Source organism: Afifella pfennigii DSM 17143, from assembly GCF_000688515.1.
GTDB lineage: Bacteria > Pseudomonadota > Alphaproteobacteria > Rhizobiales > Afifellaceae > Afifella > Afifella pfennigii.
Genome location: NZ_JHZK01000004.1, coordinates 55,533 through 224,487 on the forward strand (window position 1 = coordinate 55,533; position 168,955 = coordinate 224,487).

The window sequence follows — 168,955 nt, forward strand, 5'->3', positions numbered from 1 at the left end:
ACGGCTGATCGACCCCAAGCCCCCGGTCTTCCTGCCGGACGTCTACGACGAAAACGGCAAGTGGATGGATGGCTGGGAAACGCGCCGGCGCCGCGCGCCCGGCCACGATTTTGCCGTCCTGCGCCTCGGCACGCGCGGGCGCATCCGCGCCTTGGACATCGATACCAGCTTCTTCACCGGCAATTTCCCGCCCGAGGCGACGATCGAGGCGGCGACGGTGGAGGAAGAGCCGGGCGAGGCGGACTGGCAGGCGCTGGTGCCGCCGATGCGGCTCGCCGGCGACAGCCACCATATCGTCGCCGTGGATGACCCGCGCGCCTTCCGCTGGCTGCGCCTTTGCATCTCGCCCGATGGCGGTATCGCGCGCCTGCGCGTCTTCGGCGAAGTGGCGATGGACTGGGCCGCGGTCTCGCCCGATGAAGAGATCGACCTTGCCGCGCTCGTCCATGGCGGCCGGGCGCTTTGCTGGTCGGATGCGCATTACGGCCATCCCTCCAACATGCTGGCGCCGGGGCGCGGGGCGAATATGGGCGATGGCTGGGAGACGGCGCGGCGGCGAGGTCCCGGCAACGATTTCGCTGTCATCGCCCTCGGCGCGCCGGGCAGCGTTGCGCGGGTGGAGATCGACACCGCCCATTTCAAGGGCAACTACCCCGACCGCGCGGCGCTCCGTGCCGCCCTCCTCACCGAGGCGCCCGATCCGGAGCTTCTTGCCGCGCAGAGCGCGAGATGGCCGGTGCTGATGGCGGAGGAAAAGCTCGGCCCCGATGCGGTGCATCGTCTGGAACGCCTCGCCGAACTCGGCCCGGTCAGCCATGTGCGCTTCGATATCTTCCCGGACGGGGGCGTCAGCCGGCTGCGCCTCATCGGCCGCAAAGCGCCATGAGCCGGGAAATCGTCGCCGAGCCGCTCGCCCGGGCGGCCTTTTCCCCCTATGGCGAGGTGATCTCGGCGGAGGGCGCACCAGCGAAGATCATCAATCAAGGCATGGCGGCGCGCTTTGACGCGCTCGCGAGGATAGACGTCGGACAGGCCGGCGGGCATCCGATCGTCAGCCTCTTCCGCGGCGAGCCCTTCGTCTTCCCCATCCCGATCAAGCTGATGGAGCGGCATCCGCTCGGCAGTCAGGCCTTCTTTCCGCTCTCCGGCCGGCGCTGGCTCATCGTGGTGGCGCCGGACGAGGACGGCCGGCCCGGCGCGCCGCGCGCCTTTCTGGCAAGGGGCAATGAGGGCGTGCAATACCGGCGCGGCACCTGGCACCATCCGCTGATGGCGCTGACGCAACGCTCCGACTTCCTCGTCGTCGACCGCGCGCCGCCGGCCGGCGAAAAAGAGGGCGCCAATCTGGAAGAGTTCGTCTACCCGGAACCCTATCTCGTCCGGGCCGTGGCGTGAGGCGCGTTCGAACGCCAAGATGGCGCGCTTTGCGCCGCAGGCGCTCTCAGAACCGCCTATCGCAACGGGAACGGGCGCAAAGGCAGCCGGTTGGCGGGAGACGGTCGCAAGCAGGGATGCAGGAATGGAACGGGCATGAACGCTGTTGAAGAAGTGCTCCTGGCGGCACGCGGCAGACGGGAGACGGAGGGCGACGTCGTCTTCCTGACCGATTACGTGCTTGCCGTGCGTATCGGCGCCTATCGCCACGAAAGGCATGGGCCGCAGCAGGTGCGCTTCGACATGGCGGTGGCGACGCCGGCGCGCCCGCCGCTCGCTCCCGGCGAGGTCGTGCCGCTCTGCGGCGTTCTCTCCTACGACAGGCTCGTGGAGGCCATCGAGGCCACCGTGGCGGAGGGGCATTTCGATCTGGTGGAGACGCTGGCGGAGCGCATCGCGGAGAAAATCCTGCAAGAGCCTTTGGCCGAATGCGTCAGCCTCCGGATCGAGAAGCTGGAGCTGAAGAAAGCGCGCGCCGGCACCATCATCACCCGCCGGCGCGACTGAGAGGCGGCGCGGATCACCCTCTTTCCTTCCCGGCCAGCGGTTGCCAGGCGGCGCCTGCGCCCGATATCGCCCGCCAGGCCATTTCCAACAACCAGGGAGGCAGGCATGGCTGAAGAGCGCCGCTATTCAAAGGACGAGGCGGAGCGCGAAGCGCAAAGCCGCCTGCCGGACTGGCGCGTGGAAGAGGGCATGCTTTGCCGCAAGTTCAAGACGAAGAACTTCACGGCGAGCCTTCTGGCCGCCAACGCCATCGGCCACATCGCCGAGAAGGCCGACCATCATCCCGACCTCACCGTCCGATACGGCGCGCTCGACATCGCCTTGAAGAGCCACGACGTCGACGCGCTGACCGACCGCGACTTCTCGCTGGCGGAGAAGATCGACACCCTCCTCGCCTGAGCGCCGTCGGCACGGCCTTCCTCCAAGGCACCGGCCCCGACGCCGGCCCGACCTGCGACACCGCGTCCCCATCGCGGGCCGCGCACCCGCCGGCAAGCTTCATGCAATGCAGATTAGCCATGGCGGAAGCGTCGGAATTGCGACGGGGGAACATGATGAACGCCGATGCCGATATGGCAGAACGACTTCGATTTGCCGGACTGAACGAAGAAGAGCGCCAGGCGCTGCGCGATATGTGGCCGAAGGTCGAGCCGGCACTGCCGGAAATCCTCGCCGCCTTCTACGTCCATCTTGCGCGCTTCCCGGATATCGCCGCGCTCCTGGGCGCACAACACGACCGCCTGGTGAAGCTGCAGACCGGCCATTGGACGCGTTTGTTCACGGGAAGGTTCGACAAAGAATATTGCGATAGCGCCCGTCGCGTCGGGCTCGTTCACTTCAAGATCGGCCTGGAGCCGCGCTGGTATATCGGCGGCTATGCTTTCCTGCTCGATCACCTTTGCCGCCATGTGCACGGTCTGCGCCTGCGCGAGCGGACGCGCCTTTCCTGGCAGCGGGCGCTCAGCAAGGCCGCGATGCTGGAGATGGACCTGGCGCTCTCGGCCTATTTCGAGGAAGCGCGGGAGAGCCAGCGCCGCGGCGAGGAACTCGGCGAGGCGATCGCGCGCTTCTCCGAGGCCATCGATGCACGCCTCGCCGTTTCGCGCCAGGCGAGCGCGAGCCTTTCCGACAGCGCCACCTCGATGAACGAGGCGGTGGCGAGCGCCAGCAAGCTCGCAGGCGAGATGGCCGCGACCGCCGAGCAGGGCTATTCCGACATGCAGGCCGGCGCCGCCGCCGCCGAAGAGCTCTCCACCTCCGTGCGCGAGATCTCCGTGCAGGCGAGCCGCTCCGCCACCGTCGCCAGCGAGGCCGTGGCCAGCGCCGAGCGCGCCAAGACGGCCATGCAGGGGCTCGCCGAGCACGCCCAGGAGATCGGCGCGGTCGTCGATCTCATCAACCAAATCGCCGCCAAGACCAACCTTCTCGCCCTCAACGCCACCATCGAGACGGCACGCGCCGGCGAGGCCGGCAAGGGTTTTGCCGTCGTCGCCCAAGAGGTGAAGGCGCTGGCGACGCAGACGGCCAAAGCCACGACGGAAATCGTCTCGCGCGTTGAGACCATTCGTCAGTCGACCGGCGAGGCCGACAGCATCATCGCCGAGATCGGCGGCATCGTTTCGGAAGTCGACATCGCCGCCACGACCATCTCCGCGGCTGTGGAGGAGCAGACCGCCGCCACCTCAGAGATCGCCCAGAATGTGCAGCAGACGGCAAGTGGCGCGCGCTCCGTGGCGGACAATCTACGAACGCTCGGCGGCTCCACGGCAAGCGCCGGCGATGCCGCCCGCCAGGTAGGCGAGGCCCGCCTGACGCTCGATGCGGAGATGGATCGCCTGCATGCCGACATCGACGCCTTTCTGGAGAAGGTGCGCGCCGCCTGAGAGCGCGGGGCCGGCAAGGATATCCGATACGGCGAGGGCAGCGCCCCTCGCCAATCGAGCCGGCTTTGGCATGAAGATTGGTGCCGCAGGGGAGGATTGAACTCCCGACCTCACCCTTACCAAGGGTGCGCTCTACCACTGAGCTACTGCGGCCCTGCCCCGCCCGGCCGGCGATGCGTCCATGGCGGCAGGCTATAGCCGGCCTGAGCGGCCAAGACCGCGCGCCGGCGCACGGTCCATGCCACAAGCGCTGCGGCCTTGCAACTCTGTGCAAGGCGTGCCGCGTCCTGCGCGCAAGCCCGGCGCGGGCCAGCCCCGATCCGTCACCGGGCGCGGGAGCGCGGCTTCAGCCTTCCGTGCAGCGGCGCTTGCCGCTAAGAAGGCACGATGGACGGCGCGAAGAGCGAAAAGAAAGCGGCACGCGAGGCCCGCCTCGCCGAGGCGCTGCGGGCCAATCTGAAGCGGCGCAAGCAAAAGGCCAAGGCCGCGTCGCCGGCGAAGCGCGAAACCAGCGGGCTTAAGGCCGCCACATTGGAGCCCGCTTCACCCGCCATAGCCGAAGAGGAATAGAAACGAAGGGGCGCGCCGCCCATCCGCGCGGCGCCGCAAGGGGACAGCAAAGACATGGATTCCATCCGCATCCAGGGCGGCCGACGCCTTGTCGGGAAAATCCCGATCTCCGGGGCGAAGAACGCCACGCTTCCCCTGATGATCGCCAGCCTCTTGACGCCGGAAACGCTCACCTTGAAGAACGTGCCGCAACTTGCCGACGTGCAGCTTCTCAAGCGCATCCTCGGCAATCACGGCGTCGACTACGCCGTGCGCGGCAAGCGCTTCGCCAAGGAGATGCCGGCCGGCGAGACACTGGAGCTCTCCGCGCACCAGATCGTCGACACCACCGCGCCCTACGAGCTCGTTTCGCGCATGCGGGCCTCCTTCTGGGTCATCGGGCCGCTGATCGCGCGCATGGGCGAGGCGCGCGTCTCCCTGCCCGGCGGCTGCGCCATCGGCACGCGGCCGGTCGATTTCTATCTGCAAGGCCTGGAAGCGCTCGGCGCGGAGATCGCCGTGGAAGGCGGCTATGTCATCGCCAAGGCCCCGCGCGGCCTTATCGGCGCGCGCGTTGTCTTTCCGCGCGTCTCCGTCGGCGCCACGCACACCATCTTGATGGCCGCCGCGCTTGCCAAGGGCGAGAGCGTCATCGAAAACGCGGCGCGCGAGCCGGAAGTCGCCGACCTCGCCGAATGCCTCGTCAAGATGGGCGCCCGGATCGAGGGCGCCGGCACCGGGAAGATCCACGTGCAAGGCGTCGGGGCGCTGCACGCGGCCGAGCATTCGGTGCTGCCCGACCGGATCGAGACCGGAACCTACGCCATGGCGGTCGCGGCGACCGGCGGCGAGGTGACGCTTTGTGGCGGCAGGCCGGATCTGTTGCGCGCCGCCCTCGACACGCTCGGCGAGGCCGGCATCGACGTGACGGAGACCAATGAAGGCATCCGCGTCGCCAGGAACGGCGGGCCCTTGCGGCCGGTCACGGTGGCGACGGAGCCCTTCCCCGGCTTTCCTACCGACCTGCAGGCGCAGTTGATGGCGCTGATGAGCCGCGCCGATGGCACCTCGGAGATCACCGAGACGATTTTCGAGAACCGCTTCATGCATGTGCAGGAGCTTTCGCGCCTGGGCGCCGATATCCGTCTCGACGGCCAGACGGCGACGATCCGCGGCGTCGAGAAGCTGACCGGCGCGCAGGTGATGGCGACGGATCTGCGCGCCTCCGTCTCACTCGTCATCGGCGGGCTCGCCGCGGAGGGCGAGACGGTGGTGAACCGCGTCTACCATCTCGACCGGGGCTTTGAGCGCCTGGAAGAAAAGCTCTCCGCCTGCGGCGCCGAGATCGAGCGCCTGCGCGCCTGAGCCGCGTGGCAACCGGCCCCGATCCCGCCTTGCCCTTGCAACGGCAACGCCCTAGAGCCTAAGGCACAAATCTCGGGGCAAGGGCCTGGCAACAGGTCCTCGCCAAGCGTCGGCGCGCGCCGGCGAGGCTTGACAGGACGGGAAACTTCATGGCGTCGGGCGATCGTCTTAAGCTGATGGCACTTGACGAAGAGGACCTTGAGATCCTCTCAGCGCATGTCCAGGATGCCGTGCTGAAGGTGGGCGACATCACCTACCTGCCGGCGGAGAAGAAGCTCGTGCTGGCGCTCAACCGCTTCGTCTGGGAGAGCGCGCCCGCCGGCAAGGGCCTGGCGCGAAGCTACGAGCGGCGACGCGCGGCGCTGCATTTTGAGCGCGTGGAGACGGTGCGCAGCACCGGCATCGACAAGAGCCGGGGCGAAGAGGTCCTGTCGCTGCTGGCCATCGAGTTCGCGCCCAACGAGGCGCCTTCAGGCACGATCGCGCTCATTTTCGCGGGCGGCGCGACGATGAAGCTCGGCGTGGAATGCATCGAGGCGCAGCTTGCCGATCTCGGGCCGGCCTGGTCGACGCCGCACATTCCCCGCCACATGGCCTCCTGAGCAAGACAGCATCCGCCATGGCACAGTTTCTTTCCACGCAGGACGCCGATTTCGAGCCCCGTTTCGCCGGCTTTCTCGCCGCCAAGCGCGAGGCGGCGGCCGATGTCGACGACACGGTGCGCGCCATCATCGCCGATGTTCGCCAAAGGGGCGACAAGGCGCTCGCTGAGCTGACCTTGCGCTTCGACAAGATCGATCTGGCCAGCCGCGGCATGCGCATTACCCGCGCCGAGATCGACAAGGCCGTCGCCGAATGCCCGCCCGACGTGCTGGCGGCGCTGGAGCTGGCGCGCGACCGGCTGAAGGCTGGCCAGGAGCGACTGATGCCGGCCGATTCCAGTCAAACGGACGCGCTCGGCGTCACGCTCGGCACCCGTTGGCGGGCGGTCGATTCGGCCGGCCTTTACGTTCCCGGCGGCACCGCCGCCTATCCGAGCAGCGTCATCATGAACGCCGTGCCGGCCAAGGTCGCCGGGGTGGAGCGGCTGGTGATGACGGTGCCGACGCCAGACGGGGTGTTCAACCCGCTCGTCCTCGTCGCGGCGGAGATTTCCGGCGTCGACGAGATTTATCGGGTCGGCGGGGCGCAGGCCATCGCCGCGCTCGCCTACGGCACGGAGACGATCTCACCGGTGGCGATGATCTGCGGGCCGGGCAACGCCTATGTGGCGGCCGCCAAGCGCCGCGTCTTCGGCACGGTCGGCATCGACATGATCGCCGGACCCTCGGAGATCCTCATCATCGCCGATAGGGAAAACGATCCTTCCTGGCTCGCCGCCGATCTCCTGTCGCAGGCCGAGCACGACGCCGTGGCGCAGTCGATCCTCATCACCGACGATGCGGCCTTCGGCGAGGACGTGGCGCGGGAGGTGGAGCGCCAGCTACGGCTCCTGCCTCGCCGGGAAATCGCCGCGGCGAGCTGGCGCGACTACGGCGCCGTCATCACCGTCGGCGACTTTGCCGAGGCGGCGCGCCTTGCCGACCGCATCGCCGCGGAGCATCTGCAAATCTGCGTTGCGGAGGCGGAGGCGCTGGCGGGGAAAATCCGCCATGCCGGGGCCATCTTCATCGGCCGCCACACGCCGGAGGTCATCGGCGATTATGTCGGCGGCTCCAACCACGTCCTGCCGACGGCGCGTTCGGCGCGGTTCTCCTCAGGCCTGTCGGTGCTGGACTTCATGAAGCGCAGCTCCATCCTCGCCTGCTCGCCGGAGGCGCTCGCCGAGCTCGGGCCGGCGGCCGTGGCGCTGGCGCGCGCCGAGGGCCTGGAAGCGCATGCGCGCGCCATCGCCATCCGCATGAACCGGTGAGCCTGGCCCATGGCGAAGGGCACGGGCACGGACCGGCTGATCGCTGTCGAGCTCGACGATTCCATCGGCCGCGGCCCGCCCGATATCGAGCATGAGCGGGCGGTCGCCATCTTCGACCTCATCGACGAGAATCGCTTTGCGCCCATCGGCGACACGGAAGGCCCCTACCGGCTCAACCTGGCCATCGCCGAGCGCCGCCTCGTCTTCGACGTGCGCCAGGAGGACGGAACGCCGGTGATGACGCATATCCTGTCGCTGACGCCCTTCCGCAAGATCGTCAAGGACTACTTCGTCATCTGCGAGAGCTACTACGAGGCCATCAAGATGGGCTCGCCCTCGCGCATCGAAGCCATCGACATGGGAAGGCGCGGCGTGCACGACGAGGGCTCGCGTCTCCTGCAGGAGCGGCTGGCCGGCAAGATCGAGGTCGATTTCGACACGGCGCGGCGGCTCTTCACTCTCGTTTGCGTGCTACACTGGCGCGGATGAGCCTCGGCGTGGCCGGCCGGCCGGCCTCGATCCTGTTTCTGTGCGGGCGCAATTCCGTGCGCTCGCCGATGGCGGAGGCGCTGGCGCGCCAGGCGCTGGGGCCGAACGTCTATGTCGCCTCGGCCGGCATCGCTCCCGGGCGGCGCGATCCTTTCGTCGACGCAGTGCTGGCGGAGGCGGGCCTCTCGCCCGCGGAGCGCGAGCCGCAAAGCCTTGAGGACCTTGAGGATCTCAATTTCGATCTCGCCATCACGCTGTCGCCGGAGGCGCATCACCGGGCGCTGGAGCTGACGCGCACCACGGCGATTGAGGTGGAATACTGGCCAACGCCCGACCCGACGCTCGCGACCGGCAGCCGCGAGCAAATCCTCGGCGCATACCGCGCCCTGCGCGAGCGGCTGGCCCGGCAAATTCGCGCCCGCCTGGTGGAGGGGAGCAAGGCGCGCTAGATCGTCGATCGATGGAGCCGCCGGCGGGTGCCAACCGCCACGATCTCGCGCAAGAGCAGCCGCGCAGCGGAAACGGTTCACACATCCTGAGGTTTGGGGTAGGTAAGCGCGCCGACCCGGCTGAACACAAGGTGATCAATGGCCAAAGAAGAGGTATTGGAGTTTCCCGGCGTGGTGACCGAGCTTCTGCCGAACGCGACATTTCGCGTCAGGCTGGAGAACGATCACGAGATTATCGCGCATACGGCGGGACGTATGCGCAAGAATCGCATTCGCGTGCTCGCCGGCGACAAGGTTCTCGTGGAGATGACGCCTTACGACCTGACCAAGGGGCGCATCACCTACCGCTACAAATAGTGATCGGCCTTTCGGCCTGACGAGGGGCCCTTCAAGGCCATGAACCGCCACAAGCATCCGCCAGCCCCGCTGGTCCTCGCTTCCAGCTCGCCGCGCCGCCTGCAGCTTCTGGAGCAGATCGGCATCTATCCGGACAGGCTCCTGCCCGCCGGCATCGAGGAAACGCCGGAGCGCAAGGAATTGCCGCGCTCCATGGCGCGGCGTCTGGCACGCACCAAGGCGGAAGTGGCCATGCGCGCCGCCCAGCGCGACCCGGCGCTGGAAGGGGCCTATGTGCTCGCCGCCGACACGGCGGTGGCGGTCGGCCGGCGCATCCTGCCCAAGCCGGAGGTGACGGAGGAGGCGGCGGCCTGCCTGAGGCTTCTCTCCGGGCGCGCCCACCGTGTCTATACCGCCATCTGCCTGATGACGCCGAAAGGCGCGGCGCGGCAGAAGCTGGTGGAGACGCGCGTGCGCTTCAAGCGGCTGTCGCGCGAGGAAATCGACACCTATCTGGCTTCCGGCGAATGGCAGGGAAAGGCCGGGGGCTACGCCATCCAGGGAAGGGCCGGCGCCTTCGTGGTCAAGCTCGTCGGCTCCTATTCCAACGTTGTCGGCCTACCGCTGTTTGAAACCATGTCGCTGCTTTCGGGTGAGCATTTCGCCGTCTACGAGAAATGGCTGGAGCCGGCATGAGCGCCAAGCCGCGCCGCCATGGCGCCAGCGGCGAGCGCTGCCCCATCTGCGGCAAGCCGGCGAGCGCTGAGGAGCGGCCCTTCTGCTCGCGCCGCTGCCGCGAGGTCGACCTCAACCGCTGGCTCGGCGGCGCCTACGCCATCCCCGGCGAGAAGGTGCGCGAGATCGGCGGCGAAGAAGACGAGGCCTAGCCGGCTTGCGCCCGCCCTTGGCGCGGCACCGTCGCGGCAAGGTTACCACCAGTGCAAGAGCGGCTGGACAGGGCCGGCCGGCTCTCCTATAACCCGCTCGCTCCGGAGCCGAACGGCCCTTCCGGCGCAATGCCCAGGTAGCTCAGTTGGTAGAGCAGCGGACTGAAAATCCGCGTGTCGGTGGTTCGATTCCGCCCCTGGGCACCATCCCTCCCGCATATAGCCGAACATAGAGCCTCCAAAAGCCCGGATTTCTGCTGGTTTTGGGCACGTGTCGTGCACACCGCGGAACATGCCAGACCCGTGCAACGCAGCTATCTGCGGGTAGCGATTCGGCGTTACCCACATGAAGCGGGAGGCCGCTACCCACGTGGCTCCTTCCGGTTTTGCGCGATATGAAGTTGACGAAGCCATAACCTCTGGATGGCTTCAGTCTCGTAGATTTCGATTTTTCTCAGAACTTTAAAAATTACGCCTCAATCAATCTAAGATGATTGTGCCGAAATATCATTTTTATATAAACTTGCATTTTCCATCTATATTGCCTTTGACGCGCAGGCCAACCGCAACCTTTGCGAGGTTTTCTCGACGGCCACAAGCAGACCAGCTGCGGAATCTGAGGAGATCGTTCATCCAAGACGATGGCCAGTGCGTGGCCGTTACAAGACGAAGCATTTGGGGCCCCAAGGATGGACAGCCCACAGGAATGAGCGAACGAGGCCGCTCTCAGAGCCGATGATGCGCCACTTTGCCAGACGCCCCGCAGCAAGGCCGGCGCGGCCTCCGCCGAGACACGCCCGCGCCCCGGGCCGAGCTTCCGTTTGAGAGCGCCCGTCGCATGGCAGGCACTTCAGGGGAAAGTTTCGCGCGGCGCTTGGAGCGAGGCGAACACCCCGCCACGACGGCGGCGACAGGCCGGGCGGCTTGGCGCAAAATGAATAGCCGGCCGCGGCCCGACATGCTTCTTGGCTTCTTCCCGTCACCTGGCCGACGTCAAGCCGATGAAGCTGTTTGCCCATGCCCCGGCCGCCGCCGCGACGGTGCGGCTTCTCCAGGAGGCCCTTCCTCCCTGGTGGCACGGCGGCAATCATCGCGGCGCGGCGATGCCGACCTATCCGGCTGCGCATTGGGCGCACGCAGCCCTTGGGGCCGCCGCTTCTGCCCGAGATCCGGCCATGGCGAACCCGACGCTCTCCGGCATGCCGCGATCTGCGGCGAATGCGGCAATCCAGGCATTGCCGCCGAAAATGGTGGCGCATCGCCAAGGCGGCCGGAGGGCGCCCCTGGGCATTCCAGCGGTTGGCCTTGCCATCGGAAACCTTGCCAGGAATGCCCTTGCCGAAGACGGCGCAAGAAGCTTCCCCAAGCCGCATAACGGCTGGATCAGGACGGCTTTCGAGCCGGAGATGCACGACGATCTGCCAGGCAAGGCGGCAAGCGCCTGGCCCTGGCGCGAGGCGTTGCGCGAGGCGGTCAGCATCTGCCACATCGGCGCTGTCGACGCCGCCGACCGGCCGCTGCAAGGCGCGCATGTTTATCGAATACGCTTCCAGCCAGTGCCGCCTGCCGCCGCCTTCTGGTCGATGACGCTCTACGAGCACGACACACAGCTTCACCCCGAGACGCCGCGCGGCCGCCACGCCATCGACAAGCATAGCAAGGCCCTCATCTACGAGGACGAGGAGCAGAGACGCCTCGTCGTCATCATCTCGCATCAACAGCCGAGAGGCGAGATGGCGCGCGCCAATTGGATGCCAGCGCCACAAGGCCCGTTCTACCTGATCTTGCGCCAATACAACTCAAAATCATCAGTTCTCACGCGGCAATGGCATCCTCCCGCCATTGAGAAACTGACGTAAGGCCCGTCATGGACAAGAAACATCCTATGCCAGCCGAAGCGACAACTCTATGCTAGCGTAACACCCATGAGTGCAGGAAAGAGTGGCTGAGCACGATGGCAGCAGACAAGCTTTCGATCACTCGCCTATGCGCGAGCGCGTGCGCCGGCATTCTCATCGGCATCGCCGTGTTGCTGGTCCAGCCCGCCGCGGCGCAGGGCACGGCGGAGAGCTCGAAGGTCGCAGAGACGACGGCCGACGAGCTTGCGCCCCTCAACGTCGGTGAGCGGGAAGCCCTCGTTGGCAAGCTCACCGACGAGCAGGCCCGTGGCCTGCTGCTTTACTATCTGCAACAGAGCGCTCCGGCCGCTGAGAGCGCCGCCGGCAACACCACGGCACTCAGCTCCATCGCGGCGCTTCGCGCCAACGGCACGGCTCTGCGCGAGAACCTCGTCACCGTACTGGCACGGGCGGACGACCTCTTCGGTGAATACGGCCGGGTGATGCAGGAAAAGCTCGGCATCACCATTGGCGGCGGCGGCATCGCGATGGTGATCGCCTATATCCTCGGCCTGTCGCTCGCCGGCGCCGCCGCGGAGTATCTCTACCGCATGCTCACCCGCGGCATGATCGCGCGCTACGAAGCGGCGCCCGCGGAAACCGTGAAGGAAAAGCTGAAGCGTGCGCTCGGCCAGCTCGGCCACTCACTTGGGGCCATCGCGGTTTTCGCGGGCGGCTTTGCCGCCGCCTTCCTGTCGATCTGGAGCGGCCATGTGGAGCGCCGCGATCTCGTCATCGTGGTGCTTCTGGCGATCCTCATGACCCGCGTCGCGGTGGCGCTCACCCGTTTCATCTTCCTGCCGGACCATCCCCGCTGGCGCATCATGCCGGTCGACGACGAGGCGGCGGCGCATTTCGTGCGCGGCACGCGACGGGTGGCGGTGATCGGCTCCCTGCTTCTGCTCTTCGGCGCGCTCGGGCGCCTCTGGGGGGTGGACCACGACACCTGGCGCTTCGGCGCCTTAGTGTCGGCCCTCATCTTCACCTCCGCCAGCTTCGTCTTCCTGTGGCGCTACCGCCGCCATCTGTTGCGCGCCGTCGACGTGGCGATGGGCTCCGTCACGATGCCGCGCTGGGCCGGCGGCGCGGCGAGCTGGAGCTGGTACGCGCTCGCCCTCGCCTATGTCGCCACCGCCTTTCTCATCGGCGTCTACAACCTGCTTCTCGGCTTCGACTACGATCCGCTGGACGCGGTGTTCGGCTTCATCATCCTGTTCGTGCTCAATCCCTATGTGACGGCGGTGGCAAGCGGTATTCTCGCCCCCGACATGCCCGTGGAGGTGAGAAAAAGACAGGCCGTCTACGTCACCGATCCCGATGACGGCGAGCGGATCAGGACGAAGCTGAAGCCCGTGCCAGCGGATGCCGGGGGACCAGCCGGTGCCGTGGGGACAGGAGATTCCTGGGGGCCGGCAGTCCCCGAGGCGCCCGTCGCGGCGCAGCTGGTCGCCGCGTCCGAAACACCGCCGACACCAAGCCAGGTGCAGGACGAAGCCGCCGTGACGGCGGTGTCAGACCAAGCTCCATCGGACCTGATGCACGAGCGGCACGTGCGCAAGCGGGTCATCTCCATGGCCGTGCTGGTCGTTTCCCTCTTCGCCTTCGCGCTGGTGATCGGCATCGACATCTACTCCAAGGCCCAGGACTATCCGCTCGCCCAGTTCGCCTTGCGCGTCCTCCTCAATGTCGGCCTCGTCGCGCTGCTCGGCTATGTCGCCTGGACACTCGTCGCCTCCTGGATCGACCGCAAGCTGGCCGAAGAGAAAGGCAAGCGGCCGCAGCAAGGCGAAGCCGAGGAGGGACCCGGAGGGGCCGCGGGCTCGCGGCTGCAGACCATCCTTCCAATCGTCCGCCGCTTCGTGCAGATCTCCATCGCCGTCATGGCGGTGATGATCGTGCTTTCCTCCATGGGCGTGAATATCGGCCCGCTGATCGCCGGCGCCGGCGTTATCGGCCTGGCCGTCGGCTTCGGCGCGCAGACCCTGGTGAAGGATCTTATCTCAGGCCTTTTCTTCCTGATGGACGACGCCTTCCGGATGGGAGAGTACGTCGAGGTCGGCGGGATCGGCGGCACCGTGGAGAGGTTCAACGCCCGCTCGCTGGTGCTGCGCCACTATCTCGGCCCGGTCTACACCATCCCCTATGGCGCTATCGGCCAGGTCACCAACTACAGCCGCGACTGGGTGATCATGAAGCTGCGCTTCCGCGTGCCCTTCGACACCGACATCGACCTCGTGCGCAAGATCTTCAAGAGGATCGGCGCGGAGATGCTGGAAGACCCGGAGATCGGTCCCTGTTTCCTGCAGCCGTTCAAGTCGCAAGGCGTCACCAAGATGGACGATTCCGGCTTCATCGTCTCCGGCAAGTTCATGGCCAAGCCGAACCAGCAATGGGGCGTGCGCAAGGTCCTCTACCAGAAGATCCAGCAGGCTTTCGCGGAGAACGGCATCAAATTCGCGCCCAAGCGCGTCATCGTCGACACGCCAACCGCGGGCGCGGCGGAGGAGGACCACGAACGCGGCGAGGCCGGCAGCGCCGCACCGAGCATGCGCGCACGAGCGGCCGCGGCCACGGCCGTTCTCGCTACCGAGGAAGCCCAAGGCGCAAAATCGTGAGCGGAGCGGGCGGAGGGCGGAACGCCCTCGCCTTCCCGCGTGCGCGGCAAGCGGCGCCGGCCGCCAGGGCGGCGGCCCGCGCCAATGCTTGCTGCGGCGAAAGCTCTAAATGCTCCAGCCGCCGTCGACCATTGAGACGGTGCCGGTGGTGAAACCGGATTCGTCGGAGGCCAGATGCAGCGCCAGGCTGGCGATCTCCTCCGGCCGACCGAGCCGCCCCATGGGCTGGCGCGCCTTGAAGGCCTCCATGGCGGCATCGAAGTCGCCGCTCGCCCGCAGCCGTTCATGCAGCGAGGGCGTGTCGACCGTGCCCGGGCAGATGGCATTGCAGCGTACGCCCTTGCCGACGAAATCGGCGGCGATCGATTTGGTCAGGCCGATCACCGCCGCCTTGCTGGTGCCGTAGGCGAAGCGGTTCGGCGCGCCCTTCACCGAGGAGACGACGGAGGCGACGTTGACGATGCTGCCGGCCTGGCGATCCAGCATGCCGGGCAGGAAGGCCCGGCAGGTCTCGTACATGGAGGTGGCGTTGACGAGAAGCGAGGTATCCCAGTCCTGACGCGAGCAATCGAGGATGGTGCCGTTCGCCACCCAGCCCGCGACATTGAGAAGAATGTCGACCTCGCCGGCCTCCTTGGCGGCGCGGCGGATATCCGCCGCGTCGGTCACGTCGAGGCGCCGGGCACGGACGGCGCCGTGCGTGTCGGCGAGATCGGCGATGGCCGCCTCGTCGATATCGCTCGCCACGACGGAGGCGCCTTCGCGCAGAAAGGCCTCCACGCAGGCGCGGCCGATGCCCGCGCCTGCCGCCGTGACGAAGGCCGTCTTGCCTGCAAGCCTTGCCATCGCCGGTCTCACAAGATGCCGTGACGGGTGAAGATGTCGCGCAGGGTGTGCCCCGCGGCCAGCTCCTCGCGTACCGTCGTCTCCCGGCGAACCTTGGTGAGGGCAGCGCCGACGACCTCCAGGATCTTGTCCTTCGGCACGAAGACGATGCCGTCCTCGTCGGCGTAGACGAGGTCGCCGCTATTGATCGGAACGCCGGCGATCTCGCCCGGCACGTCGTAGAGGACCAGCTTGCCGCGGTATTTGGTGTCGACCGGGTTGCTGCCGGCGCTGACCACCGGGAAGCCCATCTTGCGGATCATGTTGACGTCGCGGATGGAGCCGTCGGTGAGGCAGCCGCCCGCCTTGAGCACCTGCGCCCGGGTCGACAGAAGCTCGCCCCAGGGCGCGACGCGGGTGATGCCGTGGCAGGCGAGGACGGGCACCTCGTCGGGCTTCAGGCTGTCGACGAGATCGATCTCCTCGCCATAGACGTCGAGCTCCTTGTTGTCGTGGTAGACCGGCATGTAAATGCCGACCCTGGCGATACCACAAAGGGGCTTCGTCGGATCGATGAGGCGCAGGCCGCAGCGCGGCGACTGATTGTGCAGCCCGTGGGTGTCGAGCGTGTCGCACAGCACCGCCGCATAGAGTTCGTTGCGGCACAGCGCGATGGCTTCCTCGATCGTCGTCGGCAGTTCGCTCATGGTTTCACGTCCTTCAAAAAGAATTGCGGGCTCGGCCCGCGTCACGCAGCTTTGGGGGCGTAGGCGACGACCTCGATCTCGATCTTGCCGTCGACGACGAGGGGCGAAACCACGGTGGAGCGCGCCGGCGGCGCCTTGCCGAAATGCTTGGCATAGACCTTGTTGAAGGCGCCGAAATCGCGCGCGTCGTCCAGCCAGACGGTGGTCTTGACGACGTCGTCGAGCGTCAGGCCGCACTGTTCCAGAACGGCGATGATCCGCTGGATGGTCAGCTCCGTCTGCGCGGCGATGTTGCCGGAGATGATCGTGCCGGTCTCGTCGAGCGCCGCCTGGCCGGAAAGAAAGACGAAGTCGCCGGCGCGTACGGCCGGGGCGAGCGGTAGGGGCGTGTTCGGATCGACGCCGATGCGTTCTATCATCATGTCCTCTTCTTGAAGAAAGCGGCCCCGCTCCGCCGCAAGCCTGCGGCGAGGCGGGACCAGTCGGGGGGAGCTATTGGCTGAACATCTCCGACCATTGGGCCTTGAGGCCCTGCTGCTCGGCGGCCTCCTGCCAGACGTTCACCAGATGCAGGAAATGGTACTCGCCCTTGCGGATACCGTAGGAATAGCCCTGCGGATCGAGCGGGGAATCAGGCTCCAGAATGGAGACGTTCATGGACGGGTTCTCCGACACCAGCTTCTTGGCCGAAGCCGTGTCGGTGACCATGGCGTCGGCGCGGCCGCTGGCGACGTCGACGAGGAGCGTGGAAAGCTTGTCGGTAACCAGGGCCTTCACCTCAGCGTTCTGGAAGTAGCGCTTGGCGAAGTTCTCGTCGGCGGCGCCGGAGGTGACGACGACGACCTTGCCCTCCTGGTCGAGCTCCTCGTAGCTCGCCACGCCGGCATTCGGGCCGATGGTGATGCTCTTGGTCTCAAAGCCGGTCGGCTCGGAGAACAGAATGCGCATGGCACGCTCGGGCGTGCGGAACATCGGCGCCATGACGATGTCGCACTTGCCGGCCTCCAGGCTCGGGATCAGCGTGCCCCAAGTGGCGTCGACATGCTCCACCTCAACGCCCATGGCTTCGGCGAGATTGTTGGCAGCTTCCACGTCGGAGCCCTTCCATTCATTGGTGGCCGGGTCCTTCACCGCCCATGGAAAAGCTTCGGCGTGACAGGCCTGCAGCACGCCGCGGTCGCGGATCTCTTGAACCTGGTTGTCCGCGGCCGCGGCCATGCCGGGTGCGGCGATCGCTGCCGAGAGAGCGGCAGCCAGCAACAATTTCCGTTTCATGTTCCCTCCTCGGGTTACAGGCGCCGACGCGTTGGCGCCGGCCGTTTGCGCGGGGGCGCGCGGTCAGAGGACTTTCGACAGAAAGGTCTTCTGTCGTTCGTCGCTCGGAGCGGTGAAAAAGGTCTCGGGCGGGGCGTCGACCAGGAGCTGGCCGTCGGCCATGAAGAGGATGCGGTCGCCCACCTCGCGGGCGAAGCCCATCTCGTGGGTGACGACGACCATGGTCATGCCGGCGCGGGCGAGATCGCGCATGACGTCCAACACCTCGTTGACCATCTCCGGGTCGAGGGCGGAGGTCGGTTCGTCAAAGAGCATGATCTCCGGCTGCATGGCGAGCGCCCTGGCGATGGCGACGCGCTGCTGCTGGCCGCCGGAGAGCTGGGCGGGGTATTTGTCGATCTGCTCGGCGATGCCGACGCGCGCCAGGAGCTTCTCCGCCGAGGCGTCGGCTTCCGCGCGCGGCGTCTTGCGGGCCGACATCGGCGCCAGGACGAGGTTGTCGCGCACCGACATATGATTGAAGAGATTGAAATTCTGAAAGACCATGCCGACGCGGCGCCGGATCGTCTCCAATTCGCGCCGCGGGCCCGGCAGGCGATGATTGAGGATGTCGATCTCGCCGCTATCGATGGTCTCCAGGCCGTTCATGGTGCGCAGCAAGGTGGATTTGCCGCTACCGGACGGGCCGATGACGCAGACGACCTCGCCGGCATGGACGGATGTGGAGACGTGATCGAGGGCGAGGAAATCGCCGAACCGCTTGACCACGTCGGTGCAGCGGATGACTTCGCTTCCGGCGTTGAGCGTCATCGTCTTTCCACCCTTGTTTGGAGCCTCACCGCGATATCCTCTTGGTGTGCCGGCCCTCGGCGTAGCGCACGTAAAGGCTCAGCGGGAAAATCAGCAGGAAGTAGAGCACCGCGACGGCCGTCAGGAATTCCAGATAGGCGAAGGTTTCGTTGCCCAGCACGGTCGCCTGGTAGACCATCTCCGCAACGCCGATGGTCGACAGGAGGCTCGAGGCCTTCAGGAGCTCGGTGAGGAAATTGACGAAATTCGGCAGCATCCGGCGCAGCGCCGGCGGCAGCACGATGCGCCGCCAGATCGTCGTTACCGGGGTGCCGAGCGAAAAGGCCGCCTCCAGCTGGCCGCGATCGGTCGAAAGAATGCCGGCGCGCAGGATCTCCGCGACATTGGCGGCGACGAACAGGGACAGGGCGACGACGCCGCTGACCTCCGCCGACATGCGCAGGCCGAAAAGCAGCGGCAGGCAGGAATAGACCCAGAAAATCAGCACCACTTCCGGGATGGTACGGAAGAAATCGATGATGAAGACGGCGACGCGGTAGCCGGGCCCCTTGCCGGACAGCTTGCCCATGCACAGGACGACGCTGCCGATGGCACCGAAGACAATGGAGTAGCCGACGATGCGCAGGGTGACGAGCAGGCCCTCAAAGAGAAGCGGGTAGTCGGCCTGAAGGGCGTTGAGATCGAAGGTCACGGCTAGCGGCCCTCCCGCTTAGCGAGGGAGCGCTCCAGCCAGTGCGTCGACTGGCTGATGGCGTAGCCGAAGACGAAGTAGATGAGCGCCGCCACCGTCAGGATCTCGATCGGCTTGAAGACGGCGTTGGCGATGCGCGTCGATACGGTCATCAGCTCACCCACCTGCAGCACGGTGAGAATGGCGGAAGCCTTGAAGAAGCTGATCGTCATGTTGACGAAGGGCGGGATCATGATGCGGAAGGCGGGGGGCAAAACGACCCGGCGCCAGCGCGTGGTGCGCGGGATGCCGAGCGCGTCGGAAGCTTCCCAATAGCCGGGCGGCACGGCCCTGATGCCACTGCGCACAATCTCGCCGAAATAGGCGCTGGCCTGCAGGACGATGGCGATGACGCCGCTGACGACGGCGCTGGTGTTGACGCCGGAGACGAGCGGCAGGGCGAAATGAATCCACAGCACCTGCACCAGGATGGGGGTGTTGCGGAACAATTCGACATAGCCGATCGCGAACCACCGCGCGGGAGCGAAGGGAACCTGGGTCAGGATGGCCAGAAGGGTGCCGAAGAAGATGCCGCAGGCGGCGGCGGCGGCCGTCAGAAGCAGGGTCATCACAAGACCCTGCAACAATGCCCAACGGAACTGCCACAAGACGGCAAAGTCCAAGCCTTTGACGATCGGCCAGTTCACGCTGAGCAGCCCCAGCACAACGGCGCCGACCAAGAGCATGGTCAGGCCGGCGCGGATGTAACGGCCACCCGAAGCTTCAATCAGCTCGTCAAAGAGACCCATGCCAATGCCCAGTCGCGCTTCTCCCCAGGGTCATATGAACACTGACCCTGATTTCGTGTAACACTGTTCCAACTTTTTGTTGACATGTCGAGTCCCTTTTGTGAATTTTGTCGTTAAGGTCTGCCTCGACGCCACGGCGATTCAGGGCTCAAGCCCCGAAAAGCCAGCGGTCTTAGACAGGCAACCCCTTTCGGAAGGTGACAATGTCTCGGGACTTACAGGCTGAAGACGCGCCCATACGCGCCATCTTGAACGCCATGGACGCGCTGGAATTCATCGCACAGTCGCGCCAGGGGGTGGGCGTGCGAGAGCTGGCGCGGGCGCTGCGGCTGACGCCGGCAACGGCGAGCCGGGTGCTGGCCTCGCTGCAGGCCAGCGACATGCTCGATCAGGACCCGGAATCCTCGCGCTACCATCTCGGTCCGCGGGCCCTCAAGATCGCCGCCGATCACAGCCGCAACATCAATCTGCACAGCATTGCCGACAGCTATCTGCACGAGTTGGCGGAGGCGACCGGAGAGACAGTGTTCCTCGGCGTCCTGGACGGCGACGAGGTGGTCGTCGTCAACCGCATCGATTCCCCACAGCCCTTGCGCATGGCCGGCGAGCTGGGCACGCGCGAGCCGGTGCATTGCACGGCACTCGGCAAGGTCATGTTGGCTTCCAGGCCGGAGGCGGAGCGCCAGGCGCTCATCTCCGGCATCTCCTTCGAGCCCGGCTACGGCAACCGGATCATGAACCGCGAGGCGCTGGAAATGGCCCTTGAGGAGACGGCGAGCCGCGGCTGGGCGGTCGACAACGAGGAGCATTTCGAGGGCGTGCGCTGCGTCGCGAGCGGCATCGTCAATTGCGACGGACGCACCATCGCCGCCATCAGCGTCTCCGGGCCGGCCGTGCGCATGACGGAAGAGAAGATCGCCGCCACGGTGCCGACCCTGCGCGCCATGGCGGCGGCGATCTCGCGCCGGCTCGGCTATCATCCCGCCGACGCCGCCAACACCGCCTGAGCGAACGCATCCCATGCGCGTTGCAGTCGGCGGCTTCTACCACGAGACCAATACGCGGGCGCAACGGCGCACCCGCATCGAGGATTTTCGCGCCTATCAATACGCCGAAAGCGCGGATCTGGCGCCGACCTTCGCCGGCACCAACAGCGAGATCGGCGGCATGCTCGACTGGCTGGCGGAGAACGGCCACGAGGCCGTGCCGCTGCTGTTCGCGGCGGCCGTGCCCTCCGGCACGATCGAGCATGCCTGTTATGTGGAGCTGCTCAGCCGGCTGCTTGCGATGCTGGCCAATTCCGGCCCCGTCGATGCGGTGGTCCTGTCGCTGCATGGCGCGGCGATCGTGGATACCCTCGACGACCCGGACGGCGCCTTCGTGGCGGCAGTGCGCAGGGCCGTGGGCCCGGATGTGCCGGTCGGCGTCACCCTCGACTATCACGCCAATATCAGCCCGGCGCTGTTCGATGCGGCGAACTTCGTCAGCGTCTACCGCACCTATCCGCATACCGACATGGCCGAGCGCGGCCGCGAGGTGGCGCGGGTAAGCGTCAAGGAAGGCGCCCCGCCGGCAAGGGCGATGCGCAAGCTGCCACTCATCACGGTGCCACTCGTCCAGGCGACCGGCGATGCGGCGATGGCACCCATCATGGACGATTTGGAGACGGTTCTCGCCGCGCCGGGCATCCTCAGCGCCTCGCTGGCGATGGGCTTTGCCTATGCCGACAGCCCGCATCTCGGCGCCACGCTTCTGGCCTACGGCGCCTCGCAGGAGGCGGCGGACGCGGCCGCCGACCGGCTGGCGGAGAGCGTATGGCAGGCCCGCGAGCGCTTCACCCCCGATCTCGTCGCGCTGAAGGATCTTTCGGCAGCCCTTGCCGCTGCCGATGCGCGACCGACGATCGTCGTCGACCCCTCCGACAATGTCGGCGGCGGCAGCGCCGGCGACGGCACCGCCGTGCTTGCCGCACTCATCGAGGCCGGGCTCGGCGGCGTTGTCGTCATCACCGATCCTGAGGCGGTCGGGCAGGCGAAAGCGGCCGGCCTCGGCGCCACCTTCGAGGCTCTCGTCGGCGCCAAGGCCGACAGGGAGCACGGCGAGCCGGTGCGGCTTGCCGGCGAGATCGTCTGGCTCGGCGAGGCCTCCTTCACCAATAGCAGCAGCTATATGACCGGCTTTCTCACCTTGATGGGCGAGACGGCCGTCATCCGCCACGGCGATTTGAAGGTTGTGCTGACGAGCCTGAGGACCATGCCCTTCGACCAGGGCATCCTGACCTCCGTCGGCATCGACCCGGCCGCCGAACCGGTCATCGTCGTCAAATCGGCAATCGCCTGGCGCGCCGCCTTCGAGCCGATCGCCCGGCGCATCCTCATCGCCGACACGCCCGGCATCTGCCCGGCGAGCCTCAGAGCGGAGCATTACCGCAAAGCGCCGCGGCCGATCTGGCCGCTCGATTCCGATACCGACCTCAAGCAGGAAAGAGCCGCTTCATGACCATGGCCCGGGAGGACGTTTTCGCCGCCGAGGAATTCTCCGAGCGGCGCGAGAAAGTTCGCGCGAAGATGCAGGCACGGGGCGTCGATGCAATCGTCCTGCACGATGCGGCCAACATCTACTATCTGTGCGGCCATCACACGCTGAACATCTGGGACTACCAGTGCCTTATCGTGCCGCTCGAAGGCCCCCCCTTCATGGTGCTGTGGCAGTTCGAGCAGGGCCGCTTCAACGCCTCCGCCACCGATTGCGATCCGGTTTATTTCGGCAATGGCGCGGAGCCCGTGGAGGCCACCGTCCGGGCGCTGAAGGACCGGCGCCTCGCCGGCGGGCGGATCGGCCTTGAAGCCGGCGGCGGCTTCCTCAGCCCGGCGCGGCACGCCGCCCTTTCCGCCGCCATGGGGAGCGCGGAGATCGCCGACATCACCGGCCTGGTGGAGGATGTGCGGGCGGTCAAGTCGCAAGCCGAGATCGCCGTGATGCGCCAGGCGCAGGCCGTCACCGACGCGGCCATGCAGGCGGCTATCGCCGCCATCGGCGCCGGCGTCACGGACCGCACCATCACCGACGCCATGGCGAGCGCCCTCATTGCCGGCGGAACGCAGGGCTTTTCCATCTTCCCGATGGTGGCGGTGGGCGAGCGCTCGGGCGTGCCCCATCACGCGCAGATCGGCAAGGTGATCGCACAGGGCGACACGGTGTTCCTGGAATGCTCGCCGGCGATCCACTGGTACCACGCGCCGCTGATGCGCACCGCCGTCCTCGGCACGCCGCGCGATCCCTTCGTGGAAGAGGTCGCCTCGGCCGGCACCGACGCGCTGAATGCCATGATGGAGGCGATGAAGCCCGGCGCCACGGCCGCGGAGGTGGCCATGGCCGGCTCCAATATCGTCGACCGCATCCGCGATCGCATCCTGTTTCACGATTTCTACGGCTATTCGGTCGGCATCGGCTTTCCCCCTACCTGGATCGTCGGCGGCGACATGCAGATCACCCGCAGCAACCACCGGCCGCTGGAAGCGGGCATGACCTTCCATTTCCCCATGACCCTGCGCAAGCTCGGCGTCTTCGGCGTCGGCCAGAGCCGCACCGTCGTCGTCACCGAGACGGGCTGCGAGGCGCTGAGCGCCCTCCCCCTCGGGCTCGACCGGGTGTAAGGACCATGCAAAGCGATCGGGCAAGCCAGAAGCTGCGCATCGGCCTCGTCTTTCCGGGCGGCGGCTGCGAGGGCGATTATTACCGCTTCGAGGCCGCCAGCGGCGAGGCGGCGCGGGTCTATTTCAGCCGGGCCCGGCACGGCGTCGTCGACGGCGCCGACCATCATCCCGACGCGCTGCGCCAGACGGCGCGCGTTGAGTGGATCGGCGAGGCGGCGAGGCGGCTTTCCGCCGTGCCGCTCGACGTTCTGGTCTGGGCCTGCACCAGCGGCAGCTTCATCAACGGAAGGCGCTTCGCCGAGGAGCAGGCGGCAGCCCTCGCCAGGACCACAGGCGTTGCCGCCACCAGCACCTCGCTCGCCTTTCCCGCAGCGGCGGCGGCGCTCGGGGTGCGGCGGGTCAGCGTGCTCGCCACCTATCCTGAGGAGACGGCGGCGATCTTCCTCGCCTTCCTCAGCGAATTCGGCATCGAAGCGCTCAACATGAAGAGCCTCGGTTTCGACAGCGGCTGGAATTCCTCCGAATTCGCCACCGAAGCACTGGTGGAGGCTGCGGCGGGGGCGATGGCGCCAGATGCCGAGGCGCTCCTCATCCCCGATACGGCGCTGCCGACCTTCGCCGCGATCGAGGCCCTGGAGGCGCGGCTACAGCGCCCGGTGCTCAGCGCCAACGCGGTTTCGCTCTGGCACGCCATGCAGATCGCCGACCGCCCCATCCCCGTCTCAGGGCTCGGGCGCCTTCTCGCCGGCCAGGCCCGCGGCTGAACGCGGCGGGCATCGTCCGGCCGCCGTTCAGCGGATGAAGCCGGGAATATCCTCCAGCCGCACCACGTGGCAGTAGATCATGTTGATGATCTTCAGCTCGCATTCGTGCAGCTCCATGGTCGCGGCAGCGCAGCAATCCTCCACGAGGACGACGTTGAAGCTCTCGTCAGCGAGGCTGCGCACCGTGGAGCTGACGCACTGGTCGGTGAAGAGGCCGGCGGCGATGACGTTGCGGATGCCCATGTTGGCGAGGATGAGCCTCAGATTGGTGCCGGTCAGGGCGCTGTCCGTCGTCTTCATGACGGTGATCTCGTCGCCCTCAGGCGCCAGCTCGGCGACAATCTCGCTATCCTTGCGGCTCGCCGGCAGGAGAAGCTCGTTGAAGCCCGGCTTCTTGTGGCTCAGGGAACGCTCGCGCCCGTCCTTCGTCTGGCAGGCGATGCGGGCGTAGACGACCTCCACGCCGCGGGCCCTGGCAAGCTCGATCAGCTTCTTGGTGTTGGGAATCACCATGCCGGTGAGGCGCTCCGAAAAAGGCGCCCAGCGGGCTTCTTCTTCCTCCGTCTCCTTGGGCTCCAGGTACGTGTTCTGGATGTCGATGACGAGAACGGCGGTCTCTTCTGCCACCAGGACGATATCTTCCGGCTCCGGCGCGTCCTCGTAATAGAAGCTGCGCCAAGCCGTCTTCCAGTCGCTCATGCCTTTCGCCCCTTCACCGCCTCCAGCGTCGTGGTGATCGCCTCGCGCGCCCGCACCATCTCCTCCTTGGTGCCGGAAAGGAAGAGGCGGCCGGAGGCGCCCATCATCTGCACGTCGTTGATCACCGCGCCCGGCGCGGCGCGCTCCGCCTCGTTGGCGGCCACGCAGGCAAACAGCGCCGGCGCCATCTCGTAGATGAGCAGGCAGACGCCCGGCACCAGGATGGAAGCGTCGCGCGAGCGGTTGAGGATGATGGCGTGCTGGTCGGAAAGGTCCTCGATGATGTCGTGGAAAAGGATGGTCGGGGCGAGCTGGTCCGTCGCCTTGGCGCCGATGCCGGCGAGGATCGCCTTGCCGGCCGCCTCCACCTCTGCCTTGTCGCTGGAATGCAGCTCCAAGAGCCCGAACTGGCGCTCCGTGAAGAGAATGCCCGGCTCCATCTCCGGCGCCTCTTTCAGCGCCAGATCGGCGATGCGGTGGATGGCCAGCGCCGGCGCCACCTCGATGATGAGGCTGTGCTGGCCGGCGAAGGGCGGATAGCCGCGCGCCCGCGTCGGGCTCGACAGATAGGCGGCGAATTGCGGCCTAAGATCGTCAATAGGCAGATAGACCCTCAGCTCGGTCATGGCGCGGCCCCTTCGCCGGTCTTACCTTTCACTTCGCCGCGGCGGCGTCGAAATGCTTGCCGAGGTCCTGGTGCGGGCGCGGGATGACGTGGACGGCGGTCACCTCGCCGACCTGGTTGGCGGCTTCCGCACCTGCCTCCGTCGCCGCCTTCACCGCGCCGACATCGCCGCGCACCACCACGGAGACGAGACCGCCGCCGACCTCGTTGCGCGAGACGATCTCCACATTCGCCGCCTTCACCATGGCGTCGGCCCCGGCGAGCGCCGGCACGTAGCCGCGGGTTTCGATCATTCCAAGTGCCTGGTTGGCCATTGCCTTTCTCCTTCTCTTGAGGGCCCGGGGGACGATGCCCCGGCGCCCGTCATGCCTATTCGTCGATCGATCCGATGATGAGCGCGTCCACCGGCGCGCGTGCCTTGGTGAAATAGCCGGCGGCGACGGAACCCTGGGTAACGAGCACCGCCTCGCCTTCGGCGCAGCCGAGCGGATCGAAGGCGATCAGCCGGCCGCCGTCCTCCGTCTCCACCTCCAGAAGGGCGCCGTTCGGCAGCGTCTCCACATGCTTGGTCGACCAGACCCGGCCGGTCACGCGTCCTCGGATCATGTGCTGGCCCTTTCGATCTTGATGCCGCGCCGACGCAGCTCGTCGCCGGCAAGCGGGGTGAAGCGCACGCCCTTGGCGGCCGAGACGCTGCGCAGCCCCTCCGGCAGCCGGGCGACGTCGCGCTCCGTGACGAGGCCGCGCTCAAAGCGCACGGCGGACGGCGCGGCGCTCGGCGAAGGCGCCGCCGGCCGATGCGCCTCAAGCGGCGGGGCGCCGCCGGGGCCGAGCCGGAAGACGTAGCGCCCGGCGGCGATGTCGGCACGAAGCTTGTCATCCTCGGCGAGCCGCAACAGACGGCTGACGAAGGCGGCGAGATTCTGGTTGGTGCGAAGCGTCACCACCTCCTGGCGCGGCTCCGGCCGGGCGGCGCCCGCGCCGCCTCCCAGCCGCTCCAGCTCCTCGGCGAGGACCTCGCGGATCATGGCGCGCAGATCGCTCATCGGCGCGCTCCGAGCTCTCTGAGGGCGTCCTCTGCGGCGCTCCTGGCATTGCGCATCTCCGCCTCGTCGCCGGCGAGATAGACGCGCCCGTTGGCGCCGATCATGCGGTAGTCGATGAGCTTGACGTTGGCCGCCTTCTCCGCCTCGTTGCAGGCAAGAATGGCGTAGGAAGCCGGCTGGCACTCCAAAAGGAAAAGGCTGTCGCCGCCTAAGATCATCGAGCCGATGGTGTTGCGGTTGATGAGAAAAGCGTGCTGGTGGTCGATGCGGGTGACGATCTTGGAGGTGAGGATCTTCGGCGGGGCCGCATCCTCCTTGCGCGCGCCGAGCGCATCGAGCACCGCCTGCGCTCCGGCCTGCACCTCGGCGGTCGATTTGGAGTGAAACTCCAAGGTGCCGAACTGGCGCTCCACGACGAGAAGCCCCGCCTTCACCTCCGCGCCCTTCAGCGCCACATCGGTCAGTGCCTCGATATGCAGGCCCGGGGCGACCTCGATGACCTGCGCCGCCATGTTGCGGCGCGGCAGGCTGCCCCGCATCCAGGTGGCGAGATAGGCGAGCGTCTGCGGCTGCAGCTGGTCGATGAAAATGAAGGAGCGGAGCTCGGCCATGGTCACTTCTTCAAAAGGTCACGCAGTTCTTCGGCGATGAGACGGCGCAGTTCCTCGCGCGTGGCGCCGTCGACGGCCGGCGCGGCACGCTCCACCGGACGCGGCCGGTAAGCGCCGGAGCCCGGCACGCCATCGGAGGGAGCTTCGGGCAGCGGGCCGCCGAGCTCCGGCCCGAGGCCGCGATAATTCCCGAAGGTCTCCGAAGCCTCATAGGCGAGCCGCGTCCAATGGACGAGGTGCTGCGGGCCGATATTCTCGCCGATGGAGGAGCGGCCGAAATAGCCGGTGCCGATGGTGAAGCTCGGGGCAAGATGGGTGCCGAAGCCGGCGGCGCCCTGCGAGCAGGGGGCGTTGACCACCACCCGATAGGCCTCCACCGCGGCGGCAAAGGCCATCGTCACCCGCTCGTCGCCGGCATGCACCGCAGCCGAATGGCCGGCGCCGGTGAGACGCAGGACGGCGCGCGCCTGCGCCAGGGCCTGCGGACGGCTCTTGGCCACATGCATGGCCAGCACAGGGCAGAGCTTTTCGCGGCTTAGCGGCTCCTCCACGCCGATTTGGGCGATCGGCGCCACCAGGATTTTGGTGGAGGACGGCACCTTGATGCAACATTCCTCGGCGATCCAAGCGGCGTCGCGGCCAAGTGCCTCCACGTTGAAGCCGCGCGCATGGAAGAGGAAACGGCGCAGCCGCTCAACCTCCTCCGCGCCGCACAGATAGGCGCCGGCCGCCTTCAGCGCCTGGGAAAGCCGCCGCTCCACCGCCGGCAAGGTGATGAGGACGCTCTCATTGGTGCACAGGATGGAATTGTCGAAGGCCTTCGATTGAACGATGCGACGCGCCGCCTTGTCGATATCGGCGGAGCTGTCGACATAGACCGGCGCATTGCCCGGCCCCACCCCGATCGCCGGATTGGAGGAGGAATAGGCCGCCCGCACCATGGCCGTGCCGCCGGTCGCCAGGATGACGTTGGTCTTGGGCGAGGACATGAAGGCCTCCACCAGCGGGATGGAGGGCTCGGCGACGATCTGGATGATGGCCGGGGGTGCGCCGGCCGCCTCGGCCGCCTCAACGAGCCGACCTGCGGCGTCGAGACTACATTCGCGCGCCGCAGGATGCGGGCTGACGACGATGGCGTTGCGGGTCATCAGCGCCAGAAGCACCTTGTAGTTCAGCGTCGCGATCGGATTGGTGGAGGGCGTCAGCGCGAAAACGACACCCGCCGGACGAGGCAGCTCGACGATCTTGCGGGTCTCGTCGATGCGCGGGCTGACGAAATCCTCCTCGCGGTAATGCTCCACCAGGGGCCTGGCCGTCAGCTCGTTCTTTATCTTCTTGTCGGCGGCGACGCCGAAACCCGTCTCGCGCACGGCCCATTCGGCGAGCCTTGCCGCATTGGCATGGGCCGCCTCGGCGACCGCGTCGACGATGGCCATAGTGGCGGCCCGATCGTAGCGCTGGAAGACGGTGGAGGCCCATCGCGCCCGCTCCAGCATCATGTCGGCGCGGCCGTGCATGGCCGCCGGCGTGCCGGAAATGTCGACGAGGGTGCGGATTTCCGGCTGCATCAGAACGCCCTCCGCCGCCCGCCCATCACCTCCTCGCGAGCAAGGCCGACGGCGATCTCCACCCGGCGCAAGAGATCCTCCGCGTCGGCCTGGGTGAGAAGCAGGCCCGGCTTGAACTGCAGGACGCGCGGATCGAGCGTGGAAAAGATCGCCCAGACGCCGTTCTCGTAGAGATGCTTCATCACCGGCTTGGCGCCCTGGGGGTGGTTGAATTCCAGCCCCATGACGACGCCGTGCTGGCGGATGCCGATGAAGAAGTCGGCATATTCGGCCATGATCTCGTCGAGGCCGGCGCGGATGAAGTCGGAGATGAAGCGCACCATGGTGCGCACTTCCGGCCGCTGCACGATCTCCAGCGTCTTCATGGCGACGACGCAGCCGAGCTCGGCGCCGCCCATGGTGGAGATGTGGCCGAAGCCGTCCTCCTTCAGCCAGCCGCCGCATCGCTCGGAGATGAGCACGCAGGCGATCGGGTACATGCCGCCGGAGATGCCCTTGCCCGTCACCATGATGTCGGGCTCCACGCCGTATTTCATGCAGCCCCACATCTCGCCGCAGCGCATCAAGCCGGTCTGCACCTCATCGGCGATGTAGAGGGCGTCGTAGCGCTCGCAGAGCTTCTTGACCGCCGGCAGATAGCCCTCATGCGGCATCGGAAAGCCGTAGGTCGCCGGGATCGTCTCCATGATGACGGCGGCCACGTCGCGGCCCTTCAGCGCGTCCTCCATGGCGCCAAGGTCGTTGAAGGGCACCTGGACGAACTCGCCCTCGGTATCCTCCGACAAGAACAGCTTGGAGAAGCGCTCGTCGCCGGTCTTCACCGCGAGGCCGGTATGGCCGTGATAGGCCTTGATGATGGAGACGATCTTGCGCTTCTTGGCGGTGTGGCGAGCCGTCTTGATGGCGATATCGATCGCCTCGCCGCCACCGGAGCCATAGGCGGTGTATTTCATGTCCGGCGCAGGGGCGCAGGCGGCGAGCGCCTCCGCCAGCGCCGTGCGGGCAAGCGCGGGGAAATGATGGTTGCCCATGTCGAAGCGCGCCGTGCCGGCCTTCAGCACTTCCACGAGCTCGGGATGGCGATGGCCGAGATTGTAGGTGCCGCCGTTCAGATGGACGTCGATCAGCCGCCTTCCGTCCATGTCGTAAAGGTAGTAGCCCTCGCGCCGGTCGATGACGAGATCGACGCCCATGTCGATCCAGTCCTGGGTCTTGCCGGGGTTCCAGAACGCCTTGGAGCGCTCAAGAAATTCGAGCTTTTCCTGGCTCATAGGGCTTCCCGTTGCGAGCATTGCGACATCATGGCCAATCGCCGGCGGCCCTGCTTGACAGGCGCCAGGTGCCGGTTGACAGGCCTCAGGCGAAGTCCTGCAGATAGGCTTCGCCCAGCTCGGCGGAGACCGGCGCGAAATCGGCGGCCAGCGCCTGCGGCTCCGGCGCTTCGATATGGCTGCCAATCCAGGCGAGCAGGGCGAGCCGGCGCAGCATGACGAAGGTGTCGAGCTCGGCCGCCTCCTCTTGCGGAAGCTCGCGCACCTTGCGGTAGCCGCGCACCCAGGAACGCTCCAGCTCCGGCACCATCGGATTGTCCTCCATGAAGCTGATGCCGGTGGCGAAGTCGTAGAGGAACCAGCCGAAGCCGCAATCGTCGAAGTCGATGAGCTCGGTGCGCCTGCCGTTGACGAGGAGATTGGCAAGGCGCATGTCGGCATGGACGAGGCCGTAGCGATCCGGGCCCTTGCCGAAGGCCGTCAGCCGCTTCGTCACCGTCGCCTCCACCCGCTCAAGGATGCCGCCGATTTCTGGCGTGACGTTCGGCGCGTCACGCCAGTTCCCCCAGGTGGCGTTCGGGCCGAACACGGCATCAAGATCCCAGGTCAGCCGCTCGAAGGGCTGCGGCCGCTGCCAGGAGATGGAATGCAGATGCGTGCGGGCGGCGATTTCGCCGAGATCCTCGAACGAGTTGACGAGATCGTGCGTCTCGTCCGGCTGCTCGCCGTCGAAATACTCAAACAGCACCATGAAGCGCGGATTGGGCAGCGGCTCCACGCGGCCGGACTGGATGAGCTTGCCGTTGCGGCCGGCAATGGCGGGCGGCGTGGTGATCGCCCCGTCCTCGCGCAGCGCCCGCGACCAGGCGAGCTCGCATTCGATGGCGCGCTCGGTGTGGTAGTTCTCGCGGTGGATGCGCAGGACCGACTTATAGCCCGGCGCCTCCACCAGATAGGTCGCGTTCTCCGACACGTTGATGAGGCGCGCGCGCGCCCCTTCCGGGATGTCCCAGAGATGCAACGAGGCATTCGCCAGCACCTCCAGATGCTTCAGCAGCTCCTCGAGCGGCATGTCGCTGGTCGCCATCGCCCTACTCCTCCGGCTCGATCCTCGGCCCTGCCTCAGATCTCGGCCATCGCCTCGAGCGATTCCGGCAGAATCTGGCCGCCGTCGACGACGATCTGCTGACCGGTGATGTAGGCCGCCTCGTCGGAGGCGAAGAAGAGCGCCGCGTGGCCGATATCCTCCACCTCGCCGAGGCGCTTCAGCGGAATGGAGGCGGCCATGGTGTCGAGATATTCCTGGCCGAGGTCCTGAAGCCCCTCGGTGAAGATGTTGCCGGGCATCACCGCGTTGATGGTGGTGTTGTAGCGCGACAGCTCCATCGCCGCGGTCTTCAAGAAGCCGAGCTGCCCGGCCTTGGAAGCGCCGTAATGGGCCCAGCCGGGGAAGCCGGTGACCGGGCCGGTGATGGAGGAGGTGAGGACGACCCTGCCCTTCCCCGCTCTGTCGAAATGCGGGATCGAAGCCTTCACGCACAAAAAGGCGGAGCGGAGATTGGTGGCCATCACCCGGTCCCATTCGGCGATGTCCATCTCCACCATCTTGGTCTGCGGGAAGATGCCGGCATTGGCGCACATCACGTCGAGCCCGCCCTGGGCGGCGGCGGCGCTGTCGACCATCCGCTTCACCTCGTCCCAGTCGCAGACATCGCAGATCTCGTAGCGAAGCGCGCCGCCCTCCCCGGCAAGCTCGTCGCAGGTCGCCTTCAGCTCCTGCTCGTGGCGCGCCACGATGGTGACCTTGGCCCCGTGGCGGGCGAAGACCTTGGCGATGCCGCGACCGATGCCCTTAGAGCCGCCGGTGACGATGACGCTCCTGTCCTTGATCGACGTCAGCATGCGTTAACCTCCCGTGTCGTTGTCAGCCCCTTTGGGGCGGTTGTTTCGCGCCTTGCGCAGCAGCCAGGTCATGGCGAAAGCCAGGATGAGAATGCAGAAGGAGCCGACGACCGACATGATGCCGACGGTCGGCACCAGCGGCGAATAGCCGGAGACCATCTTGGCGTAGAGCCATTCCGGCAGCGTGGAATCGGCGCCGGTGGTGAAGAGCGAGAGCGGGAAATTCCCCCAACTCAGAAGGAAGGCGAAGAGCCCGGCGGCAACGATGCCGGGCATCAGCAGCGGCAGGGTGATTTCGCGCAGGATGAGGAAGGTGGAGGCGCCCATATCGCGCGCCGCCTCTTCCAGCGCGGGATCGAAGGAATAGGCGCGAATGGCGATGATCAGGGTGGCGATCGGCGCGATCCAGACAAGATGCGCCACGACGGCGGTCTTCCAGGTCGGGATGATGCCGACGGAGTTGAACCACATCAAAAGCGCCAGGCCGAGCACGGTCTGGGGAAAGAAGATCGGCAACAGGATCAGCTTCTGGAAGGTGCCGCGATAGCGCCAGTGGTAGCGGGCGAAGGCGAGCGCGCCGAAGAAGCCGATCACCATGGAGACGATGGTGACGATGATGGCGACCTTCAGCGAGGTGGTGACCAGATCGGCGACCGTCGGGCTTTCCAGCGCGCGAGCATACCATTCCGTGGAATAGCGTTTGATCGGAAAGCTCAGATAGCGCGCCCTGGAGACGGAGGCGAAGCCGACGGAGACGAGCGGCAGATAGAGGATGACGATCGCCAGAACGCCGTAGAGGTAGAGGGCGATCTTGGTGGAGCGGCTCGCCGGCATCAGCGTCTGCGCCCCATGATTGTATCGAGGTCGATACGGGTAACGGCGACAATCGCCAGCGCGCCGATGATGAGGATGAGGACCATCGACAGCGCCGAGCCGAGCGGCCAGTTCTGCCCATAGGTGAAGGCGGTCTCGATCTCGTCGGCGATGACGATGACCGACTGGCCGCCGAGGAGCTTCGATTCCGCCAGGGCGCCGGTCGCCAGCACGAAGGAGAGCAGGCAGCCGACGACGATGCCGGGGGCGGCCAGCGGCAGCTCGATCTCCCACAGAACCCGCCAGCGCGAGGCGCCGAGATCGGCGGCGGCCTGGCGCGCATCGTCCGGCACCATGGCGATACCCTGCGCCAGGGGAAAGAGCATGAAGGGAAAGTAGACGTAGACGAGGCCGAACACGATGATCGGCACGTTGTAGAGCGGGCTTTCGAAGCCGACGCCGGTCAAGGCGCGGAAGTGACCTTCCACGAGGCCGCCCTTCATCAGCGTCAGCACCCAGCCGAACAGGCGGATATTCTCCGACACGAAAAGGCTCATCACCACCGCGACGGTGAGGACGAGGGTGAAGCGGCCGAAGACCTTGGCCATGCCGTAGGCGAGCGGCCAGGAGATGAGGAAAAGGACGATGGTGGAGACGAGCGCCATGCCCAGCGACCAGGCGAGCGGGCCGTAATAGCCCTGCTGGAAGAACACCCGGTAGGCGGAAAAGTCCGGCGCGTTGAAGAGGCTGAAGACGCGCTGCGGCATCACCGAGAAAACGGCGATGACGAGGAGCGGCGCCAGGAAGGCGACGGCCAGAAGCATCGCCAGGGGCAGGGCGCTGAAGAAGCCGAGCCTGCGGTCGAGACGCTCCATCACGCCTCGCGGATGAGATGCGTGTTCTCGACGTCCCAGCCGAGAACCACCTCGCTGCCGATGGCGCCGGCAAAACGGTCCTCGCGCAGCTTCTCAATGGTGAGCCTGGAGCCGGAAGCGGCCTCCACCTCGTACTGGATGCGCGAGCCGAGGGCGTATTCCTCGCGCAGGATGCCGCGCACGATGAAATCGGCGGTCTCCCCGGAGACCAGAAAACGGACGAATTCCGGCCGCACCATGAGGATGCCTCGCTCGCCCTGCGGCAGGGCGATATCGGCGGCGCCCGCCTCGCCGTTGGCGTGGATCTCGACGCCATGGCCATAGAGCCCGCCGCTCGCGGTGCCCTCCACGTCGAAAAGATTCACCTCGCCCATGAACTCAGCGACGAAACGGCTGATCGGACGGGCATAGATCTCGTCGGCGACGGCGATCTGCTCGAAGCGCCCCTTGCGCATGATGGCGATGCGATCCGACATCACCATCGCCTCCTCCAGGCTGTGGGTGATGTAGACGAAGGTCTTGCCGGTGCGGTGGTGAAGGTCCTTCAGCTCCTTCTCCAAGGCCTTGCGCAGCCGGTAGTCGAGCGCCGAAAGCGGCTCGTCGAAGAAGAGAATCTCAGGATCGAAGGCGAGCGCCCTTGCCAGCGCCACACGCTGCTGCTCGCCGCCGGAGCATTGGCGGATGCGCTTGTGGTAGTAGTCGGCCGGCAGATGCAGCAGCTCCAGAAGCTCCAGCGCCCGCGCCCGGCGGCTGCTTTCGCTCTCGCCGCGGATCTTCAGCGGAAACTCGATGTTCTGCCCGACCGTCATATGCGGAAACAGCGCCAGCGACTGGAAGACCATGCAGGTCGGGCGCTTGTTGGCGGGCGTTTCGTCGATGCGCTCGCTGCGCAGCCAGATGGAGCCCTCGCTCACCTCCTCCATGCCGACGAGGAGGCGAATGAGGGTCGACTTGCCGCTGCCGGACGGCCCGACGATGGTCAGGAACTCGCCCTCGTTGATATCCAGACTGATACCTTGCAGCGCCGTGAAATCGCCGAAGCGCTTCACGATATTGTCGAGGCGCAGAAACGGCTCGGAAGACATTTCGACCTGTCAGACGGATGCCGGAGACAAGATCCCCGGCGCGGGCGCCGGGGAGAAGGGCATGCCTCAGCCGCGCTTGGCGGCGTTGTAGATCTCGTTGAGATCGGCGTAGGAGGCGACGACCTGGTAGTCGAGCGAGCGGGCCATCTCCTCTTCCAGGCTGTCCCACTGGATGGCGTCGAGCTCTTCCTCGTCGAACTGGGACATCACCGCGTCGCTGCCCATCTGGCTGACCGGATTGTAGGTCCCCTCGGCGAAGGCGACGGCCTTGCAGATTTCCGGCTTCTGCACGAACTCCAGGAAATCCTCGGCGAGCTTGGAGGGATCGGGATTGTTGACCGCCGAGGTCAGCTCGATCCACACGACGCCGCCCTTGCCGTCGACGGGGCCCGATTTGGGCGTGATGGCACGCACATTCATGGCACCGTCATAGCGGGCCGGAGAGGCCGTGTAGGTGCCGCCGGTGAAGTAGGCGTCGATCTCGCCGTTGATGAGCGCGGTGTTCATGGCGACGAGGTCGTCGGTCAAGAGCTTGGCGCCGCCGAAGATCTTGTCGGCCGCCTCCCTGAACTGCGCCTTGCCCGCATCGTCCATCTCTCTGAACGGGTCGAGCCCGGCCGTCAGGCAGAGATGCATGATGTTCCAGTTGTCGTAAGTCAGCACGCCGTAGCGGTCGTTCATGCCGGCATCCAGGAAAAGGTTCCAGCCTTCGTCCTCGGCCATTTCCCGGCTGATCTTGTCGGTGTTGACGACGAAGCTGAACGGGCCGTAGCGCTGCGGCATGCCGATCAAATTTCCGTCATCGGCAAAGGCGAGCGGATAGGGCTCGGCGAAGGTCGGCAGCATCGTGTCGAAATAGGGCATGAACCGCTCCTTGCTGAGCGGCTTGATCAGGTTTTCCGGATAGAGCTGATCGCGCGCCCAGGGCTGGTTCACGTTGATGAGATCCCAGACATTGACCTCTCCCGCGCGCAACTTGTTGATCATGTCGGGGTCGGATGTGCCGCTTTCGGCGCGCACGCTGGCACCTGGATTGGCCTCGCGGAAGGGGCCGAGCACATCGTCGGAATTGTAGCCCTCCCAGCACAGGATGTTGAGCTGGTCGTCACGTGCGGCGAAGGCTTTGCCGGCCGGCCCGAGGGCCGCCAAGCCCGCAGCCCCGGCCATGCCAGCTGAGAACTGGCGACGGGTCAGTTTCATGAGCGCTCCTCCTTGAGCAAAGGGGGGACCTCTGGCGGATCCTTGACGCTAGAGTGCCGGCTTTGGCCCCCGCCTGCTTGACAGCGGCCGGCGCAGATTTAACAGCCGCCCGCCAGGCACTTGCTCGCTCGCGGCAAGCAAGAAAGCAGCGAGACTTGACTCTACGGCACTTGGCCACGCTATCCTTCCGGGCTTCAGCCATGTGAGGGAAGTCTTGGCGATCGCTTCTGACATCCCCGAGACCGAAACGATCGCTCCGCCGAAAGTGTTGGCGTCGGCCGCCACCGGAGCGACTGACCTCTTCTGCCGACGCGGCGGAGACGTGGAAACGATCTTCGGGCGCGCCGGTCTTCGCCTCACCGATCTCGGAAGCCCGGTCAACGAGCTTGATCTCAAAGGATATTGCGCGCTCTTCGAGGAAGCCGCCACGGCGACGCAATACGACAATATCGGCCTGGAGTTCGGCCAAAGATTTCTGCCCAAACATCTCGGCGTCATCGGCTACGCGGCGATCAGCTCGCCTACCCTCGCCGCGGCGCTGCGCAACATGGAACGCTACTTTCCCGCCCATCAGGGGCAGACGAGCTTCGGCCTGCTGCAGGATAGCGGCGTGTTATGGCTGAGCTATCGCATCTACGATCCGCGTATCGCCCGCCGCCGGCAGGACGCGGAACTGTCGCTCGGCATGTTCTGCAACATCTTCAAATCGGCGCTCGGGCCGGACTGGGCGCCCTTGGAAATCCGCTTCGAGCACGAACGGCCGGGCGAGTATCATGCCCACGAAAAGGCTTTCGGGGCACCCGTCCGGTTCGGCCGGCGCACCAACGCCATCGCCTTCCGCCGGCGCGATCTCGACGCCAGCATGCCGCAACAGGATCCCTTTCTCTTCTCCGTCATCACCCCCTTCCTGGAGCGACGCTGCGCCCTGCAGGAGGATCCGGAGGATTTCGCCACCGTGGTGCGCAACCAGATCAAGCTGCATCTGGGCGATACGATTCCGACGCTTTCGGAGATCGCCCGCATCCTCGGCCTGCCGGACCAGGCCTTCCAGCGGCGCCTCAAAGCGAGCGGCGTCGCCTTCGCCGACCTTTTGAAAGCCGCGCGCCACGAGCTGGCGCTGCATTATCTGAGCGATCCCGATATGCCGCTGACGGAGATCGCCTACTGCCTCGGCTATTCGGAGCTATCGGCCTTTTCGCGCGCCTTCCGCAACTGGACGGGCATGAGCCCCCAGCGCTACCGGCGCACGCGCCAGCGCCGCCCCTTCCTTACGGCCTGAATGACGCGGCGCCCCCGGCAAGGGGCGCCGCGCGCATTGCTTGTTTTAGAGCGTCTCAGATCTCTGCGAGGGTCTTGCGGAAAATGTCGACGATCTCATCGACATGGCTCCGCTCGGCAATCAGCGAGGGGGCGATGATGCCGGTATCGCCGGTGAACTTCACGTGGCAACCGTTCCAGAAGAGCTTCTTCTGCAATTCGGTGCCGCGCGCGCCGGGCGCGCCGTCCTGCGGCCAGACCTCCACGCCGGCCATCAGCCCGTAGCCGCGGATGTCGTGCACCACCTCCATGTCCCTCAGCGTATAGACGGCGTCGAGGAAATAATCGCTGAGCTCGGCGGCGCGCTGAAACAGACCCTCGCTCTCGTAGATCTCCAGCGTCGCCAACCCCGCCGCGCAGGCGGCCGGATGCGCCGAATAGGTATAGCCGTGGAAGAACTCGATGGCGTCCTTGGGCGCGGCGTCGGTGATGGTGTCGTAGACTTCGTCGCGGCTCGCCACCGCGCCCATCGGGATGGCGCCGTTGGTGATCGCCTTGGCCATGGTCATGAGGTCTGGCGTGACGCCGAAAGCGTCGGCGGCGAAGGGCGCGCCGAGGCGCCCGAAGCCGGTGATCACCTCGTCGAAAACGAGGAGGATGCCGTGCTGGTCGCAGATTTCCCTGAGACGCTCCAGATAGCCCTTGGGCGGCACCAGCGTGCCGGTCGAGCCGGCCACCGGCTCCACGAAGACGGCGGCGATGGTGGAGCCGCCATAGGTGTCGCAAAAGCGCTGCAGATCCTCCGCCAGCTCCGCCCCCTTCTCCGGCTGGCCGCGCTGGAAGGTGTTGTCGGGGTCCCAGGTATGGCGCAAGGCGACGACGTTGGGGATGACGCCGGCAAAGCTCTCGCGGTTCTTCACCATACCCGACAAGGACACGCCGCCGATATTGACGCCGTGATAGGCGCGCTCGCGCGAGACGAAGCGCAGGCGATGACCCTCGCCGCGGGCGCGGTGATAGGCCATGACCATCTTCAGCGCCGTGTCGATGGCCTCCGAGCCGGAATTGACGAAGAAGACATGGTTGAAGCCTTCCGGCAGGATGCGCGTCAGCTTGTTGGCGAGCGCGAAGGAGCCGGGATGGCCGAGCTGGAAATGCGGCGAGTAATCGTTCTGCAGCATCTGGGCGTAGACCGCATCGGCGATCTCGCGCCGCCCATGGCCGGCCGCGACGTTGAAGAGGCTGGAGGAACCGTCGACGATTTTGCCGCCCTTATGGTCCCAGAGATACATGCCCTCGCTCTTGACCACCAGGCGCGGGGCGGCCCGAAAGTCGCGGTTGGCGGTGAACGGCATCCAATGCTCGGCCAGCGAGTTGGTGGCGAATTTCTGCAAGGGCTCGGCGAGCATCTGCATCGGTGTTTCCTCCAAGGGAGACTCTAAAGCGACAGAATAGCGCGGCAGCTGGACCGACTTCTTGCACCAGAGGCCGGCTGCCCAGCATGCCAGGCCTCGCCTCGCCTAGGCGGCAAGGGCTTCTTGAAGCGGCATATAGGGCATTTCCGTCAGCGCCTCATGCACCGCCGCATGGGTGAGACGCCCCTGGTGGACGTTGAGGCCGGCGGCCAGATGCGGGTCTTCCGCGCTTGCCACGCGCCAGCCCTTGTCGGCGAGGGCGAGAACGAAGGGCAAGGTGGCGTTGTTCAGCGCCTCGGCGGAGGTGCGCGGCACCGCGCCCGGCATGTTGGCGACGCAGTAATGGGTCACCTCGTCGACCTTGTAGACCGGGTCGTCATGCGTCGTGGGGCGCGAGGTCTCAAAGCAGCCGCCCTGGTCGATGGCGACGTCGACGACGACCGAGCCCGGCTTCATGGTGGCGATCATCTGCCGGCTGACGAGCTTGGGCGCGGCAGCTCCGGGAATGAGCACGCCGCCGATGACCAGATCGGCCTCGGCCACATGGCGCTCGATGGAATCCTTCGTCGAGAAGACGGTGTCGAGCGTGCGGCCGAACTGGGTCCAAAGGCGCCGCAGCGCGTCGTTGGAAGCGTCGAGCACGCAGACATCGGCCCCCATGCCGATGGCGATATGGGCGGCATGGGTGCCGACCGTGCCGCCGCCGAGAATGACGACCTTGGCCGGATCGACGCCCGGCACGCCGCCGAGCAGCACGCCGAGGCCGCCATGGGCGTATTCCAGATAATAGGCGCCGGCCTGGATCGACATGCGGCCGGCAACCTCCGACATCGGCCTTAGAAGCGGCAGGCCGCCGGAAGGGCTGGTGACGGTCTCGTAGGCGATGGCGGTGGCGCCGGAGGCGATGAGCTCGCGCGCCTGGTCCGGATCGGGGGCGAGATGCAGATAGGTGAAGAGCAGTTGCCCCTCGCGAAGGGCGGCGCGCTCGCTCGCCTGCGGCTCCTTCACCTTGACGATCATGTCGGCGCGGGCGAAGACCTCGCCTGCATCGGGCAGAATGGTGGCCCCCGCCGCCTCGTAATCGGCGTCCAGGCGCCCGATGCCGGCCCCCGCGCCGGTCTCCACGAAAACCTCGTGACCATGTGCCACCACCTCCCGCACCGAGGCGGGAACGAGCCCCACCCGATGCTCCGAGGCCTTGATTTCCTTGGGCACTCCAACGCGCATCCACTATCTCCGAGCTTGTGAAGGCGCGGTAGATTACGAGGCGCCGCGCCCGCCGATAGGACCAGAGCCCGCCCCGCCCGTGGTTCAGACGGGCGCCTCAGGCCGCCAACAAGGGCAGGCCTGAAGCGGCCCGCGCCAGGGCGCGCACCCCATCCTCGATGCGCCGCATCTCTATCGCGGTCACGCCCATGCGGAAAGTGTTGCCGGCACCGCGCGGATCGGCGTGGAAAACCCGGCCCGGCTCCACGATGACGCTCTCGGCGCGGGCCGCCTCCACCAGTCGGTCGGCATCGAACCCCTTCGGACCTTGCAGCCAGAGCGAGGTGCCGGCGCGGCCCGGACCGTGATCGAAATCGGGAAGGTGGCGGCTGAGCGCGGCGCGCAGCGTCTGCCGCTTCTCGCGGATGGAGGCGGAGAGGCGGCGGATGAGCGCGTCGTGATGGCCGAGGGAGAGGAAGATGGCGACGGCGCGCTGGTTGTTGGCGGGCGGGTGGCGCAGCATCAGCCGGCGCAGGCGGCGCAGATCGGCGATGAGATCGGCGTCGCCGACGAGATAACCAAGACGAAGGCCGGGAGCGAGGGTCTTCGACAGCGAGCCCACGAAGACCACCCGCCCCTCCTTGTCGAGGCTCTTCAGCGCCGGCAGGGCGGCCTCGCCGCTTTCCATGTCGTCGAGGAGCTGGCTGTCATAATCGTCCTCGATGATGAGGCCGTCCGATGCCCCGGCCCAGGAAAGCAAAGCCTGGCGGCGGGCGATCGGCAGGCGCGCGGCCGTCGGGCATTGATGGCTCGGCGTGCAGAAGACGATGCGGCAATCCTCCGGTATCTGGCTCGGGTCCAGTCCCTTGGCATCGACAGGCACGGGCACGACCCGGTCGGTGTGCAGGCCGAAAATGAGGCGCGCATCGGGATAGCCCGGATCCTCCATGGCGACGGCGCTATCCTTGCGCAGCAGCAGCGAGGCCAAGAGAAACAGGCCGTTCTGGGCGCCGAGCGTGACAACCACCTCGTCGGAGCGGGCGAAGATGCCCCGCCGCGGCAGGATGCGGGTGCGGATCTGCTCGATGAGGAGGGGGTCATCCTTGTCGACCATGTCGGCCGCCCAATCGTAGATCTCGCGCACGCCGAGCGCCATGCGCACGCATTCGCGCCATTCGTTGGTGGGAAAGAGCGAGGGGTCGAACTGGCCGTAGACGAAGGGGTAGCGGTAGGAGAGCCAATCGCGCGGCTTGTCCAGCGCCTGCAGCTTCTTCAGGCGCGGCGGCACCAGGGACGACCAGTCCGGGCCGGGCCCTTCCCGGGCCGGCTCGACCGAGGCCTCGCCATCCAGAGACGGCAGGATGTCCGGATTGACGAAATGGCCGTGACGCTCCCGGGCGATCAGGAAGCCCTGGTCGACGAGATGCTGATAGGCCAGCACGACCGTGCCGCGCGCCACGTTGATATGGCGGGCGAGCGTGCGACAGGAGGGTAGCGGCTGGGCGGCGGGAATCTGGCCGTTGAGAATCGCCGCTACGACGGTCTGTCGAATCTGGGCCTGAAGGGTCTGGCCGCTGTCCATGGACATCTGGAACAGACCGGCCCACATGGCGCTGTCGCTGCGCATGCCGTTGCGTCAACTCTTGTGAGGTCGATATGCGCCGTCAAGCTTGCATGGCGGGGCGGAGAGGGCAAGGTCTGTACCAACCTCTTAAGCCAAGATTGCGCCGCCCGATGGAAGGGTCGGCGCCAGCCGGCCCGAGCGATGGCGCTTGCCCTGGCCCAACGAGGTGTTAGCATCTGGTCCTAACGAGCGACCTCAGCTTCGGGCGGGCTAAAAAATCCGTTCCGCACCCGTCGTACCCGTCCTTGGGTCGGGCCACTCCGTGGCGGAGGCGGCACGAACAAGCGAGCCCAAAAGGGCCGAAACGGCAACCAGCCGAACAGGGGAACTGAGATGACATCGAAACTTGCAAGCCTTGCACTTGCCGGAGCCCTGGCGGCCGGCATCGTGCTTCCCGGCAGCCTCGCGCTGGCGCAGGACAAGCCCGACAAGGTCACCGTCGCCTACTTCCTGGAATGGCCGACGGCGAACCAGGTAGCGCAGATGAACGACACCTATTCGGAGCGCCTTGGCGTGCCGGTGGAATGGCGCGCCTTCGGCAACGGCAACGAGATGACCCAGGCGATGGTCTCCGGCGATGTCGACATCGCCTATTCGCAAGGCTTCGTGCCGTTCATCGTCGGCGTCTCCAACAACGCTCCGATCGAATTGGTGGGCATCGCCGTCACCTACGCGGAGAACGACCTTTGCGTGGTGCGCGACGATGCCGGCATCACCCAGGAGAACGCCAAGGAGCTGGAAGGCAAGAAGGTGGCGACGCCGATCGGCAACGTCACCCACTACAAGCTCCTGAAGACGCTGGAGCATCTGGGCGTCGATTCTTCCAAGGTCGATCTCGTGCAGATGAACCCGGCCGACGCCGCCGTGGCGCTGGTGCGCGGCGACGTGCCGATGGCCTGCGCCTTCGGCGGCGCCATCAACCGCATGCGCGAAGTCGGCAAGCCGCTGATGACCGGCGCCGAGCAGGAGGCGGTGGGCATCAACACCTTCGACATCATCTCCGTGCGCTCCGACTTTGCCGAGCAGTATCCCGATCTCGTCAAGGAATTCCTCGTCGTCACCGAGGAGGCCAACGCGGCCTACAAGAACAGCCCGGAAGAGAGCTACGAGACCATCGCCAAGGCGGCCGGCATGGATGTCGACGCCACCAAGGGCATGCTCGCCAATTTCGGCTTCCCGACGGCCGAAGACCAAAAGAGCGAGAACTGGCTCGGCGGCGGCGTGCAGGAAATGGCCAAGGGCGTCGCCGACGTGATGGTGCAAGCCGGCGGCATGGAGGAGGCGCTCGAGGACTATTCCGGCGCCGTCGATCCGAGCTACCTGCCTTAAGCGCATAACCGGGCGGCCGCCAAGGCCGCCCAACCGCCTTCACGAGGACGACAACCCACGGAAGGGGTCCCTTGCCCATGGACGGATTGCGGATCGAGAACCTTTCCATGGTCTTCAGCCTGCCCAATGGCGGCAGGATCCAGGCCCTGAAGGACGTGTCGCTGCATCTGGCGCCAGGCGAGCTGATGTCGGTGCTCGGCCCTTCCGGCTGCGGGAAGACCACGCTCCTCAACATCGTCGCCGGCTTCCTCGCCCCGACCGCCGGCCGCGTTCAGCTCAACGGCCACGAGGTGAAGGGGCCGGATGCTGAGCGCGGCATGGTCTTCCAGCAGGGGGCGCTGTTCGAATGGCTGTCGGTGGAGCGCAACGTCGCCTTCGGCCCGAAGATGGCGGGAAAGCCGGCGGCGGAAATCCGCCAGACGGTCGAACATCTCCTCGAGGTGACCGGCCTGCAGGGCTTCGGCGACAAGCCGGTCTACCAGCTTTCCGGCGGCATGCAGCAGCGCGTCGCGCTCGCCCGCTGCCTGGCCAACGACCCCGACCTCATCTTGATGGACGAGCCGCTCGGGGCACTCGACGCGCTAACGCGCGAGAAGATGCAGGGCCTCGTCCTGAGGCTCTGGAAGGAGACCGGCAAGACCATCGTCCTCATCACCCATTCGGTGGAGGAGGCGCTGTTCCTCGGCGAGCGGCTGGTGGTGATGGCGCCGCGGCCCGGGCGGGTGCACAAGACCTACGAGCTTCCCTTCGCCGACCGGGGACTTGAGGAAAGCCCCAGGAGCATCAAGGCGAGCCAGGAATTCATCGCCGTGCGCGAGGAGGTCCTCTCCATGATCTGGGAAATGGAGGAGGAGATCATGGGACGGGCGGGAGCCGGCTAAAGCCAGGAGGAACACCATGACCGACCAGGCGCAGAGCGAAGGACGACCCGAAACCGACGACGGCGAAATGGCGGCGAGGCTTTCCGAACAAGGCTCGGCCGGCCCTTCCGGCCTCGCCGTCTGGCTCGGTATCGCCGACAACACCTTCACCCGGCAAAAGACGGTGAAGTTCGGTGACGCCTCGGCGGTCAATTCGGGGCGGCTTTACTCGATCCTCACCGTGATTGCGCTTTTCACGCTGTGGTGGCTGGCCACCAACCTCGGCTGGGTGAAACCGATCTTCTGGCCCTCGCTGGGGATGGTGGGCGAGCGCCTCGGCAAGCTGATTTCCGACGGCTTTCGCAACTTCACCCTATGGGAGCATGTGTGGATCAGCGTCTACCGGGTGCTGACCGGCGTTCTCCTCGGCGCACTCGTGGGCATCCCGCTCGGCTTCGCCATGGGCCTCTCCTCGCTGGCGCGCGGCGTCTTCGACCCGATCGTGGAGTTCATGCGGCCGATCCCGCCGCTCGCGCTTATCCCGCTCATCATCCTGTGGTTCGGCATCGACGAGACGGCGAAAATCTCGCTGCTCTTCCTCGCCTCGCTGTTCATCATGACGATCGCCGCGCGCGCCGGCGTCTCCTCGGTGCGCATCTCCAAGGTGCATGCCGCCTATTCGCTCGGCGCCTCCAAGCTGCAGGTGCTGCGCCACGTCATCCTGCCGAACGCGCTGCCTGAGATCTTCACCGGCCTCAGGACGGCGATGGGCGTGTGCTGGGGCACGGTGGTGGCGGCCGAGCTCGTCGCCGCCGACCGCGGCGTCGGCTCCATGATCATGATCGCCAAGAATTTCCTGCAGACCGATACCGTGGTCATCGGCATCATCATCATCGGGCTCATCGGCTATTCCATCGAGCTGTTGATGCGGCTCCTGGAGAGCTGGCTCATCCCCTGGAAGGGCAAGGCGTAGCCGGGCGGCGCAAGCCCAAGGCGCGGCGCCATCACGCATGGCGCCGCGCGGCCGCCTATTCGCCGTAGGGTATCCAGATGTTCTTCACCTGCGTGGCATGGCGGAGGAACGCCTCGCCCTCGCCGGCCGGGCCAGCCCAGTCGAGGAGCCGGCCGTCGCACGCCCAGACGGGCTTCAGGTTTCCCGCCGCCGCGCGCTCAAAATCGGCCAGCCCTCGCGGACCAGAAAAATGCCAGGCGGCCGCGATGTCTTCGTGGCCGCCGATAGTGGCGCCGAGCTCCGCGGGGTCGCCGGTGACGATGTTGACGACGCCGCCCGGCACGTCGGAGGTATCGAGCAGCTGATAGAAATCCGTCGCCGCCAGCGGCCAAAGGGCGGACGGCGCGGCGACGACGCGGTTGCCCATGGCGATGGCCGGCGTCACCAGCGAGACGAAGGCGAGGAGCGGCGCCTGGCTCGGGCAGAGGATGCCCATGACGCCGTGGGGCTCCGGCATGGCGAGGGTGACGTGCCGCGCCAGGGTGGAATGAACGCGCCCGTCGTATTTGTCGGCGTAGGCGGCATAAAGGAAGATACGCCGGATGGCGGCGGCCACCTCCGCCTCGGCTTCCTTTCGGGGCGCGCCGCACATCTCCCGCAGTCCTTCGGCGAAGCCCTCACCGCGCGCTTCCAGGTTCTCGGCGAGATAATAAAGCACCTGCGCGCGCTGATGGCCGCTCATCGCCGTCCAGCCGGCGGCCTTGTGCGCGGCTTCCACGGCGTTCCTGATATCCTTGCGTCCCCCGAGCGGGGCCTGGCCGACCTCGATGCCGCCCGGGCTGCGCACACTATAGACATGGCCGCCATCGGGCCGCGCCTGCCGGCCGCCGATATAGAGCTTGGCGGTGCGGTCGAGGCGAGGCAGGCCGTTCTTGTCGGCGGGGGCACGAAAGGCGGGCGCCACGGAAAAATCGGGCTCCGGCAGCCTGGCCGGCTTCTTGCGGCCGGGCGCAGAAAGCGGCCTCAGATATTCCCACATGCCTTCCCGGCCGCCCTCGCGGCCAAAGCCGCTCTCCTTCACGCCGCCAAAGCCGGCGGCGGCGTCGAAGAGGTTAGCGGCGTTCACCCAGACGGTGCCGGCCCGAAGCCTCGCCGCCACGTGCAGCGCCAGATTGACATTCTCCGTCCAGAGCGAGGCGGCGAGACCGTAGCGGGAATGGTTGGCGAGCATCACCGCCTCATCGGGGGTGCGGAAACTCATGGAGGCGAGCACGGGCCCGAAAATCTCCTCCTGCGCCACGATGGAAGCCGGCGCGACTTCCGTGAGCAGCGTCGGCGGGAAATAGAAGCCGGCCTTCGGCACCGTTGCGTCCGGCTGCCAGCAGGCGGCACCTTCGCGGCAGCCGGCCTCCACCAGGGCGCGCACGCGCGACAGCTGGGCCGCATCGACGAGGGGGCCGATATCGGTCGATTTATCCAACGGCTCGCCGAGGCGCAGCTTCGCCATGCGGCGGCGAAGCTTGTCGTGCAGGCGCTCCGCCACGCTCTCCTGCACCAGAAGCCGGGAGCCGGCGCAGCAGACCTCGCCCTGGTTGAAGAAGATGGAATCGACCAGGCCCTCCACGGCGGCGTCAAGGTCGGCATCGTCGAAGACGATAAAGGGCGACTTGCCGCCGAGCTCCAGGGAAAGCTTCTTGCCCGTGCCGGCAAGCGCGGCGCGGATTTTTCGCCCGACATCGGTGGAGCCGGTGAAGGCGACCTTGGCGACGTCTTCATGCGCCACCAGCGCGGCACCGGTCTGCCCATCGCCGGTGACGATGTTGACGACGCCGGAAGGCAGCCCCGCCTCGCCGAGAAGCTCGGCGAAGGCGAGCGCGGTCAGCGGCGTCTGCTCGGCCGGCTTCAACACCACCGTGTTGCCGGCCGCGAGGGCCGGCGCCAGCTTCCAGGCAAGCATCATGAACGGGAAATTCCACGGTATGATTTGGCCGCAAACACCAAGCGGGCCATAGCCGGCAAACTCGCTCTCCATCAGCTCGGCCCAGCCGGCATGGTGGGTGAAATGCCGGGCGACGAGCGGCAGGTCGATATCGCGGCTCTCGCGGATGGGCTTGCCGTTATCAAGGCTCTCCAGGACGGCGAAGAAGCGAGCGCGCTTCTGGATAAGGCGGGCAACGGCGTAGAGGTAGCGGGCGCGGACATGGCCTGAGAGGCCGGCCCATTTCGCCAGCGCCTTCTTGGCGGCGGCAACGGCCGCGTCGATATCGGCCGCCGAGCCTTGCGCCACGCGCGCCAGCGCCGCGCCGTTCACCGGGCTCAGCGTCTCAAAGGCGCCGCCTTCTTGCGGCGCCAGGAAACGCCCGCCGATGAAATGGCCAAAGCCCGCCTCGTGCGCGGCCAGCCAGTCGCGCACGGCAGCGTCCGCTTCCGGCGCCGGACCGTATTCCATGGTCTGAAAAATCTCCTTCACCGCGGTCATCTCGGCTCCTAGCCCGGCGGGTGGCGCATCGCGGAGGAATAGCGGCCGGTGACGAAATGCTCGATCTGACGCTCGATATCGGCAAGCAGCGAGCTTGCCCCAATGCGGAAGAGCGACGGCTCCAGCCAGTCGCGGCCGAGCTCCTCCTTCATCAGGATCTGCCAGGCGAGCGCGTCCTTGGCGGCGCTGAGCCCGCCCGCCGGCTTGAAGCCGACGGGAAAGCCCGTCCGTTCCAGATAGTCGCGAATGGCGCGCACCATGACGAGGCTGACCGGCAGCGTGGCGTTCACCGCCTCCTTGCCGGTAGAAGTCTTGACGAAATCGGCGCCGGCCATCATCGCCACCATGGCGGCCTTGTAGACGCTCCGCAGCGTCTTCAGCTCACCGGTCGCCAGGATCGCCTTCAGATGCGCTTTGCCGGCGGCCTCGCGCATCGCCGCCATCTCGTCGTAGAGCGCGGCCCATTCCTGGCGGAAGACATGGCCGCGGGTAATGACGATATCGATGTCGCCCGCCCCCTCCCCGACGGCGTAGCGGATCTCGTCGAGGCGCAGCTTCAAGGGCATCAGGCCGGCGGGAAAGCCGGTGGCGACGGAGGCGACGGGAATGCCGGAGCCTCGGAGCGCCTTCACAGCGGGCCGCACCATCGTCGGGTAGACGCAGACGGCCGCCACCTGAAGGGGCTCAGCAAAGCCGAGCGCTTGCAGAAGGTCGGGGCGCAACGGCGTCTTCGCCTTGGCGCAAAGCCGGTGCACGCGCTCCGGCGTGTCGTCGCCCGACAGCGTCGTCAAGTCGATGCAGGTGATCGCCTTCAAGAGCCAGGCCGCCTGCCATTCCTTCTTCAGGCTGCGGCGCGTCGTCAGCGTGGCGGCGCGGCGCTCCGCCCCGGAAAGGTTCACCCGCGCCTCGTGGAACCATTCGCGATTGAGCGGCACGCCCGGATTGCGCGCTGCGTGCGGTTCCGGCGCGGCCGGGCTCCCGGCCCCACGGCCGGCGATGGAGGCGAGCGGGGCGACCCGGTCCACGGACATCTGCAACTCCCAGCTTCACCGTTTTGGGCGAGTCAAAAGGCTCACCCGTTCCTCGCGCCCCCCGCCGAAACGAGGATCGACGATAACGGCTCCGGCTTCAACGGCGTGCCGACTTTGGCACGGCGCGAGCACGAAGCCGATGGCCCGCGCCCGCGCGAGCGCTCAAGGATTGTTGCCGAAGTACTTCCGCCGCAGCCCTTCCAACTCGTCGCGGCCCTCAAGTGCGATCAGCTCCACCGTCAGCGGACGCGTGAAACCGGTCCGCAGGGTGACACCAAACCCGTATTTGTCCGGCTCGAAGATGGCGCCGATCACCTCCAGCGGCTGCCCGGGATGGGTATGAGCATAATATTCCAGCACCGGCGCGCCGCCGACAATGGCGTCGACCTCGTGGTTGAGTAGCGCCTCGGCCGCCTCCCCGACGCCAGGGAACGTGACGTATTCCAGGGAATTGGCGCGGGCGAAATCCTCCGCCACGCTGCCCTCCGCCACGGCCACGCGCTTGCCGGGCAGGTCGGCGAGGCCGTCGATCTGGTTGTTGAGCGTGATCGTCGTCATGACGCTGGTGATGGTGGAGGTGACATAGGCGACGACGGCGACGCCGCACAGAAGCCAGATTGCCGCCCAAATCCGTCCAAGCCAACCGAAATAGTTCTTGCGGATCGGCGCTTTGCCGGATGTGGCAATCGACATGACGGCGAAGAAGCCCTCAGCAAAACCCTCGCGCCAGCGCTTGGGGAAATCCTTGTCGAAGCGACGATAGAAGAGCGTGAAAAGGACGGAGGCCATGAGGATGACGAAGCCGATCCACAGATAGGAGCGCACATAGCCGAAATCGCGCAAGGCCCGCGCCACTTCGCCGAAGCTGGCGCCTTCCATGTCATCGACCATGATGCGCAAGCCGGAATCGAACCAGGGATAGGTGAAATCGATGCGCCTGGCCCGCGCCTCGGTGATGGAAAGGTTGGTGACGGCAACGTCGACCTCGCCTGTGGCCGTCGCCGTGACGAGATCCTTGATGGTGGGATAGACGCGGTATTGCGGCTCAAGCTCCAGCTCCATCGCCATCGCCTCCCACAGTTCGACCGCCATGCCGGAATAGCCGCCCCCATCCTCGGCCATGACGAAGGGCGCGCTCAGATAAAGGCCGACATTGACCTCACGCGCCGCATTTGGCGCCCGCGCTTCAGTGTCAGCGGCTTCGGAGCCGGCAGATGCGGCGGCGGGGGCATCGGGGGTCGTGGTTTCGCCGACCGGCTGGGCTTGGGCCCCGGCGCCCCAGGCGAAGACCAGAGCAACCGTCAGAATAAGGGCGAGAAAAAACCCGGGCAGCGCTCCCATCGACGATGTGCGCGCTGCACTTCCTAACTTAATCATCACATCCCCTTTGCCTTCGCGCCCGCCCCGCTCGCCGCCTCCTTGGCTTGCCGATGCGGTGCCGCGATGTGTCCCCTTCGACCTTTTCCTTTGACCGCAAAGGTGTTTCTCGCCGGTTAGCGAATGGAGGTCTGGGAAGGCGGGCGGGAACGCGGCGCGAAGGGCCGTCGCAGAGAGGTGCGCGGAGGAGCCACGAAGCGGCCAAGCCGAGCTTTCACGAAGGAAACGCTTCGCTGGCGAGCCGTCACGCACGCAGCTGACGTTATCGCCATCCTGGCAACGGCCGTCCACGCCCTAACAGGCAAGCAAGGTCAGGGTATCACCACGCCGCGGTAATCGCTCGCCGCGACGGCGCTGCACAGGTCGCTCCATTGGCACCCGAGACAGGCCGAGCGCGTCTTGCCCGCGGCGAAAGCCCCGCGCATCGCCCGCAAGAGCTCAGGACCGAGCGTTATCGTGGTGCCGGCTCGGACCGGACCCGGCATCAGACGGCGCAGATCGCGCGCCGCCAGGCTGTCGCGAACGCGAACGCTGGCCCGCCAGCAATGCGCATCTTCTTCGCCAAGGAGCGGCGCGCAGATGTCGTCCGGACCAGCGACGATGAGGACGTCCTCGCCTTGCGCAAGTCGCCCCGCGATCACGTCGTAGTTCGACGTGAAGGCGGGGCTGTAGCCCTTGCCCACATAGGTGAGCAGGCAGAGCAGGTGATGCGGCCGCAGCCGGATCGTCATTCAGCCGGCCGCAGCCTTGCCGCGTGCCATCAACCTCAGCGTCGCCGCGCCCAGGGCGGATTTCAGGACGGCCCCGACGAGGAAGGGAAACACCCCCAGCATGAAGGCCTGTTCCGCGCCGGTGAAGATGGCCAGCCAAGCCGCGCCGAGGAAAAGGCAGAGGGCGTTGCCGATCAGCATGTTCGCGAAGGCGAGACCGACGCGATGGCCATTCCAGCCCCTCTCGGCGAGCCAGCCGACGAGAGCGCCGACCATCGGAAAGGCGAAGAGATAGCCGGCCGTCGGGCCAACGAAGTGATGCGCGCCGGCAGCGCCGCCGGCCAGGACGGGCAAGCCGGCAGCGCCCTGCATCAGCCAGGCGACGATGGTGATGGCGCCGAGCCGCCAGCCATAGACCGCCCCGACGAGGGCGACGGCGAAGGTCTGCATGGTGATGGGGACGGGGAGCATCGGCACGGAAATGTAGGAGGACAAGGCCAGGAGCAGCGTGCCTGCGAAGACCGCAGCAACCTGCCAAACAAGCGGTCGGCTGCGTAAATCGAGAGGGCTGAAGGGCTTCAGGCTCAGCGCATCGGCACGGTTCATGGAGTCTCTCCTACGATGGATTATAGATAATTTTGGCATTCTATCGCCAAAAGACGCCACAAAGCCCGGCGGATAGCAAGAGGATTATGTTCGCAGGAGGTTTTTCGGCGTCGTGGCCGAGCCAAGATGTGCCGACGCGCACGCTCGGCGATCGAGCTCTCTATGGGTGTCTTCGGCCAATCCATTGCACATGCCGGGCGAGCACGGAGGCCGCCGCCTCCACCTCGCCGGCGCGCAAGGCGGCCAGGATCGCCCGATGGTCCCGGTCGGTGGGCGCCTCCCATTCGGCCCGCCAGCCAGCGAAGAGGAAACGCGCGCTGGCGGCATGCAGATCGTCGATCGCCTTCAGCAAGCGCGGCATGGCGCAAGGCTCCAGAATGAGGCGATGAAAGCGGCGGTTGGCTTCCTCCCAAGCCTGGACGTCGCCGGCCCTGTCCCCGGCCCTGGTGGCTTCCTCGGCCGCATCGAGGATCGCCTTGGTCAGATGCGGCGCGGCGTTGCGCAGGGCCAGCACCTCAAGCGCGGCGCGCATCTCGGCCACTTCGCGGATCTCGGCGAGACTGAAGCCGGCGACGCGCACGCCGCGGCGCGGCTCGCTGACCACCAGGCCCTGCGCCTCCAGACGCCGAAACGCCTCGCGCACAGGCACATGGCTTGCCCCGAACTCCTCGGCGACATCGTTCTGGCGCAGCTTGGTGCCGGACTCCACAGCACCGGAAATGATGCGTTCGGCGAGCGTCCGACTGATGCGCGCAGCTACTGTTTCGGCTTTCGCACCCATGGCTCTTTATAGATAATTTGTGCTTTCTCGATCGTCGAGACGTCGTGCGCGATATTCACCGCGGCCGTAACGGCTCCGGCAGCGCGGCTCCCACATCACGGCAAGTCAGCCAAGGACATTTCGGCGCTCCCATCAACCGCTCTCCTTGTGCGAGGAAAAAGCCTGCCGCATGGCGGCGCGGATCGCCTGCGAGGCCGGCGCCGCCAGCCCCGGCGCCATCTGCAGAACGAGATGCGAGCGGTGATGCGAAGCAAGGCTCGGCACGGGCACCAGATCCTCGCCCTTCAGCGTCTCGCCGAGCAAGCCGACGGCGATGCCGGAGGCGACCGCCGCGCGCACGCCGACCGTGCTTTCGCTCGAAAAGAACACGTGATGCCGCCTTCCGGAGGCCGCCAGATCGGCGAGCGCGGCCTCGCGCCACCAGCAGGCGCGATCGAACAGAGCCACCGGCAGCGGATCTTGCTCGGCGGCACCGCTTTGGCGCGAGGCCATCCAGACCAAACGCTCGCGGCGGAGCAATTCCGCTCCCGGCGGTCTATCGGGGAGTTCGTGGACGGCGATGTCCAGCCGGCCGGATCGCAAAGCCGCGCCAAAATCCGCGCCGAGAGCGCAGGTCACTTCCAGCTCCACCCCGGGGTGCTGCCGGGCGAAATCGGCCACCACGCGCGCCAAGGCGCCGCGCCCGTAATCGTCGGGCAATCCGATCCGCAGGCGGCCGCCCAGCCCGTCCTCGCGCAACTCCTCGAGCGCGGTGTCGAGCGTGCCGAGAACCTGCCGCGCCACCGGAAGCAGCCGCTCGCCCGCCATGGTGAGCGCCACGCCGCGTCCATGCCGGCGCAGCACCGGCCGTCCGACCACGCGCTCCAGCCGCTTGAGCTGCAGGCTCGCCGCAGACTGGGAACGATGAATCCGCGCCGCCCCGCCGGTCACGCTGCCGGCCTCCACGATGGCAAGGAAGGTGCGCAAGAGCTCGCTGTCGAGTTGATGCATCAGCCATGAGAAAATTCGATGGTTGATTTTGAGCATACGCGTTTTTCCTATCGTCCGTCACCCCATAGCCTGGGCGCGCCTTTTCCAGGGAGCGTCTTTCGTGACCTTGATCGAGACCTTCAAGAGCATCAGCCCCGCCATCAGGGCGGCCTACGGCGCATTGGCCGTCGGCTTGCTCGCGGGGCTTGCGCTCGCTCCCGACAAAGCCGCCGCGACAGCGCTTTTCGTGGTCGAAAGCCTTATCGTCATTGCGCCAATCGTCATCCCGGGCATCGTCCTTGCCGCCTGGATTACCGCCAGCGGGGCGGCGGACCGCGTGGCGGCGGCGTTTCGCGGCCGGATGCTGACGGCGGTTCTCGGCGCCTCCGCGATCGGCGCCATCACCCCGGTCTGCGGGGTCACGGTGCTGCCGCTCATGGCAGGATTGCTGGCCGGCGGCGTGCCGTTCGCACCGGTGATGGCCTTCTGGCTCTCCTCGCCCATTACCGATCCGGCAATGCTCGCCACCACGAGCGCGACGCTCGGGCTTTCCTTCGCCATCGGCAAGACCATCGCCGCTTTCGCGCTCGGCATCTTCGGCGGGCTCGTCAGCGCGGGGTTCGCCGAAACCGCGTGGGCGCACGCGCCTTTGCGGCGGAATTGGCTCACCGCGCGCCTCGGCACGCGATGCCAGGCGGAGGAGGCGCCTTTCCAGGCCGCGATATGGCGCGAAGCGCCGCGCCGGGCCCGCTTTCGGCGCGAGGCCTGGTCGATCACGCGGCTCATGCTGATCGTGCTGACGCCCGCCTTCGCCGCCGAATATGTGCTCAACGCCATGCTGCAGCCGGGGGCGATGTCGGCCTATGTCGGCGAGGACAATCCCTGGGCGGTTCCGCTTGCCGTGCTGGTCGGCGCGCCCGCCTATGTGGACGGCTATGCGGCCCTGCCGCTGACGCGGGCGCTGTTGGAGGCCGGGATGGCGCCCGGCGCGGCGATGGCCTTCCTCATCTCCGGCGGCGTTGTCAGCATCTGGGGCGCCATGGCGATCTTCCCGGTGCTGAGAATCAAGCCCTTCCTGCTCTATCTCGCCCTTGCTCTCCTCGGCTCCATGATCAGCGGCTGGGCCTTCGGCGCGTGGATGTGAAGGCTCGCCGGCCGCCAGGCGGCGCCAGCCTGGCGCGCGGCCCCGGCGATACCCTCAGGCGGCCAGCCAAAGCTCGAAAGCCAGCCCGGAGGCGAGAGAGCCGAGAAGCGCCAGCGCGATATAGAGCGCAAAGACCGGCGGGCGGGCGAGCGCCCAGACCGCAAGGGCGGCAGGCAGCGACGTCACGCCGCCGGAAACCAGAAAGGCCAGCCCGGCGCCCTCCGACATGCCCTGCTCGATAAGGCCGGAGACGAGCGGCAAGGCCGCATAGCCGTTGAGATAGGCTGGCACGCCGACGAGCGTCGCCAGAAGCACAGACAGGATGCCATCGCCTCCCACGGCGCGCACCACCCAGTCGGCCGGCACGTAGGCGACCATCAGGCTCTCCAGCAGGAAGGCGAGGCTCAGCCACTTCAGCAGAAACATGGTCGTCTTCAGCCCTTCGCGCGCGAACAGCCTGCGCCGCTCGCCAGCACGCCAGAAGCGCCAGGCAACGGGCTTGGGCGCACGCAGGGAAGCGGCCGCGCAGCCGCCGGTGCCGACACCTTCGCGCAAAGGCTCGGCGAGCGCTCCGCCACGGCCGAGCATCAGCGTCACCCAGCCGCCGAAAAGACCGATCCCGATCGCCGCCAGCGTCTTGGCAACGGCGAACTCCATATCGAGCAGGCCCGCGGTCAGCACGAACATCGACGGATCGATGACCGGCGAGGCCAGCCAGAAGGCCATGACGGCGGACAAGGGCACGCCCATGGCAAGCAGCGCCGCGATAAGCGGGATCACCCCGCACGAACAGAAAGGCGAGAGCCCCCCGGCCACCGCGGCAAGAGCGATCATCAAAAGCGGCGAGCCGGTGAAGGCCCGCGCGATCAAACTGTCGGCGCCGCTCGCCCTGGCATAGGCCGCCAGAGCGATCGACAGGAGGAGGTAGGGCGAGGTTTCAGCGAGCGCGGCGAGCGCGAAGCGAAGGCTCTGACCGCCCTGGGGCGGGTCCAGGATGGTAATGGCGGCAAGGATGAGGGCCGTGGCGATCCATACCCGCTCGCCCGACCAGAGATGCCGCGCGAGGACGACGCCTCGGTTGCTCAGCGAGATTACTGCCCCGGTCACCGCATAGGCCTCCGCTTCCTTTTGACTACAAAACCAGAATTAACGTTATTTCAGGCCGCACGGATAGGCACGCCGCCGCCCCTTCAAGCAACCTTCTGTCTGACGAGCTCCACGCCCATGCAACACTCCGCCGTCAGGTAATCCAATGTCCGGTTCATCGCCCGGTAATCGGCGCGGTTGACGATCTCGCGGCCACGACGCTCCTGCTTCACCAGGCCGGCCGTCACCAGGGTGCGCAGATGGTGCGCGAGGGTGGAGAGCGGCAGGCCCGTATGCGATGCGATATCGCCGACGATGAGACCCTCGTCTCCGGCGCGCACGAGCAGGCGGAAGATTTGAAGACGCGCCTCGTGCCCGAGCGCCGCCAAGGCCCGCGCCACCGTGGAGTTTCTCTCGTTCATGCGGCAAACATAACTATTACACTAGTTATGTCAATATAAGTACCGTAGCCGTCATGGCGTCTCATTTCTTCCTATGGGTCGGCGCATGGAAATCCGGCGGCTTGTCGGCGATCCAGTTCAAGAATCTGGCGATCCTCGGGTGCTGCGAAAGCGGCTCTGCCTCTTCGGCCATGCGGGCGAGCACAAGATTGGAGAAACAGGCATGGAGGGTGCGGTGGCAGATCGGATGGATCGGCACGACCTCGCGCCCGCCGCGGCTCTTGGGGCGCGGATGATGCCATTCCACCCGCCGGCCGAGCGGACGGCCGCATAGCCAGCAGGGCTGCACTGCCTCTCCCGCCGTCGCTTCCTTGGCTCGGCCTCGCATGGCCGGAACCTACGCCGGCACGGGCCGGGTGGGCAATTCCGCCCGGTGGCGCAACAGCCGCCCGCCGGCATCAGGCGGGGTCAGCGCGCCAGGCGGCAAAGAAGGCGCAGAAGAGCAGCATTCAGCGCCAAACAGGCGGCGACGAAGAGCGGACCTTCCAGCACCTCGCCAAGGCCCGGGATGCGGGCGATGAGCGAAATCCACGGCTGGGCGAGCAGCACCGCGAAGACGCCGGCGAGCGGATCGGGCGTCATGCCGAGGAAGCCGGCTCGGTTGAGCGGCACGACAAGAAGGCTGAAGATCGCCAGAACCACGTAGAACCAGAAAACCGAGATGCATATGCGGCGCATGGCTTCTCCTTTCTTCTCGGGCTTCGCGAGAAGAGCGCGGCGCGCCGAAGGCGGAAGCCACTCTCCAGGAGCGGCGAGCACTACGAGCCGAATGCGGCGATACGGCGAGCCGTCTCAGGATCGAGGAAGCCGCGAAGCGTCGCTTCCGTCTCTTCCGCCATCGCCGCATCGAGACCCCGGCCGCCGCCGGCGAGGATGCGCTTCAAATCCCGCACCGGGCCGGCCGGCAAAGCGGCGATGCGCTCCGCCAGTGCCAGGGCGCGCGGCATCAGCTCTTCGTCCGGGACGACTTCATGAAGAAGGCCCCATTGAAGCGCCTGCCTTGCGTGGAACTTCTCGCCGAAAAGGATGAGCTCGCGCGCCTTCTGAAGCCCGACGAGGCGCGGCAGCAGCTCCGTCACGCCGCCAGTGACGAAAAGGCCCCAGGAGATCTCCGGAAAGAAGAAGCGGGTATTCTCGGCCGCCACGGCGAAATCGCAATTGATGACCCATTCCAGCCCGCCGCCGACAGCCCAGCCGCGGACGGCACCGACGACCGGCTTGTCGCCCCTCACGATGGCGCGTGTCACCTCCTGGATACGCTCCACATAAGCGCGGGTGCCGGCCTCGTCGGAAACCTGGCCCGAAAAATCCTTGAGGTCGTCGCCGGAGCAGAAGGCGCGCCCCTCGCCGGTGAAGAGGATGGCACGCACCTCCTCATCCCTCGCAGCCTTGGCGAAGGCCGCCAAAAGGTCTTCCAGGAGCTCCGGGCAAATGGCGTTGAGACGCGCCGGCCGGTTGAGAGAGATCTTTTCCACGCCGTTGCCGAGATAAGTGGAGATGACGGTGCCGCTCATGGCTGTTGCCTCCTGACGACGCGACGGGTCTTGCCTTCGGTGCGCGGCAGGGCGCCGAAAGGCAGCAAGCTCACGCGCCCGGTGGCGCCGAGCTCGGCCTTGATGCGCCGCTCCAGAGCCTCGGCAAGGCCCTTTCCCGCGCCCACACCCTCGGCCATCTCGGCCTCGATCGGCAGGGCATCGTAAGGGCCGGGGCCTTGGAGGACGATGCGGTATTCGCCGGAGAGCTCGGCGAAGGCGTGAATGACGGCGGCAACCTGCGTCGGGAAAAGGTTGAGGCCGCGCACCACGACCATGTCGTCGGCGCGGCCGACGACGCGAAAGCGCGGCGCGGTACGCCCGCAGCGGGCGCGGCCGGTGCCGGTGAGGAGCACGATATCGCCGGTGCGAAAGCGCACCAAAGGCTGGCAGTCGCGGCGCATATGGGTGAGCACCAATTCGCCGCGCATGCCCTCCTTGAAGGGCACCGGCTCGCCGCTCTCAGGCTCCACGAGCTCCGGATGCAGGATGTCGAGCGCCATGAAATGCAGGTCGCACTCCACTTCGCTCTGGCCAGCGAAATTGCAGAAGACGTCGCTGACGCCGTAATTGGCGTTGCGCACGGCAAAGCCCCAGACCTCCTCCAGCCTTGCGCGGAAGGCGGGATCGTCGAGCCCAGCCTCGCCGCCGAAGAGGCCGAGCCGCAAGCCGAGGTCGCGCGGCTTCAGGCCTTGGAAGCGCTCCGCGATGACGCGCTCCAGCACCGCAGGATAGGAGGGCGTGCAGGAAATCGCCGTGACGGCAAGCTCGCGGATGGTGCGGATGAGAAGCTCGCTATCGCCGACGCCGAAGGGGACAACGGTCGCCCCGGTCGCCTCAAGCGTCGTGTGGTCGGTGAAGCCACCCATCCAAAGGCGATAATTCAGACAATGGACGACGCGGTGGCCGGGGCCGAGGCCGCTTGCCGCCTGCGCCCTGGCGCCGACGAGAGCCGTCTCCTCGGCGTCGCGGGCCGAAAGGGCAAGGTTCATCGCCGTGCCGGTGGTGCCGGACGTGCGATGAATGCGGGCGATGCGAGCGGGTTCGGCGGCGAGATAATCGCCGAAGGGCGGATGCGCGGCCTGGCTGTCGCGCAGCATCTCCTTGTCGATGAGCGGCAATTCGGCGAGCGCCTCCAGCCTTTGCGGCGGCGCCTTGCCGGCCCAGGCGCGCCGGTGCAGCGGCGAATGGGCGGCAAGATAGTCGCGCTGCCTCTCCCAAAGGCGCTGGCGGTGGGCGGCAAGCTCCGCCACATCGGCAAAATCGGCGCGGTCGACGAGCATCGCTCCCTCGGGCGCAACGGGCAAGAGACGGGTGGGGCATTTGCCGATGCGAGCGGCAGGCTATCCGGCAGGGCCCTATCGCTTGTTCCAGAGTAAATGACAGTGATATCATTTTCATTTATTATCGAATCTGTCAATCTGGACCGCGCATGATGCGCGGCACGGAAAGGGGCGGATGCTGGAGAAAGGAAAGGCGAAGGGCGGGCTCGATTTTGCCGCAGCGCTCTCAGAGCGTGCCGCGTCGCCGGACCTACGCAAGGTGGAGCGCACGCGCCTCACCCTCCTTGCCGCCCTCGCCGCTGAGCTGCTGGCCGGAGCGGAACGGGGCGGCTTGAAGGTCTCCGGCGTGACGCGGGCGGCCGACCTCGCCCATGGCACCTTCTACCGCTACTTCCCGGAGATGGGCGCGGCCCTGGAGGCCTTGGTGGAGGAATTCTCCGCCTTCCTGGAAGCGCGGCTTGCCGGCGGGCTTGAAGGCGCGCCAGGCTCACGCGAGCGGGTGAAGGGCACGATGCTTCTCTATACGCGCCTGTTTGCCGCCAATGCCGGCCTGATGCGCTGCCTCATCGGCCTTGGCAACGACAGCTCCGCCTTCGCCCGCTCCTATCAGGCGCTGAACCGGGCCTGGTACCGGCGCATGGCGGCGGCGATGGCGCGCGGGCGCGCCGCCATGGGGTTGAAGAGCGCGCAAGAGGCCGAAGATCTCTTGCCGACCGCCTACGCGCTCGGCGGCATGGTCGACGACTTTCTGGCGCAGCTTTTTCTGCGCCACGAGCCGGCGCTCGCCGCCCTCGGCCAAGACGAGGAGGCGGTGGCGGAGCTTCTCACCGACTTGTGGTGGCGCGCCGCCTATGGGCGCACCGACCAGGAAGGCTCGCCTTAGAAGGGCAGGATCAAGGGCACGAGCAGCACCGTCGTGGCGAGCGCGATCGCCGCGAAGGGCACGCCGATGCGCACGAAATCCATGAAGGTGTAATTGCCAGGGCCCGTCACCAGGGCGTTCACCGGCGAGGAAACCGGCGTCATGAAGGCCGAGGAGGCGGCGAGCGCCACGGTCATGGCGAAGGGATAGGGCGAGGTGTTCAGCGTCTCGGCCAGGACGATGCAGACCGGCGCCATCAACACGGCCGTCGCCGTGTTGGAGATGAACAGCGACAGGCCCGCCGTAACGAGAAAAAGCCCGGCGAGAAGAACCCGCGGACCCGCCTCGCCGACGGCGGCGAGCATGGCGTCGGCCGCAAGCTGCACGCCACCCGTCTTCTGCAAGGCGACGGAGAAGGGCAACATGCCGACGATGAGGATGAGGCTCTGCCAATGAATGGAGCGATAGGCGGAGGGCATGTCGACACAGCCGAAGAGCCCCATTAAGAGGCAGCCGAGAAGCGCCGCCAGAACGTTCGGCACCAATCCCGTCACCATCAGGAAGACAACGAGGCCGAGGGAGAGAAGCGCGTAGGGCGCCCGGCCGGGCGCCGGCAGCGCATCCTCCAATTCCACAGGTAGATTGAGGAGAATGAGGTCGCCGCCGGTCGTCTGCAGCGCCCGGATGGCGCGCCATGGCCCGAAGACGAGGAGCGTGTCGCCGACACGCAGCCGTTCCTCCAGGATCGGCGCCGTGACCGCCTCGCGGCCGCGCTTCAGGCCAACGACGGCAAGGCCCGTCTCCGTGCGCAGATGCGATTGAAGCAGGGTGCGGCCGAGATATTTCGATTCCGCCGGCAGCATCACCTCAGCCATGCCGATTTCCTGCGAGCGGTCGTTGAAGTAGCTGCCGGTGAGCGGCAGACGCTTCAGGCCGAAACGCCGGCAGATTTCGTCCAGATCGAATTCAGGCGCGAAGACGTCGAGGAAGAGAACGTCGCCCTCAAGAAGCTCCGTCTCGGCGAGCGGGCGGATGAGATGGCGGGCAAAGCCGCGGCCTCGCTCGATGGCGATGATGTCGACGCCGGTGGCGGCGCGCAAATCGAGCGCCTTCAGGCGCCGGCCGATCAGCGGCGAGCCCGGCGCGATGCGCAGCCGGCCCTCGCGCTCGGCGAGCCCGTATTCGGCGACCCATTCGGCAAGGCGCGGGCGGGTGCCGGTTTCCTCCACGGCGCCGCCGGGCAGGAATCTGCGCACAAGCAGCATGTAGCCAATGGCCATGATCAGCAGCGGGATGCCGAAGGGCGTAATGTCGAAGAAGCCGAAACCCTCAAAGCCGCTGCGCACCAGCTCGGCATGCAGGATGAGGTTGGGCGGCGTGCCGACGAGGGTCATCATGCCACTGAGAAGGCCGCCGATACTGAGCGGCATCATCAGCTGGCTGGGCGAGAGGTGGGCGCGGCGCGCCACGCGCAGGACAATCGGGATGAAGAGCGCCACGACACCGGTGGAGCTCATCACCGAGCCGATGAGCGCGACCGTCACCATCAACAGGGCGATCAGCGCCGCCTCGCTGCCACCAGCGCGGCGCACGATGCGCTCGCCGAGATGTTGGGCGACACCGGTGCGCACCAACCCCTCGCCGATGACGAAGAGGGCGGCGATGAGAACGATGTTGGGATCGGCGAAGCCGGCAAGCGCCTCCTCGACCGTGATGACGCCGGAGAGCGGAAGCGCCACCAGCATGATCAGCGCCACGGCATCCATGCGCGGACGGTTGGCGATGAAAAGGACGATCGCCACCGCAAGAAGGGCGAGGACGATGAGAAGATCAGAATTCATGCCGTCGGCATAGGCGATTTTACCGGCAACGTCGCGGGCCTCCCGGGCGGCGTGGCGGCATGCCAGCGATGCAAGACAATCGGCGTGTCAGGCTAGAGGCGCAGCCCGAAGCTTTCCTTGAAGGCCCTCTCACCAGCGCGCGTGACCTCCAGGGCACGGGTCCCGGAAAGACGGCGGACCCAGCCCGCCTCCAGACTGTGCGAGCAGAGCGCGGCGCCGAGCGCGCCGGCGAGATGTGGCCGCCGCTCGCTCCAGTCAAGGCAGGGGCGGCAGAGGATGCGCCCGGAGCCACGCGTCTGCCGGGCCTGAAGCGGCGCTACGTCAAGGCCGATGCGGGCAAGGAAATCCAACCCCGCTTCTGTCAGGATTTCCGCCTCCTCGGTCAGTTCGACGTGGTCGGCGGCCGTTAGCGCGTCGGCAAGCGCCACACCGAGCGCGCCGGCAAGGTGGTCGTAGCAGGTGCGCGCGCGTCGGAGCGCCCTGTCCTTCGGCCCGACCGTGAGAGAAGCCTTCGCCTGCGGCTGCGCGGAGGCGACTTTCATGATCGCCTCCATCATCTCGGCAACGGCAGGGCCAGAGAGGCGAAAATAGCGGTGCCGACCCTGCGCCACGACATCCAGCAGGCCAGCCTTGACCGTGCGGGAAAGATGGCCGCTTGCCGTCGGCGGCGAGACGCCCGCGACAGCCGCCAGCTCGTTTGCGGTCAGCGCCCGTCCATCGAGGAGGGCGTGCAGCATCTGGGCGCGGCCGGGCTCGCCGGCGAGCGCGGCAATTTCGGCGAAGCGGTTGGTCATGGCGGCAGCTCCCTTCGAGCCGATCCTACGGGCAAAAGCAGCACATCGGTTCGGTCCTTGCCGAAACTTTTGTGAGGCCGGACAGGCAAAATGGCGCCATGGACGCCTTTCTCATCACCACCTCGCCTCGCGGCTCCTGCCTATGGCCGGTTCTAGGCCTCTGGATGCGGCGCGCCCGCACGCGGCGGGCGCTGAAGGATCTTTCTCCGCATCTTCTCGCCGATATCGGCATCACCGAAGAGGAAAGACGCCAAGAGACGGGCAAACGGTTCTGGCAGGGGTGAGATGCCTGCCGGCCTCCATCTTCGCCCGCTTGACTCTTTTCCCGTCCTTGGGAATCAATAAGAACGAATAGAGAACATGATCCCATGGCCGAGCACATACCCAAAGCCGAAAGGGGCTGGCGCGCCGGCGTGCTTTCCCGCCTGCGCCAGGAGATCGGCGCGCTGGAGGGCACCACGCCAGGCGCCAAGAAGACGCTGCCCTTCGACGCGGCGGCGATCGATAAGCATTTGCCGGATGGCGGGCTTCGGCTCGGCGCGCTGCACGAAATCTGGGGCGGGCCGGCCGGGCTTTTCCATGAGGGAGAGGCCGGCAAGCAGGCCGGGGTCACCTCCGCCGGCGCCACCTTTGCCGGCGGGGCCGGCGACATCGCCGCCGCGACGCTCTTTCTCGCCGCCATCCTCGCCCGGCTTGAGGGTCCCGTCCTGTGGTGCCTTTCGGCGCGCGACCTTTTCGCGCCGAGCCTTGCATCGGTCGGCCTATGCCCCGACCGGGTGATCCATGTGGAGACCTGGCATGGGCGCGACGTGCTCGCCGCCATGGAGGAGGGGCTGAAACATCAAGGCCTTGCCGCGGTCGTCGGCGAGACAGCGCGGCTCGGGCTGACGGCCTCGCGGCGCTTGCAGCTCGCCGCGGAGACTTCCGGGGTGACGGGCTTTGTCCTCTGCCGGCCTTTCCGCCAGGGCCCTGCCTCGGCCGGCACGGAGCCGACGGCGGCGGTGACGCGCTGGCAGATCACGCCGCTGCCCTCCTCTCCTCTTGCCGTCACCCCCTTTTCCGGCCCCTTTCCCGGCCCCTTTCCCGACACGAGCGAAAGGCTCCTCGCCGGCATCGGACCGTCACGCTGGCGGGCCGCGTTGTTGCGTTGCCGGGGCGCCGACCCGGCCTTGTTTGTCACGGAGGCCGCCGATGCAGCGGGTCGTCTCGGTGTTTCTGCCCTTCTTCCAGGCGGAGAGGCTGCGCCGTCTTACCAAAGCCCTGCCCAAAGCCCTGCCCAAAGACCTGCCGCCTGAGCGCCCGCTCGCCTTAACGGCGCGGATCGGCGCGGAGCGCAGGCTCGTCGCCCTCGACATAAAGGCACGGCAAAAGGGTCTTTATGCCGGCATGCCGGCGAGCCGGGCGCAAGCGCTGCTGCCGGGGCTGCTCCTGAAAGAGAGCGCCCCGGAGGAAGAAGCGAGGGCGCTCTACAGGCTCGCCGTCTGGGCGCTTCGCTACAGCCCCGTCGTCGCGCCCGATCCGCCGGACGGGCTCCTTCTCGACATCGGCGGCTGCGCGCATCTCTTCGGCGGCGAGGAAAAGCTGCTTGAAGACCTCCTTGCCCGCCTTTCCCGCATGGGACTCACCGCCAAGGCGGGGCTCGCGGCAAGTCTCGGCGCCGCCCATGCGCTCGCCCGCTTCGCGCCGGGGCCGGCCCCCAGGGTGCCGCCAGGGGCGAGCCTTGCGGAGCATCTGGCGCCGCTTCCAGTGGAGGCGCTGCGTCTTGACGAGGAGAGGAGCGCGGCGCTCCGCCGGCTCGGCTTTGAGCGGATGGGCGAGCTTTTCGGCAAAAGCCGCGCGCCGCTCGCCCGCCGCTTCGGGCCGGAGCTCCTGCGCCGCCTCGACGAGGCGTTGGGGGTCGCCGCCGAGCCGATCGTGCCGATACGGCCGCCGGAAAGGATCGAGACAAGGCTTGCCTTTGCCGAGCCGCTGGCGGCCGCCGAGGCGCTCTCCCTTGCCCTCGACCGCCTCGCCGAAGAGCTGTGCGAGCGGCTCGCCGCCCGCAAGGCGGGGGCGCGGCGGCTCGACCTCCTCCTCACCCGGCTCGACCGCAGCATCGCCTTGCTCTCCGTCCGCCTTGCCCGGCCGAGCCGCCGGCCGGCGCATCTGACGCAGCTTCTCGGCGAACGGCTGGGGAGCATCGATTGCGGCCTCGGCGTGGAGGAGGCCCGGCTCCTCGCCTCCGTGACGGCGCCGCTTCATGCCGAGCAGCTTGCCACCAATTTCGGCACAAAGCCGCAACAGCCGGATCTTGCCGAACTTATCGACCGGCTGCAGGGCCGGCTCGGCGGCGCTCGCATCTTCCGCACGGCGCCGGTGGAAAGCGATTTTCCCGAGCGCGCGGTGAAGCGCGTGCCGCCGCTGGAAGAGCTGCGCAGGAAGGCGGCCACGCGCCCAAGGAGCTGGCCGCGCCCCGCCCGCCTGCTTGCTCACCCGGAACCGGTGGAGGTGACGGCGCTCCTGCCCGATTATCCGCCCGCCCTCTTCGTCTGGAAAGGGGCGCGCCACCGCATCCGCCGCGCCGACGGGCCGGAGCGCATCTTCGGTGAATGGTGGCAGGGGCCCGGCGAGATCGGCCTTGCCCGCGACTATTTCCAGGTGGAGGACGAGAGGGGCGCCCGCTTCTGGCTCTTTCGTGAGACGCGCGGCGCGGCGCCACCGCGCTGGTTCCTGCACGGCTTCTTCGCCTGAGGCCGCCATGCGCTCTGCCCCGCCCTATGCCGAGCTTCAGGCCGTCTCCAACTATTCCTTCCTGCGCGGCGCCTCGCATCCGGAAGAGCTCTTCGCCGAGGCGGCCAATCTCGGCCTTTCTGCCCTCGCCATCACCGATCACGGCTCGCTCGCCGGCTTGGTGCGGGCGCATGCGGCGGCGAGGGAGACGGGCCTGCGCCTTATCGTCGGCACGCGGCTGAAGCTCTTGGACGGACCAGAGCTTCTTCTTTATCCGCGCGACCGGGCCGCCTATGGCCGCCTCTGCCGGCTCCTTACCCTCGGCAAGACCCGCGCCGGCAAGGGCGGCTGTAAGGTGACGCGGCAGGAGGTGGCGGCGCATGGCGAGGGCCAGATGGCGATCCTCATCCCCGAGGCGGCGGACGAGGCGCTGGCGGAACGGCTCGCCTGGCTGAAGGAGAGCTTCGGAAACGACGCCTCGCTCGCCCTGACGCTGCGCCGCCGTCCGGGCGAGGCGCTGCGCCTTGCCCAGCTTGCGGCGATGGCCGGCACCTACGGCGTGCCGGCGGTCGCCACCGGCGACGTCCTCTATCACCGGCCGGAGCGGCGCATCCTGCAGGACGTCATGACGGCGATCCGCGAAGGCGTCACCCTGGACGAGCTCGGCTTCAGGCGCGAGGCCTTCGCCGACAGGCACTTGAAGAGCCCCGAGGAGATGGCGCGGCTCTTCTCCTCCCATCCGCAGGCGCTCCTGCGCAGCGCCGAGATCGCCGATGCCTGCCGCTTTACGCTCGAAGAGCTGAAATACCAGTATCCGTCGGAGATCCTGATCCCCGGCATGACGCCGCAAGCAGCGCTGGAGAAGCTGACATGGGAAGGCGCGGCGGAGCGCTTTCCCGGCGGCGTGCCGGAAAAGGTCGCCACGCAGCTTCGCCACGAGCTTTGCCTCGTCGCCGAGCTCGGCTACGCCCCCTACTTCCTCACCGTGAACGCCATCGTGCGCTTCGCCCGCTCTGAAGGCATCCTCTGCCAGGGCCGCGGCAGCGCCGCCAATTCCGCCATCTGCTTCGTCCTCGGCATCACCGCCATCGACCCGGCGCGCAACGACCTCCTGTTTGAGCGCTTCGTCTCGCGCGACCGCGGCGAGCCGCCCGATATCGACGTCGATTTCGAGCATGAGCGGCGCGAGGAGGTCATCCAATGGGTCTATGAGACCTATGGGCGCCAGCGCGCGGCGCTCTGCGCCACCGTGGTGCGCTATCACGCCAAGGGCGCCATCCGCGAGGTCGGCAAGGCGCTCGGCCTCACCGAGGACGTCACCGCCGCGCTCTCCTCGCAGATCTGGGGCTGGAGCCGCGATGGCGTGGAGGAAAAGCACCTTGCCGAGCTCAACCTCAACGAAGCCGATTACCGGCTGCGGCTGACCTTAAAACTCTCGCGGGCGCTCATCGGCTTTCCGCGCCATCTCTCCCAACATCCGGGCGGCTTCGTCCTGACGGAGGACCGGCTCGACACGCTCGTGCCGATCGAGCCGGCGGCGATGACGGACCGGCAGGTCATCGAATGGGACAAGGACGATATCGACGAGCTCGGCTTCATGAAGGTCGATGTCCTAGGCCTCGGCATGCTCGGCTGCCTGCGCCGCTGCTTCGACCTCTTGAAGGCGCATCGCGGGCTCGACGTCGATATCGCCACCGTGCCGGCGGAGGAAAAGGCGGTCTACGCGATGATCGCCAAGGCCGATACGGTCGGCGTCTTTCAGATCGAAAGCCGCGCCCAGATGGCGATGGCGCCGCGGCTGAAGCCCCAGAACCTCTACGACCTCACCGTCCAGATCGCCATCGTGCGGCCCGGCCCGATCCAGGGCGAGATGGTGCATCCCTATCTGAGGCGCCGCGAGGGCAAGGAGGCGGTCGAATATCCCACCGAGGAATTCCGCCGCGTCCTCGGCAAGACACTCGGCGTGCCGCTCTTCCAGGAACAGGCGATGGCGCTCGCCGTCCATTGCGCCGGTTTCACCCCCTCGGAAGCCGACAAGCTGCGTCGCTCCATGGCGACCTTCAAGTTCACCGGCAGCGTCAGCACCTTCCGGGCAAAGTTCATCGACGGCATGCTGGCGCGCGGCTACGGGAAGGACTTCGCCGAGCGCGCCTTCACCATGATCGAGGGCTTCGGCTCCTACGGCTTTCCGGAAAGCCACGCCGCCTCCTTCGCCCTCATCGCCTATGCCAGCTCATGGGTGAAGCGCCACCATCCGGACATCTTCCTCGCCGCCATCCTCAACAGCCAGCCGATGGGCTTCTACGCCCCGGCGCAGCTGGTACGCGATGCCCGCGCCCACGGCGTCGAAGTGCTGCCCGTCGACGTCAATTTCAGCCGCTGGGACAGCGTTCTGGAACGACAAGAAGACGGCAGGGACGCGGTACGGCTCGGCCTGCGCCTCGCCAAGGGGCTCGCCAATCGGGACGGAGCGGCGCTGGTGGCGGCCCGGCATGCGCCCTATCGCAGCCTGGAGGAGGTCCATCGCCGCGCCGGCCTTGCCGCTGCCGCGCTGGAGCGCCTCGCCGAGGCCGATGCCTTTGCATCGCTCGGCCTGTCGCGGCGCAAGGCGCTATGGGCGATCCGCGGCCTTGCCGACAAACCACTGCCGCTCTTCGCCGCCGCCGATGCGCGGGAGGCAAGGATCCTTCCCGAGGCCACCGAGCCGGAGGTGGCGCTCGCCGCCATGACGGCGGGGCGCGAAGTGGCGGAGGATTACCAGAGCCTTGGCCTCACCCTGCGCCAGCATCCGGTCTTTTTCCTCAGGGCCGAACTTGAGCGGCGGCGCATCCGGCCGACCGGCATTGTCAGCACATGGCGCGACGGGGCATGGATCGAAATCGCCGGCATGGTGCTGGTGCGCCAGCGGCCGGGCAGCGCCAAAGGCGTCATGTTCATCACCATCGAGGACGAGACCGGCCAGGCCAATATCATCGTCTGGCCCGCGCTCCTGGAGCGCCAGCGACGCATCGTCCTGTCGGCGGGCATGCTTTCCTGCCGCGGCCGGGTGCAGCGCGAAGGCGAGGTCATCCATGTCGTCGCCCAGCATCTCACCGACCTTTCCGATCTCCTCAGAAAGGTCGGTGAGCGCGAAGCGCCCTTCCCGGTGCCGCCGAACCGCGCCGACGAGGTGAAGAATGGCGGCAACGGCCCCGATCCGCGCGAGATGAAGGCGCTCGGGCTGAAGCCGCGCGACATCCTCATCCCGGATCTGCGACCTGTGGGCGGCATCAGCGTCAAGGCACGCAACTTCCGCTGAGGCCGTTGCGAACCTATCCACAAGCGGCCTCGGCCAGCGCATGGGCCGGTAGGCCGTCGTTCCGGCGGAGAGCCGCTTCACGCGGCCGATTTAGCGCCGCCAGTGTCATTGAACTGTCATGTTAATTTCACAAACATGTTTTCGCCGACGCCTAGGAAGACTGCGGCCATCGCGCAATGGCCTCACGCTTTCTGCGCAGCAAAAAGGGAGATTTCTCAGTGACTTACAAGCTTCTTGCCGGCGTCGCCACGCTGGCGCTCGGCGTTGCCGTCACGGCCGGCGCCGCGCAAGCTCAGTCCCGCGACCAGATCCAGATCGTCGGCTCCTCCACCGTTTTCCCGTTCTCCACGGCGGTTGCCGAGCGCTTCGGCCAGAAGAACAGCCAGTTCAAGACGCCGGTCGTGGAATCGACGGGCTCGGGCGGCGGCCTCAAGCTCTTCTGCGGCGGCGTCGGCGCCTCCACCCCGGACATCACCAACGCTTCTCGCCGCATCAAGCAGTCGGAGTTCGAGACCTGCACCTCGAACGGCGTCACCCCGGTGGAGGTCAAGGTCGGCTTTGACGGCATCGTCCTCGCCAACGCCATGTCCGGCCCCGACCTCTCGCTGACGCGCGAACAGATCTTCCAGGCGCTCGCCAAGCAGCTGCCGGACGCCGACGGCAACCTGCAGCCGAACCCGAACCAGAATTGGTCGGATATCGACCCGGCCCTGCCGAACGAGAAAATCGAGGTTCTCGGCCCGCCCCCGACCTCCGGCACGCGCGACGCCTTCGTGGAACTGGTCATGGAAGAGGCCTGCGCCGAGGCCGTCGAGGCCGCCGATGTCTGCAGCGAGATCCGCGAGGACGGCGCCTATGTGGAAGCCGGAGAGAACGACAACCTGATCGTGCAGAAGCTCGAGGCCAACCCGCAGGCGGTCGGCATCTTCGGCTTCTCCTTCCTCGATCAGAACTCCAACGTCATCAAGGGCGCCATCGTCGACGGCGTGGAGCCGAGCTTCGATCTCATCGCCTCCGGCGATTATCCGGTCTCCCGCTCGCTCTACTTCTACATCAAGAAGGAGCATGTCGGCACCATCCCGGGCATCGCCGAATACGCCCAGGAGTTCACCTCCGAGGAAGCCTTCGGCGCCGACGGCTACCTTACCGAGCTCGGCCTCATCCCGCTGCCGGAAGAGGCGCGCGCCTCCAACCGCGACGCGGTGGAGAACATGACGCCGCTTTCCATGTAAGCCGCGTTCCGTCGTTCCGTCCGGCCGCCCTTGAGGCGGCCGGGCACTTTCCGACCCCGGGCGGACAAGCCAAGCATGCTGTCGAGTTTTTTCATCGCCCTTATCGGCGTCGCCATGATCGCGTTCGTCGCCGGCAGCCGCCGCGCGGTCGCGCTCGCGGGCCCGCAGATCTCCACGCTGCATTCGCGGCCCTCTTATCACGGCGGCTACGCGCTGATCCTGGCCGCGGGCCCTGCCCTCATCCTCCTCATCCTCTGGCTCCTCCTCGGTGGGCGCATCCTCGACATGATGGTCGCCGCCCGTTTCGACGAGGTGCTCTCCGGCCTCTCCATGCCGCAGCGCGAAGCCTTCATGCGCGATGCACGGCAGCTGGCGGAGGGCTCCATCTACGGCACGCCGACGCCACAGACGGAAGCGGCCGCGGAAGTCTACCGCAGCCTCGCCGCAACAGCGGAGATCATCCTCGGCATCGTTCTGACGATGCTTGCCGGCGCCGGCTTCCTTCTCGCCTGGCGCACCATCTCGTTGCGCAAGCGCACGCGCCAATTCGTCGAGCGCACGATCATGGTCGTGCTGATCGCCTGCTCCGTGGTGGCGATCCTGACGACGATCGGCATCGTCCTGTCGCTGATCTTCGAATCGCTGCGCTTCTTCCAGAAGGTGCCCCTCTTCGACTTCCTCTTCGGCCTGCACTGGTCGCCGCAGAGCGCCTTCGTCGGCGCCGGCGCGGAGGCGCGAACCAATCCGGATGTCTTCGGCGCCGTGCCGCTTTTCGCCGGCACGCTGCTCATCACCGCCATCGCCATGCTGGTGGCCGCTCCCGTCGGCCTCATGTCGGCGATCTATCTCTCCGACTACGCCTCCAAACAGTTCCGTGCCGTCGCCAAGCCGGTCCTGGAGGTGCTCGCCGGCATCCCGACCGTGGTCTACGGCTTCTTCGCCGCCCTCACCGTCGCGCCCTTCATCCGCCGCTCGGGCGAATCCATCGGCCTGTCGGTCTCATCTGAATCGGCGCTGGCCGCCGGCGTCGTCATGGGGATCATGATCATCCCCTTCGTCTCCTCGCTGTCGGACGACGTCATCAACGCCGTGCCGCAATCGCTGCGCGACGGCTCGGCCGGCCTCGGCGCCACCAAGGCGGAGACCATCCGCCGCGTCGTCATGCCGGCAGCCCTGCCTGGCATCGTCTCGGCGCTTCTCTTGGCCGTCAGCCGCGCCGTCGGCGAGACGATGATCGTCGTCATGGCCGCCGGGCTCGGCGCCAACCTCACCGCCAATCCACTGGAAGCGGTGACGACGGTAACCGTGCAGATCGTCACCCTTCTCGTCGGCGACCAGGAATTCGACAGCGCCAAGACGCTCGCCGCATTCGCGCTCGGCCTCGTCCTGTTTTGCGTGACCCTCACCCTCAACGTCGTCGCCCTGCGCGTGGTGCAGAAATACAGAGAGCGCTATGACTGATCTCGCTTCGGCAAAACCGGCGCTGGAGGATGGGCGCGCCATCCATACTTCGGCGGAGGCGCGGCGGCGTCTGACCAAGCGCTACGCGGCGGAGCGCAATTTCCGCTTCCTCGGCCTCGGCGCCGTGCTTCTGGCCGGGCTGTTCCTCGTCATTCTGCTGTACACGGTGGTGAGCCAGGGTATCCCGGCCTTCACCTATCATTACGCGACACTGCCGCTGGAGCTTTCCGGCGAGAACATCGACGAGGACGACCTCTTCCAATCGAACTTCCGCAGCGTCGTCGCAGACGCCATAGAAGCGCAACTTCCCTTCGCCGAAGGGCGCAACGAGCGCCGCACGGCGCGCGGCGTCCTCTCCAGCGGCGCCGACATCCTGCTGCGCGAGAAGGTGCTGGAAGAGCCGGAGCTCGTCGGCGCGACCCGCCAGATCGCCCTGCCGGTCTCCGACACGGTCGACCTCTATCTGAAGGGGCTCATCGTCAAGCCCGAGACGTTCGCAGCGCCGGGCGAGGCCACGCCGAGCGGCACCACCGGAAACATCTCCATCACGACCACCGCCAACGGCTTTTCGGCCATCCTGCAAAAAGCCAAGCAGGACCTGGAGGCGCAGGCGGTTCGGCTGCGTCGCGATGCCCGCTTCCGCACCTCGGCCGTGGAGCGCCAACAGGCCCAGGTGGAGCGCCTTCAAGAGGCTGTTGCGGAGGGGGGAGCGGAGGAACGCGAAGAACGCCAGCGCGAGCTCGACGGCGCGGAGGCGGATCTCGCCTCGCTTGCCGGCCAGCTGCAGCGGCTCAACGAGGAGATCGCCGGGCTCGAGGCGCGCATCGCCGCCGCCAACGCGCAAGAGACGCTGACCTCGGCGATGCCCTCCTATCTGGTGCGCATCAACGGCGGCGTCGTCAAGGCGACCGCCATCGGCACCAGCGGCATGGAGGGACGTGTCCTGGTGCCGCTCCAAAGCGAAGCTCCGGCGCCCGCCGGCGAATGGTCGATCATCCGCCTGCCCGTGCCGGAGGCGCGCCGGCAGGTGAGCGACCAGGAGATCGCCTATGTCGATCACCTTGAGGCGGCCGGGCTCATCGAGCGGCAGATCAACACCATCTTCTTCACCCGCGGCGCCAGCCGCGAGGCGGAGATGGCCGGCATTCTCGGCGCCGTGGTCGGCTCCGTCTTCACGCTGCTCGTGACGCTGATGCTGGCCTTCCCGCTCGGCGTCGCCTCGGCCATCTATCTGGAAGAATTCGCGCCGAAGAACCGCTGGACGGACCTCATCGAGGTCAACATCAACAACCTCGCCGCCGTGCCCTCCATCGTCTTCGGCCTTCTCGGCCTTGCCGTCTTCCTCAATTTCTTCGGCCTGCCGCGCTCCGCGCCGGTGGCGGGCGGCATGGTGCTCGCCCTGATGACGCTGCCGACGATCATCATCGCCTCGCGCGCCGCCCTGAAAGCTGTGCCGCCCTCCATCCGCGAGGCGGCGCTCGGCGTCGGCGCCTCCAAGATCCAGACCGTCTTCCACCATGTCCTGCCGCTCGCCATGCCCGGCATCATGACCGGCACCATTATCGGCATGGCGCAGGCGCTCGGCGAGACCGCGCCGCTTCTGATGATCGGCATGGTCGCCTTCATCGTCGACATACCCGGCGGCTTCTTCGACCCGGCCACGGTGCTGCCGGTGCAGATCTTCATGTGGGCAGATTTCCCGGAAGCCGCCTTCCAACAGAAGACATCGGCCGCCATCATGGTGCTGCTGGCGTTCCTTGTTGTCATGAACGCTCTGGCGGTCATCCTGCGCAAGCGCTTCGAGCGGCGCTGGTAGCCTCACAAGGGGAAAGTCATGACGGAAACCTACAGCCCAGAGCACAAGCCGGAGGCCGCCGTGAGCGCCGATCCCAACAAGGCGGCCGAAAAGACCGTCATCCCGCAGGCCCAGCACGCCGCCGAGAAGGCGCAGGGCGAGCACGACATCAAGGTGAAGACGGAGAAGGTCTGCGTCTTCTACGGCGACAAGCAGGCGCTGTTCGACGTCGATCTCGATATCCGCGAGCGGCAGGTGACGGCGCTGATCGGCCCCTCGGGCTGTGGCAAGTCAACCTATCTTCGCTGTCTCAACCGGATGAACGATACGATCGACATCGCCCGCGTCACCGGCCGCATCATGCTCGACGGCGAGGATATCTACGAGACCGGCGTCGACGTAGTGGAGCTTCGAGCCCGGGTCGGCATGGTCTTCCAGAAGCCGAACCCCTTCCCCAAAACCATCTTCGAGAACGTCGCCTATGGGCCGCGCATCCACGGGCTCGCCCGCAACAAGCGCGAGCTCGATGAGATCGTCGTGCATTCCTTGCAGCGCGCCGGCCTGTTTGAGGAGGTGAAGGACCGCATGGACGAGCCAGGAACCGGGCTTTCCGGCGGCCAGCAGCAGCGTCTTTGCATCGCCCGCGCCATCGCCGTCAGCCCGGAAGTCATCCTCATGGACGAGCCCTGCTCGGCGCTCGACCCCATCGCCACGGCGAAGGTGGAGGAACTCATCGACGAATTGCGCGAGAACTACACCATCGTCATCGTCACCCATTCCATGCAGCAGGCGGCGCGCGTGTCGCAGCGCACCGCCATGTTCCATCTCGGCTATCTGGTGGAGGAAGGGCCGACGGACGTGATGTTCACCAACCCGACGGACAAGCGTACGCAGGACTACATCACCGGTCGCTTCGGCTGACCAGGGAGGAGAGAAAAGTGTCCAGTTCCGATCATATCGTCACCTCCTACGATGAGGAGCTGCGCGAGCTGGCGCGCTCCATCGCGGAGATGGGCGGCCTCGTGGAACAGCAATTTGAGGAATCCGTCGCCGCGCTTTTGACCAGCAACACCGACCTCGCCCAGCAGGTCGTCTCCGGAGACCGGCAGATCAACCGGCTGCACACGGAGATCGAGGAGCACGCGATCCTGGTCATCGCCAAGCGCCAGCCGATGGCGCAGGACCTGCGCGAGACCATTTCCGCCATCCGCATCTCCAACGATCTGGAGCGGGTGGGCGATCTTTCCAAGAACATCGCCAAACGGGCGCTCGCCATCGAGGATCAACGCATCTCGCAGACCTTGCGGCGCGGCGTCGACCATCTGTCCTCACTCGCTCTCAAGCAGCTAAAGGACGTGCTCGACGCCTATGGGGCGCGCGACACCGACAAGGCGCGGGCCGTCTGGCGCGCCGACGACGAGATCGACGCCATCTATGTGTCGCTGTTCCGCGAGATGCTAACCTATATGATGGAAGACCCGCGCAATATCGGCATGTGCACGCATCTTCTCTTCTGCGCCAAGAACATCGAGCGCATCGGCGACCATGCGACCAACATCGCCGAGACCATCTTCTATCTCGTCACCGGCAAGCCGATGGAGCGTATGGAGCGCGCCGGTATCCTGCATACGATGTGAGCGCATCGGCCATGCAGATCCCGCGCATTCTCGTGGTGGAGGACGAGGAGCCGCTGACGCTGCTCCTGCGCTACAATCTGGAGGCGGAGGGATACGCCGTGGAGGCGGTGGCGCGCGGCGACGACGCGGAGCTGCTGTTGATGGAGGAGGCCTTCGACATCCTCGTCCTGGACTGGATGCTGCCCGGGCTTTCCGGCATCGAATTGTGCCGGCGGCTCAGAATGCGCGAGGCGACGGCGCGCCTTCCCATCATCATGCTGACGGCGCGCGGCGAGGAGGACGAGCGCATCCGCGGGCTGGCGACAGGCGCCGACGATTACGTCGTCAAGCCCTTCTCCGTGCCGGAGCTGATGGCGCGGGTGAAGGCGCTGTTGCGCCGGGCGAGACCGGAGATGGTGTCCGACAAGCTCGCCGCCGGCGATATCGAGCTCGACCGCGAGACGCTGCGCGTCTTCCGCGGCGGGCGCGAGATCCATCTCGGGCCGACGGAGTTCCGGCTTCTGGAATTCCTGATGCGCAGTCCGGGCCGCGTCTTCACGCGCGAGCAGCTCCTCAACGGCGTCTGGGGCCGCGACGTCTATGTCGACGAGCGCACCGTCGACGTGCATATCGGCCGGCTCAGAAAGGCCATCAATCGCGGACGCATGCGCGACCCGATCCGCACCGTGCGCGGCGCCGGCTATTCGCTCAACGAGCAATTCGTGACGAACTGAGCCGGCTTCGGTGGCGTCGACTTCCTTGCCTCCGAGCGAGCCGGGCGGCCGAGGCATGGATGGCCGGGGGGAGCGAACCGGCCATAGCGACGACGCGGGGGGAGCGAACCCGGCCATGCCGACAGCGCACCGAGTTGCCGCGGCCAACGGCCAGCGAGGCCTATTTGGTGCCATACATGCGGTCGCCGGCATCGCCGAGGCCCGGCACGATATAGCCGTGATCGTCGAGATGGCTGTCGATCGAGGCCGTCACGACCGGCACGTCCGGATGGGCGGCGCGGAAGGCATCGACGCCCTCCGGCGCGGCCAGAAGACAGACGAAACGCAAATCGTTGGCGCCGCGCTCCTTCAGACGATGCACGGCGGCGATCGCGGAATTGGCCGTCGCCAGCATCGGGTCGACGGCGATGACGACGCGCTCGTGAAGCCCCTCCGGCGCCTTGAAGTAATATTCGACCGGCTGCAGCGTCTTCGGGTCGCGGTAAAGGCCGATATGGGCGACGCGGGCGGCGGGAACGAGGTCGAGCATGCCTTCCAGGAGACCGTTGCCGGCGCGCAGGATGGAGGCGAAGACGAGCTTCTTGCCCGACAGGGTCGGCGCCACGATCTCGGCCAGCGGCGTTTCGATCCGTGTCGTCGTCAGCTCCAGATCGCGCGTCGCCTCATAGGTCAGAAGCGCCGCGATCTCGCGCAGAAGCCGCCGGAAGGAGGCCGTGGAGGTGTTCTTGTCGCGCATGATGGTGAGCTTGTGCTGCACCAGCGGATGATCGACGACCGTGACCCCTTCTCGCTCCGTCATGCGCCTCCTCCTTCTTTCCGCCGTTCTTCAACAGCCTGCTAAGCCTGAAAGCTATCCGCCTCAACCGGCGCCATCTGTCGCAACAGCCGCGCCCGCGTCGCCTCGTCGAGGAAGGCGGCCTCGATCGCCGTGCGGGTGAAGCCTGTCATCGCTTCCTCGCCAAGGCCCAGCACCGCCGCCGTCGCGGTGTATTCGCGCGCCAGCGAGGTGCCGAAGAACGGCGGGTCGTCGGAATTCAGCGTCACGCGCACGCCCGCCGCCATCAGCCTCGCCAGGGGATGGGCGGCCCGGTCGGGATATAGGCCGAGCGCGACGTTGGAGCCGGGGCAGACCTCCAGGACGATGCCCTCGCCGGCAAGGCGCGCCATCAGCTCCGGCTCCCCCGCCGCGGCAACGCCGTGGCCGATGCGGGTCACCGGCAGGGCATCGAGGACATGGCGCACGCTTTGCGGTCCGCAGACCTCGCCGGCATGGGCGGTGCAGCCAAGCCCGGCCTCGGCAGCCATCCGAAAGGCCGGCGCGAATTCGGCGGCAAGATAGGTGCGCTCGTCGCCGGCAAGACCGATACCGGTGACGAGCGGATGCGGATGGGCGAGCACCGTCTTCACCGCCGCGAGGGCGCGCCCCGGTCCGTTCTGGCGCAGGATATGGGCGACGAGACGCGCCTCAATCCCGGTGGCGGCCCTGGCGCGGCGAACGCCCTCCGCCACGCCTTCCAGACAGGCCGCATAGGACATGCCGGCGCGCTGCGCATCGTCCGGGGCGAGGAAGAGCTCGGCGTAGATGGCGCCGTCACCGGCGATCCCCGTCAGATAGAGCTCGGTCAGCCGGCGGTAATCCTCCGGACGGTTCAGAAGGCAGGTGGCCCGATCGTAGGCGGCCAGAAATCCGGTGAAGCCATGCCAGAGATAGCGCTCGCCATCGACGAGACCGGAGATGTCCACACCCTCGCGGGCCGCCAGCTCGCGCGCGAGGGTCACCGGCAAGGTGCCCTCGATATGGCAATGCAGCTCGGCGAGCGGGACCGACAAGCGGCGCCTACATCAAGCTGGTGCCGGCCGTGAGCGGCGGCAAGGCGAGATGGGCGGCGAGCGTCTGGCCGACATCGGCGAAAGTCTTCAGCTCGCCGGCGCAGCGCCCCTCGATACCCGGTCCGAAGGCGAGCACCGGCACGTTCTCGCGGGTGTGGTCGGTGCCGCTCCAGGTCGGATCGTTGCCATGGTCGGCGGTGAGGATGACGAGATCGCCGGGTCTCAGGGCGGCGGTCAGATCCGGCAGGCGGCGGTCGAAGGCTTCCAGCGCCTCCGCATAGCCGGCGACGTCGCGGCGATGGCCGTAGATCTGATCGAAGTCGATGAAGTTGGTGACGATGAGGTCGCCGTCCCTCGCCTTCTCCGCCGCTTCCAGCGTGCGGGCGAACTGGCTGTCATTGTCCGGCGCCTTCAGGACCTTCGTCACGCCGCGCCCGGCGAAGATATCGGCGATCTTGCCGACCGCCCAGACATCGCGGCCCGCCTCCCTGGCCTCGTCGAGAAGGGTGCGCGCAGGCGGCGGCACGGAGAAATCGCGGCGATTGCCGGTGCGCTTGAAGTCGGCGGGGCTTACGCCCAGAAACGGCCGGGCGATGACGCGGCCGATGCGGTAGGCATCGCAGAGCCGGCGCGCCACCTTGCAGGTCTCGTAGAGCCGCTCCAGCCCGAAGGCCTCTTCGTGGGCGGCTATCTGGAAGACGCTGTCGGCGGAGGTGTAGCAGATCGGCTTGCCGGTCTTCAGATGCTCCTCGCCGAGCTCGTCGATGATCGCCGTGCCGGAAGCGTGACGATTGCCGAGAATGCCGGGAAGCTCCGCCTCGGCAATCAGCGCCTCGGTGAGTTCGGCGGGAAAGGCCGGCTCCTCGTCGGGGAAATAGCCCCAGGCCCGGCGCAGCGGGCAGCCCGCCAGCTCCCAATGGCCCGTCGTGGTGTCCTTGCCGCGCGAGCGCTCGCGCGCAAAGCCCCAGATCGCCTGCGGCGCCTGCACATAGGCGAGCCCCGCCGGATAGGCGCCCGTCGAAGCCTCGGCGGCGCGGCCGATGCCGAGAAGGTTGAGCTTGGGGATATGCAGGACGCCGGAGCGCAGGCCCTCGCAATGGGCGCGGCCGGCGGCGCAGGCGGCGGCGATGTGGCCGAGCGTGTCGGCGCCCGCATCGCCGAATTCGGCAGCATCCCTGGCGCCGCCGATGCCGAGCGAATCCATGACGAGGAGAAAGCCGCGGGCCATCAGGCAAGCCTTTCCATGATGAGGGGCCTTTCGGCGGGCGCCGCCTCGGCGAGACGAAAGGCGGCGCGCACCGCCCGGCATGCCGCCTCCGCCGCGTCCGTATCGCGGGCATGAATTTGGGCGAGCGGGCGCTCCTTGCCCACCGCCTCGCCGATGCCGGCGATGTCCGTCAAGCCGACCGCATGGTCGATGGCGTCCTCGGCGCGCCGCCGGCCGCCGCCAAGACCGATGACGGCGATGCCGAGCGCGCGCGTGTCGATGGCGCAGACGAAACCCTCGCCCTGCGGCGCGACCTCGCGCACGATGGGGGCCGCAGGCAGGTGACGTTCCGCCTTCTCCAGGAAATCGGCGGGGCCGCCGAGCGCCGACACCATCTTCTGAAAGCGCTCCGCGGCGGTCCCGTCCTCAAGCCTTGCCGCCGCCAGCCTCTCTCCTTCCGCGGCCGAGGGCGCGAGCTTGCCGAGGCAAAGCATCTCGCCGGCGAGCGCCAGCGTCACCTCATAAAGGCGCTTGTCGCGCCGCGCGCCGGTGAGGAAGTCGGCGGCGTTCCTCACCTCCACGGCGTTGCCGGCGGCGAAGGCGAGCGGCTCGTCCATGTCGGTGACGAGCGCGGCGGCGGCAAGGCCGGCACCCTTGGCGACAGTGACGAGGCTTTTGGCGAGCGCGCGCGCTTCCTCCAGCCTCGCCATGAAGGCGCCGGAGCCGCATTTGACGTCGAGGACCAGGCCGTCAAGCCCGGCGGCGAGCTTCTTCGACAGGATGGAGGCGGTGATGAGCGGCAGCGATTCCACCGTCGCGGTGACGTCGCGGATGGCGTAGAGGCGCTTGTCCGCCGGGGCGAGATCGGCGGTCTGGCCGATGATGGCGCAGCCGGCCTCGGCAACCGCATGGCGGAAGGCGGCAAGATCCGGCTGGCTCCGGTAGCCGGGAATGGCATCGAGCTTGTCGAGCGTGCCGCCGGTATGGCCGAGGCCGCGCCCGGAAATCATCGGCACGACGCCGCCGGCCGCCGCGACGATCGGAGCAAGCATCAGCGAAACGTTGTCGCCGACGCCGCCGCTGGAATGCTTGTCGAGCACCGGGCCGGCCGCGCCATCCCAGGAAAGCGTCTTGCCGGAAGCGGTCATGGCGCGCGTCAGCGCCACGGTCTCCTCCGGCTCCATGCCGTTGAAGAAGACGGCCATGGCGAGCGCGGCCACCTGCCCCTCGCCGATGGTCTCCTCGGCAAGGCCCTTGACGAAGAAGGCGACCTCCTCGGGGGAAAGCGCCCCGCCGTCGCGCTTCTTGCGGATCAGTTCCTGCGGCAGGAAGCTCATGCCGGCACCCTGGCGAAATAGCCGGTCAGCAGCGCCTCCAGCTTGCGTCCGCCCTCCGGCGCCAACCGCTTGGTCTCCTCGTGGGAGAGCTCGCGCCCGCTCATGCCGGCGGCAAGGTTGGTGATGACGGAAAAGGCGGCGACGCGCATGCCAAGAAAGCGCGCCAGAATGACCTCCGGCACCGTCGACATGCCGACCGCGTCGGCGCCGAGCGCATGGGCGGCACGGATCTCCGCCGGCGTCTCGAAGGAGGGGCCGCTCACCCACATATAGACGCCCTGAAAGAGCTCGATGGCTTCCGCCGCCGCCTCGCCGGCAAGGCGCAGGGCGAGCTTGCGGTCATAGGCCTCGCTCATGCCGACGAAGCGCCGGTCGGTCGGCTCGCCTACCAAGGGGTTGGCGCCGAAAAGGCTGATATGGTCGACGATCTGCATCAAGGAGCCTGGGGGCATATCTTCATGCAGGCTGCCGGCGGCGTTGGTCAAGAAGAGGGTTTCCACGCCAAGGGCGGCGAGCGCCTCCAGCGCCGGGCGCATCGCATCGGCGCGCCCGTGCTCGTAGTAATGCGTGCGGCCGGCAAGGACGGCGATGTCGGTGCCGCCGAGGCGGCCGAGGACGAGCCGACCGGCATGGCCGGAGACGGATGGTTCGGGAAAGCCGTGAAGCTCGCCATAGGGGATGGCGACGGCCCCTTGCAGGCGCTCCGCCAGACCCGACAAACCCGAGCCGAGAACGAGCGCGATCTTCGGCGCCCTGCCGGCGCGCTCGGCTATCTTCGCCGCCGTGCATCTTGCTATCTCGCCGGGGCTCATCCGACGCCCTTCATGCCGAAGGCCTGCGGCAGGAGCTCGCCGAGCGTGAGGACGGAGACCGGCCCGTCCTCGTCGCAAAGATGGATGAGCGTCTGCGGGGTGCCGAATTCGGCGAGGCGCTGTCGGCAGCCGCCGCAGGGGGTGACGGAGGCCCTGCGCTCAGCGAAGACGGCGACTTCCTTGATACGGCGCTCGGCCTTGGGAAGCGCCGTGACCATGGCCGCGATGGCCGAGGTCTCGGCGCACCAGCCTTCCGGATAGCTGGCATTCTCCACGTTGCAGCCGGCAAAGATCTTGCCGGAAACCGTGCGCAGCGCCGCCCCCACCCTGAATTCCGAATAGGGGGCATGGGCATGCTGCATCGCCTTGCGGGCGGCCTCAAAGAGCTCGCGCTCCATCAACGCTCCTTCACATAGGGTATGCCGCCCGCCCTCGGCGGCACGGCCCGGCCGATGAAGCCGGCCAGCAGCACCACCGTCAAGACATAGGGTAGCGCCTGCATGAACTGCACCGGCACCTCGCCCACCATCGGCACGGAAGCGCCCTGCAGACGTATGGCGATGGCGTCGAGAAAACCGAAGAGGAAACAGGCGCCCATGGCCGGCCAGGGACGCCATTTGGCGAAGATGAGGGCGGCGAGCGCGATGAAGCCCTTGCCGGCCGTCATGTTGACGATGAAGCCCGCCGACTGGGCGATGGCGAGATAGGCGCCGGCGGCGCCGCACAGCACGCCGCAGACGATGACGGCGCGGTAGCGCAGGAAGGCGACGGAGATGCCGGCGGTATCGACGGCGGCCGGGTTCTCGCCGACGGCGCGAAGGCGCAGGCCAAAGCGCGTCTTGAACAGCACCCACCAGGTGAGGGGCACCATGAGAAAACCGAGATAGACGATGGGGTTATGGCCGGAAAGAAGCTCGCCATAGAGGGGGCCGAGGAAGGGCACCTGGCGCAGCGCCTCCGCGCCCGGCCAGGCGAGCGAGGCAAAGCGCGCCTCGCCGGGCAGCTGTGGCGTGCGCCCACCCTCGGCGAACCATGCCTGGCCGAGGAGCGCCGTCAGCCCGGCGGCGAGAAAGTTGATGGCAACGCCGGAGACGATCTGATTGCCGCGCTGGGTGATGGAGGCAAAGCCGTGCACGAGGGCGAGCGCCACGGAGGCGAAGATCGCGGCGAGAAGGCCCACCCAGGGCGAGCCGGCCCACCAGGCGGCCGCGCCGGCGGCGAAGGCGCCGGCAAGCATCTTGCCTTCCAGGCCGATATCGAAAATGCCCGAGCGCTCCGAATAGAGCCCGGCGAGACAGGCGAGAAGGAGCGGCGTCGCCAGCCGGATGGAGGAATCGAGAATAAGGACGACGGCCTGAAAATCCATCAGCGCCGCCCCGGCTTAAGCGGCGCGGCGCGGCCGACATTCGTTCTCACGGCGCCTCCTCCCCGGCCGCCAGGCGTCGGCGCTGCGGGCTCGACATCAGGGCGAAGGCGCGGGCGATGCCGGGCCGGAACATATGCTCCAGCGCCCCGGCGAAGAGGATGACCAGCGCCTGGATGACGACGATCATATCGCGCGAGATGGTGGGCATGTCGAAGGCGAGCTCCGCCCCGCCCTGATAGAGCATGCCGAAGAGGAAGGCGGCCAGGACGACGCCGAGCGGATGCGCCCTTCCCATCAGCGCCACGGCGATGCCAACGAAGCCCGCCCCTTGCACGAAATCGATCTGCAGGCGCTGCTGCTCGCCCAGCACCGGATTGAGGGCCATCATGCCGGCAAGGGCGCCGGAGAGAAACATGGCCACAAGCGTCACCTTGACGGTCGAGATGCCGGCATAGACGGCCGCCGTCGGGTTAAGGCCGGTGGCGCGGATCTCATAGCCAAGGCGCGTCCTCCAGATGAAGAGATAGACGGCGAGACAGGCGAAAAGCGCCAGGAAGAGCGAGATATTGGCCGGCGCGGCGCCCATATCGGCGCCGAACAGCCCGAAAAGCGGCCCCAGCTCCGGCAGCGCTCCGCCGGCGGCGAAGGTGCGCGTCTCCGGCTGCATGGAGCCGGCCGGCGAGAGATGGTCGACGAGGAGCCAGACCATCAGCGAAGAGGCGATGAAGTTGAACATGATCGTCGTGATGACGATGTGGCTGCCACGTCGTGCCTGCAGCCAGGCCGGGATGAAGGCCCAGGCGGCCCCGAACAGCGCCGCGCCGCAGATGGCGAGCGGAAAGGTCACGTACCAGGGAACGACCCGGTCGAGCGCCAGCGCCGCCAGCGCCGCGCCGAGGCCGCCGAGATAGGCCTGGCCCTCGCCGCCGATATTGAAGAGGCCGGCATGGAAGGCGACGGCGACAGCGAGCCCGGTAAAGATGAAGTTCGTGGTGTAGAAGAGCGTGAAGCCGATGCCCTCGCCGAAGCCGAGCGCGCCCCAAAGAAGGATTCTCACCGCCTGCAGCGGGCTCTCGCCGATGAAGAGGACGACGAGACCGGCGACCAGGAAGGCGACGGCGACATTTACGAGCGGGATGAGGCCGACCTCCACCCAGAGCGGCAGCTTGGCGGCAGGCGCGCTCACCGGGTAGGCACTCCCTTAAGCGCAAGGCCGGGAACGACCGGCCCGGAACGGCCATCGGCCGCCCCGGCTTGCTCGATACCGGCCATCATCAGGCCGAGTTCGCCCTCGCCGGCATCGGGGCCGCGCTCGCCGACGATGCGGCCGGCGAACATGACCAGGATACGGTCCGACAAGGCCCTGATCTCGTCGAGCTCCACGGAGACGAGCAGGATCGCCTTGCCGGCGTCGCGCATCGCCACGAGCTGGCGGTGAATGAACTCGATGGCGCCGATGTCGACGCCCCTGGTCGGCTGACCGACGAGGAGCACGTCGGGGCCGCGTTCCATCTCGCGGGCAAGAACGATCTTCTGCTGGTTGCCGCCCGAAAAATTCTCGGTCAGAAGCCGGCAATCGGGCGGGCGGATGTCGTAGCGGCGGATCTTGTCGCGCGCGTCGGCGCGGACCTTCTCGCGGCTCAGGAAGGCGCCGCTGCGATAAAGCGGGTCGTCGTGATAGCCCAAGATGGCGCTCTCGTTCTCCTCGAAGGCCATGACGAGACCCATGCGGCGGCGGTCCTCCGGCACGTGTGCGAGGCCACCTTGCCGCCGCCGCGCCGGATCGGCGGAGCGCGCAAGGTCGCTGCCATCCGCCAGGAAGACGGCGCCGGAGGTGGCGGGCCGGATGCCGGCGATCACCTCCAGGAGCTCAGACTGGCCGTTGCCGGAAACGCCGGCGATGCCGACAATCTCGCCGGCGCGCACGGTAAGGGAAACGTCGTCGAGGCGCTTCACGCCGCGCGCATCGACGAGTGTGAGGTTCTCTACTCTCAAGAGCGGCGCGCCGGGGGCCGCCTCGGCCTTTTCCACCCGCAACAGGACGCGCCGGCCGACCATCAGCTCGGCAAGCTCTTCCGGGCCGGTCTCGGCGGTCTTCAGCGTGCCCACGATCTCGCCGCGGCGCATGACGGAGACCCTATCGGTCACGGCCATGATCTCGCGCAGCTTATGGGTGATGAGGATGACCGTCTTTCCCTGCTCCTTCAGCTGGCGGAGGATGCGGAAGAGATGGTCGGCTTCGGAGGGGGTGAGAACGCCCGTCGGCTCGTCGAGGATGAGGGTATCGGCGCCGCGATAGAGGGCCTTCAGGATCTCCACGCGCTGCTGCAGGCCGACGGGTAGCTCGCCGACGGGCGCGTCCGGATCCACCTGCAGCTCGTATTCCCTCTCCAGGCGGGTCAGTTCGGCGCGGGCCATGGCGACGCCCTCGCGCAGAAGCGCGCCGCCCTCGGCGCCGAGGATGACGTTCTCCAGCACGGTGAAGTTATCCACCAGCATGAAATGCTGATGGACCATGCCGATGCCGGCGGCGATGGCGTCGTCCGGGGAGGCGATGGCGACCTTCCTGCCGCGCACGACGATCTCGCCGCGATCGGCCTGGTAGAAGCCGTAGAGGATCGACATCAGCGTCGATTTGCCGGCGCCGTTCTCGCCGACAATGCCGTGGATGGTGGCCTCGGCGACCTTCAGGTGGATGTCGCGATTGGCTCTGACGGCGCCGAAGCTCTTATCGATGCCGATGAGCTCGATCGCCGGCGGCCCGGCGGGCTCTGTGGCTGCTGCGGCGGGTTCTCGGTCGTTCATCAAGGCCCGGCGATCTCGGCGTTCGGCCATCCTGGCACGAGGCGCGGCGCCTTGCACGCCGAAAACGGCGAGGCTTCACGGCGGAGACGCACGGCGCCGGGCCACCGTCTCGAAGGGAAGGAGGGGAGTTTGTGGCGCGCGCGGCGTCTTCTCTCAGGCGCGAGAGGGGGGCGGGGCGATACCTTTTCCCTCCACATGCCGCCTGGCGCGCCGAGGCATGGATGGCCGGGTCAGGTCCGGCCAGGACGACAACAGAGGCTGAGCCACGTCAGAGAGTGCCCTCATGCCAAGGCTCGACCTTGGCATCCATGCCGTTCCGCCCTGCCCTCACCGCCGCGCCATGTCGCTGCGCTCCACGCCGAGGATGAGGGCGTAGAAGGCGCCGGAACGGGCGGCGGGCGCGACGGCCGCACCGATGCCGATCTCGGTCACATACGGGTTGCGAAGGTTCTTCTCGTGCTCGGGCGAGGCGACCCAACCCTCAAAAGCGGCCGCGGCGCTCCGATAGCCGCCGCCGAGATTTTCCGCCATGGCGCCCCAATCGTAGCCGAGTGCGGCCACCCGCTTCGGCAGCCGGCCGGCGACGTCGTGGCTGATGTCGTTCTCGCGCGCCATGGCCAGCGCCTGGCGCTCGGCGGCTTCGTTCAGAACCGGCGAGACGGCGACCGGGCCGAGCCCGCTCGCCGCCCGGTACTCCGTGACCATCGCCCGCATCGCCGCGGCGTCGACCGGCACATTCCGCGCCTCGAACATTTGGGACGGGCCGGCACAGGCGGCGAGCAAGAGAACGAGGAGGAGGAAAGATTTCGGGCGTGGCATGTGAGCTCGGGCGATCTGCGCAATCAGATGCGGCGGAAGAAACCAAAGGCGATTCAGGCTTTGCCCGCCATAGCCGGCCGCGCGCCACCATGCCAAGCGCCCCGACCGCGGCCGGGGCTCACTTTCCTCAAGCGCCGCCGCCGCGGCGCGGGGCGCCTCACATCGTCGCCGGGCAGGTATCGTCGGACATATAGTCGTGGACTTCGATCTCGCCCGACTTGATCTTTTCGGACGCCTCCTCGACGCGCGCCTTCATCTCCTCGGAGATCAGCGGCGCGTTGTGCTCGTCGAGCGACCAGCCGACGCCGTCCTCGGCAAGGCCGAGCACTTCCACGCCCGCCCATTCCTGCATGGCAACGCCGTTCTTCACGTCCTCGAAGGCGTCGTAGACGGCGTTGTCGACGCGCTTGACCATGGAGGTCAGAACGGCGCCCGGATGCAGCATGTTCTGGTTGGAATCGACGCCGATGCCGAGCTTGCCCTCGTCGGCCGCGGCCTGCAGGACGCCGATGCCGGTGCCACCGGCGGCGTGGTAGACGACGTCGGCGCCGCGGTCGAACTGGCTCTTGGCGAGTTCGCCACCCTTCACCGGGTCGTTCCAGGCGGCGCCCGTCGTGCCGGTCATGTTCTGGTAGATCTCGATATCGGGATTGACCGCCTTGGCGCCTTCCACATAGCCGCAGGCGAACTTCCTGATGAGCGGGATATCCATGCCGCCGACAAAGCCGATCTTGCCGGTCTCGGAGGCCATCGCGGCGAGCATGCCGACGAGATAGGAGCCCTCATGCTCCTTAAAGACGATGGAGCGGACATTGGGCTTTTCCACCACCATGTCGATGATGGCGAACCTGGTCTCGGGGAATTCCTCCGCCACCTTCTCGATCGCCTGGGCCTGCGAGAAACCGATGCCGATGACCGGGTTCATGCCGCGCTGGGCGAAGCGGCGCAGCGCCTGCTCGCGCTGGGAATCGTTCTGCAGCTCAAAATCGCGATAATCGGTGCCGGTCTCCTCCTTGAAGCGCTCGGCGCCGCGATAGGCCGCCTCGTTGAAGCTCTTGTCGAACTTGCCGCCGAGATCGTAGACGATGGCGGGACTGAGCTCGTCCTGGGCCGAAGCGGCACCGGCCGGAAGCGCCAGAGCAAGGGCGGCGAGGGCGAAAGCGGCGAAGCGGGAAAGACGCATCCTGTTCTCCTCTTCAGCAAGGCCGGTCTTGGCGCCGGCCGGGTGCGGCGAGATTGACACGGGCCGGGCGGCGTTGCACCACCTTTCGTCGGCTCCAGACACCGCTCTCAGATGACCCTTTCCTCGCTGACGGAAGCCTTCGCCTTTCCCGTTCTCCTCGCCGATATCGGGGGCACCAATGCGCGCTTTGCCCTGCTTGAGGACCGGCAGGGCGAGCTCATCCATCTCCCTCCGGTGCGCACCGGCGACTTCGCCGATATCGAAAGCGCCATGACCGCAGCGGTCACTGAAAAGACCGAAACGCGGCCGCGCTCGGCTATTCTGGCCCTCGCCGGGCCGCTTAACGGCGATGAAGTCGACCTCACCAACGCCGATTGGGTGGTAAGGCCGCGCGCGGTGATGGCGGCGAGCGGGATTACCGACATCGCCCTCCTCAACGATTTCGAGGCGCAGGCGCTCGCCGTCGCGGCGCTGGAGGAGACGGAGATGACGAGCCTGGCGATCGGCGCCGACCTTGAGGCCGGGCACGACCACCGGGTGGTGCTGGGTCCCGGCACCGGCCTCGGCGTCGCCGGGCTTCTTCAACTCGGCGGGCTGTGGGTACCGGTGCCCGGCGAGGGCGGGCATGTGGCGCTGGGGCCGGAGACGCGGGCGGAATTCGCGCTCTGGCCGCATATCGAGCGGGAGACAGAGCGTATCTCGGCGGAGTTCCTGCTTGCCGGGCGCGGCATCGTGCGGCTCTACCGGGCGATGTGCGCCGAACACGGCGCGCGGCCGGTGCATGTGTGGCCGAAGGAGGTGACGGGGGCGGCGCTCGCCGGCACCGACGCCATCGCCGAGGAGACGATGCGGCTTTATTGCGGGCTTCTAGGCCGGCTCGCCGGCGATTTCGCCCTTCTGTTCATGGCGCGCGGCGGCGTCTTCCTCGGCGGCGGCATCGCGCCGAAAATCGCCGCGCTCCTGAAGGCGGGCACCTTCCGCGCGGCCTTCGAGGCCAAGGCGCCGCACGAGGCGTTGATGCGCACGATCGCGACAAGGCTCGTCACCGCGCCGCGCCCGGCGCTGACGGGCCTCGCCGCCTTCGCGCGGGCACCGGAGCGTTTCGGCGTGGCCTTGGAAAGGCGGCGCTGGCGGGCGTGAGAGGGAGATCTCCCGGGATTGTCGTCATGCCAGGGCTCGACCCTGGCATCGATGCCGTTCCGCCGTCGCCAGGGAAGGCATCGCCGAGAAGGAACGGCTTGGCGAGCCCCACTTTCCTTCTGCAGGCTGCCTGGCCTTGAAATGGATGGCCGGATCAAGTGCGGCGACGTCGACAATCGGCACCCGTGCGGACCGCATGGCAGCCAAGCCTCGCCGCCTCTACGCCTTGCGCCGCTTGGCCCCGGTCAATGGCGCGGCGGAGAGCGGGTCCTCCGGCCAGTCGTGCTTGACGTAGCGACCGCGCATCTCGGCCCGCACCTCGCGCCAGGAGCCGCGCCAGAAGGACGGCAGATCGCGCGTCACCTGGATCGGCCTTCCGGCCGGCGACAGCAGCTCAAAGGCGAGCGGCACCTGGCCGGCGAGGATGGCGGGATGGGTCTTCAGCGAGAAAAGGTTCTGCGGCGAGACCGCCACGGTCGGCACCTCACCGGCATAGTCGATGGGCACGGTGCGCCCGGAAGGGGCGGTGAAGTGCGCCGGGGCGAGGCGGTCGAGCTCGGCCATCCTCTCCCAGGGCAGGAGAGCGGCGAGCGCGTTCTTCATGTCGGCGGGGGAAAGCTCGGCGAGAGCGTTCTTGCCGGCAAGCGCCGGCGTCAGCCATCGCTCCACGCTTTGCGCCAGCGCCGCGTCGGAGAGGTCGGGCCAGGGGCCGCCTTGCGAGGCGCCCTCGCAGCGGCGCAGGAAGGCGATGCGGGCGCGCAGCGACAGCGTCTCATGAGGCCAGGGAAGCTTGTCGATCCCCCGCCGCAGCGCCGCTTCGGCGAGAAGGGCGGCCGCCTTGCCGCGGTCGAAACGCTTCAGCGGCTCGGCGAGAAGCTCGATGGCGCCGAGCCGGCGCACCCGCCGCGCCGCGACCCGGTCGGCGCGCGCGTCATAGGAAAGCTCTTCCTCCTCATCGACCGGCAGAAGCGCCTCGATCTCGGCCCGGGCAATCGGGGCTGCCAGGAGGATGCGGCTATCGGCGCCGCCACCCGACAGCTCGGCGATGGCCAGGAAAGGCTCGGCGGCAAGCGGCTCTGCCGGATCGAGATAGGCGCCGCTGCCATTGGCGAGCAGGAAGCGGCCGCCGGCGCCGCGCGATTTCGCCACCCGTTCGGGGAAGGCGAGCGCGAGAAGAGCGCCTGGCGAAAGAGCTTCTTGCTCCCCCTCTTGCTCCGCCGCCTTTTCGGCGAGCTTCGCCCAGCCGCCGGCCGCCCGGCGCGCCTTGGCGATGCGCTGCGAACGGGAGGCGCGCCAGACCTGAAATCGCTCGCCGAGATCGGCGGCGCGGCCGGCAAGGCCCGGCTCGGAGACGATGGCGGCGATCTCGGCGGCTTGCGCGCCCATGCCCCGCTGGGCGGCGGCAATCAGCATATGGGCCAGGCGCGGGGCGAGCGGGAAAGCGGCGAGCGCCCTGCCATGCGCGGTCAAGAGGCCCTTGGCGTCGACGGCGCCAAGGCGCGAAAGCAGCGCCAGCGCCTCGGCGAAGGCCGCCCTGGGCGGCGGGTCAAGAAAGGCGAGCTCCTTCGGGTCCGTAACGCCCCAGGAAAGCAGCGCCAGGGCAAAGGCGGAGAGCTCCGCTTCCAGGATCTCCGGCCTGTCGAAAGGCGCAAGACCGGCATTTTGCGGCTCGTCCCAGAGGCGGTAGCAGACGCCCGGCTCAAGACGGCCGGCGCGGCCGCGCCGCTGCTCGGCGGCGGCGCGCGAGACGCGCACCGTCTCAAGCCGCGTCAGCCCGGCGCCCGCATCGTAGCGCGGCCGGCGGGTAAAGCCGCAATCGACGACGATGCGCACGCCTTCGATGGTCAGCGAGGTCTCGGCGATGGAGGTGGCAAGGACCAGCTTGCGCCTTGCCGGGGCAGCTAGGCGGATGGCGCGCTCCTGGTCGCCAAGCTCCATGGCGCCGTAGAGCGGGGCAAGGTCGACATCGGAAGGCAAGGAAGGCGCCAGCCGCTCGGCGAGGCGGCGGATTTCCGCCTGGCCGGGCAGGAAGGCAAGGAGGCTGCCGGGCTCCTCGGCGAGAGCCTTCAGGATCGCCGCCTCCATGCGCTCCTCGATGCGCCGGCCGGGCGCGCCGCCGAGATAGCGCGTTTCGACCGGATAGAGGCGGCCGGCGCTTTCCACCACCGGCGCGGCGCCAAGAAGGGCGGAAAAACGCGCCCCGTCGAGCGTCGCCGACATGGCGCAAAGCTTCATGTCCGGCCGCAGCGCCGCGCTTGCGTCAAGGGCGAGCGCCAAGGCGAGATCGACATCGAGCGAGCGCTCATGCACCTCGTCGAAGAGGATGGCGGCAACGCCCTCAAGCTCCGGGTCCTCGCCGATCATCCTGAGGAAGACGCCGGCGGTGAGAAGCTCGATGCGTGTTTGCCGTGAAACACGCGCTTCCATTCTGACGCGATAGCCGACGGTGGCGCCAACCGCCTCGCCGAGGCTTGCCGCCATGCGGGCGGCGGCGGCGCGGGCGGCGAGCCGGCGCGGCTCCACGACGAGGATCCGCCCCTTTCCCGCCAGTCCCGCCTCCAGGAGCGCCAGCGGCACGCGGGTGGTCTTGCCGGCGCCGGTCGGCGCGATCAGGACGGCGGCGCGGTTTTCTTCAAGCGCCGCAAAAAGCGCCGGCAGCGCCTCCTCGACGGGCAGGGCCTCGCTCATGTCGCCTTCCCGGCGGCAAGGTCGACGAGAGGCCCGCCGGCGGCCTCCGCGTCGAGCGGGTCGTGGGTGACGAGAAGGACGGGCAGCTCGCGCTTGGCCGCCTCGGCGAAGACGAGGGCGCGCACCTGGTCCTTCATCCCGGCGTCGAGCTTGGAGAAGGGCTCGTCGAGAAGGAGAGCGCGCGGGCGCGACAAGAGCGTGCGCAAAAGGGCGATGCGCGCCTTCTGGCCGCCGGAAAGCGTCGCCGGGTCGCGGTCAAAGAAGCCCTCCATGCCGACCTCGGCGAGCGCGGCTTCCACCGCCTTGCGCCTTGCATGCCGGCCGGGGAGCGCCGGATCGAGGCCGAAGAGGAGATTGCCGCCGACCGAAAGGTGCGGAAACAGGAGCGGGTCCTGGAAGAGCAGGCCCATATGCCGCTCCTGCGCCGGCAGGTCGGTGACGTCCTCGCCGTCGACCAGAACGCGGCCCGTCGCGGTGAAGGCCGGGTCCAGAAAGCCAGCGAGAAAGGCAAGCAAGGTCGACTTGCCCGAGCCGGAAGGGCCCATCACCGTCAAGACCTTGCCCGGCGCGATCGACCGGTCAAGGGCGAGCAGCTCCCTTCCGGCGAGGCCGATCACCACCCGGTCAAGATGAAGGCCCTTCCCGCTTGCCTCGTTCATGCGACCGCACGCATGGCGGCGCGGCGGCGGAAAAGCAAGGCCGGCAGAAGCCCGGCGAGGGCAAAGCCGATGAAGGGCAGGAGCGCCTGAAGAAGCGCGGTGGCGCCGATGGCGCGCGGATCGCCACCGGCCGAAAGCGCCACGGCCTCGGTGGTGACGGTCGGCCAGCGCCCGGCGCCGATGAGGATGGTGGGCAGGTAGAGGGCGATGGAGACGGCAAAGCCGATCGCGGCGGCGGTGAGGACCGGGCGGGCGAGCATCGGCAGGCGCACGCGCCAGAAGAAGGCGTCGGCGCTACGGCCGAGCCCCGTTGCCATCTGCCGGTAGCGCGGGTCGAAGGCGCGCCAGGGATCGGCGAGCGAGAGGAGCACATAGGGAAAGACGAAGACGAGATGAGACAGGACGACGGCAACAAGCCGGCCGTCGAGGCGTAGCGCGATGAAGAGGATGTCGAGGCCGAAGAGGAAGGCGATCTGCGGCACCAGAAGCGGCAGATAGAGCGCGACAAGGGCGCGGACGGTCGGCGTCACCCCCGCCCGCACTTCGTATTCCAGCGCCCCGAGGGCGAGGGCGACGGCGAGCGCGGAGGACAGAGCGGCGATGAGGAGCGCATTGGCGAGCGGCACCGCGAGAGCCTCGCCAAGCCGCGACCATGCGCTGAGCGTGAAGCCGGCAGGCAGGAGGTTCGGGAAGGTCCACAGCCCGGCGACAGACCACAGAGCCAGCGCGGCGATGCCGGCAAGGACCAGGAAAACGGCAAGGCCCATCGCCGCCGCGGCGAGACAGCGTAACGGCTCGTCGGCGCGAAAGCGCCAGCCCGCAGCCATCGCCGCCATGGCGAGGCCGGCGAGAAGCCGCTCCAGCGCCAACCAGAGAAGAATGGCGGCGCCGGTGACGGCGAGCTGCAACAGCGCGCCGGCCGCCGCGACGCTGCGCAGGGAAAGGTCCGGATCGGCCTGCCATTCCAGGATGCGCACGGCGAGCGGGGCCGGCAAAGTGGGGCCGAGGATGAGGGCGACATCGACGACGGAGCTGGCATAGGCGATGACGGCGAAGACCGGCAGGCGCAGCTGGCGGTAGAGCGCCGGCAGGACGGCGAAGGCAAAGCCCGCCATGCGGCCATAGCCGAGGGCACGGGCGGCCTTCAGCCGCGGCACGGCTTCCGCCTGCGGCAGGGCGGCGAGCGCCATCAGGAAGAGAAAGGGAATCTCCTTGACGATGAGCCCCGCCATCATCGCCAGACCTGCGGTGTCGTGGACGATGAGCCAGTCGGGCGGGCGTTCAAAGCCGCTCGGCCAGGGCGAGACGGCGCGCAGGAGGAGGCCGGACGGGGCGATGAGAAAGGCGAGCCCGAAGGCGGCGGCGGCGTGCGGCACGGCCAGAAGCGGCGAGACGAGGCGCGCAAGGCGGCGAAAGAGCCTGGTGCCGTGCCAGCCGGCGATGAAGGCGGCGACGATGAGAAACGCCACGAAGGTGGTGCCGAGCCCGGCCGCCAGGCTTATCAGGCTGGAGCGCCAGATGCCCGGCATGGCGAAAAGCGCCTCAAACGGCGCCAGGGAAAGGCGCTCGGCGCCAATCACCGGCAGATAGCCGAAGGCCGGCAGGGCGGCGCCGAGAAGGCCCGCCGCCACCGGGCCGACGAGAAGGGCGAAGATCGCCGCCGGAAAGAGAACGAGACGCGAGCCGCCCCGCCGCGTCGCCGCGCCTTCGCTGCCCGCTATTGCCCGGCTCCGTAGCGGCGCGCCCATTCTTTCTCCAGCCTTTCCATCCAGCTCGGATGCGGCTCCGGCAGCGCCTTGCCGAGCTCTTCCGGCGGCAGGGTGGCGATGCCTAGGTCGAGCGCGGCAAAGCGGGCGCGGTCCTCCCGCGGCAGGGCTTCAATGTCGAGCACCGTCGGGTCGCCCCAGATTTCCGGATCCTGCTTTCTTGCCTGCGCCTCGGGCGACATGAAAAAATCCGCCAGCACCATGGCGCCGGCCTTGGCGGTGGCGTTGAAGGGGATGGCCACGAAATGCGTGTTGGCGATGGAGCCGGCCTCCGGCACGAAGCTGCGCACCGTCTGGGGCAATTCGCCGTTGGCGATGGCGCTCGAAGCGTCGGCCGGGTTGAAGGCGAAGGAGATATCCACCTCGCCATCGGCCAGGAGCCGGCGCATCGCCCCGTAATTTTGCGGATAGGCGCGGCCGGAGCGCCACAGATGCGGGGAAAGCTCGTCCAGGAAGGCAAAGAGCGGCTTGGTCTCATCCTCAAAGGCCGCCTCGCTCACCGGCGCCTGCAGGACGGATGGGTCCGGCGCCAGCTCGTAGAGCGCCTGCTTCAGAAAGGTGGAGCCGAGGAAATCGGGCGGCTGGGGATAGGTGAAGCGGCCGGGATTGGCCTTTGCCCAGCGAAGCAGCGCCTCCATGGAGCGCGGCGGATCGGCAAGCCGCGCCGTATCGTGGAAGAAGACGAGCTTGGCCATCCCCCAGGGCGCCTCCAGCCCATCGGTCGGCACGGTGAAATCGCTGAGCACGGTCGGCTTGCCCGCCTCGTCGACATAGGCGTAGTTGGGCAGTTGCCTCGCCCAGGGCCGGTCCAGCAAGAGCCCCGCCCGCTTCAGCGCGGCGAAGTTCTCGCCGTTGATCCAGACAAGATCGACGGCGCCGCCCGCCTCGCGCCCGGCCGCCTTCTCGGCGATCACCTTGGCGACGACCTCGGCGGCATCGGCGACCTTCACGTGCACGACCTTCACCCCGTGCCGTTCTTCCAGCTCGGCGCCGGCCCAGGCGATGTAATCGTTGATGCGCGGCTCGCCGCCCCAGGCGTGGAAATAGACGGTCTCGCCCTTCGCCTCCTCCAGCACGGCCTGCCAGTTCGCCGGGTCAGGCGTCTCGGCCTGGGCGAGCGTCGCGAAGATCAGCCCCAAAACGGCAATGACAATTCTCAGCATCGACCTTCCCCAAGAGCGTTGCAGCCCGCGCCACTCCTCTCCCCGGAGGGGGAGAGCAAGGTGCCGTGCCACGCCGCGATTGCCCTATGCGACCGCCCTTCCCCTCAAGGGAAGGGTGGCGCGCGCATCAGCATGGCCTTACCCGCCAGGCGAGGAGCCGGCGGCCCCTTTTTTCACACTGCGGCGCGCCTCACAGGCAAGCAACAAAAGGGTGAGCCGGCAAGGCCGCTACCGGCCGATGGCGATGCCCTCGCGGCGCGGATCGGCGCCGCCGGAAAGCCCGTCCGGGCCGATGGCGAGAGCATGCAGGCCGGAATTGAGATCGCGGACATTGACCTCGTAGCCGAGAAGGCCGAGCGCGGCGATGAAATCCTCAGCCCGCGTGCCGGCCTCCACGTCGTAGACGCCGGTGCGGTTGACGAGATGCGGCAGGGCCACGGCTTCCTGCACATCCATGCCCCAATCGAGAATGGCGATGAGCGTCTTCGCCACATAGGGGATGATGCGGCTGCCGCCAGGCGAGCCGAGGGCCAGAACCGGCTCGCCGTCCTGAAAGACGATGGTCGGGGCCATGGAGGAGCGCGGCCGCTTGCCCGGCTCCACCCGGTTGGCCACCGGCACGCCGTCGCGATGCGTGCGGAAGGAGAAATCGGTCAGTTCGTTGTTGAGGAGGAAGCCGCGCACCATCAGCCGCGAGCCGAAGCCGTTCTCGATGGTCGTCGTCATGGAGACGACGTTGCCGGCGCCGTCGATGATGACGAAATGGCTGGTGGAAGGCAGCTCCAGCGCCTCGCCCGGCGCGAAATGGAGCGCGTGGTCCCATTGCGGCTCGCCGGCCGTCACCTGCTCAAGCCGGGTGCCGCCTTCAAGCAGCTCGGCGCGGGCGGCGAGATAGTCGGGGTCGAGGAGGCCCTTGATGGGTGCCGGGACGAAATCGGTATCGGCGAGATAGCGGCCGCGATCGGCGAAGGCGAGGCGGCTCGCATCGCCGATGAGGCGCCAGGCCTCGGCGCTCTCATGCCCCAGGGCGGCGAGATCGAAGGGGGAAAGCAGGCCGAGGATCTGGCCGACGGCGACGCCGCCGGAGGAAGGCGGGCCCATGCCGCAGACCTCGTAGACGCGATAGGCGATACAGACCGGCTCGCGCTCCTTCACCTCGTAGCCGGCGAGATCCTGAAGGCGCATGAGCCCCGGATTGTCGTCGAAGCGGCGAATGGCGGCGACGATGCTCTCGGCGATGGCGCCCTCGTAGAAGGCGTCGGCGCCCTCCTCGGCCAGCGTGCGCAGCGTCGCCGCATAGGCGGGGTTCTTCAATTTGTCGCCCGCTGCCACGACGGCGCTCAAGGTATCGACGAAATAGGTCTTGGCGGTCTCCTGGCGCGACAGGCTGTCCGCCGCCTCGCCGGCGAGCGCGAGGAGCCGCGGCGAGGGGGAAAAGCCCTCCTGGGCAAGAAAGATGGCCGGCTGGAAGAGCTCCGCCCAGGCAAGCCGCCCCCAGCGGCGATGCGCCTCCTCCAGAAGCCGCGGCGTGCCCGGCACGCCGACGGAGCGCCCGCCGATGACGGCGTCGAAGAAGCCGAGCGGCTCGCCGTCCTCGTCAAGGAAGAGCTCGGGCGTTGCGGCCGAAGGCGCCGTCTCGCGGCCGTCGAGGCTGGTCAGCTTGTTCTCGGCCGCGTCCCAGTAAAGCAGGAAGGCGCCGCCGCCGAGACCGGAGGATTGCGGCTCCACCAGGCCGAGGACGAGCTGCACGGCGACCATGGCGTCGATGGCGCTGCCGCCCTGGCGCAGAATGTCGGCGCCCGTCTCGGCAGCGAGCGGATGGGCGGCGACCACCATCCAATCCTCGGCGCGAACCGGAGCGGCGGGGGTCGAGCCGAGCGGCGTCGCCGCTTCCGGCGCCGGTCGCCGCAGCTCCTGCGCCGCGACGGGCAAGGCAAGGCCGAGACAGACGACAAGCGCGGCGAGCGCGCCGGCCGCGCGCGCCAGCGAAAGAGCGCCGATGCGCAAGGCCGTCATCGGGCGAGGCCAGCGGCTAGAGATGCTGGCCGCCGTCGATGTTGATTTCCGCGCCGATGACATAGGAAGAGGCGCCCGAGCAGAGGAAGTGCACCACCTCGGCCACCTCCTTCGGGTCGCCGATGCGGCGCATGGGCACTTCGCGCTCCACCACCTCGTCGGTGCCGGGCGAGAGGATGGAGGTCAAGATCTCGCCGGGCGCCACGGCATTCACCCGGATCCCGGAAGCGGCCAACTCGTGCGCGAGCTCGCGCGTCAGCGCCGAGAGCGCCGCCTTGGAGGTGGCGTAGGCGGCGCCGGCGAAGGGATGGATGCGAGAGCCAGCGATGGAGGTGATGTTGACGACCGAGCCATTGCCGCGCAGGAGCGCGTCCTTCAGCCCCTGCACCAGAAGCGCTGGGGCGATGAAGTTGACCATGTGCACGTCCTGCCAGATCTTCAGCGGCGTGCCCATGGCGCTGAGGCGACCGCCCTCGTCGTTCTTCGGCGAGATGCCGGCATTGTTGATGAGCGCCGTCAGCCCCTTCTCGCCGACCCGCTCGCGCAGCTGATCGATGGCGTATTGGATGGAGCGGTCGTCGGAAAGGTTCACCTCGATATGGCGGACATAGCCTTCCGCCCAGGGGCACACATGCGAGAAGGGCGTGCGCGAGAGGGTGTAGACCTCCCAGTTCTCGTCGTAGAACTTGCGCACGATGGCATGACCGATGCCGCGGCTCGCGCCGGTGACGGCGACGACCGGCTTCAGGCTCGGCTCGTGCGCCAGCGCGCCGTGGTCGACCGGGCAGGCCGCCGGCGCCTCGCTCGCGGGAGCGGCCTGCGCCTCGCCCTTTGCGGGCGCGCCTTTGGCATGGGCCGGGCATTCGGCCGGCGGCCGGTTCTCCTCGGCGCCTTCCTGCGGGCCGGTGCCCGGCCTTTCGATCGTCTTCTCGCTCATCTGCGCCTCCCTTCGGCAGGCCTTTGGCGGCGCCGCCCTAGCTGAGCGCGCTCGTCGCGGCCCGACGGAACTTGTCGGCAAACTCGCCGATATGCTTCTCCTCGATGATGAGGGGCGGCGACACCGCCACCGTATCGCCGAGGGCACGCACCATCATCCCTTCCGCCCAGGCGGCCTTCAAGACGGCGCCGCCGCGCTGGCCGGGCTTCTTGCCCGGGCTGAACTCGACGGCGCCGATGAGGCCGTAATGGCGGATATCGACGACATCGGGCAGGTCCTTGAGGCTGAACAGCGCCTCGCCAAGCGCCTCGCCGGCCGGACCCGCGGCCCGGGTGAAGAGCCCCTCGCCCTCATAGATGTCGAGACAGGCGAGCGAGGCGGCGCAGGCGAGCGGATGGGCCGAATAGGTATAGCCGTGGAAGAGCTCCACGCCGCCCTCAGGCCCCGCCTCCATCACCGCATCGTGGACATGGCCAGCGACGGCGACGGCGCCCATCGGCACGGTGGCGGCGGTAAGCCCCTTGGCCATGGTGAGGATGTCGGGGGTGACGGAAAATTCCTGCGCGGCGAAAGCCGAGCCGAGACGACCGAAGCCGGTGATCACCTCGTCGAAGATGAGAAGGACGCCGTTGGCCGAGCAGATCTCCCTGAGGCGCTCAAGATAGCCCTTCGGCGGCAGATAGACGCCGCCGGCGCCGATCACCGGCTCCACGATGACGGCGGCCACCGTGGAGGGGTCGTGGAAAGCCAGAAGCTCGGCCAGCTCCTCGGCGAGCTCCGCGCCGTGCTCCGGCAGGCCGCGGGTGAAGGCGTTCTTTTGCGGCAGATGCGTGTGGCGCAGATGGTCGACCGGCAGCCAGGCGCCGAAGGCGGTGCGGTTGGGGGTGATGCCGCCTGCGGCCACGCCACCGAAGCCAACGCCGTGATAGCCCTTCTGGCGGCCGATGATCTTCTTGCGCCCGCCCTGCCCCCGGGCATGGTGGTAGGCATAGGCGACCTTGATGGCGGTATCGACCGATTCCGACCCGGAATTGGTGAAGAGGACGTGATCGAGCCCATCGGGCAGGATGGAAACGAGACGGTCGGCGAGCTCGAAGGCAATGGTGTGTCCGAAGCCGAAGCTCGGGGCGAAATCGAGCACCGGGAACTGCGCGGCGATAGCCTCGCCGACCTCCTTGCGCCCATGGCCGAGATGCGAGCACCAAAGCGCCCCGCTCATATCGAGGATCGGCCGCTCCTCCGGCGTGTAATAATACATGCCCTCGGCGCGGGCGATGAGGCGCGGCGAGGCACGGAAGTCGCGGTTGGCGGTGAAGGGCATCCAATGCCGTTCCAAAGAGACCGGCCGGTTGCGCGAAAAGACGGGAGGTGACTGCTCGTTCATGGCTTAGTCGTGCACCGGGCCGCTTTTCCCGTCAACTCACCATATTGGCAGAGCCCACTGGGCCAGCCGGCCGCGGCGAAGGGCATCCTAGGCCGCCGGCGCCGTGCCCCTGTCGCAAACGGCAAGGCCCGACTATGATCGAAGCCGGGCGTCACCGCGCCCCAAGGATCCGGAACCCTTGAGGAAGGGGACATGACCAACGGCTGGATCGCCGTTGCGGCGGGCATCCTATATATCGGCGCGCTCTTTGCCGTCGCCTCCTTCGGCGACCGGCGGGTGAAACGCGTCGGCGCCTCGGCGCGGCCGAACCTCTACGCTCTCGCCTTGTCGGTCTACTGCACGTCGTGGACCTTCTTCGGCTCCGTCGGGCTCGCCTCGCATTCGGGCGTCGACTTCCTGCCGATCTATATCGGGCCGATCGTCATGTTCACGCTCGGCTACCCGATCCTCAGGCGGGTGGTGTGGCTCTCCAAGGAAGAGCGCATCACCTCCATCGCCGACTTCCTCGGGGCACGCTACGGCAAGAGCCAGGCGGTCGCCGTCGTCGCCACGCTGATTTCCGTCATCGGCGTCATCCCCTACGTGGCGCTGCAATTGAAGGCGATCTCCTCCTCCGTCTTCACCATGGTGCCGGAGCTTTCGGAAGGCGGGTCCACCGTTCCCTTCTTCGGCGACGTGGCGCTCATCGTCGCCATCATCCTCGCCCTTTTCGCCATCCTCTTCGGCACCCGCCACGCCGACGCGACGGAACACCAGCACGGCATGATGCTGGCCGTGGCGCTGGAGGCCGTGGTCAAGCTCTTCGCCTTCCTGCTCGCCGGCTTCTTCGTCGTCTTCTGGCTCTTCGGCGGGCCGGGCGAGCTCTACCAGATGGCGATGGAAAGCGAGAAGGTGCGAGAGATGCTGGCGACCGGCTCGGCCGGGGGCGAATGGGTCGCCATGACCATGATCGCCTTCACGGCCGCCATCCTGCTGCCGCGCCAGTTCCACATCACCGTGGTCGAGAACAACACGCTCGGCGAGCTGGAGCGGGCGCGCTGGCTGTTCCCGGCCTATCTCGTGGCCATCAACATCTTCGTCGTGCCGATCGCGGTCGCCGGCCTCATCGCCTTCGGCGATTCCGTCGATGCCGACCTCTTCGTGCTGGAATTGCCGCACCGCGCCAATTTCCCCATCGTGGCGCTCATCGTCTTCATCGGCGGGCTGTCGGCGGCCACCGCCATGGTCATCGTGGCGAGCGTGGCGCTCGCCATCATGATCTCCAACGAACTCGTCCTGCCGGCCTATGTGAAGCGGCGACGCACGCGCCAACGGGCGGACATGACGCGCTTCATCCTGACGGTGCGGCGCATCGCCATCACCGTCATCCTCCTATGCAGCTATTTCTACTATCGCGCGGCCGGCACGGCGGCGCTCGCCTCCATCGGGCTTCTCGCCTTCGCCGCCGTCGCCCAGCTCGCGCCGGCCTTCTTCGGCGGGCTCGTCTCGCGGCACCTGACCGCGCGCGGGGCGATCGCCGGCATGACGAGCGGGCTCGCGGTATGGACCTACACCCTGCTTCTGCCGACCTTCGCCCAGGCCGGCCTCATCGGTGCGGGTTTCCTCAATCCGGGCCCCTTCGGCATCGAGGCGCTGCGCCCGCAAAGCATCTTCCACCTCAATCTTGACCCGCTCTCGCACGGCGTCTTCTGGAGCCTTCTCGTCAATTGCCTGGTGATGGTCGGCATCTCCCTGGCGCGGCAGCCGGAACCTATCGAACGCCTGCAGGCCAAGGTTTTCGTGCCATCGGAGATGAGCCCCTCGCCGACCGTGCGGCCGCTGCGCACCAATGTCAGCTACGGCGACCTCAAGGAAACCGTCGCCCGCTATCTCGGCCAGGAGCGGACCGAGCGCTCCTTCGCCAATATGGAGCGCGCCACCGGCCGCTCGGCGCAATTGCGCTCGCCCGTCGACCATCATGCGGTGCGCTTCGCCGAGCAGCTTCTGGCCTCCGCCATCGGCGCGGCCTCCTCGCGGCTGGTGATGACGCTGCTGCTCAACCGCGACGACCCTTCCACGCGCGTCGCCCACCAGCTTCTCGACGACGCCACGGAGGCGCTGCACTACAACCGCGACCTTCTGCAGAGCGTGCTGGACCATATGCGCCAGGGCATCGCCGTCTTCGACCGCGACCTGTCGCTGATCGCCTGGAACAGGCCCTTCCGGCAGATCCTGCATCTGCCCATCCAGTTCGGCCAGGTGGGCGTGTCGCTGCGCGACGTCCTCAGGCAGACGGCGCGCACCGGCTATTTCGGCGAGGGCGAGGCGGAGCCGCTCGCCGACGAGCGCATGCATTCGCTGGTGACGAGGCTGGAGCCCTATGTGGCGCGCCATCCGGCGAGCGGCGCCGTCATCCGCGTGGAGGCGCGGCGCATGTCCGATGGCGGCGTTGCCCTCACCTTCTCCGACGTGACGGAGGAGGCGGAAAGCAAGGCGGCCCTGGAACAGGCGAAATCGAGCCTGGAGCGGCGCGTGGAAGAGCGCACGGCCGAATTGATGCGCATCAACGAGGAGCTGAAGAAGGCGAGCGCGGCCGCCGAAGAGGCCAATATCGGCAAGACCCGCTTCATCGCCGCCGCCGGCCACGACATCCTGCAGCCGCTGAACGCGGCGCGGCTTTACGCGACGGCCCTCGCCGAGCGGACCAAGGGGCAACAGAGCGAGCCGCTGGTGCGCGACATGGAAGCCTCCCTCGACACGGTGGAGGAGATCTTCCGCGCCGTCCTCGACCTGTCGCGGCTCGACACCGGCGCCATCACGCCGGAGATCCGCGCCTTCCGCCTGCAGAAGCTGTTCGACCAGATCCGCGTGGAATTCGAGCCGCTGGCCCGCGAAAAGGGTCTGGATTTCCGTGTCCTGCCGACATCGCTGTCGGTCACGAGCGACCCTTCCCTTCTCGGCCGCCTTCTCAGGAACCTCGTCTCCAACGCCATCAAATACTGCGCCTCGGGGCGCGTCGTCGTCGGCTGCCGGCGCAAGCGCGGCATCGTCTCCATCGAAATCCTGGATACCGGCATCGGCATCTCGGCCGCCGATCAGGCGGTGATCTATCAGGAGTTCCGCCGCCTGGACGCGGGAGCGCGCGTCGCCCAGGGCCTCGGGCTCGGGCTTTCCATCGTCCAGCGGCTCGCCCGCGTCCTGGGCGCGGATGTGCGCCTGCGCTCCAAGGTCGGGCGCGGCACGCATTTTTGCCTCAGCGTGCCACAGGCGATCTCCGTGCCCGGCGAGCATGCAGAGAGCGTCGCGCCCGCGCTGCCGCCCGGCGCCGTTTCCGGCCTTACCGTGCTTTGCATCGACAACGACGCCAAGATCCTCGCAGGCATGGAGGCGCTGCTTGCCGGCTGGGGCTCGCAGCCGGTGACCGCCACGAGCACGCGCGCGGCCATCACCATCCTGCGCGAGACGAAGCTTCGCCCCGACCTGCTGCTGGTCGACTATCATCTCGACGAGGAGAACGGGCTTTCCGCCGTCACCGATATCCGCTGGCTCCTGGGGCGCACCGTGCCGGCGATCCTGATCACCGCCGACCGTTCGGAGGAGGTGCGCAACCTTGCCGCCAAGGCCGGGGTGAAAATCCTCAACAAGCCGCTGAAGCCGGCCGCCCTGCGCGCCCTGATGGCGCAATGGACGCCGTCGAACGTGGCGGCGGAGTAGTCGCTACTCCTCGATCGCGCCGCGCCATTCGCCGGTCTCGATGCGCCCGGCCGCCAGCACCGCCTTGGTGCGGTTCTCCACGCCGAGCTTCTGCAGGATGGCGGAGACATGCGCCTTGACCGTCGCCTCCGAGACGCCGAGCTCATAGGCGATCTGCTTGTTGAGAAGCCCCTCGCCGAGCATCATCAGAACACGCACCTGCTGCGGCGTCAGGCTTCTCAGCCGCTCCAGAAGCTCACCCGTCTCGCGGTCGGTCTCATCGTCGATGAGATCGGCCGGCACCCAGCTCTCGCCGCGCAACACGGTGCGGATCGCCTCCGAGATGGTCTCCAGCGAGGCCGATTTGGAGATAAAGCCGGATGCGCCGAGACCGATGGCGTTGCGGATGGTCGCCGGGTCGTCCATCGCCGAGATGATGCATATGGGCGCCGCCGGATACTGGCCGCGCAGATACATCAGCCCGGAGAAGCCGCGCGCACCCGGCATCTTCAGGTCGAAGAGCACGATGTCGGGCTCGCCGATCCGGTCGAGCGCGGCGGCAAGCTCGTCGAGCGCGCCGGCCTCGACGATGTCCACGTCGTCAAAGGCCGCCTCGATCGCGCTGCGCAAGGCGTTGCGGAAGAGCGGATGGTCGTCGGCGATGACGAAAAGCAGTCGATCGCTCAAACCGTCACCCTAGGCGGCTCGCTTGGGCTCGCGCCAATGCCGGGACGGCGGAGCGGAATTGGAGAAAAAGGCGTTGCATCAAACCTGTTCATAACCTGATATCGCGCCTGGTGAAGCGCAAAGAATGCCTCGGAAGCTGAAAATCCCCTCTTTCGGGAGGCCATTTAACCTCAACGCGCCCGGTTTGCGAAACCGTCGATCGCGGGGCGATGGCTTGCGCGCACGCCAATGGCCGGGAAAGGCCGCCCGATGACGCGCGACGCCGCGGGCCCGTTTCCCCGCTCAAGAGGCATTGAGGCATGAGCCAGCTCCCTTCCTCCATCGATTCGGACGTCTTCGCCGCCCATCCGCGCACCGTCTGGGGCCTGTTCGTGGCGTTGCTTGCCGGCCTCGTCCTGCTCCTGGTGGCACTGGAGGAGCTCGGCGTGCCGCAGCCCCTCGTGGGCCTTGCCATCCTGGCGACGACGCTTGCCGCCTATGCCGGCATCGGGCTCGTCGCCGGCAGCACGCAATCGGTGCGCTTCCTGCTCGCCGGGCTCGCCGTGCCGGCCGGCTACAACGGCATGGCGGCGGCCGCCGCCTTTCTCTCCGCAGCCTGGTTCCTACTCTATGCGGGCCTGTTCGCCGAATGGGGACGGGGCGCCTTTGCGCTCGGGCTCGGCGCCGGTATCGGCCTTGGCGCCGGCGCGCTCTTGCTCGCCGCGCCGCTGCGCCGGGCGGAGGCCGTCACCACGGCCGACTTCCTCGCCAGGCGCACCGGCAGCCCATCGGTGCGGCTGGCCGCCTCTCTCCTCGTCATCGCCGCCTCCTTCATGCTCTTCGCCGTGGTCTTGACCGGCATCGCCGAGATCACCGCCGCCGTGCTCGCCGTGCCGCGCGCCTGGAGCGTGACGGCGGGCGCCCTGCTTCTGGGGCTGATGCTGTTGCCGGGGGGCATGCGCGGGGCGACCTGGACGCAGGTGGCGCAATATCTCGTCATGGCGGCGGCCTTTCTGGTGCCGGCGATCATGGTGGCGATCGAGCGCTTCGGCTGGCCGCTGCCGCAGCTGGCGATGGCGGAGGCGCAAAGCCGTCTTGAGAGCCTCGCCGCCGCTGATGCGGACCTTGCCGGCCTTGTCGAAGGCCAGGCGATCTTCGGCCGCTTCGCCCCATCGGAGCTCGCCGCCATGGCGCTCCTCGCCGCCCTCCTCAGCCTGGCCCTGCCGCATGTGCTGGAGCGTTATCTGACAGCCCCCTCGGTGGCGAGCGCGCGGCGGACGGGACGCTGGATGCTTCTCTTCGCCGGCCTTCTCATCATCACCGCCCCGGCCTATGCGGCGCTGACCTTCCTCACCCAGGTGGAAGGCCTCGTCGGCGTGCCGCTCGCCGAACTGCCCGATTGGGCCTTCCTGCATGGCGAGGCTGGCTATCTCGTCATATGCGGGACGCCGGCGGTCTCCCCGGACGCGATCCTGGCGGCCTGCGGCGGGCGCGCCGACATCACCGGCGTCTCGCTCGCCGATATCGACCTTGCCGGCGAGGCGACGGTGATCCGCTTTGCCGAACGGGCCGGACTTTCCTTCGTTCTCAGCGCGCTCGTCTTCGTGGGAGCGCTGTCGGCGGCGCTCTCCACCGCCAGCGGCCTCTTGACGTCGCTCACCAGCACGGCAAGCCACGATCTGCAGCACAGCCTGATCGCGCCGCGCGCGCCGATGGGCAAGCGGCTCCTGGCGGCGAGGCTGACAATGCTGGTTGCCATCACCCTGGCCGCGATGTGGGCGAACCAGCCGGGGCACGACCTTTTCGGCATAGCCTTTCTGGCGCTCGGCCTTCTGGCGGCCGGTATCGGGCCGGCGCTCCTTGCGGGGGCGTTGCGGCCAAGCCTGAAGGCCCTGCCGGTGCTGGCCTCCATGCTGGCGGGCAGCGCCACCATGCTGACGCTCTTCGTGGCGGAGCATTACGGCGCCGATCTTCTCCCCGCCAGCGGCGATGAATGGCAGCCCTTCGCCCTTCAAGGCCTGGCGGAGGCCGGCATTCCCTCCGGCGCCGGCGTGTTCGTGGCACTTGCCGCCTCCCTCGCCGTCCTCGTGGTTGCCCAGATGCTGCCGCAGCGCGCCCTGTCGTGGACAAGGCGGCGGCGCAAGAAGCTGAAAATCTCCTCGCTCGAGGAGACGAGCTGAACCGTCAGAAAAAACTTCCCTGAGGCGTGAAGCGCTCCGCCTTTCAGGCGCCGAGATAGACGAGATCGAGGGCGCGGTGATGCGGCCGCGCCCGATGCTCCACCAGATAGACGCCCTGCCAGGTGCCGAGAGCAAGCCGGCCGGCCTCCACCGGCAGGGCGAGCGAGACATCGGTGAGCATGGCACGGATATGGGCGGGCATGTCGTCCGGCCCCTCGGTGGCGTGAATCCAGCCGATATCCTGGGGCGCCAGACGGTCGAGCGCCGTCAAGAGATCGGCCTGCACGGCCGGATCGGCGTTCTCCTGAATGGTCAGCGAGGCGGAGGTATGGCGCAGAAACAGCAGAAGCAGCCCGTCGCGGCCGCCGGCCTCGCGAAGCCAGCGCTTCAGCGCATGGGTGATGTCGACGAAGCCCTCGCCCGCAGTGTGAACGCGCATGATGCCCTTGACCATGCGCGACAGCGCGACCTCATGCGTGACCTCGGAACTGACGGACATGGCGCGAAGAGCAGCACGGCGGCCATGCCAAGGCAAGCTTCACAAGGCGAGGGCTTCCTCGGCTGCGCCGATCCGCCTCACAGCTGATCCTTCTCAAAATCGCGCTTCAGCTCCTGCACCAGCCCGAAGAAGCGGCGCATCACCTTATCGGTGAGGGCGAGGAAGCGGTCGAGTTCCTCCTCTTCCTCCTGGCTCAGCGCGGCCGGCGGCTCCGGCTCCGCGCCTTCCTCAGATTCCGTTTCCGCCTCGCCGCCGAGTTCCGGCCCGGGGCCCTCGCCAGCGTCCGGAACGGGCTCAGCCGGCGCCGGCGCAACAGCCTCTTCCTCCAGGCGGGCCAGCCGCGCCTCCACGGCCAGGAGCCGCTCGTCGAGGCGTTCGATCTTCGCCGCATAGGCAAGCCGGTCGTCGGGGACGAGACGGCAGAGCATGCGCCCTTCCTCCTCGGCGCAGCGGGAGACCTCGCCGCTCTCTTTGTCGAGCCTCAGCGCCCCGCCCTCCACGGCCACGAAGACGTAGCGGCCGGTTTCCACCAGGTCGGCGGCAAGAGCAGGGCCCATGCCGAGAGCCAAGATCAGACCGCCCATCCACAATCGGCGCATTTCCCGTTCCCCTGCCGGCTAAGGCGGCTTGCGTGTTGAAATCGCATGCTTGCGTGCCGGTGCGGCTTTCCGTGCGCCGCAGCATCGCTATCATCGGCGCGACATGCATGAACTCATTTTCAAGATAGCGCCAAAGGCGCTTTGGCGCGAGGCCGAGGCAGAAGGCGTCTTTCGCGGCGCACCGGTCGACGAGAAGGACGGCTTCATCCATTTCTCCACCGCCGAACAGGTGGCGGAGACGGCGAGAAAGCACTTTGCCGGCCAAGAGGAGCTGCTGCTCATCGCCGTGCGCACCGCGCCGCTCGGCGAGAGACTGAGATGGGAGCCCTCGCGCGGCGGCGCGCTCTTTCCCCATCTTTATGCGCCCATGCCGCTCTCGGCGCTCGCCTGGGTAGAGGAGCTGCCGCTGAACGAAGACGGCACCCATCGCATGCCGGCAGGGCTGGGGCGGGCGGCAAGAGCATGAGCATCGACCAGATGGCGGCGGCGGCGCTGCGCCTCCTGCCCCCCGAGACAGCGCATCATCTGGCCATGCGCATGCTGCTTCGCGCCCCGCGCCGCATGCGCCGGGAGGGCCATGCGCGGCTGAGCGTCAATCTCTTCGGCCTCGCCTTTCCCAACCCGGTCGGGCTGGCGGCCGGCTTCGACAAGAACGCGGAGGCGGTCGACGCCCTCTTGGCGCTCGGCTTCGGCTCGGTGGAGATCGGCACGGTGACGCCGAAGCCGCAGCGCGGCAACCCGCTGCCGCGGCTGTTCCGGCTCGTCGCCGACCGGGCGATCATCAACCGGATGGGGTTCAACAACGACGGCCACGAGGTGGTGGCGCGCAGGCTGGAGGAGCGGCGCGGCCGGGGCGGCCTCGTCGGCGTCAATATCGGCGCCAATCGCGGCGTGGAGGATCCGGTCGCCGACTATGTCGCCGGCATCAAGCGCTTCGCCGATCTCGCCAGCTGGCTGACCATCAACATCTCCTCACCCAACACGCCCGGGCTGCGCGACCTGCAATCGGCCGGCCAGTTCAACCGCCTGCTCGGTCGCTGCCTGGAGGCGCGCGAGAGCGTGCAAGGCAGCCGCCGCCTGCCGCTTCTCATCAAGATCGCCCCCGATCTCAGCGACCGCGAGCTCGCCATGCTGGTGAAGACGGTCGTCGATATGGGCGGCAACGGGCTCATCATCGCCAACACCACGATCGCCCGGCCGCCGCTGAAGGCGGAGAGGCTGGCGCGCGAGGAAGGCGGGCTCTCCGGCCTGCCGCTGCTTGAGACCTCCACCTCGATGCTGGCACGGGCGCGCCAGCTCGCCGGCCCGAACCTGCCGATCATCGGCGTCGGCGGCATTCACGACGCGCATTCGGCCTGGATGAAGATCGTCGCCGGCGCCGATCTGGTGCAGCTCTATACCGGCCTCGTCTACGAGGGACCGCGGCTGGCGAACACCATCAAGGCCGGCCTCGTGAGGGAACTCGACAAGCGCAATTTCCGCCATATCGGCGAGGCGAAAAGCATCGAGAACGCGCGCTGGGTCGCCGGCTGGGCGGCGGAAGAGGATGTTCCGGAGCCTAGCGGGCCGGAGCCGGCCCAAAGACCTCGGCGCGCCTGGTGGGCAGGCGCCAGGAGAGCGTGAGGCCGCGCAAGCCCAGCAGCAGAAGAAGCGCCAGCCACAGGCCGTCATTGCCGAAAGCGGGGACGAGCGCGTAGCAGGCGGCGACGAAGACGGCGAGCGAGGCGAGCATCATGTTGCGCATGTCGCGCGACCAGGTGGCGCCGATGAAAACCCCGTCCATCTGGAAGGCGAGGACGCCGGCAAGCGGCGTCAGGCACGCCCAGGGCAGATAGCGGCGCGCCGTTTCGCGCAGTTCCGGCGATGTCGTCATCAGATCGATGAGCGGGCCGCCGGCAAGAAGATAGACGGTCGCCAGGCCAAGGGCGAGGACGAAGCCCCAAAGGAGGGTGAGGCGCACCGAGGCATCGAAGGCCGGGCGGTGCCGCGCGCCGACGGAACGGCCGACGAGTTGCTCGGCGGCGGTGGCGAAGCCGTCGAGAAAATAACCGGCGAACAAGAAGAAATGCATCAGCAGCGCGTTGGCGGCGAGGACGAGGGAGCCGAGCGCGGCGCCCTGGCGGGTGAAGAAGGCGAAGGCGAAGAGAAGCGAGAAGGAGCGGATCATGATGTCGCGATTGACGACGGCGATCCTGAGGAAGCCTTGCCTGTCGAAGACGCGCTTTCGCGATGGCCGCGCCGCCCCGCTCACATGCGGCCAGACGAAGGGCAGGCTAACGAGGAAGGTGAGCATCTCGGCGATGACGGAGGCGCCGGCGACCCCCTTCACCCCCCAGCCGAGGCCGAGCACGAAATAAAGCGACAGGCCGATGTTGGAAAGCGCCAGGACGGTCTGGAAACCAAGCACCAGAAACGGGCGGCCAATGCCGAGGAACCAGCCGATCAGCGCGTAGTTGGCGAGCATGAAGGGCGCCGCCCAGATGCGCACGAAAAGATAGGCTGCGGTCGCCTCCGCAACGCCCGGCGCAACGTTCATGGCGAGAATGCCGAGACGGGTGAGCGGCCATTGCAGGGCGATGACGGCAAGCCCCGCCACAAGCGCGATGAGGAGGGCGCGGACCAGCACCGCCTGCTCCTCCTTGCGGTCGCCGGCGCCGAAGGCCTGCGCCGTCAGACCGGTGGTGCCGGAGCGCAGGAAATTGAAGGTGGTGAAGACGACATCGAGGATGATGGCGCCGACGGCGATGCCGCCGATGAGCTCGGCATCGCCGAGCTGGCCGATGACCCCCGTATCGACGAGGCCGACGAGCGGGACGGAAAGATAGGCGAGCGTCATCGGCACGGCGATGGAAAGCACCAGCCGGTGGGTGACGGTAAAGCCGCGAGCGAGGCCTCTGTCGTCGGGCCTGTCGGAGCCGGTCAGATTAGCCTGCCGGCGCGCCGCGCTTTCCTCCTGCATGGCAACGGCCATACACCAAAGCGGGCGGCGACGAAGCCCAATTCGCAGCCAGACCCTAGGTCAGTCGCGCCGGCCCATCACCGCGAAAAGACGCATCAGCAGGAAAACCGGCACGACGATGAGAGCGCCGAAGAGGAAATAGGTGAAGGCGTCCTCGAAGATGGCGAAGCCCATCCGGTAGAGCCGCATGGCGGCGCGCTCGGCCCAGAAATAAAGGTCGAGCGGATGCAGGTTCAGCGCCGACAGGACGATGCCGACGACGACCGACAGGACGGTGAGGCGCAGCGCCACCCGCCAGGGGCTGTCGCCGAGAAAGCGTGTTACCGGACCCGCCATCTTGCCTGCTCCTTCATGTCCGGGTGCCAGGCAGAGCTAGGCATTTCGCCGCGGCATGGCAAGCGCGCGGCCTAACGGGGCGCCGGCAGAAGCTTTTCCAGCGTCTGAAGCCGGTCCGCCTCCGCCGGGGGTTTGTCCCAGCGGATGCGGTTGATGCGCGGAAAGCGCATGGCGACGCCGGATTTGTGGCGCGTGGAGCGGTTCAGCCCCTCAAAGGCGACTTCCAGGACGAGGCCGGCGCCCGGCTCGGCACGCACCGCGCGCACCGGCCCGAAGCGCTCGACGGTGTTGTTGCGCACGAAACGGTCGAGCTCCTTCAGCTCCTCGTCGGTGAAGCCGAAATAGGCCTTGCCGACGGGGACGAGCTCGCCCGCCTCAGGCGTCTCGGCGGTCCAGACGCCGAACGTGTAGTCGGAATAGAAGGAGGAGCGGCGGCCATGGCCGCGCTGGGCGTACATGAGCACGGCGTCGAGCAGGAACGGGTCGCGCTTCCACTTGAACCAGGGTCCCTTCGGCCTGCCGGCGAGATAGGGCGAATCCCAGCGCTTCAACATCAGCCCCTCGGCGACGTCGTGGAGGCGGTCCTTTCTGGGCGGGTCGGATCTCAGACGAGCGAGCTCCTCCCAGTCGGCGAAGTCGACCAGCGGCGAGATGTCGATGCGCGGCGAGGCGAGGCGGGAGACGAACGCCTCCAGGCGCCGCCGTCGGTCGCGGAAGGGCAAGGGCCGCAAATCCTCGCCCTCTTCCTCCAAGAGGTCGTAGGCGCGGATGAAGGCCGGATAATCGGCGAGCGTCTTTCCCGTGACCTTCTTGCGGTTCAGCCGCTGCTGCAAATCGGCGAAGGGGGCGATCGCCATGCCGTCCTCGCCCTCTCGCGCCACCAGGAGTTCGCCGTCGATGGCGCCGGTGAAGGCGAAATGCTCCAACATGTCGGGAAAGGCGCCGGAGATATCGTCGCCGGTGCGCGAATAAAGCCGCGCCGTGCCGTCCTCCGCCGCGCCCTGGATGCGGATGCCGTCCCATTTCCATTCGGCGGCGTAATCGGCCGGATCGAGCCTGGCGAAATCCTCTTCGGCGACGGCGTTCGACAGCATCACCGGGCGGAAGGGGGCGAGGCGCCTCGCCTGCGGCCGTCCCGCCCGTCCCTCCAGCCAGGCGAAGAGCTCGGTATAGGGCGGGGCGAGGCCGTGCCAGATCTCCTCGATATCGGCGATGGGCCTCGCCCCGAAATCGGCCAGCGCCTGCTTGGCGAGCCGGGCCGTGACGCCGACCCTGAGGCCGCCGGTGACGAGCTTGATGAGCCCGTAGCGGCCGCTCGCATCAAGCCCGTCCAGCCAGGCCGCGACGAGCTTCGGACCCTCAAGGCGCGAGGCGGCCGAGAGCTGCTGCACAACCTCACCGATGGCAGGCGCGCTGGCGACCTTCCCGCCATCCGGCCAGATGAGCGAGACGGTCTCGGCAAGGTCGCCGACATAATCGTAGGAAAGGCCGAAGAGCACCGGATCGACACGCTCTTCCACCAGGGCGCGGATCATCGCCGGCTTCACCGAGGCGATGGAAAGATCCCCGGTGATGGCGGCGAGCGCATAGCCGCGGTCCGGATCGGGCAGATTGCGCAGGTAGTCGGCGAGAAGACGCAGCTTGCCGTTGCGCTGCGGCGTCAGCGTCAGGCGGTCGAGAAGGGCGGCGAAGGCCTGCATGGCCAAGATATAGGCGGGGCGCGCGCAGGCGGCGAGACGCGTGCCATCGGGCGCGGCGGCACGGTCTTATTTGCAGCGCAACATGTGCGGCTTTCGCGAGGCTGTGCGACCGACTGTCCCGTCAAAAGACAATTGCAGCAATTCCAGGGATTTGGCGGCCGATCTTGCTATGCATTCCGGCGAGTGCTGCGTTGCAAAAAGACGCCTTGGATTCAGCCGCCCGGATACGCATCTTACGGCCATCGGCACGCCGGAAAGCACCGTGTGGTGCCGTCCCACTTTGAAGACTGGAGACCAAGAGACATGGCAAATATTGCGGGCTATTCCGCGCTGAGCGGCCGCAAATCGGGCCGCTCGCGGTTCCGCCGCGCCTTCGACTGGATGGTCTGGGCGCGCGAGGGCGAGGCCATTCGCCAGATGGAGCAAGAGGCCGGTTTCATTCTCGGCCCCGAGCAGCTGGCGCAGATGCGCCGTCATCACCGCGCCCGGCGCCCCTATTAAGGCGCCAGGCGAGCCCTCGACGTTGCGGGCGGCCGGCATCGTCGGCCGCGCCACCGCGTTATGACACCCTTTATCCGCAAGCTCTGGCCGCACGAGGCCAGGCTGTTCGGCGCGCATCTTCTGCGTCTCGGCCCGCAAGCGCGCCGCATGCGTTTCGGCGCGCCGGTGAACGAGGAGCGCCTGCGCCTTTACGCGCGCGACGCCTTCACCTTCGACGCCATCGTTCTCGGCTATTTCGCCGACGGGCTGATGCGCGGCTCAGCGGAGCTGCATCCGCTCCGCCACAGCCGGCCGGCCGAGGCGGAGGCTGCCTTCGCCATCGAGGACGATTGGCAAGGCCACGGCATCGGCCAGGCGCTGATGGCGCGCATCCTCACCCTGGCGCAAAACCGCGGCATGGAGCGCCTGCACCTCTTCTGCCTGCAGGAGAACCGGCGCATGCTGCATCTGGCGCGCCGCTTCGACGCCGCGCTCACTTACGAAACCGGCGAAGTGGACGCCCTGGTGCGGCCGGGCAGCGCCAGCCCGTTTTCCTTTCTCGACGAAGCGTTCGACGACGCCGAAGGCGCCCTACGTATGGCGCTGCGCGTCTAGACCGCGCGCCGGCGGCAACCATCCTATTCCGGCTCGTCTTCATAGCCGACGAGGCGGAGAGGCCGCGCCTTGATCCCTTGAAGCTCGCACCAGCGGCTCAGCGCGTCGTCGCGGCCGTGGGTGATCCACACCTCGCCGGCGCCAACCTCGCCGATCGTCGCCACCAGCTCGTCCCAATCACAATGGTCGGAGATGACCAGCGGCAGCTCCACGCCGCGCTGACGGGCGCGCTGGCGGATCATCATCCAGCCGGAGGCGAAGGCCGCCAGCGGGTCGGGAAAGCGCCGCGCCCAGCGATCGGCGAAGGCCGATGGCGGGCAGACGACGATGGCGCCGGAAAAATCACCCTTCTTGCCGCGCTCCAGCGTCGCCGGGGCCAGCGGGCCGAGCGCGATGCCCTCGCTTTCATAAAGGTCGCAAAGCGCCTTCAGCGCCCCGTGGATATAGATGGTGCGCTCGTAGCCCGCCTGGCGCAAAAGCGCGATGACGCGCTGGGCCTTGCCGAGCGCATAAGCGCCGATGAGATGCGCCCGGTCCGCGAAGAGCTCCACGGAACGCAAGAGCTTGGCGATCTCGGCACCGTCGTCAGGATGGCGGAAGACCGGCAAGGCGAAGGTCGCCTCGGTGATGAAGACGTCGCAGGGCACCGGCTCGAAGGGCGCGCAGGTCGGATCGGCGCGGCGCTTGTAATCGCCGGAGGCGACGATCCTGAGACCGTTCCTCTCCACCGCAATCTGCGCCGAGCCGAGAACGTGGCCCGCCGGGTGGAAGGTGGCCGATACGCCGTTGAGATCGAGCTTCTCGCCATAGCCGAGCGCCTGCGTCCGGCCAGCGAAGCCGGCGCCGTAGCGCGCCGCCATGATCTTCAGCGTCTCGCCGGTCGCCAAGACCGCGCCGTGGCCGGATCTCGCATGGTCGGCATGGCCATGGGTGATGAGGGCGCGCGGCACCGGCCGCACCGGGTCGATGTAGAAATCGCCGGGCGGGCAATAAAGACCGGCGGGCGTGGGACAGAGGAGCTCGGCGGGGCGCATAGAGGCGAATATAGGCGCGCGGCCGGCGCGGCGAAGGCCGCCGGCGTCTTCGCCCGAGCTAAGCGGGCGGCGAGATCAAGCCTCGATCACACCTCGCCGAGGCGCAGCCAGCGATCGCCGCCGGGCACGCGGACTTCCCAAATGCGCCAGCCGTTGAGATTGACCTTGCGGCCCTCACGCGTGCGCACATGGGCGATCAGCGCGGCCGATGGCGAGTTGAAGCGCTCGCCAGCGACGACCCACATACCGTCCTCGATGACACCTTCCACCGTCTGTCCCGCATAGGCGGCGCGCAACAGCGTGCCGTTGGGCAGGAACACCTCGTGCCCGTGGCGGCCGATCTTCGACCAGCCGCCCTCCTTGGCGCCCCCGCCCTTGGCGCGGCGCGGCGCGCCGGGCAAGACGTGGCGCCCGGCAAACCCCGGCCCGCCTTCCAGGCCGAGAAGACGGCGCAGGATCTCGTTCTGGGTCTCCTCGAACTCGATCCTCGCGCTCTCGATCAGCTTGTGCACATCCATGTCGACGGCAATCGTGTTGAGGGTGTCCTCATCTCGCTTCTTGCCGCCTTTTTTCTTCTTCGCCATGTCAGCCCCCTGCCGCGATACCGACTATGTGGACGAAGAGGCGTCGCGTGCAACTCGACTTGGCCAGCAGGCGGCCTACACTCGTGCGCATGACGGCTCCCGTCCCCATTCCAGCCGCGGCTGACACGCTCCTGCCGGAGCGATTCCGTCGTTGGTTCGCGGCGCGCGGCTGGTCCCCGCGACCGCATCAGCTCAGTCTCCTTTCCCATGCCCGCGCCGGACGATCGGTCCTTCTGATCGCCCCGACGGGCGCCGGCAAGACGCTCGCCGGCTTCCTGCCCTCGCTCGCCGAACTCGCCGAGCAAGACCTTCAGGGCATGCGGGACAGAGAATTCCTCGGCCCGCATACCCTCTATGTCTCGCCGCTCAAGGCGCTCGCGGTGGATATCCAACGCAACCTTGCCATGCCGGTCGCCGAAATGGGCCTTCCCATCCGGCTGGAAACCCGAACCGGCGACACGCCGGCGCATAAGCGTCAGCGCCAGAAGCTTCACCCGCCGGATATCCTCCTGACCACGCCCGAACAGGTGGCGCTGCTTCTCGCCGGCAAGGATGCGGAGCGCTTCTTCGCGCGGCTGTCGACGGTAATTTTCGACGAATTGCACGCGCTCACCACCTCCAAGCGCGGCGACCTGTTGTCGCTCGGCCTCGCCAGGCTGCGCCGGCTGGCGCCGAAACTGAAGACGATCGGCCTGTCGGCGACCGTCGCCCATCGCGACGATCTGAGGGCCTTCCTGGTGCCGCAGCATCCCGAAAGTGCCCGGAATCTGGCGGAAATGGTTGTCGTAAGGGAAGGCACGCGACCCGATCTCAGCATCCTGCATTCCAAGGAGCGCATCCCCTGGCAGGGCCACACCGCCCGCTACGCGCTCGGCGATATCCTGGCCGCGATCAAAGCGCACAGGACCTCCCTTATCTTCGTCAACACCCGCTGGCAGGCGGAAATGCTGTTTGCCGAGCTGTGGCGGATCAACGAGGAGGCGCTGCCGATCGCCCTGCATCACGGCTCGCTCGACCGTGGCCAGCGGCGCAAGGTGGAGGCGGCGATGGCGGCCGGAACGCTGCGGGCGGTGGTCGCCACCTCCACGCTCGATCTCGGCATCGACTGGGGCGATGTCGATCTCGTCATCCATGTCGGGGCGCCGAAGGGGGCGAGCCGGCTCGCCCAGCGCATCGGCCGCTCCAACCATCGCATGGACGAGCCCTCCAAGGGCCTTCTCGTCCCGTCCAACCGCTTTGAGGTGATGGAATGCCAGGCGGCGCTGGAGGCGAGCCTTGAGGGCGCGCAGGACACGCCGCGACTGCGCCGGGGGGCGCTCGACGTTCTGTGCCAGCACATTCTCGGCATGGCGGTGGCGGCGCCATTCGACGCCGTCTCGCTTTACGAGGAGGTCATCAGCGCCGAAAGCTACCGCGACCTCGCCTTTGAGGATTTCGAGCAGGCGGTCGATTTCGTCGCCACCGGCGGCTACGCGCTGAGAAGCTACGAGCGCTACGCCAAGATCAAGAAGCGCAAGGACGGGCTGTGGGCGCTCGCCCATCCCCGCCTCGCCCAGCAATACCGGCTCAATCTCGGCACCATCGTGGAAGCCCCGATGCTGACGGTGCGGCTCGCCGCGCGGCGCGGCGGCAAGGACGGCAGGCCGGGCGCGCAAGGGCCGGCGGGCGGACGCGGCGGGCGCGTGCTCGGCCAGGTGGAGGAATATTTCCTGGAGCAGCTGGTGCCCGGCGATACCTTCCAGTTCGCCGGACAGGTGCTGCGCCTTGAGGGCATCCGCGAGAACGAGGCGCTGGTCAGCCGGGCGGAGGCGCAGGACCCGGCCATCCCCTCCTACGAGGGGGGCAAGTTCCCCCTCAGCACCTATCTGGCCGCCGGCGTGCGGGCGATGCTCGCCGATCCGCAAAGCTGGGAAAAGCTTCCCGGCCAGGTGCGCGACTGGCTGTCGCTGCAGCGGCAGAAATCCGCCCTGCCGCCGAGGGACGCCCTCCTCATCGAGACGTTTCCGCGCGCCGACAAGTTCTACATGGTCGCCTATCCCTTCGAGGGACGGCTGGCGCATCAGACGCTCGGCATGCTGTTGGCGCGCCGGCTGGAGCGCGCCCGCGCCCGCCCGCTCGGCTTCGTCGCCAACGATTACGCGCTCGCCGTTTGGGCGCTGCGCGATCTCGGCGCCCTCTTCGCCGCCGGCACGCCGAGCCTTGCTGCGCTGTTCGAGCAGGACATGCTCGGCGACGATCTGGAGGCCTGGCTCGCCGAGAGCTACCTTCTGAAGCGCTCCTTCCGCAATTGCGCCATCATCGCCGGGCTCATCGAGCGCCGCCATCCCGGCGAGGAGAAGACGGGGCGGCAGGTGACGATCTCCACCGACCTCATCTATGACGTGCTGCGCAGCCACGAGCCTGACCATATCCTCTTGAAGGCAACGCGCGCCGACGCCGCCACCGGGCTTCTCGACATCGCCCGGCTCGGCGAAATGCTGTCGCGCATTGCTGGGCGAATCGTGCATCAAAGGCTGACGCGCGTCTCGCCGCTGGCGGTGCCGGCGATGCTGGAAATCGGCCGCGAGCCGGTCTTCGGCGAGGCGCAGGAGGACCTTCTGGCGGAAGCCTCGGACGAACTGATCCGCGAGGCAATGGGTGCGGGCGAGACGGAGGCGGGGTTTGGCCTTGGCGCAAACACAGGTGTTAGAGGAGAGCGTGGCCGAGACGCGCCTTAACCTCGCCGGGCGCGAGGTGGCGCTGGACCCGGCCGGCGCGCTTTTCGACCCGCAAACGCGCACGCTCGTCGTCGCCGACCTGCATCTGGAGAAGGCCTCCTCCTTCGCCCGCCGCCAGGTGTTTCTGCCGCCCTACGACACGGCGGCGACGCTGACGGCGCTGACGGGCCTCGTCCTGCGCCGGCGGCCTAGAACGGTCCTTTGTCTCGGCGACAGCTTCCATGACGGCGAGGGCGCGGCGCGGCTCTCGGCCCAGGACGCCGCCCGCATCGCGGCGCTGCAGGCCGGGCGCGACTGGGTGTGGATCGCCGGCAACCACGACCCTGCCCCGCCGGCGGGGCTCGGCGGGGATTGCTGCGCGCAGGTGCAGATCGGCCCCCTCGCCTTCCGCCACGAGCCGACCTGCCAGGACGGCGCGAAGGGCAAGATGAAGGGCGAGGTCGCCGGACATCTCCACCCTTCAGCCAAGGTGAGCCGGCGCGGGCGCAGCATCCGCCGGCGCGCCTTCGTCACCGACAAGGAGCGCCTCGTCCTGCCTTCCTTCGGCATGCTGACGGGCGGGCTCAACGTCCTCGACCGGGCCTTCCAGACGCTGTTTCCACCCTTCGCCTTCACCGCCTTCGTGCTCGGCGAGAAGCGGCTCTATCCGGTGGCGCCGGCCTCGCTCAGGCCGGACTGAACCGGCGCGGCAGCTTCACCCTTCTCGCTCAGTTGCGGCGGAAGATGAGACCGGCCAGCCAGCCGGTCGTAATCGCCACGACGACGGTGAAGAGACCGTAGAACAAAGGCTGCTGATCGGCGAAGCTGGCGATGCGGTCGGAAAAGCCGCTCTTTTCGATCACGAGGCTCTGCACCTGCGCCGCCAGGAGCTGCTCTTCGCGGAAGAGATAGACGGAGACGTGATAGGTGCCGACGGGGATCGCGGAGGGCAGGTGGAAGGAGGTGCGAAAGACGTTCGGCGCCAGGAACTCCACCGCATCGCCGCGCTTGGCGTAGAGCTCCTGACGCTGCTTGATGTCCACCACGGCCCGGGCGAAGGCCTCGTCCTCGGGGGCGTAGCTCGCCTCGCGCGAGAAGCCGAGATTGACGAAATCGAGCTTGTAGCGCGTCAACAGATCCTGCGAGGCGGCGACGGAGAGATTCTCGCTGAGATGGACGACGTAGAAGCTCGGGACATCGAAGAATTCGCGCGACTGCGTGTTGAGCCACAGGCCGGCGACGCGATCCTTCTTGCGCACCACGAGCGGCAGATCGGGCCCGGCGACGACGATCGCCACCTCGTATTCCTGCCCGCGCACCTCCTCCTCCGTCACCGCGCCGAAGACGGTGATGTAGGAGCCGGTGAAGTTGGAGGTGATCTCCACGGCGTCCTCAGAGAGCGCCGAGACCAGCTTCTCCGCCGATGCCGGGACGGCGAGGAGAACGGCAAGAAGGGCGATGAGGAGGCGCATCATCCGAACCCCGCCATCAGGCTGATGGAGTAAAGGTCCTCCGGCTTCAGGAAGAGGCTGAGAAGGAAGCGGATGGCGACGCCGAGCACCAGGAGCGCCAGCAGCAGCCGCAGTTGCTCGCCGCGCATGGCCTGGCCGAGCTGGGCGCCGAACTGCGCGCCGACGACGCCGCCGATCATCAGCAGAATGGCGAGCAGCAAATCGACCGCGCCGGTGGCGAGCGAATGCAGCACGGTCGCCAGCGCCATGGTGAAGAGGATGTAGCCGAGCGAGGTGCCGATGACGACGTTGGTCGGCATGCGCAGAAGATAGATCAGCGCCGGCACCATGATGAAGCCGCCGCCGATGCCCAGCACCGTGCCGAGGAAGCCGATGGAGAGCCCGAGGCCGATCACCGGAATGGCGCTGACATAGAGCTTGGAACGCCGGAAGCGGACCTTGAAGGGCAGGCCGGAGATCCAGAGATGATGGCTGCCGCCGCGCCTGGGCTGCCGGCCGCGCCGCGCCCGCCACAGAGCGCGCAGCGCCTCGCGCAACATCAGCCCGCCGATGAGGCCGAGAAAGGTGACATAGGACAGCGAGATGATGAGATCGAGCTGGCCGAGCGCGCGCAGCTTGCGAAAGACGACGACGCCGAGCGAGGAGCCGATGATCCCGCCAAAAAGCAGGAAAAGCGTCATCTTCGGATCGATCATCCGCCGGCGCCAATAGGAGATCGCGGCGGAGGTGGAGGAGGCGACGATCTGCGGCGTGACGGTCGCCACGGCGACGGCCGGCGTGATGCCGGAGAAAATCAGGAGCGGCGTCAGAAGGAAGCCCCCGCCGACCCCGAACATGCCGGAAATGAAGCCGACGGCCGCGCCCATCCCCAGATACAGGAAGATGTTGACCGTCAGTTCAGCGATCGGAAGATAAAGCTGCACGGAGGGCAAATCCCAAGGCGCGGAGAGCGAGGCCGACTGGCGGTCGTGCCGTGAATGCCCACAAACACCCCCGCCCGCCGGAGCGCAAGGTGGAAGTTACATATCCTTTGCTTCCAGCGCCTTAATCAGCCCGGTATCGATGTCGCCGCTGACCTGAAGACCCTTGTCGCGCTGGAAGGCGGCGATCGCCTGGCGCGTCTTCTCGCCGAAGACACCATCGGCCGGGCCGGGGTCGTAGCCGCGCGCGATCAACAGATCCTGGGCGCGCTGGATGAGCCCCGGCATGCCCATATGCAGGGTCTCGCCGCCGGCGTCCTCCCAGCCGCCCTCCGGCGCGAAGACCATATTGACCTGCGGATCGACCGCTAGCGGCTTGAAGGCGGCGGCGGCCTGGCGCGCCTGCGGCAGAAGCTCGGGCGAGAGCACCTGCTCGATCTCCTCCTGCCGCTGCCTGGCCTGCTGATCGCCGGAACGGGCCGCGACCGCGAACCACTTATAGGCGCGCGACAAATCCTGCGGCACGCCGAGGCCGCGGGCGTAAAGAACGGCGATGTTGAACTGGCTGTCGCGCACGCCGCGCTCGGCGGCCCGCTCAAACAGCCCCGCCGCCTTCTCCAGATCGGGCTCGCCAACGGCGCCTTCGGCATGGAGCACCGCCAGATTGTGCATCGCCTTGACGTTGCCGGCGGCCGCCGCCTTCTCGTACCAATCGAAGGCACGGTCGATGTCCTTCGGTACGCCGCGCCCCTTCTCGTAAATGGAGCCAAGACGATATTGCGCCGGGGCAAGGCCGGTGCGGGCCGCCTTTTCGTACCAGCGCACCGCTTCGGCCGCGTCGCGCATCACGCCGCGGCCCTCCGCATAGCGCGAGGCGATCTCGAACTGGGCCTCGGCGACCCCCGTCTCGGCGGCACGGCGAAGCTTGTCGGAGCCGATGGCGGCCGGCAGGAGCAGGCCGCCGTCGGGCTTCGGCATCGTCTTGACGGCGGCCGGCGCGCCAGCGCTCGGCGCGGGAATGGACGCGGTCTCCAGCGTGGCGGCGGCATCGGCCGGCGCGGCGGTCGCGACGCCGGACTGTGCATCGGCAAATTGCCCGGCCGGGGCATCCGGCTTGGCAACGGCGTCGCCCTGAAGCACGTCCAGGGCGGCAATGGAGGTGGAAAAAGCGGTCGTCTCATCGGGCGTCGGCATCGGCCTCTTTGAGGCATCCGCCTGGCGCTCCACCAGGCTGGTGGCCGGCGGGACGCTCGCGCTCTCCTCAAGAGAGGCCGGCGCCTGCAGCTCCGTCGCCGGGCTTCCATCGGCGGTCAGGGAGGCGCCGCGCTGCTTGATGAACTGCATCGCCGCGAAGGCCACGGCCAGGGCGACGGCGCCGGCGAGCAGCATACGGCGGCGGGCCTTCAGGAAGTCGAGAACGGATGAGGAGGCGCCGCTCGCGCGCGCGGTGCGCGCATCCTTTTCCGCAGCGGCAGCTTCCTCCGCCGCGGCACGGGCGGCACGGCGCGCCGCGTTGAGGAAATCGGCGGAAGGCGCCTCGCCGCTCTGGCCGTGGGAGCGGAACTGCTCGTAGGCGCGCGCAAGCGCCGTCTGCGAATCGTCGCGCTGGCGACCACCACGAGCGTAAGCGGCGGTGGCATAGGTGCTGGTGGAGCTCGGCGCGTCGGCGAGGTCGGAATTCAGCGGCCCGCCCGTGCCGGGCTCCAGCAGGGAATCGATCGCCGCCTCGGCCTCCTCCGGCCGCGGGCTGAAGGATTCGGCCCGCCCGCCGGTGGCGCGCTTCAGGAGCTGGGAGGCCGATAGACGCTGAAGCAGCCCGGAGCCTTGCGGGCTTTCTTCCCCAGGCGGCGCGGGCCGCACATCCGGCGCCCGCCCGTCCTTAGCGCCGGGAAGGCGCAGGGGGGAAGCGCCCGGCGAGGGGCGCGGATCTTGCGGGGCGGACCGGTCCGCGCCCTCAGACCCGCCGCCACCGCCCTGCGGTGTCTGCCAGGCCCGGTCACGCTCCAGGAAGGCCATCCGCTTGACGACGGCCTCCAACGTGCCGTGCACGGCCTCCAGAGATTGCCGGGTTCTCTCCTCGGCCGCCGCCGCGCCCGACTTCAGCTCGCCGAGATCGTTCTGCAGGGCGGAGGCGAGGCGCATCAGCGCGTCGGACGCGCCCTCGCCCTTTGCGTCGAGCGTGTCGGCCGCCTGCCAGGCCGTCGCCTTGAAGTGTTGATCCTGGGCATCGAGACGCTGGGTGATGCCGGCCAAAGCCTCCTCAAGCCGGCCCATGGCCTCCGATTCGGCGGCCGGCCGGTCGAGCATGGCGGAGATGCGGCCGATCTGGGCCTCCAGCTCGCGGCTGAAGTTGGCCGGCTCCTGCGGCAGCCGGTCCAAGCGCTCGCGGATATCGCGAATCGCCGGCTGCAAGCTGCGCAGCGCGCCTTCCTGGGTCGGAGGTGCGTTGCGGATATCGGCGCGCAGCTCGGCGATCTCGGCGCGCAGATCGACGACGTCCTGGGTGAAGCTGGCGACATCGCTCTCGCCCATATTCTCCGCGAGAAGGGCAATGCGCTCCTCCAGGGCACCCAGACGCTCGGCCGGCGCCTCCGCGACCGAGCGCTCCATGCGCTCCACGATGCCGGAAAGCTGCTCAAGATCGACCCGTCCCTCGTCGAAACGATCGTCGAGCGCAGCAAGCCGGTCCAGAACCGGCTGCAGCGCGCGGCCGCTTTCGCCCTCGGCGAGAAAGCCGGAGATCTCGCCGGCGAGCCGGTCGAGGCGATCGGTGATCTCGGACGGATCGAAGGGCGCGGGCCGCTCTTCGAGCTTCTCGGTGATGACGGCGAGGCGATCGGTGATTTCGGAGGGATCGAACGGCGCCGGTTGCTCCTGAAGCCTCTCGGTGATGGCGGCCAGACGCTGCTCCAGGGCGGCGAACTGCGCCGAGGTGTCGGTTGATTCCTCCAGCCGGGCGCCGATTTCGGCAAGGCGCGCCTCCAACGGCGCCAAATCGACGGGAGGCGTGGTTCCGGTCTGCTCGACGCGGGCGGCGAGCTGATCGAGCTGCCGGGAGAGCTCGTCAAGCGCTCCGGCGCGGCCCTCGCGAATGCGCTCCACCGCCTCGTCCAGGCGCTCCAGCCGTTCCTCCAGGCGCGACAATGTCTCGCGTTCGAGCGAGGGTTCGGCCAGCCGATCGAAACGCTGGCCAAGCTCCACGATGCGCTGTTCGATCTCGGCAAAGTTTCGGCCGGAGGAGAGGTTCTCCAAGCCTTGGCGGATCGCTGCGATCTCGCCAAGCAATTCCTGCGGGGGCTCGCGGCGTCTGGCCAGATCGTCATGCAGCGCGAGCAGATGCTCGTCGATATCCCCAACGCGATGCTGGATGGCGGCGATGCCCTGACCGGAGGGGCGCATATCCTCCATCCGGCCGCGCAGGTCGCGCACTTCGCGCAGAATATCGCCGATCATCGCTTCTACGGCGCGTGTGGCCTGATCCGGCTCGCCACGCGCGGCGGCGAAAGGCGGCTCCTCGCGGCGGCGGGCAACGCCGAGATCGCGGGCGAAATCGGCAAGCCCGCCGGCATAGGGCGCGGCTCTCGGCGATGCCGAGCGCGCGGGCTGGGAAGGCGCAAGGTCCGGTTCGCCGCGGCCGGCGCCCGGCCGCACCTTGGAAGCTCCGCCAACGGGCTTCGACATCGCCTCCAGGCGATGCTCCAGAAGGTCGAGACGGTGCAGCAGATCCTCCGCGCCGGCATCGGCCTCCGCGCGCATGCCGCGGGCATCTTCCGCGGCCCCGCCGAGCATCTCCCGCTCGCCTGCCTTGCCCTGCGCCTCGGCCGCCTCGATGCGCTTCGCCAGAGCCTCGACCGCCGCTTGCAGATGTTCCTTGGAAACCTCGCCCTCATCCGGGCGGCGCGGATCCGGGGCATGCACCTCAGCGGGCGCATGCACGATATGCCCCTCCTCGTCGAAGCGCGCATTCATCAGCGCGCGCAGATCGTCATCGACCGGGCCGGCCTCCTGGCCTGTCGATCCGTATCTGCCTCTCCAGGACGTGCGGGCTTTCATCGTTTCTCCCCGAGATGAAGAGGATTTTCGACCTGCGTCGTGCGAATGGTCGAACCGCTTTGGTGATTGGGAAAAGGTTAACGGCGGTTATGGTAAACATGCCGTTAACCCCCGCCTTGTTTTCGTCGCCTTCTCGTGGTGAGCGGCGCCACAGAATGCGGCCGGACGATGGTGGCCTTCGGCGCAACGGCGCGCGTGGCTGCGACAAGATCGGTGGGCGGAACCGCCGCCAATCCCTATAGTCTCGTCCCAATGAGCTGCGGCTTCATCCACGAAGAGTCTTTGCGCGCCACGGCATTCTTGCGTTTGATGGCGGCGTGAGACGGAAAGCGGAAGCGAAATGACTTATTCGATCGGAGACCTGGCGCGCGAATTCCGCGTGACCTTGCGCACGCTGCGCTTTTATGAGGACAAGGGCCTTCTGAGCCCCCGCCGGGAGGGGCTCAACCGTATCTATTCGCGGCGCGACCGCGCCCGGCTGAAGCTCGTCCTGATGGGCAAGAAGGTCGGCTTCTCCCTGCAGGAGATCAGGGAGATGATCGACCTCTACGACCTCAAGGACGGGGAGGTTCGGCAGATGGAGGTGGCGCTCGGCAAGTTCGAGAAGCAGCTCGACATCCTGAAGCGGCAACGCGACGATATCGACCAGGCGATCAACGAGTTGGAAGGCACCATGCAGGTGGTGCGCGGCATGCTCACCGAGAAGCAGGCAAGCGAGACCGCCGAAAGTCCGGTCGCCTGAGCGGCGACCGGCCGCCAAGGGCCGGCGCGAAAGACGGGGAAACGCGCCACGGGTACGGCGCATCTTACCGGAGGCGAATGGGTATTGCCTTACCTTGCGGCACGCTTGTCATGCTGCGAGGAAGGCGCTAAACGAAATCCCATCGGATGACGTTTACGTAAAGGTAAGGCTATGCCGAACTATCAGCCGCCTGTGCGAGATACCCTCTTCATCCTCTACGACGTCCTCGGCGTGGAGCGCCTTGCCAACCTTCCCGGTTTCGCAGAGGCCGGCCGCGATACCGCGGAGGCCGTGCTTGAGGAAGGCGCCCGCTTCTGCCGCGAGGCGCTGACGCCGCTCAACCGCGTCGGCGACGCAGAAGGCTGCCGGCGCCACGAGGACGGCAGCGTGACGACGCCGGCCGGCTTCAAGGACGCCTTCCGCCTCTACGCCGAGGGCGGCTGGGTCGGGCTTTCCGCCGACCCAGCCCATGGCGGCCAGGGCCTGCCCTTCTTCCTCGGTGCGGCGATGAACGAATTCGCCTCCGCCGCCAATATGGCCTGGGCGATGTATCCAGGCCTCGCCCAGGGCGCCATCGCCGCCCTCAGCCGGCACGGAAGCGAGATGGCCAAGCGCGACTATCTTCCGCGCATCGTCTCCGGCGAATGGCTCGCCACCATGAACCTGACGGAGCCGCATTGCGGCACCGATCTCGGCCTCATCCGCACCAAGGCGGCGCCGGCCGAGGACGGCAGCTACCGCCTCTGCGGCCAGAAGATCTTCATCTCCGGCGGCGAGCACGACCTGACCGACAACATCGTCCATCTGGTGCTGGCGCGCATCGAGGGCGCCCCTGCCGGCGTCAAGGGTCTGTCGCTCTTCCTGGTGCCGAAGCGTCTTCCCGACGCGAGCGGCGCGCCCGGCGCGGCGAACGGGGTTAGCTGCGGCGCCATCGAAGAGAAGATGGGCATCCACGGCAACGCCACCTGCGTGATGAACTACGACAATGCGCAGGGCTGGCTGATCGGCGAGGCCAATAAGGGCCTCAACGCCATGTTCACGATGATGAACGAGGCAAGGCTCGGCGTCGGCATCCAGGGCCTCGCCCAGTCGGAGGTCGCCTATCAGAACGCCGCCGACTATGCCCGCGAACGCCGTCAGGGCCGGGCGCTGAGCGCCGGCAGGGACGGCTCCGCCGGACCCGACCCGATCATCGTGCATCCCGATATCCGCCGCACGCTGATGGCCATCCGCGCCTTCAACGAGGCGGCGCGCGCCCTGGTGCTGACGGCCGCCATCAACGGCGACATCGCCGCCCGCTCGCCCGACGAGAAGGCCCGCCAGGCGGCCGAGGACTGGCTGGCGCTGGTGACGCCGGTCATCAAGGGCGTCCTGACCGATAGGGGCTTCGAAAACGCCGTCGCCGCGCAGCAGGTCTATGGCGGCCACGGCTACATCGCCGAATGGGGCATGGAGCAGTTCGTGCGCGATGCGCGCATCGCCATGATCTACGAGGGCGCCAACGGCATCCAGGCGCTCGACCTCGTCGGCCGCAAGCTTCCCATGAAAGAGGGCCGCGCCATCAAGGCCTATCTCGACGAGGTCGCAGCCTTCCTCGCCGAACATGCGCAGGATGCGCAGCTTGCCCCGCTGCTTGCCCCCTTGCAGGAGGGGCTGGAGCATTTGCAGAAGGCGACGATGTGGCTCGCCGCGAACGGCATGGCGAACCCCGACCATGCCGGCGCCGGCGCCACCGATTACATGCATCTCTTCGGCCTCGTCGCCCTCGGCCATATGTGGGCGAAGATGGCCAAGGCCGCGGCGGAGCGCCTTGCCGGCGATGGCGAGGCCGGGCCGGACGAGAACGGCCAGGGCGAGGGGCGCGAATTTTACGAGACGAAGCTGGCGCTCGCCCGCTATTACATGGAGCGGGCCATGCCCGAGACGGGGATGCGGCTGAAGCGTATCGCCGCGGGCGCGGAGGCGATGATGGCCCTGCCGGCGGAGGCTTTTTGAACGACGTAGCGAAACAGAGCGCGGCGCCGCGCCCGCCCTTGCCGAAGCGCTTCTGCCTCTCTCCGAAGGAGGCGGCGTATCGGCGCCTGCGCCGGGGCAATGCCGCCTCTTCCAGCAAATCTCACGCGAGCGTGCCGCTTCAGCGGCTCGACGATCACACCGACAGGAAGGCGCCGGCGGGCGCCTTTGAGGATTTCATCAGCCAAGATGGCGCGCCCGGCAAGGCTTTACCGCCGGCCGGCAGCCTGGCGCGCCGGGAGGAATGACGACATGCCCGAGGCTTACATATTCGACCATGTGCGCACCCCGCGCGGGCGCGGCAAGAAGGACGGGGCGCTGCATGCGGTACCGAGCGTACGGCTCGCCGCCACCGTGTTGGAAGCGACGCGCGAGCGCAACGGCCTCGACACCAAGCATGTCGACGACGTCATCCTCGGCTGCGTCGACCCGATCGGCGAGGCCGGCGGCGACATTGCCCGCGCCGCCGTCTTCGCCGCCGGCTGGGACCAGTCGGTCGCCGGCATGCAGATCAACCGCTTCTGCGCCTCCGGGCTCGATGCGGTGAACCTCGCCGCCGGGCAGGTGAGCGGCGGGGCGCATGACCTCGTCGTCGCCGGCGGGGTGGAATCGATGTCGCGCGTGGGCATCGGCGCCTCCGGCGGCGCCTGGGTCGTCGATCCGCAAGTGGCGGTGCCGGCCTATTTCATGCCGCAGGGCGTCTCGGCCGATCTCATCGCCACCAAATACGGTTTTTCCCGCGACGATTGCGACGCCTACGCCGTGGAGAGCCAGAGACGGGCGGGCAAGGCCTGGGCGGAGGGCCGCTTTACCCGCTCCATCGTCCCGGTCAAAGACCCGAACGGCCTCACCCTTCTCGATCGCGACGAGCATCCGCGGGCCGACACCAACATGCAGTCGCTGGCGGCGCTGAAGCCCTCCTTCGCCTCCATCGCCGAAATGGGCGGCTTCGACGCCGTCGCCATCCAGGCGCATCCGGAGGTGGAGCGCATCAACCATGTCCACCATGCCGGCAATTCCTCCGGCATCGTCGACGGCGCGGCGGCCGTGCTCGTGGGCAGCAAGAAGGCCGGCAAGGCGGCGGGGCTGAAGCCACGCGCCAGAATTCGCGCCTATGCCAGCATCGGCTCGGAGCCGGCGCTGATGCTGACCGGTCCCATCGACGTCACCAAGAAGCTCTTGAAGCGCGCCAAGATGAAGATGTCGGATATCGACCTCATCGAGATCAACGAGGCCTTCGCCTCCGTGGTGCTGCGCTACCGCCAAGCCTTCGATCTCGATGCGGCGAGGGTCAACGTCAATGGCGGCGCGATCGCCATGGGCCATCCGCTCGGCGCCACCGGCGCCATGATCCTCGGCACGGTGCTCGACGAATTGGAGCGCCGCGACCTTGAGACGGCGCTGGTCACCTTGTGCATCGGCGCCGGCATGGGCACGGCGACGGTGATCGAGAGGGTGTGAGCCATGCCGAAGGTCGAGGTCGCGGCGCTGCGAGAGGTCAACGCCACCGGCTATCCCCCACCCTATGACAGGCTCGTCGCCGGGCGCTTCCGCAAGCGTCTCGGCGATGCCGGCGGGCTCACCCAGTTCGGCGTCAATCTCTGCCGGCTTGAGCCCGGCGCCGCCTCCGCGCAGCGCCACTTCCACGCCCGGGAGGACGAACTCGTCTATGTGCTGGAAGGCGAGGTCGCGCTGGTGGAGGAAGACGGCGAGACGCTCCTGCAGGCGGGCGATGCCGCCACCTTCAAGGCCGGCGTCGCCGACGGCCACCATCTCGTCAACCGTTCCGACAGGCAGACGCTGTTCCTGGAGATCGGCACGCGCAGCGGCGGCGATGAGGTGAGCTATCCCGATATCGACCTTCACCTGACCTCTGAAGGCGGGGCTTCCCGCTATACCCGCAAGGACGGCACGCCCTATTAGGGCCTGTTGAGGATGATCGCATGGGCTGCGCCGCATCGCGCTTCGGCGGCGCACATGGAGGAAATTCCCGATGAGCGAGAAGAGCTTTACCCTTGAGACCGACGCGGACGGCATCGCCATCCTCACCTGGGATATGCCCGGCCGCTCCATGAACCTCATCACCGAGGCGGCGATGGAGGAGCTTTCAGAAGCGGTGGAGCGCGTCGCTTCCGATCCCGCCATCGCCGGCGCCATCATCACCACGGCCAAGAAGGATTTTTCCGGCGGCGCCGACATCACCATGCTGGCCGGGCTCTTCGGCGAATACGAAAAGAAGCTCGCCGAGAACGAAATGGCGGCGATCGCCGAGCTCCTGGAGCGCTCCAGCCGCCTGTCGCGCATCTTCCGGCGGCTGGAGACATGCGGCAAGCCCTTCGTGGCGGCGGTCAAAGGCATCTCCATGGGCGGCGGCACGGAGCTGATGCTCGCCTGCCACGGCCGCGTCGTCGCCGAGGGCGCCAAGATCGGCCTGCCGGAGGTGAAGATCGGCATCTTCCCGGGCGCCGGCGGCACCCAGCGCGTCATGCGCATGACCGACGCCGTGGCCGGCCTGCAATTCCTCCTCAAGGGCAGCACGCTCTCGCCCGAAAAGGCCAAGACGATGGGCCTCGTGGAGGAGGTGGTCTCGGAAGCCGAACTGATGGAGGCGGCCAAGGCGATGCTGCGCGAGGGCCTTTCGGCGGTGAAGCCCTGGGATCACGAGGGCTTCCGGCTGAAGGGCGCGGCCGCCATCTGGACGCCAGGCGGCTTTCAGGTCTGGCCGGCGGCCAACGGCCTCTACCGCAAGGAGACTTTCGACAATTATCCGGGCGCGCGGGCGATCATGCAGGCGGTCTTCGACGGGCTGCAGCTGTCGATGGACCAGGCGCTCAACGTGGAGAGCCGCTACTTCGCCAAGGTGCTCAGAACCAAGGAGGCGCAGGCGATGATCCGCTCGCTCTTCGTCTCCATGCAGGAGCTCGGCAAGGGCGCCCGCCGCCCCAAGGACGTGCCGGCGAGCGAGATAAAGACGCTCGGCGTCATCGGCGCCGGCTTCATGGGGGCGGGCATCGCCTATGTCTCGGCAAGGGCCGGCATGGAGGTCGTCCTCATCGACCAGGACCAGGAGAGCGCGGAGAAGGGCAAGGCGCATTGCGCCAGCCTGGCGGCCAAGCAGGTGGAGCGCGGGCGCATGCGCCAGGACGAGGCCGAGGCGCTCCTGGCGCGCATTCGCCCGACGACGCAATATGCCGAGCTCGGCCCGGCCGAGCTCGTCATCGAGGCGGTTTTCGAGAACCGCAAGGTGAAGGCGGACGTCACAAAGGGTGCCGGCGAATGGCTCGGCGGGGGGGCCGTCTTCGCCTCCAACACCTCCACCTTGCCGATCACCTCGCTCGCCAAGGAATATCGCGACGAGAGCGCCTTCATCGGCATCCATTTCTTCTCCCCGGTGGAGAAGATGCATCTGGTTGAGGTGATCTGCGGCGAGAAGACGGGAAAGAAGGCCCTCGCGGTGGCGCTCGATTATGTCCACGCCATCAAGAAGACGCCGATCGTGGTCAACGATTCGCGCGGCTTCTACGCCAATCGCTGCGTCACCGCCTATCTGCTGGAAGGCCATCTGATGCTGACGGAGGGCGTGCCGCCGGCGATGATCGAGAATGCCGGCAGGATGGCCGGGATGCCGGTCGGACCGCTCTCGCTCAACGACGAGGTGGGCCTCGATCTCGGCTGGAAGATCGTCCAGGCGACGGAGGCCGATCTCGGCCCCGAGGCAGTGTCGCCGGAACAGAAGGCGCTGCTTCAGGAATTGGTGGAAAAGCGCGGCCGCTTCGGGCGCAAGAACGGCAAGGGCTTTTACGATTACGAAGGCAGGGAGAAGCGGCTTTGGCCGGGGCTGGCCGAAATCGCGCCGCCGAAGGATGCCGACAAGTTCGACATCGCCGAATTGAAGCAGCGCCTTCTCGTCACCCAGGCGCTGGAGGCGGCGCGCACGGTCGGCGAAGGCGTCGTCACCGATCCGCGCGAGGCCGATGTCGGATCCATCCTCGGCTTCGGCTTCGCCCCGTTCACCGGCGGCACGCTCTCCTATATCGACTTCATGGGGACGAAGGAATTCGTCGCCCTCGCCAAACGGCTCGCCAAGAAGCACGGGCCCCGCTTCAAGCCCAACCGGCTTCTCCTGGAGATGGCTGAAAACGGCGAGACCTTCTATGGCCGCTTCGGCACGAGCGCGGAGACAGGCAAGGCGGCCTAGGGAAAGCACAGCAACATGTACGTCTGGGGACGATTGCTCAGGCTTGGGCTCTTCGCCAAGACAAGGCCCCCGCTTGAGGCCCCGTTCGGCGTCTCGGAGCTTTCCTTCCGCGCCTGGCCGTGGGATTGCGACACCAACCTGCACGTGACCAACGGGCGCTATCTGATGCTCGCCGATGTCGGCCGGCTCGACCTGTTTTTGCGCTTCGGGCTGTGGCGCGAGGCGATGAAGCGCGGCTGGGCGCCGATGCTGGGCGGCGTCTCCATCGTGTTTCGGCGCGAAATCCGCATGGGAGGCAGCTTCCGCCTCGCCTCGCGGCTCGTCACCTGGCAGGAGACGCATGTCGTCGGCGAGCATCTGTTCCATGTCGGCGAGGACGCGGATGCGCGCATCGCCGCCAAGGCGCTGACCTGGGGCGGCATCTACGACCGCAAGGGCCGGCGCTTCGTCCCCCCGGAGGAGATCTTCGACCTTCTCGGCATTAAGGCGGCGGCGCCGGAGCCCGACGAGGAGCTTGCCGCCTTCCTCGCCTCGCAAAGAACCTTGAGGGCGCAGGCCAAGGCGATGGAGGGGCAACAGGCCGCCATCGCCTGAAAAGCGCCAACGGCCCGACGATTCCCCTTGCAAAAGCCGGCCGGCGCAGTTGTGCTTTGCCGAGGAAGAGGACTATATTCCTGGCGTTGTTCACCGGCCGGGGTAGCCGCTCGACCATGGCCTGGACCCATTCCACCGTCTGGGGCGCCATCGATGCCCTCGCCAAACGTCATGGGCTGACGGCCTCGGCGCTCGCGCGCAAGGCCGGGCTCGACCCCACCGCCTTCAACCGCTCCAAGCGGCATTCGGCCGATGGCAGGCCGCGTTGGCCCTCCACCGAATCCATCGCCAAGATCCTCAAAGCCACCGGCGCCTCGCTGGACGAATTCATCGCCCTGGTGGCGATGCGCGGGCGCGGCGCCGACGCGGCCTCGGGCCTCGATTTGGAGAGCGGCCTGGAGGGAAGGCTGCCGATGCCGGCGCGCGTGCCCCTGCTCGGCATGGCCCAGGCCGGCGCCGGCGGCTTCTTCGACGATGCCGGCTATCCCGTCGGCCAGGGCTGGGACGAGATCGAGCTGCCCTCGCCAAGGTCGGAGGGCACCTTCGCGCTCGAGGTCAGCGGCGATTCCATGCTGCCGCTCTATCGCGACGGCGACGTCATCATCGTCTCGCAGACCGCGCAGCTGCGCCCCGGCGACCGGGTCGTCGCCAAGACGGCGGAGGGCGAGGTCATGGCCAAGGTGCTGAAGCGGCAGACGACCACCAAGCTCGAGCTCGCCTCGCTCAATCCGGAACATGCCGCGCGCGTGGTGCCGCTCGCCGAGCTGGAATGGATCGGGCGCATCATCTGGGCAAGCCAGTAGCGGCGGGGAAGGCTGATGGGGCTCATCGCGCGCGCGACCGCGGTCCTCGCCATCCTCGTGGCGGCCGGCCTCGCCATCTTCTGGCTGCTGCCATCTCCGCCGCCCGAGGAGGCCTCCGAGGCCCCCGCGGCGGCGAGCGCGCCGGAGGTCAACGCTCCCGCCTCGCAAACCTCCGTGACACCGCCCGCCGCGCCGGCGGAGACGTCGCCGGCGGCAGAGGACGCGAGCGAGGCGGAGGCGGCACCGAGGAAGGACGAAACGTCGGGGGAAGGAACGGCGCCGGCCGAGGATGCGGCGCCGGGCGAGGATGCGGCGCCGGGCGAGGTTGCGGCGCCGGGCGCAGACATGGCGCCCTCGCAAGACGCGCCGCCGGCGCCCGCCGGCGAGGTGACCGTCGCCCCGGCCTTGCGCGACGTGACGCCACCGGGCTTCACGCGCGGGCCGGAAGTGACCGGCCCGCTCATCCGGGTGGAACCGCCGGCGCCGCCGGTACCGGAGGAGCCTCCGCCGCCGGCCGAGGCCCGCAGCGAAAGGCTCCTGCGGCCCCTCGTCGTCTCCGCCGGCAGGCTGAAGGCCGGCGAGAGGCAGGTGCGGCTTGCCGGCATCGAGGCGCCCGGGGTGGAGGAAAGCTGCGGCGCGGAGCCCTGGCCCTGCGGAATGATGGCGCGCGCGGCGCTGAGACGCCTCATCCGCGGCCGGGCCGTCGATTGTACCATTCCCGCCGGCGAAGCCGACTTGCCGGAGACGAGCCAATGCCGGCTCGGCGAGACGGATCTGGCGCAATGGCTGGTGCGCCAGGGCTGGGCGCGGGCCGCCGTGCCGCGCTACGGCGAGGCGGAAGAAGAGGCGCGCAAGGCCGAACGCGGCATCTGGAGCCCAAAGCGGCCCGGCGCCGCCACGCCGCTGCCGCCGGCGCCCGCGCCGCCGGAGCCGATCCTGCCGCCGCTCAGCCTTGAGGAGCCGGCCGGCGCGCCGGAGCTTTCAGGGCCGCCCGGCGCGCCGGAGCTTTCAGGGCCGCCCGGCGCGCCCGCCGCGCCCGTGCCGCCGGGGCCGAGCCCTACGCCGAGCCTCACGCCGGACCCTACGCCGGGCCTCACCCCCGGCCTCACGCCGGGTCTCACGCCGCAATAAAGGCGGCGTCCGGCGGCAGGCCTATGTTGCCTTTTGCGCCAGGACGTCGCCCGCCGGCTCTGTCTTATCGGCGTAGCGGCAGATATCGGCGATGGCGCATTCGGGGCATTTGGGCCGGCGCGCCACGCAGACATAGCGCCCGTGCAGGATCAGCCAGTGATGCGCATGCAGCGCGAATTCGTCCGGCACGACGGCCTCCAGCGCCTCTTCCACGGCGCGCGGATCCTTGCCGGGGGCAAGGCCGGTGCGGTTGGCGATGCGGAAGATATGCGTATCGACGGCAATCGTCTTATGGCCGAAGGCGACATTGAGGACGACATTGGCGGTCTTGCGCCCGACGCCCGGCAGCGCCTCCAGCTCGGCCCGGCTTTGCGGCACCTTGCCGCCATGCTCGGCGAGAAGCTTCTCAGACAGCGCCACGACGTTCTTCGCCTTGTTGCGAAACAGTCCGATCGTCTTGATGCGCTCGCGCACGCCCGCCTCGCCCAGCGCCACCATCCTTTCGGGCGTCGGCGCGTCCTTGAAGAGCACCCGCGTCGCCTTGTTGACGCCGGCATCGGTCGCCTGTGCCGACAGCACGACGGCGACGAGGAGCGTATAGGGGTCGGCATATTCCAGCTCGCTTTCCGGCGCCGGCCGCTCGGCCCGCAGCCGCGCAAAAAGGGTCGTTATCTCCTCCCCCGACAGGAGCGAGGGCCGTGCCACCCTCCTCCGCTTCGCCGGCTTCTTTGTCGTGCCTTTTGCCATCGCTTTCCTATAATCACTTTAAATGAGCGAGAGCCATCTGCCCCCTGTCACGGCGGCGGAGCCGACCATCTTCTCCGCCACGCTCACCCCGCACCGCTCGCTGGGGACGGGCGGCTACTCCGTGCTGATGAGCGTTTTCGGCGCCATCTGCCTTTTCTCCGCCTTCCTCTTCTGGCGTCTCGGGGCCTGGCCGATCGCCGGCATCTTCGGTCTGGACTTCGTCATCGTCTGGTTCGCCTTCCGCCTTAGCTACCGTTCCGCCCGCGCCTTCGAGAAGGTGGCGGTGAGCCGGAGCGTCCTCCTTATCCGCAAGGTGGCCGCCAATGGCCGCGACCTGGAGCTGCGGCTTAATCCCTATTGGACGCGGCTGGAAGTGCTCCGCGAGGAGGATGAGGGCGTCGTCGGCCTGAAGGCCGTCAGCCGCGAGACGGAGGTGCCGATCGGCGACTTCCTCAATCCGGAGGACCGGGCGAGCTTTGCGCGCGCGCTCGCCGCCGCGCTCGCCGAAGCGCGCCGCCCGCCGGTGCTTGCGGCCGCGGGCTGAGACGGCAAGAATCGGGTGGCTGGCGGCCGGCGGCCACGCCATATTGTGGCAGGTTTCAAGCAGCCACGATACGATGCCATGACCATGCAGAGCCCGCGCCCGACGCTCGCAGGGGACGATTACCGCACCGTCTCCTGCGTTATCGCCTACCTCACCGAGAACTATCGCGACCAGCCGGAGCTGGACGAGCTGGCGCGCCATGTCGGCATGACGCCGACGCGCCTGCAGAAACTCTTCACCCGCTGGTGCGGCCTGTCGCCGAAGGGCTTCCTGCAGGCGGTCACGCTCGACCATGCGCGCCGCCTGCTTGAGGATTCCGCCTCCGTGCTCGACACCACCTACGAGGTCGGTCTTTCCGGGCCGGGACGCCTGCACGACCTGTTCGTCAGCCACCATGCGATGACGCCAGGCGCCTATAAAGGGCGCGGCGCGGGCATGGAGATGGTCTGGGGGTTCCATCCCTCGCCCTTCGGCAAGGCGCTATTGATGGCCACCGAATACGGGCTGACCGGCCTCGCCTTCGCCGAGGATGGCCCCGGATCGGGCAACGAGGAGAAGGTGCTGGCGGAAATGCAGGCCCGCTACCCGAAGGCGCGATACCGCCACGCGCCACAGGCGACGGCGCCCCTGGCGCGCCGCGTCTTCGACACCTCCGCCTGGCGCGAGGAGGAGCCGCTGCGCGTCGTCTTCATCGGCTCCGACTTCGAGGTGCGCGTGTGGGAGAGTCTCCTCCAGATCCCTTTCGCCAGCGCCACCACCTATTCCGACATCGCCAAGAAGATCGAGCGGCCGAAGGCGGCGCGCGCCGTCGGTGCCGCGGTCGGCCGCAACCCCATCTCCTTCGTCGTGCCCTGCCACCGCGTGCTCGGCCGCAGCGGGGCGCTGACGGGCTATCACTGGGGCTTGACGCGCAAGCGCGCCATGCTCGGCTGGGAGACCGGAATGGCGGCCGCCGGCTGAGAAGAAGGCCCGTCCGGCGGGGCCGCGCCCACCCCAGAGCCCGCGCGCAAGCCCTTCCGGCGACCCTTGACGGCACGCGCGGCGAGGTCCATCTCCTAGCGGAGATTTGCAAAAGTGCCGCGGCGCGATGCCCGGCGCGCGGTGCCCGAGAGGCCGACATGTTCATCCAGACCGAAGAGACCCCGAACCCGGCAACGTTGAAGTTCCTGCCCGGCAAGCCCGTCCTGCCCGGGGATACGCGCGATTTCCGCTCCGCCGACGAGGCCGCCGCCTCGCCGCTTGCGGCGCGCATCTTCGACGTCGACGGGGTCTCAGGCGTCTTTCTCGGCCACGATTTCATCACCGTGACAAAATCGGCCGCCGGCGGCGAGGCGCTCGACTGGCCACATATCAAACCAGCCGTCCTCGGCGCCATCATGGAGCATTACATGTCCGGCGCCCCGGTCGTCGCCGATATGGGGGCCGATGGCGGCGAGAGGCGCGAGGAAGGCGAGTTCTTCGACGCCTCCGATTCAGAAACCGTCGCCATGATCAAGGAGCTCATCGACACGCGCGTGCGCCCGGCCGTCGCCAATGACGGCGGCGACATCACCTTCCAGGGCTTCAAGGACGGCGTCGTGTTCCTCAATATGCGCGGCGCCTGCGCCGGCTGCCCCTCCTCCACGGCGACGCTGAAGCACGGTATCGAGAACCTTCTGCGCCATTTCGTGCCGGACGTCACCGAGGTGCGTCCGGTCTGACGGCCGGCAGCGTTCGCGAAGGCGCTCAACGCAACTCGACAGCCATGCCGCCCCCCGATAGATCGGGGGTGATGATCTGCCTTGCCCTCGATACGTCCGGCGAGCTCTGCGCCGTCGCCCTGGCCGCCTCCGATAAAGGAGGTGCGCGCCTCCTCGCCCGCGCCGAGGAGGCTATCGGCCGCGGCCATGCCGAGAGGCTGTTTCCCCTGATCGATCAGGCGCTTCAGGAAGCCGCCCTCGGCTATGGCGATGTCGAGCTCGTGGCGACGACGACCGGCCCCGGCTCCTTCACCGGGGTGAGGATCGGCGTGGCAGCGGCGCGCGGCCTGGCGCTCGCTCTGGCCATCCCCGCACGCGGCATCGACGTTCTGGAGGCGATGATCGAGGCGGCGCGCGGCACGGTGACCGGCGGCGTCATCGCCGCGCTCCTTCCCGCCGGGCGCGGCAATCTCTATCTGAGGGCGGAGGCGGCGGCCGGCGGCGTGCTCCTCGCCTCCAGGCGCCTCGCCGAAGCGGACGCGCCAAGCCTTCTCTCACCGCATGCGGGCAACGGCCTCCTCCTCACCGGCGCGGCGGCCGCCAGCGTCGCCGAGGCGCTGCGAGAAGCCGGCGTAAGCGCGTCATGTCTCGGCAAGCAGGGCGGTGCCGATATCGGCGTCGTCGCCACCATGGCCCTTTCAGGACGCGGCGAGAGCCCGCCCGCGCCTGTCTATCTGCGCCCGCCGGACGCCAAGCCGCAGACAGGCAAGGCGGTGGCACGGCAATGAAGCGCGGCCTCCTTAGACCCCGGATCACGCTGCGCGAGGCGAGCGCGGCGGACGCGCCGATGCTGGCCGCCATTCATCGCGGCACCTTCCGCCATGCCTGGACCGACGGCGATTTCGTCTCCTTCCTGTCGCAGAAGGGCGTCTCGGCGCTGATCGCCTTCCATACCAGCCGCTTCGGCACGACGGGGCCCGCCGGCTTCGTGCTCTTTCGCCAGGCGGCGGACGATTCGGAGATCATCACCATTGCCGTGCGCGCCGCCTATCGCCGCCGCGGCGTCGCCCGCCGGCTGATGGAGGAGGCGATGCGTCGCCTCTATCACGAGCGCGCCGCGGCGCTGCATCTGGAGGTGGAGGCGGGCAATGAGCCGGCCGTGTCGCTCTACCGCCGCCTCGGCTTCGACGAGGTCGGCCAGCGCCCGGCCTATTACGCCAGCGACGATGAGGCCCGCCTGCCCGCGCTTGTCATGCGCCGGCAACTCCTCTAGCGAACCGGCCGGAGGGCGGGATTGAGGCCATGTTACAGCTGAGCGCAGAGGAAAAAGCGGCTCTTGACGCGCTTGCCGGCGGCGCGCCGGGACCTTTCGGCGGGAGCGCCTAGCGCCGATGTTCGCCTATCTGCGGTTCTTCACCGCCGCCACGCTCTTCTTCCTCTCGCTCATCGTCGCCGTCCCGGCGCAGGCCGTCAGTGTCAGGATGGGCTGGAGCGCGCAGAAGACGATCCCGCTCTACTGGCACCGCTTCGTCTTGCGCCTCCTCGATGTGCGGCTCTTCGTGCATGGCGAAATGGCCAGGGAGCGCCCGCTGCTGCTCCTTTCCAACCATATTTCCTGGCTCGATATCTCCGTCCTCGGCGCCATCGCGCCGCTCTCCTTCATCGCCAAGAGGGAAGTCGCCGACTGGCCGCTCTTCGGCCTCTTCGCCAGGCTGCAACGCTCCGTCTTCATCGACCGGGAAAAGCGCCGCGCCACCGGCAAGGCCAATGAGGAGATCGCCGCCCGGCTCGCCGCGGGCGACGTGATGGTGCTGTTTCCGGAAGGCACCTCGTCGGACGGCAATATCGTCCTGCCCTTCCGCTCCGCCATCCTCGGCGCCGCCCAGAACGGCGCCCTCGGGGATAGGCCGGCGGTGCTGCAGCCGGTCGCCATCGCCTATACCAGGATGCTCGGCATGCCGCTCGGGCGCCAGCACCGACGCTGGGTCGCCTGGTTCGGCGACATGGACCTCGTCCCCCATCTTTCCAAGCTGATGTCGCGCGGCGGCATCGACGTGCATGTCGCCTTCCTGCCGCCGGTCCAGATCCTTCCCGGGCACGACCGCAAGAAGGCCGCGGCGGCGGCCGGCGCGGCGGTGCGCAAGGCCGTCGCCGAGCTCAATTGCGGCCGCGATCCCGATACCGTGCTCGCCGACGTCGGCACGCCGCAGGCCTAGAGCCGCTGGCCATCGTCGCCGGCGCGAGGGCCGACTTAAGAGGGTCTAGCGACAGACGCGTCTTTCCGCTACAGCTAGCCGATGACGCGCCAGGCGAGGAGCACGCGCCGTTCTCGATGAATACGGCGAGACGCAAAGTCTTCATCAAGACCTATGGCTGCCAGATGAACGTCTACGACTCGGCTCGTATGGCGGACGTGCTGGCGCGCGAGGGCTATGAGCCGGTGGAAGGCCCCGACGGCGCCGACCTCATCGTTCTCAACACCTGCAATATCCGCGAAAAGGCGGCCGAAAAGGTCTATTCGGAGGTCGGGCGCATCCGCCATCTGAAGGAGGCGGCAAGGCGCGAGGGGCGCCGGGTGGAGATCGCGGTTGCCGGATGCGTCGCCCAGGCGGAGGGCGAGGAGATCATCCGCCGCGCCCCGGCCGTCGACGTCGTCGTCGGCCCGCAGAGCTACCACCGCCTCGGGGAGACGCTCGCCCGCGCCCGCCAGGGCGGCGCAGCGGTGGAGACCGAATTCGACGAGACAAAGTTCGAGCGCCTGCCCGCCCCGCCGAAAAGCGCGGCGCCGAGCGCCTTCCTGACCGTGCAGGAAGGTTGCGACAAATTCTGCACCTTCTGCGTCGTGCCCTATACGCGCGGCGGCGAGTTCTCCCGGCCGGCGGCGAAGATCGTCGCGGAGGCCAAGCGGCTGCTCAGCTCCGGCGTGCGCGAAATCATGCTGCTCGGCCAGAACGTCAACGCCTATCACGGCAAGGGCCCCGACGGGCGCGACTGGTCGCTCGCCCGCCTCATCCTGGAGCTCGCCGAACTGCCGGAGCTCGCCCGCATCCGCTACACCACCTCGCATCCGCGCGACATGTCGGACGACCTCATCGCCGCGCATGGCGCTTGCGAGAAGTTGATGCCCTATCTGCACCTTCCCGTGCAGTCGGGCTCCGACCGCATCCTCGCCGCCATGAACCGCCGCCACGGACGCGAGGCGTATTTCAGCATCATCGACAGGCTGCGCCAGGCGCGGCCCGACCTCGCCCTTTCCGGCGATTTCATCGTCGGCTTTCCGGGCGAGGAGGAAGAGGATTTCGCCGCCACCTTGGATCTCGTGGAGCGCGTCGGCTACGCCTCGGCCTATTCCTTCAAGTATTCGCCGCGCCCTGGCACGCCCGCCGCCTCGCGCGAGCAGGTGGCAGAGAGCGTCAAGGCGGAGCGGCTCGCCCGCCTGCAGGCGCTCATCGGCGAGCAGCAGAAGCGCTTCAACGCCGCCACCGTCGGCCTCACCATGGATGTGCTTCTGGAGCGCCCCGGCAGACGGGCCGGCCAGCTCGTCGGCCGCTCGCCCTTCCTGCAGGCGGTCAATGTCGACGCGCCCGGCCGTCAGATCGGCGAGATCGTTCCCGTCGTCGTTGAAGGCCTCGGCAGCAACAGCCTTTTTGCCCGTCTTGCCGGCGCGGCAGGCGAGAGGCTCACCGCCTGATGGCGCTCGCCGGCGCGCGCTCCAGGAAGGACCGTTCCGGCGGAACCGAGGAGATGGAGCTTGTCTTCGACGACAACCGCCTGGCGAGCGAACTGTTCGGCGAATACGACCAGAACCTTGCCTTGATCGAGCGCCGGCTCGGCGTCGAGGCCGTGGCGCGCGGCAATGTCGTCATCCTGCGCGGCGGGCCGGACGCCCTGCGCCAGGCCCGGGGCATCCTCAATTCGCTCTATCAGCGCGCCATGGAGGGCCATCATATCCATCAGGGCGACGTGGAGGGCGCCATCCGCATGGCCGACAGCCCCGGCGCGCAATTCTCGCTGCCGAGCTTTGAGGCCGGCGCGCGCATGCAGCTCGCCCAGATCGGCACCAGAAAGCGCTCCGTCACGGCAAGGACGCCGCGCCAGGACGCCTATATCCGCGCCATGGATCGCTGCGAGCTGATCTTCGGCATCGGCCCGGCCGGCACCGGCAAGACCTATCTGGCCGTCGCCTTCGCCGCCGCGCTTCTGGAGCGCGGCGATATCGAGCGCGTCATCCTCTCGCGCCCGGCCGTGGAGGCGGGCGAGCGGCTCGGCTTCCTGCCCGGCGACATGCGCGAGAAGGTCGATCCCTATCTCAGACCCCTCTACGACGCGCTCTACGACATGATGGCCGCCGACAAGGTGGAGCGGCTTCTGGCCTCCGGCACGATCGAGATCGCGCCGCTCGCCTTCATGCGCGGACGCACCCTCGCCCATGCGGCGGTGATCCTCGACGAGGCGCAGAACGCCACGGCCATGCAGATGAAGATGTTCCTCACCCGCCTCGGCGAGGGCTCCAAGATGGTCGTCACCGGCGATCCTTCCCAGATCGACCTCAAGGAGGGCGAGATGTCCGGCCTCATCGAGGCGACGCGCATCCTCGGCGATGTGGAGGGCGTGGAGGTGGTGCGCTTCCAGGCGGAAGACGTGGTGCGCCATCCGCTGGTGCAACGCATCGTCGACGCCTATGAGAGCGACGGGCGCTCCGCCGCCAAGGCGGAGCTTTGAAGCGAGCATGCCGACGGTGCGCATCGAGATTGCCGTGGAGGCCGGCGACTGGCCGCCCGAAGCCGCCTTGCGCCCGCTGATGGAGCGGGCCGTGGGGGCGGCGCTGCAAGCGGCGGGCTGGCAGCCTCCTTTCGCGGGCGGCGAGCCGGCCGAGATCAGCGTCGTGCTGACCGACGATGCGGCGATTGCCAGGCTCAACGAGGCCTGGCGCGGCAAGAAGGGGCCGACCAACGTCCTCTCCTATCCGCAGCCGCCGGGCCCGCTTCTGGGCGACATCGTGCTGGCGGAAGAGACGTTGCGGGGCGAGGCGATAGCGAGCGAAAAAGAATTTCTCGACCATTTTGCCCATCTTCTCGTGCATGGCTGCTTGCATCTGGTCGGTTTTGATCACCAAATAGAGACGGAAGCAGAGGAGATGGAAACGCTGGAGCGGCAGGCGCTCGCGCAGATCGGCATTGCCGATCCCTACGGCGAGCCCGAAGTGCCGGCGACGCGATGATGAGCGACGACAGCGCCCGAAGTCCCGCGGGGCTTGCGGAAGATTATTCCACCGACACGGCCTCGGAGAGCGTTGCCGAACGGCTACGCCAGACCGTGAAAACCATGCTCGGGCTGAAGAGCAACGGCTCGGCACGCTCGGAGATCGAGCACGTTCTGGCCGCCGACGAGGCGGCCGGAGAGGCCTTTGCGCCGGAAGAGCGCGCCATGCTGCGCGCCATCCTGAAACTCGGCGATATGCGCGTCGAAGACGTGATGCTGCCGCGCGCCGATATCGACGCGGTCGATCACGACGTGCCGCTCGCCACGGTCCTGATGGCCTTCAAGGAGGCCGGCCATTCCAGAATGCCGGTCTATCGCGACACGCTCGACGACCCGATCGGCATGGTGCATCTGAAAGACGTCGTCGGCTGGGTGCTGGAGCAGGCGCGCAAGGACGTTGCCCATCCCTCCGCCGAGGGCGCGAGCGAAGACGAGACGGAGCGCCGCTTCAAGTTCTCCGCCAAGCTCGACTTCTCGCCAGTCGATCTCAGCCGGCCGCTCAGCACCACCGGCATCATCCGGCCCATCCTCTTCGTGCCGCCCTCCATGCCGGCGCGCATGCTCTTGGAGCGCATGCAGGCGGGGCGCACGCAGATGGCCCTCGTCATCGACGAATATGGCGGCACGGACGGGCTCATCTCGCTGGAGGATCTGGTCGAGATCATCGTCGGCGAGATCGAGGACGAGCACGACGACGAGGACGAGGCGGACATCACCAAGATCGCCGAAGGCGTCTATGTGGCCGATGCCAGGGCCGAGCTCGACGACCTTTCCGAAGCCATCGGGCCCGGCTTTCTCCTCGGCGAGCTCGGCGAGGAGGTAGAGACGGTCGGCGGCCTCATCTACACGCTCCTCGGGCGCATCCCGGTGCGCGGCGAGATCGTCCACGCGCTGGAAGGCTACGAGATCGAGGTGCTGGAGGCCGATCCGCGGCGCATCAAGCGCGTCAGGATCCGCGAACGCCGCAAGGGGCGCCTCGCCCAGCGAGTGAAGAGCCGTCAGGCCGACGCGGTGGCGAGCGTCGGCGCCGCCCAACCCGGCGAGCCGCTGCCTGCGGCCCCACTCGCCGCGCCGGACCTTGCCCCACTCGCCGGCTCCGCGAGCTTGGAGGCCGGTGCCCCTGGGGCGAGACAGACCGGCACCGGCGAGGAGGCGAGCGAGAAGGGCGAGAGCGACAAGACGCAGGCCCGCCCACAGGGCGGTTGAGGCCGCAACGCCGCGGCCTTGGCCGCGGCAGGATGTCGAAGATGGTGATTGCCCCCGCAAAGCCCTTGCTTGTCATTGACTTCCTCGCCTGCATGGGATTAGACGGAGCCGCTTTTCCGAAGCCCAGGTGGCGGAATTGGTAGACGCGCACGGTTCAGGTCCGTGTGCCGCAAGGCGTGGAGGTTCGAGTCCTCTCCTGGGCACCATTTCGGAACGACACGCCGGCTCTCTCGGCCCTGGCGGGCGATCGGCCTAGATCACGGAAAAACCTTCTCGTCGATCTTCGCCTGCGCGATCAGCGCGAGTTTCTCTTTCTTGCAGGACGGCGCGGCGCACCGGCACGGCAACCGGCTGTGAAAGCGCGCCCCGCAGCGCCTCGCAAATCCTCGGCGGGCTCTGCCGGCCCAGCATCGATGGCGCCTTCGGCGCCGGCCGGAACGGGCCCCAGACAGGCTTGCGCCCCATGCCTTTCGGGCAAGCCTCACGCAACGCCCCGCCTTCCCGCTCAGCTCTCCAGAGAGTCGCGCAGGCGATAATACCAGACGGCGATCGAGGCATAGGCCGGATAAAGGCCGTGCACCGGCAGGGGCTTGATGTCGGAGAGCTTCAGGGGCAACGGCCGGGAGCGGTCGAGAAGATGCTCGCCGATGGCAAGGCCGAGCGAGGTTCCAAGGGCGACGCCGCGGCCGTTATAGCCGATCGCCATGGTGAGATCGGGGAAGGGCTGGTGGATATGCGGAAGATGATCCCAGGTCATCGCCACCCGCCCGGACCAGCGATACGCGATCGGCACCTCGCGCAGCTGCGGGAAGAAGCCGTGCAGCGCGTCGACGATGCGGGCGTAATCCTGCGGCCCGCGCGGCTCGGCAAAGGGGCCGCGCCCGCCCATCATCAGCCGTCCCTGCGGCCCGACACGAAAATAGTTCATCACCCGGCGGCTGTCGGAAACGACGTTGCCCTGCGGCAGGATGGTGCCGAGGAGCTCTGCCGGCAGTTTCGCCGTGGCGACCTGGATGCTGTTGGCCGGCACCACCGTCTCTTCAAGACGCGGCCATAGGGGCCCGGTATAGGCGTTGGTGGCAACGACGACCTCCTCGGCGAGGATCGCTCCACCGGACAGCTCCACCCGCCAGGCGGAGCCGGCGCGCTTCAGCGCCCTCGCCTCGCTGTCGCCATGTACCCTGGCGCCGGCGGCGATGGCGGCGCGGGCAAGGCCGCGGGCATAGGAGAGCGGGTGCAGGCAGCCGGCCCTTTCGTCGAGCCAGCCGCCGACGAAGCCGCGGCCGCCGATGCGCCGCTCCATCTCGGCGGCGCCGAGCATCCGCGCCGGGGCGCCGCGCGCCTGCCATTGGCGCATGCGCTCGGCAAGCAGCGGCAGATGCGCGCGCTTCACGGAGGCCTGGATCCAGCCGCAGCGCCTCGCCTGGCAGTCGATGCGGAGCCGCTCGATGAGCGAAAGGGTGGTCTCGGCGGTGCGGCCGGCGAAATCGGTCGTCGCCTCGCCATAGAGCCGGTCGAGCGTATCGGGATCGTATTTGAGGCCCGGAATGACCTGGCCGCCATTGCGGCCGCTGCCGCCGAAGCCCGGCCCGCCGCTATTGAGAACGATGACAGAGGCGCCGCCCTCGGCAAGCCGCAGCGCCGTGGCAAGGCCGGTGAAGCCGGCGCCGATGACGGCGATATCGGCCTTGTGCTCGCCGGCCAGCGGCGGGGTATCGGGCGCCGGCGCGGCGGTGGCGGCCCAGAGCGAGGCGACGGGATGCGACATGGCAATCGGTCCGCTTTGAAGCTGTCAGACGGGATGGGTGACGCGGCGCAGGAAGTCCTGGGTGCGCTCGTGTTTCGGATGGCGCAGGAGCTCGCCTGCGGGTCCTTCCTCCACGATGCGCCCGCCGTCGAGGAAGAGGACGCGATCGGCGACCTCGCGGGCGAAGAGGATTTCGTGCGTGACGACGAGCATGGTCATGTGCTCCTCGGCAAGCGCGCGCATCACCTGCAGCACCTCGCCGACCATCTCCGGATCGAGCGCGGAAGTCGGCTCATCGAAGAGGATCGCCTCCGGCTGCATGGCGAGCGCCCGGGCGATGGCGACGCGCTGCTGCTGGCCTCCGGAGAGCGAACTCGGATAGCTCTGAAGCTTGTCGGCGAGGCCGACGCGGGTGAGAAGCTGCGTCGCGCGCTGGCGCGCCGCCTGCGCGTCCTCCTTCAGCACGTAGCGCGGGCCCTCCATGACGTTCTCCAGCGCCGTGCGGTGCGGGAAGAGGTTGAAGCGCTGGAAGACCATGGAGACGCGGGTGCGAATGTCGTGGATCGTCGGCGCGCCCACATCCACCGTCTCGCCATCGACGCTGATGCGTCCCCGCTGATAGGCCTCCAACCCGTTGATGCAGCGCAGGAGCGTCGACTTGCCGGAGCCCGACGGCCCGATGAGGCAGACCACCTCGCCCTTGTTGATCTCGGCATCCACCCCCTTCAGCACCTCGTGCTGGGCGAAGGATTTGTGCACGTCCTCCAGCTTGATCATTGCGCCTTCCCCATGGCGATCTCCACGCGCCGCATGACGAAGTTGAGCGGCAGGGTCAGGCACAGATAAAGCAGCGCCACCAGGGTGAAGACCGTCATGTTGTCGAAGGTGGAAGAGGCCAGCATCTTGCCCTGCATGGTCAACTCGGCCACGGAGATGACCGAGACCTGCGAGGAATCCTTCAACAGCATCACCATGTTGTTGGAATAGGGCGGGACCACGATCTTGAAGGCCTGGGGCAGCACCACCCGGCGCATCATCAAGGGCTGCTTCATGCCGATGGATTTGGCCGCCTCCACCTGGCCGCGATCGACCGCCTCGATGCCGGCGCGGAAGGTCTCGCCGATATAGCAGGAATAGGTCAGCGCCAGACCGGCGACGCCCGCCTGGAAGGCGGTGAGGTCGAGGCCGACCTCCGGCATGACGAAGTAGATGTAGAACAGCACGACCAGGATCGGGATGCCGCGCACAAACTCCACGAAGACGCGGGTGGCCATGGCGAGCCAGGCGATGCCGGAGGTCCTGAACAGGGCCCAGACGAGGCCGAGCAACGTCGCCAGCGTCAGGGCGAGAAAGGTGACGGCGATCGTCAGCCATACCCCTTTCAACAAGATGGGAAGATAGATGCCGGCGTTGGCGAAAAAACCCGTCATTGTCTTACGTTTCCTCAGATAGGCGAGGTGCGGCGGGACGGCCCGCGCCGCGGCCGGCGCCGCGGGCGAGAGGCGCCCCGCTCACCTGTCTCAGAGGCCGTATTTGGCGAAGATCGCGTCCAGCTCGCCGCTTTCCTTCAGCTTGGCGATGGAGGCGTTCACCTTCTCCAGGAGCTCGCCGTTCTCCTTGGCGACGGCAAGCCCCACCTCGCCCGATTTCAGCGGCTCGTAATTCTCCACCAGGCGCACGCCGAGCTCCGGCTTCTGCGAGATCTGGTAGGCGGCAATGGGCTTGTCGCCGAAGCCGGCCTTGATGCGGCCGAGCTTCACGTCGCGCATGATGTCGGAGATGGAATCGTAGAGCTTCACCTCGCCGAAGATACCGAGCGCCTGAAGATTGTCGGCGAAGGTGGTGCCGATCTGGGCGCCGATCGTCTCGCCCTTCAAATCCTCGAGCGTGTAGTCGTTCTCGTCCTCGGCGGAGACGAACATACCGTCGCCATAGGCGTAGACCGGGGTGGAGAAGTCGACGACTTTTTGGCGCTCCTCGGTGGCGAACATGCCGGCGGAGATGAGGTCGATCTTGCCGCTCGAAAGGGCTGGGATGAGCGCGGAGAAGGCCACCACCTCGAACTTCGCCTCAAAGCCGTTGTCGGCCGCGATCGCCTCTGCGAGATCCACCATGGCGCCGGTCGGCACCTGCGTTTCGGTATCGATGAAGGTGAAGGGCACGCCGGTCGTGGTGACGCCGACGGTGACGGTATCGGCAAGGGCGGGCGTGGCGAAGACCATCGCCATTGCGGTCGCAAGCGCGGCAATTTGTTTCATGACCATGAAATTCCCCGTTCTTTGATGGCTCCGCGATCCATGGAAGCTGCGACCCTGCACCTCCCCGGCCGGTTTCGCATGTGGATCAGACGCAGAAATTTCACTATCATGAAATTAAGGTGATGCGCAACGCTCCCGCGGACATCGCATGGAGAGCGTGCCCACACAGAAGAATGCATGCGCTCCTTACAGGAACTAGTCCTCTCCGCCAGGACAAGACACGTCGCGCGCTTTCCCATACGTCACGAATCCGCTAGAATTTCAGAAATATGAACAAGGATGGATGGCGGCATGAAAACCGCGTCGCTTGCAAGCGCCGGCCGGGCGAGCCCCGAAGAGGCGGCGCACGAGGACGACCGATCGCTCGGTTTCGCCGTGCGCGAGGCTCGTCGCGCGCGCGGCCTCTCCCTTAAGCAGGTCGCCGACGCCGCCAGTATCTCGGTCGGCCTGCTCAGCCAGATCGAGCGCGGCATCTCCTCGCCGTCGGTGCGGGCGCTGCGTTCCATCTGCGCCGCCCTGGATATGCCCGTTCTGGCGCTCTTCGGCGAGATGGAGGCAAATGCGGAGAAGGAGGCGCGACGCATCGTCAGGTCGGGCCAGCGACGGCGCGTCGATTTCGGCGCCAAGGGCATGGTGAAGGAGTTCCTCAGCCCGAACGAGGAAGGCGTGTTGCAGGTGATGGAGATCGCTTTGCAGCCGGGCGGCGGCTCCGGCGAGGATGCTTACAGCCACGAAGGCGAGGAATGCGGCGTCGTGCTTGAGGGGCGGCTGGAGCTCTATGTCGACGGCAGCCTCTACCGGCTCGGCGAGGGCGACGCCTTCACCTTCGAGAGCCGGCTGCCGCACAAGTTCCGCAATCTCGCCGAGGGCACCACCCGCGTCCTGTGGGTGACGACGCCGCCCGTCTGGTAGGCGCTCGGTCCCCGGCTGGCTCGCAGGATGGCGCGCGGGCGTTGCCATCAGGCATTGTCCCGCGCCGCGCTTCGTGTCAGGAGCCTTGCCGCAGGAGGCCTTAGATGACGATCCGCTTTCACGAGGGCGACCTGCCCGACCTTTCCCATTACGGCGAGGTGGTCGCCGTCGACACGGAGACGATGGGTTTGAAGCCCGGCCGCGACCGGCTCTGCCTGGTGCAGCTGTCGCCCGGCGACGACAGCGCCGATATCGTGCGCATCCGTCCCGGCCAGCGCGAGGCGCCCAATCTCGTCGGCCTTCTGTCCGATCCGGCGCGGCTGAAGCTCTTCCACTACGCCCGCTTCGACGTGGCGGCGCTGCGGCAGGCCTTCGGGGTCGTCACCACGCCGATCTGGTGCACCAAGATCGCCTCCAAACTGGCGCGCACCTATACCGACCGGCACGGTCTGAAGGATCTGGCGCGCGAGCTGCTCGGCCTGGAATTGTCGAAGCAGCAGCAGAGCTCCGATTGGGGGGCGGAAGAGCTCAGCGAGGCGCAGCTGCACTACGCGGCGGCCGACGTGCTCTACCTGCACGCCATACGCCAGGCGCTGCAGACCCGCCTGGAACGGGAGAGCAGGTTGAAGCTTGCGGAAGCCTGCTTCAGCTTCGTGCCGGTGCGCGCGGAACTGGATTTGCTTGGCTGGGAAGATAGCGATATCTTCGCCCATGCATGAGGGGAATTTCCGGCATCGGCGTCCCGCCTAAAAAACACCATCTTGAGAAGGGATAGGGGACCGGCCAGCCGGGAAGAGGGTGAAGGGATGATGCTGGTCGCCACGCCAGCGGACACGGTGCCGCGGCAAGACCGTATGCTCGACCGTCCACAGCGACGCGTCGCCGCCTACCGCGCGGCGCGGCGGCATTCGTTCGTCGTGCGCTTTCTGCGCCTGGCCCTGCCGGCCGGAGGCGCGCTCGCGCTTGCGGCCACCGTCTTCATCAGCCAGATACCGAGCGGGGAGAACTTCGATTTGTCGATCGCCAAGACGACGATCGCCAAGAACGCCATCATCATGGACAACCCCAAGCTCACCGGCTTCGATCGCTATGAGCGCGAATTCCGCCTGGAGGCGGATCGGGCGATCCAGAAGTTCGCCACGCCGGATGCCGTGACGCTGGAAAACATCATCGCCTATATCTCCGCGCCCGGACGCGGACCCATCGCCATTGAGGCGCTCGCCGCCGATTTCGACAACGCCAACGGCTCGCTGATCATGGGCGGCGAGGTGATGGTCGATTCGGCCGACGGCTACGGCATGGCGCTCAACGGCGCCAAGGTGAACACCAAGGACGGCACGCTGCAATCGGCCAATCCGGTAACGCTCACCTACCACGACAGCCGCACCACGGGCGATGCTCTCGACGCCAAGGAAGGCGGCAAGCACATCGTCATCGAGGGCAATGTGCGCACCTTCATGATGCCGCCAAAGCGCGAGGCGCCCGCCGCCGAGCCGAAGCAAACGGTCTCTCGGCCAGGCGCTCCCCCAGAGACGGTAACCCATTGAAGCGGCCCCGCCCGCCGGCCATCCGCCCCGCCCTGGCAGTTCTCCTCCTGCTTGCGTATCTTGGCGGACTTGCCGGAACGGCTGCCGCGCAAGGCTTCGGCGGGGAGGCCTTCGGCGGCTTTTCCGCCTCCTCCGACGATCCAATTCTCGTTGAGGCGGACCGGCTTGAGGTGCGCGACGAGGAGAAGATCGCCATCTATAGCGGCAACGTGAAGGTGCGACAGGCCGAGACCGTGTTGGAGACGACGGAGCTCATCGTCTACTACAGCGGCAACCAGACGGAGGCGCAGGAGGGCGCCGGCGACGCCGAAGCGGAAGATGGCACGGCGAGCGCCCTTGGCGGGGGACCCGGCGCCTCCATCACCCGCATCGAGGCGGAGGGCGGCGTGATCGTCACCACCGAGGACAAGACCGCGACCGGCGAGCAGGCCGTCTTCGACATGGAGACGGAAGTCGTCACGCTCCTCGGCAATGTCATCCTCACCCAGGGCGACAATGTCGTGCGTGGCGAGAAACTCGTCGTCGATCTGACGACCAAACAGGCCGAGATGATGGGCGGGCGCGTGCAGACCATCATCGCGCCAGGCTCCGCCAACCAGCCGGGGCAGTGACGGAACGATGCTCATGCGCAGCGATGGCGCCGATGATCGGGCGAGCGGCGACAAGCCGCGCCGCCGACGCTCGCTGATCGCGCGCCTCGCCTTCGGCGGCAAAGGAGGCGGACGCGATCCGGGCTACGGCGAGGAGGCCGCGCCGGTCGCCGGCAGCGTCCCTGTCGCCGGCGCGGAAGGCTGGCTCATCGCCCGCGGCCTGCAGAAATCCTTCAAGGGCCGCAAGGTGGTGAAGGACGTCTCGCTCGCCGTCAGCCAGGGCGAATCGGTCGGGCTCCTGGGCCCCAACGGCGCCGGCAAGACCACCGTCTTCTACATGATCACCGGGCTCATCCGCGCCGATGGCGGGCGCATCGAGCTGGAAGGCCACGACATCACCCGCCTGCCCATGTACCAGCGGGCGCGGCTCGGCATCGGCTACCTGCCGCAGGAAGCCTCCATCTTCCGCGGCCTGTCGGTGGAGGACAACATCCTCGCCATCCTGGAAGTGGTGGAGCCGAACCGCAAGAAGCGCCTCGCGGAGCTCGATTCGCTCCTGGAGGAGTTCCACATCACGCATCTGCGCAAATCCGCCGCCCTGTCGCTCTCCGGCGGCGAGCGGCGGCGCTGCGAGATCGCCCGGGCGCTGGCCAGCCGGCCCGCCTTCATGCTCCTCGACGAACCCTTCGCCGGCATCGACCCGATCGCCGTCGGCGACATTCAGGCGCTGGTGCGCCATCTCACCGCCCGCGGTATCGGCGTCCTCATCACCGATCACAATGTGCGCGAGACGCTCGGCCTCATCGACCGCGCCTATATCATCCATTCCGGCGAGGTGCTGACGGAAGGCACGCCGGAGGAGATCGTCTCCAACCCCGATGTGCGGCGAGTTTACCTCGGAGAGCACTTCCGACTTTAACGGCGGGCGCGCACCGATTAAGCTTGCATGCAAGGAATGCGCCACGCCGCAAAACCCGCCTCGCGGGCCCGCGGCGCGGGCGGGCCGCCTGGGGGCAAGGGGACGCGGTCGGATGGTTCTTTCGGCACGACTTCAGCTCAAGCAGACGCAATCGCTGGTGATCACGCCCCAGCTGATGCAGGCGATCCGTCTGTTGCAGATGTCGGCCCCCGAGCTTGAGGATTTCGTCGACCGCGAGGTCGAGCAGAACCCTCTCCTGTCGCGCGCCGAGGGCGAAAGCGAGACGGATGCCGGGGCCGGAGCTGATGCCGGCCCGCAAGGCGACGAAGAGCGCGGCGCGCCCGCCGGCGAGCGCGAGTTCGACGGCACGGGCCTTGCCGATCCGGGAGCCAGCGACACCGACGCGGCGCGCGAGGATCTGTTTCCGCAGGAGGATCGCGCCCCGCCCTCGCTCGGCGCGGGCGGGCCGGGCGGCGGGGGGCGCGAGGGCGCCGAGCTGCCGGAAGGAGAGACCCGCGCCGCCTCGCCACCGACGCTCTTGGCGCTTCTGGAAGGGCAGATCGAGGCGGCCTTCGCGCGTGACGGGGACCGCCTCATCGCGCTCGCCCTACTCGGCGAGATCGACGAGGCCGGCTATCTGCGCGCCTCGCCGGAGGCGATCGCCGCCACCTTGCGCGTGCCCGACCAGGACGTGCGGCGCGTCCTTGAGCGCTGTCAGCGCTTCGAGCCGGCCGGCGTCTTTGCCCGCTCGCTGAAGGAATGCCTCAAGCTGCAGCTGGTGGAGGTGAACCGCTGCGACCCGGCCATGCAGGCGTTGCTCGATCACCTTGAGCTTCTGGCCGAAGGCCGCCTTGCGGAGCTCCTCGCCGTTTGCGCGGTCGACCGGGAGGACCTGGCGGAGATGATCGCCGAGGTGAAGGCGCTCGACCCCAAGCCGGGCCTTCGCTTCGAAAGCGACCCGGTCGCTCTTCTCGTTCCCGACGTGACGGTGCGCCCGGGCCCCGGCGGCGACTGGCTGGTCGATCTCAACGACGCCGTCCTGCCGCGCATTCTCATCAACCGCTCCTATCATGCGACGGTCTCAAGCCACGCCCGACGGGTGGGCGACGGCGCCTGTGAGAAATTTCTCTCCGAATGCCTGCAGAAGGCGAGCTGGCTGGAGAAGAGCCTCGATCAGCGCGCCCGCACGCTGCTTGCCGTGGCCAGCGAGATCGTGCGCTCGCAGGACGGCTTCCTGCGCGAGGGCGGCGCCTATCTGAGGCCGCTCACCCTGCGCATGGTCGCCGACGAGATCGGCATGCACGAATCCACCGTCAGCCGCGCGGTCGCCAACAAGGCGATGGCGACACCGCGCGGCGTGCTGCCGCTGAAGGCCTTCTTCTCCGTGGCGCTGGCGGCCACCGATGGCGGCGAGGCGCATTCGGCCGAGGCGGTACGCCAGCGTATCCGCGGGCTCGTCGCCGGCGAGGGCGAGCGGGTCCTGTCGGACGATCAGATCGTCGCGGTCCTGAAGAAGGAGGGCGTGGCGATTGCCCGGCGCACCGTCGCCAAGTACCGCGAGGCGATGGGCATTCCTTCCTCGGTCGAACGCCGCCGGGCGCTGCGCCGCAAGCTCGCCTCCTGAGACCGCCGCCGCCAGCGCCGGTTGCGCGCGACACCGCATCTGTTCATTGTTTGTTTGCGATCGGGCCCGGCTCGGCTATCTTGAGGCCATGCCGCGCCTGACCGTCCGCACCGTCCTTGCCGAAACCGCCCCGCAGGCCCCGGCGCTCGTCGACGGCCGCCAATCGCCGGCGGCCCTGGCCATCCGCCGCGGCGTCTGCCGGCGGCTGCGGGCCGAGGGCTACGCGCTCCTTCCGGAGCTGCCGCTCGCCAGCGGCCGGCGCGCCGATCTGGTCGGGCTAGGCCGCAAGGCGGAGATCGTCATCGTCGAGATCAAATCCTCGCTCGCCGATTTCCAGGCCGACCGCAAATGGCGCGACTATCTCGCCTTCGCCGATCGCTTCTATTTCGCCACCTGCGCGCAGGTACCGTGCGACGTCTTCCCGGCGGAGGCGGGTCTCATCCTGGCGGATGCCTTCGGCGCAGAAATCCTGCGCGAGAGCGCGGTCTCGCCCCTGGCGGGCGGGCGGCGCAAGGAGATGCTGACGCGCCTTGCCCGCGCCGGGGCCAACCGGTTGCACGACCTGGAAGACCCCGAAGGCGGCTTCTGAGGCGAAGCCCGCGGCGTCGCACCGGCGCCTGGACGCGGCTCAGCGCGGCGCGCGCTTGGCGAGGATGCGCTGCAGGGTACGCCGGTGCATGTTGAGCCGGCGGGCCGTCTCGGAGACATTGCGGTCGCAAAGCTCGTAGACGCGCTGGATGTGCTCCCAGCGCACCCGGTCGGCCGACATCGGGTTTTCCGGCGGATCGGCACGCTCGTCCGGCTGTCGGATGAGGGCGGCATAGATGTCGTCGGCATCGGCCGGCTTCGACAGATAGTCGATGGCGCCCATCTTCACCGCCGTCACCGCCGTGGCGATATTGCCGTAGCCGGTGAGGATGACGGCGCGCGCATCGGGCCGCTTCTCGCGCAAGAGCTCGATGACATCGAGGCCGTTGCCATCCTCCAGGCGCATATCGACCACGGCGAAGGCCGGGGGATCGCTGACCACGCGCTGCTTGGCGTCCTTCACCGTTTCGGCCATCTCGGTGTCGAAGCCTCGCTTCTCCATGGCCCGGCCAAGACGCTGTAGAAATGGCCGGTCGTCGTCGACGATCAGCAGGGTGGCATCCTCGATGCCGAGTTCCGATAGAGTTTCCGTAGTCATTTTAGATGTCCCACCCGAGCGATAGATGGCTTCGAATTTGGTGTTAGAACCTCAATCCAGGGTTTGCAAACCCCGGATCTGGGCGACTGGCTATTCGGCGGCGTTCAAGAAGACCTCCTCGTGAGACGACGCGCCGATGATCGGCGCCATGCGCGGCCAGGCGATGGACACGACGGCGCCGGTCTGCGGCACGATGCGGTTGCGCAGGGAAAGCTGGGCGCCGGAGCGCTCCAGCAGCGTCTTGGCGATGAAGAAGCCGAGGCCGAGCCCGCCACCGTGATGCTTGCGCGCGGTCTCCGGCTTGGAGCGGCGGGTGCTGATATAGGGCTCGCCGAGCTGGTCGATCACGTCCGGCGAGAAGCCGGGCCCGTCATCGGCGATGGTCACGACCACCCAGTTCTCATCCCAGCCGGTGCCGATCGTCACCTCGCTTTCGGCGAAGTCGACGGCATTCTCCAGGATATTGCCGAGACCGTAGAGGATGCCCGGATTGCGCCGGAAAACCGGCTCGGCGATGGTGCCGTGGCGCTCGATGGAGAGCTTCTTGCCCATGTCGCGAAGGGGCGCCATGGCCTCCTCCACCAGGCGCGAGAGCGGCAGCATGCCAAGATGCTCTTCCGGCTCGGTGGAAAGCGAGGTGAGCTTGGAGAGGATGGTCCGGCACCTTGCCGATTGGGTGGCAAGAAGCTTCAGATCCTCCGCCCGCGGATCCTCCTCGTCGGTCTCGCGCTGCAACTCCTTGACGACGAGGGCGATGGTGCCGAGAGGCGTGCCGAGCTCATGGGCGGCGGCCGCGGCCAGCCCGTCGAGCGCGGAGAGATGCTGCTCGCGTTGCAGGACGAGCTCCGTCGCCGTCAGCGCGTCGGAGAGCTGGCGCGCCTCCTCCGCCACGCGGAAGGCGAAAAAGCCCATGAAGGCGAGCGAGCATACGAGCGCCGACCACAAGGCGCCGACATAGAGCAGCGGCAGTTCCAGCGTCTCGCCGGCGGCCCATGGCAAGGGCTCGTGGAAGAAGACCAGAACCGTGGCGGAGACGAAGGCGAGAAGGCCGAGCAGGAAGGTCTTGTCGGCCGGCATCGTCGCCGCCGCCACAAGCACCGGCGAGATGATGAGGAAGGAGAAGGGGTTCTCCATGCCGCCGGTCAGGTACAAGAGCCCGGCCAGCTGCACGACATCGTAGCCGAGAATGAGCGTCGCCCAGATCGGATCGAGATGCCGCGTGGCGGGAAAGCGGATGCGCAGGGCGATATTGACCCAGGCCGACAGCGCAATGAGGGCGAAACAGGCGCCGATCGGGACGGGAAACTCGAACCAGAAGGCGACGACCACCACGGCAGCCGTCTGCCCGGCAATCGCCAGCCAGCGCAGCCGGGCGAGCGTCGACAACCGCAACTGCCTTGAGGAAAACGCCTGGTCCATGCCGCTCCGGCGGATCGGCTGCAATTTCAACTCACTCGGCGACATGGCACTCCCATGCGGGACGACAGGCGTCCGCTCATAGCCCGGATCGCTCGTTGCGGCACATCGCCATGCGGCAAGGGGCCAGCCTCGGTCCCCCCGCGGTGGCGGCGATATAACCCGCCGCGCATAGCCGATCCTCCCACGACAATAGTCGACACGGCATCTTGAGTGCTTTTAGCCGCGTTTGATGCGGACTCGATTTGATCCAGATCAGAGGCGGTGTCGAAAGCTCCGCTTAGTCTGGGCACGGGTCGATGGCAGGAGCGGCGCGTCGAAGCGTCGCTAGCCAAAGGGGGGCCCGCCTGTCTAATGTTGCCGCGGCATCGACTGGAGCACACCATGTTCGACTATCAAACCCATTTTGAGGCCGCGATCGCGGCACTGCGCAACGAGCGCCGGTACCGCATCTTCGCCGATCTGGAACGACAGGTCGGCAAGTTCCCGCGCGCCATCTGGCGTCGGCACGGCGAGGCCGAGGAAGTCCTAATCTGGTGCTCCAACGATTATCTGGCCATGGGCCATCACCCGAAAGTGGTCGAGGCGATGCAGAGCGCGGCAGCCACCATGGGCGCCGGCGCGGGCGGCACGCGCAATATCTCCGGCACGAACCGGCCGCTGGTGGAGCTGGAGGCCGAGCTCGCCGACCTGCATCAGAAGGAATCGGCCCTCGTCTTCACCTCCGGCTTCGTCTCCAACGAGGCGGCGATCTCCACCCTGGCGCGGCTTCTGCCGGACTGCCTCATCCTTTCCGACCAGCTCAACCACGCCTCCATGATCGAGGGCGTCAAGCGCGCCGGCGGCCAGAAGCAGATCTGGCGCCACAACGATCTGGAGCATCTGGAAGATCTCCTCAAATCGGCCGGCCAGGAGCGGGCCAAGCTGATCGTATTTGAATCCGTCTATTCCATGGACGGCGACATCGCCCCGATCGATAAGATCGCCGACCTTGCCGACAAATACGGCGCCATGACCTATATCGACGAGGTGCATGCCGTCGGCATGTACGGCCCGCGCGGCGCCGGCATCTGCGAGCGCGACGGCGTCATGGACCGCATCGACATCATCGAGGGCACGCTTGCCAAGGCCTTCGGCACGCTCGGCGGCTATGTCACCGGCCGCGAGGCGGTGATCGATTCCATCCGCTCCTATGCGCCGGGCTTCATCTTCACCACGGCCCTGCCCCCGGCAATCGCCGCGGCGGCCTGTGCCTCCATCCGCCATCTGAAGACCTCGCAGGCCGAGCGCGACGGCCAGCAGCGCCAGGCGGCGCGCACCAAACAGGTGCTGAGCCAGGCCGGCCTGCCGGTGATGGCGAGCGAGACGCATATCGTGCCCGTCCTGGTCGGCGACCCGGAAGCCTGCAAGGCGGCCAGCGACCGGCTCCTGGAGAAGCACCACATCTACATCCAGCCGATCAACTATCCGACCGTGCCGCGGGGCACCGAGCGGCTGCGCATCACGCCGACACCGGCCCATGACGACGCGCTGATCGACCATCTCGCCGAGGCGCTGGTGGAGACCTGGCAGGCGCTCAATCTGCCGCTGAACCGGCCCGACGTCGCCGACACGGCCCCGTATCGCGCGGAGATTTTCGCCGCTTCCGGCGGCTGAGGCCTCCGGCGGGCCCGCGGCGGCCCCTGCTCTTCGGTTCCTCCCGCTTGATGTGCCGGGCCCTGCCCGGCACTTTCTTTTTTCGCAGCTTCGTCGCCGCCGCGCCAGCCGCAGCCGGCTCGGCCTCAGGCGCTACGCATCATCCAACGGGCGAGAACCGGCACCATCAGGGCAAGCGCCACGAAGCGCACCACGTGATGCGCGGCGACATAGGCCGGATCGACGTTGAGGGTGAAGGCAAGCACGGTCAGCACCTCAAGGGCGCCGGGGGCGAAAGCCATGAAGCTTTGCAGAAGCGGAACGTCCAGCAAGTAGCTGACCAGCCCGGCCCCGGCCGCGGAGATGACGACGGCAACGGCGAAAGCGCCCGTCGCCGCGCCGAGAACGCGCGGTAGCTGCCGGCGATCCTCCGGCCGCAATCGGCAGCCGGCAACGGCGCCGAGACCGATGAGGCTCGGCACCAGGATCGCCGCCGGGATGCCGGTCGTGATGGTGCCGGAGATCGAAAGCGCCGCCGCCACGGCGAGACCGCCCAGCATCAAGCCGCCCGGCACGCGCAGGACATGCAGGAGGAGACCGCCCGCCGCGCCGGCGGCGAAGAGGAGCCCGATCTCGTCCGCATGGATGACGGCCTCGCGTGCGCCCGCCTGCGCGCCACTATCGATGCCGGCAAGCCATACCGCCGCCGGCAGCGCCTCCAGCAGAATGATGAGGCGCAGGCTCTGGGCGATGGCGACGCGGCGCAGATCCGCCGTCGTCGTCTCGGCGGCCGCCAGCACGAAGGAGAGCGCGCCGGGCAAGGAGGCGAAAAGGGCGCTCTGGCGATCCCAGCCATAGCCGCGCGACAGCCACAGATAGCCGCCGAGCGAGACAAGCGTGACGGTGACGGCGAGGATGAAGAAGCTCAGCGGCCAGGTCGCCATCTCGTTGAGCGTTTCAGGCGTGACGCCCGTGCCGGCGATGACGCCGAGGAGCAGGTAGACGAGATTGCGCAGCGGCCCGGGCACGTCGCTCTCAAACCCGGCCAGGCTGACGGCGGCCACCGCCAGCATGCCGCCGGCGATCCAGCCCGCCGGCATGCCAAGCAGCGTGAAAAGGAGGCCGCCCGCCGCCGATATGAGAAGGGTGAGAAGGACGCGCAGGGCGCGTTTCCAATCGGCGCCGGCGGGCCGGCGCTTGTCGATGGCCATGATGGGGATCGCTTGCCCTTAATCCGCGAGCCAGCGCGTCAAACGCCGTCCGGCCTCGGCGAGATCCTCCGCCTTGCGGGCAAAGCACAGCCGCATGAAAGCCTCGCCTCCGGTGCCGAAGGCAGTGCCGGGCGCAACGCCGATATTGGCCTCGTCCACCAGGCGCAGACCGAGCTTGGCCGTCTCCTCGGCGCCGCGGATGGAGAAGAAGAGATAAAAGGCGCCGTCCGGCCAGGCAAAGCGAACCCTGGGCGAGGCGGCGAGCGCCTCGCAGATGATCCGCCTGCCCTCGCGCGCGCGCTCCACCTGCAACTGCAGGAAGGCTTCGCCCTCCTCCACCGCCACCGTGGCCGCGCGCTGCATGAAGACGGCCACGCCCGAAGTGGAATATTGGATGAGGTTCTCAATCACCCGGCCGAGAACCGCCGGCGCCCCGATCCAGCCGATGCGCCAGCCCGTCATCGCCCAGTTCTTGGAGAAGGTGTTGACGAAGATGATGGGGTCGTCCTCGCCGGCCACGTCGTAAAAGGAAGGCGCGCGTTCGCCGGCGAAGTAGAAGCGGTTGTAGACCTCGTCGGCGATGATCCAGAGGCCCCTCTTGCGGGCGAAGGCGAGAACGGCCTTCAGCTCGTCCTGCGTCGCCGTCCAGCCGGTCGGATTGGAGGGCGAATTGAGAAAGATCGCCTTCGTCGCCGGCCCGGCGGCGGCGAAGAGGCGGTCAAGATCGAGCTGCCAGCCGGCCTTGTCGGAGAAGCGCATCGGCACTTCCACGGCGCTCGCCCCGGCGAGCCCGGTCGCGGCGGCGCAGTTCGGCCAGGCCGGGCTCGGGATCAGCACCTCGTCGCCGGCGCCGGCGACGGCGGCGATGGCGATCTGGATCGCCTGCATGCCGGAGCCGGTGACGAAGAAGCGCTCTGAGGGAAGCCGCCGCTGGTAAAGCCGCTCGTGGTAGCGCGAAAGAGCCTCGCGCAGCGGCGGGATGCCCCGCTGCCAGGTATAGAAGGTCTCGCCTTCCGCCAGCGATTTCGTCGCCGCCGCACAGATGAAATCGGGCGTGGCAAGATCGCCCTCGCCGGCCCAGAGCGGGATCATGCCCGGCCGGTCGCGGCCGTAATTCATCACTTCCACGATGCCGGAATCGGGAGCGGCGCGGGCCGCCGGGCGCAGGTTTGCGACAAGCGGCGAGGCCGTCTCCTCGTTGGCGGCAACGGCGGCGGAAGAGGCGTGGGCCGGGCCCTTTCCCGGCGGGTCGGAGAGCGGGCGTGTCATACCTTCTCTCTAGTGCCTTTCCCGGCCAGATTGAAGCGCTCCGAGCGGCCTTCAGGCGCGCATGGCCCGCCCGCAAAGACGCAGATGCGGGGCGGGCGGCCCGGCATCGGTCAGCCCGCGGCGTCGCGCCGCTCGGAGAGAAGATCGCGGATCTCGCGCAACAGCTTCACATCCTCCGGCACCTCGGGGGCGGGCGCCGGCTTTTCCTCGCGCTGGCGCATCAGCCGGTTGACGGCCTTAACCAGCAGGAAAACGGCGAGGGCGACGATGAAAAACTTGATCAGCGCGTTGACGAACAGGCCGATATTCCAGGTTACGGCGCCGGCTTCCTTCGCCTGTTCCACGGTGTTGTAGGCGCCCTCGCCGCTCAAGACGAAGAAGAGCTGCGAGAAGTCGGCGCCGCCGAGGAGAAGGCCCACCGGCGGCATGATGATGTCGTCGACGAGCGAGGAGACGATGGCGCCGAAAGCGACGCCGATGATGATGCCGACCGCCATGTCGACAACGTTGCCCTTCAGGGTGAATTCCTTGAATTCCTTCAGCATGGCACCCTCAGAAAAGGGTGCCGGCTATTCGCCGCACCCGCTTTGCGAATCTTGACAGAGTTCCACTTTCTCAGATTCGCGCGGAACGAAGAACAACCGTTCCGTCAGGGTCATCGTGCCGGTGATGGCGGAGCCAATCGTGGGGCGATAGGCATAGCTGCCTTCGGCGACGATCACCTGCGAATTCGGCCGGCGCAGCGCCTCGGCGATCTCGGCCGTCATATCCGCCCCCTCTGGACGGGCCGGCAGCCTGCCGCGCGCCCGGCTCCAGGCGATCGCGGCCTTGCCATCCTCGTCGATATCGACCGCGGAGACGACGATGCCGGCCGGTGCCGTCGAATAGGGGCTCATCGCCGTGCGCGTGATGTCGAAGATGTTGGCGATATCGTTCTCGCTGAGCGCCGGGCTGCGGGCGACGAGATCGCCGACGGAGGCCGTCACCTCGCTGATACGCCGGTCGAGGCTGAGCGCCTGGCTGAGCTCGACCGTGCCGAGCCAAAGCGCCACGAGGAACGGCAGGATGAGCGCGAACTCCACCGCCGCCACGCCGCCGCTCTCGCGCCGATAACGTTCCAGGAGCGCCTTCAGAGCGGCCATCGCGCGCGGGCCCGATATCATCATGACGCCGTCGCCGCATCAGCGCCCGGCAGGGCCGAGACGGGCGTCTTCGGCAAGGCAGGCACATCCGGGAAAGGCTCGTTGCGAAAGGCGGCGAAAGCACCGAGCAGGCGCTTGCCGTTGGCGAGATTGGCGAAAGTCAGCGCGCCGTAGACCGGATTGGTCGGCCATTGGTAATAGGCGCGCACGACGACGATGTCGCCCGGCCCGCCGAACTCGTAGCTGCCCGGATCGGTGAAGGAATCGTCCTTTGCGACGGGGCTCGCAAGCCGCGCGCTGGCGAAGGTCTCGTAGGCGCGCACATCGAGATAGAAGTTCTCACCTTCGCAATCGATCAAGGCGAGAAGGTTGTCGCAAAGCCGCTCGCGGAAGCCAGCCTCGTCCAGACGCTCGGCCTGGACCTGGCCGGTGCGCACATCCCGCGCCGCCTCAAAGACGGCGTTCTCCAAAAACTGCTCGGCGGTGAAGATCAGCGCCGTTTCCATGATGGCGAGAACCAGGAGGAAGAAGGGCGGGGCAATGAGGGCGAACTCAACGACGGTGGCGCCGTCCTCACGGCCAACGATGCTGCGCCATGGGCAAGCTCCGCGCCGGCGCGAGAGAGCGCGCGCCCCTCCGCCGCCGTTCGGCATGCATTCTGCCGGCTTTGCGAAACATCGGCCCCCCGTCCTTCAGCCCCGTTAATCAGCAAGGCTTGCAGGCAGCTTGGCGCGTGGCGCCGAAAGGCGGGTTAACGGCGCGCCGCCAAGGGCCTGTCCGCAGGAGCGTGATGAATGCGCCGTTAAGCCGAAGCCACGGCAGGCTTCAAGGTGGACGGCGGCGACCCGTCTTAGCCTATTGCCCGCGCGCAAAGCCCTGGCGGGCCTGGATCTGCTCGGCGGCCTGCTTGAAGGCGTCCTCATTGTCGCCGACGGCGATCACCTTCTCGCAAATCGGCGCGCAGGAGAGCGTCTGCCGGCGCGCGCCATAGAAGACGGTGGTGAGCTGCCGATCGTTGGAGACGACGCGCACGAGCGAATTGGCGATCTCGTTGCCTTCCGCATCGAGGGCGATGAGATTGGTGGTACCCGCCGCCTTGCCGGTGAGCACCAGGGTGGTCTGGTCCTCCACGGTGGCATCGGCGATACCCGGATTGCCGATCACCAGGGTCGCGACCGGCTTGTCGAGCTGCATCACCTTGGCGAAGTCGATGGTCAGGTCGATCGGCTCGGCGGCGCTCGCCGCGCCGGCAAAGCACATGCCCGCGAAAGCGGCCAGCAGTAGGCCGCGAATTTTCGGAGTTCGCACGAGAAACATGGCGGCATCCCTTTCTGTCGGATGCACTATGCTTCGGAAGGGTGAATGAAGTCCAAACACCGATAGCGGCCCGGCCTCGCCCACCGCCGCTCCAAGATGTCCGCGGGGTGGCTGAAGGCATCGGCCAACATCTTGATCAATTGCATCTTTTTTGCCTCCGGCGACAGCCACCCATGGTTGCGCCGCGCCTCGCGCCGGTGTCCGGACCGCGGCCTCACTCGCCCAGCAATACCGGGCTGTCTGCGCGTTTGGATTAAGATTGCCGCAAGCAATTGCTGCTAGCTGTTGCACAGTTCCGATCGACGCATGCCTCGATGCGGACGGAACACAAGAACGGTTCAAGGAGCAGAGAGATGAAGAAGCTGATTTCGCGCTTCGCGAAGGACGAATCGGGCGCCACCGCCATCGAGTACGGTCTGATTGCGGCGCTCGTTTCCGTCGTCATTATCACCGTGCTTGGCACCCTCGGCGGCAACCTGGAAAGCGTTTTCCAGGATGTTTCCGATGCACTCGGCGGCGCCGCTGACGACGCGGAATAAGCCTTTCGCCATTCCCATTTTGCGATGCAAAACGGAGGGCCTTGGCCCTCCGTTTTCTTTTGTGGGCAAGCCCGGCTTCGGCAACCACCGGTTAACCTTGCCCTCTTAGTCTCGCCGCATCAGGAGGCGCTATGTCGACCATCTCATCTGCCGCCATGTTCGCCGCGCTCTTGTTCCTCCTCTTAATGGCCTATGCCGGCATCATGGATCTGTTGACGCTGAAGATCCGCAACAAGCTGGTCCTTGCCGTCGCCGCCCTATGGCTGGTGGCCGCCCCGCTGGCGGGCCTCACACTCGCCGAGATGGGCATGAGCGTGCTCGTCGCCGCGCTCGTCTTCCTCGTCACCTTCGCTCTCTTCGCCGCCGGCTGGATCGGGGCGGGAGACGCCAAGCTCGCCAGCGCCGCGGCGCTCTGGTTCGGCTGGCACGACGCGCTCGCCTATTTCTTTCTCGCCTCGCTCTGCGGCGGCGCGCTCAGTTTGGCGATCGTCTTCCTGCGCGCCAAGTGGCCCCCCCTGCCTCCCAATTGGCCGCAATGGCTGAGACGCCTTCAGGATGCGCGCACAGGCGTGCCCTATGGCGTCGCCTTCGCGCTCTCCGCGCTGCTGTTGTTCCACCGCACGGATCTCTTCTCCCGGCTCGCTTAGGCCGTGAACGCCGCAACGAGGCGGAGATGGTAGCGGCGGTCTTTTGCGGCTACGAGGCGCGAAGGCGCAGGAAAGGCAAGCATTTTCGAATTCTTCGCAACGACGTCGCCGGGCAAATCCGCCATATGCCGCAATCCGGCAAAGGGAGGACGGCGAAATGGCTGCAACCTACATTGCCGCGCCCCTTGAGCGGGCATGAAGCCCGCTCTTCGGGGCGCTCCGCGGATCCTTCTTACCATTTCAGCCGCCATTTTCGTCCCGTTGATGAGGCCACGACCTCGTTCTTTCTGGACGGTTTCTTAGTCCCGAATAGAGACAGATCCGTAAGTCTATTAACCATACCTTGACCATTGCCGACGAAACTCCCTGTTGCCAATGCGCACGCCAAGGCGTTGCGCCAGCCAGGGTTCCGGCCGATGACACCAATCCGTCTGATTATTCTTCTCGTCGCTCTCCTCGCGGGCGGAGCCGCAGCCTATCTGGCGCTCAACCTGCAGCCTGAGACGCGCCCGACGGCCGAGGTGAAGCTCAATCCGCAGCTGGCGACCCGCGACGTCCTGGTGGCGGCCTCAGACATTGCGCCGGGAGCGCGGCTGACGGCGGCGAATGTGCGCTGGCAGGCCTGGCCGGAAGATAACGTCAATGCCGCCTTCATCGAGAAGACCGCGCGACCCGACGCCCTGGAGAACCTGGAAGGAACGGTGGTGCGCACGCAATTCCTCGCCGGCGAGCCGATCCGCGAGGGCAAGCTGGCACGGGCCGAATCCGGATTTCTGTCGGCGATCCTGCCCTCCGGCATGCGCGCCATCGCGGTGCGCGTCTCCGCGCAGAGCGCCGCCGGTGGCTTCATCCTCCCGAACGACCGTGTCGACCTCATCCTGACCACTTCGCAATCGGGGTCGGGAGGGGAAACGAACGAGCAGGTGAGCCAGACGCTGCTTGCCAATGTACGCGTTCTTGCCGTCGACCAGGTGGTGGAGGAGCGCGAGGGCGAATCGGTCGTCATCGGCAAGACGGCGACGCTGGAGGTCGCGCCCCGCGAGGCGGAAATCGTCACCCAGGCGGAAAACAGCGGCGCGCTCTCGCTGGTGCTGCGCTCCATGGCCGATGCCAACGAGACGGAGACCGCAAAGGACAAGAGCCGCTCCGGCGTCGTGAGGGTCATCCGTTACGGCCGCGAGCAGATGGTGAACACCCAATGAGCGCCGACAAGGTTGCCACAAGGAGATCGACAATGACGGCTCACGCGCGCGGTTGGGGCTTTCGCCTGGCGGCGCTTTTCGCGCTTGCCGTGCCCCTCCTCGGCCCTCTCACCGGCAAGGCCCATGCCGATCCGGGCTTTCCCCGCAGCGTGGAACTCGACGCCGCGGCGCAGGGCTATGAGCGCGCCATTCGGCTCGGCATCAACAAATCCGTCGTGGTGGAGCTGCCTCGCCCCGCCGGCGACGTCCTGGTCTCCAACCCCCAGATCGCCGACGCCGTGCTGCGCACCGCCACGCGGCTCTATCTCATCGGCGTGGAGGTCGGGCAGGCCAATGTCTTTCTCTTCGACACGGCAGGGCGCCAGATCGCCAGCCTGGACCTTTATGTCGAGGTCGACGTGACGCCGCTCAATCGGCTGCTGCGCAGCGCCATTCCCAACGGCCAGGTGCAGGCGGAGGTGATCAACGGCTCCATCGTCCTGTCCGGCTATGTGCCCTCCTCCGCCGATTCGCAGCGCGCCGAGGAGATCGCCAGAAGCCTGTTGCAGACACCCGGCGCGGCCGCGGCGCTGGCGGCGGCCGGCGGTTCTCAAAGCGAAAACGACGGCATCATCAACCTTTTGAAGATCACCGGCCAGGAGCAGGTGAACCTTCGCGTCACCATCGCGGAGGTGAACCGCGAGGTCGTCAAGCAGCTCGGCATCAATACCCAGGCGCTCCTGCAGAACGGCTCGATCGGTTTCGGCACGGTCCTCGGCGGGGCGCTGGCCGGCCCGGCGAACCTGTCGCCCTTCGCCTTCCCAATCAATGCCAACAAGACGGCGGCCGATGCGGGCCTTGCCTGGAACAACAACGGCAACCGCATCTCCGCCAGCCTCAAGGCCCTGGAGGAGGCGAGCATGCTGCGCAGCCTCGCGGAACCGAACCTGACGGCCGTCTCCGGCGAGACCGCCAATTTCCTCGTCGGCGGCGAGTTCCCCGTGCCTGTCGCGGTCGACAATGACGGCAACGTCTCGGTCGCTTTCAAGCCCTTCGGCGTCAATCTGGCTTTCACGCCGGTGGTGCTGGACGGTGGTCGCATCTCCCTTAAGGTGCGCACCGAGGTCAGCGACCTTGCTTCCGAGGGTGCCTTCACCAGCACTGCGGGCATCACCGTCCCCGGCGTGACGGTGCGCCGCGCCGAGACGACGGTGGAGCTGCCTTCCGGCGGCGCCTTCTCCATCGCCGGCCTGGTGCGCGACGAGACGAGGCGGGCCGTCAGCGGCTTTCCAGGCCTGCAGAAGCTGCCGGTCCTCGGCGCGCTGTTTTCCTCCAAGGATTTCCTGCGCTCCGAATCGGAGCTCGTGATCATCATCACCCCCTATGTGGTGAAACCCACCTCGCCCGGAGAGCTTGCCCGACCGGACGACAATCTCGTCCTGGCCGACGATGCGGAGGCCTATTTCCTCGGCACCCTCATCAAGCGCTACGGCGCCCAGGGCAACCGGCCGGACGGGGCCTATGCCGGTCAGGTCGGCTTTTCCTTCGACTGAGCGGATCGGGAGAAAGACATGTCGCACGCACCCAGCCTTGCAGAGCGCTTCCCGCTCAAAGCCGCCATCGGGCTGACGCTCGCCGCCGCGATCCTGGCCGGCTGTCAGTCACAGAATATTAACTCTGCCACTTTGGAGCAGCACGATTATCGTCTGCGCCATCCTATTATGGTGTCGGAGGAGCCGGAGACCCTCGATATCCCGATCGGCATGCGTGGCGGCCACCTTTCTGCGGAGATCAAGGACGCAATCTACGATTACGCCCTCGGCTATCGCGACGCCGGCATCGGCGCCGTGACCGTGCAGGTGCCGAGCGGCTCCGGCAACGACATCGCCGCAGCGGCCGCTTCCCAGGCGATCCGCGCCGCCATCATCGAAGCGGGCGTCAAGCCGCGATCGGTTCGCATGGCGCCCTATGCGAGCACGTCGCGAAAGGCCGCGCCCGTGCGTCTCTCCTATCTGAAGGTCAAGGCGGTGACACCCGATTGCGGCGTCTGGCCAAAGGACATGGGCGGCACCTTGGACAACCGCAACTACTACAATTTCGGCTGCGCCTCGCAGCAGAACCTGGCGGCCATGGCGGCCAACCCGGCCGATCTCATCCGTCCAAGGCCGACCACGCCCGCCTTCGGCGCCCGCCGCGCCAAGGTGCTGAGCGACTATGCGAGCGGCGCGGAAACCAAATCCGAGACGCAGCTCATTGAAAGCGATCTGCAGGGTTCATGATCTGATGAGAACGCTCGATTTTGACGATCCCTTTGCCGATGACGGGCTGACATCGCCGGAGTCATTCTCCTCGCTCGGGCGACCCGTGCCGCGTATCACCATCCAAGCCTTCTGCGACACGCCGGAGGTGGCCGGAGCGCTCGACATGGCGGCCTCCGACCGGCGCATGGCCCGCGCCCACACCAAGGTGCATACCGGCGGCATCTCCGCGGCGATCGACTTCTATCAATCGGCGCCGACGCCGAACCTCATCATCGTGGAAAGCCGCCTGGTGAAGAACGAGCTTATCGCGCGCCTCGACGAGCTCGCCGAAGTCTGCGATTCCGGCACCAAGGTGCTGGTCATCGGCCATTCCAACGATGTCGTCACCTATCGCGAGCTGTTGAAGCGCGGCGTCAGCGAATATCTGATCGCGCCCGTCGACGTCATGGCGGTGATCGCCGCCATCGCCGACATCTACAACGACGACGGCCAATCCAAGCTCGGCCAGGTGTTCGCCTTCGTCGGCGCCAAGGGCGGCGTCGGCTCCTCGACCGTCGCCCACAATGTCGCCTGGAGCATGTCGCGCGTCTTCGGCTCCGACGTCATCATCGCCGACCTCGACCTCGCGTTCGGCACGGTCGGCCTCGATTTCAACCAGGATCCACCGCAGGGCATGGCCGATGCCGTCTTCGGCTCCGACCGGCTCGACGAGGTGCTGCTCGACCGGCTCCTGACCAAATGCGAGGAGCATCTGAGCATCCTCGCCGCCCCGGCGATGCTCGACAAGACCTACGATTTCGAGGAGGAGGCCTTCGACCATGTCCTCGACATCCTGCAGTCGAACGTGCCGGCGGTGGTGCTCGACATCCCGCATATCTGGACATCCTGGGCGCGCAAGATGCTGCTGGCGGCCGACGACGTCATCGTCACGGCGACGCCGGACCTTGCCAATCTGAGGAACGCCAAGAACCTCATCGACCTTCTCAAACAGGCTCGCCCCAACGACGCGCCCCCCAAGCTGGTGCTCAACAAGGTGGGCATTCCGCGTCAGCCCGAGATCAAGGTCGACGATTTCGGCGCCGCCCTGCAGACCGCCCCGACGGCGGTCATCCCCTTCGACCCGCTGCTTTTCGGCACCGCCGCCAATAACGGGCAGATGATCGCCGAGGCATCGGCGAAATCGGCGATCAACGACACTTTCGTGGACATCGCCCAAATCGTCACCGGGCGCACGGAGCAAAAACACGGCAAGAAGGGCGGGCTCAGCTTCGCGCCGCTCCTGGAGAAACTCTCCGCCATGCAGAAATCGGGCAAGAAGACGAAACCCAAACGCGCCGCGTGACCAGGGCCGCGTGACCAGGGATTGAGCCATGTTCGGCAAGCGCTCCACCGCTGCACAAGAGGAACGTCCGCAGTCGCAGGCTCGCGCCAAGCCGGCTGCGGCGCCTAGCGAGACTGCGCCGCCGCCGCCCAAGCCGGCGCAGCCGAGCGGCTCTGCCGCGGCGGCCGCGGGCGCGGGCGCGCCGGCCGGGGCCGCCTCGCCGCCCCAGCGCGAGGCCGCGGCGTCCGCCCCCGCATCGCCGCCGCGCAGCGGCCGCGGCCGCAAGTCGGAGGAGTATTACCGCGTCAAGACGCAGATCTTCGGCGCCCTCATCGACACCATCGACCTCTCCCAGCTCGCCAAGATGGATGTGGAGCAGGCGCGCGAGGAGATCCGCGACATCGTCGGCGACATCATCCAGGTCAAGAACCTGGTCATGTCGATCTCCGAGCAGGAAGAGCTCCTGGAGGATATCTGCAACGATGTCCTCGGCTACGGTCCGCTGGAACCGCTGCTCGCCCGCGACGACATCGCAGACATCATGGTCAACGGCTCCGACCAGGTGTTCATCGAAGTCAAGGGCAAGGTCGAGGAGACGGATATCCGCTTCCGCGACAACGGCCAGCTTCTCAATATCTGCCAGCGTATCGTCAGCCAGGTCGGCCGCCGCGTCGACGAGGCGAGCCCGATTTGCGATGCGCGCCTTCCCGACGGCAGCCGCGTCAACGTCATCGCACCGCCGCTCTCCATCGACGGGCCGGCGCTTACCATCCGTAAGTTCCGCAAGGACAAGCTGACCCTCGACCAGCTGGTTCAATACGGCACCATCACCCCGGAAGGCGCCACCATCCTGCAGATCATCGGCCGGGTGCGCTGCAACGTGCTCGTCTCCGGAGGTACCGGCTCGGGCAAGACGACGCTGCTCAACTGCCTGACGCGCTACATCGACCACGACGAGCGTATCGTCACCTGCGAGGACGCGGCCGAGCTGCAGTTGCAGCAGCCGCATGTGGTGCGCCTTGAGACCCGCCCGCCGAACCTGGAGGGCGAGGGCGAGGTGACCATGCGCGATCTCGTCAAGAACTGCCTGCGCATGCGCCCGGAGCGCATCATCGTCGGCGAGGTGCGCGGCCCGGAAGCCTTCGACCTGTTGCAGGCGATGAATACCGGCCATGACGGCTCCATGGGCACCTTGCACGCCAACTCGCCGCGCGAGGCGCTCAGCCGTATCGAATCGATGATCACCATGGGCGGCTACGCCCTGCCCTCGAAGACCATCCGCGAGATGATGGTTTCCTCCATCGACGTCATCATCCAGGCCGCGCGCCTGCGCGACGGCTCGCGCCGCATCACCCACGTCACCGAGGTGCTCGGCATGGAGGGCGACGTCATCATCACCCAGGATCTGTTCGTCTACGATATCGTCGGCGAGGATACGCATGGGCGCCTGCTCGGCCGACATCGCTCCACCGGCATCGGTCATCCCGCCTTCTGGGATCGCGCCCGCTATTACAACGAGGAGCAGCGGCTGGCCGCCGCCCTCGACGCGGCCGAGTTCGACGAGCCGCGCCGCGCATGAGATACGGCCCGACATACCTTGCCAGCCGGACAGGCGGCGGATGCCGGAGAGCGGCATGAACCTCTCCCCGCAGATGGTGCAGCTGGCGCTTTTCGGCCTCGTGGCCCTGTCGATCGGCGCCTTTCTCTACGCTCTCCTCTATGCGCGCCTGTCCGGTGGCACGCGCAGCAAGAAGCGCGTCGAGCTCGTCGCCGCCACCGCCGCCAATCCGCGCGACCGACGCCCGAGCGAAGAAGGCCGGCGCCGGCGCTCGGTGGAAGAGACGCTCAAAGAGATCGAGGAGCAGCAGAAGGCCAAGGCGCGCAAGGGCAGCAAGCCGCCGCTGATCCTGCGCATGCGGCAGGCGGGTCTCGGCTGGTCGACGCGCACCTTCGTCCTCATCTGCATCGTCAGCATCCTTCTATGCATCCCGGCGGTGAGGTTTCTCACCGGCCTCCCCTTGCTGCCATCCATCGGCTTCGGCTTCGGCCTCGGCATCGTCCTGCCCTATGGCTACGTCAACTTCCTGCGCAAGCGCCGCTTCAAGATGTTTACCGAGGAGTTCCCCAACGCCCTCGACGTCATCGTGCGCGGCGTCAAAGCCGGCCTGCCGCTCGTCGATTGCCTGAAGGTCATCGCCTCGGAAGCCTCCCCGCCGGTCTCCACGGAGATCCGCGAGGTGGTGGAGGATCAGACACTCGGCATGCCGCTCGACGAAGCGATCGCCAAGCTGCCGGAGCGCATTCCGCTGCCGGAGGCGAATTTCTTCTCTATCGTCATCTCCATCCAGGCGCGCTCCGGCGGCAGCCTGGCGGAGGCCTTGTCCAATCTCTCCAAGGTGCTGCGCGACCGCAAGAAGATGTCCGCGAAGATCAAGGCGATGAGCGCAGAGGCCAAATCCTCCGCCGGCATCATCGGCGCCTTGCCGGTGATCGTGGCCACGCTCGTCTATCTCACCAGCCCAGAATACATCTCACTGTTGTTCACGACGACGATCGGCCAAATAGTCCTCGTCATTTGCGGGCTGTGGATGCTGATGGGCATTCTCGTCATGCGCAAAATGATCAATTTCGACTTCTAGGGGGACAGGGTGAATTTCTCCTCCAACCCGGAACTCTTCATCGCCATCGCGGCGGCGCTTTCCGCCTTCGCCGCGATCGTCGTCGTCGCCTGGCCCTATCTCGCCGGCGACAACCTGTCGGCGCGCATGAAGCAGGTCTCCTCGGAGCGCGAGCGCATCCGCGCCCGCGAGCGCGCCAAGCTGGAAGCGCAGAAGAAACAAGTCTCGCTGCGCTCCGAACCGAGCCGCCTGGTGAAGAACTTCGTCGACCGCTTCAATCTCGCCAAGCAGGCGGAGGACGGAGAGATCGCCGGCAAGCTGCGCATGGCGGGGCTGCGCGGTCAGAATCCGGTCTTCATCTTTCTCGCCGCGCGGCTCTTGATGCCGGCCGCCATGTTCGTCGTGTCGATGCTCTATCTCTTCGTCATCACGCCGATCGATCAGCCGCCGATGGTGCGGCTCCTGGTGGCAGTCTGCGCCGCCTATATCGGCTACTACCTGCCCAGCCTTTACGTGAAGAACCGGACGAGCAAACGGCAGAATGCCATCCGCCGCGCCTGGCCGGACGCGCTCGACTTGCTGCTCATCTGCGTTGAATCGGGCATGGGCATCGAATCGGCCTTTCGCAAGGTCTCCGAGGAGATCGGCCACGAATCGGTGGAGCTGGCGGAGGAATTGTCGCTGACGACGGCCGAGCTCTCCTATCTGCAGGACCGGCGCAAGGCCTACGAGAATCTCGGCGCCCGAACCGGCGTGGATGGCGTGCGCGCCGTCGTCACCAGTCTCATCCAGGCGGAGAAATACGGCACGCCCCTCGGCCAGTCGCTGCGCGTGCTCGCCCAGGAGAGCCGCGACATGCGCATGATGGAGGCGGAAAAGAAGGCCGCCTCCCTGCCGCCGAAGCTGACGGTGCCGATGATCCTTTTCTTCCTGCCGGTGCTTTTCGCCGTCATCATCACGCCGGCGGCAATCCAGGTGATGGAGATCCAGTAGGCGGGGGCCTGGCGGGCCAGCGGCGCCAGGCGCCGCCGCGTGCGGGAGTTATTCGTTGACTGTGAAGAACGCATAAGCGGCTGATAGTCGACGGATTTCGGTCTCTCGCAAGGTTTCGGTTTTGCAGGATTCGGTGGCTTGAGCCTG

General features: G+C 67.6%; 160 protein-coding genes, 3 tRNA genes and 2 pseudogenes (1 of these 165 running past the window's edge). 83 read left to right on the forward strand and 82 right to left on the reverse strand.

The genetic code is table 11. The annotated features are described in order from the left end of the window. From alc to Q331_RS0104905, 5 genes are all read left to right on the forward strand, one after another. Positions 1-886: the 3' portion of an allantoicase gene (alc, locus tag Q331_RS0104885; protein ID WP_026379752.1), read on the forward strand. The gene continues 134 nt to the left of window position 1, outside the view; only the last 886 of its 1,020 coding nucleotides appear in the window; the start codon falls outside the window, past its left edge; the stop codon is at positions 884-886. After that, positions 883-1,395 carry an ureidoglycolate lyase gene (locus tag Q331_RS0104890; protein ID WP_026379753.1) on the forward strand — a complete coding sequence of 171 codons (513 nt, stop codon included), beginning with the start codon at positions 883-885 and terminating at the stop codon, positions 1,393-1,395. The genes alc and Q331_RS0104890 overlap by 4 nt, the downstream gene beginning before the upstream one ends. Before the next feature lie 135 nt (positions 1,396-1,530). Next, positions 1,531-1,941 (forward strand): dihydroneopterin aldolase, encoded by a 411-nt coding sequence (locus Q331_RS20050; protein ID WP_026379754.1) that lies wholly within the window; start codon positions 1,531-1,533, stop codon positions 1,939-1,941. A 105-nt stretch (positions 1,942-2,046) separates the two neighbouring features. Further along, complete coding sequence (locus Q331_RS20055) at positions 2,047-2,340, forward strand: 4a-hydroxytetrahydrobiopterin dehydratase (protein ID WP_034491155.1); 294 nt, start codon at positions 2,047-2,049, stop codon at positions 2,338-2,340. 155 nt (positions 2,341-2,495) lie between these two features. Next, positions 2,496-3,824, forward strand: a complete 1,329-nt coding sequence (locus tag Q331_RS0104905) for a globin-coupled sensor protein (RefSeq protein ID WP_026379755.1) — start codon at positions 2,496-2,498, stop codon at positions 3,822-3,824. Positions 3,825-3,902: 78 nt separating this feature from the next. Here the strand turns inward: Q331_RS0104905 and Q331_RS0104910 are convergent. Further along, positions 3,903-3,977, reverse strand: a tRNA-Thr gene (locus Q331_RS0104910). A 234-nt stretch (positions 3,978-4,211) separates the two neighbouring features. Between Q331_RS0104910 and Q331_RS22885 the strand changes: the two genes are divergently transcribed. The 12 genes from Q331_RS22885 to Q331_RS22895 all read left to right on the forward strand — a co-directional run bounded on the left by Q331_RS22885 (position 4,212) and on the right by Q331_RS22895 (position 14,324). Next, positions 4,212-4,394: a hypothetical protein gene (locus Q331_RS22885; protein WP_026379756.1), complete on the forward strand. Its 183-nt coding sequence runs from the start codon at positions 4,212-4,214 to the stop codon at positions 4,392-4,394. 54 nt (positions 4,395-4,448) lie between these two features. Further along, entirely contained in the window at positions 4,449-5,738 is a 1,290-nt protein-coding gene (gene murA, locus Q331_RS0104920) for a UDP-N-acetylglucosamine 1-carboxyvinyltransferase (RefSeq protein WP_026379757.1), read from the forward strand. 149 nt (positions 5,739-5,887) lie between these two features. Next, positions 5,888-6,340, forward strand: coding sequence for a DUF2948 family protein (locus tag Q331_RS0104925; RefSeq protein ID WP_026379758.1), 453 nt, complete (start codon positions 5,888-5,890; stop codon positions 6,338-6,340). Between the two features lie 17 nt (positions 6,341-6,357). Next, positions 6,358-7,650: a histidinol dehydrogenase gene (gene hisD, locus Q331_RS0104930; RefSeq protein ID WP_026379759.1), complete on the forward strand. Its 1,293-nt coding sequence runs from the start codon at positions 6,358-6,360 to the stop codon at positions 7,648-7,650. Between the two features lie 9 nt (positions 7,651-7,659). Next, positions 7,660-8,139 carry a UPF0262 family protein gene (locus Q331_RS0104935; protein ID WP_026379760.1) on the forward strand — a complete coding sequence of 160 codons (480 nt, stop codon included), beginning with the start codon at positions 7,660-7,662 and terminating at the stop codon, positions 8,137-8,139. Beyond that, on the forward strand, positions 8,136-8,588 hold the full coding sequence (locus tag Q331_RS0104940) for an arsenate reductase/protein-tyrosine-phosphatase family protein (protein ID WP_034491086.1): 453 nt from the start codon (positions 8,136-8,138) through the stop codon (positions 8,586-8,588). Before Q331_RS0104935 ends, Q331_RS0104940 begins: the two co-directional genes overlap by 4 nt. 138 nt (positions 8,589-8,726) lie before the next feature. Beyond that, complete coding sequence (gene infA, locus Q331_RS0104945; RefSeq protein WP_026379762.1) at positions 8,727-8,945, forward strand: translation initiation factor IF-1; 219 nt, start codon at positions 8,727-8,729, stop codon at positions 8,943-8,945. A 39-nt stretch (positions 8,946-8,984) separates the two neighbouring features. After that, on the forward strand, positions 8,985-9,620 hold the full coding sequence (locus tag Q331_RS0104950) for a Maf-like protein (protein WP_026379763.1): 636 nt from the start codon (positions 8,985-8,987) through the stop codon (positions 9,618-9,620). Then, positions 9,617-9,811 (forward strand): DNA gyrase inhibitor YacG, encoded by a 195-nt coding sequence (gene yacG / locus Q331_RS0104955; protein WP_026379764.1) that lies wholly within the window; start codon positions 9,617-9,619, stop codon positions 9,809-9,811. The genes Q331_RS0104950 and yacG overlap by 4 nt, the downstream gene beginning before the upstream one ends. Before the next feature lie 131 nt (positions 9,812-9,942). Next, positions 9,943-10,018 (forward strand) — tRNA-Phe (locus Q331_RS0104960). A gap of 758 nt (positions 10,019-10,776) precedes the next feature. Continuing rightward, a complete protein-coding gene (locus tag Q331_RS22890; protein ID WP_051630590.1) occupies positions 10,777-11,670 on the forward strand; it encodes a DUF1214 domain-containing protein in 894 nt (297 codons plus the stop codon). Positions 11,671-11,765: 95 nt separating this feature from the next. Further along, positions 11,766-14,324 (forward strand): mechanosensitive ion channel family protein, encoded by a 2,559-nt coding sequence (locus Q331_RS22895; RefSeq protein ID WP_026379766.1) that lies wholly within the window; start codon positions 11,766-11,768, stop codon positions 14,322-14,324. A gap of 105 nt (positions 14,325-14,429) precedes the next feature. On the opposite strand, the gene Q331_RS0104975 is transcribed toward Q331_RS22895, so the two are convergent. From Q331_RS0104975 to Q331_RS0105005, 7 genes are all read right to left on the reverse strand, one after another. Then, positions 14,430-15,170, reverse strand: coding sequence for an SDR family oxidoreductase (locus Q331_RS0104975; protein WP_026379767.1), 741 nt, complete (start codon positions 15,168-15,170; stop codon positions 14,430-14,432). Between the two features lie 8 nt (positions 15,171-15,178). Further along, positions 15,179-15,856 (reverse strand): RraA family protein, encoded by a 678-nt coding sequence (locus Q331_RS0104980; protein WP_051630592.1) that lies wholly within the window; start codon positions 15,854-15,856, stop codon positions 15,179-15,181. Positions 15,857-15,897: 41 nt separating this feature from the next. Further along, on the reverse strand, positions 15,898-16,275 hold the full coding sequence (locus tag Q331_RS0104985; protein ID WP_210164912.1) for a RidA family protein: 378 nt from the start codon (positions 16,273-16,275) through the stop codon (positions 15,898-15,900). A gap of 73 nt (positions 16,276-16,348) precedes the next feature. After that, entirely contained in the window at positions 16,349-17,131 is a 783-nt protein-coding gene (locus Q331_RS0104990; protein ID WP_034491090.1) for a substrate-binding periplasmic protein, read from the reverse strand. 63 nt (positions 17,132-17,194) lie between these two features. Beyond that, positions 17,195-17,941: an amino acid ABC transporter ATP-binding protein gene (locus Q331_RS0104995; protein WP_051630594.1), complete on the reverse strand. Its 747-nt coding sequence runs from the start codon at positions 17,939-17,941 to the stop codon at positions 17,195-17,197. 25 nt (positions 17,942-17,966) lie between these two features. Then, positions 17,967-18,632, reverse strand: coding sequence for an amino acid ABC transporter permease (locus Q331_RS0105000; RefSeq protein WP_026379772.1), 666 nt, complete (start codon positions 18,630-18,632; stop codon positions 17,967-17,969). 2 nt (positions 18,633-18,634) lie between these two features. Further along, positions 18,635-19,420: an amino acid ABC transporter permease gene (locus Q331_RS0105005; protein ID WP_051630596.1), complete on the reverse strand. Its 786-nt coding sequence runs from the start codon at positions 19,418-19,420 to the stop codon at positions 18,635-18,637. A gap of 203 nt (positions 19,421-19,623) precedes the next feature. Between Q331_RS0105005 and Q331_RS0105010 the strand changes: the two genes are divergently transcribed. From Q331_RS0105010 to Q331_RS0105025, 4 genes are read left to right on the forward strand one after another with little or no spacing between them, the layout of a single operon-like run. Next, a complete protein-coding gene (locus Q331_RS0105010; protein WP_026379774.1) occupies positions 19,624-20,427 on the forward strand; it encodes an IclR family transcriptional regulator in 804 nt (267 codons plus the stop codon). Between the two features lie 13 nt (positions 20,428-20,440). Beyond that, entirely contained in the window at positions 20,441-21,919 is a 1,479-nt protein-coding gene (locus tag Q331_RS0105015; protein ID WP_026379775.1) for a M81 family metallopeptidase, read from the forward strand. Then, on the forward strand, positions 21,916-23,076 hold the full coding sequence (locus Q331_RS0105020; protein ID WP_026379776.1) for a M24 family metallopeptidase: 1,161 nt from the start codon (positions 21,916-21,918) through the stop codon (positions 23,074-23,076). Before Q331_RS0105015 ends, Q331_RS0105020 begins: the two co-directional genes overlap by 4 nt. Before the next feature lie 5 nt (positions 23,077-23,081). Continuing rightward, entirely contained in the window at positions 23,082-23,840 is a 759-nt protein-coding gene (locus Q331_RS0105025) for a maleate cis-trans isomerase family protein (RefSeq protein WP_026379777.1), read from the forward strand. A 27-nt stretch (positions 23,841-23,867) separates the two neighbouring features. Here the strand turns inward: Q331_RS0105025 and Q331_RS0105030 are convergent, their stop codons facing one another. The 14 genes from Q331_RS0105030 to Q331_RS0105095 form a co-directional block, all read right to left on the reverse strand. Continuing rightward, entirely contained in the window at positions 23,868-24,539 is a 672-nt protein-coding gene (locus Q331_RS0105030) for a cysteine hydrolase family protein (RefSeq protein ID WP_026379778.1), read from the reverse strand. Continuing rightward, positions 24,536-25,165, reverse strand: coding sequence for a microcompartment protein (locus tag Q331_RS0105035; protein ID WP_026379779.1), 630 nt, complete (start codon positions 25,163-25,165; stop codon positions 24,536-24,538). Before Q331_RS0105035 ends, Q331_RS0105030 begins: the two co-directional genes overlap by 4 nt. A gap of 28 nt (positions 25,166-25,193) precedes the next feature. Next, entirely contained in the window at positions 25,194-25,478 is a 285-nt protein-coding gene (locus Q331_RS0105040; protein WP_026379780.1) for a BMC domain-containing protein, read from the reverse strand. A gap of 55 nt (positions 25,479-25,533) precedes the next feature. Beyond that, on the reverse strand, positions 25,534-25,770 hold the full coding sequence (locus tag Q331_RS0105045) for a EutN/CcmL family microcompartment protein (protein WP_026379781.1): 237 nt from the start codon (positions 25,768-25,770) through the stop codon (positions 25,534-25,536). After that, entirely contained in the window at positions 25,767-26,210 is a 444-nt protein-coding gene (locus Q331_RS20080; protein ID WP_051630601.1) for a hypothetical protein, read from the reverse strand. The genes Q331_RS0105045 and Q331_RS20080 overlap by 4 nt, the downstream gene beginning before the upstream one ends. After that, complete coding sequence (locus tag Q331_RS0105055; RefSeq protein ID WP_026379782.1) at positions 26,207-26,821, reverse strand: BMC domain-containing protein; 615 nt, start codon at positions 26,819-26,821, stop codon at positions 26,207-26,209. The genes Q331_RS20080 and Q331_RS0105055 overlap by 4 nt, the downstream gene beginning before the upstream one ends. 2 nt (positions 26,822-26,823) lie before the next feature. Next, positions 26,824-28,389, reverse strand: coding sequence for an aldehyde dehydrogenase family protein (locus Q331_RS0105060; protein ID WP_084174771.1), 1,566 nt, complete (start codon positions 28,387-28,389; stop codon positions 26,824-26,826). Continuing rightward, positions 28,389-29,660 (reverse strand): class-III pyridoxal-phosphate-dependent aminotransferase, encoded by a 1,272-nt coding sequence (locus Q331_RS0105065; protein ID WP_245615509.1) that lies wholly within the window; start codon positions 29,658-29,660, stop codon positions 28,389-28,391. Before Q331_RS0105065 ends, Q331_RS0105060 begins: the two co-directional genes overlap by 1 nt. Before the next feature lie 85 nt (positions 29,661-29,745). Further along, positions 29,746-30,747: a phosphotransferase enzyme family protein gene (locus Q331_RS0105070; protein ID WP_245615510.1), complete on the reverse strand. Its 1,002-nt coding sequence runs from the start codon at positions 30,745-30,747 to the stop codon at positions 29,746-29,748. A 35-nt stretch (positions 30,748-30,782) separates the two neighbouring features. Continuing rightward, the gene (gene fabG, locus Q331_RS0105075) at positions 30,783-31,562 is read right to left on the reverse strand and encodes a 3-oxoacyl-ACP reductase FabG (RefSeq protein WP_026379786.1); all 780 of its coding nucleotides are present in this window, start codon (positions 31,560-31,562) and stop codon (positions 30,783-30,785) included. Between the two features lie 3 nt (positions 31,563-31,565). Continuing rightward, the gene (locus tag Q331_RS0105080) at positions 31,566-32,396 is read right to left on the reverse strand and encodes an ABC transporter permease (protein WP_026379787.1); all 831 of its coding nucleotides are present in this window, start codon (positions 32,394-32,396) and stop codon (positions 31,566-31,568) included. Then, positions 32,396-33,250, reverse strand: coding sequence for an ABC transporter permease (locus Q331_RS0105085; protein WP_026379788.1), 855 nt, complete (start codon positions 33,248-33,250; stop codon positions 32,396-32,398). Before Q331_RS0105085 ends, Q331_RS0105080 begins: the two co-directional genes overlap by 1 nt. After that, the gene (locus Q331_RS0105090) at positions 33,250-34,335 is read right to left on the reverse strand and encodes an ABC transporter ATP-binding protein (protein ID WP_026379789.1); all 1,086 of its coding nucleotides are present in this window, start codon (positions 34,333-34,335) and stop codon (positions 33,250-33,252) included. The genes Q331_RS0105085 and Q331_RS0105090 overlap by 1 nt, the downstream gene beginning before the upstream one ends. Positions 34,336-34,401: 66 nt before the next feature. Then, positions 34,402-35,535 (reverse strand): ABC transporter substrate-binding protein, encoded by a 1,134-nt coding sequence (locus Q331_RS0105095; protein ID WP_026379790.1) that lies wholly within the window; start codon positions 35,533-35,535, stop codon positions 34,402-34,404. Positions 35,536-35,857: 322 nt separating this feature from the next. On the opposite strand from Q331_RS0105095, the gene qhpR reads away from it, so the two are divergent. After that, positions 35,858-36,814 (forward strand): AraC-like transcriptional regulator QhpR, encoded by a 957-nt coding sequence (gene qhpR, locus Q331_RS0105100; protein WP_051630602.1) that lies wholly within the window; start codon positions 35,858-35,860, stop codon positions 36,812-36,814. A 55-nt stretch (positions 36,815-36,869) separates the two neighbouring features. Here the strand turns inward: qhpR and Q331_RS0105105 are convergent, their stop codons facing one another. The 3 genes from Q331_RS0105105 to pdxR all read right to left on the reverse strand — a co-directional run bounded on the left by Q331_RS0105105 (position 36,870) and on the right by pdxR (position 41,040). Further along, entirely contained in the window at positions 36,870-38,207 is a 1,338-nt protein-coding gene (locus Q331_RS0105105) for an aspartate aminotransferase family protein (RefSeq protein ID WP_034491093.1), read from the reverse strand. Positions 38,208-38,312: 105 nt separating this feature from the next. Beyond that, positions 38,313-39,434, reverse strand: a complete 1,122-nt coding sequence (gene ald, locus Q331_RS0105110) for an alanine dehydrogenase (protein WP_026379793.1) — start codon at positions 39,432-39,434, stop codon at positions 38,313-38,315. Positions 39,435-39,531: 97 nt separating this feature from the next. After that, positions 39,532-41,040 (reverse strand): MocR-like pyridoxine biosynthesis transcription factor PdxR, encoded by a 1,509-nt coding sequence (gene pdxR, locus Q331_RS0105115; protein WP_026379794.1) that lies wholly within the window; start codon positions 41,038-41,040, stop codon positions 39,532-39,534. A gap of 330 nt (positions 41,041-41,370) precedes the next feature. Between pdxR and Q331_RS0105120 the strand changes: the two genes are divergently transcribed. The 3 genes from Q331_RS0105120 to Q331_RS20085 all read left to right on the forward strand — a co-directional run bounded on the left by Q331_RS0105120 (position 41,371) and on the right by Q331_RS20085 (position 44,199). Further along, a complete protein-coding gene (locus tag Q331_RS0105120) occupies positions 41,371-42,366 on the forward strand; it encodes a taurine ABC transporter substrate-binding protein (RefSeq protein WP_026379795.1) in 996 nt (331 codons plus the stop codon). 77 nt (positions 42,367-42,443) lie between these two features. Beyond that, complete coding sequence (locus Q331_RS0105125; RefSeq protein ID WP_026379796.1) at positions 42,444-43,247, forward strand: taurine ABC transporter ATP-binding protein; 804 nt, start codon at positions 42,444-42,446, stop codon at positions 43,245-43,247. Positions 43,248-43,263: 16 nt separating this feature from the next. Continuing rightward, a complete protein-coding gene (locus tag Q331_RS20085) occupies positions 43,264-44,199 on the forward strand; it encodes an ABC transporter permease (RefSeq protein ID WP_210164909.1) in 936 nt (311 codons plus the stop codon). 55 nt (positions 44,200-44,254) lie between these two features. Here the strand turns inward: Q331_RS20085 and Q331_RS0105135 are convergent, their stop codons facing one another. From Q331_RS0105135 to Q331_RS0105165, 7 genes are all read right to left on the reverse strand, one after another. After that, positions 44,255-46,657 (reverse strand): aldehyde dehydrogenase family protein, encoded by a 2,403-nt coding sequence (locus tag Q331_RS0105135; protein WP_026379797.1) that lies wholly within the window; start codon positions 46,655-46,657, stop codon positions 44,255-44,257. An 8-nt stretch (positions 46,658-46,665) separates the two neighbouring features. After that, positions 46,666-47,688 (reverse strand): deoxyribose-phosphate aldolase, encoded by a 1,023-nt coding sequence (deoC, locus tag Q331_RS0105140; RefSeq protein WP_084174775.1) that lies wholly within the window; start codon positions 47,686-47,688, stop codon positions 46,666-46,668. Positions 47,689-47,850: 162 nt separating this feature from the next. Next, positions 47,851-49,029 (reverse strand): transporter substrate-binding domain-containing protein, encoded by a 1,179-nt coding sequence (locus tag Q331_RS0105145; protein WP_084174777.1) that lies wholly within the window; start codon positions 49,027-49,029, stop codon positions 47,851-47,853. Positions 49,030-49,376: 347 nt separating this feature from the next. Next, the gene (locus Q331_RS0105150) at positions 49,377-49,796 is read right to left on the reverse strand and encodes a DUF1284 domain-containing protein (protein ID WP_026379800.1); all 420 of its coding nucleotides are present in this window, start codon (positions 49,794-49,796) and stop codon (positions 49,377-49,379) included. Further along, on the reverse strand, positions 49,797-50,381 hold the full coding sequence (locus Q331_RS0105155) for a biotin transporter BioY (protein ID WP_026379801.1): 585 nt from the start codon (positions 50,379-50,381) through the stop codon (positions 49,797-49,799). A gap of 160 nt (positions 50,382-50,541) precedes the next feature. Further along, a complete protein-coding gene (locus Q331_RS0105160) occupies positions 50,542-51,162 on the reverse strand; it encodes a GntR family transcriptional regulator (RefSeq protein ID WP_026379802.1) in 621 nt (206 codons plus the stop codon). Positions 51,163-51,294: 132 nt separating this feature from the next. After that, positions 51,295-52,188 (reverse strand): LysR family transcriptional regulator, encoded by an 894-nt coding sequence (locus Q331_RS0105165; RefSeq protein WP_245615511.1) that lies wholly within the window; start codon positions 52,186-52,188, stop codon positions 51,295-51,297. A gap of 64 nt (positions 52,189-52,252) precedes the next feature. Here Q331_RS0105165 and Q331_RS0105170 point away from each other — a divergent pair, with 64 nt between their 5' ends. Further along, entirely contained in the window at positions 52,253-53,275 is a 1,023-nt protein-coding gene (locus Q331_RS0105170; RefSeq protein ID WP_084174779.1) for a permease, read from the forward strand. A 54-nt stretch (positions 53,276-53,329) separates the two neighbouring features. On the opposite strand, the gene Q331_RS0105175 is transcribed toward Q331_RS0105170, so the two are convergent. The 6 genes from Q331_RS0105175 to Q331_RS0105200 all read right to left on the reverse strand — a co-directional run bounded on the left by Q331_RS0105175 (position 53,330) and on the right by Q331_RS0105200 (position 57,637). Further along, a complete protein-coding gene (locus Q331_RS0105175) occupies positions 53,330-54,382 on the reverse strand; it encodes a permease (protein WP_051630605.1) in 1,053 nt (350 codons plus the stop codon). A gap of 83 nt (positions 54,383-54,465) precedes the next feature. Beyond that, complete coding sequence (locus Q331_RS0105180; protein ID WP_026379806.1) at positions 54,466-54,783, reverse strand: ArsR/SmtB family transcription factor; 318 nt, start codon at positions 54,781-54,783, stop codon at positions 54,466-54,468. A 61-nt stretch (positions 54,784-54,844) separates the two neighbouring features. Beyond that, complete coding sequence (locus Q331_RS0105185) at positions 54,845-55,150, reverse strand: HNH endonuclease (RefSeq protein WP_051630607.1); 306 nt, start codon at positions 55,148-55,150, stop codon at positions 54,845-54,847. An 80-nt stretch (positions 55,151-55,230) separates the two neighbouring features. Beyond that, complete coding sequence (locus Q331_RS20090) at positions 55,231-55,500, reverse strand: hypothetical protein (protein ID WP_034491095.1); 270 nt, start codon at positions 55,498-55,500, stop codon at positions 55,231-55,233. 80 nt (positions 55,501-55,580) lie between these two features. After that, complete coding sequence (locus tag Q331_RS0105195; protein WP_026379808.1) at positions 55,581-56,336, reverse strand: enoyl-CoA hydratase/isomerase family protein; 756 nt, start codon at positions 56,334-56,336, stop codon at positions 55,581-55,583. Then, positions 56,333-57,637, reverse strand: a complete 1,305-nt coding sequence (locus tag Q331_RS0105200) for a phenylacetate--CoA ligase family protein (protein ID WP_034491097.1) — start codon at positions 57,635-57,637, stop codon at positions 56,333-56,335. The genes Q331_RS0105195 and Q331_RS0105200 overlap by 4 nt, the downstream gene beginning before the upstream one ends. Before the next feature lie 175 nt (positions 57,638-57,812). Here Q331_RS0105200 and Q331_RS0105205 point away from each other — a divergent pair, with 175 nt between their 5' ends. Then, positions 57,813-58,520 carry a TetR/AcrR family transcriptional regulator gene (locus Q331_RS0105205; protein ID WP_026379810.1) on the forward strand — a complete coding sequence of 236 codons (708 nt, stop codon included), beginning with the start codon at positions 57,813-57,815 and terminating at the stop codon, positions 58,518-58,520. Here the strand turns inward: Q331_RS0105205 and Q331_RS0105210 are convergent. Next, positions 58,517-60,340, reverse strand: a complete 1,824-nt coding sequence (locus Q331_RS0105210; protein WP_026379811.1) for an SLC13 family permease — start codon at positions 60,338-60,340, stop codon at positions 58,517-58,519. The genes Q331_RS0105205 and Q331_RS0105210 overlap by 4 nt on opposite strands. 92 nt (positions 60,341-60,432) lie before the next feature. Further along, positions 60,433-61,134 carry an ArsR/SmtB family transcription factor gene (locus Q331_RS0105215; protein WP_026379812.1) on the reverse strand — a complete coding sequence of 234 codons (702 nt, stop codon included), beginning with the start codon at positions 61,132-61,134 and terminating at the stop codon, positions 60,433-60,435. A 98-nt stretch (positions 61,135-61,232) separates the two neighbouring features. Here Q331_RS0105215 and Q331_RS0105220 point away from each other — a divergent pair, with 98 nt between their 5' ends. The 11 genes and pseudogenes from Q331_RS0105220 (at position 61,233) to phoB (ending at position 73,979) form a co-directional block, all read left to right on the forward strand. Continuing rightward, the gene (locus Q331_RS0105220) at positions 61,233-61,418 is read left to right on the forward strand and encodes a DUF1127 domain-containing protein (RefSeq protein ID WP_051630609.1); all 186 of its coding nucleotides are present in this window, start codon (positions 61,233-61,235) and stop codon (positions 61,416-61,418) included. 84 nt (positions 61,419-61,502) lie between these two features. Then, positions 61,503-62,429, forward strand: a complete 927-nt coding sequence (locus tag Q331_RS20095; RefSeq protein ID WP_051630611.1) for an ImuA family protein — start codon at positions 61,503-61,505, stop codon at positions 62,427-62,429. Beyond that, the gene (locus Q331_RS0105230) at positions 62,326-63,864 is read left to right on the forward strand and encodes a Y-family DNA polymerase (protein ID WP_026379814.1); all 1,539 of its coding nucleotides are present in this window, start codon (positions 62,326-62,328) and stop codon (positions 63,862-63,864) included. Before Q331_RS20095 ends, Q331_RS0105230 begins: the two co-directional genes overlap by 104 nt. Positions 63,865-63,871: 7 nt before the next feature. Next, the gene (locus Q331_RS0105235; RefSeq protein ID WP_026379815.1) at positions 63,872-67,141 is read left to right on the forward strand and encodes an error-prone DNA polymerase; all 3,270 of its coding nucleotides are present in this window, start codon (positions 63,872-63,874) and stop codon (positions 67,139-67,141) included. A 218-nt stretch (positions 67,142-67,359) separates the two neighbouring features. Beyond that, complete coding sequence (locus Q331_RS0105240) at positions 67,360-68,373, forward strand: substrate-binding domain-containing protein (protein WP_245615512.1); 1,014 nt, start codon at positions 67,360-67,362, stop codon at positions 68,371-68,373. Positions 68,374-68,448: 75 nt separating this feature from the next. Further along, a complete protein-coding gene (pstC, locus tag Q331_RS0105245) occupies positions 68,449-69,834 on the forward strand; it encodes a phosphate ABC transporter permease subunit PstC (protein WP_026379817.1) in 1,386 nt (461 codons plus the stop codon). Then, a pseudogene (locus Q331_RS24115) lies at positions 69,827-70,300 on the forward strand (DUF3333 domain-containing protein); the annotation flags it as partial. The gene pstC and the pseudogene Q331_RS24115, both read left to right, overlap by 8 nt. A 429-nt stretch (positions 70,301-70,729) precedes the next feature. Continuing rightward, a pseudogene (pstA, locus tag Q331_RS24120) lies at positions 70,730-71,650 on the forward strand (phosphate ABC transporter permease PstA); the annotation flags it as partial. Positions 71,651-71,668: 18 nt separating this feature from the next. Beyond that, positions 71,669-72,550: a phosphate ABC transporter ATP-binding protein PstB gene (gene pstB, locus Q331_RS0105255; RefSeq protein WP_084174783.1), complete on the forward strand. Its 882-nt coding sequence runs from the start codon at positions 71,669-71,671 to the stop codon at positions 72,548-72,550. 17 nt (positions 72,551-72,567) lie between these two features. Beyond that, entirely contained in the window at positions 72,568-73,266 is a 699-nt protein-coding gene (phoU, locus tag Q331_RS0105260) for a phosphate signaling complex protein PhoU (RefSeq protein WP_026379820.1), read from the forward strand. An 11-nt stretch (positions 73,267-73,277) separates the two neighbouring features. After that, positions 73,278-73,979 (forward strand): phosphate regulon transcriptional regulator PhoB, encoded by a 702-nt coding sequence (gene phoB / locus Q331_RS0105265; RefSeq protein WP_210164910.1) that lies wholly within the window; start codon positions 73,278-73,280, stop codon positions 73,977-73,979. A gap of 160 nt (positions 73,980-74,139) precedes the next feature. Here phoB and upp read toward each other — a convergent pair whose 3' ends face one another. The 11 genes from upp to Q331_RS0105320 form a co-directional block, all read right to left on the reverse strand. Beyond that, the gene (gene upp, locus Q331_RS0105270) at positions 74,140-74,778 is read right to left on the reverse strand and encodes a uracil phosphoribosyltransferase (RefSeq protein WP_026379822.1); all 639 of its coding nucleotides are present in this window, start codon (positions 74,776-74,778) and stop codon (positions 74,140-74,142) included. 38 nt (positions 74,779-74,816) lie between these two features. Beyond that, positions 74,817-75,809, reverse strand: a complete 993-nt coding sequence (gene add / locus Q331_RS0105275; RefSeq protein ID WP_026379823.1) for an adenosine deaminase — start codon at positions 75,807-75,809, stop codon at positions 74,817-74,819. A gap of 7 nt (positions 75,810-75,816) precedes the next feature. Further along, complete coding sequence (locus tag Q331_RS0105280; protein WP_026379824.1) at positions 75,817-77,037, reverse strand: phosphopentomutase; 1,221 nt, start codon at positions 77,035-77,037, stop codon at positions 75,817-75,819. Next, a complete protein-coding gene (deoA, locus tag Q331_RS0105285; RefSeq protein ID WP_026379825.1) occupies positions 77,037-78,353 on the reverse strand; it encodes a thymidine phosphorylase in 1,317 nt (438 codons plus the stop codon). Before deoA ends, Q331_RS0105280 begins: the two co-directional genes overlap by 1 nt. After that, positions 78,350-79,165: a purine-nucleoside phosphorylase gene (locus Q331_RS0105290; protein ID WP_034491103.1), complete on the reverse strand. Its 816-nt coding sequence runs from the start codon at positions 79,163-79,165 to the stop codon at positions 78,350-78,352. The genes deoA and Q331_RS0105290 overlap by 4 nt, the downstream gene beginning before the upstream one ends. After that, on the reverse strand, positions 79,162-79,563 hold the full coding sequence (gene cdd, locus Q331_RS0105295) for a cytidine deaminase (protein ID WP_026379827.1): 402 nt from the start codon (positions 79,561-79,563) through the stop codon (positions 79,162-79,164). The genes Q331_RS0105290 and cdd overlap by 4 nt, the downstream gene beginning before the upstream one ends. Further along, positions 79,563-80,531: an ABC transporter permease gene (locus Q331_RS0105300; RefSeq protein WP_026379828.1), complete on the reverse strand. Its 969-nt coding sequence runs from the start codon at positions 80,529-80,531 to the stop codon at positions 79,563-79,565. The genes cdd and Q331_RS0105300 overlap by 1 nt, the downstream gene beginning before the upstream one ends. A 46-nt stretch (positions 80,532-80,577) precedes the next feature. Beyond that, entirely contained in the window at positions 80,578-81,717 is a 1,140-nt protein-coding gene (locus Q331_RS0105305; RefSeq protein ID WP_026379829.1) for an ABC transporter permease, read from the reverse strand. Beyond that, entirely contained in the window at positions 81,714-83,336 is a 1,623-nt protein-coding gene (locus Q331_RS20100; RefSeq protein WP_051630663.1) for an ABC transporter ATP-binding protein, read from the reverse strand. Before Q331_RS20100 ends, Q331_RS0105305 begins: the two co-directional genes overlap by 4 nt. Positions 83,337-83,663: 327 nt before the next feature. Next, on the reverse strand, positions 83,664-84,155 hold the full coding sequence (locus tag Q331_RS20105; RefSeq protein ID WP_034491171.1) for a CAP domain-containing protein: 492 nt from the start codon (positions 84,153-84,155) through the stop codon (positions 83,664-83,666). Positions 84,156-84,312: 157 nt separating this feature from the next. Then, entirely contained in the window at positions 84,313-85,338 is a 1,026-nt protein-coding gene (locus tag Q331_RS0105320) for a BMP family lipoprotein (protein ID WP_026379830.1), read from the reverse strand. Between the two features lie 111 nt (positions 85,339-85,449). On the opposite strand from Q331_RS0105320, the gene glk reads away from it, so the two are divergent. Further along, positions 85,450-86,478 carry a glucokinase gene (glk, locus tag Q331_RS0105325; protein ID WP_026379831.1) on the forward strand — a complete coding sequence of 343 codons (1,029 nt, stop codon included), beginning with the start codon at positions 85,450-85,452 and terminating at the stop codon, positions 86,476-86,478. 219 nt (positions 86,479-86,697) lie between these two features. Here the strand turns inward: glk and hrpB are convergent, their stop codons facing one another. The 7 genes from hrpB to Q331_RS0105360 all read right to left on the reverse strand — a co-directional run bounded on the left by hrpB (position 86,698) and on the right by Q331_RS0105360 (position 97,091). Then, entirely contained in the window at positions 86,698-89,166 is a 2,469-nt protein-coding gene (hrpB, locus tag Q331_RS0105330) for an ATP-dependent helicase HrpB (RefSeq protein WP_026379832.1), read from the reverse strand. Beyond that, a complete protein-coding gene (locus tag Q331_RS0105335; protein ID WP_026379833.1) occupies positions 89,163-89,825 on the reverse strand; it encodes an ATP-binding cassette domain-containing protein in 663 nt (220 codons plus the stop codon). Before Q331_RS0105335 ends, hrpB begins: the two co-directional genes overlap by 4 nt. Further along, on the reverse strand, positions 89,822-91,573 hold the full coding sequence (locus tag Q331_RS0105340; RefSeq protein WP_245615513.1) for an ABC transporter permease: 1,752 nt from the start codon (positions 91,571-91,573) through the stop codon (positions 89,822-89,824). The genes Q331_RS0105335 and Q331_RS0105340 overlap by 4 nt, the downstream gene beginning before the upstream one ends. Then, complete coding sequence (locus tag Q331_RS0105345; protein WP_026379835.1) at positions 91,543-92,754, reverse strand: ABC transporter substrate-binding protein; 1,212 nt, start codon at positions 92,752-92,754, stop codon at positions 91,543-91,545. The genes Q331_RS0105340 and Q331_RS0105345 overlap by 31 nt, the downstream gene beginning before the upstream one ends. A gap of 228 nt (positions 92,755-92,982) precedes the next feature. Next, complete coding sequence (gene ggt / locus Q331_RS0105350; RefSeq protein WP_084174787.1) at positions 92,983-94,770, reverse strand: gamma-glutamyltransferase; 1,788 nt, start codon at positions 94,768-94,770, stop codon at positions 92,983-92,985. A 16-nt stretch (positions 94,771-94,786) separates the two neighbouring features. Next, on the reverse strand, positions 94,787-95,707 hold the full coding sequence (locus Q331_RS0105355) for an SDR family NAD(P)-dependent oxidoreductase (RefSeq protein ID WP_084174789.1): 921 nt from the start codon (positions 95,705-95,707) through the stop codon (positions 94,787-94,789). A gap of 37 nt (positions 95,708-95,744) precedes the next feature. Further along, on the reverse strand, positions 95,745-97,091 hold the full coding sequence (locus Q331_RS0105360) for an aminotransferase class III-fold pyridoxal phosphate-dependent enzyme (protein WP_051630615.1): 1,347 nt from the start codon (positions 97,089-97,091) through the stop codon (positions 95,745-95,747). A gap of 192 nt (positions 97,092-97,283) precedes the next feature. Here Q331_RS0105360 and Q331_RS0105365 point away from each other — a divergent pair, with 192 nt between their 5' ends. Then, positions 97,284-100,784, forward strand: a complete 3,501-nt coding sequence (locus Q331_RS0105365) for a PAS domain-containing hybrid sensor histidine kinase/response regulator (protein WP_026379839.1) — start codon at positions 97,284-97,286, stop codon at positions 100,782-100,784. Positions 100,785-100,787: 3 nt separating this feature from the next. Here Q331_RS0105365 and Q331_RS0105370 read toward each other — a convergent pair whose 3' ends face one another. Next, entirely contained in the window at positions 100,788-101,450 is a 663-nt protein-coding gene (locus Q331_RS0105370; protein ID WP_026379840.1) for a response regulator, read from the reverse strand. A 299-nt stretch (positions 101,451-101,749) separates the two neighbouring features. Here Q331_RS0105370 and Q331_RS20110 point away from each other — a divergent pair, with 299 nt between their 5' ends. Further along, positions 101,750-103,609, forward strand: coding sequence for a sodium:solute symporter family transporter (locus Q331_RS20110; RefSeq protein WP_034491108.1), 1,860 nt, complete (start codon positions 101,750-101,752; stop codon positions 103,607-103,609). Positions 103,610-103,652: 43 nt separating this feature from the next. On the opposite strand, the gene Q331_RS0105385 is transcribed toward Q331_RS20110, so the two are convergent. Then, positions 103,653-104,108, reverse strand: a complete 456-nt coding sequence (locus Q331_RS0105385; RefSeq protein WP_026379842.1) for a secondary thiamine-phosphate synthase enzyme YjbQ — start codon at positions 104,106-104,108, stop codon at positions 103,653-103,655. A gap of 77 nt (positions 104,109-104,185) precedes the next feature. Continuing rightward, positions 104,186-104,707, reverse strand: coding sequence for a hypothetical protein (locus Q331_RS0105390; protein WP_156953265.1), 522 nt, complete (start codon positions 104,705-104,707; stop codon positions 104,186-104,188). 103 nt (positions 104,708-104,810) lie between these two features. Between Q331_RS0105390 and Q331_RS0105395 the strand changes: the two genes are divergently transcribed. Both Q331_RS0105395 and Q331_RS20115 read left to right on the forward strand, forming a co-directional pair. After that, on the forward strand, positions 104,811-105,173 hold the full coding sequence (locus Q331_RS0105395) for a DUF952 domain-containing protein (protein ID WP_026379844.1): 363 nt from the start codon (positions 104,811-104,813) through the stop codon (positions 105,171-105,173). Further along, positions 105,170-106,330, forward strand: coding sequence for a quinone-dependent dihydroorotate dehydrogenase (locus Q331_RS20115; RefSeq protein WP_084174791.1), 1,161 nt, complete (start codon positions 105,170-105,172; stop codon positions 106,328-106,330). Before Q331_RS0105395 ends, Q331_RS20115 begins: the two co-directional genes overlap by 4 nt. Here Q331_RS20115 and Q331_RS20120 read toward each other — a convergent pair. The 3 genes from Q331_RS20120 to Q331_RS0105415 all read right to left on the reverse strand — a co-directional run bounded on the left by Q331_RS20120 (position 106,266) and on the right by Q331_RS0105415 (position 109,702). Next, positions 106,266-107,666 (reverse strand): MATE family efflux transporter, encoded by a 1,401-nt coding sequence (locus Q331_RS20120; protein WP_084174805.1) that lies wholly within the window; start codon positions 107,664-107,666, stop codon positions 106,266-106,268. The two genes, Q331_RS20115 and Q331_RS20120, sit on opposite strands and share 65 nt — an antisense overlap. Positions 107,667-107,726: 60 nt before the next feature. Beyond that, complete coding sequence (locus Q331_RS0105410; protein WP_026379845.1) at positions 107,727-108,002, reverse strand: DUF6460 domain-containing protein; 276 nt, start codon at positions 108,000-108,002, stop codon at positions 107,727-107,729. A 71-nt stretch (positions 108,003-108,073) separates the two neighbouring features. After that, entirely contained in the window at positions 108,074-109,702 is a 1,629-nt protein-coding gene (locus tag Q331_RS0105415; RefSeq protein ID WP_026379846.1) for a cisplatin damage response ATP-dependent DNA ligase, read from the reverse strand. 303 nt (positions 109,703-110,005) lie between these two features. On the opposite strand from Q331_RS0105415, the gene Q331_RS0105420 reads away from it, so the two are divergent. Continuing rightward, entirely contained in the window at positions 110,006-110,203 is a 198-nt protein-coding gene (locus tag Q331_RS0105420) for a hypothetical protein (RefSeq protein WP_026379847.1), read from the forward strand. A gap of 60 nt (positions 110,204-110,263) precedes the next feature. Then, positions 110,264-110,797 (forward strand): GNAT family N-acetyltransferase, encoded by a 534-nt coding sequence (locus Q331_RS20125; protein WP_051630617.1) that lies wholly within the window; start codon positions 110,264-110,266, stop codon positions 110,795-110,797. Between the two features lie 23 nt (positions 110,798-110,820). Here the strand turns inward: Q331_RS20125 and Q331_RS0105430 are convergent, their stop codons facing one another. Continuing rightward, positions 110,821-111,831, reverse strand: a complete 1,011-nt coding sequence (locus Q331_RS0105430) for a ligase-associated DNA damage response exonuclease (RefSeq protein ID WP_026379848.1) — start codon at positions 111,829-111,831, stop codon at positions 110,821-110,823. A gap of 86 nt (positions 111,832-111,917) precedes the next feature. Continuing rightward, positions 111,918-112,415 (reverse strand): hypothetical protein, encoded by a 498-nt coding sequence (locus tag Q331_RS0105435; RefSeq protein WP_026379849.1) that lies wholly within the window; start codon positions 112,413-112,415, stop codon positions 111,918-111,920. Between the two features lie 89 nt (positions 112,416-112,504). Here Q331_RS0105435 and Q331_RS20130 point away from each other — a divergent pair, with 89 nt between their 5' ends. Next, positions 112,505-115,132, forward strand: coding sequence for a ligase-associated DNA damage response DEXH box helicase (locus Q331_RS20130; RefSeq protein ID WP_084174793.1), 2,628 nt, complete (start codon positions 112,505-112,507; stop codon positions 115,130-115,132). Next, complete coding sequence (gene pdeM / locus Q331_RS0105445; RefSeq protein ID WP_084174807.1) at positions 115,083-115,811, forward strand: ligase-associated DNA damage response endonuclease PdeM; 729 nt, start codon at positions 115,083-115,085, stop codon at positions 115,809-115,811. The genes Q331_RS20130 and pdeM overlap by 50 nt, the downstream gene beginning before the upstream one ends. 28 nt (positions 115,812-115,839) lie before the next feature. Here the strand turns inward: pdeM and Q331_RS0105450 are convergent, their stop codons facing one another. The 3 genes from Q331_RS0105450 to Q331_RS0105460 all read right to left on the reverse strand — a co-directional run bounded on the left by Q331_RS0105450 (position 115,840) and on the right by Q331_RS0105460 (position 121,556). After that, entirely contained in the window at positions 115,840-116,586 is a 747-nt protein-coding gene (locus Q331_RS0105450; RefSeq protein ID WP_034491112.1) for a TIGR02186 family protein, read from the reverse strand. Next, the gene (locus Q331_RS0105455) at positions 116,583-117,506 is read right to left on the reverse strand and encodes a sulfite exporter TauE/SafE family protein (RefSeq protein WP_026379852.1); all 924 of its coding nucleotides are present in this window, start codon (positions 117,504-117,506) and stop codon (positions 116,583-116,585) included. Before Q331_RS0105455 ends, Q331_RS0105450 begins: the two co-directional genes overlap by 4 nt. 96 nt (positions 117,507-117,602) lie before the next feature. After that, entirely contained in the window at positions 117,603-121,556 is a 3,954-nt protein-coding gene (locus Q331_RS0105460) for a peptidoglycan-binding protein (protein WP_026379853.1), read from the reverse strand. 340 nt (positions 121,557-121,896) lie between these two features. On the opposite strand from Q331_RS0105460, the gene Q331_RS0105465 reads away from it, so the two are divergent. From Q331_RS0105465 to Q331_RS22900, 8 genes are all read left to right on the forward strand, one after another. Then, positions 121,897-122,298, forward strand: coding sequence for a MerR family transcriptional regulator (locus Q331_RS0105465; RefSeq protein WP_026379854.1), 402 nt, complete (start codon positions 121,897-121,899; stop codon positions 122,296-122,298). A 171-nt stretch (positions 122,299-122,469) separates the two neighbouring features. After that, positions 122,470-124,293, forward strand: coding sequence for an acyl-CoA dehydrogenase C-terminal domain-containing protein (locus Q331_RS0105470; RefSeq protein WP_026379855.1), 1,824 nt, complete (start codon positions 122,470-122,472; stop codon positions 124,291-124,293). A gap of 270 nt (positions 124,294-124,563) precedes the next feature. Beyond that, positions 124,564-125,772 (forward strand): acetyl-CoA C-acetyltransferase, encoded by a 1,209-nt coding sequence (locus Q331_RS0105480; RefSeq protein WP_026379857.1) that lies wholly within the window; start codon positions 124,564-124,566, stop codon positions 125,770-125,772. Between the two features lie 3 nt (positions 125,773-125,775). Continuing rightward, positions 125,776-126,234, forward strand: a complete 459-nt coding sequence (locus Q331_RS0105485) for a cupin domain-containing protein (protein WP_026379858.1) — start codon at positions 125,776-125,778, stop codon at positions 126,232-126,234. Between the two features lie 70 nt (positions 126,235-126,304). Next, positions 126,305-128,509 carry a 3-hydroxyacyl-CoA dehydrogenase NAD-binding domain-containing protein gene (locus Q331_RS0105490; RefSeq protein ID WP_026379859.1) on the forward strand — a complete coding sequence of 735 codons (2,205 nt, stop codon included), beginning with the start codon at positions 126,305-126,307 and terminating at the stop codon, positions 128,507-128,509. Positions 128,510-128,524: 15 nt separating this feature from the next. Continuing rightward, positions 128,525-129,103: a thioesterase family protein gene (locus Q331_RS0105495; RefSeq protein ID WP_026379860.1), complete on the forward strand. Its 579-nt coding sequence runs from the start codon at positions 128,525-128,527 to the stop codon at positions 129,101-129,103. A gap of 116 nt (positions 129,104-129,219) precedes the next feature. Continuing rightward, complete coding sequence (locus Q331_RS0105500; RefSeq protein ID WP_026379861.1) at positions 129,220-129,906, forward strand: S24 family peptidase; 687 nt, start codon at positions 129,220-129,222, stop codon at positions 129,904-129,906. Positions 129,907-129,921: 15 nt separating this feature from the next. Further along, a complete protein-coding gene (locus Q331_RS22900; protein ID WP_051630622.1) occupies positions 129,922-131,037 on the forward strand; it encodes a thermonuclease family protein in 1,116 nt (371 codons plus the stop codon). A gap of 21 nt (positions 131,038-131,058) precedes the next feature. Here the strand turns inward: Q331_RS22900 and nth are convergent, their stop codons facing one another. Beyond that, the gene (nth, locus tag Q331_RS20140) at positions 131,059-131,784 is read right to left on the reverse strand and encodes an endonuclease III (RefSeq protein WP_051630623.1); all 726 of its coding nucleotides are present in this window, start codon (positions 131,782-131,784) and stop codon (positions 131,059-131,061) included. A 22-nt stretch (positions 131,785-131,806) separates the two neighbouring features. On the opposite strand from nth, the gene Q331_RS0105515 reads away from it, so the two are divergent. From Q331_RS0105515 to Q331_RS0105565, 11 genes are all read left to right on the forward strand, one after another. After that, positions 131,807-132,328, forward strand: coding sequence for a DUF2244 domain-containing protein (locus tag Q331_RS0105515; RefSeq protein WP_051630627.1), 522 nt, complete (start codon positions 131,807-131,809; stop codon positions 132,326-132,328). 78 nt (positions 132,329-132,406) lie between these two features. Continuing rightward, positions 132,407-133,288 carry a methylated-DNA--[protein]-cysteine S-methyltransferase gene (locus Q331_RS0105520; RefSeq protein WP_026379863.1) on the forward strand — a complete coding sequence of 294 codons (882 nt, stop codon included), beginning with the start codon at positions 132,407-132,409 and terminating at the stop codon, positions 133,286-133,288. 158 nt (positions 133,289-133,446) lie between these two features. Then, on the forward strand, positions 133,447-134,028 hold the full coding sequence (locus tag Q331_RS0105525; RefSeq protein WP_026379864.1) for a NifU family protein: 582 nt from the start codon (positions 133,447-133,449) through the stop codon (positions 134,026-134,028). A 71-nt stretch (positions 134,029-134,099) separates the two neighbouring features. Next, positions 134,100-134,795, forward strand: a complete 696-nt coding sequence (gene tsaB / locus Q331_RS0105530) for a tRNA (adenosine(37)-N6)-threonylcarbamoyltransferase complex dimerization subunit type 1 TsaB (RefSeq protein WP_026379865.1) — start codon at positions 134,100-134,102, stop codon at positions 134,793-134,795. Next, positions 134,792-135,280, forward strand: a complete 489-nt coding sequence (locus tag Q331_RS0105535; RefSeq protein WP_026379866.1) for a GNAT family N-acetyltransferase — start codon at positions 134,792-134,794, stop codon at positions 135,278-135,280. Before tsaB ends, Q331_RS0105535 begins: the two co-directional genes overlap by 4 nt. A gap of 118 nt (positions 135,281-135,398) precedes the next feature. Beyond that, positions 135,399-136,223, forward strand: coding sequence for a lysophospholipid acyltransferase family protein (locus Q331_RS20145; protein WP_051630628.1), 825 nt, complete (start codon positions 135,399-135,401; stop codon positions 136,221-136,223). 116 nt (positions 136,224-136,339) lie between these two features. Next, positions 136,340-137,698 (forward strand): tRNA (N6-isopentenyl adenosine(37)-C2)-methylthiotransferase MiaB, encoded by a 1,359-nt coding sequence (gene miaB, locus Q331_RS0105545; protein ID WP_026379867.1) that lies wholly within the window; start codon positions 136,340-136,342, stop codon positions 137,696-137,698. Then, on the forward strand, positions 137,698-138,729 hold the full coding sequence (locus Q331_RS0105550; RefSeq protein WP_051630630.1) for a PhoH family protein: 1,032 nt from the start codon (positions 137,698-137,700) through the stop codon (positions 138,727-138,729). Before miaB ends, Q331_RS0105550 begins: the two co-directional genes overlap by 1 nt. A 7-nt stretch (positions 138,730-138,736) precedes the next feature. Then, positions 138,737-139,228 carry an rRNA maturation RNase YbeY gene (ybeY, locus tag Q331_RS0105555; RefSeq protein WP_026379869.1) on the forward strand — a complete coding sequence of 164 codons (492 nt, stop codon included), beginning with the start codon at positions 138,737-138,739 and terminating at the stop codon, positions 139,226-139,228. Continuing rightward, on the forward strand, positions 139,228-140,475 hold the full coding sequence (locus tag Q331_RS20150; RefSeq protein ID WP_084174797.1) for a hemolysin family protein: 1,248 nt from the start codon (positions 139,228-139,230) through the stop codon (positions 140,473-140,475). Before ybeY ends, Q331_RS20150 begins: the two co-directional genes overlap by 1 nt. Before the next feature lie 121 nt (positions 140,476-140,596). Next, positions 140,597-140,681 (forward strand) — tRNA-Leu (locus tag Q331_RS0105565). Positions 140,682-140,980: 299 nt separating this feature from the next. Here the strand turns inward: Q331_RS0105565 and Q331_RS0105575 are convergent. The 4 genes from Q331_RS0105575 to Q331_RS0105590 form a co-directional block, all read right to left on the reverse strand. Beyond that, positions 140,981-142,243: an NAD(P)/FAD-dependent oxidoreductase gene (locus tag Q331_RS0105575; RefSeq protein WP_026379870.1), complete on the reverse strand. Its 1,263-nt coding sequence runs from the start codon at positions 142,241-142,243 to the stop codon at positions 140,981-140,983. 24 nt (positions 142,244-142,267) lie between these two features. Further along, entirely contained in the window at positions 142,268-142,999 is a 732-nt protein-coding gene (locus tag Q331_RS0105580) for an amino acid ABC transporter ATP-binding protein (RefSeq protein WP_026379871.1), read from the reverse strand. Beyond that, positions 142,996-143,652 carry an amino acid ABC transporter permease gene (locus Q331_RS0105585; protein WP_026379872.1) on the reverse strand — a complete coding sequence of 219 codons (657 nt, stop codon included), beginning with the start codon at positions 143,650-143,652 and terminating at the stop codon, positions 142,996-142,998. The genes Q331_RS0105580 and Q331_RS0105585 overlap by 4 nt, the downstream gene beginning before the upstream one ends. Before the next feature lie 90 nt (positions 143,653-143,742). Further along, a complete protein-coding gene (locus Q331_RS0105590) occupies positions 143,743-144,486 on the reverse strand; it encodes a substrate-binding periplasmic protein (protein WP_034491120.1) in 744 nt (247 codons plus the stop codon). 285 nt (positions 144,487-144,771) lie between these two features. On the opposite strand from Q331_RS0105590, the gene Q331_RS0105595 reads away from it, so the two are divergent. The 7 genes from Q331_RS0105595 (at position 144,772) to Q331_RS0105625 (ending at position 150,661) form a co-directional block, all read left to right on the forward strand. Next, complete coding sequence (locus Q331_RS0105595; RefSeq protein ID WP_026379874.1) at positions 144,772-145,392, forward strand: helix-turn-helix domain-containing protein; 621 nt, start codon at positions 144,772-144,774, stop codon at positions 145,390-145,392. Positions 145,393-145,496: 104 nt separating this feature from the next. Continuing rightward, complete coding sequence (locus Q331_RS0105600; RefSeq protein WP_026379875.1) at positions 145,497-146,111, forward strand: ribonuclease D; 615 nt, start codon at positions 145,497-145,499, stop codon at positions 146,109-146,111. Between the two features lie 135 nt (positions 146,112-146,246). Then, positions 146,247-146,939, forward strand: a complete 693-nt coding sequence (gene lptC / locus Q331_RS22905; protein ID WP_169738470.1) for an LPS export ABC transporter periplasmic protein LptC — start codon at positions 146,247-146,249, stop codon at positions 146,937-146,939. After that, a complete protein-coding gene (locus Q331_RS20160) occupies positions 146,936-147,550 on the forward strand; it encodes an LptA/OstA family protein (RefSeq protein WP_051630634.1) in 615 nt (204 codons plus the stop codon). The genes lptC and Q331_RS20160 overlap by 4 nt, the downstream gene beginning before the upstream one ends. Before the next feature lie 13 nt (positions 147,551-147,563). Further along, positions 147,564-148,448, forward strand: coding sequence for an LPS export ABC transporter ATP-binding protein (lptB, locus tag Q331_RS0105615; RefSeq protein WP_084174809.1), 885 nt, complete (start codon positions 147,564-147,566; stop codon positions 148,446-148,448). Between the two features lie 112 nt (positions 148,449-148,560). Continuing rightward, complete coding sequence (rpoN, locus tag Q331_RS0105620) at positions 148,561-150,072, forward strand: RNA polymerase factor sigma-54 (protein WP_026379877.1); 1,512 nt, start codon at positions 148,561-148,563, stop codon at positions 150,070-150,072. A gap of 88 nt (positions 150,073-150,160) precedes the next feature. Beyond that, entirely contained in the window at positions 150,161-150,661 is a 501-nt protein-coding gene (locus Q331_RS0105625; protein WP_026379878.1) for an MmcB family DNA repair protein, read from the forward strand. A 39-nt stretch (positions 150,662-150,700) separates the two neighbouring features. Here the strand turns inward: Q331_RS0105625 and Q331_RS0105630 are convergent, their stop codons facing one another. Both Q331_RS0105630 and Q331_RS0105635 read right to left on the reverse strand, forming a co-directional pair. Next, complete coding sequence (locus tag Q331_RS0105630) at positions 150,701-151,258, reverse strand: ActR/PrrA/RegA family redox response regulator transcription factor (RefSeq protein ID WP_026379879.1); 558 nt, start codon at positions 151,256-151,258, stop codon at positions 150,701-150,703. Positions 151,259-151,348: 90 nt separating this feature from the next. Continuing rightward, the gene (locus Q331_RS0105635; protein WP_034491122.1) at positions 151,349-152,677 is read right to left on the reverse strand and encodes an ActS/PrrB/RegB family redox-sensitive histidine kinase; all 1,329 of its coding nucleotides are present in this window, start codon (positions 152,675-152,677) and stop codon (positions 151,349-151,351) included. Positions 152,678-153,058: 381 nt separating this feature from the next. On the opposite strand from Q331_RS0105635, the gene hemA reads away from it, so the two are divergent. Further along, positions 153,059-154,330 carry a 5-aminolevulinate synthase gene (hemA, locus tag Q331_RS20165; protein WP_051630667.1) on the forward strand — a complete coding sequence of 424 codons (1,272 nt, stop codon included), beginning with the start codon at positions 153,059-153,061 and terminating at the stop codon, positions 154,328-154,330. 125 nt (positions 154,331-154,455) lie between these two features. Here hemA and Q331_RS20170 read toward each other — a convergent pair whose 3' ends face one another. The 6 genes from Q331_RS20170 to Q331_RS0105670 form a co-directional block, all read right to left on the reverse strand. Beyond that, complete coding sequence (locus Q331_RS20170; protein ID WP_051630636.1) at positions 154,456-155,520, reverse strand: AbrB family transcriptional regulator; 1,065 nt, start codon at positions 155,518-155,520, stop codon at positions 154,456-154,458. 18 nt (positions 155,521-155,538) lie between these two features. After that, a complete protein-coding gene (locus Q331_RS0105650; RefSeq protein WP_084174801.1) occupies positions 155,539-156,789 on the reverse strand; it encodes a pyridoxal phosphate-dependent aminotransferase in 1,251 nt (416 codons plus the stop codon). A 110-nt stretch (positions 156,790-156,899) separates the two neighbouring features. Next, on the reverse strand, positions 156,900-157,334 hold the full coding sequence (mscL, locus tag Q331_RS0105655) for a large conductance mechanosensitive channel protein MscL (RefSeq protein ID WP_026379882.1): 435 nt from the start codon (positions 157,332-157,334) through the stop codon (positions 156,900-156,902). Between the two features lie 24 nt (positions 157,335-157,358). Further along, positions 157,359-157,955: a TadE/TadG family type IV pilus assembly protein gene (locus Q331_RS0105660; RefSeq protein ID WP_026379883.1), complete on the reverse strand. Its 597-nt coding sequence runs from the start codon at positions 157,953-157,955 to the stop codon at positions 157,359-157,361. Next, positions 157,952-158,584, reverse strand: coding sequence for a TadE/TadG family type IV pilus assembly protein (locus Q331_RS20175; RefSeq protein ID WP_051630638.1), 633 nt, complete (start codon positions 158,582-158,584; stop codon positions 157,952-157,954). The genes Q331_RS0105660 and Q331_RS20175 overlap by 4 nt, the downstream gene beginning before the upstream one ends. Before the next feature lie 202 nt (positions 158,585-158,786). After that, positions 158,787-159,248 carry a pilus assembly protein N-terminal domain-containing protein gene (locus Q331_RS0105670; protein WP_026379884.1) on the reverse strand — a complete coding sequence of 154 codons (462 nt, stop codon included), beginning with the start codon at positions 159,246-159,248 and terminating at the stop codon, positions 158,787-158,789. Between the two features lie 353 nt (positions 159,249-159,601). On the opposite strand from Q331_RS0105670, the gene Q331_RS0105680 reads away from it, so the two are divergent. The 9 genes from Q331_RS0105680 (at position 159,602) to Q331_RS0105725 (ending at position 168,808) form a co-directional block, all read left to right on the forward strand. Continuing rightward, the gene (locus Q331_RS0105680) at positions 159,602-159,787 is read left to right on the forward strand and encodes a Flp family type IVb pilin (protein ID WP_026379885.1); all 186 of its coding nucleotides are present in this window, start codon (positions 159,602-159,604) and stop codon (positions 159,785-159,787) included. A 131-nt stretch (positions 159,788-159,918) separates the two neighbouring features. Next, positions 159,919-160,434 carry an A24 family peptidase gene (locus Q331_RS0105685; RefSeq protein ID WP_034491124.1) on the forward strand — a complete coding sequence of 172 codons (516 nt, stop codon included), beginning with the start codon at positions 159,919-159,921 and terminating at the stop codon, positions 160,432-160,434. Between the two features lie 416 nt (positions 160,435-160,850). Further along, positions 160,851-161,636 carry a Flp pilus assembly protein CpaB gene (gene cpaB / locus Q331_RS0105695; protein ID WP_026379887.1) on the forward strand — a complete coding sequence of 262 codons (786 nt, stop codon included), beginning with the start codon at positions 160,851-160,853 and terminating at the stop codon, positions 161,634-161,636. A gap of 32 nt (positions 161,637-161,668) precedes the next feature. Then, entirely contained in the window at positions 161,669-163,168 is a 1,500-nt protein-coding gene (locus Q331_RS0105700) for a type II and III secretion system protein family protein (RefSeq protein ID WP_026379888.1), read from the forward strand. A gap of 18 nt (positions 163,169-163,186) precedes the next feature. Continuing rightward, complete coding sequence (locus Q331_RS20180) at positions 163,187-163,894, forward strand: CpaD family pilus assembly protein (RefSeq protein ID WP_051630642.1); 708 nt, start codon at positions 163,187-163,189, stop codon at positions 163,892-163,894. Positions 163,895-163,898: 4 nt separating this feature from the next. Further along, complete coding sequence (locus tag Q331_RS20185) at positions 163,899-165,218, forward strand: AAA family ATPase (protein WP_051630645.1); 1,320 nt, start codon at positions 163,899-163,901, stop codon at positions 165,216-165,218. Positions 165,219-165,246: 28 nt separating this feature from the next. Further along, complete coding sequence (locus tag Q331_RS0105715) at positions 165,247-166,776, forward strand: CpaF family protein (RefSeq protein ID WP_026379889.1); 1,530 nt, start codon at positions 165,247-165,249, stop codon at positions 166,774-166,776. A gap of 55 nt (positions 166,777-166,831) precedes the next feature. Further along, positions 166,832-167,836 carry a type II secretion system F family protein gene (locus Q331_RS0105720; RefSeq protein ID WP_026379890.1) on the forward strand — a complete coding sequence of 335 codons (1,005 nt, stop codon included), beginning with the start codon at positions 166,832-166,834 and terminating at the stop codon, positions 167,834-167,836. Positions 167,837-167,845: 9 nt separating this feature from the next. Beyond that, complete coding sequence (locus tag Q331_RS0105725; protein ID WP_026379891.1) at positions 167,846-168,808, forward strand: type II secretion system F family protein; 963 nt, start codon at positions 167,846-167,848, stop codon at positions 168,806-168,808. Positions 168,809-168,955 lie beyond the last annotated feature (147 nt).

What these genes read in the sequence shown, in the direction of transcription:
- Q331_RS0105200 (WP_034491097.1), bottom strand. Translation starts at nt 57,637, where the DNA reads ATGCTCGTCGACCGCGCCGATTTTGCCGATGTGGCGGAGCTTGCCGCC.
- Q331_RS0105335 (WP_026379833.1), bottom strand. Translation starts at nt 89,825, where the DNA reads ATGAACGAGGCAAGCGGGAAGGGCCTTCATCTTGACCGGGTGGTGATC.
- Q331_RS0105145 (WP_084174777.1), bottom strand. Translation starts at nt 49,029, where the DNA reads ATGGGAGCGCTGCCCGGGTTTTTTCTCGCCCTTATTCTGACGGTTGCT.
- Q331_RS0105080 (WP_026379787.1), bottom strand. Translation starts at nt 32,396, where the DNA reads ATGCCGGCGAGCCGCTCCACCAAGATCGCCCTCTACCTCTACGGCGTT.
- Q331_RS0105635 (WP_034491122.1), bottom strand. Translation starts at nt 152,677, where the DNA reads ATGGACCAGGCGTTTTCCTCAAGGCAGTTGCGGTTGTCGACGCTCGCC.
- Q331_RS0104950 (WP_026379763.1), top strand. Translation starts at nt 8,985, where the DNA reads ATGAACCGCCACAAGCATCCGCCAGCCCCGCTGGTCCTCGCTTCCAGC.
- Q331_RS20090 (WP_034491095.1), bottom strand. Translation starts at nt 55,500, where the DNA reads ATGCGCCGCATATGCATCTCGGTTTTCTGGTTCTACGTGGTTCTGGCG.
- Q331_RS20050 (WP_026379754.1), top strand. Translation starts at nt 1,531, where the DNA reads ATGAACGCTGTTGAAGAAGTGCTCCTGGCGGCACGCGGCAGACGGGAG.
- cdd (WP_026379827.1), bottom strand. Translation starts at nt 79,563, where the DNA reads ATGGAGCGCGAGCTCTTTGAGGCCGCCCGCAAGGCGATGCAGCATGCC.
- Q331_RS0105490 (WP_026379859.1), top strand. Translation starts at nt 126,305, where the DNA reads ATGAGCGAGAAGAGCTTTACCCTTGAGACCGACGCGGACGGCATCGCC.
- Q331_RS22895 (WP_026379766.1), top strand. Translation starts at nt 11,766, where the DNA reads ATGGCAGCAGACAAGCTTTCGATCACTCGCCTATGCGCGAGCGCGTGC.
- Q331_RS0105220 (WP_051630609.1), top strand. Translation starts at nt 61,233, where the DNA reads ATGGACGCCTTTCTCATCACCACCTCGCCTCGCGGCTCCTGCCTATGG.
- Q331_RS0105485 (WP_026379858.1), top strand. Translation starts at nt 125,776, where the DNA reads ATGCCGAAGGTCGAGGTCGCGGCGCTGCGAGAGGTCAACGCCACCGGC.
- Q331_RS0105090 (WP_026379789.1), bottom strand. Translation starts at nt 34,335, where the DNA reads ATGTCTTCCGAGCCGTTTCTGCGCCTCGACAATATCGTGAAGCGCTTC.
- Q331_RS0105120 (WP_026379795.1), top strand. Translation starts at nt 41,371, where the DNA reads ATGACATCGAAACTTGCAAGCCTTGCACTTGCCGGAGCCCTGGCGGCC.
- Q331_RS0105150 (WP_026379800.1), bottom strand. Translation starts at nt 49,796, where the DNA reads ATGACGATCCGGCTGCGGCCGCATCACCTGCTCTGCCTGCTCACCTAT.
- Q331_RS0105495 (WP_026379860.1), top strand. Translation starts at nt 128,525, where the DNA reads ATGTACGTCTGGGGACGATTGCTCAGGCTTGGGCTCTTCGCCAAGACA.
- Q331_RS0105365 (WP_026379839.1), top strand. Translation starts at nt 97,284, where the DNA reads ATGACCAACGGCTGGATCGCCGTTGCGGCGGGCATCCTATATATCGGC.
- Q331_RS20175 (WP_051630638.1), bottom strand. Translation starts at nt 158,584, where the DNA reads ATGCCGAACGGCGGCGGAGGGGCGCGCGCTCTCTCGCGCCGGCGCGGA.
- Q331_RS0105155 (WP_026379801.1), bottom strand. Translation starts at nt 50,381, where the DNA reads ATGAACCGTGCCGATGCGCTGAGCCTGAAGCCCTTCAGCCCTCTCGAT.
- Q331_RS0105035 (WP_026379779.1), bottom strand. Translation starts at nt 25,165, where the DNA reads ATGACCGAGCTGAGGGTCTATCTGCCTATTGACGATCTTAGGCCGCAA.
- infA (WP_026379762.1), top strand. Translation starts at nt 8,727, where the DNA reads ATGGCCAAAGAAGAGGTATTGGAGTTTCCCGGCGTGGTGACCGAGCTT.
- Q331_RS20180 (WP_051630642.1), top strand. Translation starts at nt 163,187, where the DNA reads ATGTCGCACGCACCCAGCCTTGCAGAGCGCTTCCCGCTCAAAGCCGCC.
- Q331_RS0105005 (WP_051630596.1), bottom strand. Translation starts at nt 19,420, where the DNA reads ATGGGTCTCTTTGACGAGCTGATTGAAGCTTCGGGTGGCCGTTACATC.
- Q331_RS20130 (WP_084174793.1), top strand. Translation starts at nt 112,505, where the DNA reads ATGACGGCTCCCGTCCCCATTCCAGCCGCGGCTGACACGCTCCTGCCG.
- Q331_RS0105210 (WP_026379811.1), bottom strand. Translation starts at nt 60,340, where the DNA reads ATGAATTCTGATCTTCTCATCGTCCTCGCCCTTCTTGCGGTGGCGATC.
- Q331_RS0105165 (WP_245615511.1), bottom strand. Translation starts at nt 52,188, where the DNA reads ATGCTCAAAATCAACCATCGAATTTTCTCATGGCTGATGCATCAACTC.
- Q331_RS0104905 (WP_026379755.1), top strand. Translation starts at nt 2,496, where the DNA reads ATGAACGCCGATGCCGATATGGCAGAACGACTTCGATTTGCCGGACTG.
- Q331_RS0105525 (WP_026379864.1), top strand. Translation starts at nt 133,447, where the DNA reads ATGTTCATCCAGACCGAAGAGACCCCGAACCCGGCAACGTTGAAGTTC.
- Q331_RS0105625 (WP_026379878.1), top strand. Translation starts at nt 150,161, where the DNA reads ATGCCGCGCCTGACCGTCCGCACCGTCCTTGCCGAAACCGCCCCGCAG.
- Q331_RS0105385 (WP_026379842.1), bottom strand. Translation starts at nt 104,108, where the DNA reads ATGTCCGTCAGTTCCGAGGTCACGCATGAGGTCGCGCTGTCGCGCATG.
- Q331_RS0105660 (WP_026379883.1), bottom strand. Translation starts at nt 157,955, where the DNA reads ATGATGATATCGGGCCCGCGCGCGATGGCCGCTCTGAAGGCGCTCCTG.
- Q331_RS0105685 (WP_034491124.1), top strand. Translation starts at nt 159,919, where the DNA reads ATGTCGACCATCTCATCTGCCGCCATGTTCGCCGCGCTCTTGTTCCTC.
- lptC (WP_169738470.1), top strand. Translation starts at nt 146,247, where the DNA reads ATGCTCGACCGTCCACAGCGACGCGTCGCCGCCTACCGCGCGGCGCGG.
- Q331_RS0104890 (WP_026379753.1), top strand. Translation starts at nt 883, where the DNA reads ATGAGCCGGGAAATCGTCGCCGAGCCGCTCGCCCGGGCGGCCTTTTCC.
- Q331_RS0105230 (WP_026379814.1), top strand. Translation starts at nt 62,326, where the DNA reads ATGCAGCGGGTCGTCTCGGTGTTTCTGCCCTTCTTCCAGGCGGAGAGG.
- Q331_RS20115 (WP_084174791.1), top strand. Translation starts at nt 105,170, where the DNA reads ATGAGCATCGACCAGATGGCGGCGGCGGCGCTGCGCCTCCTGCCCCCC.
- Q331_RS0105355 (WP_084174789.1), bottom strand. Translation starts at nt 95,707, where the DNA reads ATGAGCGAGAAGACGATCGAAAGGCCGGGCACCGGCCCGCAGGAAGGC.
- Q331_RS0105430 (WP_026379848.1), bottom strand. Translation starts at nt 111,831, where the DNA reads ATGCGCCCCGCCGAGCTCCTCTGTCCCACGCCCGCCGGTCTTTATTGC.
- Q331_RS0104990 (WP_034491090.1), bottom strand. Translation starts at nt 17,131, where the DNA reads ATGAAACGGAAATTGTTGCTGGCTGCCGCTCTCTCGGCAGCGATCGCC.
- Q331_RS20185 (WP_051630645.1), top strand. Translation starts at nt 163,899, where the DNA reads ATGAGAACGCTCGATTTTGACGATCCCTTTGCCGATGACGGGCTGACA.
- miaB (WP_026379867.1), top strand. Translation starts at nt 136,340, where the DNA reads ATGAATACGGCGAGACGCAAAGTCTTCATCAAGACCTATGGCTGCCAG.
- Q331_RS0105390 (WP_156953265.1), bottom strand. Translation starts at nt 104,707, where the DNA reads ATGCGCCGATTGTGGATGGGCGGTCTGATCTTGGCTCTCGGCATGGGC.
- glk (WP_026379831.1), top strand. Translation starts at nt 85,450, where the DNA reads ATGACCCTTTCCTCGCTGACGGAAGCCTTCGCCTTTCCCGTTCTCCTC.
- nth (WP_051630623.1), bottom strand. Translation starts at nt 131,784, where the DNA reads ATGGCAAAAGGCACGACAAAGAAGCCGGCGAAGCGGAGGAGGGTGGCA.
- cpaB (WP_026379887.1), top strand. Translation starts at nt 160,851, where the DNA reads ATGACACCAATCCGTCTGATTATTCTTCTCGTCGCTCTCCTCGCGGGC.
- Q331_RS0105670 (WP_026379884.1), bottom strand. Translation starts at nt 159,248, where the DNA reads ATGTTTCTCGTGCGAACTCCGAAAATTCGCGGCCTACTGCTGGCCGCT.
- Q331_RS0105020 (WP_026379776.1), top strand. Translation starts at nt 21,916, where the DNA reads ATGACCATGGCCCGGGAGGACGTTTTCGCCGCCGAGGAATTCTCCGAG.
- Q331_RS0105135 (WP_026379797.1), bottom strand. Translation starts at nt 46,657, where the DNA reads ATGACCGCGGTGAAGGAGATTTTTCAGACCATGGAATACGGTCCGGCG.
- Q331_RS0105280 (WP_026379824.1), bottom strand. Translation starts at nt 77,037, where the DNA reads ATGGCCCGCGGCTTTCTCCTCGTCATGGATTCGCTCGGCATCGGCGGC.
- Q331_RS20110 (WP_034491108.1), top strand. Translation starts at nt 101,750, where the DNA reads ATGAGCCAGCTCCCTTCCTCCATCGATTCGGACGTCTTCGCCGCCCAT.
- Q331_RS0105185 (WP_051630607.1), bottom strand. Translation starts at nt 55,150, where the DNA reads ATGCGAGGCCGAGCCAAGGAAGCGACGGCGGGAGAGGCAGTGCAGCCC.
- Q331_RS0105015 (WP_026379775.1), top strand. Translation starts at nt 20,441, where the DNA reads ATGCGCGTTGCAGTCGGCGGCTTCTACCACGAGACCAATACGCGGGCG.
- Q331_RS0104940 (WP_034491086.1), top strand. Translation starts at nt 8,136, where the DNA reads ATGAGCCTCGGCGTGGCCGGCCGGCCGGCCTCGATCCTGTTTCTGTGC.
- Q331_RS0104985 (WP_210164912.1), bottom strand. Translation starts at nt 16,275, where the DNA reads ATGATAGAACGCATCGGCGTCGATCCGAACACGCCCCTACCGCTCGCC.
- Q331_RS0105720 (WP_026379890.1), top strand. Translation starts at nt 166,832, where the DNA reads ATGAACCTCTCCCCGCAGATGGTGCAGCTGGCGCTTTTCGGCCTCGTG.
- Q331_RS0105650 (WP_084174801.1), bottom strand. Translation starts at nt 156,789, where the DNA reads ATGACACGCCCGCTCTCCGACCCGCCGGGAAAGGGCCCGGCCCACGCC.
- Q331_RS0105590 (WP_034491120.1), bottom strand. Translation starts at nt 144,486, where the DNA reads ATGGTCATGAAACAAATTGCCGCGCTTGCGACCGCAATGGCGATGGTC.
- fabG (WP_026379786.1), bottom strand. Translation starts at nt 31,562, where the DNA reads ATGCTGACGTCGATCAAGGACAGGAGCGTCATCGTCACCGGCGGCTCT.
- Q331_RS0105025 (WP_026379777.1), top strand. Translation starts at nt 23,082, where the DNA reads ATGCAAAGCGATCGGGCAAGCCAGAAGCTGCGCATCGGCCTCGTCTTT.
- Q331_RS0105575 (WP_026379870.1), bottom strand. Translation starts at nt 142,243, where the DNA reads ATGTCGCATCCCGTCGCCTCGCTCTGGGCCGCCACCGCCGCGCCGGCG.
- rpoN (WP_026379877.1), top strand. Translation starts at nt 148,561, where the DNA reads ATGGTTCTTTCGGCACGACTTCAGCTCAAGCAGACGCAATCGCTGGTG.
- pdxR (WP_026379794.1), bottom strand. Translation starts at nt 41,040, where the DNA reads ATGCGCAGCGACAGCGCCATGTGGGCCGGTCTGTTCCAGATGTCCATG.
- Q331_RS22900 (WP_051630622.1), top strand. Translation starts at nt 129,922, where the DNA reads ATGGGGCTCATCGCGCGCGCGACCGCGGTCCTCGCCATCCTCGTGGCG.
- Q331_RS0105460 (WP_026379853.1), bottom strand. Translation starts at nt 121,556, where the DNA reads ATGAAAGCCCGCACGTCCTGGAGAGGCAGATACGGATCGACAGGCCAG.
- Q331_RS0105680 (WP_026379885.1), top strand. Translation starts at nt 159,602, where the DNA reads ATGAAGAAGCTGATTTCGCGCTTCGCGAAGGACGAATCGGGCGCCACC.
- Q331_RS0105435 (WP_026379849.1), bottom strand. Translation starts at nt 112,415, where the DNA reads ATGGCGAAGAAGAAAAAAGGCGGCAAGAAGCGAGATGAGGACACCCTC.
- Q331_RS0105535 (WP_026379866.1), top strand. Translation starts at nt 134,792, where the DNA reads ATGAAGCGCGGCCTCCTTAGACCCCGGATCACGCTGCGCGAGGCGAGC.
- Q331_RS0105040 (WP_026379780.1), bottom strand. Translation starts at nt 25,478, where the DNA reads ATGGCCAACCAGGCACTTGGAATGATCGAAACCCGCGGCTACGTGCCG.
- lptB (WP_084174809.1), top strand. Translation starts at nt 147,564, where the DNA reads ATGCGCAGCGATGGCGCCGATGATCGGGCGAGCGGCGACAAGCCGCGC.
- Q331_RS0105410 (WP_026379845.1), bottom strand. Translation starts at nt 108,002, where the DNA reads ATGGCGGGTCCGGTAACACGCTTTCTCGGCGACAGCCCCTGGCGGGTG.
- upp (WP_026379822.1), bottom strand. Translation starts at nt 74,778, where the DNA reads ATGACGGAGCGAGAAGGGGTCACGGTCGTCGATCATCCGCTGGTGCAG.
- Q331_RS20145 (WP_051630628.1), top strand. Translation starts at nt 135,399, where the DNA reads ATGTTCGCCTATCTGCGGTTCTTCACCGCCGCCACGCTCTTCTTCCTC.
- Q331_RS0105500 (WP_026379861.1), top strand. Translation starts at nt 129,220, where the DNA reads ATGGCCTGGACCCATTCCACCGTCTGGGGCGCCATCGATGCCCTCGCC.
- Q331_RS0105105 (WP_034491093.1), bottom strand. Translation starts at nt 38,207, where the DNA reads ATGCAGATGCTCGCCGAGCCCTTGCAGAAATTCGCCACCAACTCGCTG.
- Q331_RS0104975 (WP_026379767.1), bottom strand. Translation starts at nt 15,170, where the DNA reads ATGGCAAGGCTTGCAGGCAAGACGGCCTTCGTCACGGCGGCAGGCGCG.
- Q331_RS0105630 (WP_026379879.1), bottom strand. Translation starts at nt 151,258, where the DNA reads ATGACTACGGAAACTCTATCGGAACTCGGCATCGAGGATGCCACCCTG.
- Q331_RS0105235 (WP_026379815.1), top strand. Translation starts at nt 63,872, where the DNA reads ATGCGCTCTGCCCCGCCCTATGCCGAGCTTCAGGCCGTCTCCAACTAT.
- Q331_RS20105 (WP_034491171.1), bottom strand. Translation starts at nt 84,155, where the DNA reads ATGCCACGCCCGAAATCTTTCCTCCTCCTCGTTCTCTTGCTCGCCGCC.
- Q331_RS0105450 (WP_034491112.1), bottom strand. Translation starts at nt 116,586, where the DNA reads ATGATGCGCCTCCTCATCGCCCTTCTTGCCGTTCTCCTCGCCGTCCCG.
- deoA (WP_026379825.1), bottom strand. Translation starts at nt 78,353, where the DNA reads ATGAGCTTCCTGCCGCAGGAACTGATCCGCAAGAAGCGCGACGGCGGG.
- Q331_RS0105595 (WP_026379874.1), top strand. Translation starts at nt 144,772, where the DNA reads ATGAAAACCGCGTCGCTTGCAAGCGCCGGCCGGGCGAGCCCCGAAGAG.
- Q331_RS0105125 (WP_026379796.1), top strand. Translation starts at nt 42,444, where the DNA reads ATGGACGGATTGCGGATCGAGAACCTTTCCATGGTCTTCAGCCTGCCC.
- Q331_RS0105515 (WP_051630627.1), top strand. Translation starts at nt 131,807, where the DNA reads ATGAGCGAGAGCCATCTGCCCCCTGTCACGGCGGCGGAGCCGACCATC.
- Q331_RS0104995 (WP_051630594.1), bottom strand. Translation starts at nt 17,941, where the DNA reads ATGACGCTCAACGCCGGAAGCGAAGTCATCCGCTGCACCGACGTGGTC.
- yacG (WP_026379764.1), top strand. Translation starts at nt 9,617, where the DNA reads ATGAGCGCCAAGCCGCGCCGCCATGGCGCCAGCGGCGAGCGCTGCCCC.
- Q331_RS0105550 (WP_051630630.1), top strand. Translation starts at nt 137,698, where the DNA reads ATGGCGCTCGCCGGCGCGCGCTCCAGGAAGGACCGTTCCGGCGGAACC.
- pstB (WP_084174783.1), top strand. Translation starts at nt 71,669, where the DNA reads ATGACGGAAACCTACAGCCCAGAGCACAAGCCGGAGGCCGCCGTGAGC.
- Q331_RS0105160 (WP_026379802.1), bottom strand. Translation starts at nt 51,162, where the DNA reads ATGGGTGCGAAAGCCGAAACAGTAGCTGCGCGCATCAGTCGGACGCTC.
- tsaB (WP_026379865.1), top strand. Translation starts at nt 134,100, where the DNA reads ATGATCTGCCTTGCCCTCGATACGTCCGGCGAGCTCTGCGCCGTCGCC.
- Q331_RS20080 (WP_051630601.1), bottom strand. Translation starts at nt 26,210, where the DNA reads ATGAGCGATCTGCGCGCCATGATCCGCGAGGTCCTCGCCGAGGAGCTG.
- Q331_RS0105340 (WP_245615513.1), bottom strand. Translation starts at nt 91,573, where the DNA reads ATGGGCGCGCCGCTACGGAGCCGGGCAATAGCGGGCAGCGAAGGCGCG.
- Q331_RS20150 (WP_084174797.1), top strand. Translation starts at nt 139,228, where the DNA reads ATGAGCGACGACAGCGCCCGAAGTCCCGCGGGGCTTGCGGAAGATTAT.
- Q331_RS0105520 (WP_026379863.1), top strand. Translation starts at nt 132,407, where the DNA reads ATGACCATGCAGAGCCCGCGCCCGACGCTCGCAGGGGACGATTACCGC.
- Q331_RS0105395 (WP_026379844.1), top strand. Translation starts at nt 104,811, where the DNA reads ATGCATGAACTCATTTTCAAGATAGCGCCAAAGGCGCTTTGGCGCGAG.
- Q331_RS0105180 (WP_026379806.1), bottom strand. Translation starts at nt 54,783, where the DNA reads ATGAACGAGAGAAACTCCACGGTGGCGCGGGCCTTGGCGGCGCTCGGG.
- Q331_RS0105060 (WP_084174771.1), bottom strand. Translation starts at nt 28,389, where the DNA reads ATGCAGCCGGAAATCCGCACCCTCGTCGACATTTCCGGCACGCCGGCG.
- Q331_RS0105470 (WP_026379855.1), top strand. Translation starts at nt 122,470, where the DNA reads ATGCCGAACTATCAGCCGCCTGTGCGAGATACCCTCTTCATCCTCTAC.
- Q331_RS20100 (WP_051630663.1), bottom strand. Translation starts at nt 83,336, where the DNA reads ATGAACGACCGAGAACCCGCCGCAGCAGCCACAGAGCCCGCCGGGCCG.
- Q331_RS0105715 (WP_026379889.1), top strand. Translation starts at nt 165,247, where the DNA reads ATGTTCGGCAAGCGCTCCACCGCTGCACAAGAGGAACGTCCGCAGTCG.
- Q331_RS0105030 (WP_026379778.1), bottom strand. Translation starts at nt 24,539, where the DNA reads ATGAGCGACTGGAAGACGGCTTGGCGCAGCTTCTATTACGAGGACGCG.
- Q331_RS0105580 (WP_026379871.1), bottom strand. Translation starts at nt 142,999, where the DNA reads ATGATCAAGCTGGAGGACGTGCACAAATCCTTCGCCCAGCACGAGGTG.
- Q331_RS0105480 (WP_026379857.1), top strand. Translation starts at nt 124,564, where the DNA reads ATGCCCGAGGCTTACATATTCGACCATGTGCGCACCCCGCGCGGGCGC.
- Q331_RS0105700 (WP_026379888.1), top strand. Translation starts at nt 161,669, where the DNA reads ATGACGGCTCACGCGCGCGGTTGGGGCTTTCGCCTGGCGGCGCTTTTC.
- Q331_RS0105290 (WP_034491103.1), bottom strand. Translation starts at nt 79,165, where the DNA reads ATGAGCCCCGGCGAGATAGCAAGATGCACGGCGGCGAAGATAGCCGAG.
- Q331_RS0105070 (WP_245615510.1), bottom strand. Translation starts at nt 30,747, where the DNA reads ATGGCGACCAGCGACATGCCGCTCGAGGAGCTGCTGAAGCATCTGGAG.
- Q331_RS0105055 (WP_026379782.1), bottom strand. Translation starts at nt 26,821, where the DNA reads ATGGCCGAGCTCCGCTCCTTCATTTTCATCGACCAGCTGCAGCCGCAG.
- Q331_RS0105345 (WP_026379835.1), bottom strand. Translation starts at nt 92,754, where the DNA reads ATGCTGAGAATTGTCATTGCCGTTTTGGGGCTGATCTTCGCGACGCTC.
- Q331_RS22885 (WP_026379756.1), top strand. Translation starts at nt 4,212, where the DNA reads ATGGACGGCGCGAAGAGCGAAAAGAAAGCGGCACGCGAGGCCCGCCTC.
- murA (WP_026379757.1), top strand. Translation starts at nt 4,449, where the DNA reads ATGGATTCCATCCGCATCCAGGGCGGCCGACGCCTTGTCGGGAAAATC.
- mscL (WP_026379882.1), bottom strand. Translation starts at nt 157,334, where the DNA reads ATGCTGAAGGAATTCAAGGAATTCACCCTGAAGGGCAACGTTGTCGAC.
- ybeY (WP_026379869.1), top strand. Translation starts at nt 138,737, where the DNA reads ATGCCGACGGTGCGCATCGAGATTGCCGTGGAGGCCGGCGACTGGCCG.
- Q331_RS0105585 (WP_026379872.1), bottom strand. Translation starts at nt 143,652, where the DNA reads ATGACGGGTTTTTTCGCCAACGCCGGCATCTATCTTCCCATCTTGTTG.
- Q331_RS0105010 (WP_026379774.1), top strand. Translation starts at nt 19,624, where the DNA reads ATGTCTCGGGACTTACAGGCTGAAGACGCGCCCATACGCGCCATCTTG.
- phoB (WP_210164910.1), top strand. Translation starts at nt 73,278, where the DNA reads ATGCAGATCCCGCGCATTCTCGTGGTGGAGGACGAGGAGCCGCTGACG.
- Q331_RS0105085 (WP_026379788.1), bottom strand. Translation starts at nt 33,250, where the DNA reads ATGGAGCGTCTCGACCGCAGGCTCGGCTTCTTCAGCGCCCTGCCCCTG.
- Q331_RS0105420 (WP_026379847.1), top strand. Translation starts at nt 110,006, where the DNA reads ATGGCAAATATTGCGGGCTATTCCGCGCTGAGCGGCCGCAAATCGGGC.
- Q331_RS0105095 (WP_026379790.1), bottom strand. Translation starts at nt 35,535, where the DNA reads ATGAAACTGACCCGTCGCCAGTTCTCAGCTGGCATGGCCGGGGCTGCG.
- Q331_RS0104980 (WP_051630592.1), bottom strand. Translation starts at nt 15,856, where the DNA reads ATGAGCGAACTGCCGACGACGATCGAGGAAGCCATCGCGCTGTGCCGC.
- Q331_RS0105600 (WP_026379875.1), top strand. Translation starts at nt 145,497, where the DNA reads ATGACGATCCGCTTTCACGAGGGCGACCTGCCCGACCTTTCCCATTAC.
- Q331_RS0105205 (WP_026379810.1), top strand. Translation starts at nt 57,813, where the DNA reads ATGCTGGAGAAAGGAAAGGCGAAGGGCGGGCTCGATTTTGCCGCAGCG.
- hisD (WP_026379759.1), top strand. Translation starts at nt 6,358, where the DNA reads ATGGCACAGTTTCTTTCCACGCAGGACGCCGATTTCGAGCCCCGTTTC.
- Q331_RS0104935 (WP_026379760.1), top strand. Translation starts at nt 7,660, where the DNA reads ATGGCGAAGGGCACGGGCACGGACCGGCTGATCGCTGTCGAGCTCGAC.
- ggt (WP_084174787.1), bottom strand. Translation starts at nt 94,770, where the DNA reads ATGACGGCCTTGCGCATCGGCGCTCTTTCGCTGGCGCGCGCGGCCGGC.
- Q331_RS0105465 (WP_026379854.1), top strand. Translation starts at nt 121,897, where the DNA reads ATGACTTATTCGATCGGAGACCTGGCGCGCGAATTCCGCGTGACCTTG.
- Q331_RS0105300 (WP_026379828.1), bottom strand. Translation starts at nt 80,531, where the DNA reads ATGGATTTTCAGGCCGTCGTCCTTATTCTCGATTCCTCCATCCGGCTG.
- Q331_RS0104925 (WP_026379758.1), top strand. Translation starts at nt 5,888, where the DNA reads ATGGCGTCGGGCGATCGTCTTAAGCTGATGGCACTTGACGAAGAGGAC.
- Q331_RS0105215 (WP_026379812.1), bottom strand. Translation starts at nt 61,134, where the DNA reads ATGACCAACCGCTTCGCCGAAATTGCCGCGCTCGCCGGCGAGCCCGGC.
- Q331_RS20125 (WP_051630617.1), top strand. Translation starts at nt 110,264, where the DNA reads ATGACACCCTTTATCCGCAAGCTCTGGCCGCACGAGGCCAGGCTGTTC.
- Q331_RS0105320 (WP_026379830.1), bottom strand. Translation starts at nt 85,338, where the DNA reads ATGCGTCTTTCCCGCTTCGCCGCTTTCGCCCTCGCCGCCCTTGCTCTG.
- Q331_RS20170 (WP_051630636.1), bottom strand. Translation starts at nt 155,520, where the DNA reads ATGGCCATCGACAAGCGCCGGCCCGCCGGCGCCGATTGGAAACGCGCC.
- Q331_RS0105360 (WP_051630615.1), bottom strand. Translation starts at nt 97,091, where the DNA reads ATGAACGAGCAGTCACCTCCCGTCTTTTCGCGCAACCGGCCGGTCTCT.
- Q331_RS20085 (WP_210164909.1), top strand. Translation starts at nt 43,264, where the DNA reads ATGACCGACCAGGCGCAGAGCGAAGGACGACCCGAAACCGACGACGGC.
- Q331_RS0105195 (WP_026379808.1), bottom strand. Translation starts at nt 56,336, where the DNA reads ATGAGCGGCACCGTCATCTCCACTTATCTCGGCAACGGCGTGGAAAAG.
- pstC (WP_026379817.1), top strand. Translation starts at nt 68,449, where the DNA reads ATGCTGTCGAGTTTTTTCATCGCCCTTATCGGCGTCGCCATGATCGCG.
- hrpB (WP_026379832.1), bottom strand. Translation starts at nt 89,166, where the DNA reads ATGAGCGAGGCCCTGCCCGTCGAGGAGGCGCTGCCGGCGCTTTTTGCG.
- Q331_RS20120 (WP_084174805.1), bottom strand. Translation starts at nt 107,666, where the DNA reads ATGCAGGAGGAAAGCGCGGCGCGCCGGCAGGCTAATCTGACCGGCTCC.
- Q331_RS0105065 (WP_245615509.1), bottom strand. Translation starts at nt 29,660, where the DNA reads ATGAGCCAGGAAAAGCTCGAATTTCTTGAGCGCTCCAAGGCGTTCTGG.
- hemA (WP_051630667.1), top strand. Translation starts at nt 153,059, where the DNA reads ATGTTCGACTATCAAACCCATTTTGAGGCCGCGATCGCGGCACTGCGC.
- ald (WP_026379793.1), bottom strand. Translation starts at nt 39,434, where the DNA reads ATGCGCGTTGGAGTGCCCAAGGAAATCAAGGCCTCGGAGCATCGGGTG.
- Q331_RS20095 (WP_051630611.1), top strand. Translation starts at nt 61,503, where the DNA reads ATGGCCGAGCACATACCCAAAGCCGAAAGGGGCTGGCGCGCCGGCGTG.
- Q331_RS20055 (WP_034491155.1), top strand. Translation starts at nt 2,047, where the DNA reads ATGGCTGAAGAGCGCCGCTATTCAAAGGACGAGGCGGAGCGCGAAGCG.
- deoC (WP_084174775.1), bottom strand. Translation starts at nt 47,688, where the DNA reads ATGTCCGTGGACCGGGTCGCCCCGCTCGCCTCCATCGCCGGCCGTGGG.
- Q331_RS0105045 (WP_026379781.1), bottom strand. Translation starts at nt 25,770, where the DNA reads ATGATCCGAGGACGCGTGACCGGCCGGGTCTGGTCGACCAAGCATGTG.
- Q331_RS0105415 (WP_026379846.1), bottom strand. Translation starts at nt 109,702, where the DNA reads ATGCAGGCCTTCGCCGCCCTTCTCGACCGCCTGACGCTGACGCCGCAG.